This window comes from Bradyrhizobium sp. 27S5 (assembly GCF_037217225.1).
Classification (GTDB): Bacteria; Pseudomonadota; Alphaproteobacteria; order Rhizobiales; family Xanthobacteraceae; genus Bradyrhizobium; species Bradyrhizobium septentrionale.
Window position 1 is genome coordinate 627,801 of the sequence record NZ_CP147714.1, and the last position, 227,333, is coordinate 855,133.

Genomic DNA, 227,333 nt, shown 5'->3' on the forward strand with positions numbered 1-227,333 from the left:
TTCCATCACGAACGACTGGTGGTCGCCCTTGGTTCGGATCGTCACCAGCGCGGCAACGGTCTCGCCCTCGATGCGCGCCTCGATCAGTCCGTCGGAGTTGGTCCCCGAGATTTTGCCGCCCTGCCGGTACTCGCTCTCGAACCAGTTGCCCGAAAGCTGCGTTTTCGTTCTGTTCGATGTTTGCGGACAGCGACATCTTGTACGCATCGCTTGCGCATCTGAGATCCAGGCTGATCGCCTTGCCTGGCTTGGTGACGTTGTAGGCGACCTTGCAGCGGACCTTCTCCCAGTCCCCGTTCGAGGGCTTCATCGAACCGGATCCGGACCAACCGCCTGCCAGGCTGTCCAGACTTGTCGCCGCATACGACGAGCCCGAGGTCACCAGTGCGAGGCACGCCGCGATGCCGGTTCGCACGATGGAAAATTTCCAAGACATTTGAGCCGATCTCCAAATCGCAATGCGATTGACCCTACCCGCGCCCGGTCGTGGAGATATGGCGGCGACGTTAAGAGATGTTGCGGAATTTGCCTTTCTGTTTACCGCGGCAAGCCGTGCGCTCCGCTCGAGAGCACCTCAAGTCACGGGCGCCTTCTTCGGCACCACGCGGAACGTGCCGCTGGCGCGCGCGATCGTGACGCCATCGGCCTTGATCAGGCTCTGCGCGAAGCAGATCGTGCTGCCGGCCTTGATCACATCGCTCTCGATCGCGAGCCACTGCCCGACATTGGCGGAGCCTACGAAATCGACCGCGAGCGATATCGTCACGAACGAGGTGGTCCAGCCGGTCGCCTGTCCGCAGCTATAGCCCATCGCGTTGTCGGCGAGTGCGGCGATCAGCCCGCCATGGATCAGGCCGCGGCCATTGGTGTGCGGCCTGGCGAGCCGCAGGCCGATGATGACGGCCCGTTCGGTCTTCTTTTGGTAAAGCGGTTCCCAAGGCTCCGTGAGCGGGCTCTTGCGGAACAGCGGCTCGAAGCCTTGAGGGACGTCTTGGGGGATATCAGGGGCGACGGAAGTACTGGTGGTCATCTGAAGCTCGCATATGGCGTTGCGTTGACGCCATTGAACGCGATGTCGATGACGGGTTCACCGCCTACAAAGTTTTAAACGGGATTCGCGTGGGTGTTTGAATGTGGCTCCGGCCTGTCGCCACATCTCCCGCCCGGCTTGACCGGGCGATCCAGTATTCCAGAGACCGCACGGCATGAATCGAGAAGCCGCGGCGTACGGGATACCCCGCATGCGCGGGGTATGACGGCTGAGGGTGTAACGACGAGGTTGCTCGACGAAAGAAACAGCGACCTCGTCTAGAACGGCAGCCCGACATAATTCTCCGACAGCGAGGTCGACGCTGCCTTCGAGCTGACGAGATAGTCGAGCTCGGCGATCTGGATGCGCGCGGCGAAGTCGCCCTCGTCGGGGAATTTGTGCAGCATCGAGGTCATCCACCAGGAGAAGCGAACCGCCTTCCAGACCCGCGCCAGCGCTTTCGCCGAATAACCGTCGAGACCGGCCGAGGACTTCTCGTCGTAGAATTCGCGCAGCGCCTGCGACAGATAGTGCACGTCGCTGGCCGCAAGGTTCAGGCCCTTGGCGCCGGTCGGCGGCACGATGTGCGAGGCGTCGCCGGCCAGGAACATCCGGCCGAACCGCATCGGCTCGGCCACGAAGCTGCGCAGCGGCGCGATGCTTTTTTCGATCGAGGGGCCGGTGACGATCTCGTCGGCGGCCTTCTGGTCGAGGCGCCGCTTCAATTCGTCCCAGAACCGCTCGTCCGACCATTGGTCGACATGATCGTCGAGCGGGCACTGCACGTAATAGCGGCTGCGGTGGGACGAGCGCATCGTGCACAGCGCAAAGCCGCGCTCGTGGTTGTTGTAGATCAATTCCGGCGAGACCGGCGGGGTCTCGGAAAGAATCCCGAGCCAGCCGAACGGATACACCCGCTCGTAGCTGGTGATCGCCGAAGCGGGGACGCTGGCGCGGCTGACCCCATGGAAGCCGTCGCAGCCGGCGATGAAATCGCAGGCGATTTCGTGGGCGACGCCGTCCTTGACGTAGGTGACGCGCGGATGGTCGGTGTCGAAATCATGCGGTTTGACGTCGGCGGCGGAGTAGACCGAGGTCAGTCCGGCCGCCTTGCGGGCGTTCATCAGATCGAGCGTGACCTCGGTCTGGCCGTAGATGGTCACGGTCTTGCCGGTCGCCGCATGCATGTCGATGCGGTGCCGCGCGCCGCCAAACGCCAGCTCGACGCCGTGATGGACCAGGCCCTCCTGATGCAGGCGGGTGCCGGCGCCGACCTGGTCGAGCAGGGAGACCGTGCCTTCCTCGAGCAGGCCGGCGCGAATCCGCCCCAGCACGTAGTCCGGGGTCTGCCGCTCAAGAATGACGTTGTCTATGCCGAAAGAATGAAGTAGTTGCCCAAGCAACAGTCCGGCCGGACCTGCGCCAATGATTGCTACTTTTGTCCGCAATACCTGCTCCTCCCGATACGATAGGCTGACGTCGGGCGCCCGCGCCGGGGCGTGCGCCATCCACTTGCCAAGGCAACTATATCATATAGCCGTCCTGGCAAAGGGCGTTTCGCCCGGGAAAAGTGTTCGCCGCAATGCGAGATGCACAGGGGTCGGCCCGGGGGCGGAGGTGCGACGAGGCGTCCACCATGCGGATTTCGGCTTGAATATGCGCTCGAATTAGATAACATGTTAAGTAATGAGGCGGGTACCAAGCCCGTCCTGGAGAGGAGGAGACGTGATGAGGAATAAATTGTTGGCCCTGCTGATCGCAGCGGCCGTCGTGCCGGCTGCAGCTCCCGCCGTGGCGCAGGACAAGACCGTCTATCTCAAAGTGTCGCTCTGGGTGCCGCCGGCGCATCCGCTGGTGCCGGCGACGCAGGCCTGGGCCGCCGATATCGACAAGGCGTCGGGCGGCACCATCAAGGTCACCGTGTTCCCCTCCGAGCAGCTCGGCAAGGCGTTCGACCATTACGACATGGCGCGCGACGGCATCGCCGATGTCACCTATGTCAATCCCGGCTATCAGCCCGGCCGCTTCCCGATCGCGGCTGCCGGCCAGCTTCCATTCGTGTTCTCCGACGGCAAGAAGGGCACCCTGGCGCTGAACGAGTGGTACCACAAATACGCGCCGACCGAGATGAAGGACACCAAGCTGTGCTTCGCCTTCATCCACGATCCGGGCGCGCTGCACGGCAAGAAGAAGATCTTGCTGCCGAGCGATCTCTCTGGCGTGAAGGTGCGTCCGGCGCAGAGCACGATCGGCGAGATGGTCAAGATGTTCGGCGGCACCAACGTGCAAGCCTCCGCGCCGGAATCGCGCGACGCGATCGAGCGCGGCGTGGCCGACGAGATCACCTTCCCCTGGGGCTCGATCTTCCTGTTCGGCATCGACAAGGTGGTGAAGTATCACATGGACGTGCCGCTCTATTCGACTGTTTTCACCTACAACATGAACCTCGCCAAATATAATTCGATGTCGGATGCCCAGAAGAAGGTGATCGACGATCACTGCTCGCCGGAATGGGCCTCCAAGGTCACCGACCCCTGGACCGATTTCGAAGCCAATGGCCGCACCAAGATGAAGGCGCTGGAAGGCCATGAGGTCTATCCGCTGACATCAGATCAGCTCGCTGAGTGGAAGAAGGCGGTCAAGCCGCTGCGCGACAGCTGGGCCGAGGCCGTGAAGAAGGCCGGCGGCGATGCGGAAAAGATCGATGCCGATCTGCAGGCCACGCTGAAGAAGTACGAGGCGGGGATCTGATCTCGTCATTCCGGGGCGCGCGTCAGCGTGAACTATGGTGCGCTGTTGCGCACCTGAGAATCTCGCGCCACAACCTCTAGATTCGGGGTTCGCTCGCCTTGCGAGCGCCCCGGAATGACCGTCCCTGACAGCGATCGTCCGACATCATGGCTGCCAACTCCGAAGTGACCCAAGACGGCGCGATCACCGGTCCACCCGAACCGGTGCGCAAGAACTTCATGGACCGCTTCATCGATTCGATCGAATGGGTGGCGGCCTTCTTCGTTGGCGTCGTCGCGCTCAACACCTTCACTGCGGTGTTCATGCGCAAGTTCTTCTCGGTGACGATCCCCGACTACTACAATTTCGGCCAGTTCCTGCTCGGCATCCTGATTTTCTGGGGCATTGCGGCGACGAGCTATCGCGGCACCCACATCACCGTGGATCTGGTCTGGGCCAATGCCTCGCCGCGCTACCAGCGCTGGATCGACATCTTCGCGACGCTGGTGCTGCTGTTCGTGGTGACGGTGCAGACCTACACGTTGATCGACAAGGTGATCGACACCAAGAACGGCCACATCGTCACCATGGACCTCGGCGTGCCGATCTGGCCGTTCTTCCTGGTGTCGTGGATCGGCGACGTCTCGGCGGTGCTGCTGATCGCGATCCGCACCTACCGGCTGATCTTCCATCCGGAAGAAATCCACGATGCCAAGATCAAGACCTCGGAGTAGAAGGCCATGAGTCTCGACCCGAGTCCCGAGACTGTCGCCGTCATCGGCTTTGTCAGCCTGTTCGCGCTGATGCTGCTCCGCGTGCCCGTCGGCATGGCGATGGGCCTCGTCGGCATCACCGGCTTCGGCTATCTCACCGGCCTGGCACCGGCGCTGAAGCTGATCGGCCAGACCACGATGCGCACGGTGACGGATTATTCCTTCGGCGTGATCCCGATGTTCCTTTTGATGGGCGCCTTCGTGTCCGTCTCCGGCATCAGCCGCGAGCTGTTCCGCGCCGCCAACACCTTTGTCGGCCACTGGAAGGGCGGGCTCGGCATTGCGACCATCGCGGCCTGCGGCGGCTTTGCCGCGATCTCGGGCTCGTCGGTCGCGACCGCCGCGACCTTCTCGGCGGTGGCCTATCCCGAGATGCGCCGCTTCGGCTATCCGCAGTCGTTCTCCACCGGCGTGATCGCGGTCGGCGGCACGCTGGGGGCGATGCTGCCGCCGTCCACCGTGCTCGCGGTCTACGGCATCATCACCCAGCAGGACATCGGCAAGCTGTTCATCGCGGGCGTGGTGCCCGGCCTGCTCGCGATCCTGATGCACATGATCACGATCGGCATCATCGGCGTGACGCGGCCGGGTTTCCTGCCGGCGGGCAAGAAAGCGTCGTGGCATGAGCGCTTCGTCGCGCTGCGCGACGTCTGGTCGCCGCTGCTGCTGTTCCTGTTCGTGATCGGCGGCCTCTATGGCGGCTTCTTCATCCCGACCGAAGCCGGCGCGGTCGGCGCGGTCGGCGCCTTCATCATCGGCATCCTCCGCGGCAAGCTGACCAGGGACGGCATCCTGCAATCGCTGCTGCAGGCGACCCGCACCGCGGCAGCCGTGTTCACCGTGCTGATCGGCGCGCTCTGCTTCGGCTACTTCCTTACCATCACCCAGACGCCGCAGAACGTCACCGCCTTCCTCACCGGGCTCGGCATCGGCCCCTATGGCGTGCTGGCGCTGATCCTCCTGATGTATCTGGTGCTGGGCTGCCTGATGGACGCGATGGCGATGGTGATCCTCACCGTGCCGATCGTGTTTCCGGTGGTGACCGCGCTCGGCTTCGATCCGATCTGGTTCGGCATCATCATCGTCATGACCGTCGAGCTCGGCCTGATCCATCCGCCGGTCGGCATGAACGTGTTCGTGATCAAGAGCGTGATCAAGGACGTCAACATGTCGACCATCTTTGTCGGCGTGCTGCCGTTCGTCATCACCGACCTGATCCGGCTGGTGATCCTGATCCTGTTCCCGCTGCTCGCGACCTGGCTGCCGCAACGCATGATAGGCTAAATCCATGGGACCGGAGCTTCAGACCAGATACGTCTTCACCATCACCGCCCGGATCGCCGAGGTGACGTCCGCCGGTGACATCGGCACCGGTGTCCGCCGCATCATTCCGATCATCGGCGGTGAGGTGAGGGGCGAGACCGTCAACGGTAAGGTGCTCGGCTTCGGCGCCGACTTCCAGATCATCCGGCCCAACGAGCTGATCGAGCTGGAAGCGAAATATGCCTTCGAGACCGACGACGGCGCCATCGTCTATGTCGAGAACAAGGGTATCCGCTTCGGGCCGGTCGAGCTGCTCGAGAGGCTCAAGCGCGGTGAGCCTGTTGACCCGAAGCTGATCTATTTCCGCACCGTGCCGAAATTCGAAACCGGCGCCGAAAAGTACCGCTGGCTGATGGAGCACATCTTCATCGCCTCCGCCGCCCGCCACGCCGACCGCGTCGTGATCGACGTGCATCAGGTGCTGTAGGCGGGCGCGCGTGAGGAGAGTACGAGCGGAAGGGTTCCCTTCTCTTGCGGGCCACGCAAGGGCAGGGAGCATGGCTGATGCGCTCACCTCACTCGCCGAGTTGATGCAACCATCGCTGCCGCGCCGGGCAAAGTGCGTCCCAAGCAATATCGAGAGCGAGAGCAGGCCTTGACGTCGGACTATTTTGTATCTACAAACTAGTCCGTGAGGATCATTTGGGACGAACCAAAGCGGCTCGCCAATCTCGACAAGCACGGGATGGATTTCGCCGATCTCAACGAGAAATTCTTCGATACCGCTATCGTTTTGCAAGCCAAGCGAGATCGATATCGCGCAATCGGCGTGAACATTCGCGGCGTCGTTTCTGTGATCTTCGCGGTATACGGCAAGGAGGCCGTCAGCATCATCAGCATGCGCCACGCCAGCAAACCAGAAAGGGAGCTCTATGAAGCGAACCGTCGCTAAGAAGCGCTATATGGCCAGCGATATGCGTGCTGTAAGCGATAACCCGGAATGGACTAAGCGCGACTTTGAAGAGGCAAAGGCCTTCGACGAGGTCTTCCCAACGATGCGCAAGGGCCGCGGCCCCAATAAGGCACCGACGAAGAAGCTGGTTTCGCTACGGCTCAGCCCCGTTGTCTTAGATCATTTCAAGGCCGGCGGCCCCAATTGGCAGAGCAGAATTGACGCAGCGCTTGTGAAGATCGTCAAGCGAAAGGCCGGCTAGGAGACGTACTTTGGTCGGCGCTGCAATCACGGTGAGATAATTTCTTATTTTCAGAATTATCTCTTGACGCGCACCCCAACTCAGCGATCTAATGCCGCCGTCTCACCCGATTGAGGGGCGTTGCGCACGTCACGAACGCGCGGTGGGATGCGGTGGACGCTGATTGCGCGACTGACGAGTGCGCATGAGGCGGACGGTGAAGTCGTGTGGTCCTGACGCCCTAGCGGCCGGTGTCCCCTCGCGAAACGCGAAGCGTTTTACGAAGGCGGTGACAAGCAAGCCCAGTCTCGCCGGGGAGAGCGCGTATAAGCCGTAACCCATCGCGCAGGGAAAGCCGGGATGTTTCCGGTTACACCTGTGGTCCTACCTCCCGTGCTTTTTGTTGCACGGGACCCATGGGTGCGATCGGCACCCGGCTTTCCCTGCGCCCTCTTCGAGGAGAGGGCGGATAGAAATGCAAAGCTCGGGCAAATTATGTCGCGAGAATGCGGATGTATGATCCACAAGTGGCGCAAAAAACTCAGTGTCGTCCCGGCGAAGGCCGGGACCTATAACCACCGACGGTGATTGTTGCGCGACGCTGGGGCCACAGCTTTCCTCACCAACCCAATCCTGTGGTTATGGGTCCCGGCCTTCGCCGGGACGACGGTGGTGTGTGTAGAGGCGGTCCTGTGACAAACGCGATGCTGCGTCCCCACTCGCATCTGTCATCGCCCGGCTCGACCGGGCGATCCAGTACGCCGCGGCCTCTCAGCTCAAACACGGACGCCTCTGGAATACTGGATCACCCCCATGCGCGGGTGATGACGCCGTGAATGGAATTGGGCCTTGCGCGCAATGACGAACGTTCCGCCGGTCTCCCAACATGCCCATATTGACTCTCTCGCCAATAGTTATAAAACATAACTATTCTGAACAGGAAGCAATAACGCCATGGGAAACGCTGCCGACGCGGGGGACACCTCGCTGCTCAAGATCGAGACTCGGGGCGCGGTGCTGACCGTCGGGCTCAACCGGCCCGCCAAGCGCAATGCGCTGAACGACGGCATCATCCTGGCGCTGCGGGACTGCTTTTCGGCGATTCCCGATGACGTCGGCGCGGTCGTCATCCATGGCGTCGGCGATCACTTTTCGTCTGGCCTCGATCTCTCCGAACTGACCGAGCGTGACGCCACCGAGGGCCTGGTGCATTCCCAGATGTGGCACCGCGTGTTCGACCGCATCCAGTATTGCCGCGTGCCTGTGATCGCGGCGCTGAAGGGGGCGGTGATCGGCGGCGGGCTGGAGCTCGCCTGCGCGGCGCATATCCGCGTCGCAGAGCCGTCGGCCTATTTCGCGCTGCCCGAGGGCCAGCGCGGCATCTTCGTCGGCGGCGGCGGATCGGTGCGGCTGCCGCGCCTGATCGGCGTGCCGCGAATGGCGGACATGATGCTGACCGGCCGGGTCTATTCCGCGACCGAGGGCGCAGCCTACGGCTTCTCGCAATATCTCACCGAGGCCGACGGCGCGCTGCCGAAAGCGCTGGAGCTTGCCGAGCGCGTCGCTGCCAACGCGCCGCTGACCAACTTCGCCGTGTTGCAGGCGCTGCCGATGATCGCCGAGGCCAATCCGCAGACCGGCCTATTAATGGAATCGCTGATGGCGACGGTGGCGCAGAGCGACAAGGAAGCCAAAAAGCGCATCCGCGCCTTCCTGGACCGCAAGACCGCCAAGGTGAAGCCGACATGAGCGCCACGCCGTCCGTATCCGCTGCGAGCGCGCATCCGCTGCGCCCGATCTCGTTCGGCAACCCCGACGTCACCGTCGAGCTCCGCGACGACGGCACGATCTATCTTCGCCCGAAGCTCAGTCTGACCGATTATCCCGTTCGTCTCACCGATCGCCTGCATCACTGGGCGACCGCCGAGCCGAACCGCGTGTTCATGGCCGAACGCGCAAGCGGCGGCGGCTGGCGGCAGATCAGTTACGCGCAATTGCTGGAGACGACCCGGCGCATTGCCTCCGCGCTGATCGCGCGCGGGTTGTCGGTCGAGCGGCCGATCGTGATCCTGTCGGGCAACTCGATCGACCACGCGCTGATGGCACTCGGCGCGCTCTATGCCGGCATTCCGTTCTGCCCGGTGTCGCCGGCCTATTCGCTGGTGTCGCGCGACTACGGCAAGCTCAGCTTCGTCATCAAGCTCCTGACGCCGGGCCTTGTCTTTGTCGACGACGCCGACAAATTTGCCGATGCGCTGCGTGCCAATGTCGCGCCTGATGTCGAGATCGCGGCCAGCCGCGGCGCGGTGCCCGGCCGCGACGTGACGCGGCTCGCCGGTCTCATGGCGACGCCGGAAGATCCGCGTCTCGACGCGATCAACGGCGGAATCGGGCCGGACACGATCGCGAAATTCCTGCTGACGTCGGGTTCGACGGGCAATCCCAAGGCCGTGATCAACACCCAGCGCATGATCTGCGCCAACCAGGTGATGCTGCGCGAGACGCTGGCGTTCCTGAAGGACGAGCCGCCCGTGATCGTCGACTGGCTGCCGTGGAATCACACCTTTGGCGGCAACCACAATGTCGGATTGACGCTCTATAACGGCGGCTCGATGTATCTCGACGAGGGCAAGCCGATGCCCGGCGGCATCGAGGAGACCGTGCGAAACCTGCGCGAGATTGCGCCGACGGTCTATTTCAACGTGCCCAAGGGTTATGAATCGCTGCTGCCCTATCTGCGCGACGACGCCGCCTTGCGGGCAAGATTCTTCGATCGGCTGCATGCGATGTTCTTCTCGGGCGCCGCGCTGTCGCCGTTCATCTGGAACAGCCTCGATGCGCTCGCCGTGCAGGAGAAGGGCTATCGCGTTCCGATGCTGACAGGGCTCGGCGCCACGGAGACCTCGCCGTTCTTCATGTCGGTGCGTCCCGATACCAGCCGTTCCGGCCATGTCGGCCTTCCGGTGTTGGGCAATGACGCGAAGCTGGTGCCGAACAACGGCAAGCTCGAGGTGCGTGCCAAAGGTCCGAACGTGACGCCGGGCTACTGGCGTCAGCCCGAGCTCACCGCCAAGGCATTCGACGAGGAGGGCTTCTACAAGTTCGGCGATGCGCTGAAGCCCGCCAACGCGAGCGATCTCGCTGCCGGTTTTGATTTCGATGGCCGCATCGCCGAGGATTTCAAGCTGGCGAGCGGCACCTGGGTCAGCGTCGGTCCGTTGCGGGCGCGCTTTGTCGGCACCTGTGCGCCGCTGGTGCGCGACGTCGTGATCGCGGGGCTCAACCGCGACGAACTCGCGGCGATCGTGATCCTCGATCTCGACGGCTGCCGCCTGATCAATCCAGAGCTTGTCGCGGGCGACATCGCGGCCGCGGCCAATGATCCGCTGGTGCGGGCTGCCTTCCGCGAACGCTTCGCGCGCGTGCTTGCCGGCGCTACCGGCTCGTCGAACCGGATCGCGCGGGCGATCCTGCTGGATACGCCGCTGTCGATCGATCGCGGCGAGGTCACCGACAAGGGCTCGATCAACCAGCGCGCGGTGCTGGAGCATCGCACTGACATCATCGAAGCGCTCTATGCGCCGGTGCCGCAGGCATCGGTGATCACGTCAGTCTGAAATTTGAAGAGGAGAATGCCATGCAGTTGAAGGATCAGGCCGCCATCGTCACCGGCGGCGCATCGGGATTGGGCGCGGCGACCGCGCGCCGGCTGGCCGCGCAAGGCGCCAAGGTCGCGGTCTGCGACCTCAATGCCAAGCTCGCCGAGAGCGTGGCGGCCGAGATCGGCGGCACTGCTGTTGTCTGCGACGTGGCCGATGCGGCGGCCGCCGAGGCTGCGGTCGCTGCCGCCGCCAAGGCGCATGGCCCGGCGCGGGTGCTGGTGAACTGCGCCGGCATCGGCGTAGCAAAACGCGTGATCGGCCGCGGGGGACCGATGGCGCTGGCTGACTTCGACAAGGTGATCAAGGTCAATTTGATCGGCTCGTTCAACATGCTGCGGCTTGCGACCGCTGATATGGCGAAGCTCGAGCCGCTCGCGACCGGCGAGCGCGGTGTCGTGATCTCGACGGCCTCGGTCGCGGCCTATGACGGGCAGATCGGGCAGGCGGCCTATTCGGCCTCGAAGGGCGGCATCGTCGCGATGACCTTGCCGATCGCGCGCGAGCTCGCGCAATTCGGCATCCGCGTTTTGACCATCGCGCCCGGCCTGTTCATGACGCCCTTGCTGGCCGGCCTGCCGCAGGAGGCGCAGGATTCACTCGCCGCCGCGATCCCGTTCCCGCGCCGATTGGGGCAGGCCGACGAGTTCGCCTCGCTGGCGTTGCACATGATCGACAATCCCTATCTGAACGGCGAAGTGGTGCGGCTCGATGCCGCGCTCCGGATGGCGCCGCGCTGACGCATGATCCGGAAGAGCATGAAACGCTCTTCCGGATCGGTCACGCTCAATCGAGGGTAAATCATGTTCGTCCATCGGCGCGACGTGCAGATCCAGTGGGGCGATTGCGACCCCGCCAACATCGTCTACTACCCGCGCTATTTCGCGATGTTCGACGACTCGACCTCGATCATGTTCGAGGCCGCCGGCTGCTCGAAGCAGGACCTCATCCACAAATACGGCTTGGTCGGCATTCCCATGGTCGACACGCGGGCGAAATTCCACATCCCGTCGACTCATGGCGACTGGATTACCATCGAGAGCAGGATCGACAGCATCAAGCGCTCGAGCTTCGAGGTGGTGCACCGCGTGTTAAAGGACGAGGCGTTGGCGATCGAGGCATTCGAGACAAGGGTGCTGGTCGGCCGTCATCCGGACGATCCCGACAAGCTGAAATCGGCGCCATTTCCGCAGGAGATCATCGACCGCTTCATGAAGGGCTGACTCGCTGTCCTTCATGACCTAAAGAAGGGGCTGAATTGGCCCGCAAAACCGGCTTAAACCCAAAAGACTTACTTGCAGGGAGGAATGAATGAGGAAGGCCACTCTCGCCGCCGCGGCGCTCGCAGCTGTAATCGCGCTGCCGGGCGCGCCCGCGCAGGCGCAGACCAACGAAATCACCATCGGCATCACGATCTCGACTACCGGGCCCGCCGCGGCGCTCGGCATCCCCGAGCGCAACGCGCTCGATTTCGTGCCGAAGGAGATCGCCGGCGTGCCGCTGAAGCTGATCGTGCTCGACGACGCCGGCGATCCGACGGCTGCGACCACCAATACAAGGCGCTTCGTCACCGAGTCCAAGGCCGACATCATCATGGGCTCCTGCATCACGCCGACGACGATCGCGGTGTCGACGGTCGCCAACGAGGTCGGCATCCCGCATCTCGGGCTCGCGCCATTCCCGATCAATGAGGCCCGCGCAAAATGGTCGGTGGACCTGCCGCAGTCGATCCCGATCATGGGCAAGGTGCTCTACGAGCACATGAAGGCGCACAACATCAAGACCGTCGGCTATATCGGCTATTCGGACTCCTACGGCGATCTCTGGGTCAACGACTTCAAGGCGCAGGCCGTGCCGATGGGCTTGACCATGATCGATGAGGAGCGCTTCGCGCGCCCGGATACATCGGTCGCGGGCCAGGTGCTGAAGCTCGTCGCCGCCAATCCCGACGCCATCCTGGTCGGCGCGTCCGGCACCGCCGCGGCGCTGCCGCAGACCGCGCTGCGCGAGCGCGGCTACAAGGGCCTGATCTACCAGACCCACGGCGCCGCCACGATGGACTTCATCCGCATCGCGGGCGCGTCGGCGGAAGGCGTCATCATGTCGGCCGGCCCGATCATGTCGCCGGAAACGCAAGCGGACAGCGCGTTGACCAAGAAGCCGGGCCTGACGCTGAACGCCGCCTATGAAGCCAAATACGGTGCCAACAGCCGCAGCCAGTTTGCCGGCCATTCCTACGATGCCTTCGAGGTGCTGAAGCGCATCATCCCGACGGCGCTGAAGACCGCCAAGCCCGGCACGCCGGAATTCCGCGAGGCGATCCGCCAGGCGTTCATCTCCGAGAAGGAGATCGTCGCGAGCCAGGGCGTCTACAACTGGACCGAAAAAGACCGCTACGGCCTCGACGACCGCTCGCGCATCCTGCTGACGGTCAAGGACGGGAAGTACATCCCGGCGATGTGAGCGGGTCACGATCCGCTGAGGTAACAAGCCGGCCTTCGAAAGAAGGCCGGCTTCGCCGTCTAAACCGCGCTCTCGCCTTCGTGCTGGAAGCCGAGATAGCTCGCGGCGACGCCCTTGTTGGCGGCGATCTCCTTGGCGGGACCCGACAGCACGAATTCGCCGAGCTCCATCACATAGGCGCGGTCGGCGATCTGCAGTGCGGCCTGGGCGTTCTGCTCGACCAGCAGCACCGAGACGCCGGCTGAGCGGAGCTCGCCGACGATGCGGAAGATGTCGGCGACGATGATCGGGGCAAGGCCGAGGCTCGGCTCGTCCAGCATCAGGAGCTTCGGCGCGCCCATCAGCGCGCGCCCCATCGCCAGCATCTGCTGCTCGCCGCCGGACAGCGTGCCGGCGAGCTGCTTGCGCCGCTCCTTGAGCCGCGGAAACAGCGTATAGACCCGCTCCAGCGAAACGGCTGCGGTTGCCTTCGCGATCCGGAAGGCGCCGAGCTCGAGATTGTCCTCGACGTTCATGGTGCCGAACAACTCGCGATGCTCGGGCACCAGGCTCAGGCCCGTGGCGACGCGGTCCTCGATGTCCAATGGCGCCATGTCGACGCCGGCGAAGGTGGTGCGGCCCTTCAGCGGCAGCACGCCCATGATGGCGTTGAGCAGCGTGGTCTTGCCGGCGCCGTTGGCGCCGATGATGGTGACGATCTCGTTGTCGGCGACGTCGAGCGAGACGCCGCGCACGGCCTCGACCTTGCCGTAGGCGATGTGGACGTCGGTAACTGACAGCAGCGCGCTCATGCGGCGGCTCCGAGATAGGCCTTGATCACGTCGGGATTGCGCTTGATCGCGGCCGGCGTGCCTTCGGCGATCTTGGTGCCGAAATCCAGGACCACGATGCGGTCGGCGAGATCCATCACGAACCCCATGTCGTGCTCGACCAGCAGCACCGACATGCCGCCGTCGCGCAATTGGCGCAGCAGCGCGGCGAGCCGCTGCTTCTCCATATGGCGCAGGCCGGCGGCCGGTTCGTCGAGCAACAGCAGCATCGGATCGACGCACAGCGCACGCGCAATCTCGACGATGCGCTGCTGGCCGAGCGACAGCGAGCCCGCGAGTTGGTCGATCTGGTCGGACAGGCCGACGCGCGCGATCTGCCGCGCGGCCTCCGCCAGCAGTTTTGCCTCATCCGCGCGGTCGAACCGCAGCATGCTGGAAATCGCCCCGGAATTCCCACGCAGATGCGCGCCGATCGCGACGTTTTCCAGCACGGTCATGTCGGGCACCAGCTTGACGTGCTGGAAGGTTCTGGAAACGCCGAGCTTGACCACTTCCTGGGGCGGTGCGTTCTCCACTTCCTTGCCGAGCACCGAGATCTTGCCGCCGGTTGCGGTCAGCACGCCGGTGATCAGGTTGAAGGTCGTGCTCTTGCCGGCGCCGTTCGGGCCGATCAGCGCGACGATCTCGCGGGCGTTGACGTCGAACGAAACGTCGTTCACCGCGACCACGCCGCCGAACTGCTTGCGCGCCTTGTCGATGTGCAACAGCACCGAAGACGAACCGGGCGCGCGCTCGCGATGCTCCAGCTTCAGCGATGTGTCCGGCGTCTTGCGGGCCGGCTTGAACGGCAGCCGCGACATCAGCCAGGGCCAGACGCCTGATGGCGCGAGCTGCAGCAGCAGCACCAGCATGATGCCGAACACGATGGTCTCGAGCTGGCTCTGGCCGCCAAAGATGTAGGGCAGGTAGCTCTGCAGCACCTCCTTGAGGATCACGACGATGCCGGCGCCGAGCACGGCGCCCCAGACGTAACCGGCGCCGCCGACGACGGCGATGAACAGATACTCGATGCCGGCCTGCGCGCCGAACGGCGTCGGGTTGGCGGCGCGCTGGAAATGCGCATACAGCCAGCCGGACAGGCCGGCCAGCACCGCTGCATAGATGAACACCAGGAGCTTGGCGCGCGGCGTCTGCACGCCGAACGCTTCGGCTGCGACATGGCCGCGCCGTAAGGCGCGGATCGCGCGCCCGGTGCGGGAGTCCAGGAGATTCATGGTCAGCAGCGCAGCGATCAGCACCGCGACCCAGATCGCGTAGTAGATCGTATCCGGGCTCAGCATCTTGAACGAGCCGATCGAGAGTGGCGGAATGCCTGAGATCCCGTCATTGCGGCCGAGGAATTCGAGCTTGCTGAACAGATAGAACAGGCCGATGCCCCAGGCGATGGTGCCGAGCGGCAGATAATGGCCCGACAGCCGCACCGTGACGATGCCGAGCAGAACCGCCGCAATGCCGCTGACCACGAGCGAAGCCGGCAGCGTCAGCCAGGGCGAGACGCCATAGGCGGTGGTCAGCACCGCCGTGGTGTAGGCACCGAAACCGCAGAACGCGGCCTGCCCGAACGAGGTGAGGCCGCCGACGCCGGTGAGCAGCACCAGCCCCATCGCGACCAGCGCGGCGAGGCCGATATTGTCGAGCAGCACGATCCAGAACGGCGGAATGCCCGGGACGAGCGGGACCACCGCCAGCACGAGCGCGAAGATGATGAGAGGGAGCCGCTGCGTCATCGCGCTCAATCCTTCTCTTCTTCGACCGCGGGCGCTGCAAGCGAGCGCAACACGAGCACGGGGAGGATCAGCGTGAACACGATGACTTCCTTGAAATTGCTGGCGTAGAACGATGAGAAGGCTTCGACGATGCCGACCACGATGGCGGCGACCGCGGTCAGGGGATAGCTGACCAGGCCCCCGATGATGGCGGCGATGAAGCCCTTCAGGCCGATAAGGAAGCCGGTATCGTAATAGAGCGTGGTGATCGGAACGATCAGGATGCCGGAGATGGCGCCGATCACCGAGGCGAGCAGGAATGCGATCTGGCCCGACAGCGTGGTGCGGATGCCGACCAGGCGGGCGCCGAGGCGGTTGACCGCGGTGGCGCGCAACGCCTTGCCGGTCTTGGTGTAGCCGAAGAACAGCCACAGCGCGACGATGAAGCCGACCGTCAAGGCGTAGACGGCGAGGCTTTGGCCGGTGAACCGCAGCGGGCCCGCAGTCAGCGCGGCATTCGACAGCGCCGGGGCGCGCAGGCCTTCGGCGCCGAAGAACACCAGGCCCAGGCCCTGCAGCGCAAGGTGGCAGCCGACCGAGGCAATCAGGAGCACCAGCACCGATGTGTGCGCAATCGGCTGGAAAGCGATGCGATAGAGAAAGACCCCGATCGCCGCCACGATCAGGAGCGCCAGTGCAATGTTGACGGCGACCGGCGTGTTGGGACCAACCAGGACGTAAACGAGGCCGAGCAGCGCGAACGGGAAGACGATGTTCAGCGCGACGGAGCGCATCACCAGCCGCGCATGCAGCGCCTTGCGAGCGAAGAACAGGTCGAGGGCGAAGGCGACGAGGCCCATCGCGACGGCTAGCCGCACCGTGCCGGGCACCTGGCCGGTCGCCAGCATGGCGTAGCTCAGCGCGCCGTAGGTCACGAATTCGCCCTGCGGGATCAGGATGACCCGCGTGACCGCGAACACCAGCACCAGGGCCAGCCCGAGCAGTGCGTAGATCGCGCCATTGGTGATGCCGTCCTGCAGCAGGAACAGCATGATCGTTGTGTTCAAGGCCGAGCGCTCCCCCTTAGGCGTCGGACCGCCGCAACCGGTTGTGCCGGTCGGGTCGGCCGATATCGGCTGTTGATAGGTGCCGATATTTGATATAGTGCATAACGATTATTAGATATAATCTCAAGGTCCCCGAGCGTCCCGCGGGGTTTTTGTACCGGGATTGCGAGCCTGGAGCGATGACTGTTTCCAAGACCGCCGCCGATGCCGTCCGATCACCGCGTGCCCTGCGCAGGGAACCGGTCGATCCTGCCGGGGACGACAGCATGCTGCAACTGGGCGAACTGCTCGGCTATTCGCTGAAGCGTGCGCAGCTCAAGGTCTTCGAGGACTTCCTGCGCTGCGTCGCGCCGCTGCAGCTGACCCCGGCGCAATTCTCGGTGCTGCTGCTGCTCGACAAGAATCCGGGCCGCAACCAGACCGAGATCGCCAACACGCTCGGCATCCTCAGGCCGAATTTCGTCGCCATGCTCGACGCGCTGGAGAGCCGCGACCTTTGCGCACGGATGCGCTCCACCAACGACCGCCGCTCCCACATCCTGGTCCTGACCGACAGGGGCCGTGCCGTGCTGGCGCGCGCCAAGAAGCTGGTCGCCAACAAGCACGAGGCGCGGCTGATCGAGGTGCTTGGCCCCGCCAACCACGCCGCGTTGCTGGAGATGCTGGCGAAGCTCGCGCAGGAGTTTTGAGGGGGCGTGACGGCCCATCCGCTCGCAATGACGCGCTGGGTTGATACGTATCCGGCATGCGGGCGCCGCCAAGCGACCACGGTCTAAAGCTTGTAGCCGATGTTTCGCAGCAGATCCTTCCGCCACGCTATGTCGGCGTCGGTCTCGACACCGAGCGGCGAGGCGCCATCCACCACGCCGAGCACGCCGCGCCCGAGCTCCGTCTGCGCGACGATCACCTGTGTAGGATTGGCCGTCGCGCAATAGATGTGGCAGACCTCCGGCACCGCGCGCACCGCCGCCAGCACGTTAACGGGAAAGAACCCGTCGCCGAGGAAAATCAGGAAGGTGTGACCGGCGCCGATCGCCAATGCGTTGTCGCGTGCCAGGGCGAACGAGGCGTCGTCGTTACCGGAGCAGCGCACCAACCGCTTGCCGGAGGCCTCGCAGAAAGCCACCCCGAAGCGGATGCGCGGTACCGCGCCCACCAGCGCTTCGTGAAGGTCTTCCACGGTCTTGATGAAATGCGACTGGCCGAAGATGAAGTTGGTCTCATCCGGCTTGACGATGGGCACCACGGTGAGTTCCATGGCTTCGCTCCTGCACGGTGAGCTCCCCAATCCATGGTAGGCCGTCGGAGGGCGTTTGCAAGCGGCCACAGGCGGTCAAATGTGCCGGCTGTCTGCTTCCGGCTCACGCCGACCAGACCCAGCATCCGTACTCACGACGGCTCTCAAGGGAAGGCCGGAAATCGCCGGGAGGGTTGCGCGCCCAAGGCGGGAACTGTGGTATCCTCCATCAATCGCGACAGGGTGCGCCCGAATGTTGCATGGCCCCTCGCCAAAGTGGCCGCGAAGCGTACCGAGCGTTTGCTAACGGATCTGAAGGGATCGCTTCCGGGGGGCTCGAGGAGGATCAACGCCGTGAAGCGGGACTTCGACCTCATCGTCTATGGCGCGACGGGTTACACCGGCCGTCTCATCGCCGAATATCTGGCGACATCCTATCGCGGGGACGATGCTCCGTCTTGGGCAATTGCGGGACGCTCGACCGACAAACTCCAGAAGATCCGTGCCGACATCGGCGCACCGGACGATTTGCCGTTGGTGAAGGCGGATGCGGCCGAGCCGGCCAGCCTGCGTTCGATGTGCGAGCGCGCGGCCGTGGTCGTCACCACGGTCGGGCCTTATCAGCTTCACGGTCCCGAACTAGTGGCGGCCTGCGCGGCCACCGGCACGGCCTATGTTGATCTTTGCGGCGAACCGGGCTGGATGCGGCGCATGATCGACGTCCATCACGAAGAGGCCAAACGGACCGGCGCGCGCATCGTCTTCTCCTGTGGCTTCGATTCCATCCCGTTCGACCTCGGTGTGCTCACGTTGCAGGAGAAAGCGCGCGAGAAATTCGGACGTCCGGCGCGGCGGGTCAAGGCCCGTCTGCGCAAGGTGAAGGGCGGCATGTCCGGTGGGACCGCGGCGAGCGCTCAGGCGACGCTGGCCGCCGCGGCGCGCGACCCGGCCCTGATCCGGCTGCTGACCGATCCGTTCGCGTTGACGCCGGGCTTCACCGGGCCGTCTCAGCCGTCGGGTCTCGTCCCCGAATATGACACGAGCATGCACGCGTGGCTCGTGCCGTTCCCAATGGCGCCGATCAACACCAAGAACGTGCACCGCACGAACTTCCTGTTGGGACATCCCTACGGCAGGGACTTCGTTTATGACGAGATGATGGTGGCGCCGGGACTTGCGGACATCGCGAGCGTGACGACGGAGGCGTTCGCCACGGTGGTGTCCTTGTTCGGGACCGACGGTCTCAAACGCGGCGCAGGCCCGACCCGGGAAGCGCGCGAGAGGGGCTTCTACGACATCTTCTTTCTGGGCGAGGTGCCGGATGGCGGACGGGTCGAGGCCGTCGTCACCGGCGACCGCGATCCGGGCTATGGCTCGACCAGCAAGATGATCGCCGAGAGCGCACTCTGCCTCGTGCGCGACGTGCAGGGCGAGGGCGGCATCTGGACGCCAGGCGCGCTGATGGGGCCGGCCTTGCGCGAGCGTCTGAAGGCGCGTGCCGGCCTCACTTTCAGCGCGCGTTGAGGTCGCGCGCAGGATTGGGGCGGCGTGCTGGGTTGCTTGCGCCATCGCCCCGGTTTCGGCGGACAAGTCGCGGAGCCCGTCATGCAATGACTGGATGGTTACGCGCCATTCCGGGGCGCGCGTCAGCGCAAACCCGGAATCCAGAGGTGGTCGAGTGAGATTCCGGGGTCGATGCTACGCATCCCCCCGGAATGACGATGGATCAATCCACCAGGATCACGCGCACATCGTTGACGTTGGTCAGCGTCGGCCCGGTCAGCAGCAGATCCCCGGTCTGCGCGAAGAAGCCCGTGGCGTCATTGTTCTCGAGATAGGCCCTCGGATCGAGGCCGATCGATTTCATCTTCGCGAATGTCGCCTGATCGATCACGGCTCCGGCGGGGTCGGTGGCGCTGCCGGCGCCGCCATCTGCGCCGTCGGTGTCGGCGGCGAGCGCCGACATGTCGGGCGTATCCTTGAGCAGATCGGCGAGCGCCAGCGCGTATTCCTGGTTGGGCCCGCCGCGGCCATTGCCGCGCACGGTCACCGTGAGCTCGCCTCCGGAGATGATCGCAACCCGCTTGCCTTCGCTGCGCGCCTTCAGCGCGAGCCGCGCGTGCTCGGCCGCGACGTCGCGGGCCTCGCCTTCGAGATCGGCGCCGAGCGCGATGGTCTCATAGCCGGCGTCCTGCGCGACCTTCACGGCGGCATCGATCGAGGCCTTCGGCTTCGCCAGCAGTTCGAACGTCGCCCGCGCAAAGGCGGGATCGCCGGGCTTGCAGCTCTCGTTCCTGGGATCGTCAAGCGCACGGCGGACCGCGTCATCGACGGAGAGATTGTATCTGGCGACCAGCGCGCGGGCATCCGCTAGCGTGGTTGTATCCGGCACCGTCGGTCCCGAGGCGATCGCGGAGGGATCGTCATGCGGCACGTCTGATATCGCCAGCGTGACTATCTCGGCGGCGTGCTGGCCGGCGCGCGCCAGCCGTCCGCCCTTGATCCGCGACAAATGCTTGCGGACGATGTTCATCTCGCCGATCGGCGCGCCGGAGCGCAGCAGCGCGCGGTTGACCTGCTGCTTCTGGGCGAAGCTCACGCCCTCGACGGGCGCGATCCAGTTCGCCGAACCGCCGCCGGTCAGCAGCACCAGCAGCAGATCGTCTGCCGTCGCCTCGGCGGCGAGCCGCAGCGTATCGTCGGCTGCGCGCAAGCCGGCCTCATCGGGCACCGGGTGGCCGGCCTCGACCACCTTGATGCGGCGGGTCGGCACACCATGGCCATGGCGGGTGGTGGCGATGCCGACCAGCCGCGATGGCGCAAGGCCGAGCGTGTCGAGATAGTGCCGTTCCGCCGCCGCGGCCATGGCGCCGGCGCCCTTGCCGGCTGCGAGGCAGATCACGCGTCCCTTCGGCGCCGGCCGCAGCCGCGATGCCAGCACGACATCGGGATGCGCAGCCGCCACCGCGGCATCAAAGATCGAACGCAGGAAGGGACGACGGTCGGTCATGGCTATACCTTCGCGAGAGCCGGGACGTGGGTAAATTGGGCCGCATTACACGCTGTGTTCCCTCTCCCGCTTGCGGGGGAGGGTTAGGGTGGGGGTGCTGCCACGAGTCGTATTGCGGAGAAAGCCCCCACCCGGATCGCATCTTTGATGCGATCCGACCTCCCCCGCAAGCGGGAGAGGTGAAGGAAGGTTGCGGTGCCTCCAATCGAAACAAGCTCCGTTCCGTCTCTAGTTTCCGGCGACTTCGCCGCTGATGACGTCGCCGAACAATTGCCAGCGCTCGCCCTTGAACTGCATAAGTTGCAGTTGCTCGATCGGCTGGAAGTCGTCGGGACTTGTACTCAGCGTGACGCCGGGCAACAGGCCGCCCTGCGCAAACTGCTTCAGGCTTGCGGCCTGCTTCATCACATTGGCGCGGGTGAGGTCGTCGCCGCAGCGGCGCAGCACCTCGACCATGGTGGTTGCCATGTTGTAGCCGGTCATCGCCGAGGCATCGACGCGGTTGGTGTCGGGCATGTATTTGGCGAGCAGATCGTCGAACGCCTTCATGCCGGCGTCGTCCTTCCACTGCGGATCGCTGGCGTCCTTGGCGTAGGCCGCCGAGATCACGCCTTGCGCATTGTCGAGCCCGGCCGGACGCATCACCGTCGCGGTGGAGGCCGAGACGTTGGACACGATCGTGACCGGCTTCCAGTTCATCTCGCCGAGCTTCTTGATCGCCTGAGCGCCGAATTTCGGCGTGGTGAAGAAGATGATGACATCAGGGTTGGAGGATTTCAGCCGCACCACATGGGAATCGATGGTCGGTTCGGCGACCTCGTAGCTCTCTTTGGCGGCTATCCGCACCGGATCGCTGGCGAAGCCGTCCTCGAGGCCCTTGAGGTAGTCCTTGCCCATGTCGTCGTTCTGGTAGAGCACCGCGACCTTGGCGGCCGGCTTCTCCTTGAGCAGGTACTTCGCGTAGATGCGCGACTCGCTCTGGTAGCTGGGCAGCCAGCCCATGGTCCAGGGGAAGCTCTTCGGGTCGTTCCACTTGGTGGCGCCGGTGGCGACGAACAGCTGCGGCACCTTCTTGGCGTTGAGATACTTCTGGATCGCGGTGTTGGAGGCGGTGCCGAGCGTGCCGAACAGGAACAGCACCTCGTCGCTCTCGACCAGCTTGCGGGCCTGCTCCACGGCCTTCGGCGGCGAATAGGCGTCGTCATAGGAAACGAAGTTGATCTTGCGCCCGTTGATGCCGCCGTCGTCGTTGACCTTCTTGAACACGGCGGCCATTGCCTTGCCGACCACGCCATAGGCCGACGCCGGGCCGCTATAGGGCACGATGTTGCCGATCTTGATCTCGGTATCGCTCGCGCCGGTGTCGTATTTCTTCTGCGCCCATGCGGCATTGCCGGCCGCGGTGGCGACGGCGAGGCCCAGCAGGGCGGTTGCGACACGGTGTCGGATCGGCATCGGCATTTCCCGAAAGCTCCTTGTTGTTGCCGCCGCGCGAGGGGCGGTTTCTTGCGGGATTTCCTAGCGCATTGCCGGGCAAAGTGTAAGCGGCATCGCCCGGGCCGGTCGGCGGGCGGATGCCCTGGCTAATGAAAAGCCCCCTGCGACGGTATCGCAGGGGGCCATTCTCAGCCGGCAATTTGCGGGAAATCAGCCGCCGACGTCTGCGCTGATGACGTCACCGAACAGTTCCCATTTCTCGCCCTTGAACTTCATCAGCTGCAGCTGGCTGATCGGCGCGAAATCATTCGCGGCGGTGTTGATCTTGATGCCGGGCAGCAGCACCTCGGTGCGGAAGTCCTGCAGGTTCGCCGCCTGCTTCATGATGTTCTCGCGGGTGAGGTTGTCGCCGCACTGCTTGAGCACCTGGACGAGGGTCTGGGCCACGCCGAAGCCGACCACGGTGCCGCCGTCGAGCTTGTCGCCCTCGGGGAAGTCCTTGGCCATGAAGGCGTAGAATTCCTTCATGCCGGGATCATTGTCCCACTGCTTGTCGGAGGCGTCCTTCAGATAGGCGGCGGAGATGATGTCCTGCGCGTTCTCGAAGCCGGCCGGCTTGATCACGCTGCCGACCGAGGCCGACACGTTGTTGAGGAAGTGGGTCGGCTTCCAGCCGATCTCGGCAATCTTCTTGATCGCCTGCGCCGCGAATTTCGGCGTCGCGATGTCGATGAAGACGTCGGCGTTGCTGGACTTCAGCTTGACGATGTTGCTGTCGATCGTGGGCTGGGAAGTCTCGAAGCTCTCTTCGGCGACGATCATGCTGGCGGCCTTCTGGCCAAGGCCGTCCTTGAGACCCTTCAGATAGTCCTTGCCGTAATCGTCATTCTGGAACAGCACCGCGATCTTGGCGTTCGGCATGTTCTTCAGAATGTATTTTGCGTAGATCTGGGTCTCGCTCTGGTAGTTGGGCTGCCAGCCCATGGTCCAGGGGAAGTCCTTCGGGTCATTCCACTTGGTGGCGCCGGTGGCGACGAACAGCTGCGGCACCTTCTTGGAGTTCATGTATTTCTGGATCGCCGAGTTGGACGGCGTGCCGAGCGAGTTGAAGATCAGCAGCACCTCGTCGCTCTCGACCAGCTTGCGGGCCTGCTCCACGGCTTTCGGCGGCGAATAGGCGTCATCGTAGGAGATGAAGTTGATCTTGCGGCCGTTGATGCCGCCGGCGTCGTTGATCTTCTTGAAATAGGCGGCCTCGGTGCGGCCGATGATGCCGTAGGCGGATGCGGGTCCGCTGTAGGGCATGATATTGCCGATCTTGATTTCGGTGTCGCTGGCGCCGGTGTCGTATTTTTTCTGGGCAAACGCGGCGCTGCCGGACGTGGCGACGAGCGCGAGCGCGGCCCCGAGGACCGCAAGTCTAGTGGTAGCGGACATTGATGTCTCTCTCCCTGTTGTCAGACGGATGTGTCGCGGCCCCCTTGTTTCGAGGGCTCTCTTATTTGGCTGTAGTGATTAGCATTTTAGGCGGTCGGTCTCAATGAAAAGCCCCTGCGACAACGCCGCAGGGGCTCTCGTCTTTAGTCGACAATTTCGGGTTAGCCGCCGACGTCGCCGCTCAAAATTTCACCAAATCGCTCCCAGGTCTCGCCCTTGAACCGCATCAGTTGCAGTTGCGAAAGCGGCGCGAAGTCGGTCGCCGAGGTGTTGACCTTGACGCCCGGCAACAGGCCGCCGAGCTCGAGGTCGCGGATGCCGGCGGCCTGCTTCATGATGTTCTCGCGCGTCAGATTGTCGCCGCACGCCCGCAGCACGTGCTCGAGGCCCTGCGCGACGGTGTACGCGTACATCACGGACGCGTCGGCGCGGTTTGCTTCAGGGTAGTACTTATCCAGGAACTGGTTCCAGGCGATCATGCCCTTGTCGGTCTTCCACTGCGGATCGGTCGGATCCTTCAGATATTGCGACGAGATGATGTCCTGGGCGTTCTCGAAGCCCGCCGGCTTGATCACGCTGCCGATCGACGAGGAGACGTTGTTGAGGAAATGCAGCGGCTTCCAGCCGAGCTCGTTGTTCTTCTTGATGGCCTGCGCCGCGAATTTCGGCGTCGTGATGTTGAAGAATACGTCGGCGCCGGTGGCCTTGAGCCTGACGATGTGGGAATCGATGGTCGGCTCGGTCACCTCGTAGCTGTCCTCAGCGACGATCATCGAGGCGGCCTTGGCGCCGAGCCCGTCCTTGAATCCCTTCAGATAGTCCTTGCCGTAATCGTCGTTCTGGTAGAGCACCGCGATCCTGGCGTCCGGCTTGTTCTTCAGGATGTACTTCGCATAGATGATGGACTCGCTCTGGTAGTTGGGCTGCCAGCCCATGGTCCAGGGGAATTCCTTCGGGTCGTTCCACTTGGTGGCCCCGGTGGCGACGAACAGTTGCGGCACCTTCTTCTGGTTCATGTATTTCTGGATCGCCGAGTTCGGCGGCGTGCCGAGCGAATTGAAGATGATCAGCACCTCATCGCTCTCGACGAGCTTGCGCGCCTGCTCGACGGTCTTCGGCGGCGTGTAGGCGTCGTCGTAGCTGATGAAGGTGACCTTGCGGCCGTTGATGCCGCCCTCGGCGTTGACCTTGCGGAAATAGGCCTCCTCGGTCTTGCCGATCACGCCATAGGCGGAGGCCGCTCCGCTGTAGGGCATGATGTTGCCGATCTTGATCTCGGTATCGCTGGCGCCGGTGTCGTATTTCTTCTGCGCGACGGCGGGGCTCGTGGCCGCCGCGAGCAATGCGAGGGCAGCCGAAATGGCCCCCAATCGCAAGTGGATAGCAGGCATTTTGATCTCCCTTGGATCACCATGAATGTGTCACGATTTTTGGAATGGGAGCACTTCGCGGCCCCTCGCGACATTGAATACCTTTCGCCTGGTGCCAGCAACAGGAAGCCCCCCGCGGCGGTGCCGCGGAGGGCGTCATTTAGTCGAACGCGTTGCGAGGAAAACCTGCGTTGCTGAAGCGCCTCGCGATACACGCGAAGCGTTTGCGTTGAGGTCGTGCGTCGTCCTAGTTGCTCAGATTGCTCGAAATGATGTCACCGAACAGCTCCCACCTCTCGCCCTTGAACCGCATCAGGCGCAGCTGCTTGATCGGCGCGAAGTCGGTGGCCGAGGTGTTGATGCTGATGCCCGGCAGCAGCGTGTCGGGGACATAATCCTTCAGGCTCGCGGCCTGCTTCATGATATTGGCGCGGGTGAGATCGTCACCGCACATCTCCAGCACCTTCACCATGGTCTGCGCGGCGGCGTAACCAAAGGAGGTGGCGCCGTCGAGCTTGTTGGCGTCGGGATAATCCTTCTTGAGGAAGGCAAGGAATTTCTCCATGCCGGGATCCTTGTCCCATTGTGGGTCGGCGCCGTCCTTGAGGTAGGACGCCGACAGGATGCCCTGCGAATTCTCGAAGCCCGCCGGCTGCATCACGCCGCCGACCGAAGCCGAAACGTTGGCGACGAACTGCAGCGGCGTCCACGCGATCTCGGCCGCCTTCTTGATGGCCTGCGCCGCGAATTTCGGCGTCGTGACGCTGACGAAGGTGTCGGCGCCGGCGGCCTTCAGCTTGATGATGCGATTGTCGATTGTGGGCTCCGACGTCTCGTAGGCCTCTTCGGCGACGATCATCGTGGCCTTGTCGCCGAAAGCGTCCTTCAGTCCCTTGAGGTAGTCCTTGCCGAAATCATCATTCTGGTAAAGCACGCCAACCTTGGCGTCGGGCTTGTGCTTCATGATGTACTTTGCGTAGACCCGCGCCTCGTCCTGGTAGGACGGTTGCCAGCCCATGGTCCATGGATAGTTCTTGGGGTCGTTCCACTTGGAGGCGCCGGAAGCGATGAACAGCTGCGGCACCTGCTTCTCGTTCATGTACTTTCGGATCGCGGCGTTGCTTGAGGTGCCGACCGAGCCGAACACCAGCAGCACCGCGTCGTCCTCGACCAGCTTGCGCGCCTGCTCGACGGTCTTGGCCGGCGAGTAGCCGTCGTCATAGGAGATGAACGTGATCTTGCGGCCGCGGATGCCGCCGGACGCGTTGATCATCTTGAAGTAGGCCGCCTCGGTCCTGCCGATCACGCCATAGGCCGAGGCGGGTCCCGAGTACGGCACGGTGTTGCCGATCCTGATCTCGGTGTCGCTGGCGCCGGTGTCGTAGGCCTTCTGCGCCAAGGCGACATTGCAGCTCGTCAGGATCAGAGCGAATGCGGACAATAGCGCCGTCAGGGACGGGCGTACGGCAATCATGGTTTCCCCACCTCGTATTCTTGTGCCGTGTATTCAATACCATCGGCGCCGGGCGTCAACAAAAAGCCCCCGCGACGTTGATCGCGGAGGCTGTTGTTTTATTCCCGCAGTGCAGCGTTACTCGGAGGGAACGTCGCCGGAAATGATCTCGCCGAACAGTTCCCATTTCTGGCCCTTGAAGCGCTGCATCTGCAGCTGGGCGATTGGGGCGAAGTCGGTGGCCGAGGTGTTGATCTTGACGCCGGGCAGCAGGGTGTCCGGCGTAAAATCCTTCAGGCTCGCCGCCTGCTTCATGACGTTGGCGCGGGTCAGATCGTCGCCGCACATTTCGAGCACCTTGGCGAGCGTCTGCGCGGCGCCATAGCCGTAGACGACGCCGTTGTCGGTCTTGTCGACGCCCGGCATGTACTTGTCGAGGAAGGCGTTCCACTTCTTCATGCCGGGATCGTTGGCCCATTGCGGGTCGGAGCCGTCCTTGGCATAGGCGGCCGAGAGCACGCCCTGGGCGTTCTCGAAGCCGGCGGGCTGCATCACGCTGCCGACCGAGATCGCCACGTTGGTGATGATCTGCAGCGGCTTCCAGCCGAGCTCGGCGGTCTTCTTGATGGTCTGGGCGCCGAATTTTGGCGTGGTGTAGATCAGGAGCACGTCGGGATTGGCGGCCTTGATCTTGACGATATGGCCGTCGATCTCCGGCTCGGAGACCTCATAGCTCTCCTCCATGATGATGCTGGAGGCCGCTTTGGCGCCGAAACCGTCCTTGGTGCCCTTGAGGTAGTCTTTGCCGAAATCGTCGTTCTGATAGAGGATCGCGACCTTGGCGTCGGGCTTCTCCCTCAACAGCCATTTGGCATAGATCTGCGCTTCGCTCTGGTAGCTGGGTTGCCAGCCGATGGTCCACGGGAAGTTCTTCGGGTCGTTCCACTTGGTGGCGCCGGTGGCGACGAACAGCTGCGGGATCTTCTTGGAGTTGAGGTACTTCTGGATCGCGGTGTTCGACGGCGTGCCGAGCGGGTTGAACACGACGAGCACCTCGTCGCTCTCGACCAGCTTGCGCACCTGCTCGACCGCCTTCGGCGGCGAATAGGCGTCGTCATAGCTGACGAAGCTGACCTTGCGGCCGTTGATGCCACCCTGATCGTTGATCATCTTGAAGTAGGCTTCTTCGGTCTTGCCGATCACGCCATAGGCGGAGGCCGGTCCCGAATACGGCATGATGTTGCCGACCTTGATCTCGGTATCGCTTGCGCCGGTGTCATATTTCTTTTGGGCGAATGCGGCAGTGGACGTCGCAGCAACAGCGACGATCGCCGCGGAAATCGCGGCGATCCGAACGGTAGAAAGCATAATATCTCCTGGTTTGCTTCGATAGGCTGTTAGTTTTTCTTGAGCTTTGCGGCCAGCTGGTGGGCAACGATCGCAACCTGCCTGGCGCCGTGCGGCACGAGGAAGATGACGAGGAACAGCAGCACGCCGAACACAGCGCCGGAGAGGCCCTTGGAAATCCCCTCCGCGATGTTGGGCACGAAGATGATGAAGGCGCTTCCGACGATCGAGCCGGGCAGCCAGCCGACGCCGCCGACCACCATACCGAGGAACAGCGAGATCGCGAGCTGGATGGTGTAGCCGTCGGGTGCCACGAACTGCACCGCGATGGCGCCGAGACCGCCGGCAACGCCGGTGATGCCGGCCGAGACGCCGAACGCCAGCGTCTTGTAAAGCGCGACGTCGACGCCCATCGCGGAAGCCGCGATCTCGTTGTCACGGATCGCCATGAAGGCGCGGCCCGAGCGCGAGCGCAACAGGTTCACTGAAGCGATATAGATCGCGATCGTGACCACCAGCGTGAAGTAATACAGCCACATGTCCTGCCCCATCGGCAGGCCGAACGGCGCATCCGGCTTGGTGACCACGAGACCCTGCACGCCGCCGGTCCAGTGCTCGAAATAGCCCAGCTTCAGAAGCTGCGGCATCGCGGTGGCGAGCGCAAAGGTGGCGAGCGCCAGATAGACACCGGAAAGCCGCAGCGCCGGCTGGCCGAACAGGAAGCCGAAGCCGAAGCAGACGATGCCGGCGATCGGCAGCGTGAGGGCATAGTTCATGCCCACATGCTCCATCAGGATCGCCGAGGTATAGGCGCCGACGGCGTAGAACGCGCTCTGACCGAGCGAGAACTGGCCGGAGCCGCCGGTCAGGATGTTGAGCGCCATCACCGCAAGGCCGTAGATCAGAAGCATCGTCATCTGGAAGATGATGAAGTTCTTCACGAACATCGGGATCAGGATCAGCGCGGCGAGCACGACGAGCGACGTGCCATAGCCCAGCGTCATGGCGCGCTTGGGAACGGCCTCGACGGCCTGGCCTTCGGTGACGACTTCGACTTCTTCAGCGGCGCTCATGATCAAACTCGCTTCACGATGGCGCGACCGAACAGGCCTGCCGGTTTGACGACCAGGACGACAATGATCAGCGCAAGCGCGATCGGAAGTTTCAGCTCATTGCCGACGCCGGGGATGTAGGTGCCGACGAGGTTCTCGAAGATGCCGACCAGGAAGCCGCCCATCACGGCACCGAACGGGCTGGTCAGGCCGCCGAGCACGGCGGCGGCAAATCCGTAGATCAGCACGCCCAGCATCATGTTCGGCTCGAGGAACACCACCGGCGCGATCATCATGCCGGCGATTGAGCCGATCGCCGCGGCCATGCCCCAGCCCAGCGCGATCATCCACGAGGTGTTGATGCCGACCAGCCGCGCCGATTCCGGCACCGATGCGGCGGCACGCATCGCAAGACCCACCCGGGTGAAGCGGAAGAAGAAGAACAGCAGGAGCAGCATCAAGAGCGTAATGCCGATCATGCCGGCCTGGTGGGTCGAGATCAGCTGGCTGCCGAGGAACGGGGAAGAGCCGAACGGCGTCGGATACTGCTTGATGGTGAAGTCCCAGATCAGGCCGGCGACGCTGTTGATGATCGCATACAGCGCGATAAAACCGGCGACGTTGGTCAGGATCGGCGCCTTCGCCAGCGGCTTGAACAAGAGCCGCTCGATCGCAATGCCGGCGGCGAAGGAAAACGCGACGGTGAGCACGAAAGCGCCCCAATATGGCACGCCCCATTGCATCAGCTGCCAGGACACGAAGGTCGAGAACATCGCCATTTCGCCTTGGGCGAAATTCAGATGGTCGATGGCCTGGTAGATCATGACCACCGCGAGCGCCATGCAGGCATAGATCGCGCCGGTGGCGATGCCGGCCAGGACCTGGTTGGCAAAAAGCTCCATTGTGCCAGCTCCTCAGTAGCCGAGATAGGATTTGCGGACGTCTTCGTTGTTCGCGATGTCCTTGGCATTGCCCGACATCACGATCCGTCCGGTTTCGATCACATAGGCCTGGTCGGCGAGCTCGAGCGCGAGCTGCGCGTTCTGCTCGACCACCAGGATGGTCACCTTTTCCTCGCGATTGATCTTGCCGAGGATGCGGAACAGGTCGCGCACGATCAGCGGGGCGAGGCCGAATGACGGCTCGTCGAGCAGCATCAGCCGCGGCCGCAGCATCAGCGCGCGCGCCACAGCGAGCATCTGCTGCTCGCCGCCCGACAGCGTGCCGGCCTGCTGGGTGTAGCGCTGCTTCAGCACCGGGAAATGTTCGTACATCCGCTCGATGTCGGAGCCGATCGCCTGCTTGTCCGAGCGGCTGATGGCGCCGAGCTGCAGGTTTTCTTCCACCGTCATGTTGGTGAAGGTGCCGCGGCCCTGCGGCACATGGGCGATGCCGAGGCGGACCACGTTTTCAGTCGAACGGGTGCCGATCGGCTTGCCCTCGAACTCGATCGCGCCGGTCGATCGCACCATGTTGCAGATCGCGCGCAGCGTGGTGGTCTTGCCGGCGCCGTTGGCGCCGAGCAGCGTGGTCAACGAACCCTCGTTGAGCGAGAAACTGAGGCCGTGCAGGGCCTGGACCTGACCGTAATAGGCGCGCAGGTCCTTGACGTTGAGCATCGCTGTCATTGGTCCTTGCTCCCCAGATAGGCCTTGATGACATCAGGGTCGGCCTGGACCTGGGCCGGCGTGCCTTCGGCAAGCTTGCGGCCGAAATTGAGCGCGACGACGTGGTCGGCGATCGACATCACGAGACCCATGTGATGCTCGACCAGCAACACCGTAATTTTACGGTCGTCGCGGATTTTGCGGATCAGGTCGCCGAGCACGTAGACTTCCTCGTGATTGAGGCCGCCGGCCGGCTCGTCGAGCAGCAGGATCTTCGGATCCGCGGCCAAAGCGCGCGCCAGCTCGACCCGCTTCTGGGTCCCGAAGGGAAGCCCCGAGACCACGGTGTGGGCGACGTCCTCGAGATCGAGATAGCCGAGGATGTCGTGCACCTTCTTGTTCATGTCGTGCTCGCCGCGGCGGACCCAGGCGAGGCGCAGCGAGTCGCTGACGATGTCGCTCGAGGTGCGCGCATGCGCGCCGACGCGCACATTGTCGAGCACGGACAGGTTGGGGAACAGCGCGACGTTCTGGAAGGTGCGGCCGATGCCGATCTCGGCGATCCGGTGCGGCGGGCGCGACAGGATGCTCTTGCCTTCCATCAGGATGTCACCGGACGACGGCTGGTAGAGCCGCGACAGGCAGTTGAACAGCGTCGTCTTGCCGGCGCCGTTCGGCCCGATCAGGCCGAGGATCTGTCCATGACGCATGTCGAACGACACGCCGTTCAACGCAATGATGCCGCCGAACACGACGCTGACGTCGCGAACCGCGAGCAGAGGATCATTCCCCTGCGCGAGCTGTGCCTGCGTCATCTCGTCTCGCCCGCCATCTTCGAGCGGTGCGAGCGGCCCTGCGATGTGCTTCGCCGGACGTGATGGAGGCTATCTGATCCCCTCGGCCAAACGTGCAACTTTCCCTCCTACTCTGGTCTTTTTGCTTGTTTCTTTTTTGGATTGCGGCGCCATTCCACCGAGCGCCTGCTCGATGTTCCTTACCATCGCGACAAGGCGAGGTCCAATGTCGTTGAGCAATCGATCTTCCGTGAAGCGGAATGCCGGCGCGCCGCAATTGAAAGCATAGGGGCCGGTTCCGTCGTTCAATTTCAATGCAACGCCGGCCGCGGCGACATCATCCTGCCAGTCGCCGGTGGACAAGGTGAAACCGTGCTTCGCCACCGTCTCGCCGGAGCGCTCGATGCCGTCGCGGATCTTGGCCCAGCGGGTGCCATAGTGATCTCGCAGCTCGCGTAATAAAGCCGCACGCTCCTCGGGTGGCAATGCCCAAATATAGGCACGTCCCATCGCCGTGGTTGCGATCGGCACCCGCGAGCCGACGTCGAGTTGCACGCCGAGCGCCAGGCCGTTCCGGCTCTGGCCGAAATAGATCATGCTGTGACGGTCGCGGCCGCCGACGGCGACTGCGCCGCCGGTCGCGCGCATTACTTCTTCCCGATAAGGTTCGGACAAATGCCGAACGCCGAGATTGGCGAGCGCGGCGTAGCCGAGTGCCATCGCCGACGGCGCGAGCTGGTACTTCTCGAACTTCGGTACAGGTGTAAGGTATCCCAGCTTGGTCAGCGTGTAGGTCAGCCGGGAAATCGTCGGCTTCGGTAACTTGGTGCGGGCCGCAATCTCCTGATTGCCGAGCAGCCCGTCATTGGGTTGAAATGCACGCAGGACGTCCAGTCCGCGGGAAAGCGCGACGACGAAATTGCGATCGGTCGCTGTTTTCTTCCCGGCGCGCTTCATTCCCTGACCTTGTCATGCTCGTTGACAAGGCTCGTGCTTCAAAATAACCCTCCGAGTCAAGATGTGGAATTAAATTTCGCAGTGCGAAATTGGTCTAATCGTAGCGGCTCAACGCAAGTCGTGCAGCTACTCAACACAAGAAGCATCCAGGGAGAGTCCCGGTGAGTGAAGTCGTCAAGCTCGAACGTCATGACAACATTGCAGTCGTCACGGTTAACAGTCCGCCTGTGAACGCGCTGAGCGCGGCCGTGCGCGGCGGCATCTTCGATGGCATCAAGGCCGCGATCGACGATCCGCAGGTCCAGGGCATCGTGCTGACCTGCGCCGGCCGCACCTTCATCGCCGGCGCCGACATCACCGAATTCGGCAAGCCGCCGAAGCCGCCCGGGCTCGCCGAAGTGCTGAGCCTGATGGAAAGCTCGCCGAAGCCGATCGTTGCCGCGATCCATGGCACGGCGCTCGGCGGCGGTCTCGAGGTCGCGCTGGCCTGCCACTATCGCGTCGCCACCAAGGACGCCAAGCTCGGCCTGCCCGAGGTGAAGCTCGGCCTGCTGCCGGGCGCCGGCGGCACCCAGCGGCTGCCGCGCGCGGTCGGTCCCGAGCTCGCGGTCAAGATGATCGTCGGCGGCGATCCGATCAGCGCCGAGGTGGCGCTCAAGAACGGCCTGATCGAGGAGATCGTGGAAGGCCCGGCGTCCGGCGGTGGGGCATTTGCGCGCAAGCTGGTCGCCGAGAAGCGTCCGCTGCGCAAGCTGCGTGATGACGACAGCAAGCTCGCCGCGGCCAGGGCCGATCGTTCGATCTTCACCAATGCGGTCGCCGCGCTGACCAAGAAGGCGCGCGGCCTCGAGGCGCCGTTCGCTGCCGCCGACGCCGTCGGTGCTGCGATCGACCTGCCGTTCGATGAAGGCCTGAAAAAGGAGCGCGAGGGCTTCCTGAAGCTGATGAACGGCGACCAGTCCAAGGCGCAGCGTTATGCCTTCTTCGCCGAGCGTGAAGCCGCCAAGATCTCCGGTGTTCCCGAGGGCACCAAGGGCCGCAATGTGGCGCGCGTCGCCATCCTCGGCGCCGGTACCATGGGCGGCGGCATCGCGATGTCGTTCGCCAATGCCGGCATCCCGGTCACCCTGGTCGAGACCGGCGAGGAGCAGCTGAAGCGCGGCCTGGGCATCATGCAGAAGAACTATGAGGCGACCGCCGCGCGCGGTGGCATCCCGGCGGACGCGCCCGCCAAGCGCATGGCCCTGATCAACGGCGTCGTCGGTATCGAGAACGTCGGGGATGCTGACCTGGTTATCGAGGCGGTGTTCGAGACCATGGCGGTCAAGAAGGAAGTGTTCGGCAAGCTCGATCAGTACGCCAAGCCGGGCGCGGTGCTGGCCTCCAACACCTCCTATCTCAACATCGACGAGATCGCGCAGTCGACCAAGCGTCCGCAGGACGTGCTCGGCATGCACTTCTTCTCGCCGGCCAACGTCATGAAGCTGTGCGAGATCGTGCGCGCCGACAAGACCGCGCCGGACGCGCTGGTCACCGCCGTCTCGATCGCCCGCAAGATCGCCAAGGTGCCGGCCGTGGTCGGCGTCTGCGACGGCTTCGTCGGCAATCGCATGCTGGCGCAGCGCGGCAAGCAGTCCGAGAAGCTGCTGTTCGAAGGCGCGCTGCCGCAGCAGGTCGACGCCGTGGTAACGAAGTTCGGCATGCCGATGGGCCCGTTCGCGATGGGCGATCTCGCCGGTCTCGATATCGGCTGGCGCTCGCGCAAGGACCGCGGCATCAAGTCGGAGATCGCGGACGCGCTCTGCGAAGCCGGCCGTTTCGGCCAGAAGACCGGCAAGGGCTACTACAAGTACGAGCCGGGCTCGCGCGCGGCGCTGCCCGATCCGGAGGTCGAGAAGCTGATCGACGAGACGCTGTTGCGCCTCGGCCGCAAGAAGCGCGTCGTCAGCGACGACGAGATCCTCGAGCGCATGATGTACCCGATGATCAACGAAGGCGCGAAGATCCTTGCCGAAGGCATCGCGGCGCGGCCGTCCGACATCGACGTGGTCTGGCTCTATGGCTATGGCTGGCCGATCTATCGCGGCGGCCCGATGTTCTGGGCCGACACCGTCGGCCTGAAGCACATCGCCGATCGGCTGGCCTTCTACGCCAAGGAGACCAACGATCCATCGCTCGAGCCGGCGCCGCTGCTCAAGAAGCTCGCCGATGAGGGCAAGACCTTCGCCTCGCTCGCCGCGGCATCGAAGGCGGCGTGATCGTCTTCGACGACGCGAAGGCGGTGACAGGGTTCCCTCCCCCCTTGCGGGGGAGGGTTAGGGAGAGGGGTGGCGGCATCGGGACTGCCCGAGAGGGGTACCCCTTCCCCCAACCCCTCCCCGCAAGGGGGAGGGGAGCCCGTGCGCCGGTGCTCACCTTACGAAAGCGAAGACGTTCATGACCTATCCCGGCGAACAATATTATCCCAACGGCGTGCAGTGGAGCGACGAGATCGCGCGCGGCACGCTGCCGGACCTGCTCTCGAATGCGGCCGCGGAGTTCGGCGCGCGTCCGGTGCTGGAATTCCGGGAACGCCAGATCAGCTACGGCGAACTGGAAACCCTGGTCGAGACCGCCGCCGCCGCCTTCATGCGGGCCGGCTACGGCAAGGGCACGTCGGTCGCATTGTTTCTCGGCAACTCGCCGGATCATCCGATCAATTTCTTCGGCGCGCTGAAGGCCGGCGCCCGTGTCGTGCATCTGTCGCCGCTCGACGGCGAGATCGCGCTGTCGCACAAGCTGTCCGATTCAGGCGCGCGCGTGCTGGTCACCAGCAACCTCTCGGCGCTGCTGCCGACCGCGCTGAAATTCCTCGCCAAGGGTCTGCTCGACCGTCTGATCGTTTGCGAGGATGACAATTGGGGCAAGGTCGGTACGCCGCAGACTGCGTTGCCGGACAATCCCGCCATCGTGACGCACCGGCAATTCATCGACGGCGCGACCAAACCGGCGCAATGGCCTGCGGTCAACGTCGAGGACGTTGCGCTGCTGCAATATACCGGCGGCACCACGGGCCTGCCCAAGGGGGCCATGCTCAGCCACGGCAATCTCACCGCGGCGGTGTCAATCTACGACGTCTGGGGCAAGCCTGGGCGGCTCGAACGCAATGCGATCGAGCGCGTGATCTGCGTGCTGCCGCTGTTTCATATCTATGCGCTGACCGTCGTGCTGCTGTCGACGATCCGGCGCGGCCATCTGATCTCGCTGCACCAGCGCTTCGACGTCGAAGCCGTGATGCGCGACATCGAGGTCAAGCGCGCGACGGTGTTTCCCGGCGTGCCGACGATGTGGATCGCGATCGCCTCGCTTCCCGATCTCGACAAGCGCGATCTCTCCTCGCTGGTGGTCGCCGGCTCCGGCGGCGCGCCGCTGCCGGTCGAAGTCGCAAAAGTCTTCGAGCGCCGCGTCGGCATGAAGCTGAAGAGCGGCTGGGGCATGACCGAGACCTGCTCGCCCGGCACCGGCCATCCCAAGGAAGGGCCGGAGAAGCCGGGCTCGATCGGGCTGATGCTGCCCGGCATCGAGATGGACGTGGTGTCGCTGGAGGATTCCACCAGGGTGATGCCGGTCGGCGAGGTCGGCGAAATCCGCATCCGCGGCCCGAACGTCACCAAGGGCTACTGGAACCGGCCCGCGGAAACCGCCGAGGCCTTTGTCGGCGACCGCTTCCTCACCGGCGACATCGGCTACATGGACGCCGACGGCTATTTCTATCTGGTCGACCGCAAGAAGGACATGATCATCTCCGGCGGCTTCAACGTCTATCCGCAGATGATCGAGCAGGCGATCTACACCCATCCCGCCGTGCAGGAAGTGATCGTGATCGGCATCGTTGACGACTACCGCGGCGAGGCGGCAAAAGCCTTCATCAAGCTGCGCGATGGGCAGCCAGCGTTCTCCGTCGACGAGCTGCGCGCGTTCCTCACCGGCAAATTGGGCAAGCATGAACTGCCGGCTGCGGTCGAGTTTGTCGCCGAGCTGCCGCGTACCCCGGTTGGCAAGTTGTCGCGTCACGAATTGCGCCAGCAACAGCCGAAGACATCGCAACCTCAACAACAGACTGCATCAGGACCCCGCTCATGACGGACGCAGTCATCGCGCCTGTTCGAGGTGTTGTAGTTATTTCGTCGTCCCGGCCAAGCGAAGCGCGAGCCGGGACCCATACGCCGCGGCCCTCGCAAGAGGCACAAGCGGCGGCCAGCTTTGCCAGTTGCGATGGCCGGTGGTTATGGGTCCCTGCTTTCGCAGGGACGACAGCGAGAGAGTTAGAAGGGTAATTCAACTTTCAAAGGAGGATCCGATGGATCTCGCTTTCACCAAGGAAGAGATAGCGTTTCGCGAGGAGGTGCGGGAGTTCTTCAAGAACAACGTGCCGCCGGAGACAAGGCGCAAGCTGCAGGAAGGCCGCCATCTGTCGAAGGACGAGATGGTCACCTGGTGGCGCATCCTCAACAAGAAGGGCTGGGGCGTCACCCACTGGCCAAAGGAATATGGCGGCACCGGCTGGACCACCGTGCAGCACTACATCTTCAACGAGGAGCTGCAGTCCTATCCGGCGCCGCAGCCGCTCGCCTTCGGCGTCAGCATGGTCGGCCCTGTCATCTACACCTTCGGCAACGAAGCGCAGAAGAAGCAGTATCTGCCGCGCATCGCCAGTGTCGACGACTGGTGGTGCCAGGGCTTTTCGGAGCCGGGCTCGGGTTCGGACCTCGCGTCGCTGAAGACCAAGGCCGAGCGCAAGGGCGACAAGTGGATCATCAACGGCCAGAAGACCTGGACCACGCTCGCCCAGCATGCCGACATGATCTTCTGCCTCTGCCGCACCGACAACAATGCGAAGAAGCAGATGGGTATCTCCTTCATCGTGTTCAGCATGAAGTCGAAAGGCGTCACGGTGCGCCCGATCCAGACCATCGACGGCGGCCATGAGGTCAACGAAGTGTTCTTCGACGACGTCGAGGTGCCCTATGAAAACCTGATCGGCGAGGAGAACAAGGGCTGGGATTACGCGAAATTCCTGCTCGGCAATGAGCGCACCGGCATCGCCCGGGTCGGCGTATCGAAGGAGCGGCTGCGCCGCATCCGCGCGCTGGCCTCCAAGGTTGAGGCCGGCGGCCGTCCGGTGATCGAGGATCCGGCATTCCGCGAAAAGCTCACGGCCTGCGAGATCGAGCTCAAGGCGCTCGAGCTTACCCAGCTCCGCGTCGTCGCCGACGAGGGCAAGCACGGCAAGGGCAAGCCCAATCCGGCGTCCTCGGTGCTCAAGATCAAGGGCTCGGAAATCCAGCAGACCACCACCGAGCTGCTGATGGAGATCATCGGTCCGTTCGCCGCGCCCTATGACGAGCATGGCGATGCCGGCTCCAACGAGAGCATGGATTGGACCGCGCAGATCGCGCCGAGCTACTTCAACAACCGCAAGGTTTCGATCTACGGCGGCTCCAACGAGATCCAGCGCAACATCATCAGCAAGGCGGTGCTGGGGCTGTAGTTTCCTCTCCCTTTCCCCGCGCTTGCGGGGAGAGGGTTGGGGTGAGGGGCTTCTCTCCGAGCAATGACTGTCGAGAGACCTGTACCCCCTCACCCGAAATTCAAGCTGTGCTTGAATTTCGACCTCTCCCCGCAAGCGGGGCGAGGTGAAGAGGGCCCCGGTTTCGGTAACGGCTATTAGTTTAAGGGAACGAACATGGATTTTGATCTGTCCGAGGAGCAGCGGCTTCTCAAGGAAAGCGTCGACGGGCTCCTCAGCGATGCCTACGACTTCGATGCGCGCAAGAAGTACATGAAGGAGAAGGGCGGCTGGAGCAAAGCCCTCTGGGGCAAGCTCGCCGAGCAGGGCCTGCTCGGTCTGCCGTTCGCGGAGACCGACGGCGGCTTCGGCGCCGGCGCGGTCGAGACCATGATCGTGATGGAAGCGCTCGGCAAGGCGCTGGTGGTCGAGCCCTATCTCGCCACCGTCGTGGTCGCCGGCGGCTTCCTGCGCCATGGCGGCTCGGCCGAGCAGAAGGCCAAGTACATCCCCGGCATCATCGACGGCAGCAGGACCTTCGGCTTTGCGCAGCTTGAGAAGAACTCGCGCTACGACCTCTTTGACGTCGTGACGACCGCGAAGAAAAAGGGCAACGGCTGGGTGATCGACGGCGAGAAGTTCGTCGTGCTCAACGGCGAGAACGCCGACACGCTGATCGTGACCGCGCGTACCAAGGGCGGCCAGCGCGACAAGACCGGCATCGGCGTGTTCCTGGTATCGGCCGACGCCAAGGGTGTCACCCGCAAGGGCTATCCGACCCAGGACGGCCTGCACGCGGCTGACATCACCTTCACCAATGTCGAGGTCGGTGCGGACGCTGTGATCGGCGATCCCGAGAACGGCCTGCCCCTGATCGAGCGCGTGGCGGACGAAACCCGCACCGCGCTGTGCGCGGAAGCCGTTGGTGCGATGGACGAGTCGCTGAAGGAGACCGTCGAGTACATCAAGACCCGCAAGCAGTTCGGCGTTGCGATCGGCTCGTTCCAGAGCCTGCAGCACCGCGCCGCCGACATGTTCGTGGCGCTGGAGCAGGCCCGCAGCATGTCGATGTTCGCGACCATGGCGGCGGACTTCGACGATGCCAAGGAGCGTTCGTCCGCGGTCGCGGCCGCCAAGGTGCAGGTCGGCAAATCCTTGAAGTTCGTCGGCCAGCAGTCGATCCAGCTCCATGGCGGCATCGGCATGACCATGGAGGCCAAGATCGGCCACTACTTCAAGCGGCTGACTATGATCGAGAACACGCTCGGTGACACCGACTACCACCTCCGTCGCGTCAGCGAGGGCGGCGGGCTGCTGGGTTGATCGCACGGCATCCACGTCTTGGCGGCAAAGCAAGACGTGGATGGCCGGGACAAGCCCGGCCATGACGGACCAAGAACAAACAGGGAGGCAACAACAATGAAAAACACCCCGTTCGATCTCAGCGGCCAGGTCGCGGTCGTCACCGGCTCGAGCCGCGGCATCGGCCGCTCCTCGGCGGAGCTGCTGGCAAAGCTCGGCGCCAAGGTCGTGATCTCCTCGCGCAAGGCGGATGCCTGCGAGGAAGTTGCCGACGGCATCAAGAAGGCGGGCGGTGATGCGCTCGTCATCCCCTGCAACATTTCACGCCGCAACGAGGTCGAGGCGCTGGTCTCGGGCACGATCAAGCACTACGGCAAGATCGACATCCTGGTCTGCAACGCCGCGGTGAACCCCTATTACGGCCCGCTGCTCGACATCACCGACGAGGCCTTCGACAAGATCATGGGCTCCAACGTCAAGAGCAACATCTGGCTGTCCGCGCTGGCGATCCCGCAGATGGCCGAACGCGGCAAGGGCTCGGTCGTGATCATCTCCTCGATCGGCGGCCTGCGCGGCTCGACCGTGATCGGCGCCTACGGCATCTCCAAGGCGGCGGACTTCGCGCTGTGCCGCAGCCTCGCCGGCGAATGGGGCCCGAAAGGCGTGCGCGTCAATTGCGTGGCGCCGGGCCTGGTGAAGACCGATTTCGCCCGCGCGCTGTGGGAGGACCCGGATAATCTGAAGCGCCGCACCGCGTCGACGCCGCTCCGCCGCATCGGTGAGCCCGACGAGATCGCAGGCGCAGTGGCTTACCTTGCCTCCGACGCCTCGACCTTCATGACCGGCCAGACCATTGTGGTCGATGGCGGCGTGACGACGGCGGCGACGTAGCAGCAGACTGGCTTCACCTCCCCCGCAAGCGGGAGAGGGAGCGCAGCCCACCTGGGGCTTCTACCTTGCCCTCAAACCTGCTCCAGCGCCCGCACAAAATCCTCGATCAGATCGTCGGGATGCTCCAGGCCCGCCGAGAAGCGAATAAAACCTTCGCTGATGCCGAGCTCGGCGCGGGCTTCCGGCGCCAGGCGCTGATGCGTCGTGGTCGCGGGATGCGTGACGAGGCTCTTGGCGTCGCCGAGATTGTTGGAGATGCGCGAGATCTTCAGCGCGTTGAGGCAGCGGAAAGCGCCGGCCTTGCCGTCCTTCACCTCGAAGCCGACCAGCGTCGAACCGGCGCCCATCTGCTTCTTCACCGTCTCGGCCTGCGGATGATCGGCGCGGCCGGGATAAACCAGTCGCGTGACCTTCGGATGCTTGGCCAGCGCGTCGGCGATCTTCGCCGCGTTTTCGGTCTGTGCGCGGACCCGGACGGGAAGCGTCTCGAGACCCTTCAGCAGCACCCAGGCGTTGAACGGCGACAGCGACGGACCGGTCTGGCGCATGAAATTATGGATGTGCTCGGCGATGAAGGCTTCCGACGACAGGATGATGCCGCCGAGGCAGCGGCCCTGGCCGTCGATATGCTTGGTCGCGGAATAGACCACGACGTCGGCGCCGAGCGACAGTGGGCTCTGCCAGATCGGCGTGGCAAACACATTGTCGACGATCAGCCGGGCGCCGCCGCTATGCGCGATCTCAGCGATTGCCGCGATATCGAGCACGTCGAGCGTCGGATTGGTCGGGCTCTCCAGGAAGAAGGTTTTCGTATTCGGCCGCAACGCGCGCTGCCACTGGTCGAGATCGAGGCCGTCAACCAGCGTCGTCTCGATGCCGTAGCGCGGCAGCAGGTCCTGCACGACATAGAGGCACGAGCCGAACAGCGCCTTCGACGCCACCACGTGGTCGCCGGCCTTCAGCGGCGCGAGGATCGCGGTGGTTACCGCGGCCATGCCGGTCGCGGTCGAGCGCGCGGCTTCGGCGCCCTCGAGCTCGATCATGCGGCGCTCGAACATCGCAATGGTCGGATTAGAATAGCGCGAATAGATGAAGCCGGGGTCCTTGCCCTTGAAGCGCGCCTCGCATTGCTCGGCGCTGTCGTAGACATAGCCCTGGGTGAGAAACAGCCCTTCCGACGTCTCCCCGAATTGCGAGCGCAGCGTGCCGCCATGGACGAGGCGGGTTTCGGGACGAAAGCGGGCGGTAGCGTTGGATTCAGACATGTGACCTCCGAGGTGGCCATTCCAAAGAAAATGGCCACAAAAAAACCGGCCTGGAGAAACCTCCACAAGCCGGGATCACACTGTCCCCGGCCTGTTTAGCGACTTATTTAACGTGGCTGCAAGCCGGCCGGCTCAAATCACCACGGGATAAGTGCAGCTGATATTCCCTCGCGCCCTTTCCGTCAAGACGGTCATCGGATAACCCGTAAAAGCCCATATTTTGGGGCTTGATGGCCGCTCAGAGGTTGATTTTGGGCCATCCCGAGGGACCGCGCCGTGTCGTTCACGCTGGAAGAAGAATCGAACGGAATTCTGCCCGACCGCATGATCGCGGAGATGGCGGAGGCCGGCCTCATTCTGCCCGCCTACGACTTTGTCGAGAGCCAGATCCAGCCGGCGAGCCTCGATCTCCGCCTCGGCGACATCGCCTTTCGGGTGCGGGCAAGCTTCCTGCCGGGGCCCGACGCCACCGTCGCCGAGCGGATCGACCAGCTGAAGCTGCACGAGATCGATCTCTCCGACGGGGCGGTGCTGGAGACCAATTGCGTCTACATCGTCCCGCTGCTGGAAAGCCTGGCGTTGCCGCCGGAGATTGTGGCCGCGGCCAACCCGAAGAGCTCGACTGGACGGCTCGACGTCTTCACCCGCGTGATCGCCGACGGCACCCGCCGCTTCGACATGATCGGCGCCGGCTATCACGGCCCGCTCTATGCCGAGATCAGCCCGAAGACGTTTCCCGTGCTGCTGCGCGAGGGCTCCCGCCTCAGCCAGGTCCGTTTCCGGATCGGCGAGGCGACCTTGACGGCCGACGAGCTCGACGCGCTGCACGCCGCTGAGCGGCTGGTCGACGCCGACAATGCCGATCTCACCCACGGCGTTGCGCTGTCGGTCGATCTCTCCGGCGAGAGCTCGGGTGGCTTTGTCGGCTATCGCGCCAAGCGCCACACCGGCGTCGTCGATGTCGATCGCCGCGGCGGCTATGCGGTCGACGACTTCTGGGAGCCGATCAAGGCGCGCTCCGACGGCAGCCTCATTCTCGATCCCGGCGAGTTCTACATCCTGGCTTCGAAAGAGGCCGTGCAGGTGCCGCCGGACTACGCCGCGGAGATGGTGCCGTTCGATCCGCTGGTCGGCGAATTCCGCGTCCACTATGCCGGCTTCTTCGATCCCGGTTTCGGCTATGTCGGCGCCGGCGGCAAGGGCGCGCGCGCCGTGCTGGAAGTGCGCTCGCGCGAGGTGCCGTTCATTCTCGAGCACGGCCAGATCGTCGGCCGTCTCGTCTATGAGCGCATGCTCGAGCGCCCCGATGCGCTCTACGGCCAGCGCATCGGCTCAAATTATCAAGCGCAGGGCCTGAAGCTCTCAAAGCATTTTCGCGTGTAATTCCGTAGCCCGGATATCGGGTCGCGAAGCAAGACCATCTTGCAATCATTCTTCGCTGTCATTCCCCGCGAAAGCGGGGAATCCAGTACGCCGTGGCCCTTCGATCGACAACGACCGTCTCTGGAATACTGGATCGCCCGATCAAGTCGGGCGATGACACCGCGCTTGGGTTTGGTTGCGTCGTCATGCTGACGATGACACACTCCACCAAAACAAGAGATCGGGAGTGAACATGAGCGCCGCAACAGATTCAGCGCAGCAGGAAGCGCAATGGCGGAGATGGCGCAGCGTCGCCGATCTCTATCATGCCTTCTTCACCGGGCTGATCCTCACCGTGGTGACGCGGCGCGGCACGGCTGATGCTGCCGAATTCGTCTTCCGCGTGTTTCGCCGCCAGCAGCAGGAGCGCTTCCTGCCCGGCTTGAAGAAGCTCGGCCTCGATGGCCTGCCGCCCGCGGTCGCGGCCGCGCAATATCACTATCTCTCCAACTGGATCGGCGGCGTGCATGTCGAATACATGTACGAGAGCGACCGCAAGGCCTGGATCCGCTATCCGCCGCCGCGCTGGATCTGGAAGGGAACGGCGATCTGCGGCGTGCCCGGCGAGGTCTCGCGCGCGATGCTGCGCGGCTGGCACGCCAACAACGGCGCGGCCCTCGGCGATCTCAGGCTCGGCTTCGTCTGCACCAAGCAGAGCGTCGACGGCCAGGACGGGCTCGAGGGCTACTACTGCGAATACGATCATCCGCTCGAGCTCGACCAGCGCCTCATCTTCGCGCGTCATCTCGAGGCGCCGTTGTTCGATTCCAGAACCGCACCGGCGCTGCCGGTCGACAGCTGGCCAAAACCGCGGCTGGAAAAGGCCTACCGCAACTACGCGATGGAATATGGGAAGACGGCCGCGCCAGTCATCGTGCAGGTGTTCGGCCCGGAGGATGCCAGCTATCTGCTGCACCTGACCGGCAGACTGATTGGCATGCAGTATTATGACGAGGTCGCGCAGGCGCTCGGCGCGGGCAGGGGCGGCGCCAGCGAGTTCGTCAGCTTCCTGCGTATTCTCTTCGAGTCGCAGGACGATCTGGCCGAGATCAGCGAGTCCGAGGGGCAGTTCGAAATCCACCAGCAGGGTTGGAAGCTGATGGCCGACGTGGCCGATTATCACCCAGCCTGCGCCAGCGTCCTGACAGGTCTGTTCGAGGGGCTGGCCGCCGGCTGCGGGCGGCATATTCCGGTGCATCTGAAGCCGAATGGCGCCGCCGGCGCGCCGCTGATCTGGTCTGTCGGCTAGCGTCAGGGTTCACCTGCAATCACGCAGGCCCCCCTTGCGTCCTGCGCACGTGGAATCCGCGTTCGCCATGGTAGGGAAACACCATGGCGCGGCTCCCAGATCGCGCGTGGGAGTGGAAATGTCCGACCTCGGCCTCGCCGAAATACCTGTCGACGAACATGAGCGGCCGCTGCCGCCGCCGGTGACCAGACCGGCGCGCAATGCGCTGCTCGACGGGCCGATCCTCCGCACGTTGTTGTGGCTCGCCTGGCCGAACGTGATCGCGCTCTCCGCCGGCACCTGCGTCGTGATCGCGGAAACCTCCTATATCGGCCGGCTCGGTGTCGAGTCGCTCGCGGCGATGGCGCTGCTGTTTCCCTGCGTGATCCTGACCATGACGATGTCCGGCGGCGCGATGGGCGGCGGCGTCGCATCCGCGATCGCACGCGCGCTTGGCGCCGGCGAGATCGAGCGCGCCTCGACACTGGCCATGCATGCGCTGCTGATCGGCCTGACTTTTGGTCTCACGTTCATGCTTGGCATGCTGATCTTCGGTCCGCGCCTGCTCGAACTGCTCGGCGGCCGCGGCAATGTGCTGGCGCAGGCGATCGGCTATTCGCAGATTTTCTTCGGCGGCGCGATCCTGCCCTGGCTGATGAACACGATGGCCGGCATCCTGCGCGGCACCGGCAACATGAAGCTGCCGTCGACCATGATCCTGTCGTCGGCGGTGTGGCAGATCATTCTCGGCGGCACGCTCGGGCTCGGCCTCGGTCCGGTGCCGCAATTCGGCATGCGCGGCGTCGCCGCGGGTTCGCTGATCGCCTATTCGATCAGCATCAGTGTGATGGGCTGGTACCTGTTTTCGGGCCGCGCCCGGGTGAAGCCGAAGCTCAAGGGGCTGCGCGTGCAGTGGGCGATGTTCATCGACATCCTCAGGGTCGGCGCCGTCTCCTGCTTCTCGCCGCTGCAATCGGTTTTGACGATCTCGATCTTCACCCACATGCTGGCGCAATTCGGCACCGCCGTGCTCGCCGGCTACGGCATCGGCGCGCGGCTGGAATTCATGCTGACCTCGGTGGCGTTCGCGGTCGGTATCGCCTCGGTGCCGATGATCGGTATGGCCGTCGGCGCCGAGCGCGTCGCACGTGCGCGGCGCATTGCCTGGACCGCGGCCACGCTGTCGTTCCTGTCGGTCGGCGCGGTCGGCAGCTTCATCGCCGTCTTCCCCGACCTCTGGGTCAATCTCTTCACCAGCGATCCGCATGTGCGGGCGACCAGCCACCAATATCTCTCGACCGCGGCGCCGATGTACGCCTTCATCGGCCTCGCGATGTCGATGTATTTCTCCTCGCAGGGTGCCGCGAAGGTGCTCGGCCCGGTGCTGGCGCAGACCGCGCGGCTGATCTTCATCGGCACTGGCGGCTGGTGGCTGTCGACGCATGAGGCGAGTGCGCAAAACTTCTTCACACTCGCCGCCGCCTCGATGGGCGTGCTCGGCGTGCTCTCGTGCCTCAGCGTGATCCTGACGCGCTGGGGCAAGTCCACGCCGGTCGTCGAGGCGCAGCCGGCGCTGTCGTAAGCGTGTTAGACCCGTCATCCTGAGGTGCGAGCGAAGCGAGCCTCGAAGGATCGACGGCCCCGATGTTTCGGCGTGCGCTCGCGGAGACAGCTGGGCCGTCGACCCTTCGAGACGCCGCTTCGCGGCTCCTCAGGGTGACGGTGATAGATGGGTCACGCCGCGTTCTTTTCCCTGGCCGATCGCGCCAGCGCCGCCTGCATCGCCGCAGCACCGAGGTCCATCTGCGCGTCCATATAGGGCGCGACCTCGTGCGGCAGCACGTCCGCGATCCACACCATCCGGCAACGCCCGTCGCCTTCGGTAAACACCTGCGCCGAGGCGGAGTGCTGCTTCAGCCGTTCGCTCGTGATCGCATAGACCAGCCGCTGCCGTTTGTCGTCGCAATCGACCAGCGTTTCGCGCGCCACGGTGCCGTTGGCGAAGGTGACGGTGCGGACGTCGCCGTCGAGTTGGGTGTCGGTCACGAAGCCTGGCGCGAGCCGCGTGTGCAGCGCGCCGAAATCGCGCAGCGCGTCCCAGACCTGATCTGCCGGTGCGTCGATCGGGATGTCCTTGTAGATGGAAGCCATGGGAGTTGAGTCCTTTCGCGAATTAGGATGACGATGGGGGCTTACGTGGACACCGCTTCGACATTGTTGCCGTCGGGGTCGAGCAGGAACGCGGCGTAATAGGTCGGGCTGTAATCCTTGCGATGGCCGGCCGCGCCATTGTCCTTGCCGCCGGCCTTCAGGCCTTCGGTGTGGAATTTCTTGATCGCGTCATGGCTCGGGGCGCGGAACGCGATGTGCGCGCCGCCTTGAGCCTTGCCCTTGTGCAGATGCAGCCAGAGCGCGGGTTCGCCCTTGGGGCCAAAGCCCGCGCCACTGCCGTCGCGCGAGCAGAGCACGAAGCCGAGCGGTGCCAGCACTGCGGTGTAGAAGTGAACGCTGGCGTCGAGGTCGGTAACGCGCAATCCGATATGGTCGTACATGATAGAGTCTCCAGTCGTTGGGCGCGTCATGAGACGCGCGGACCGGATGAACCCTAGCTATTGCAGTGCAAGGCGTTCTTGGAAAATCTTGCGGTCGCCGCGGGAGGCCTGGCGGAACTTCAGCGGCGAGGCGCCGGCGGCGCGGTGGAAGCTGCGCACGAAATTGGAGAGATCGCCGAACCCGACATCATAGGCGATGTCGGTGATCGGGCTGTCGTCGTCCGCCAGCCGTCGCGCCGCATGGCGCAGCCGCGAGCGCACCAGATATTGATGCGGGGTGACGCCGAGCACGGCAGAAAACAGCCGCAGGAAATGGAACGTGCTGAGCCTGGCCTGCTCGGCGGCATCGTCGAGATCAATCTGATGGTGCGAATTGGCGTCGATCCACAGCGCGGCCTCGACAGCGCGGCGGCGATCGCGCAAGCCGGCGGTGAGGGGCTTTGCCTTGCGGTCGGACACCAGCTCGACAAGCCGGCTGGCGAGGAGGTGACCGATCTCGTCGAGACCGACGTCGCTGTTGCCACCTGCCGCCGTTTGGGCGAGCTCTCCGATCACCATCAATTCGGGCAGCGGCGGCACCGAGCCGACCTGCCAGACCGCTGCGCGGTCGCCGATCGTCTCGACCAGCTCCGGGTCCAGGAAGAACGACAGGCATTCGTCGCCGACCACATGGTCGTGCGTGCAGGTGTATTCGTCGCCGGGATGGCCGACCAGGATGGAGCCCGCCACCAGCTCATGGAAGCGGCCGCGGCAATGGCAACCGAAGCTGCCGCTGCGTACATAGGACACCGAATGGCAGGCGAATTGCTCGACGAACGGCTTGTCGCCGGGCTCCGCCGTGCAGCGAAACTCGTTCACCGTGATGCGATCGCGCTGCAACAGCGTGGTCCGGGTCATACCCCAGATTTAGGCTTGCGGACGCGGCCGTGCAACGGGCAGCAGTACATCGAACAGGGTCTTGCTGGTGGTCGGCTGGGCGCCTTCGATCGAGAGCAGCCGCCGCTTAGAGACGCTGCCGCCGTTCGGCGAGATCCGGTCGGGATACTGGCCTGCCTCGAGCACGCGGTGGCAGGGCACGATGATCATGAAGGGATTGCGGCCGAGCGCCTGCGCCACCGAATAGACCGCGCCGGACGCGCGCAGGGCGCCCGCCACCTCGTCGTAGGTCCGGGTCTCGCCGCGGGGAATGCTGCGGACCGTCTCGTAGACGCGCTGGTTGAAGGCCGGGATGCCGGCCATGTCGAGCGTAATGGCTGCGAGATCGCCATCGCCGCCGCGCAAGGTCGTTGCAATGCCCTCGATCGCAACCTCGACCTCTTCGGGCGGCCGCATCTCGCGTGCATCGGGGTAGTGCTGGAACAGCCGCTTGCGGGTCTCGATTTCGCGGAGCTCGGGAAGCTGGACGCCGGCCACGCCTAGCTCGCCCCATGCGATGCCGCATCGGCCGATTGCCGTGTCGAAAATGCTGTACCCACGCCCCGCCATGACGCCACCAACCCCCGAGCGCGATCTTAAGCATCGCCGCCGTCCGGCGCATCTGGAATCTTGACGTTTAGTTAAGCATGTCGCGGCCGGTTCTGTGTGACCCCGCCAATTGCCAGTCACGCATCTTAAAGGCTTTGCCCGCTATCTGGTCGCCAGCATGCTGCTCCACGATACGATCGGCGGAACGATGACGAGCACGAGCGCCGAGACCGCGCCCGGCAGCAAAGGCGTGGTCGGGAGAGCGACCGGGCGCTTTCACCCGCTGGTCGCATTGCTGTTGCTGGCGCTGGTCGTGCGCCTTGCGGCCGCCGTCTGGCCCAACGTGATGTATCCCGACGAGATCTTTCAGTATCTCGAGCCGGCGTGGCGGATGCTCGGCCATGACGGCATTTTGACGTGGGAATGGCGTGAAGGCATTCGCGGCTGGTTGCTGCCGACATTGCTGGCCGGCCCGGTCGCGCTGGGTGACGCGATTGCGCCTGATGGCCCGGGCGCCTTTCTGGTGCCGCGTCTGGTCGCTGCATCTGCGTCGCTATCGATCGTGGTGAGCGCCTGGTTCTTTGGCGCACGGATCTCGCGAAGCCATGCCGTCGTCGCGGGTTTCGCTGCCGCGATCTGGTTTGAATTGATCCTGCTTGCGCCACACACATTGGGCGAGCCGTTGGCGACGGCGCTGATCGTACCAGCGGCGCTGCTAGTGACCGATCGCCCGTCGCAGCTTCGTCTCGCGATCGGCGGCGCGTTGCTCGCCTTCGCCTTTGTCTGCCGCTTCCAGTATGCGCCGGCCATCGCCGTGCTTGCCCTCGGCGCCTGCTGGACACACTGGCGCAACCTGATTCCGCTGGTCGCCGGCGGGCTCGCCGCGCTGTTGCTCGCCGGCGCGATCGATCTTGCGCATGGCGCCGTGCCGTTCGCCTGGCTGATCGGCAATATCAAGGAAAACCTGTTGCACGATCGCGCGACCGAGTTCGGCGTGACGCCGCCTTCGGCCTATCTCATCAACTTCCTGATCGTGTGGTCGGTGGCGATCGTGTTGCCGCTCGCCGCAATCTGGCGCGGCGCGCGGCACGCGCCGCTGCTGCTGGCCGTCGCGGTCGCAAACCTCGTCTTCCATAGCCTGATCGCACACAAGGAATACCGCTTCGTGTTCCTGTCGGTGGTGCTGTTCATCATTGTCGCGGCGCTGGGGTCGGGCGATGGGGTGCGATGGCTGCGCACAAAAGGCGGATGGCGTCGCGGGGCGTTGCCGATCGTCATGGGCGGTTGGGCCTTGCTCTCGGTGGCGCTCGCCGGCGCAAGCGAAGGAATGCGCGACTATTGGACGCGCGGCGTCGGCGCCGCGCAGCTCGCCGCCGAACTGCGCAACGATCCGCAGATGTGCGGGCTCGCGCTTTACAACGTTCGTTTCCAGCTGTTGCCGGGGCGGGAACGATTGGTCGGTCCGGTGCCGCTCTACGCGCTTGCGCCCGCCGATCCGCTCGCCGAGTTGATCCTGCCGCCGCTGTTGCAGGCGACCAAGCCGGCCTTCAACCGCATCCTTGCGCGGCCCGCGGCCGCCGGCGATCTGCCGGCGGATTTTTCACGGCAAAGCTGTGCCCGAGTCGGCATCGCCGATGCCTGCATCTACGCACGCAGCGGTACTTGCAATGCTGCTGCCGCCGCGCCCCTTGTTATCGATGACGTGCTCGTGAGGATGGGCCACTAGCGGCGGCGGGCTTGAATGCACGCTTGATCCTCCGCCTCCGCCCGGGCTATGGTCCGGCAGGTCGCATCCGACAGGGGCGGCCTCAAGCAATTGAGATCGCGGGCGTAGTTCAATGGTAGAACGGCAGCTTCCCAATCTTAAAACGCCATTTTAACCGCGTTTCAAGTTAGGCCCGAAAACGCTGACTAAGGCCCATGTTTAGCGGGCTTCTGATGATATTTTCCGAGCCGCACCTTCGCTTTTATAGGTGCCTTTTGCAGGGAAGTGTCATCACAATGTCAGAACGTTTTTCCCGTGCGACCCACAACGGCAAACCGCCGAAACGCACTGATCCTGACGCGCCTCGCAAGCCGGAATTGCTCACTGATCCGCGCATTGAGGCGCTGCGCGAGATGGCCGACGACACCCCCCAAATGCGCGGCTATTGGAAGGACAGCAAGGTCTTTGGCCTTGCGATCTTCCTCAGCACGCATTCGAACGTCTGGCGCTTCCGCCATCAGAAGCGCGTCAATGGCAAGGTCATCAGTAGCTTTAAAACGCTCGGCACGTGGCCTGCGATGACCGTGGATGAGGCGCGCAAAGAGGGCCTGATCTATGCGGGCTCGCTCGCCGCTGGCACGGCTGCCAAGGGCAAGCGCACGGCGATGCCGTTCCGGGTCGCCTTCGAGAACTATCTGGAGCACTTGAAGACACAGGCCGAAGAGAAGGGCAAGCCGCCGCGCTGGTATCTCAATGCAAAGAAGCTAGCCGAGGCGCACATCTTTCCGCAGTGGGACGGATGGACGCTTGTCGAGATGTCCCAGAACCCGCGAGCGGTCAAGACATGGCATGCGAAGCTCGCCAAGACTATCCCGACAACGGCGGCCCATTGCGTCCGGCTGATCCGTGCGTGCTACCGGCAAGAGGCTGGGCTTGATCGCACGCTCAACCCCATGGCCTCGCCGACCTCTGGTATCAAGCTCAAAAAGAGAAGGGCTTCGCAGAAGGTGCTCGACTTCGAGGTCTTCCCCAAGTGGCGCATCGCATGGGAGAAGATCGAAAACCCGGTTCATCGCGGCTACCACCTCACGGGACTTTTGACCGGCATTCGTCCGGGCGAATTGGCCAACCTCCGGCTCGACGATGTCGATCTCGAAAAGCGTATGTTGGTCGTTCGCAATCCCAAAGCCGAGTTGAACATAAATTTGCCCATCACGCCGCAGATTGCACAAGCCATTGCAATCTCGGTGAACGCGCCTCCGCAGACGATCACTCAAACGGGATTGCGCGGCATGAAACCGGGCGAAGTCCGCGTGGTCGAACGAAAGAAGCCGCACGGCGAAGTCGTCGCGGATGATTTTGTCTTCCCCGGTGCGCGTCAAGCTGGCCAGCGTTCAGGCCTTCCGATCTCTGGGAACGCCCTTCGTCATACCTTCCGCACCATCGCCGTTGATTGCGAGATTTCCGAAATGCTGATCCACTTCCTTTGTGGCCACGCGCTTGACGGTGTGTCGGAAGAGTACACGAACAAACTCATGATTGAGAAAGGCCCGGCGATGCGCGCCGCACAAGAAAAGATCAGTGCGCGGATGTTCCAATTGCTCGGGCTCAAGCTCGGTCCCGTGGGGCCTGCGGCGTCCGGGTCCCATCACGATGCTCCGCTCGTGCCGAGCCTGCCAACCCGCAAGAAAAACAAAGCCGCCGCCTAGCCGAGGCTATTAAGGTCTAGCGTGATTTCGGTCGCGTCGGCCTTGAGCACTTGGTTTGCACGCTGCTCAATTGTCGCGCGATGCCTTTGAAGCGCAGCCGTTATTTTCTCGCTCTCGATCTCGAATGGTTTGCCGCCGGAAATCCGGCTTAGCTCCCTCGTGCTGATCCTGACGTTGATCTGTCGCTCGCCTACGTGCGCGGGCCATACGACGAAGTGCATGCTGCGGTCGTCGTCTCGCCCCATGGCGCGGAAAGCCCCATCAGCGGCGTTCGGCGCGCGCCTGCTGGATCGTTATTCTCGGCGTGCTTGCTGGGCACGGTTTTGGGCACATTGTCGAGTTTAGGCACGGCGCGATCTCTCCGGTTGGCTCGCGTCAGCATATAGCAAAAGTTGCCGCCGGGGCAGCTAGACCAGCCGCCCATCCTCATATCGATCAAGCATGTCGAAAAATTCATCGAGCGTGACGATATGCAGGGTAGGCGGAAGCTCGGCTGCGAGCGCATCGCGCTTGTCGATCATGCGCCTGTCGTGGGTGATGAAATAGGTGCAGCCGGTTTCGGCGGCTTCCGACAGATGCGAGGCGTCCGCCGCATGCGCGCCCGGCTTGGCGTTGCCCTGCAAGATTGCACAGACGCGCCGCCGAGCATCTTGTTGGCTGGTGTTCAATCCGGGCCGGAGGTTGAAAATTTGCGGGAGAACGGCGGCCTTGACGCCGCTCGGGGTGTTTGGGTGCTGCACTTCGCCGCGCACTCCGGCGGCCACGACTACAGTGAGTTCGTTCGCTTCGCTCATTCGCTCGAAGCGTTCGACAAGCCGATCTCTCGCCGTGCCGTCGCGATCAAGGGCGTTGCTGTCTAATCCGATATTGCTGATACGCGGATCGATTGGCCTGCGGTTAGGATCAATCCTCATCCGCTGCGGCCTTTTTAGATCCGTAGTGCATGCGGTCGATTTGGTCCGCAGTATAGACCTTGCCAATAACCCTGATGGTTGCGGCTGCCTTGCGGTCCGCTGGGAGTCGATGCCATTCCATCACGGCCTCGCCTAGCGTCGGGCACTGCACGGTCCTGTCCCGATCAATGAGCGCAGCACGCGGCGTGCCAGCATCGACGTACAGCTTGTCGCCCTCTTGGGTCATGATGGTTTCCTCTGTTCCAGACCGCCAATTCTATAGTACATTCCCGGGCGGGAAGAGGGCAGGCCATGAAATTTTTACGATGGGGGGGCGCTGATCGTGCTGGCGATCACGATGAGCAGTTGCGCCGAGTATAAACGGTGCAAATGGTCGATACCCTAATTGAGCTAGTGGAGTTCGCCTTCACGCTGCACATGATCGGTGTCGCACTCTGAGCCCGACGTGTACAAGACACAGGTCTCATCCTTGGGGGAGCATCACCGATGGCGGACGATAAGGCACAGTTTCCTAAGGACGAAGCCGACTACAAAAAGCTCGAAAAGCTCGTCGCAAAAATTCAACAAGACCTCGCGCCAAATTCGAAGGTCTCACACAATGTCCGGATCGCTGGAAAATCGGGGGCGCAACGCCAGATCGACGTGTTAGTCGAAGACAAAGTTGGTCAGTACAATATTCGTATCGTTCTAGACTGTAAGGACTACAAGCATCCTGTTGATATCAAGGATGTGGAAGAGTGTGCCGGTCTCTTTGAAGATGTGTCAGCGATGCGGGGTGTAATTGTTTGCCCTGCGGGGTTTACTAAAAATGCGAAGGCCCGCGCCCAGCAATTGCAGATCGATCTATACAGTCCTATCGATACAAAACAGCACAAGTGGCAAGCGCGATTGAAAATTCCGGCGGTTTGCGATTTTCGTGAGGCGCGCATGTCTTTCGGCGTTTCGACCAGTGCACCATTCCCGTTCAAGCTACCGGATAATTTTATTACTAGCGCGAAAGTGACAGACGCCGAAACAGACGAAGACCTTGGTACAGCATTTTCAATTACAACGGCTGAATGGAATGCGGGTCGATATTCGAGCGAGCCCGGCGAGCACGCACGAATCTCGATCCTTCCGCGCAAGCTCAAGATGGACAACGGATACGGGATGCAAATTCCCGTGGACCTTACGGTTGGGTTGTTAGTATCCAAACATCTTTACTTCGGCCAATTTCCCGTTACGCGGCTCTCTGGATTTCATGATCGCATTGGTGACGGAATTATCACAAATGCCTTCGAGGTCGGGCTGCTGTCGATGGAAGAAGTTCATAAATGGCAGCGACTTGACGATATGACCGAAGCTCCGGTCAAACCAGTTATACTCCTGACCGCGTTGTACGCTTGGAGCGAGGACGTAGAAGAGAGTGGGGACGCAGAAGAAAATCCGCCGCCGGGTTGAGATCGGCGACGGCTTTATGGAAAGGCGGGCGTGATGCGGACCTGCCCTACCATGCCGGCGCATCAGGTGAACAAAAGATTAGTTGTCGGGCGCGAGCCCAATCTCCCGCGACATCTGGGAAGATAAGCAAATGTCCGTCTTGTTGAATGAGACGCCTGCTGCAAGTGAATGGGTAGATATCGCTGCTCGCCGTCACTCGGGACGTACATTCGGAAGCATTGTGCCTGCCGTAATCTGGTCGGATGCACGAGGCGACGATGGCCAGCTTCTAGTGTCCGCTGATCCTGTCGAGTTAGCCTCAGCTATCAACAGGACGCCGCACGCTCTCCTCAATGGTCACGATCCGGGAAAGCCAATAGGGCAGGTCCTCGAAGCTGCAAACTTCGAGACAGAAAGCGGTACAAAATTTGTTGCCGCGATACTTGGTTATTATGCGGGCGGAGAAGTCATCTCGTTTCGAGGATTAGGCCTTGACGCGACGGCCTCCGTAGCGTCGCCAGCAACGTTGCCCGAGTTGCCAGATGGCAGTTGGATACAACTCGCTACCGACCCGCGAGAAGTTGATGAGGCATGGCTAGAAGAGATTGCTAGCGATGCTCCACTTCCAATCAAACGTACAGAACTTTCACATAACGCAGCGGATAGTATCCACGAGTTAATTGGAGTTGGAATTGTCTACTTATCCGTTGTCTGGAATCCTTTCGTAACTGCGATTGCCTCTGAGGCTGGCAAAGCTACATATGCCGCGATCCATGCGTGGCTTCGTAAGCTACTCGAAAAGCTAGCCAAGCGGCGTAACCCAATATTGGCCCTCCATTCATTTCATCATGGATGCCAGGTTTCGTTTCTTTTCCGAGGTAAGGACGTGAAGCCGCACTATGCAGCACTCGCTGCCCTCCCCAGTGCAGCTGCTCAGGCGGCAGAGTTAGTCGCGAGACTTAAAGCATTGGGAATGACGTCGCGGCAACTGGTTTACGAATTCGAGAAGGAGAGCGGTTTGTGGTCTCCTTCGTATGCTATCTTAAACGACAATAGGATCATTACAGACAACATCGCGCTTATCGCAATCGAGCAACTCCCGAAAGGAGTGAGCCTCGGACTTGGTGGCGGAAAAGCTTCTTTCCCTGTGGTTCGGTTGACCCCTGATGAGGAAGGCGATGGCAGCAAAGGCTAGGCCGCCATTGGCGGCCTGACCGATTGTCTTGGGTTTCCAATTTAAGTCTGGTCTTAGTGAGGATTGCAATCGTGGACTCCGACAAAGCCCAAGAGCTTTTTCTCAGTCACGCGCCGTGTATGGCGTACATCGCGGTAAGGAACGCTGATGGTGACGAAGGTATCGGAAGCGCCTTTCACGTTGGAGAGGGCATCTTCGTTACGGCTCGACACGTCGTAGAGGGACTCGAAATCATTGATATCAAACCCACTCATGTTCTGAGGCTTCCACTGAAAGAGGCCGTCCCTGAAACTACTGACGAAACAATCAAGTCCGCGACGGAGATGTATGGGCAAGCGCCGACGTGGCCAGTGTTCCAAAATTCGTTACGCCTTACCAAGGGACCCTTCTTTCATTCGGACGCCGAAATCGACGTTGCAGTATTCGGGACCGAGGGCCTTCATCCGAAGACACCATATGTAAAGTTGGGGAGGCATCTCGACGATTGGATTGTCCGTACTAATTTTGTCTTGTCTGAGTTGGTCGTTCTTGGATATCCACCGATCCCTCTTACACGGGAAGCCAATCTCATTGCAGCGCGTGCGGAGGTGAACGCGGTAGTAATTGTAGCTCCATCGTCAAAGTCGCACTTCGTTGTTTCGGCAATCCCACGAGGGGGATTTAGCGGCGGCCTTGCGTTATCCGAATACGATTTTGCACTGGGCCTCGTAAGTTCAAGCCTGACGAAAAATCATCAGGCTGCGGAGTTTGGCTTTATGGCCGTGATTTCGGTAGAGCCAATCTATGAATGCCTAGCTTTGCACAAGCTTCTTCCCGAGTGTCAGAAGGTTGGATGGAACGATTTTTGGAATACTGACGAATGGGATTTTGTAGTTCAAAGAGATCGTTTGGGATGGGAACTTATGGCAAGCGTGAGCCTCTACAATGATGGCAAGCGCCTCTACGTCGGCCTCTACTGTAGAGAACGTAGCGCCATGGATCGGTGCTTGGAAGCCCTTGCGCAGCATCCCGAAGGAAATGAGGTGACTTACACCAGCGATATGCACGCCCGCTTTACTTTTACGAGTGACCACGATGAGGCGTTGGCGGCTGCACGTAAGGTCGTCACCTTCGCCTGCGAAGCGTTGGCAGATTTTGGATATCAACCCGGCCCCCTACATGGGACACCGAAATCAGCGTGATTGCGAGGCGCAAGCGTTCGATCTCTGTTGCAACGGGCGAGATCGGTCGGCTTCGCAAATTCTGTATTCCGACTTTCGGCTTTTCCAGCTTTTTTGGCCCACATATTTTTCGCGGTTCGACCTTTTCACTCGCAAAGTGAAAGGCAGCTAGGGCACATAGCATTTTTGAACGGCGGCTCAGAATTTGGCCCGACCCCGTAACTCACTGGTTAGGTCAACTGACCCCAACCTTCGGAGGAGCGGCGTTAACGGACGCGTCAGCGCCAGAAGTCCTTGAACCGAGTCGGAGACAGTTCCGTATAGCGCACTGTATGTTGAATGTTCTTGTGCCCCAGATAGGCCTGCAACGCCCGCGTATCACGCCCCTTGCCAGCCAACGCGAAGCCGCAGGCGTGCCGCAGCATATGGGGGTGTGCTTTGAAGCCCAGTCCAGCCGCCTCACCAGCACGCTCTACAAGGCGAGCAAAGCCGGCCGTCGTGAACGGGGAGCCGCGCTCTGACGTGAACACAAACGGCGACTTTGATTCCTGCTCGCGCTGGAGCCGTCGCAGTGCCCTGAGTTCATCGCCCATGATGGGGTGCGTGCTCGGCGTGCCGCGCTTGGCCCGGCGCACAGCCAAGTTCGCCGTGTCGAAATCGATCTGGTCCCAACGCAGGTCCACGAGTTCACTGACACGCAGCCCGTGGCGGAAGGCCGTCAAGATCATGGTGGCGTCGCGATGGCCGTAACGGTTGTCCTTGGCGACATCCCTCAGCTTGGCGACCTCAGCCTCGGTCAGATATTCGCGCGTTCGCAATTCGGCATTCGGGCGGCGGCGCGGTGTGACGACTGTTCGTATTTCGGTGGTCGGACCGACTAATTTGAGGTGCGACTTAGTCATTGAAATCAAGCCTCCGCAGCATCGGACTGTTCGAAGAATAGTCCAAATACGAACAGTCCAAAAGCTGTTCTCGGTGCCGTGGTTAAGGCCTTGCGGAGCGCGATTGATCGGAATTTAGAGTTATGAGCAAGGAAAAATTAACGACGTGAGCAAACAAAGAGGTTCTTAACTATGTTTGTTAACGAAAAATTTACCGCGCCCCCGAAATCGGCCGGTAGGAGCGATTTAGACCCGGGCGAACATGTAAGTTATGAAAAACCGACCCGAGACGGTGCAACGGTGCAACGGTAGTGCAACACTCGACCGTTGCACCATTTAAGCCAATGAAAGTGGGGGTTTTTCGCAAGGTGCAACGGTGCAACAGTCTCCCTCTCTAAAAGGGGGAAAGAATATATAGAGCAGTAGGAAAACGGACTGTTGCACGTGCACCGTTGCACGCTGCCGAGCGCGCCGAGCCGATCACGCTGAGAAGTCGTCCTCGGCCTCTGCGGTTGCCGCAGACCGGGTCCCATGGTCGGCCCGCCAGACCGCGAGTAAGTCGCCATTGATCGTCGCGGCTGCATCGGGACCGATTGCCCAGACGCGGACGGCGTCGCCTTTCTTGCCATCGGGTCGGATCGGATTTTCGACTGCCTTGCCGTTGAACTTGCGGCGGAGCACGTCGCGGACTTCTGCGCGGGCGTGCCTGCTCTGCAAATCACGCGGTAGCTTGTCAATGATCTCGGCGATGGTCACGAGCTTGTAGCAGAGCGGCGCATTCTCGGCGTGCTCCGCCATCCATTGCTCGACGCCGCTCGACGCTTCCGCCGTCATCCTTGCTTTGGCTACAGTGACTGGCGCACGAGCGCGGGCGTCATAGCCCGATAGGTCTCGGTTCTCCAGTTGCCACTTGATCGCGGAGAGCGCGTCGCGGTCTTCGAGGATATCGAAGAGCGGGAAATAGTAGCCCTCGGGCTGCGGCTTGACCGTCGTCTCGATGATCAGATACCGCCGGTCACCATCATCGGGCCGAAGCGCGGCGCGGCTGTTGGTCATCAGGAAGACCGCAGGCAGGAACGGGTCGAGCGTGACCGGAGCCATGTTCTTCTCATCCACCGTGATGCGCTCTTGCGTGATCATGATATGCAGAGCTTTCGCGCCCTTCGAGTTGTAGTGACCGAGGCCGCGAACCTCTTCGCAGACGATGAGCTTCGTTCGCATCGCCCAGCCGTTGTGCGAACGCTCCAGTGTCTCTTGATCGATGGGGGTGCAATTGCCAGAGCCGATCAACATCGTGAGCACGTCGGCGATGAAGCTCTTGCCCGTGCCCGGCTCTGTACCGAGGATTACGAGCGCATGCTTCGGCTTCTTGTCAAGGTTCTGCAAAATCCACGCGAGCCAATTCAGAAGGTGGTTGCGGTCTGTCGCATCCGGGAAGAGGTATTCAAGATGCCTATCCCATCGTGCAGTGTCGCCTTCTTTGGCCACGATATCGGACGGCACATAAAAGTTGAACTTGCCATCGACGTTACGACCCAAGCCCGGGCGATATGTGAACGTGTCGAAACGACGGACGCCGACATTGCTTTTGAGCTTGAGCAGGTGCTTGCCGATGGGCGTCGAGGTGTTCTTGTCGGGGACGAAGATGTCTGAGAAGTAGGCATCGAACGCGCCCGGTTCCCAGATCATGCCATCGCGCTCGCGAACCCAGCGTTGCTGTTGTCCGATGTAGACATAATTCTCGCGCAGTGATGCCCATGTCTCCGGCTTCGCAACAGCCTCTTTGATCGCGCGTCGCTCTTTTGTTTTAGCGAGGCGTGCGGTTTTCTCCTCGGGCGTCGGCTCGGGTTTGCCGTCAGGGAAGAAATCAATCTCTGCCGACTTCGAACCCGGCGCATTCTGTCCATAGGCGAAAGCGTTCTTGACCTTGATCTCAAGCTCTTCATAGGTCCACGGCGGCTCGCATCGGTCGTTATAGATGCTGAGCATGAGGTCGAGCGTCATCCACTCGCTGACGCCGAAGTCTTTCACCTCCATCGCGACGTTGAGCGTTGTCGCATCTCCGCCCGCGCCTTCCATTGCGGGAGGTGCTTCGTCGCGCAGATACGCCGAGGCGCGCTCAATAGCTGCATCCTGATCAAGATCGATGACCGGCTCTAACCCGGCTTCGCCATCAGCAACGTCGGTCGGACGTTTAGCCTCCAGCCAGAACCATCCGGGAGCGTCGGCGATCTCGCGCTCTTGGCGGATGGTGTATCCGGTGCCGTTAGACTTCATGCAGCCGGGCAGGATCACATATTGCGCGAAGTCGATCCCGGGATGATTGGTGGTGTCACGACCGATAGCAAAAAGCGGCCTGTCGCTGCGATACCAATGATGACGCCCGCCGCTCGGCGTGCCGATGATGCGGGTCGCTGGCCATGAATAGACCATTTCGAAAAGGTCGAAGGTCTCTTCCCCGCGCTTGCCTTCCTTCGTATCGACATCGGCGAACACGAGGCCCGACAGCGCGGGCGCGATGCCCCACCAGCAATCCTTGCCGAGCACCTTTTTCCAGTACCCATGCCTAGACTTCAAAATTTCGGGATCGTTGCTGGCGCGCTTCAAGTAGTCGCGGAGCAGTGGTTGGCCTTTCTTGTCGGGATGAACCGGGAAGAGATACAGCCACGGCATCTCGCGGAGCGCGTCGAGTGCAGGCTCCAGCGTATCAAAATTTTGCTGTACTGGGTTGAACTCTTCGGCGCCTTGCGTATTATCTGGCATTGTTACACCTCTGAATTAGGGGCCGCGAACCCCGACATTCCCTAACCCCGCCCTTGTGGCGGGGTTTTGTATTAGAGCCTGCCCGATCATCACGAGCAGAACAGCGACGACCTCGCAAGTCAGTTAGGCCACAAAAAGTTTTCGTCGAGCGGCCTTATTGAATTTCGGCAGCGACCAAACCCACCGGAAGACATCGCACCTCGCCTCGGCCCCTTCGACCTCGGCGTCTCCGCCTTCGAGATCGCAGAGAGCACAAGCAAGCTCGTCTGCCTCGGTTGCGTTCTGTTTCAGCGCGGCTAGTCTGTCGTCGAAGTCATCATCGATCATCGTGATCGTCCCCTATGAACGGCTGGCCGCTCCCGTCCCATACGGAACGAGAGCGACCCAGAAACCGCGACGGAGGGGGACACTTCGGCGCGATTAGGTGGTTAGTTTGTCCCGTATAACTTCATCTCATTTCGGCCCAATCGATTAGAGCCTTCACTGGCGAGTGTTTGTTTCCCGGGTCCCGACCTAGCGGGCACTTCGAAATAACGCATAGCTGCTCACTTCTGTCGGGTGGTTTCTGGCGCAACGGGCCTTTCGGCTTCGTCTTCGGCTCTGGCGGCTTTCAATCGGTCCCACCACTTGGCTAGGCGGGCAGCTAGGGCATTGGCTTTGAACGCCTCGGCATCGCGGATGTCCGGTATTACCGGCCATCGCATGATTGCTTTCCAGCGCTCGCCTTCATCAATGCGGTCGCCCTTGGCGGGCGGTGCCCAAATCTCCTCGCCGGACGCTTCGTCGGTATCGACGAATAGGACGCGGTTGCAGGCGGGGTCGTCACCCATGCGGTGCATCTGTTCGAGCACGAGCAATTCCGCCGGACCCAGCGTAGCCGGGATCACGAGAGCCGGGCCTTGCGCGGCGCGGCGCTCGACAGGGTCCTCGAAGCCGAGCCAATCGGTATCGGTCATGTTTGTGCCTTCTCTCTGGCGGCTGCCAGTTTCGCGAATAGATCGCGCTCAAGATCGTTTCTAGGCGCGCGAAGCGGGACCTCGGAATAGCCGACTGGCCTCTGCGTCGCTGGCTTGATGAAATCTTTCGGCGGGATATCGCGGATCGTGCGATCAGTGATCGGACGCGGTGCTTCCGGCGTGGGCTGCACGTCTTCGTTCGGAAGCGTGACGTTGATCTCCGGCATGACGTTGATGTTGACCGGCGCAGGTTTCGGTTCTGGCCCAAGGAGATCGCTGAGATCGTCATCATCCACTTCCGAAAAGTCAGCATCGACCGGCGCGGGAAGCTCCGGCATCAGCGGCGCAGGCGGAACGGCTGGAGGGCCTTTCGAGTAATCGAACTTCGGCACGAGGCCAACGCCAACCGTGCCGTTCAAATTTACATTCTGGTTGATGATTTGCGTGGGACGCAAATCCGGGAAGGCTGCTTCGAGCAGCCTGATCTGCTGAGCGAATGGAGCCTTGCGTTTGATGACGACCGGCTGCAATTTGCCATCAATCTCTAACAGCGCATCCTTGCGATAACCGAAAACTTCGCGATCTTCTTCCGACATCGCGGCGGCGGCGGGATCGATAGCCCAGACGACTTGTCCATCCTTCGTTTGGATTTCGTCATAGCCATAGATGGCCTCTTGCAACACCATCCCGCGCAATTCGAAAAGCGCCAGCTTGGTCGCTAGCGTGATCGCTCGTGCCCACTGCATCGTCTCGTCATTGTACTCGACGAGAAATTTCTCATCGCCCGAGTTTGATCGCACCATCCATTGGCAATAAGAGCGATAGGAAATTCCCATCGCTTTCGCGATCTTCGTCGGCCTCGTGAGCCCCTTCGAGATCAACTCAAGAGCGTCATACAGTTTTTGAGGTTCGATCATCAGGGACTTTCTTCGCGGTCACGTTGCGGATGAGATTATCTAGGTGGTCGCTATGCTCGCGAGCCTCTAGCGTGTGTACGTAGTCAGCAATCGCAGCTCTGATCGGCCTCTTGATGCTGAGCGAACGCGGTCGCTGCACTACCCGATGAGGCTGCGCTTTCGGTTTAACGCGCGGGACCTTCGGTCGCCCCGGCTTCCGTCCTGTGGCGCGCTTGGCGTTTCTGATCTCTTGGCATCGGATGCAAATCCCCGTGCCAACATAGCGCGGAGACAAATGGCCTTGTGCGCACGGTTGACTAGTGTCGAAGGTCTTCTCGCCTGCGGCAAGAGCCGCAAGCCTAGCAGGGTGAGATGCATGAGACTGCGGAGCCATGGTCTCATACCAATCGTCTAGCAATCGGCGAGCGTAGGCTCTGATTGGGTGCTTGCGCGCTCGTGCGCGGACGCAGAGCGGCGGCGACGTCCACGGGAGATCGTGCGACGATCTTCTTAGGCTCGACAGCGGGAAGGCCCTGCTCAACTCGCGCGATCTTTGCGGCCTGCTCATTAGCGAGCCGTTGTCGGTTGATCTCGTCGTACGACGGCCCGGGCATGATCTTCATGAGAGCATCATCGGCCTCAGCCTCGGCGAGTTCGCACGCGCGGAGATTGTCGCGCGCAAGCTTCTCTTCAAGGTTGGCTGCATTGAGCGCGACCTCGGCATCGTCGAGACGTTGAGCAGGACCAAGAAATGGCGTGTTTGGGATGTGATGCGCCTGCCGTTGGCGGAGTGTAGACCGCTTTCGGCATGCCCGGATGCGGCGAAGCCAACTCTTCCGCGAGTGGTGCGGCGGCCTTCTCCGCGCTCTTCGGCACGACGCGCCTGCTCCCGTGCCCTTGAGCACGGCTCGGGTCGGCCTTCGTCTCTTGGGTCGTCCCAAGAAATTCCTCGGGATCGCTATGGATATTCGCGGTCATGGGGCAACCTCTTTTCTATGTGGTATCAGAGAGACGCATTGTAGGCGGCGATTGAAGTCGCGCGAGCTTCGGCTTGACGATGCTCTCGCACACGCAAGTCATGTTGCTCGCGAGCTAGGATCATCGCCGCGTCAAACTGATCCTTCGTGCCGTAGTTCGCAGCCTTCGGCGGGACGAATTGAAATGGCTCGCTCGCGATCTTGTGCGCTTCGAGCGCGGACGTCTGCTCGACCTCGGCGTCGCGACGTGCGCGAACCGCTGCGACGTATCGTTCATAAGCAATTTCGCGATGTTCGATGGCGGCGACCAGCGTTGCCACTTTGGTTTGCTGGCCATCATCGAGCTTGGCGACCTCGACCGGATCGATGACCGAAATGTCGAGCTGGCCGAACCGATTTCTGAGCGTGAGAGCCATGATGAAGTCCTTTCTGAAATGAGGTGCCGCCGTGCTCTCGAAGGATGGTCCATCGGAGCGCGGCGGCCCCTTCTACTGATCGCGTCACCGGGAAATGTCGCGACCAATCTCGATTAGCGTTTGACCGGGCGACCGATGCCGTCCGTCCGTGAACGCCGGATATTCGCGCTCGGCACCTTGCCGCCCGGGCTACCATCGCTGACAGTGCGCGGAGGCAAGCCGTCATGATGAGCAATCGGATGGCCCATGATCTCCCCGAGGCGCTTGCTGTCGTCAGCCGTGTTCGCGTTCGGCGTGCCAGCGTTCGGCGGTGCGACGTTCGGGATGATGGGAAGCGACTTCTCGCGAGTGAAGCTTCCGGTTTGATCGTTGTTTTGACCGCGTGCGGTCTGGCTCTTCATTTTCGAACCGACGATATCAACTGCCATTTTCGTGTCCTCCAAATTTTGGTTTCATTTTCCGTCTGGCATTTATCGCCCCTTGCAATAAGCGCGAGCCGATGTCTATCGCGTCAAATTCTAGCCTCGCCCCACTCTCTGCCCGTGCATTCCGTGGCAAAACGTATTCGTCGCCATCGTCGCCTCTGACGAAACCATATTTGGCGTTTGTGACGGTGCCGTTCATCGTGACTGCCGTCTCCTGCAACGAAGTATCAGCGCCGCGTTGAAGTCGCGACCGACGCGGCGGAGCCCCCGTCCAATTCTCTGCCGTTGGCAGGGTCGGTTGTCTCATCGGCATGCCCCGCGATCCCCTTGCGTGATCGATGCGTGCCGACGCTCTTCTCCGCATGCATGGTGACCGGCAAGCGACCATCCATCACTGGCGACGTTCTCGGCGCGGGCTTGCTGCCATGATCTCGTTTCCTAGACATCTACCTCTCCCCAGATTGTCGTCACCTTCTCCGGTCGGCCCCCGGCCTCCGGCTCGATCAGCCGCACACGCGCGGCGGTTGGGCCTTTGCCCGGGCGATAGTTGCCCGGATCGTAATCAACACGGTCGCCGCTGTAGAACCTCACTCCGTTCGCGGCCCTGCCGCCGAACCATAAATTTTCTTCGCGCCTGCCGCCGCCGTCATCGGGAACGATGAAGCCGAACATGCTCCCCGTGCTGCCGCCATCCTTAAAACAGAACTGTCCCTGTCGGCATGGCATCGCCCTCACTCCAAAACCTTGATGCTCTTTCCGACCCGGCGCTGCTGCCCGCGTTGACCGGGATAGAGATCGCAATCAATCATCGCGCCCTCGCGCAGCACGCCGCTGATCACGTTCGCGTCTTCCACGATAATCTTGCGCGCTTGATGCGTGTCATCGCTGAGCGCGTGGCCTCTCTTGCGTTCCTGATCATAGTGGTTGACGCGAAACAGCATCATGACTTCTCCGCCGGTTTCGGCTTCGGCATCTTCCTGACAAGGTTCGCCGCGTCTTGCAGGATCACAGTCGGATGGTTGGCGAGCGTCGAATGGAATTTATCGACTTGCTGCTTGGACATTCCGTTGTGAATTGGGATCGGCTTCTCGTATGACTTGAGCGGCGGCTCTTTCTCATCGTCGAGTGGCGGAGCACCGTGCAGGAAATCATGCGACGGTTTTGTCTGACGACGTTGTCCCGGAACGGGCCGAGCATCGACAATGCGCTTCGGTGCGCCATCGCGGCCACCGAATGAGCTATTCAAGGGCCGATGAGCGGGAGGGCGATAAGCTGGAGCCATGATTATATCCCTTCGAGTTGTCCGTGACGGACGGACGGTTATTTGCGGAGAGGTTTGCTCACCGTGGTTCCGGCGGCCTTTACCAAAGCATTCGCCAGCGCGGTCCCCGTTTTTATGACTGATGCGATGCGCGCCGCGCGTGCAGTCTCATCGCCGCGAAAGCTCGCTGACCACGGATTGTTGATGGCGTCACGTGCGGCGGCCTTAGTTTTATCCCCTACGTCGGCGGGGTTCATTCCGACCTGATCCGAAAACGGTTTCGTCACGCCATGGCGTTCGGCCTCTTCGACGAATGCAGCCGTCGCGAGCTTGTCCGACTTGTGATAGTCGCGAAGCTGTTTGAAGCGTGCCGCTCGCGCCGTCATGTTTGGTTTCGTCCAAATCGCGGCGATGAGTTCGGCCTCTTCGACCGGGGCCTCTGGTATTTCCCAATGCGAGCGGGGATGGTCAGGATCGTTGATCGTCAATTCCAAATCTTGGGAAACGTCTTGCCCCTTGCTGTTGATGAAATCCCCGGTTGACGGATCGATGAGCCATTCGCCCATCTGCAACTCGTGAGATTTCATCTCGACGTATTCTTCAATCGCGCTAGCATACAGCCGCTTCTTCCGGGACGCTGCGACGTTGCCCGCGAAAATGGGGAGCTTCAAAAGTGCGTATTCTTCTTTGACTACTGCGTCAGCCATGATTGGGACCTCGTAAGATTTGGGGATGAGTTCTCAGCCATTCGACAGCGTCGGCGACTACGATGCGACGCCGGAGCCCGAGCTTGTAGACCTTGAGCGCGCCGGATTTGATTGCGGGCCGGATATCGTCATCGCGAACGCCTAGCATCGCGCAGACGGCCCACGGCGAGCCGGCGAGGATTGGCAATGGCTTCTTGCGTGCAGATGCGGAACGAGGCATGCGAACCTCCGAAGGGAAGTCGACGCTCAGCGTCCTCGCTGGAGGTGACGCGGAGCAGCCAATAGAGTTTTGGATTGAACTTCGCGGGCATCATGCCGGTGCGCGGCCCATGGCGGCACACTGCGAATTTCGAGTGGATTCTACCACGCTGAGGTAGTCCGGCAACTGGCAAGTTCGGGCACCGTTCGTGAGAACAAAAAGCCCGACTGCTGGTAGCCCAAAGGGCCGCCGGTAAGGCCGGGCTCTTCGTTTCGTGCGGTCCCGTGGCGCTATGCTTCCGGGTATCGCTTGCCCGAACGGGGGCTAGTGTCCGGGCTCGCGACCGACGCGGACAAGCTTGCGGCGCGTCGTCTCTTCACCGAACTTCGTTTGGCAAGTATCTCGCGGAGCCGCCACGCCTTCCAAGCAGTGAGCAGCGCAAAGAAGACGATGAGCACACGCATCACGAGGCCTCCCTTGCTTTGAAATGGAGGATTGTTGCTGTCCGCATCTGTGCGCCGTAGACGCGGCGCTGGTCTTCACGGCTGATGTTGAAGGCGCGGGCGGAATGCTCGTGCTCATCCTCTTCGTCTTCGGGCGCTACGCACCCGGGCATGGTGCGGGGTTCGCGGATTGCGGCCATCTCCAAAAGATCGGCTTGAGTGTTCACAAGACGGACTTGCTCGCGAGGGATGCCCGCTAGGCGCTTGACTTCACCCGCGAAGCCGAAGGCCCCGGGCTCGCTGATTTCAGTCATTGCGGAGGCTCAACGCGGTTGATGATGATGTCGAGACGGTCGCCGCTGATCCTGCCAACACGCAATAGCTCGCTGGCGACATCGGTGATGGTTGCCCAGTGGCCTTGCACCAGTGCTAGAGCCTCCTCGCCGAGGTCTTGGCGTGATCGCCGGGCCTTGGGCAGATATTCCGCGATGAGGCTTTTGTCGTCGTAGTCTGAGCCATCCGATGTAGGATCAGCGGTGAATTTCGCTTCTGCAAGCGGGCCTGCCATCGTTTGAATAAGGAGTGCTTCGGCCAGTACAGCGACTTGCGCGGACGAACCCTGCCAGCCAGCCTTGATGATCATGCAGTGTCCGTTCGCGTCCTCAGTTTCACGCAGGGTCACATACACCACATCAAAATCCAGACGCCGAGCCACGACAGCGTGGCCAGCCTCATGATACGCGGCGGCTTCGCGCGAACCACTCAGACGCGCTACGCCTGCCGCTGACACGGTTTTCGTTTCGAGAGGGGGGAACATAGGACTTTCGCTTTCCGTCCTGCCCTGCGATGCCAAGCGATTGGCACCCTATGTTTGCGGACCACCTTCCGGGCGGGGACCAATCCGTCGAAGTCCCACTCTTCACACAGGCATTGGGCGCTAGATGCTCCCGAGTGCCGCCAGCGACAAGACTGCCCGGCCCTTTTCAGATCGCATGGTAAATGGGGCCGGTCGGAGGAATGCTCCGAGCCGCAGACCGACCAGATACGGCTGATATCGGGGGCTGCCTGTTGGCTTGCCGCACGGCGCTGGGGCGGTCTATAAAGCGCCGAGGCGGGTCGGTAGCCGTCATCACGATGTCAGAATGTTGAAGGCCGAAAAATAGGGTCAAAAGTGCCAAGAAACCCAATAAAAACGGGCACTTCTAAGCGGGCGTAGTTCAATGGTAGAACGGCAGCTTCCCAAGCTGCATACGAGGGTTCGATTCCCTTCGCCCGCTCCAAAACCCTTTAAAGCAAGGCTGTTCTGCGCAGCGCACGCCGTTGAAATGAGCTGTATTTCTAGGCTTCTGTGAGCGGCTCATTTCGTTGAAATGATTGTGATTTTAGGTCCTCATGAATACGATTTTGGTGCCAAATCGGAGCCAGGAATCTTTCCTCGTGGGCACGTTGCGCGTTTTGCGATCCGTGATTCAATGAAATGCATTAGAAGCTAATGACATCGAACTATGTCAGACAACAGCGGGGCCATGACGCCCAACACAATCGGCGAACTCTGTTTTCGCACTACCTTTAATCCCAGCGCTAGTGGCGATGTGTATGTCATCAGGCAGCGCACGGCTGAAATTGATTAACCTGTGCGATCACCTCAAACCTAAAGACGCCCGCTAGGTGGCTTTGGCCCAGGCGGCTCACGAAGAGGCGGCGATGTGGGCAATGAAGGCCGCGACCGCATAGCAACACCATTTGTGCGCGTGTAAACTCTTCCGATTGCTCGGGGAGTTTTTCATTAGCCAAGGGCTAGTCGATCATGAGCGACAAAGCATCAGAATTTCCGATTGAACGCGCATTCCTCGAACTCACGCAGGAACTCGCTGATGCGAGCAGCGAGCGTACCGATCAGTTTTTCGCTGAAGCTGGCAAGAGCTTGCCGAAGACCGTCGATGCGACCGGGACGGTTCTGTCGATCTTGTACCGCTTGGCGTGTTGCTACTACGGTTGCCGAGGAGGCGATCATCAGATCGAATGGCTGACGGGAAAATTCGTCAGTCAGGCCATAAGCGCCTATCGCCTTGTTAGAGCAGCGCAGTATGACGAGGCACTCATGCTCATCCGTGGCATGGGCGAAATAGCCAATCTGCTTTGGCTCTTCTACGAGGACCGAACAGAACTCGCGACATGGAAGGTCGCAGACAAAAAGGCGAGACTCAATAATTTTCGACCTTCAGCGGTGCGTCGTCGGTTGGAGTCGTTGAATCAATTGGGTCCACCCATAGATGCTGAGCGATATGCCGCATTGTGTGAGATTGGAACACACCCAACACCGGCACTCGCCCCCGGCCACTACAGCGGCACCGGTCAGCCGGTGCTCGGTGCTATTCTGCAAGAGGTTGGGGTCTTCGTCTGCGTAAATGAACTCGCGTATACGGTTGCCATGGCCGCGATACCGATCGTTGTTCTGCTCAATGCAAGCGATGATGTGAAGGCCGCGTCAAAGAACGAAAGCGTCCGGTTGCTGGAAGGCATCGGCAACTTCACGGTCTTAAATTACGAAGAAGGTTTGCGCGAAGTGATGGCGAGAGCGACATCGACGAGTAAACCTAACCATGGTGCTTCATGATTGCCCCCAAACTGCGGAGCCGGAAAAGAGCTAGATCACGGCCGACCCATTAATTTGACAGGAATCCATGATTGTTTCCCAAGCTGCATGCGAGGTTCGATTCCCTTCGCCCGCTCCATGACCCTATGCAGCAAGATGCTTCTGCGCAGGGCACGTCCTGCATTTCTAAGCTTCTGTGGATACCCCGTTCGTTGAAATGATTGTGATTTGTGGGGCCAGCAATAGCGAATCTGGAGCCACAAATACTTAGAATGGAAGGGAGCACGATTGCTGCCACTGCAAGTACCCTTGGAGGCATCTGGGCGCGTAAAGCCAAATTGGTCTGACGATCTTTCTGGTCGAAGGGACGCCTGATTTTCAAGAACTGGGAAAGACGATGCGAGACGTGCGCGAATGGGAAGAAGCAGATTTGAATGCCGTGGTATCGGCGGACGAAAAGGAAAACGTCAGTCTCGACTACAAGGATTCACGGTCGCTCAATTTCAGCGACAAGACGCTGATGAAAGACAAGCGCCCACTCGGTGATAAGCACCGCGAGGACATCATTCGCGACGTTGCTGCAATGGCCAATGCCGAAGGCGGAACGATTATCTATGGTATCGCGGAGAGAGATGGAGGCTTTCCCGACAAGATCGATGACGGCATTGACCCGAAGGTCGTACCTGCAGACCGGATTGAGCAGATTCTTACCACGAATATTCACCCGCGCGTGGAAGGTCTATTCATCAGGCAAATAGAATTGAAATCGAAAGGAAAGGGCACATGCGCTTTCGTCATCTCGATTCCAAAGGCGACAACCAACGCGCCCCATCAGGCGGACAATAAAATCTACTACAAGCGCCACGATGCGACGAAGCAGCCGATGGACGACCACGAAATTCGCGACATGGTTGGTCGGAGTCTAGAGTTTGGTCGCAAGTTCGGCATTGCATGGGACCTGCTTGTTGAGGTACGGCGAATTTTCTCAGCAGCGACGGAGCGTAGCAAGATTGACAAGGGCACGTACCTTCCGCGTGCCAGCTTGTACATTACGGTCTCGCAGAGCCTTCGTACATCGGGTGTTGCCGTGATGGCGTTACCTCAGGCTTTGCGTCAGAAGGCTGCAAAGCTCATCAACGATGTCGACAGGTACAATTCGATCATCGAGACAGTGGACCCTGGCCAGCGGGAGGAAGCGAGGTTGACCGACCCATTGCGCGCGCTTCTAAGCGAAATCATTGCTAACGGAAACGAAATTTGCGGCGGCTTGTTGAAGGTTCTTGAGGATGAGCCACGCTAAGTCTCTCGATGCCACAAGCAATTAAAAAGTCGTCACCGCCATCTATGCGAGCCCGGGGCTATTAGCCTGAGTTTCCGGGTGGTTGGTAACTAGCGATTGCTTTTTTCGCCGCGTCTCGCTCTGCCAACTCCTGCTTCTTGCGATGGTCATCCTCGAGAATAAAGATGATGGCCGTTCGAGCGACCTCAAAGAAGGCGAGACAGTCGGTCTCTTCGAGTTCGTGGATGCCCAGGCTCAATATTGAGTACATCTTCTTGCTCTCGACCAAGAAGCCGGGGAGATAGTTCCGCATCAACCCAATGCGCTCATCCATCTTCATGCGCCGAAACTCGGCTTCATCCCACTTCTCGGCATCCTTGAAAGCGGCAAATCGCTTGTTAATGATTCTTTCGAAAATTCGCCGCATGTAAACGAACGAGCCGATGCCGACTCCATGCGCCGCAAGTCCACTCGCGCGATTCAACTCTCGTGCATCTTGCGGGCTCAGCACGCCTCGATACTGCTTTGTTGAGCTTTCGGTGACATCCGCAAACGATGGTAGCTGACCCCACTTCTGCACCGTGTCTTCGTGCAAGCGGAGCACGAATTGTACAATATGACTTTCATGCCTCGTGCATCGACAGTTCACGTTGGCATCGAACGCGGCTTTGTACGGGCGTGGACGGTTTCGTATGTCACCATCCTTCCATACGATCTTGAATGTGGCTTGTCGCTTGCAGAACGGGCAATGACCTTCAGCGTTCTCGTCCTTCCACCACTTGCCCTCCGGTAGCTTGAACGCCGCATAGAGTGGTGCCTCGAATAACAGCGCTTCGAGGCCTGTGAGAGGTTGCGGTTCACTCATCCTTGCTTCTACCTATATACTTATACCTGTCCCGAATAAGTCGGCGACGATTCGGACATGCATCATAGCGCACCACCAGTGCGCGCTACACGCGGAGCCAAAATGCCTGCTAAGTCATTGATTTAACGGGGAATCAAAAATTATCTCGCGAGATTCATACGAGGGTTCGATTCCCTCAGCCCGCTTCAGCCCTCAGGAATAATTGCGCAGGTCATTTTTGTCGGTACGACATGTATTTCTGTCGGCAAGACAATTTATATGAACCAGCAGGAGACACGACATGAAGTTGCTTGGAGCGCTGCTGCTTGCGCTAAGCGCGCTTTGCATGACAAGGTCGGCGTCTGCACAAATGTATGACCCACGCTATCCGGTCTGCATGCATGCTTACGGTTCGTTGATCGGCGACCGAATGGACTGCATCTTCGCGTCGCTGGATCAGTGCCAGGCGGCCGCCATGGGGCTTCCGGCGACCTGTCTGATCAACCCTTATTACGCGCCAAGATCGGTGCGCCCTTACAGGTGAACGGTAACTTTTTCCGCGCGTATTCGCGAGCATCCATTTGAGATCAATGCATGGAATGGTGGCACTACGCGCTCTTTGCGATCGTTCTGATCGGGTGCGCATTTGTGGTTCGCGGCCGTCGCGGCAAGAATTCGAAAGAGGACGAGGAACTGAACCGGCGGATTGACGAGCGCGTCGAGCGTCTCGATCTCACTCGCCGCAATCGCGACAGGGATTCCTGACCGAGATTCGCAGAGCCAATCCGCAGGCAGGCTTCCCGCGATGATCCCGGGATAATACGGCGATCTGTTCACGCAACGTGCGCGTCTAACGCACTGTACTCGACCTGTTCTTCTCACAAGGCGCAGTTATGTTTCCGTAGTTCTCCGCGTTTGAGAACGGAGTTCCGCCGGAACGATCTCGCCGGTTCCCGCATTGGCCATATAGAACCGGCCATCCTCCGGCGAGAACGGTCGGTTCAAGCCCGCGGCGGATCGTCCCCCTCTCAACCACCCCCTGGAAGACGGCCGCCGCGGGTCCTGATCCCGCGGCAAGCTCAGCGCCAGCCCAAGGTGGGCGCGATCTGAGTCAAGATCGTCTCGATCACATGCGCGTTGTAGGCGACGCCGAGCTGATTGGGCACGGTCAGAAGCAGGGTGTCGGCCTCGGCGATCGCCTCGTCCGTCTTGAGCTGCTCGATCAGTCTGTCCGGCTCGGCGGCATAGCCGCGGCCGAAGATCGCGCGCGTCCGCTCGTCGATGAAGCCGATCTGGTCTTCCTCCTGCCCGTTGCCGAAATAGGCGCGATCGCGATCGTCGACCAGCGCGAAGATGCTGCGGCTCACCGAGACGCGCGGCTCGCGGGTGTGGCCGGCCTCCTTCCAGGCGGCGCGATAGGCCCGGATCTGGGCGGCCTGCTGGATGTGGAAGGCTTCTCCGGTCTCGTCGCTCTTCAGCGTCGAGCTCTGCAGGTTCATTCCGAGCTTCGCGGCCCAGACCGCGGTGGCGTTCGAGCCGGCGCCCCACCAGATGCGCTCGCGTAGGCCCTCCGAGAGCGGTTCGAGCCGCAGCAGGCCGGGAGGATTGGGAAACATCGGCCGTGGATTCGGCTGCGCAAAACCCTGTCCGCGCAGCATGTCGAGGAAGATCTCGGCGTGACGCCGGCCCATGTCGGCGTCGGTCTGGCCTTCGCCCGGCTGATAGCCGAAATAGCGCCAGCCATCGATCACCTGCTCGGGCGAGCCGCGGCTGATGCCGAGTTGCAGGCGTCCGCCGGCGATCAGATCGGCCGCGCCGGCGTCCTCGATCATGTAGAGCGGATTTTCGTAGCGCATATCGATCACGGCGGTCCCGATTTCGATCCGGCTGGTCTTTGCGCCAACCGCCGCCAGAAGCGGAAAGGGCGAGGCCAGCTGGCGGGCGAAGTGATGGACGCGAAAATACGCGCCGTCCGCGCCGAGCTCTTCGGCGGCGACCGCGAGGTCGATGGATTGCAGCAGCACATCGGCGGCTGAGCGGGCCTGCGATTGCGGTGAGGGCGTCCAGTGCCCGAACGAGAGGAATCCGATTTTTTTCATATCGGCAATGTAGGCATGCCCGACGCAAATTGCGATCGGTGGCGTGATACGGCGGTGACACGAAAGTGTTTACCAACCGGGGAAAATTTCTGCAGCCGGGGCTTCGGGTTTGGATGATTGCCCATCGCGCGCGCGGCGCATGCATCCAGGTCCTGCCGCCTGCGCCGTTGTGCAGCTTGCGATGATGCGGCGCGCCGCCTAGCTTTCGGCGGCCGTTGTCCCGCCACCACGCTCCCGCAGGTCCCGATGTCGCAGCCGCTTCTGTTTCAGCCGATCACGCTTCGCGGCGTGACCTCCCGAAACCGCATCCTGATTTCGCCGATGTGCCAGTATTCGGCGACCGACGGTATCGCCAATGACTGGCACCTTGTGCATCTCGGTAAATTCGCCCAAGGCGGTGCCGGGCTGGTGATGGTCGAGGCCGCGGCGGTTACGGCCGAGGGCCGCATCACCCATGGCGATGTCGGTATCTGGAACGACGAGCAGATCGCGCCGCTCGAGCGCATCGCGGCCTTCCTGAAGGACAACGGCGCTGTGCCGTCGATCCAGCTCGCGCATGCCGGCCGCAAGGCCAGCATGCAGCGTCCATGGTACGGCAATGCCGCACTCGACGAGGCCGACCGCGCCCGTGGCGATCTGCCATGGCGGACGGTGGCGCCGAGCGCGATCCCGATGGAAGACGGCTGGCTGATGCCGCACGCGCTCGACGTCGCCGATCTCGCAGCGCTGCGCGAGCAATGGCGGCGCGCCACCTTGCGCGCGGTGGAGGCCGGCTTCGAATTCGTCGAGGTGCATTGCGCGCATGGCTATCTGCTGCACGAATTCCTCTCGCCACTGTCGAACCGTCGCAGCGACGCCTATGGCGGCGATCGTGCCGGGCGGATGCGCTATCCGCTCGAGATCATCGAGACCGTGCGCGCCGCCTGGCCCGCGGAGCGGCCGCTGTCGGTACGGATCTCCTCGGTCGACGGCATCGACGGTGGTCTCGCGCTCGAGGACCAGATCGCATTCGCCCGGGAGGCCAAGGCGCGTGGTGCCGATTTGATCGATTGCTCGTCAGGCGGCCTGCTCGGTTCGGCGACGGCGGCGCGGATTCCGCGCGGCTACGGCTTTCAGGTGCCCTATGCCGCCGAAATCCGCCGGGCCGCCGATGTTGCCACCATCGCAGTCGGCCTGATCCTGCATCCGCAGCAGGCCGAGGATGTTCTGGCGGGCGGCCATGCCGATCTGCTCGCGATCGGCCGCGAGGCGCTGTTCGATCCGAACTGGCCGCTGCACGCCGAGCTTGCGCTTGGCGGCGGAAGCGGCGAGGTTTTCGCGTCCTGGCCGAAGCAATATGGCTGGTGGCTGGAGCGGCGCGAGCCGGGCCTGCGCAGGCTCGAAGGCCCGCCGCTGCCGTTCCGCAAGATCTGACAAGAAGCCCTGAGAGGTCGTCATCATGACATCAATCGCAAAGCGTCCCTATCGTGGCGTCTTTCCCGTGGCGCCGACCATCTTTGATGCCAACGGCAATCTCGACCTCGACGGCCAGCGGCGCTGCGTCGACTTCATGATCGACGCCGGCTCCCACGGCATCTGCATCCTTGCCAATTTCTCCGAACAGTTCGTGCTGACCGATGCCGAGCGCGAAACCGTGATGCATGCGGTGCTCAAGCATGTTGCGGGGCGGATTCCCGTCATCGTCACGACGACGCATTTCTCCTCGGCGGTTTGTGCGGCGCGCAGCCGCGAGGCGGAAGCCGCCGGTGCCGCCATGGTCATGGTGATGCCGCCCTATCACGGCGCGACCTTCCGCGTGCCGGAGCCGGGCATTTATGAGTTCTATCGGGTGGTGTCGGATGCCATCAAGATCCCGATCATGATCCAGGACGCGCCGGTTGCGGGCACGCCGCTCTCGGTGGATTTTCTGGCACGGATGGCGAAGGAGCTTGCCAATATCAGGTACTTCAAGATCGAGGTGCCGATGGCGGCGAACAAGCTGCGCGGCCTGATCGAGAAGGGCGGCGCCGAGATCGAGGGGCCGTGGGACGGCGAGGAGGCGATCACGCTGATGGCCGATCTCGACGCCGGCGCCACCGGCGCGATGACCGGCGGCGGCTATCCCGACGGCATCCGCCAGATCATGGATCCGTTCTTCGCGGGCCGGCGCGACGAAGCGGTGCGGGCCTATGCGCGCTGGTTGCCGCTGATCAACTACGAGAACCGCCAATGCGGGTTGCAGGCCTGCAAGGTCCTGATGCGCGAAGGCGGCGTCATCAAGTCCGATGCGGTGCGCCACCCGTTGCAGCCACTGCACCCCGCGACCCGCGCGGGGCTGATCGAAATCGCACGCACGCTCGACCCGGTCGTGCTGCGCTGGGGACGATGAGCGCGCCCATAGCGTTTTCGAGCGAAGTGGACACCGGTTCGCGTGAAGAAAACGCGTCAAAAAAAGAGCTAGAGCTTCGGTTCTGATTCAATCAGAACCGAAGTTCTAGACGTCCCACCTCACCGGCAGATCCAGCAGGCCGCGGAACGCCCAGCCGCCGATCCGCGGCGGCTTGTCCTCGATCAGACGCAGGTTTTTCAGGCGGTTGAAGATCGCGGGCAGCGCGACGTCGGCGACCATGGCGCGCGAGGCCCAGGCGCCGGCGCAGAAATGCGGGCCGGCGCCGAACGCGATGCTCTTGCTGGCGTCGCGGCGGACGTCGAACGCGTCGGGCCTGTCGAAATGCCTCTCGTCGCGGTTCGCCGAGCCGAACATCAGGAACACGCGCTCATTGGTCTCGAACGCGACGTCCCGGATCGTCCAGGGCTTTGCGATCCGCCGCGGCGACATGCCGATCGGCGAGATCCAGCGCGCATATTCTTCGAACACCTGCAACCACGGGATCGTGCCGCTCGTCGCGAGTGCAAGCTGATCCGGATGGGTCAGCAGCGCCCACACCGTGCCGGCGATCGCGTCGCGCGGCTCGTTCTGGCCGCCCGAGATCGCGAGCTTGATGTTGGCGCGCACGCTTTCCATCGGCATGTCGGTTTGCAGCATCACGCCGAGCAGGCTGAGGTCGGGCGTCTTGCGCAGCACCGACACCATGTCGTCGATCGCGGCATCGATGCCCGAGGTCGCCGCGTGGCAGCGCGCCTCGATCGCGGGGTCGCCGACATAATTGGCGATGCCGTCGATCATGCCCTGCGACCAGGCGTTCATGTCCTGGAAGCGCATGTTGGTGAGGCCGGTGATCGACTTCAGGCATTCGGCTGAGAACGGCAGCGCGAAGGCCTGCACGAAATCGACCACCCCGTCCGGCTTCAATTCGTCGAGAATGCGCGCTGCATGTCGCTCGAATTGCACGGTCCAGTGCGATCGGACGGTCTTCGGCGAGATCGCCGGGAAGATCGCCTTGCGTTCGTTCATGTGCGCATCACCGTCCTTGCGCATCATGTTGTGGCCCATCAGTTTGTTCATCAATCCTTCGGGCTGGTGCGACGAGAACACGTCGATCTGCTTCTCGGAGACGAAGATGTCGTCGCGGTTGCACAGCAGCGTGCTGCCGAGCTGCGGCACGAAGGCGATCGGCGCCTCCTTGCGCATCCGCGCGAGTGTCGGATAGGGGTCCCGCCAGAAGGCTGGCACATCGATGTCGAAATGGGGAGCGGTGCTCACGACGTGTATCTCAGGTTGGCCTCAGGTTTCGGACCGAGCATAGGCCGGAAAACATCACCGGTCTGTCCCCACCGTTGGGGACAGGCGGAAGCCACCGCTCAAGGCCCCCTCAGTTCAGCTGGCGGGTCGAGGCCATCAGGCGCAGCGCGATCGCGAACAGCTCGTTCTGCGAGGAGATGCCGAGCTTGTCATAGGCGCGCTTGCGATAGGTGAGGGCGGAATGCAGACCGATGCCGAGCTCGGCCGCGATTGCTTCCGAGCTGAGGCCCGACAGGATACGCAGGCAGACCTCCCGCTCGCGCCCGGTCAGCCGGGCGAGCGGTGCTGCCGTCGCAAACAGGGTCTGCAGCCGCGCGATCGGATCGGCATCCGGCGCCATGTCGGGCTGGAAGTGCCGCGCCACCGCTGCCGTCAACGCGGGCGCGACCGCGGCCAGCCGCGCGATCTGTTCGCGGCTGAAACGGCCTTGCGCTGTGATCTGGTAGAAGTTGACATAGAAGCAGGTGTCGCCAGTCCAGATCGCCGAGGCGAACTTGTCGACGATGTCGGAATCGTCGAAGAAGATCTTGCGGTAGCCGTCGCTGTACATCCGGCGAGCAAAGGTCGGCAGCACGATTGGCGTGGCCTGCGCCTGCCCCTCGAACACGGCATCGCGGTTCGGGTCGGCCTGATGGAAATGTTCGGAATAGGCGATCCCAAGCTCACGCCCGGTCGGGATGTTGCCGACGTCGAGCAGGCACGCGGCGGACCGCGGGCCTGTAAACGAGAACACCATGCAGTGGCCGACGCCGGCGACGCGGCGCAGCGAACCGATCAGGGCCTGCGGAAAGCCGTCGCGGCCGATCGCCAGCAGCGCCGGCGTGATGTCGCTGACAACAGAAGTCTTGAAGGCGAAATCTGCCTTCATGGCGTCCTCCCTGTGTTTCGGGAAGATTAGCAGCGACATCACCGGGTTGGAAGCGGACCATAGCGTTTTCGAGCGAAGTGGGGCCCGGTTCGCGTGAAGAAAACGCGTCGATCAAGAAGCTCGGGTCAGGCGCCCGGCACCTGGTCGAGGAAGCCCGTGATGCTCCTGATCCGGCCGTCCTTCAGCATGGCGAAATCGGTGCCCTTGATCGGGCTGTCGACGCCGTCGGGTCCGAGCCCCCAGGAGAAGCGGACATGGTCGCCGAAGCCGTTCGGTTCGCCGATCAGCTTGAAGGTGAAGTCCGGAAACTTCTGCTGCACGCCCGCGATCAGCGCGTCGACGCCCTCATGGCCGTCACCGCTCATCAGCGGATCGACATAGCGCGCATCGGCGGTCCAGTTCTGGCTCAGCATCTCGCGGCGACGGCTCGGCGTCCGCTCGTTCCAGAGCTCGATATAATTGCGGGCGATGGTGGCGTGGTCGGTCATGCTGCTCTCCTTCGATGGGCCGGACTGTGCGGCTGTCCGGACTATCGAAGGTTCGCAGGCATCGATCGATTACCTCGGAGGTCATCGCGCGAGTTACGGCGCGATCGTCAGCACCGCCTTCATGTTGGGATGGTAGCGGCAGTAATAGTCGATCGTACCGGCCTTGGTCAGAACCGACTTGACCGTCTTCTTCGGCGCGATCGTCACATCGAAGTCGCTGTTCTTCGCGGTGGCGGTGTGCGCCAATACGTCCTTGTTGACCCATTCGATGGTGTCGCCGACCTTGGCCGATACCTCGGCCGGCGAGATCACCAAATTCTCCATCACGATCTGGATGGTGGCCGCATGCGCCGGGACAGCCGTCGCGCCGAACACGAGCAAGGCGAGCGTTGCGAGATTGCGTCCTGGCAACATCATGCGTCTCCTTATTTCAGGCTGGCTGCGACATGTTCGGCATGCTGCTGGTGGCCCTGGAAGATCTTCAGGCCGGTCTGCAGCAGGCCCTTCAGCTCGGGATTGCTGGCCGAGGGGATCAGCTGCGTCTCCAGCGCCGTGTTGACGGTCTTGTGGTAGGCGACCTCGTTGTCGATATAGGCCTTGTCATAGGCGGCGCCTGTCAGCTTGCCGAGCTCGGCGAGCTTGTCGGCCGCCTGTTTCGACAGCGCCTTGCTGGTGTCGTTGTCCTCCGGCGTCACCTTCAGCTTCTTGACGAGGTCGAGCGCCTGCTTGTTCACCGCCTCATGGTCGCGCGCCATGTCCTGGGCGAACGCCTTGACTTCCTTGTTGGAAGCCTTCGACTCCGCCTGTTTGGCGGCATTGATGTCGATCACGCCGGCGGTATAGGCGATGTGCGCGATCTGCGGATCGGTCGGCTTTGCGCCCTGCGCCAACGCTGCTCCGCTGAGAACGCTGAGCGCGGCGACCGCGATGCTCAATCGAACGAACATGGTTTGACACTCCTGTTGAGCCGGGCGTAGCGCACGGCACGTTGTTGGTTGCACAGGAGTTGGATGGTGCGGACGCGCCGAGGTTCCCGAAAATCTACGCGGTGGCGCCGAGCCGTTTCAGGACCGCCTCGGTCAATCGCTCGCAGCGTCTGCCCGCAAAGGGAAAGGCCTCCATTACGACGGGGCCGATCTTCCGCTCGACATTGTCGCGAAGCATGGTCCGGGCACGGTGCAGGCGGGTCTTCACGGTTTCCGGCTTCAGGGCGAGGATTTCAGCGGTCTCCTCGACATTCATGCCCTCGATCACCCGGGTGATGAAGACGAGGCGGAACGCCTCGGGCAGCTCATCGATCGCGCGCTCGACAACATGCTGGATTTCGCGTTGGGCCATGGATTTTTCCGGATCGTCCGCTGACGACAAGGGGAACTGGATGATCTGAGCCTCAAGGGCGCCTCTCGGTAGCTCGGACCATTCCACGCTTGTGTGCCTGTTACGCAGGCGGCCGAGCGCCTCGTTGATCGCGATCCGCGACAGCCAGGTCGAAAGGCTCGAGTTGCCGCGGAACTGGTCCAGATGGGTGAAGGCGCGCACATAGGCCTCCTGAACCACATCCTCGGCCTCGTTGTCGTTGTGCAGGATGCCGCGCGCCAGCCGGAACAGCCGGCGATTATTCGCCTGCATGATGGCGCGAACCGCGGCCTCGTCGCGGGCGAGCGCGCGTTGCACGAGCTCGGCTTCGGCTGAGCGGATCGGCGGTGGTTGCTTTACCTGGGCTTGGCGCATGGTGGGATTGCCTCACTGTTCACCGATTATCGACATTAGATGCCGCGGGGCCGGGCAGGTTCCCGAGAAAATCGTGGCTGGCCCAAAAACCGTCAATCAGCGGTCACGGCTTGATATATGCCTCCGGATCGCCGCGCGCATGCGCCTCCATCGCATCGAGGAAGCAGCGCACCTTGGCAGGGACAAATTGACGCGCCGGCAACAGCGCGTGCACGTTCAGCGGCTCGCAGGCATGATCGGGCAGCAGCCGCCGCAGCTCGCCGGCCGCCACCGCGGCGCGGGTGTAGCTCGCGGTCACCCGCAGCACGCCATGGCCGGCAAGCGCAGCCTGCAGGCGGACATGGGCATTCGAGCTGGTGAGACGGGCGCGATCCACCGCAAGATGCTCGACCGCACCACCGGGAGCGGTGATCGCCCATGGCGGATCGCTCGGGCCGGTCAACAGCGGCAGCTTTCTCAGCTCAATCAGCGTGCGCGGCTCACCGAACTTCTCCAGCAGCGCCGGCGCGGCGAACAGGCCGCGTTCGAGGGTAAAGACGCGGCGGATCACGATGCCGGCCGACGGCAGCGGCGCCTCCAGCATCGCGAACACGATGTCGTAGTTTTCGGCGATCGGGTTGACGATGTCGTGCTCGACATCGATCCGGATCGCAAGCTCCGGATAGCGGCCCATCACCGCGCAGGCGACCGGCCCTGCGTGATGCGCGCCGAATTCGTAAGGCGCCTTGATGCGCAGGGTGCCCGCGACCGCGCTGCTCATCGCCAGCGCCTCGCTGTGGGTGTCGTGCAGCGCGGTGAACAGCGGGCGCACCTTGCGATAGATGGTCTCGCCGGAATCGGTCAGCCGCAGGTGTCGCGTGGTCCGCTCGATCAGCCGCAGCCCGAGATTGGCTTCGAGACGCTGCACCGCAGCACTGAGGCTCGATTTGGGATGTCCGAGCACGCGCGCGGCCGCGGTGAAGCCGCCATGCTCGACAACCTCGCAAAACAGCTCCCAATCGCGCCACTCCATGGCCGATTGTCCATCCAGCGGTACAGTGTGTCCAGCCAAATCGGATTATCCCGGTGATCGCAATCACCTAACCTCGTCGTAACCAAATTTGCATCGGGAGGGCGAGATGGCCGACGACAACGGAATTTTCCTGCGCAACGCCTGGTATGTGGCGGCGCTGAATCACGAGCTGATCGACGGCAAGAAGCTGGCGCGCACCATCCTGGAGCGGCCGATCGTGCTCTATCGCGGCTCCAGCGGAAAGGTGGTCGCGCTCGACGACCGTTGTTGCCATCGCGCCGCGCCGCTCTCGATGGGACGCGTCGAGGGCGACGACATCAGGTGCATGTATCACGGCATGAAGTTCGCGGCCGACGGCAAGTGCATCCAGATTCCCGGCCAGGACGCGATCCCCGCCAAGCTTGGCGTGCGCAGCTATCCCGCGGTCGAGCGCTACAACATGATCTTCATCTGGACCGGCGATCCCGAGAAGGCCGATCCGAAACTCATCCTCGATTATCCGCCGCTCGAAGATCCCAAATGGCGCGGCCTGCCCGGCTACATGCACTACAAGGCCAATTGGCTCCTCATCGTCGATAATCTCAGCGACTTCGCCCATCTCGCCTTCGTCCACACCAACACGCTCGGCGGCTCCGAGGAATACGCCTACAAGACCAAGCCGGTCGCGATCGAGAAGCTGGACGACGGCTTCCGCGTCGAGCGTTGGCACATGGGCGCCGATGCGCCGCCCTACCACAAGAAGGTGATTTCCAACCGGGCCGACAAGGTCGATCGTCGCAATATCGGCCGCATGATCGTTCCGGGCATCTTCACGCTCGATACCACGTTTGCGCCGGCCGGGCAGGGCGTGGAGAAGGGCGTTCAGGTTCCGGGCACGCGGCAATACCGCAACGCCCAGTTCATGACGCCGGAGACCCGCTCGTCGACGCACTTCTTCTGGAATTACCTGCACGATTTCGACATCGGCAACCCGAACATCGCGCTCTCGTTGCGGCATTCCCTCGAGGAGGCCTTCAACGAGGACAAGGACTTCATCGAGGCGCAGCAGAAGGTGCTCGACGTCGATCCGGACTATCAGCTGCTCGCGATCGGCGCCGATGCGCCGCTGACCTATTTCCGCTGGCTGTTCGCGCGCAAGCTCGAGGCGGAGAGGGGTACAGCACGCGCCGCATAGTCGCTGAAGCGATGGCATCACCGCCTGGCCACAAGCTGCGCCGGGATCGCGAGATCGTGACGTGCTGGCGTGGCTGCGCTCCAGCGGGTTTGGCGTAAGGTGCTCAACGTGAATTCGTCGGTTTTTGATTAGGGTCAAGGCTTCGACCCGCGCCGGCCAGACTATTTCGGTGGCGATCAATCGGTGAATGAGCTTGCCCGAAAAGACGGATCCATCGGAACGACGTGCGAGCGCCAACTGGGTGCAGGACGCCTGGCTGTGGCCGTTTGAAGCCACGCGTTTGGCGCTGGACATCTACTCGCAGTGGTACCCCAATCGCGCGCCGGAGCCGGCGGATGCGCCAGGCGAAGCGGCACTGCCCTGGACGACGGCCCACTCGGTCGCGCTTCAGCTGCCGTCGATGCGTCTGCGGGATTTTTCGAGAGCGGTCGAAGGCCCGCCGCTGCTGGTCTGCGCGCCCTATGCGCTGCACCGCGCGCAGATCGCGGATATTGCCCCCGGCCACAGCCTGATGGAGGCGTTACAGCAGGCGGGTCTAGCGCGTCTCTATCTCACGGATTGGCGCTCGGCGGCACCGGAGATGCGATATTTCTCGATCGACACCTATCTGTCTGATCTCAACGTGGCCGTCGACACGATCGGGCCGCCGGTCGACCTTGCCGGTCTCTGTCAAGGCGGCTGGCTGTCGTTGCTTTATGCGGCGCGCTTTCCCGGCAAGGTGCGGCGGCTCGTGCTTGCAGGCAGCCCGGTCGACGTCTCGGTGCCGTCGGAGCTTTCGCGGATGGTCGCCTCGCTGCCGCAGCAAGGCTTCGAGGCGATGGTGCGTCAGGGAGATGGGATCGTCAGTGGCAAGTACATGCTGCAGCTCTGGAGTATTCCGTTCAGCCTGCCTGACGTGGAAGCGGCGCTGCAGCGGCGTCTCGACGGCAAGTCGGAGGATGCACAGGCGCTGCTCGATCGTTTCATGCGATGGAACAGTGAGACGCTTGATTTGCCGGGCACCTACTACCTGGAAGTGACTGACTGGATCTTTCGTCAGAACCGGATCGCGGCCGGTGACTTCGTCGCGCTTGGCACCAAGATCGATCTTGCCGCGGTGAAGCTGCCGACCTTCCTGCTCGCCGCGGAGAACGACATCGTTGTTCCGCCCGACCAGGCATTTGCGACAATGCGGCTGCTGGGCACGCCGCCCGCGTGGCTGCGAAGCGAGACTGAGCCGTGTGGCCATCTCGGCCTGTTCATGGGCTGCAGGGCTCTGGCCGGTTCATGGCGCCGGATTGCCCGCTGGCTGCAGTCCGATCTCGGCGAGGCCGCGGGCGAGCGAGCACGGATCAGCGCGTGAGTGAAAAAAACGAAAATGCCCCGAATTGCAATTTTGCAATCCGGGGCATCGCGATATCCGTCGCGACGACGTGCGTCGCGGTTGATTGCCGCGTTTACTTCGCCGCGACGACCATGATCTCGACATTGTACTGCGGCGCCGCGAGCTTGGCCTCGACGGTGGCGCGGGCCGGGGTGTTACCCTCCGAGACCCAGCCGTCCCACACCGCGTTCATCTCCGGGAACGTCTTCATGTCGGTGATGTAGATGGTCGCGCTGAGGAGTTTTGACTTGTCGGTGCCGGCCTTGGCCAAATGGCCATCGATGATCGACAGGATGTCCTTGGTCTGGTCGGTGACGCTGCCGCCCGCGGCCTTGCCGGCGACGACGCCGGCGAGATAGACGGTGTTGCCGTGCACGACGGCCTGGCTCATGCGCGGGCCGGTTTCGAAACGTTGAATGCTCATTTGGGTCTCCACTTGAATGGCGGCACTGTCTACCGCGCCGCGGGGTTCGCCGCCACTGCGCATTTTGCAAACGTACATCTCACGGAAAGCGCGTAAAGAACGCCCAAATCGTATCGGCGCCGTCGATATCGCCGTTTTGCGGTCCGAGCAGCGCGGCCGCCAGTTTCGTAAAATGAGCGTCCGGGAAGTGGCCGGGCATGCGGTGGCCTCCGCCATTCACCCGGTAGAGCACGACGTCACGTCCCTGCGGACAGGCTGAGTCGATCCGTGTGACAGTTGATTGGTCGGAAGGGTTGCGATCGGGCAGATCGGTGGTTGCGGCGTCCTTGTTCTCGCAGCCATTGGTCCGCCGCCAGAATTGCAGGGTGCGTTCGGTCGACCAGAATCCGTCGACCGCAAAATAGCTGGTGCCGCGTCCACCCTGATAGGGGATCAGCGGGTCGACGGTGCCGTTCATCAGGAGCACCGGCACTGGACGCACAGGCCGGCAGGCGCCGGCGGATTCGTCGGTCAGGTTCATCACGACGCTGGCCGCCGCCGCGAACAGGTCGGCGCGTTCGCAGGCCAAGGTCATGGCCATCGCGCCGCCATTGGAGATGCCGGTGACATAGATGCGCTTCGGATCGGCGGTCCCGTCGCCGACGAGCTTCGCGATCAATTGCGCAATGAAGGCGACGTCGTCGGTGCCTTCCGGCGGCGGATCGGCGGCGCGCCGCGCGTTCGGCCGGGAGTCGGCCCAGGCGTGCTTCAACCCATCGGGATACGCCACCGCGAAGCCGTCGCGCCTGGCGATCAATGGCCACGACGTCCGTGTGATCATGTCGGCGCTGCTCCGGGTCTTGCCGTGCAGCACGATGACGAGCGGCGCGGGCCTGGTTGCAGGTGGCTGCAGCGTGAATGTTCGCGTCGCGCGCCGGCACGATGCTCAAGGCGATCGCGCCGGCCAAAACCAGCATACCGATTGGATGCCGTCGCATCGCTGAGGTTTCCTGTCCTCGCGATGGCGATATCAGCATGACGACACAGCCGGTTCAACCGGTCCGGCCGAACACGGCTTTCACGATCCGGTCGGCGGCTTCAGCGCATCGGCCCAGCGTGCGAACAGCGCCACTTGTTCAGCCGGCCAGGCCCCGTCGCAGGGCATGGTGCCGGCTTCCAGACGGGCCAGGATCTGCCGGCGGTGCTTGATCACGTCCTCCTCCTTCCAGAGGTCGAAGGCGAACAGCATCGAGTTGCGATCCATCGGCCGGAACAGCGGCCGGATGTGTGCTTCGAACTGCACCGCCTCGCCCGGACTGGGCAGCGCTACGCTGGTCTCGGTTGCGGCTTGCGCGTCGCCTTCAATTGCGGACAGCCGCGCCGCGGGCGTTGCGTTGCAGACCCACCACCATCGCGGCACCGGCATGTTCGGCGGCGGTTTCGCACCGGCCCCCGAATTCTCCACCGCGATCCGTGAGCCCCATTCGATATAGGCGACGAACGCGGCGCGGAATTCCGGATCGGACGGCAGCCCGGCATCGTCGGCGCTCTGCACCATATAGGTGGCCCACAGCGCGCGTTGCTCCGGCCGGATCTCCTTGCCGATATGCTGCGACACCATCCGCCGATAACCGCCATAACGTTCGGTGTAGAAGCGCGGGCCGCCGAACACCTCGCTCAGCCACGCCGCCACCCGTTCGGGATGGTCCGGCGACATTTCGGCGAACAGCGGGCCGAGCAGCGGATCTTCCGGCACATAGCGGCCGTAGAAGATGCGGGTCATGTCGAGCAGCGCCGGATAGCCGCCGGCCCATTCGAACAGCGTCGGCTCGCGCAAGGGATCGGGGACCGGATCGCGAAATGCGACGTTCCAGTGCATGCCGCTGCAGAACGGCTTGTTCAGCGAAGAGCCGCAGCGGCACAGACTGACATGTTCCTGCGACGCGCCCGCGTTCCGTGCGACCGGCGTGCCATCCTCATCGACCAGATCGACATGGCCGGTGACGCGATAGGGGCCGTCCTTCGACACTTCTATCTGCGGCGGCCGGCTGACGTCGGACAGGTTGGCGTCGCGCGCGGGGCCAATGCCGATCCCGAGCGCGCCCGATGGGCACCTGCGTACGGCGTTGAGGAGATCGTCGAAGCGCGCGCCGCTCGGCGCGATGAACGGCTCCTCACCGAGATGAAACACGGAGCTGAGCCGGTCGGTGCACAAGCCGGAATGTGCGCAGGTCCCGCGATTGTCGAACACATACGCCTGCTGCCCCGCATAGACGTCAAGCTTGTCCGGCACCCGCCGCGCATCCCTGGAGTCGGTGAAGCCGCACGCAACGTGGCTGTCGTCGCAGAACGGCTTTGTCTGCGATTGTCCGCAGCGGCAGAGCCGCACCGGCGCCTCGGCTGCGATCGGCACACCGAGATGATCGACGATCGGAATGCCGGGCTCGGGTTCGTAGGGCCCGTTGCGTCTGACGATGATGCGCTTGTGCGCCGCTTGCTTGTCGTTTGCGTCTCGGGCGGAATTGTCTTCTGTCATGCCTTGCAATGATCCCTGAACTCGCCCAACCCGCGCAAAGCGTGCTTAGATGGATCGATGGCGGCTCTCAACGAACCAGATGGAAAGTGCCGCGGGAGAACGGGATGATCCGCAAGACCAAGCGCAAATATGGTTGCCCGGTCGAGTTCTCGATCGATCAGCTCAGCGGCAAATGGAAGACCGTGATCCTGAGCCGGCTGAAGGTTCGGCCGATGCGCTATGGTGAACTGCGCCACGACATCCTGCAACTCAGCGACAAGGTTTTGACCGAGCGCCTGCGCGATCTCTGCAATTCAGGCTTCGTCAGGCAGGAGCGCGGCGGCGGCTCCTCGCGCTACTGCCTGACCAAGCGCGGCGAGATGCTGAAGCCGATGCTGCAGGCGCTCTACGATTGGGGCGAGGCCAATGCCGACACGTTCGGCGTCCGCTTCCTCAGCGCGGAGGCGGATTGGAGGCGAGCGGGTGATAATTGAAATTAGGTTGGATCGGTCGGGCCGCGGCCTCGATGCACCTCTCCCGCTTGCGCCGTCGCAGCGGCTCGTTGCCAAAATATCGAAAACAACCCCATGCAAAGTAGCCGGCGGCGGCAGGCGTTCGACCAGGCAACTTGACACGTCGGGCAACTCAGCGATATTCTTCTAATATTCCGAAATCGTGCAGGCGCCCACCGCAAGCGGGAGAGGGCCTCCAGCCCTTTCGCGGTTGCTATTCGACCTCTAGCTCACCGCCTTCGCCGCCGCGCGTCCGGCATTGCGGCCCGAAAACAGGCAGCCGCCGAGGAACGTGCCTTCCAGCGAGCGATAGCCGTGCACGCCGCCGCCGCCGAAGCCGGCGGCTTCGCCGGCCGCGTAGAGACCGCGGATGATCTGGTGATCATTGCCGAACACGCGCGAATCCAGATCGGTCTCGAAGCCGCCGAGGGTCTTGCGGGTGAGGATGTTGAGCTTCACCGCGATCAGCGGGCCGTGCTCGGGATCGAGGATCCGATGCGGCTTCGCGGTGCGGATCAGCCTGTCGCCGATATAGCGGCGCGCATTGTGCAGGTTCATCACCTGCGCATCCTTGACGTAGGGATTGGTGATCTCGCGGTCGCGCGCCTCGATCTGCGTCTTGATGGCATCGAGCTGCAACAGGTCGTTGCCGGCGAGCTTGTTCATGGCACCGACGAGATCGCCGAGATTGTCGCGCACGATGAAGTCGGCGCCGTGCTGCTTGAAGGCTTCGACCGGCGCCGGCGCGCCCTTGTTGGTGGCGCGCTTGATCGTCATGCGCCAGCTCTTGCCCGTGAGGTCGGGGTTCTGCTCGGAGCCCGACAGCGCGAATTCCTTCTTGATGATGCTCTGGGTCAGGATGAACCACGAATAATCGTAGCCCGTGCCCATGATGTAGTGCAGCTGCCCGAGCGTGTCGGAGCCCGGGAACAGCGGCGCCGGCAGCCGTTTGCCTGACGCGTCGAACCACATCGATGACGGTCCTGGCAGAATCCGGATGCCATGACGCGGCCAGATCGGGTTCCAGTTCTGGATGCCCTCGACATAGTGCCACATCCGGTCGCGGTTGATCAGACGGCCGCCGGCCGCCTCGGTGATCCCGATCATGCGGCCGTCGACATGTTCGGGCACGCCGGAGATCATGAATTTCGGCGGTTCGCCGAGCCGCTTCGGCCAGTTCTGCCGCACCAGATCATGATTGCCGCCGATGCCGCCGGAGGCGACGATCACCGCCTGGGCGCGAAGTGCGAAATCGCCGACGACATTGCGCGAGGAACTCTTGCCGCGCTCGACGCCTGTCGGTTCCAGGATCGCGCCGCGCACGCCGTCGACCGCGCCGTTGCTGACATCGAGCGCGTCGACCCGATGGCGGAATTTGAACACCAGCCGTCCGCTTTTCGCGGCCTCGCGTGCGCGACGCTCGAACGGCTCGACGATGCCGGGACCGGTGCCCCAGGTGACGTGAAAGCGCGGCACCGAATTGCCATGGCCCATCGCGTCGTAGCCGCCGCGTTCGGCCCAGCCGACCACCGGGAAGATGCGATGGCCCATCGCGCGCAGCCAGTCGCGTTTCTCGCCCGCCGCGAACGCCACATAGGCCTCAGCCCATTTGCGCGGCCAGTGATCCTCCTCACGATCGAAACCGGCGGTGCCCATCCAGTCCTGCAGTGCGAGGTCGGCGGAATCCTTGATGCCGAGCCGGCGCTGCTCCGGCGAATCGACCAGAAACAATCCGCCGAACGACCAGAAGGCCTGGCCGCCGATGCTCTGTTCCCCTTCCTGGTCGAGCACGATGACGCGCTTGCCTGCGTCGGCGATCTCGGTTGCGGCGACCAAGCCTGCCAGCCCGGCGCCAATCACGATCACATCCGCATCGTCAGCCATGTTTGATTCCCCCCGTCCCGCTGCGATTGAAGACCGCGTGATTGCGCGCGGTCAACGCCAAATGGACCTTGCCTGTGGCGGCCGGGCACCAAGTAGTTGCGGCAGGCTGTTCCAGTTTGGGACCTTTTCCACGCTCCACTGCAGCGCGCGCGCAACACCCAATTTGAATTTGTTTTGTCCGGCTTCGCTCGTCTGGACAAAAATCCGCAGCCGCAACACGCTCACGACATCTTGCATCACAAGACCAACAGATTCGGTTTCGACTGGGGCTGGCCATGAAGTTGATGACGGGGTTGCTCGCTGCGGTTCTCCTGCTGGCGGGAATGGGGGCGTCACAGGCAGTGGTCAGAATCGCCGACGATCGCGGCGGCAAGATCGGGATTTATGTCGACAAATATCAGGACCTGCGCACGTCGGGCGAGACCGTCATCATCGACGGGTTGTGCGCCTCGGCCTGCACCATCGTGCTCGGCAAGGTTCCTCATGACCGGATCTGTGTGACGTCACACGCCAGTCTCGGCTTCCATGCGGCCTGGGATTACGGTGACGACGGCCGCCCGGTCCCCAATCCCGAAGCCACCCATATGCTGTACCTGATGTACCCGCCGGCCGTCCGCAGATGGATCACGGACCGCGGCGGCCTGACCCGCCGGATGATCTTCCTGCGCGGCAAGCAGCTGCAGGCGCTGTACAAGCCGTGCTACCTCAACGCCCAGGCCTCGGCGTCGAAGCCCGAGCACTGAGCTCCGGCTGATCTCTGCATTTAATCCTCGTCTGCCATCGCCGGCGTGATCCGGCCGCTGCCGGGAGTAGCCTCGCTATCATTTGACGGCCTGCGGCCGCCGTTGCGCTTGCTGCCTGCCGGAACCCGGCTTATCTCAACCGTATGGTTCAGCCGATCTCCACCCGATCCGAGCTCGTGACGGCTCCGCAGGGCCGGGTGGCATCTGCGATCCTGTGGGGCGCCGCCGGCATCGGCGGGGTGGTCCTGCTTGCCGCCGCGGCGCTCTGGTTCCACTACGGGACCGCGGTGTTTTTCGAAACGATCACGGCCGGCATCTCCGCCTGCTTCTGACAAGGATGTCCCGCCCATGCCTCGGACCACTCGCCCGCTGGTGATCTTCGCCGCCTTCGCCGGCAGCCTCGCGGTCGGCCTGTTCCTTATGCTGTGGGCGGTCGGGGGCCTCCGCACTGTCGCCGCCCCGGCCGCGATCGGCGGCCCGTTCCAGCTCACCGACCAAGCCGGCCAGACCGTCACCGACAAGAACCTCCAGGGCAAGCCGACGCTGATCTTCTTCGGCTTCACCCATTGCCCGGACGTCTGCCCGACCTCGCTGTTCGAGATTTCCGAGGTCCTGAAGGCGATGGGCAAGGACGCCGATCGCGTGAATGCCTATTTCGTCTCGGTCGATCCGGAACGCGACACCGCCACCGCGATGAAGGATTATCTTTCGAGCTTCGATCCGCACCTCAAGGGCCTGACCGGCGACCCCGCCGCGATCGCCAAGGTGCTGTCGAGCTATCGTGTCTACGCCAAGAAGGTGCCGCTGAAGGATGGCGACTACACGATGGATCACACCGCGCTGATCTATCTGATGGATCGCGACGGCCGTTTCGTTTCGCCGTTCAATCTGAAACGGACGCCGGAAGAGGCCGCGGCCGATCTCAAACGGTATCTCTGATTGCCATTTCCGCTTCAGAATTAACCCAATCGGCGCTCGCATCACGCGCCGGATGGTCTATAAGCCGTCCAATTCCCTAAATTGCCGGTTATGCCAGATTTGTCCGCCCAACCCTTTGCCGTCCGCTCGTGCCAGCTTTGCCTGACCGCGGGGCTGATGGCGGCTGCCTTGCTGGCTCTGGTAGGCCCCGCGATCGCGCAGACACCCCCCACCCAGGCACAGCAGGCGCCCGCGGCCAAGACGGCTCCCGCTCCAACTCCGGCTCCTTCTGCCAGACCGGCCCCTGCACCGACGGCGCCTGCGCCGCCCCCGGCCGCTGCCGTGCCACCGACCCCAACCCCGCCGCCCAAGGCCGCTGCCGAGGCCGCGCCGCAGGCGGTGCCGGGCTTCTGGGACCCGCGGCGCCGCCCGGATAGGCCGGACCTCTCGCGCCTCACCGTGATCCGCTTCCTGACCGAGACCGACTATCCGCCGTTCAACTTCACCGGGCCGGACGGCAATCCGGCCGGCTTCAACGTCGATCTGGCGCGTTCGCTCTGCGACGAGATCAAGGTCACCTGCACCATCCAGATGCGCCGCTTCGAGACCCTGATCGACGCGCTGGCCACCAACCGGGGCGATGCCATCATCGCGTCGATGGCGGTGACGCCGCAGCTGCGCGCCAAGGTCGATTTCACCGATCCCTATTACCGCGCGCCGGCACGCTTCGTGTCGCGCCGCGACAATGTGATGCCGGAAATCCGGCCGGAATATCTCGAGGGCAGGAAGGTCGGCGTCATCGCCGGCACCTCGCACGAGGCCTACCTCAAGGCGATGTTCACCGACGCCGAGATCCATTCCTATCCGGATAACGACGCGTTGCGCGCGGCGCTGCGCCGCGGCGAGGTCGACTTCATCTTTGGCGATGCGATCTCGCTCGCGTTCTGGATCAACGGCACCGATTCCGGCGAATGCTGCGCGTTCTCCGGCGGCCCCTTTGTCGAGAGCCGCTTTTTCGGCGAAGGCGTCGGCATCGCCGTCCGCAAGGGCAACGATCTGCTCCGGCAGTCGCTGAACTGGGCGCTGTTCCGGATCTGGGAGAAAGGCCGCTTCACCGATCTGTGGCTGCGCTATTTCTCGATCAGCCCGTTCTGACGCGGAGATCTTCACCTCGCCCCGCTTGCGGGGAGAGGTCGGAATTCAAGCGCAGCTTGAATTCCGGGTGAGGGGGAGCCTCCGCGAATCCGTCTCTTGCCATTTGATGCGGATAGAGCCCCTCACCCCCAACCCTCTCCCCGCAAGAGCGGGGAGAGGGAGTAAGCGTTTTGCATTTTGCCGCGAAAGCGTTAGTTTTCGCGGCCTTTTTGGAGAAAGCCTGAAGAATGTCCGTGATTGATCTTGCTGCCAGCCCGAGCGACCTGCGGGCGCTCGCCGAACAATCCAACGCCTGGCCGTTCGAGCAGGCGAAAGCGATTGTGGCGCGGCTGAAGAAAAATCCGAAGGACGAGGTGCTGTTCGAGACCGGCTATGGTCCGTCGGGCTTGCCGCATATCGGCACGTTCGGCGAGGTTGCGCGCACCACGATGGTGCGCCATGCCTTCCGCGTGCTCACCGAGGACAAGATCAAGACCCGCCTGCTCGCCTTCTCCGACGACATGGATGGACTGCGCAAGGTGCCGGACAATGTGCCGAACAAGGAGCTGCTGGAGCAGCACCTCGGTATGCCCTTGACCAAGGTGCCGGACCCGTTCGGCACCCATCCGAGCTTCGGCCAGCACAACAATGCGCGGCTGCGCGCCTTCCTCGACCAGTTCGGCTTCGACTATGAATTCGCGAGCTCGACCGAATACTACACCTCGGGCCGGTTCGACGCCGCGCTGCTGCGCATGCTGGAGCGGATCGAGAAGGTGATGGCGATCATGCTGCCTTCGCTGCGCGAGGAGCGGGCGGCGAGCTACTCGCCGTTCCTGCCGATCTGTCCGCGCACCGGCCTCGTGCTCTACGTGCCGGTGACGGCGCACGACGCCAAGGCCGGCACGATCTCCTACGAGGATCCCGAGACCAAGGAGAGCGTCACCGTTCCCGTCACCGGCGGCCGCTGCAAGCTGCAATGGAAGCCGGACTGGGCGATGCGCTGGTACGCGCTCGGCGTCGACTATGAAATGGCCGGCAAGGATCTGATCGACTCGGTGAAGCTGTCGGGCAAGATCTGCTCGGCGCTCGGCGGCACGCCGCCGGAAGGCTTCAACTACGAGCTGTTCCTGGACGAGAAGGGCCAGAAGATCTCGAAGTCGAAGGGCAACGGGCTTACCATCGACGAATGGCTGCGCTACGCCTCGCCGGAATCGCTGTCGCTGTTCATGTATCGCGAGCCGAAGGCGGCGAAGCGGCTCTATTTCGACGTCATCCCGCGCAATGTCGATGAGTACCAGCAGTTCCTTGACGGCTTCACGCGGCAGGAGGCGCGGCAGCAGTTGCAGAATCCGGTCTGGCACACCCATTCCGGCAAGCCGCCGCAGGCCGACATGCCCGTCACCTTCCAGCTCCTGCTGACGCTGGTGTCGTCGTCGAACGCGGAGAATGCCGAGACGTTGTGGGGCTTCATCGGCCGCTACCGGCCGGGCGTGACGCCGCAGACCCATCCCAAGCTCGATGCAATGGTCGGCTATGCCATCAACTACTATCGCGACTTCGTGGCGCCGACGAAGCAGTTCCGCGAGCCGACCGATGGCGAACGCGCCGCGCTGCAGGATCTGCGCGATGCGCTCGCCAACATGCCGGCGGATGCGACCGCGGAAGACATCCAGAACGTGGTCTATGAGATCGGCCGCCGCGAGCCGTTCCTCGACGTGGTGAAGAAGGGCAAGGACGGCCGTCCCGGCGTCTCGCTCGACTGGTTCAACATGCTCTACCAGGTGCTGCTCGGCCAGGAGAAGGGCCCGCGCTTTGGCTCCTTCGTCGCGGTCTACGGCGTGCAGAACGCGGTCAACATGATCGACGGCGCGCTGGCGCGGTCGTCGTAGATCGATGAGCTTTCACACCATGGTCGTCCCTGCCTAGTGCGCAATTGCGCACGGGAGCAGGGACCCATAACCACAGCTGCGAGACGGTAGCGTAGGCTGAGGCCCAAGCTCGTAACGTACGACCATTCGTGGTTATGGGTCCCGGCTCAAGGCCGGGACGACAGCGATGATTGCGGCCGCCACAGACGACAAGCCCGCAAAATGCGGATGGCTGATCCCCGGCAATTTCAGCCGAGGTTGCGCCGGATTGCGCTACACTCCGTCCCATAAAATGAGCACGGCCTCCGCCGAGAGGCCGGCACAGATGGGAGCATGCGGATGCAGTTCAGGGTTTCGCCGACATCGCTGCAGGACAGTTCGAGCGCCGAGGAATGGCAAGCGCGGGTCGATCTCGCGGCGGCGCACCGGCTCGCCTTCAACCACGGCTTTTCGGAAGGCATCTTCAACCATCTCACCTTGGTGGTGCCCGGCCGAACCGACCGCTACTATCAGATCCCGTTCGGCATGCATTGGTCGGAGGTCACTGCGTCATCCTTCATGGAGGTCGGCATCGACGATGCCGAGGTGAAGCGCGGCCAGGGCGAGGTCGAGCGCTCCTGCTATTGCATCCATGCGCCGATCCACAAGGCGCTGCCGCAGGCCAAGGCGGTATTCCACACCCACATGCCCTATGCGAGCGCGCTGACCCGGCTCGAGGATCCGCGCATCAAGGAGATCGGGCAGACCGAGGTCGGGCTGTCGGAGGCGATTGCCTATGACGATCTCTACACCGGCCCCGCGCTTGATCCCGAGGAAGGTGCGCGGCTCGCCAGGGTGATCGGCAACAAGACCATCCTGTTCATGGCCAATCACGGCATCTCGACCGTCGGCGCGACCGTCGCCGACGCCTATGACCGGCTCTATTATATCGAGCGCGCCGCGCAGGTGCAGATCTACGCGATGTGGACCCAGCAGCCACTCAAGCAATTGCCGCAGCACGTGGTCGAGAAGACCAAGCGCGATTTCCGCGACGACCATCTCTACAACGGCCCGACCCCGGCGCAGCGGCATTTCGATGCGCTGAAGCGGATGCTGGACCGCAAGGAGCCGGACTACGCGACGTAAGGGAGCTCGGACGGCTCTCCAACCTCCGCCGTCGTCCCGGCCTAGTGCGCAATTGCGCACGGGAGCCGGGACCCATTACCACAGGGGCATGTTGTCGAAGCCAGCTGTGGCCCAACTCGCTACAAATCGAACGGCGGTGGCTATGGGTCCCGGCTTTCGCCGGGACGACACTTGTTATGCGGTGATCGACCCGCCCAGCTACTGACTTGCCCACACGATGCGTGCGATCCACACCACCTCTTCGGCGTCGAGCATGCGGTCGGGGTGCTCCGGATTGAGCGACGCGAGTTCCAGCACCTTGGCGGTGCGGCGCCTCAACTCCTTCACCATCACCTCGCCGCCGGTCGTGCGCACCACGACGCGGTCGCCGCGGCGGATCGCGGTCGCGGGTGACACCACGATGATGTCACCTTCGCGATAGGCGGGCTTCATCGAGTCGCCCTCGATCTCCAGCGCATAGGCGTGCTCGTCGGTGGTGGCCGGCAGCGCCACTTCATCCCAGCCCTTGCCGGCGGGAAAACCGCTATCGTCGAAAAAGCCGCCGGCGCCGGCCTGGGCGAAGCCGATCAACGGCACCGACTGGCCGCCGCGCGGGCCATCGCCGAGCAACTGCACGAAGGTCTCCATGCTGGCATTGCTCGCCGCCAGCGCCTTGGAGAGCGATTCGGTCGACGGCCAGCGCTCGCGCCCGTCGCCGGTCACGCGCTTGGACTTGTTGAAGGTGGTGGGATCGAGGCCGGACTGCTTGGCAAGGCCGGACGGCGACAGGCCGGCGCGTTCGGCGAGCCGGTCGAGCGCGGCCCAGACCTGAGCGTGGGTCAGCGGTCGGGCGGCTTTGGGCTGTTTGGCCATCGAGGACATCCCCGGGTGCTGTCCTAGGAATTATTGCGCACTTATATACTTGACAAAAGTGCATATAGTCCTATGATACATGGATTGCCGGAGCAATTCCATGACCGCCACATTCCAAGACCCCATGTTTCAGGACGAGGATAAGGCCCGCGAAGCCCTTGAGGCTGTGCGCTGGCCCGATGGCCCCATCTGCCCTCATTGCGGCAACTCCGATCAGGACAAAATAGCCAAGGTAGAAGGCAAGAAGCAGTCCCATCGTCCCGGTCTGTACTACTGCAACGAATGCAATGGTCAGTTCACCGTCACGGTCGGCACAGTGTTTGAGCGCTCCAAGGTGCCCCTCACCAAGTGGTGGACGGCTGCGCACATGATGAACTCAGGCAAGAACGGCGTTTCGGCTCACGAAATCCATCGCAGCATCGGCGTCACTTACAAGACCGCGTGGTTCATGATGCACCGCCTGCGCGAAGCCATGACCGATCTCAAGCCCGGTCCCATGGGCACGCTTGGTGGTGCCGTGCAGGCCGATGAGACGTATCACCTCAATACATCGAAGCGCGCCAAGGGCTACAAGAAGGGCCTCAAGAACAAGGCTTCAATCTTTGCGCTGGTGGACGAGAACACCGGCACGGTGCGCACGTTCCATATCGACAAGACCGCAACGGCGGAAAGGATTCAGGAAATCCTCTTCACGAACGTTGAACGTAAGGCCACGCTCGTTACGGACGAAAGCCAGCTTTACAAGGTTCTCGGCAAGGAGTTCGGCAACCACCAGAAGGTGAAACACTCTACGCTGACCTACGTCAATGAAGCGGGCTACACCACGAACAACATTGAGAATTTCTTTGGCATCTTCAAACGCGGCATGCGTGGCACTTACACGTTCTGCGGCGAACAGCATTTGAAGCGCTATCTTGCCGAATTCGAATTCCGCCACAACAACCGTTCCGGGCTTGGCGTTTCCGATGGGGAACGGACGGCCATTGCTCTCAAGGGTATCGAGGGCAAGCGCCTGACGTACCGGCCGACTAATTAAGATCGTTCACAAAAAACAGGCCGCCAAACGCTTTAGGGCTTGGCGTAAACGCTCGGTTGAGAAAAGATAAAGGGGCCAACCCCTGCGGGTTTAGCCCCTTTTTCCGGCGGTTTTAGCGCCGGGTGAATTACCCCTGTAAAATAGGCGAATCGCTTAAGATGTCAACGCCGGAACCTAAGAAGGTTGCCATTTATATAGACGGCTTCAACCTCTACCACGCGATTCACGATCTTAAGCGGCCCCATCTCAAATGGTTAAATTTGTTTACCCTTGGAACCAAGCTGCTTCGGGATGGCGAGGCCTTGGAGAAGGTGCACTTCTTCACAACCGTAGTTGATTGGAATGCACCCAAGCGGACCCGCCATCAGACTTACCTGATGGCGCTGGCCGCCAAGGGCGTAAAAATTAGCCATGGCAATTTCAAAAAAGCATCACGACACTGTTCGCAACACGACCGCCATTGCCCCTTCCGGGAGGAAAAGCAAACTGATGTTGCGATTGGCGTTCAAATCGTTGCGGACGCCTTCAAGGGCACGTTTGAACGCATGATCCTGCTAACGGCGGACACCGACCAAATTCCAGCGGTCGAAATGGTCAAACGCGAATTTCCCAACAAAGACATAACTTGGCTGGCCCCTCCGGGAAGGATGCAGCAAGCCAGAGAGCTTGGCGATCTTATCACCGATAGATCTGAGCTAAGCTCTGGAATGATTCAGAATTGCAGGTTGCCGCGCGTCGTCATGGACGCGCAACAAAACATAGTGTGCTCAATGCCAAACGAGTATGCCGCACCTAACTCTTAGCTTTCTTCTTAGCCTTAGCTTTCTTTTTCTTCCCAACCTTCATTTCCTCGTGCGGCTTTGGCTTCATACGCACGAGTGCTCCCATCAATTTTTTGGTAGCTTCAATGTCTGGCGGTCGCTTCATAATTAGCACCGGTTTGCGAGGAAAAGTTGAGCGGCTGCTCAACGGCGACGTGCGGAGTAGCGATTTTCACGATCTCATATTCGAAATGAGAGATGAATCAGGCGGCAGCGGTACAGTCAGCGAGATCGGCAACTTTATTGCGCATCCGCTGGTCCGCACACAGGGCATCGTGTGGCGTGAAGTAAACGACACCATGTCATTTATGCGGTTTCGCGTGCCGTTGGCGAGAAATCGAATCATCACGCGCACAATATCATCTTCTGTTCCCGATATTCTTCGCACTAACCTCCGTCGCATACGGAAGACTGCTCTCTTGCAGGCTCTTGGGATGAAGCGAGCGCAAGCCGAAGTCATCTTGGAACGTGTGCTAGGTCGCCTTGTCCCGGTCAGCGTAGGTCGTTTGAGCAAGTTGGCCGCCGAAACCAAAGAAGAATTTGAAGTCGTTAGCTTTGTAGCCTCATTTATTAGAGGTGGCCCATTTTTTACCGATTTTGTCCTGTTCGAAGACTTCTGTCGGGCCCTTCAAAAGAAGGGTCTGATAAAGGCATCCGAAAAGATGGCGCTCAAGCGAGTTAGGCCAGCGCTATCCATATTTGCATTGGTCGTAATGCACGGCAGAAAAGTCGACCTAGGCGACGGGACATTTGCAACAATCTCGATTCAAAGAGATATGAGCAACAACCTCGCCAGTTTTGCGACGGCTGAAATCGAAAAGGACATAGGGCGCGGTAGAGGTATTGCGAACCTATGGGTTTTCCAGACATCATTACCAGTCTCGGATTGGTGCGGGCCCGACGTTGCGGCGGCTCATCGCTCACCATTCATTGGTGACTTTGAACTTACCGCCGAATCCAAATTGGGGAGGGTAAGTTAGTCATCCTGGTCGTCCGCCTGCAATTCTCGTAGGCGGTCATCAGCGCGTTTAAACACCGCTTGGGCTTGCTCCAACAGGCTACCTAGGTTGCGGATCGTTTCCGCAGCCAATTCCTGCCAAGCTTCTAGTTCTTCTCTCTCTTTGTTCTGCACTGTCCCTCTCAGTGCACTTGCACACTCAACCTAAATGCCATCCGGGGCGCGCCAATTGAGCTTTCGGCTCAATGGCTGTAACCTAGGAATAATTGCACTTTTGTCAAGTATATAAGTGCGAATTATTGCCTGAAACTCGCGAATTTCGCAAATCTGCCGTGTTCTGTGTCGCGGCGCCGCTTGAGTTGCGCCGCTGCCGCCGATACGGTCCCTCGCTCGCCCGGTGGCGTCTGGGGCCATCCCCATCAAATCCGGATAAAACCCCAAGAGATTCAAGGACAAAGGGAGCGCCGGCCCGTGCCTATGATCTACAAAATCACCCCCGCTTCGGCCTGGCGTGAGGCCGAGCGGCAGGGCGTGTACCGGGGCAGTGCGGACGACCAACGCGACGGCTTCATCCATTTTTCAACCGCCTCCCAGGTGGCCGAGACCGCGCGCAAGCACTACCACGGGCAAACCGGCCTGTTCCTGGTCGCGGTCGATGCTGATGCGCTTGGCGATGCCCTGCGCTGGGAGCGGTCGCGCAACGACGAGCTGTTCCCGCATCTCTATGGCGAGCTTGACCTCGGCGCGGTCACCGAAATCCTCGACCTGCGCGCGCGCTCCGACGGCGGCCACGACGTTCCGGAGCTCAAGCCGTGATCCGTGCCTTCGACGCTTTCTCGCTGCCGCTGCTGCGCTGGTTCGATCCCGAAGATGCCCATCGCATGGCGATCCAGGGCCTGAAGCTGCTGCCGCCGATCCGGCAGCGGGCGGATGATCCCAAGCTCGCGGTGCGCGCCTTCGGGCTGAACTTTCCGAACCCGATCGGCATGGCCGCGGGCTTCGACAAGAGCGCGGAAGTGCCCGACGCGCTGCTGCGGCTCGGCTTCGGCTTTGTCGAGATCGGCTCGGTGACGCCGAAGCCGCAAGCGGGCAATCCGCGGCCGCGGCTGTTTCGCCTAGAGCGCGACGAGGCCGTGATCAACCGCATGGGCTTCAACAATGACGGCGCGGAGGCCGTGTTGCGGCGGCTCGCCGCGCGCGCCGCCGGCGGCGGCATCATCGGGGTCAATGTCGGGGCCAACAAGGATTCGTCCGACCGTGTCGCCGACTACGTGAAGCTGATCGAGACGTTTGCCCCGGTCGCGAGCTATTTCACCGTCAACGTCTCCTCGCCGAACACGCCGGGCCTGCGCAACCTGCAGCAATCGGCGGCGCTCGACGATTTGCTGGCGCGGGTTATCGACACCCGCGAGCGCGTGCGCAAGAACGCCGGCGATTCGCCGGTCCTGCTGAAGATCGCGCCGGATCTGAGCCTCGCGGAGCTCGACGACGTCGTGCACATCGCCCGCTCGCGGCGCGTCGATGGCATGATCGTCGCCAACACCACGCTGGCGCGTCCCTCGACCTTGCGCGAGGAGAACCGCGCCAAGGAGCAGGGCGGCCTGTCGGGCCGTCCGCTGTTCCGCCTGTCGACGCGGATGGTGGCCGAGACCTATGTCCGTGTCGAAGGCGCATTTCCGCTGATCGGCGTCGGCGGCATTGACTCCGGCGGCGCCGCGCTGACCAAGATCCGCGCCGGCGCCAGCCTGATCCAGCTCTATTCCTCGCTGGTCTACAAGGGCATCGGCCTGGTCGAGGACATCAAGCTTGATCTGTCCTCGACCTTGCTGCGCACCGGCCGCGACTCGCTGTCGGAAATCGTCGGCGTCGATGCCGCGACCATCACGGCCGAGGATTGGCCGGTGAGGTAACCACCCTCTCATGCCCCGGATGCGGTGCAGCGCGCCGCACTTGCGGCGTGGTGCGCTGCTGGTCCGGGGCCCATGGTTGACATAGGTCCCGGCTCTGCGACGCGTCACTTCGTGCCGCACCGCGTCCGGGACACGAGAGGCTTCATCCGGGCTTCTGTAACGGGCCTTTGTAAGTCAATCCCTTTTTGCGTGATCCACTCGCCGGGCACTTGCTTCTGTACGGGATCGGCGCGAAGGCCGTCGCCTGATGGGGTGCATTGAGGAGCCGGCCGGCCAATCTACGGAAGCGTGGTTGTGAGCCACTTCCCGGATGGCGGCCTGACCGGATCCATCGTCCCGGCGCAGGGACCTCGCTCAGGGAGAGCCTGGTGTCGTGGCCCGCCCAGAACCGATTGCTGCTCCTTGCTTAGGTTGCCGAGGCCTTGGCCATCGGGTTGAACGGTTTGGCGTCGGCGAGCATGCGATGCAGAACGACGGCGAGCTTGCGTGCGAGCGCCACCTTGGCCTTGCGCAGGCCTGCGCGCCGGGCGATCCGCATCGCCCAGCCTTTCAGCGCCGAGCAGTTCCTGACCGGCTTGGTCAGCATGACGTGAGCCGCCTGATAGAGCGCCTCGCGCACGGAGGCATCGCCGATCTTGCTGATGCGGCCGGTATAGTCGGTTTCGCCCGATTGGTACTTCTTCGGGGTGAGGCCAAAATGCGCTCCCGTCGCCTTCGAGGACCGGAAGCGCTTCGGGTCGTCGACCGCCGCGGCGTAGGTAAGCGCCACGATCGGGCCGACGGACGGTGTCGTCATCAGGAGGCGGGCTTGAGGGTGCGACCTGGCGAGCTTTTGGGTGTGCTTATCCAGGCCATTGAACTCGCGCCGCAGCACGGCGTGGGCTTCGAGCAGCGCCTGTGCCACGATCTCAAGTCCGGGATGGCCCGCTACGAGCTCCCGGATGCGTTCGGCGAACGTGCGCTCGGTGGTCGTGCCGACCTTCAGACCGAAGCCGCGGAGCACGCCGCGCAGGCTGTTCTCGATGTCGCGCAGCTTGGACTGCAGCAGCTTGCGTGCCGTCAGAACCGCCCGCGTCTCCTGCGCTTCGATCGACTTGCAGTGCACCGGCCGGAACCAGCCCAGCCGCATCGGTTGCGCGATCCCGCGGGCATCGTTGCGGTCCGACTTCACCGGCATCGCCTTGAAGGCATCGCGGACGTGCCGCGTCTCCAACAGTTCGACTGCCAGGCCCGCATCCCGCATCGCTGCGTAGAGCCATTGCGACAGCGGACCAGCCTCCAGCCCGATCCGTTCCAGCACCAACCCCAGCGACCGCAACCAGGTGATCAAGGCCTCCGGCTCACTCGCAACCCTCGCCTCGCGCAAAATCTTACCTGTCCCATCGACAAGGCAGACGCTCGAGCATTCCAAAGACACGTCGATTCCTGCATAGTGGTACATGGTCGTCCCTTAATGATGCTTGGAGCGGGCTTGCCCGACTCCGTTTATTGACACCATCAGTTTGAGGGACGACCGCCTTCCAACCAACAGGCCGCTCGCGAGCGCGCTTCCAAATCGCGCCGTAGCGAGCGGGCGGCCGGCCCGTTACCCCATCTACGCAGCCTTGAACGTCTTCCTGAGTAACGCCGAATAGCGCAGGCCCTGCAGGCCGCCGCGTGCGACGTAGAAGCCGAGCAACGCGATCCACAGTCCGGTGTTGCCGAACGAGCTGAGTGCCCACCAGGCCGCAAGGAAGATCGCGAGCGAGGCCAGCATCAAATTGCGCATCTCGCGCGCCCAGGTGGCGCCGACATAGATGCCGTCGAAGCCGAACGCGAACACACCGGGCAGAGGTGCCAGGATCACGAACACCAGGAAGTCGCGCGCATAGCGGCGCACGTCGTCGCTGGTCGTCATCAGATTGATCAGCGCAGGTCCGAACAGCGCAAACAGCACCGATACGACCAGCGCAAAGCCCAAACCCCACAGCAGCACCAGCCGGGTCGAATCGGCGAAACCTCGCGCATCGCGCGCGCCGAACGCGCGGCCGCACAGCTGCTGGGCGGCGTTGGCGAGCCCGTCGAGGAAGAAGGCGCTCACCAGCAGGAAATTGTTCAGCACCGAATTCGCCGCCAGCGTCACGTCGCCTTCGCGCGCGCCCTTGGCGGTGAAGAACAGGAACACGATGATCAGCGCCGCGGTGCGGACCATGATGTCGCGGTTCACCGCCAGCATGCGCATCAGCTTGGTGCGATCGAACAGCGTGGCCGCGGGAACAGCGAAGCCGCTCTCGGCGATCCGCCAGGCCGCGACGATGCCGGCTGCAAAGCCTGTACCCTCGGCCAGCACGGCGGCGATCGCGGCGCCCGCGATGCCTGCGGCGTAGACCTGCACCAGCAGCACGGTGGCGGCCACGTTGATGAGATTGACCACGATCTGTAGGACGAGCGCGAGATTGGCGCGCGCCTGCCCGACCAGCCAGCCGAGGATGACGTAATTGGCCAGCGCCAGCGGCGCAGACCAGATCCGGATCATGAAATAGGTCTTGGCCGCGTGCGTGACGCCCTCGCTGCCGCCCATCAGCTGGAACGTGACCGTGGCGAGCGGCACCTGCAGCGCGATCAGCGCAGCCCCGATCAGGCCGGCGACGATGAAGCCGCGCACCAGGATCGCGGCATATTCCTTGATCTCGCCGGCGCCCTGCGCCTGCGCGGTAAAGGCCAGCGTGCTCATGCGCAGGAAGGCGAACAGCCAGAACAGGCAGTCGAAGATCACCGAGGCCATCGCCACGCCACCGAGCAATGCGGCATCGTCGAGCCGGCCGATCGCGGTGGTCGAGACGATGCCGATCAGCGGCGTGGTCAGGTTGGCGACCATCGCGGGTCCGGCGATGGCGAATACCTGGCGCGTCGTGATCTTTGGGTGGATGGGTGCGTGCATGGCTACAGTTGCGAGGAATTTACGTTTCTATCCCGTCATCCGTTGCACAGCCATGCTCGAATTGTTCTCAGAGCAATGCGGTGGCATGGGGGCTGAGCGGCCGACAGAGCAATCGCGTGGTCAGAATACGACTACCATGCCGTCGCTCGCCGCCGTGTAGGGCAGGTCGCCAACGCGGCCCAGCATGTCGTCGCTCATATGGGTCAGCACCACGCGCTTCGCGTTGATGGCGGGCAAATGCCGTTCCAGCGTCTTCAGGCTGAGATGGTTCTTGACCATCTTGTCGTAGGTATAGGCTTCGGCAATGAAGAGGTCGGCGCCCTGCGCGGCCGGGATCAGCGCGTCGGTCCACTCGGTGTCGGCGCTGTAGCTGATGACGCGGCCTTCCGCCTCGATGCGATAGGCGAGGTGCGGCCCGCCGGATTCGCCATGCACGACCGGGTAGGGCGCCATGGTCACCTCGCCAAAACTGCGCCGCTCCTTTGGTGCGAGCGTGACGACGGACAGATCGAAGCGCTGCCTGGTTTTGGAGGAATGCTCGAACATCACCTCCATCACCGCAGGCAGTTTGGTTTCGATCCCTTCGGGCCCGGCGATGACGAGCGGCCTTGTGCGGCGGGAGAACTGCGCGTCGAGCAGGAAGAACGGCAGGCCGGCAAAATGATCGCCGTGGAAATGGGTGATCAGGATCAGATCGATCGCCTCGCGGTCGATCTCAAGCTGCTTCATCGCCGGGAGCGACGAGGCGCCGCAGTCGATCAGGAAATTGGTGCGTTCGCCGTTGACATGGAAACAGGTGTTGAAGCGGCCTCCGGAGCCGAATGCATCGCCGCAGCCGACAAATCGCAATTGCATCGGCTGCGAGCTCTCCTTGGGATCAGCGGCCGCGCGGCGCGCCGAACAGCCGCGACAACAGCCAGATCGGGATCACGATCACCGCGCCGAGCAGGAAGTAACGCCAGGCCCAGTTGATCGCGTCGAAGCCGAAATCCCAGAGGCTCTGGAACAGCCTGCGGATGCTGTAGAGAATATTCCAGGGATCGAGGCCGATCGCGGCGAGCACGACGCCGACCAGGATCGAAAGCAGGATCAGCCGGAACGCCACCGCGAGCGGCGATCCGCCGAGAAAGCGGTACAGGCCGTCACTCCGGCCGGCCGGCAAGTCCCGGATGTTGTCTGGCATCTCTGTCTCCTGGCGGAATCGTTCGCATTATAGGTCACGGCGCAGCACATGGGAAATCCGTGAGCGGCGATCAATGGCTGCCCTGCAACTGCGGAATTAATTCGCTGTCATGGTCATTAACAACCGTTCAAGTGTCTCCAGCCGGTCGGCCTCGCGCGGCGGCTTGTCCCAGCGCAGGCGGCTGATCCGGGGAAAGCGCATCGCGACGCCGGATTTGTGACGCGGCGAGCGCTGCAAGCCCTCGAACGCGACTTCGAGCACCAGCCCCTGATCCGGCTCATGCACGACATGCCGCACCGGACCGAACTTCTCGGTGGTGTTGCGGCGGACGAAGCGGTCGATCTGCAGCAGCTCCTCGTCGGTGAAGCCGAAATAGGCCTTGCCGACCGGCACGAGCTCGTCGCCGTTATCGCCCCGGGTCCAGACCCCGAACGTGTAGTCGGAATAATAGGACGAGCGCTTGCCATGGCCGCGCTGGGCATACATCAGCACCGCGTCGATGATGTGCGGATCGCGCTTCCACTTCCACCACGGGCCTTTCGGCCGTCCGGGCAGATAGGGCGCGTCGCGCCGCTTCAGCATCACGCCTTCGACCGCATCGGCATCGTCGCCGGCGCCGGCGCTTTTCGGATCGGCGCGCGCCGCGGCCAGCTCTTCCCAGCTCGCGAACGGAACGGTCGGCGACAGGTCGATACGCGGATCGTTCAGCTTGGCGACGAATCTTTCGAGATGCGCGCGGCGCTCGGTGAAGGGCAGCTCGCGCAGATCGTTCTCGTCGTCGCTGAGCAGGTCGTAGGCGCGCAGATGGATCGGAAACTCCTTGATCAGCTTCGGCGAAACCACCTTCCGGTTCAGCCGCTGCTGCAGCACGTTGAAGGTCTGCACGCGGTTTTCGCGCAGCACCAGCAGTTCTCCGTCGATTGCACCGGGCAGATGCAGCGACGGGACGAGGTCGGGGAAGCTGCCGGTGATGTCCTCACCGCTGCGCGAATAGAGCCGCGCCTGGATGTGACCGCGCGCATCGCGGCCGGCGACAGCCTGCACGCGGATGCCGTCCCACTTCCATTCCGCGCTGAAATCGGCGGCGTCGAGATTGGCGAAATCCGCATCCTCGATCGCATGCGCCAGCATCACTGGACGGAACGGCGTCGGGTCGCGGTTGACAGGCTTGTCGCCGCGGCCCTCAAGCCAGGCGAACAGGTCGAGATAGGGCGGCGACAGGCCGGGCCACATCAGCTCGATCTCGTGCGGATCCTTAGTCCCGAGCGCAGCCGCGGCGGTCTTCGCCAGCCGCGCCGAGATCCCGATCCGCATCGCGCCGGTGACGAGTTTTAACAGCGCCCAGCGCCCGGTCTCGTCGAGCTCGTCCAGCCAGCGCGCCAGCTGCGCCGGCAATTCAGCCTTGCCGAGCGTGCGCAGCGTGGTGACGACATCAGTCAGCGTCGGCGGAGGCGGGTTGTTGTGGAGGCTGGACTTGCGGCCTTCTTCACCTATCCCGCTTGCGGGGGAGGTCGGATCGGCGGACGGCGCGCCAGCGCGGTCGGCCGATCCGGGTGGGGGCTTTCTCCGCTTGTCGATCGCGTGGAGAGACCCCCACCCCGACCCTCCCCCGCAAGCGGGAGAGGGGGAAGCCTTCGGCCACATCAGCGCGACGGTCTCGGAGAGATCGCCGACGTAATCATAGGAGTAGTCGAACAGCACCGGGTCCGCGCGTTCGGTGATCAAATCGCGGATCAATCCCGGCTTGGCGTGCTTGAACGACAGCGCACCGGTCAGCGCCGCCAGCGCGTAGCCGCGGTCGGGGTCCTCGGTCTCGCGGAAATAGGCGACCAGCAGCTTGATCTTGTTGTTGCGGCCGGGCTCGTAGGCGAGGCGATCGAGCAGTTGGGCAAAGCGATTCATGTTTCGGCCTCGCCGGCGGGCTGGGCCTCGCCGGTGACCGCCGCCGTGTCGCCCTCATCCTCGTCGCCATAGCCGACCAGATCGAGCGGCCGCGCGGCAAGGCCCTTGCTCTTGCACCAATGCACCAGCGCGTCTTCCTGGCCGTGGGTGACCCAGATCTCGCCGGCGCCGGTCGCGGCGATCGTCGCCGTCAGCCCGTCCCAGTCGGCATGATCTGATATCACCAGCGGCAGCTCGATGCCGCCCTGCCGGGCCCGGGCGCGCACGCGCATCCAGCCCGACGCAAAGGCCGTGACCGGATCGGGAAAGCGCCGGGTCCAGACGTCGGATGTCGCGCTCGGCGGCGCCAGCGTGATGGTGCCGGCCAGCTCGGCCTTCTTCATGCCGCGCGCCGGCCGGAGCTCGCCGAGCGCAATGCCGCGCTCTTGATAATAGTATGTGATCTTCTCCATCGCGCCGTGCAGATAGATCGGCGCGTCGTAACCAGCCTCGCGCAACAGCGCGATCACGCGCTGCGCCTTACCCAGCGAATAGGCGCCGACCAGGTGCGCGCGCTCCGGAAATAGTTTGACCGATGCCAGCAGCTTGTTCACTTCGCCGGCCGCATCGCCATGGCGGAACACCGGCAGGCCAAAGGTCGCCTCCGATATGAAGACGTCGCACGGCACGAGCTCGAACGGGGCGCAGGTCGGATCGCGCGCATCCTTGTAGTCGCCGGAGGCGACAATGCGGGTGTCCTTGCAAGTGACTGCGATCTGGGCGGAGCCCAGCACATGGCCGGCGGGATGAAACGTCACCGTGACGTCGCCGAGCCTGATCTCTTCGCCGTAGGCGACGGCCTGCGTCGAGCCGGCGAAATTCTCGCCATAGCGCAGCCGCATCATGTCGAGCGTTTCCCGGGTCGCGAGCACCGCGCCATGACCGGCTCGCGCATGGTCGGAATGGCCATGCGTAATCAGGGCACGTTCGACCGGCCTGACAGGATCGATGTGGAAGCCGCCGGGCTTGCAGCAAAGCCCGGCCGGGACGGGCATCAGGATGTCTTGCGGGCGCATTGCCCCTATATAGGCGCTCGATCCCTGATGTTTAGCCGTCATGCGCGGGCTTGACCGGCGCGTCCATCTCCGGAAAGAGTCCGTGCTTTGATGGATGGCCGTAACAGGCCAGATCGGTTCCTTAAGACAAGATCGGTTCGTTAAGAAGAGAATGGCCCCCCGCCTGTTTCTGTCCTCCGGCGACCTCGTCGCCGACCGCCGCTACGAGTTCGCGCGCGACCTGCAATTGAAGGGCGATCTGCCGGCTGCCGCCGATCTGCTCGAACAAGCGATCGAGCTGGTGCCGAATTTCCCCTCCGCCTGGTACACGCTCGGCAAGATCCGCCTGGAGCTCGGCCAGCGCGAGGCTGCGATCGCAGCCTTCCGCGCCGCGCGCGACGCCGATCCCGAAGACCGCCATGGCGCCGGCCTGCATCTGATGCAGCTCGGCGTCGAGGCTGTCAGCGCGATGCCGCCGGGCTACGTGCAGACATTGTTCGATCAATATGCGCCGCGCTTCGAGGCCGCTCTGGTCGGCGATCTCGGCTATCGCGGGCCGGCGCTGCTGTTCAAGGCCGTGCTGTCGGTGCGCGCGAGCGCGAAGAAGCCGGCCTTCTTCAAGCGCGCGATCGATCTCGGCTGCGGCACGGGCCTGGCCGCAGGCGCATTCGCGGAGCATGTCGACCGCTTCATCGGCATCGACCTGTCGCCGCGCATGATCGACAAGGCGCGCGCCACGGGTCTCTATGCCGAGCTCGAGGTCGACGACATGCTCAACGGCATTTCCGGCAAGCCGGACGCCAGCGCCGAATTGATCCTGGCCGCAGATGCGATGGTCTATGTCGCCGATCTCGCGCCGCTGCTGGCCGAGGCCGCACGCGTCCTGGTGTCAGGCGGCGTGCTTGCCTTCACGACGGAGACCCATGACGGCGAGGGCGTCGTCATCGGCGAGGGGCTGCGCTACGCCCACAGCACGCCCTACGTGCGCGCCTCCGTCGCCGCTGCGGGGCTGACGCTGGCTCTGCTCGACGATCTCTCGGCGCGCAATGAAGACAACATCCCGGCGCCCGGACTCGTCGCCGTCGCCGTCAAGCCGTGACGCTTTCTTACCCTCTCCCCTTGTGGGAGAGGGTGGCTTCGATGCGGTAGCATCGAAGCCGGGTGAGGGGTCTCTATCCGCGGATGCAGACCCCTCATCCGGCGCGGACGCTGTCCGCGCCACCTTCTCCCACAAGGGGAGAAGGGAAGAGTCGTCCGCGTTGTGTGCTCAAACTTGAGTCTACACGCTACGCATTTGCCGTGACGCGGCATTGCGCCGCAAAGCGGTGACTTCGCGCTTGCCCGGCGCAGGGCGGAATGCGAGAGCTTTTCGCCTCAGGGAGAGAAGCAATGAAAAAACATACTCGGCGCGAGTTTGGTGCCACTGCATTGTCTGTCATCGCAGCGTCCGTGCTGCCCGCGCCGTTCGTCCGTGCCGCGGACAAGAAATACGATCCGGGTGCGAGCGACACCGAGATCAAGCTCGGTCAGACCGTGCCGCATTCCGGCCCCGGCTCGCTCTATGGCGTGCTCGGCCGCGTCGGCGAAGCCTATTTCCAGATGCTGAACGACAAGGGCGGCATCAACGGCCGCAAGGTGAAATTCCTCACCATGGACGACGCCTACAGCGCGCCGAAATGCGTCGAGGCGACGCGCCGCCTGGTCGAGCAGGAGGAGGTGCTGGCGCTGTACGGTTCGCTCGGCACCGCGCCGCAGACCTCCGTGCACAAATACCTCAATTCCAAGGGCGTGCCGCAGCTGTTGCTCAATACCGGCGCCTCGAAGTGGAACGACCCGAAGAATTTCAAATGGACCATGGCGGGCCTGCCGCTCTATCCGACCGAAGCGCGCATCCTTGCAAAACACGTCGTCAGCGTGAAGCCGAACGCCAAGATCGGCATCCTCTACCAGAACGACGATTTCGGCCGCGACTTCCTCGGTCCGTTCAAGAAGGTGCTGGCCGATGCCGGCGGCACCGCGCAGGTGATCATGGAGCAGACCTACGATCTCACCGATCCGACGGTCGATTCCCAGCTGATCAATCTCTCGAAGTCGGGCGCCGACGTGTTCTACAACATCACCACCGGCAAGGCGACGTCGCAATCGATCCGCAAGGTGGCGGAGCTCGGCTGGAAGCCGCTGCAGCTGCTGTCGGCCGGCTCGACCGGCCGCTCGATCCTGAGCGCGGCCGGTTTCGAGAACGCCAAGGACATCGTCGCAATCCGTTACGCCAAGGAAGCAGGACCGGGCCGCTGGGAGAAGGACCCCGACTCGATGGCGTTCGAGGATCTGCGCAAGAAATATCTGCCCAACATCGATCCCGACAACACCATCGCCTTCGCCGGTTACGGCCAGGTGGCTACGATGGCGGAGATCCTTCGCCGCTGCGGCGACGAGCTCACCCGCGCCAACGTGCTGAAGCACGCCACCACGCTCGCCGGCTTCCACTCGCCCTTCTTCCTTGACGGCGTCAATTACAGCTACACGCCTGACGACTACACGCCGATGAAGACGCTCTATATCTCGATCTTCAACGGCAAGGACTGGGACATCTCCGACAAGCCCGTGGTGGAGTAGGGGGCGGGCGCGCTCTCTCGCTGTTCCTCAACCTCGCCCCGCTTGCGGGGAGAGGTCGGATCGCATCGAAGATGCGATCCGGGTGAGGGGGTACAGGTCTCACCGCGCTCGGCACTCGCGGAAGCAGCCCCTCACCCCAACCCTCTCCCCGTAAGAACGGGGAGAGGGAGCGGACACAGCTCGCCCCTTGCCAGTTGCTGCCATCCCCGCTCCGCCCTCGACGAAACCGCCTGAACCACCTACCTCTTGGGCGTGTCGACGCTCGATCTCTTTTCCGTCACGCCGTCGGAAACGGCCGATCTCTTGCCGCGCCGGTTTCGCGACTGGTTTGCCTCACGCGGCTGGTCGCCGCGCGAGCATCAGCTCGCGCTGCTGGCGAAAGCGCGCGAGGCGCGCTCCGCGCTGCTGATCGCGCCTACGGGCGCGGGCAAGACCCTGGCCGGGTTCCTGCCGACGCTGGTGGAGTTGAGCGGGGAAGCGCCTAGCGGCCGTGATTTTGGTCACCTCCCCCTGAAAGGGGGAGGTCGGCGCGCTCCGGCGCGCGGGAGCGCTGCCGAGCGCGACGGGTGGGGGTCAGCCGCAGGCACCGAACGAGCGGCTGACCCCCACCCCAACCCTCCCCCTTTCAGGGGGAGGGAGCCTGACGACCTTGTAAGCGGAGAAGGAACCGCATCGGCGAGATCGCGCCCCAGCCTCATCTCCACCGGCCGCGGCGTTCGCCGCTCCGCCGGCTTGCACACGCTCTACATCTCGCCGTTGAAAGCGCTCGCGGTCGACATCGCGCGCAATCTGGAGACGCCGGTTGCCGAGATGGGGCTGCCGATCAGGATCGAGACCCGCACCGGCGACACGCCGGTGTCGCGACGGCAGCGGCAGCGGCGCTATCCGCCGGACATTCTGCTCACCACGCCCGAGCAACTCGCGCTGCTGCTCGCCTCCGACGACGCGCCGTTCCTGTTCTTTTCGCTGAAGCGCATCGTGCTCGACGAGCTGCATGCGCTGGTCACCTCCAAGCGCGGCGATCTGCTGTCGCTGGGGTTGGCGCGGCTCTGGACCATCGCGCCGCAGGCGCGCGCGATCGGCCTCTCGGCCACGGTGGCCGAACCGGAGCAGCTGGCGCGCTTCCTGGTGCCGCAGCCCCGCGGCGAGAGCGTGTCCGCCGACGTCGTTATCGCCGGCGGCGCCGCGCCGCCGGTGGTCGAGATGCTCGACACGCGCGAGCGGCTGCCATGGTCCGGCCACAGCGCGCGCCATGCGCTGCCCGAGGTCTATGAGCTGATCAAGCGCAACAAGACCACGCTGGTGTTCGTCAACACCCGCAGCCAGGCCGAGATGCTGTTCCAGGATCTCTGGCGCATGAACGACGATGGGCTCGCGATCGCGCTGCATCACGGCTCGCTCGACGTCGCACAGCGCCGCAAGGTCGAGGATGCGATGGCCGCCGGCCGGTTGCGCGGCGTGGTCTGCACCTCATCGCTCGACCTCGGCGTCGACTGGGGCGATGTCGACCTCGTCATCAATATCGGCGCACCCAAAGGCTCGTCGCGGCTGATGCAGCGGATCGGCCGCGCCAACCACCGCTTCGACGAGGCCTCGCGCGCCGTGCTGGTGCCGGCCAACCGGTTCGAGGTGCTGGAATGCCGTGTCGCGATCGATGCCATCGCCGAGAATGCGCAGGACACGCCGCCGCTGCGCTCCGGCGCGCTCGACGTGCTCGCCCAGCACGTGCTCGGCTGCGCCTGCGGCAAGCCGTTTCTGTCCGACGAACTCTACGATGAGGTCAGGACCGCGGCGCCCTATGCGTCGCTGGCGCGGACGGACTTCGACGACGTGGTCGACTTCGTCGCCACCGGCGGCTACGCGCTGAAGACCTATGAGCGTTTCGCGCGGATCAAGCAGGACAAGCAGGGTCGCTGGCGCGTCACCAATCCCAAGGTGCGGCAGAGCTACCGGCTCAATGTCGGCACCATCGTCGAGGAGACCATGCTGAAGGTCCGGCTGGTGCGGTCGCGCGCCGGCGGTAGCGGTTCGACCGGTGCGATCGCCCGCGGCGGCCGCATGCTCGGCGAGATCGAGGAAGTCTTCATCGAAGGCCTCGTGTCCGGCGACACGTTCGTGTTCGGCGGTGAGGTGGTGCGCTACGAGGCGCTGGTCGAGGACCAGGTCTATGTCTCCCGCGCCAATGACAAGGATGCAAAAGTGCCGTCCTATATGGGCGGCAAGTTCCCGCTCTCGACCTATCTCGCCGAGCGCGTCCGCAAATTGCTCGACAACAGCCGCGCCTGGAACGCGCTGCCGGATCAGGTGCACGACTGGCTGTCGCTGCAGCGAAAGTTCTCCCGCGTCCCGGCGGCGCGCGAGTTGCTCGTGGAAACCTTTCCGCGCGGCGGCAGCCATTATCTGGTCTGCTATCCGTTCGAGGGCCGGCTCGCGCACCAGACGCTCGGCATGCTGCTGACGCGCCGGCTGGAGCGCGCCCGCGCCCGTCCGCTCGGCTTCGTCGCCAATGAATATGCGCTCGCGGTCTGGGGCGTCGGCGATCTCTCCTTCATGATCCGGCAGGGTAAGCTCGATCTCAACGCGCTGTTCGGTCCCGATATGCTCGGCGACGATCTCGAGGCGTGGCTCGCGGAATCCGCGCTGATGAAGCGCACGTTCCGCAATTGCGCCATCATCTCCGGGCTGATCGCGCGCCGCTTCACCGACGAGGAGAAGTCGCGCCGCCAGGTGCTGTTCTCGACCGACCTGATCTACGACGTGCTGCGCAAGCACCAGGCCGACCATGTGCTGCTGCGCGCCGCGCGCGGCGATGCCGCCACAGGGTTGCTCGATCTCCGCCGCCTCAGCGACATGCTTTCGCGCATCCACGGCCGAATCACCCATAAGGCGCTCGATCGCGTTTCCCCGCTTGCCGTCCCCGCACTGCTGGAAATTGGCCGCGAGTCAGTTTATGGCGAAGCATCCGACGAGCTTCTGGCCGAGGCGGCCGAGGAACTCGTGCGGGAGGCGACGACATAACGCTGGGGACCGGATGTGACGGCAAGCGCGCAGGTTTTGACAGACGGTGACGAGATGCGCGTTTCGAGGGTCACGGTGGCGGATATCGGCTTCGTGGCGGATTTCTCCGGCGCGCTGTTCTGGGAACAGCAAAGCCTGCTCGTGGTGTCCGACCTGCATCTGGAAAAAGGCTCGAGCTTCGCTGCCCGCGGCGTGCTGCTGCCGCCCTACGACACGGTCGCGACGCTGAGCCGGCTTGCCGCGGTGATCGCGCGGCACGATCCGCGGCAGGTGATCGCGCTCGGTGACAGCTTTCACGATCGCGATGCGCATGCACGCCTGTCGGACCCGGATCGTGAGGCGCTCGCGGCGCTGCAGGTGCGGCGCAACTGGATCTGGATCTCGGGCAACCACGATCCGGCGCTGCCGTCCAATCTCGGCGGCGTGGTCGCGACCGAAGTCGCGATCGGCCCGATCGTGTTCCGCCATGAGCCGACGGGCGCGAGCGGCGAGATCGCCGGCCATCTGCATCCCAAGGCGCGCGTGCCGACCCGCGGCCGCTCGATCGAGCGGCGTTGTTTCGCCTCCGATGGCGAGCGCGCCGTGATGCCGGCCTTCGGTGCCTACACCGGAGGCCTGAGTATCCGCGACGCTGCGTTCGCACGGATTTTCGGATCGCCCGGCTTCATGGCCCACGTGCTCGGCGACAACCGCGTGCATGCGTTCGCGGCGTCACGGTGTTATTGACCACTCAACGCGCCAAACCATCCCCGTCATCCTGAGGTGCGAGCCTCTTCGGCGAGACTCGAAGGATCGACGGCCACCAGCTGGGCCGTGCATCCTTCGAGGCTCGCTGCGCGAGCACCTCAGGATGACGGGGTGAAAAGCGTTGCCGCAACTCAAGCCGCCTTCGCCTGCACGCTCTCGCAATACTCCGCGAGCCTGTCCGCCAGCCGCAGCGTCGCGGGGCTGGCGTCGGGGGCTGCGACAAGCGCGACCTCGGTCCGCTCGATCGGCGCAAAGCCTTCCTTCGCGGTCAGCACGCGATGCTCGGCCTGGATCGACATCTCCGAGAGGATGCTGAGCCCAAGGCCGGCGGCGACCGCGGCCTGGATGCCGGCGAGGCTCGAGGAGGTGTAGGCCATGTGCCAGTTGCGGCCGGCGCTCTCCAGCGCGTGGATGGCGCGGGCGCGATAGAGACAGCCGGAGGCGAAGCCGATCAGCGGCACCGAGCCCGCCGTGATGTCGCGCGGATGGCTCTTGCTGGTGACCCAGTGCACGCGTTCCGGCCACACCGCGATGCCGCCCTTCTCATCGGCGGCGCGCTTGATCAGCGCGAGATCGAGATCGCCGCGCTCCAGATCGCGGTACAGGAACAGGCTCTGGCCGGAGCGCACGTCGAGCCGCAAATTCGGATGGCTGCGCGAGAAGGTCGCGAGCAATTTTGTCAGCCGATAGGCGGCAAAATCCTCGGTGATGCCGATCCGGATCGCGCCTTCGCTGCCGGGACGCGACACCACGTCACGCGCCTCTTCGGCGAGCGACAGGAGCCGCCGCGCATAGCTCAACAGCCGCTCGCCGGCTTCCGTCGGGGTGACATCCTTGCCGCTGCGAATCAGCAAGGGCTGGCCGACGTCCTCCTCCAGCCGCTTGATCTGCTGACTGACAGTCGATTGGGTGCGGTGGACGCGCTCGCCGGCGCGGGTGAAGCCGCCGGCATCGACCACCGAAACGAAACTGCGCAGCAGCTCCAGGTCGAGCATCGCAGCCTCCATTAATAAATCCACTAGATGTCAGTCTATCATTTAATTTCCAAATATCAAGGCGCGGGCCTAGATCATGGCGAAGGAGAATGCCCATGTCCGCCGCAACCTCGATGGCCGCCCCCCGTACCCGCTTCAATACCCTTCCGCTGCTGATCGCGCTGTTTTGCCTGCTCTGGAGCTACGCCTTCGTTGCCGGCAAGATCGGCGTCACCGATTGCCCGCCGCTGATCCTGCTCGCCGCACGGTTTTCGCTCGCCGGCGTCCTGATCCTTGCCGTCTCCTGGCTACGCAGCGACAGATGGGACCTCACCTGGCGCGACGCGGCGGTGTTTGCCGTGATCGGCGTCGCCAACAACGCGCTCTATCTCGGGCTCGGCTATACCGGCCTGCAGACGGTCTCCGCCGGGCTCGGCGCACTGATCGTGTCGGCCAATCCGGTATTCACCGCGATGCTGGCCGCGATGTTCCTCGGCGAGAGCATGACCTTGCGCAAGGTCGTGGGCCTCGTGCTCGGCATCGTCGGTGTCGCCTTCATCGTCTGGCATCGCTTGAAGGTCGGCACCGACAGCCCGCACGGCATCCTGTTCACGCTGGCCTCGCTCGCCTCGATTGTCGCCGGCACCATGTTGTTCAAGCTGCTGGCGCCGAAGGGCAGCCTGTGGATCGGCAACGGCATTCAGAACATCGCCGGCGGGCTTGCGGTGATGCCATTCGCCTTCACGCTCTCCAGCATCAGTGACATCGTGCCGAGCATGCGGCTCGCCGGCGCCTTCGCCTTCCTCGTGCTCGGCGGCTCGATCCTCGCCTATCTGCTGTGGTTTCATCTCCTGAAGGTGTGTGGCGCGACCGCCGCCAGCGCCTATCACTTCCTGATGCCGCCGCTCGGCATGCTGTTCGCCTACCTCGTGCTCGGTGAGCATGTCGAATTTCGCGACCTGCTAGGCATCGTTCCGGTTGCGCTCGGCATCTACCTGGTGACCCGCCCCGCCGCATCGCCCAAGAGGAGTGTGACGTGAGCATCGCCACGCTACGGCCATAGCGCCCCAGTTTCATCGGAGGAACCCTGCGGTATCCGGTTCGTTGTCGCGACGGCCGGAACCGCATGACACAAGAGATCACCTCGCGAAAACATCACGACAAGTCGGGCAGCGCGCCGGCAGGGAAAGCTCCGCGCCAGCCGTTCAGCGTCCGCAATGTCGTGAAGTCGCTCGGCCCCGGCCTGATCACCGGGGCCTCCGACGACGACCCGTCGGGGATCGGCACTTACAGCCAGGCTGGCGCGCAACTCGGCTACGGCATCGGCTGGACCATGCTGCTGACCTTTCCGTTGATGACCGCGATCCAGGAGATTTCCGCGCGGGTCGGCCGCGTCACCGGGCACGGCATCTCGGGCAATGTCTGCCGGCATTATCCACCCTGGCTGCTGATCATCGTGGTGACGCTGCTGTTCATCGCCAACACTGTCAACATCGCGGCCGACCTCTCGGCCATGGCGGATGCGACAAAGCTCCTGATCGGCGGCCCGGCCATCCTCTATGTCGTGCTGTTCGGCGTGACCTCGGTGGCCGCGCAGATCTTCATGAACTACCGGCGCTACGTCGCCGTCTTGAAATGGCTCACGCTCTCGCTGTTCGCCTATGTTGCGGCGCTCGCGTTTGCCAAGGTGTCGTGGACAGAGGCCTTGGCCGGCGTGCTGGTGCCGCGCATCACCTGGAGCGCGGACTATTTCACGACCATTGTCGCGATCTTCGGCACGACGATCTCGCCTTATCTGTTCTTCTGGCAGGCCGCGCAGGAGGCAGAGGACCAGCGGGTCGACGTCACTAAGCATCCATTGATCGAGAAGCACTACGGCGCCCGGAAGGAGTTTTCCCGCATCCGCGCCGATACCATCACCGGCATGGCGTTCTCCAATTTGATCGCACTGTCGATCATCGTCACCGCTGCGGCGTCGCTGCATGCCGCCGGCAAGACCGACATCCAGACCTCGGCGCAGGCAGCCGAGGCGTTGCGCCCGATCGCCGGGCCATTTGCCGAGGTCATCTTCGCACTCGGCATCGTCGGCACCGGCCTTCTGGCAATCCCGGTGCTGGCGGGTGCGACGGCGTACGCGGTCGGCGAAGGATGGCGATGGCCGGTCGGGCTGGCACGCAAGCCGAGCGAGGCAGCTGCGTTCTATTCGGTCCTGGCATTTTCGGGCGCGATCGGGGTTGCGCTCAACTTCACCCCGATCGATCCGATCTCGGCGCTGTACTGGAGCGCGGTCGTCAACGGCGTGCTCGCGGTGCCCGTGATGGTGCTGCTGATGTTCATGGCCCGCCACAAGGCGGTGATGGGCCGCTTCGTGATCGGCGGATGGCTCTACTGGCTCGGCTGGCTCTCGACCGGCGCGATGGCGCTCAGCGTGATCGCGATGGGGGTCGGGGTGCTTCTCTGATCCCTGCGGTCAGAACAGCGAGGCATCGATCTTGGTCGTCGATTTGACCTTCCGCAGGATGATGGTGGTGCGGTAGCTCGCGATATCGGTGTCCCGATGCATCAGGCGGTCGAGGATGAACGATTGATAGCGTGCGAGGTCGGAAGACACGACTCGGAGCGAGTAATCCCAATCGCCGGCAATCATGCAGCATTCGACGACCTCCGGAAGGCCGGTCACCTTCTTCTCGAAGCGCGCGAAGGATTCCCTGGTCTGCTGCTTGAGGCGGATCTCGACGATCACGTCGAATCCGAGCCCGATCCTGGCAGCGTCCACCAGCGCCACATAGGAGCGGATGACGCCGGCCTCTTCGAGCGTCCGGACCCGTCTCATGCAGGGGGCGGACGAGAGGCCGATCTGTTCGGCGAGCTCGAGATTGGTGATGCGCCCCTCGACCTGCAGCACGTCGAGGATTTTCCGGTCGATCTCGTCAAGCACGATCGTGGTTCCCATTTCTTTCGCATTTAGCTCATCGCACGCAATTAATTGCAGAACAGGCAGCCAAATGCATCCCAAAACGCAATGCCATTGCGACGGTGTCCGCATAGGATGCCCTGCGAGAACCTGAAATCGCAGCGATTCACCAAAGGGAACGGGGCATGGCCGGAAATGACGACAAATCCTTCTGGGATCGCGCGCGGCGTCACCTCATCCGTTATGGCGGGACGTTCGCTCCTGTGATCATCGAGCGCGCCTCCGGATCCTTCGTCTATGACGCCGACGGCCGCGCCATCCTCGACTTCACGTCCGGCCAGATGAGCGCCGTGCTTGGTCACGGTCACCCCGAGATTATCAGGACCATCAGCGAGCATGCCGAACGGCTCGATCATCTGTTCAGCGGCATGCTGACGCGCCCGGTGGTGGCGCTGGCCGAACAGCTCGCGGAGCTGCTGCCGCCGGGGCTTGATCGCGTCATGCTGCTGAGCACGGGGGCTGAGTCAAACGAGGCCGCCATCAAGATGGCCAAGCTCTTCACCGGCGGCTTCGAGACCGTTGCGTTCGCGCAGTCCTGGCACGGAATGACGTCGGGTGCGGCCGGCACAACCTATTCGGCCGGCCGCAAGGGGTATGGTCCCGCGCCGGTCGGTTCGCTCGCGATCCCGACGCCGAATCCCTATCGCCCGCGCTTCGGCAATGCCGACGATTGGCGGGCCGAACTGGCCTACGCCTTCGATCTCGTCGACCGCCAGTCGACCGGATCGCTCGCGTGCATGATCGCCGAGCCGATCCTGAGCTCCGGCGGGTTGATCGATCTGCCGGAGGGCTACCTTGCCGAGCTGAAGCAGCAGTGCAGCGCGCGAGGCATGCTGCTGATCGTCGACGAGGCACAGACGGGCCTCGGCCGAACCGGCGCCATGTTCGCTTTCGAGCGCGACCGCGCCGTGCCTGATATCCTGACGCTGTCGAAGACGCTCGGCGCCGGCCTGCCTTTGGCCGCGGTCATCACGTCAGCCGAAATCGAGGAGCGGTGTCACGAGCGCGGCTTCCTGTTCTACACCACGCATGTGTCGGACCCGATGCCGGCCGCGGTCGGGCTGAAGGTCATCGAGATCATCCTGCGCGACAGACTGGTCGAGCGCGCCAGGACCGCGGGTGTGCGGCTGAGGGAAGGGCTCCTCGCCCTGCAGAACCGGTTCGAATGCATCGGTGACGTGCGCGGGCGAGGGCTGATGCAGGGCATCGAGATCGTGCGCGACCGCCACAGCAAGGAGCCTGACGAAGCGCTCGGAACGCTTGTGTCGCAGCGCTGCATGGAGCTCGGACTGAGCACCAACATCGTGCAGTTGCCCGGCATGGGCAGCGTGTTCCGCATCGCACCGCCGCTGACGATCAGCGACGACGAGATCGACCTCGGCCTCTCGATCCTGAGCGACGCCTTCGAAGACGCGTTGCAACGGCAGGGACCGTAGGATGGGTGGAGCGCAGCGATACCCATCATGTCGCCGCGGCTCCGGATGTTGGGTATCGCTTCGCCAACCTACGCAGCTTCAATCCTTGCGGAACACGATCGAGGCCATCCAGCCGGTCATCAGCGCCATGAATGCGGTGACGAGGCCGTAGACCAGGCCGTTCTGGCGTGCGGTGGTGGCAACGAACTGCTCGAAGCCGACCTTGACGATCTCGAACGCGGTCTCGGTCTTGGTCACCAGCGCGCCGTCGGCGAACAGCTTGATCTCGACATTGTAGGTGCCGATCGGCACCTCCGCCGGCAGCGGAATGCCGGTGCGGAACAGGGTCGGGGTCAGGAACGTCACCGCCGAGGTCGCCTCACGATAGAGCCCGTGCTCGGAGCGCAGCCGGACGTACGCGCTGCGGAAGGCGTCGTTCGGCACCACGTCGGCATAGTCGGCCCCGACCCGCTGCATCAAGAGCACGTTGTTGAGCCCGAGCTGCTGACGCCGCTGCACCTCAGGCGAGGCGATGTGGTCGAACGGACGGTTGGAGAACAGCGCGAGATAGCCCGGCACTTGCAGGAACTGCCGCGAGTCGGTGTTGATCCAGATCCCGAACTTGCGCTCCTTGCGCCGCGTGACCATGTCGGCGCGCGGGCCGGACACCGTGACGACGAGATCGTAATTGCCGCGATTCGGCGGCGTCTTGTCGTCCTTCTCGACCGAACCGAACAGCACGAGCTCGCCGCCGGAATAATTCGGCGTCACCGTAACGCGGTGGTTGGAGACCGACACGATCAACCGCTCGGCATGGGCGGGCACGGCCGCCAGCATGGCAGTCACGACACCGGCGATGGCGAGCAGCGCGCGCGATCTCATGGCGGGCCTCCGCCACTGCTTTCGCGGATGGTGAAGAGATCCTGCGGCCGGATCACCAGCTCGACCGCAAAGCGGATGCCGACCGCGAGCACGAGCAGGCCGAGCAGCAGGCGCAGATGCTCGCCGCGGATCTTCTGGCCGGCGCGGGCGCCGAACTGCGCGCCGGTGACGCCGCCGATCATCAGGATCAGCGCCAGCACGGCGTCGACCAGATGATTGGTCACGGCGTGCAGCAGGGTGGCGAACACCATGGTGACGAGGGTGAGCACCATCGAGGTGCCGATCACGGTCGAGGTCGGCACCCGCAGCAGATAGATCATCAGCGGCACCAGGATGAAGCCGCCGCCGATGCCCATCACCGCGCCGATGAAGCCGATCACGAGCCCGACCACGACCACCGGGATGACGGAGAGGTAGATCTTGGAGCGCTTGAAGCGCAGCTTCAGCGGCAGGCCGTGGATCCAGCCATGGCTGCCGGGCTTGCGCAACGCGACCGGACCGCCACGGCGGGCGCGCAGCATCGCGCGCAGGCCTTCCCAGAACATCAGCCCGCCGACCGTCGTCAGCAGGATGACGTAGGACAGCGCGATCATCAGGTCGAGCTGGCCGAGCGAGCGCAGGAAGGTGAAGGTCCACACCCCGAGCGCGGTGCCGATCGTGCCTCCGACCAGCAGGACCGCGGCCAGCAGCGGGTCGATCGCGCGTCTGCGCCAATAGGAGATCGCGCCGGAGAAGGAGGAGGCCGCGATATGGCTTGCGACCGAGGCCACCGCGACCGCGGGCGCGATGCCGACGAAGATCAAAAGCGGTGTCATCAGGAAGCCGCCGCCGATCCCGAACATGCCGGAGACGAATCCAACCGCCGCACCCATCGCCAGGATGAGGAAGACATTGACCGGAATGTCGGCGATCGGGAGGTACAGCTGCACGCGCGTCGCTTCTTGTCGGTTCGCCGCGAGCTGGGGCGCAAGGCCGCATCACGGGGTGATGTCGTTCGGGTCGGGCATTCTCCGGCTGAACGAATCCGGTCGGCGCGCAAGACGCAGGCGCAGGCGAACGCGGGTCGATTGCCGCATTCTTGCATAACTGAAATCGGCGGGGGGAGGGACTCAAGATTCCGCCCCGGAGAGCATTTTTCGCCGCACGTTGCAGCTCAGCTGCGGACGTGGTTGATAATTGAGATTAATGACGTCCGTGTTGCCTCAGGGCCGATCGACCGGCCTGGTGATCAGGTTCAGCGCGAGCGCTTCCTTCGGGCTCAGCCAGCGGATATCCGAGGTCTGCGACATCGCCTCGACGATCCCGGACGAGACGCCCATCTTGGTCATGTAGCCCAGCACCATGCCCTGGATGCGTTGCGCCTCGGCGAGGGGATCGCTGACCGGTGCGCTCGTCGTGAAGCGATGCACGCCGAGCCGCGAGCCCGCGATGCCGTAGCGGGTCTGGCCGCCGGCATAGACCAGCACACAGGCGCTGGCGCAGGCGGCGGGGCGGAGCTTGCCCGATGCGTCTGATGTGGCGACGGCGGTGACGAGCCCGCGGGTGCGGATCGCTTCGCCCATGATGGCGGCCTGGTTCAGCGCGCCGCCCTGCGACGACAGCAGCACGGCATCGCCCGGTTTGAGACGCGCCTCGCTGAGCCGGTCGCGGAGCCAGCTCGCGCTGGCCGAACCGATCTTGCCGCTGATCGCAAGCGCCCGCCGGCCGCGGCCCGATCCGTCGATGTCGACATCGGGAATCACCGCCGACGTCATGCTCGCCGCAATGTAGGTCTCGCGCCAGAAGTCCCAGGCGCCGGGCGTCGACAGGTCGCGGTAGGCCTGGATGGCGACGCTCGACAGCAGCAGGACAAAGATGATGATGGACCAGAGCGAGAACCGGAAGGCACGAGGCGGTGACGGCGCGTTGCCTTGCGGCGGCGCGTCGGGACGCGCGGCAAACGGCGACGGCCTCTCGCGCGGCGGCGCGACGCGGGGACCGGTCGGCGACGAACGGTGGGCTCCCGCTGCATCATCCTGACGGTCATCGACAGACAAGCCGGCTCCTCCGGAACGCGTGCGTTAATGGCGCGGGACTGCGCACCTCTCTACACGGCGGAAGCGCGGAGGTATAGCAGAGCGGCGCCGTCAAGGCGCCGCAGCCGTTTTGAATTCATAGCGTTTTCGAGCGAAGTGGACACCGGTTCGCGTGAAGAAAACGCGTCAAAACAAGAATCTAGAGCTTCGGTTCTGATTCAATCAGAACCGAAATGCTCTAGTGAGTTGGAGCGGCCAGCGCCGCGGTCCGCTTCGATGGTTGCTTGGCGGCGGGCTTCGCCGCCGCGGGCTGCACCGGGGCCGTGTCCCAGCCACCGGCCGGGGCCGGCACGTTGACCGCGTCGCTCGGTTGCGGCTCGGCGGTGAAGGTCTGGATCGCAAGCTTCGCTGCGGCGAGCGATTGCGGGTCGAGCCGCTTGGCGATGTCGTCGCGCTTGTGACCGGCGTCGGCGTCGCCCTGCGCGGCCGCGAGGCTGAACCACTTGAAGGACTCGGCGAGATTCTGTTCGACGCCGATGCCGCGGGCATAAAGGATGCCGAGATTGACCTGGCTGTCGGCGACGCCGCGATCGGCCGCCTTGCGGAACCACTGCGCCGCGCTCTTGTAGTCGGCGCCCTTGCCGCCGCCATCGGCGTCGAGCACGGCGAGGTTATGCATCGCCTTGGCGCTGCCGCGCTCGGCGGCCTGCACGTAGTAGCGCCGCGCCATATCGAAGTCGCGCTTCACGCTGAGGCCCTTCTCGTAGAAGGTGCCGAGCCGGAACATCGCGGGCACCACGCCGGCCTGTGCCGCGCGGCCATACCATTTGGCGGCCTCGTCGAGATTGGCGGTCACGCCCTTGCCCTCGGCGAAGCGGATGCCGACCTCGTAGGCCGCGGCCGCATCGCCCTTGATCGCGGCCGTGCGCAATGCCGGCCCGCCGATCGCGTCGGGCAGCTTCTCGCCTGCGGGAATCTGGATCGTGCCGAGCTTGCCGCCAAGCGGCGGCGCGGTCGGAATTGTGCCGGTGATGTCGCTGGTTCCGGCCGGTGCCGCCGCGGCCGGAGCTGCTGACGGCACTGGAGCAGCGGCGGGCGCCGCGGCCTGCGGGATCGTGACCTGCGCGCTGTCGAGCGTGTTCGGCGCCGGCGTGTTGTTGGACTGGCGGCCGAGCGGGGTCGGCGAGGTCATCGACGGCACGGGCAGGCCAGACGGCGCGGCCGGTGCAGGCGCCGCGGAATTCTCGGCCGGCGGCTGCAGCGGCAGCGGGGGCGCGGCCGGCTCGCTGTGCTCGATCGCCGGCATCTGCGGCGCGGAGCTGGTGTCGAGCAGGTTCATCGCCATCTTGGCGGTAGAGAGCAGGATCACGACCACGCTCGCGCCGACCAGCAGCGAGCGGATCTTCGAGGTGATGGTCGACGGCTGGGCCTCCGGCGCGCCGGTCGCCGGTGCACCGGCCTTTCCGGCAGCGGCCTTCGCGGCCTTGTCGGCCTTTTCCTTGGCCTTGGCTGCGGCCTTGCTCGCGGCGCGCGCCGCCTTCTCGTTGACGGGTTGCACGGCGGCGGCCTGCGCGGCGCGGCGCGCGGCGGCGATGAAGCTCGATGTCGAGACCGGCTCCTTCTTGCCGGCGGGAAGATCAGAGATCGCGCGCTCGGAATCCGCGATACGCTCCGACGGCGACGACATGCGGCCCGAGGGGCGCGTGCCGGGCTCGAGCGGATGATCAGGCGGCAGTTCCGGTGCGATCGCGGCGCGCGCGGACGCCGCATGCGGTTCGAGGATCTCGCTGATCGCGCGCGGCGGCAGCGGCGGCGGCGCAGTCTCGACCGGCTGCGCGGCATGGAATTCGCGCGGCGCGGACATGAAGTGCTCCTGCGCCTGCGCAGGATTCGGCAATTCGGGCCTGTATGCTTCAGGCTGGTACGTTTCAGGCTTGTACGTTTCCGATCTGGGCTGCGGCATCGCCGCGCGCGGCATCTCCATCCGCGGCGCTTCCATCCGCGCTTCGGGGGCGGGCGGAGCCGTGCGGACCGTGCGCAAGTCGTTCTCGATCATCGCCAGGCGATCGACGACATGGCCGAGCGTGTTGTGAACGGTCTCCAGCGAATCCTGGGTGCGGCGATCGGTCTCCGACTGGCTGAAGCGGATGTCGGACAGTTCGCGCTTCACCAGGTCGACGATGCCGGTGTCCATCATCGGCTGCGGCGCGGCGCCATTGAAGTTGCGGGTGGCGTCGGCGAGCGAGGCGATGTGGGCGTGCTGCGCCTCGAGGTGCCGCATGATGTCATGCAGCCCTTCCTCGACGCGGCCGAGATTGCCGGAGCGCTGGTCGGCGGATTCGAGCCGCTCGAGCAGATACGAGACGCGCTGCTCGAGGTGCGTGAATGCCGATGAGCTGTCATTGCCGACCTGCAGGCGGTCGATCCGCTCCGACAAAGCGCGCACCGCACCTTCGATGGCATCGCCATTGTCATAGCCGGCCGGCCGCTCGCGGTTTTCCAGCGTCGAGGCCAGCGCGGCAATGCGCTGCTCGATCCCGGCGAAGGCATCGCCGTGGGATTCGCTGCGCGACATCTGCGACAGCTGGTCGACCTTCGCCGACAGCGCATGCACGTCGGAGGAAAGCTGCAGCAGCGCGTCGTTGGAGGCGACATTGGAGACGATGGCGCGCAGCGCCGCGATCGCGCTCTCGAGTTGATGCACCGTCGACGGATCGTCGTTGGCGCGCAGGATCATGTCGAGCTTGGCGCCGAGATTGCGGATCGCCTCGTCGTAGCCGGTGAGCTGCTCGGCCGGGGTTAGCGTGCGCAGCGCCTCGCGGATCTCAGACAGCGCGCGTTCGATGCCGGCGATCGCCGGGGCCTGGCCGTTGCTGCTGTCCTGGCGGATCTCGTCGATCCGGTGATGCAGCGAGCGGATTTCGTTCTCGATCGATTCGATTGCCCGGCGCGGCATCGCCTCGGTAATGGCCTGGCGGATCTCCGCCAGCTCGCCGCGGAAGGCCGCGATCGACTGCTCGATGTGGTCGGGCCGCTGCAGTGCCTCGATCTGGCTCGTGATCTTGAGCAGATGACGCTCGAGCGAGGAAAAGTCGGGGCCGGCGGGCGCAGCCGGCGGCGCGTAGACGGCCATCGGCGGGGCCGATGGCGGCACCGGCGGCGCGCTGCGCGGCGGCATCTGCCGTGATGCTGATCCGTCCAGCTCGTTCTGGCGTGCGGCGATTTCCGCGATCGCGGAATCGAACGACGCCGGGCTCAGCGGCGGCGAGGGGCGGTAGACCTGGGCTGCGGCGCGCTCGACCGCCTCGGTCTGGCGCAGCCGCTCCTGCAATTGCCGCTCCTGCAACTGGCGGTCCTGGACCTGGCGGTCCGGCATCTGCGGCTCGCGCTGCATCTGCGGTTCACGCACCGGCTGGGGCTGCGGCTCGCGCGCCGGCTGCGGCCGCGAGATCTGCGACAGCCGCGCATCGAGGCGCGAGATCGCGTCGTTCAGCTGCCGCGCGACGGCGGGCTGGCCGCGCGGTATTTCGGCGCGCACGGCTTCGCCGCGCGACAATGGTTTTGCGATCTGTTCGATCTGGTGGGTGATGGCGTCAAGCCGCTGATGGATGTCCGCAACCTCGCGGCTTTCCCGGCTCGGCATCGGCTGCTGCCGTTGCTCCATGCGCCAATCCGGCGGGCTCGGTTCGCCGACGGTGGAATTGAGCCAGTCGTTCAGCGACATGCCGGCGCGGCGCGCCGCCGCCTCGGCCCTTTCGCGGACGGAGGGATCGATGCCGTCAACACTCCACGATACGCGCGAATTCATGATTCCGTCCGGTCCCGACTCCGGCGCTACACCCTGCGCCCCGCAGCCTCCCCGCGCATTCCCGTTAAGAGACAATCGAATTCTGCGCTGGTCGTCTGCTTCAGCTGCTGACTTTTTCCCGTCACGGTAAATAACGGGTTAAGGAATGCGGCCGGCGGGCCTTAAAGTTAGGGAATCCGGGAACCTGTTGCGCCGGATCAGGACAGTGATCTGCGGTGCCGCTCCAACTTCTCCTTCCCCCTGAAAGGGGGGAAGGTCGGGATGGGGGTCAGCCACACACACTGCGGCGCGTGGAGAGAGATGATCCCCACCCGCTTTGCTCTTCGAGCAAAGCGACCTCCCCTTTTCAAGGGGAGGTCGGAGACTTGTTTCTAGCCGTTGCTCTCGCGCTTGCCGTCATCGAGCGGCAGCACATTGCCGCGACCGGAGATCGCCGACAGCGCGTCGAGCGCCTCCTCGCACCACTCGATCACGACGCGCTCGTGGCGCATCCCGATGCGCAAGCCCAGCATCTTGCCGACATCGGCCGGTGGCGCGGTGCCGTCGGGAAACCGCTTGTTGAGCAGGCGCTCGTAGCGCTCATAGCGGTCGCGGTGATGCTCCAGCCGCGCCATCAGGTCGGTGCGCAGCGGCTCGATGTCGACGCAGTCGAGCGCATAGAGCCGGACCAGCAGGTCGTCCTTGATCGAGGGCGGAACGCTCGGCCGCGCCGCCCAGTGCTTCAGCGCCGCGCGGCCCTCGGCCGTCAGGGTGTAGACCAGCTTGTTGGGCTTGCCCGATTGCACCACCTCGCGGCCCTGGACGTGGCCCTTGTCGCGCAGCCGCGAGAGCTCCCGGTAGATCTGCTGATGGTCGGCCTTCCAGAAAAAGCCGATCGAGGCATCGAACGTCTTGGCGAGCTCATAGCCCGTCATCGGACGTTCCGTGAGGCATGCGAGGATTGCGTCACCGAGTGCCAACGCCCACCTCCATCTGAGTTCTCGAAAAGGCCATTCTCAAGTTCGCTTGACTTTATGCGTTACTGTGCATATGCGTCAATATGCATATGGTGATCGGCGTGCCGCCTTGTCGCGCGCGCCGCTGTTCAGGCTTCTTTCAAACCCGCCGCAGGAGACGTCCGAATGAGCAAGCCGGGCCTCGACAAGTGGTACGCCTACATGAAGTCCCACGACGCCGCCGCTCTGTGGGATCTGCTGCATCCCGACGCGGTGTTCGAAAGCCCTGTCGTGCACACGCCGCAGCGCGGTCGCGACATCACCTTCAAATATCTCACCAGCGCCGCCAAGGTGCTCGGCGGCCCGACCTTCAGATATCTCGGCGAATGGCGCAACGACACCGGCGCGGTGCTCGAATTCGAGAACGAGATCGATGGCATCAAGCTCAACGGCGTCGACATCATCACGTTCGATGCTGACGGCCGGATCACGCATTTCAAGGTGATGGTGCGTCCGCTCAAGGCGATCAACCTGCTGCATCGGCTGATGGGCGAGCAGTTGATGCAGCAAAGCGGCGCAACGTCGCAATCACAGTCTCGATAGGACCTGCCGCGGACCTCCGGAACCGGATAAGGTCCGCTCCAACAAACCAACGACAAAGCTGCGCAAGCGTCAGTCGCAGATGCGACCACGGCCAGCCGGGAGACCAGCATGCCAACCTACAAAGCCCCTGTTGAAGACGTCAGCTTTCTGCTGAACGACGTTTTCCAGATCGATCGCTACGGCAATCTTCCCGGCTTCACCGACGCGTCGGCCGATGTGCGCGAGGCGATCCTCGGCGAGGCCGCCAAGCTCAGCGAGGAAGTGCTGCAGCCGCTCAACCGGGTCGGCGATCTCGAAGGCTGCAAGCGCAGTGACGACGGCAGCGTCACCACGCCGAAGGGGTTCAAGGACGCCTTCAAGCAGGTCGCCGAAGGCGGCTGGCTCGGCCTGGCGGCGCCGACTGAGTATGGTGGCCAGGGCCTGCCGGTGACGCTCTCGCAGGTGGTCGGCGAATTCCAGATCTCCGCCAACATGGCGTTCTCGATGTATGGCGGCCTCACCATGGGCGCGACCGCGGCGCTGCTGGTGCACGGCACCCCCGAGCAGAAGAAGACCTATGTGCCGAAGATGATTGCCGGCGAGTGGACCGGCACCATGAACCTGACCGAGCCGCAGTGCGGCACCGATCTCGGCCTGCTCCGCACCAAGGCGGTGCGCCAGGCCGACGGCAGCTTCAAGATCACGGGCACCAAGATCTTCATCTCCGCCGGCGAGCACGACCTCACCGAGAACATCATCCATCTGGTGCTTGCTCGCGTCGAGGGCGCGCCGGCCGGCATCAAGGGTGTGTCGCTGTTCGTGGTGCCGAAGGTGCTGGTCAATGCCGACGGCTCGCTCGGACAGCGCAACGGCGTCACCTGCGGCTCGATCGAGCACAAGATGGGCATCCACGGCAATTCCACCTGTGTGATGAACTACGACAACGCGACCGGCTGGCTGATCGGCGAAGAGAACAAGGGCATGCAGGGCATGTTCGTGATGATGAACGAGGCCCGCCTCGGCGTCGCCGTGCAAGGCCTCGCGCAGTCCGAAGTCGCCTATCAGAACGCGGTTGCCTATGCACGCGAGCGCCTGCAGGGCCGCGCGCTGACCGGCGTCAAGGCGGCCGACAAGCCGGCCGACCCGATCATCGTGCATCCCGACGTCCGCCGCACCCTGCTCACCATCCGCGCCTTCAACGAGGCGGCGCGCGCCATGGTGGTGTGGACCGCGCTGAAGAGCGACGTCGCGCACCGCTCCAACGATCCCAAGGATCGCCAGGCCGCGGACGATCACATGGGCCTGATGACGCCGGTGCTGAAGGGCGTGCTGACCGACACCGGGTTCGCCAACACGGTCTCGGCGCAGCAGATGTTCGGCGGCCACGGCTATATCGCCGAGCATGGCATGGAGCAGTTCGTGCGTGATGCGCGGATCGCGATGATCTATGAGGGCGCCAACGGCATCCAGGCGCTCGACCTGGTCGGCCGCAAGCTGCCGCGCGACGGCGGCCGCGCCGTGATGGCGTTCTTCGGCGAGGTCACGGCCTTCGCCAAGGAGCACGGCGCCGATGAGGCGATGAAGCCGTTCGTCGCTCCGCTTTCCACCGCGCTCGGCCATCTGCAGCAGGCCACCGGCTGGCTGATGCAGAACGCGCTGGCCAAGCCCGACAATGCCGGCGCCGCCGCGACCGACTACATGAAATTGTTCGGCCTTGTCGCGCTCGGCTATATGTGGGCGAGGATGGCCAAGGTGGCGCAGGACAAGATCGGCGCGGGCGCGACGCCCTACCTCAACACCAAGCTCGTCACCGGCCGCTTCTTTATGGAGAGGCTGCTGCCGGAGACCGCGGTGCATCTGGCGCGGATCCAGAGCGGCAGCGCCACCACGATGGAACTGGCTGCGGAAGCGTTCTGAAAAATTGCCGCCGCACCCCGTGCGGCGGCGCTTCCTTCCGTTATATATTATGATCCTCATATCAAGGAGGGCGTCATGCCTGAGGCATACATCTACGATCACGTTCGTACCCCGCGCGGCCGCGGCAAGGCCGATGGCGCGCTCCACGAGGTCACCGCGCTGGCGCTCGCCACGGCGCCGCTGACGGCGCTCAAAGAGCGCAACAATCTTCCCGAAAACTCCGTCGACGACGTCGTGCTCGGCGTGGTCGATCCGGTCGGCGAGGCCGGTTCCGACATCGCCCGTTTCGCGGCGCTGAAGGCCGGTCTCGGCGAGAAGGTGCCGGGCGTGCAGATCAGCCGGTTCTGCGCCTCCGGGCTCGACGCCGTGAACTTCGCCGCGGCCCAGATCATGAGCGGCCAGCATGAGCTCGTGATCGGCGGCGGCGCGGAATCGATGAGCCGCGTCGGCATCGGCGCCTCCGGCGGCGCCTGGCCGATGGATCCCTCGACGGCGGTGCCGGCCTATTTCATGCCGCAGGGCATCTCGGCCGACCTGATCGCGACCAAATACGGCTTTTCGCGCGATGACGTCGACGCCTATGCCGTGCAAAGCCAGCAGCGCGCGGCCAAGGCCTGGGACGAGGGCCGCTTCAAGAACTCGGTGGTGCCGGTCAAGGACGTCAACGGCCTGACCATCCTCGCCAGGGACGAGCACATGCGCCCGACCACGACGATGCAGTCGCTGGCGCAGCTGCAGCCGTCATTCGCGGCGATGGCGGCGATGGCCGGCTTCGACGCGGTGGCGATCCAGTCGCATCCCGAGGTCGAGAAGGTCAATTACGTGCATCACGCCGGCAACTCCTCCGGCATCGTCGACGGCGCCGGCGCGGTGCTGCTCGGCAGCAAGGAGGCGGGCGCGAAGCACGGCCTGAAGCCGCGGGCAAGAATCCGCGCCTTCGCCAATATCGGCTCGGAGCCCGCGATGATGCTGACCGGTCCGGTCGACGTCACCGAAAAGCTGTTCGAGCGCTCCGGCATGAAGAAGTCGGACATCGACCTGTTCGAGCTTAACGAGGCCTTCGCCTCGGTGGTGCTGCGCTACATCCAGGCCTTCGACATCGACAACGCCAAGATCAACGTCAATGGCGGCGCGATTGCGCTCGGCCATCCGCTCGGCGCGACCGGCGCGATGATCCTCGGCACCGTGCTCGACGAGCTCGAACGCACCAACAAGGAAACGGCGCTGGTGACGCTGTGCATCGGCGGCGGCATGGGCACCGCCACCATCATCGAGCGGGTGTAGCCGAGCAGGCAGCGTCATCCTGAGGTGCGAGGGCGACAGCCCGAGCCTCGAAGGATGGATAAAATTCACCGAGTCATCCTTCGAGGGCCTCGCAAGAGCGAGGCCACCTCAGGATGACGGAGAGACTGGGAGCGACTTACATGACCTACAAGAATTTCAAGTTCGAAGTCGACGCCGACGGCATTGCGCTGGTCACCTGGGACATCCCGGGCCGCTCGATGAACGTGTTCGACGATCTCTCGACCCAGGAGATCGGCGAGATCATCAAGCAGACGACCAGCGACGCAGCGATCAAGGGCGTCGTGATCACCTCGGCCAAGGAGGCGTTCTGCGCCGGCGCCGATCTCTCGATGCTCGAGGGCATGAACCGCAGCTATGCGCAGCTTCTCAAGGAGAAGGGCGAGGAAGCCGCCAACCAGATGCTGTTCGAGCAGAGCCGCCAGATGTCGCAGGCGTTCCGCGCGATCGAGACCTCGGGCAAGCCGTGGGTCGCCGCGATCAACGGCCTCGCGCTCGGCGGCGGCTTCGAGATCACGCTGGCCTGCCACTACCGCGTCGCGGCGGAGAATCCGAAGACCCGGCTCGGCCTGCCCGAGATCAAGGTCGGCCTGTTCCCCGGCGCCGGCGGCACCCAGCGCGTGCCGCGCCTGGTGCAGCCGCAGGATGCGATGACGCTGCTGCTCAAGGGCGAGGCGATCAAGGTCGATCGGGCCAAGGCGCTCAATCTGATTCACGCCGTCGTGCCCGCGGCCGACCTGATCAAGGCCGCCAAGGACTGGATCAAGGGCGGTGGCAAGGCCGTCGCGCCGTGGGACGAGAAGGGCTTCAAGCTGCCCGGCGGTCTGGTGTTCTCCAAGGCCGGCATGCAGATGTTCCCGGCCGGCAACGCGATCTATCGCCGCGAGACCTACGACAATTATCCGGCCGCGCGCGCCATCATGAGCTGCGTCTATGAAGGCCTGCAGTTGCCGATCGACGCCGCGCTCCGCGTCGAGTCGCGCTATTTCACCAAGGTGCTGCGCTCGAAGGAAGCGGCGGCGATGATCCGCTCGCTGTTCCTGTCGATGCAGGAATTGAACAAGGGCGCGCGCCGCCCGGCCAATGTGCCGCCGACCAAGGTGAAGAAGCTCGCGGTGATCGGCGCCGGCTTCATGGGCGCCAGCGTCGGCTATGTCTCGGCGCAGGCCGGCATCGACGTCGTGCTGGTCGATCGCGACCAGGACAGCGCCGACAAGGGCAAGGGCCACGCCAAGGCCGTGGTCGACGGGCAGATTGCCAAGGGGCGGATGAAGCAGGAGGCCGGCGACGCCATCCTGGCGCGCATCTCGGCAACATCTGATTACAACGCGATCTCGGACTGCGATCTCGTCATCGAGGCGGTGTTCGAGGACCGCAAGGTCAAGGCCGACACCTATGCCAAGGCGCAGCCGCTGCTGAAGGCGGACGCGATCTTCGCCTCCAACACCTCGACCCTGCCGATCAATTCGCTGGCCGAGGAGTTCAAGGAACAGGGCAAGTTCATCGGCATCCACTTCTTCTCGCCGGTCGAGAAGATGATGCTGGTCGAGATCATCCTCGGCAAGAACACCGGCGACGTCGCGCTGGCGACCGCGCTCGACTACGTGCGTGCGATCGGCAAGACGCCGATCGTTGTCAACGATAGCAGGGGCTTCTTCGCCAACCGCTGCGTGATGCGCTACATCTCCGAAGGCAACGAGATGCTGCTCGAAGGCGTGCCGCCGGCGATGATCGAGAACACCGCCAAGATGGCCGGCATGCCGGTCGGTCCGCTGTCGCTGCAGGACGAGGTCGCGCTCGACCTCGGGCTGAAGATCACCAAGGCGACCGAGGCCGATCTCGGCCCCAACGCGATCGACCAGGCGCAGAAGAAGCTGATGGTCGAGATGGTCGAGAAGCAGGGCCGCTTCGGCCGCAAGAACGGCAAGGGCTTCTACGACTATCCCGAGAAGGGCAAGGGCCAGAAGAGCCTGTGGCCGGGGCTCGCCAGCCTGCAGCCGAAGCAGCTCGATCCCGACACGCTCAGCGTCGAGGAATTGAAGCAGCGCTTCCTGGTCGTGCAGGCGGTGGAAGCCGCGCGCACCGTCGAGGATCACGTCATCACCGACGTGCGCGAGGCCGATGTCGGCTCGATCCTGGGCTTCGGCTTCGCGCCGTTCACCGGTGGTGCGCTGTCCTATATCGACTTCATGGGCACCAAGAACTTCGTCGCGCTCTGCCACGCCTTCGAGAAGAAGTACGGCTCGCGCTTCACGCCGCCGAAACTGCTCGAGGAGATGGCGGCCAAGGGCGAAACCTTCTACGGCCGCTTCCCGCCGAAGAAGCAGGCGGCGTAAGCCTTCGTCGCGTTCCAAATCGCTACGGGATCAGGCCGGGTCATCGATCCGACTTGATCCTGTTGCGTGACGGTCACGCCGGTCAAACTCCCGCCACGCTCGCTCCGCACTGCCACCACGCTGCTGGCATCACTCTTGCTGGGCGATCGTCGGGACGACGATCAGCATCAAGGGTGGGCGTGCAATGAGTTCTGCGTTCAAGGAAGGTGCCGCCGGGACCGCGGATAGACACGCGTTGCTGCCGCGGCCGCGCCGGATTTCCCCTCGGCTGCGTGGCAAAGGCCCGCTGTGGACCGGCCTGATGCTACTTTTTCTGGCGGCGGATCTGATGCTCGCGGTGGCCGCCTGGCACGCCGTCGATTTCTTCCGCAACTGAGCCGTCAGCCTCCGGCGACAGCAAGGCGCCGGCGAGATAGGCGAGTTGGCTGAACGCGAGGCAGGCGACGACGAGCGGAGCGCCGGTGGCGAACGAAAAGCCGTCGGATTGGAGCATGACCGCCGCTAGCACCGCGATCAGCGGTGACACCAGCATCAACGTCCAAACCCGAAAATACAAACTGGTTGCCAACCCAACGAGGGTGCTGGTCAACAAAAGGGTAAAGGCGATCGTCACATTTTTAGACCAGTTGGAGCGGAAGGCGCGCCGCAGCTCATAGTCGGTCAGTTGGATCGCGCGAACAAGGACAGCAACGCCCTCAGCCGCAAGTACACCGACTTAGTATTAATCGGTACAATGCGGGTCAAATTGAGACGTTCTATCTTCGGTTGCCGAAAGTAGCCTGGTGGCCACACAAAAAGAGCCGGATCGGCGATCCGGCTCTTTGTCGACTGTGGTGTGCCGCCAGGCTCAGGCCGCCTTCAGCAGGCCTTCCTTCTTCAGCGCTTCCTGCACCTTCGGGCGCGCCGCGACGCGGGCCTTGTAGGCCGTCACGTTCGGCAGGCCGGAGAAGTCGAAGCCGAGCCGGTCGTTCGCCCACATCATCATCGTGAAGAGGTAGCCGTCGGCGACCGTGAACTGGTTGCCCATCAGGTATTCGCGTCCGGCGAGCTGGCTCTCGACATATTTGAACTTGCCCATGGCGCGGTCCTTGAAGAAGGCCTTGGCGTCGTCGGCGAGCGCCGGTGCGAACATCGGGCCGAGATTCTTGTGCAGCTCGGTCGTGATGTAGTTCAGCCATTCGAGCAGCTTGTAGCGTTCGTTGGAGTCGCGGGCGGGCGCCAGCTTCCGGTCGGCGACCCTGTCGGCGATCATCTGGATGATGATCGGCCCCTCGGTCACCATCTCGCCGCTATCCAGCGCCAGCGCGGGCACCTGGCCCTTGGGGTTCACTTGCAGGAAATCGTCGCCGTTTTCGAGCTTTTTGGCGCGCAGATCGACCTTGACCAGGTCGTAGGGCAGGCCGGCCTCGAGCAGGGCGATGTGGGGGGAGAGGGAGCAGGCACCGGGGGAGTAATAAAGCTTCATGGGGGTATTCCTTCCCTTGTTCTTGGCGTCCGGAGAGGGATTGCCTACATGCACCTGCATGAAATAGTCAAGATTGATGCAGATGCATTCAGTGCGGTACACTGGTTCCGGGACCTTATGAGCTAGACCATGAAACGCAAGCTATCGAGCGAGGCGACCGCCGCCTGGATCCGCCTGATGCGGGTGCCGAGCCGGGTGCTGGACTGCGTCGAGCAGGATCTGAAGAAGGCCGGCTTTCCGCCGCTCGCCTGGTATGACGCCTTGCTCGAGCTGTCGCGCGCGCCGTCCGGCGAGCTGCGCCCGGTCGAGCTCGAGCGGCAGATGCTGATTCCGCAATATTCGACGTCGCGGCTGATCGACAAGCTGGTCGACGAGGGGCTTGCCGCGCGGCGCGAATGCAAGATCGACAAGCGCGGCCAGTTCGTCGAGATCACCGAGGCTGGACGCGAGCTCCAGAAGAAGATGTGGAGCGCCTATTCGGCCGCGATCGACAAGCATGTCGGCTCGAAATTATCCGATGCCGACGCGAACAGGCTGTGCGGTCTGCTCGACCGTCTCGGCTGCTCCTGCAGCGACGCCAAAAGCGACGCCAAGAACGAGACCAAGAACGATAGCAAGGCTGCGCCTGCCCGAGACGGCGTGCCTGCCCGATGATAGTCCTGATCCCATCATCCGCAGCCGTTGTGGCTCGCGGATGTCCCTGCCACCGCGCGCGTTCGATCGAAGCGCCCTTGAGTTGGATTTCGTATGGCGCGTGACCAGATCGACATGACGCCGCTGCAGTCGCGCGACGAACTCGTGGCGTGGCTTGAAGCCGGCGTGAAACCCGAATCCGAGTTCCGGATCGGCACCGAGCATGAGAAGACACCGTTCACGCTCGAGGGCTACCATCCCGTGCCCTATGAAGGCGCGAAGGGCATCGGCGCGCTGCTCGAGGGCATGAAGCTCCTGCTCGGCTGGGAGCCGATCATGGAGCGCGGCAACATCATCGGGCTCTATGACGTCACCGGCGGCGGCGCGATTTCGCTCGAGCCGGGCGGCCAGTTCGAATTGTCGGGCGCGCCGGTCGAGACCGTGCATCAGACGCAGTCGGAGCTGATGGCGCATCTGGCGCAGGTGCGGGAGATCGCGACCCCGCTCGGCATCGGCTTCCTCGGTCTCGGCATGACGCCGTCCTGGTCGCGGGCGCAGATCCCCGTGATGCCCAAGGGGCGCTACAAGATCATGAGAAACTACATGCCGAAGGTCGGCAAATACGGCCTCGACATGATGTTCCGGACCTGCACGGTTCAGACCAATCTCGACTTCTCCTCCGAAGCCGACATGGTGAAGAAGCTGCGCGTGTCGCTGGCGCTGCAGCCGATCGCGACCGCGCTGTTCGCCAACTCGCCGTTCACCGAAGGCAAGCCCAACGGCTTCCTGTCGTTCCGCTCCGAGATCTGGCGCGACACCGACAATGCGCGCAGTGGCATGGTGCCGTTCGCGTTCGAGGACGGCATGGGCTTCGAGCGCTATGTCGATTACGCGCTCGACGTTCCGATGTATTTCGTCAAGCGCGGCGAGGAATATATCGACGTCTCCGGTTCCTCGTTCCGGGATTTCTTCGCCGGCAAGAATGCCGTCTTGCCCGGCGAGCGCCCGACCTTGTCGGACTGGGCCAATCACCTCTCGACGATCTTCCCCGAGGTGCGCCTGAAGCGTTATCTCGAAATGCGCGGCGCCGACGGCGTGCCGTGGGGCCGGCTGCCGGCGCTGCCGGCGTTCTGGGTCGGGCTGCTCTACGACAATGACAGCCTCGATGCCGCCTGGGACATCGTCCGGCACTGGACCGCGCCGGAGCGGCAGGCGCTGCGCGACGACGTGCCGCGTTTCGGCTTCAAGGCGCGGATCAAGGACCGCTATCTGTTCGAGATCGCCAAGGAGTGCCTGATCCTGTCGCATGCCGGATTGCGGCGCCGCGGCCGGATCGATCATCTCGGGCGCGACGAGAGCCGCTTCCTCGAACCGCTCGAGCGCATCATCGAGACCGGCCGCTCGCCGGCCGAGGAGATGCTGGAGAAGTTCAACGGTCCCTGGAAGGGCTCGGTGGAGCCGGCCTATCGGGAATACGCCTTCTAATCCCTGGCTAACCCCAATCCGGGCTCGAAACGCGCGCGGACGGCGGTGGTGTCGCACCCGCCGTTCATCAGCCGTACAGGTTCATGGCGTTCAAATGACGGCCCGCGGGATGCGCGGGGCTGCGCGAATTTGAAAGCAATCTCATGGGGATAGGCCGCCTCTTTAGGGCGTCTGTGGTGATGTTCGCGGTCTTTATGGCCGCTTTCGTCGCGCGCCCGGTATTGGCGCAGACCAATTTCGACCGTCCCGGAGGCGACTATCTGAACGCGCCCGTGACGTCGGGCGATCCCGCCGATTGCGCGCTCACCTGCGAGCGCGATCGCCGCTGCCGTGCCTGGAGCTTCAGCTATCCGAACGATGTCAACAACGGCGCGGTGTGCTGGCTGAAGAACAGCGTGCCGCCACGGGTGCAGGACAATTGCTGCGTGTCCGGAGTGCGCGGCGCGGGCGTGGTCGAGCCGCGCAACGGTGCCATCGAAACCTCGATCGACCGCCTCGGCGGCGACTACAAGAATTTCGAGTTGAAGAGCAGCGACGGCGACGAGGCCTGCCAGGCTGCCTGCACCGCCGACAACAAGTGCCGCGCCTGGACCTACGCCCGGCCCGGCTATGCCGGCCGCGACGCGCATTGCTTCCTGAAGAAAGAGATCAAGCCGCCGCGCCGCAAGGCGGGGTTCACCTCGGGCGTGGTGCGCTAGCGTCCGTCCAGTTACGCACTGCACCTCTCCCCTTGTGGGAGAGGTCGGATTGCATCGCGAGATGCAATCCGGGTGAGGGGTTCAGGGCCGTCCGTGAACTGAAGTCCCTCGAGAGACCGCAACCCCTCACCCGGATCGCATTGCGCTTCGCTTCATGCGTTCCGGCCTCTCCCACAAGGGGAGAGGCAGCATCTCGCATGCCGGTGCAGCTTGTGCCCTCACTGAGCCGCCAGCACGGTGATCTCCGGCCACAGTGCCTTCCACCGCGCTGTCTTCGCCGCATAGTTCGCCGCGGAAAAGTTTGCGGTGAGGTTCGGCCGTACGATCAAGCCCGCGACATCGTCGAAACCGCTCGGCGCATAGACGTCGTAGCCTGTGGCGCTGCGGCGGATGCCGATCCGCGTGTTCTCGGTGAGGAAGCGATCGATACCGTCGCTCGAACGCGACAGTGCGGGGTAGGGCAGGCCGTGCTTGCCGGGATACCAGAGATGGACGCGGGCCTGGTTGCGCGCCTCGATCGCGACACCGAGATGGCCGAGCCGCGCCTTGATGTCGCGGATCACAGCGTCCTCGGCCTCCCACGACGTATCCGGATCGAAATAGAAGATGTCGTAGTCGCTGATGCCATGATCGAGCGGCCGGTTCGTCAGCACGTTCCACACGGTCTGCACCAGGCAGCCGGCCACCAGCCAGGCGTCAGGCAAAGCGAGGCGGTGCAGATCGTCTGATATCGCTTGATTGGCCGGGTTGCGGAGCGCAGCCGTGAGGAATTCGTCTTGCGTCACGACGAGGCGGTCGCGTCGTAGTCCCTGACTGCCTTCTTCGACGCCAGCGTGCGCCAATGCCGGCGCAGCAGCGGCTCGACGGTCTGACGCCTGGCCTTCGACAGGCGGATCAGCACCATCGGGTAGTCGCGGTAGTGATCGGTGAAATAGAACACTTTGGGCTGGCTTTCGACCAGTATGTCGCGCTCATCCTGCGGCACGCCCGGCATCACCAGGCTGTCGCCGTCCTCCTTGAGCCGCGCCAGCATCTTCTTGCGCACCTTCAGCGCCGGCGTGCCGTAGGAAGAGCCGTCCTCGACCTCCGGCCACGCCAGCACCAGGGTCCTGACGTCGTCGAAGGTCACGGTTGGTGAGCTCACTGCACCGAGGTGAAGAAGCGGGCGAGGCGGAAGCCGGACAGCCAGGTCCAGACCGGCTGGCTGCGGATGCCCATGTCCCAGGAGCCGACCACCGCGTCGGCGCGGCCGATCAGATTGTCGATCGGCAGGAGGCCAACGCCGCCGTCGCGCACCGGCACGCGGCTGTCGGCGGAATTGTCGCGGTTGTCGCCGAGCACGAACAGATTGCCCGGTGGCACCGTCACTTCGGCCGTGTTGTCGAGCCGGCCGTTGTCGCGGATCTTGAAGATCGCGTGGCTGACGCCGTTCGGCAGCGTCTCGACATAGCGATAGGCCTCCTCGCCGCCGCCGCGATCGTCTTCGGCAAAGCCGGTGCCGTCGGGCTTCAGCGCCGCCGGATGATCGTTGATGAAGAGCTGGCCCTGCCGCATCTGGATGCGGTCGCCGGGCAGCCCGACCACGCGCTTGACCCAGGCCTGCGAGCGGTCGCCCGGCCAGCGGAACACGACGACGTCGCCGCGCTTCGGCGTCTCGCCGAACACCCGGCCGGTTTCCGGCAGCGTGATCTGGATCGGCAGCGAAGCCGCGCCGTAGCCATAAGGGAATTTCGAGGCAACCAGCGCGTCGCCGATCAGGAGCGTCGGCTCCATCGAACCGGACGGCACGTAAAACGGCTCGGCGATCGCGCCCTTGGCGAGGAACACGACGGCCACGATCGCGGCCAGCTGGACGGCCTGCCCGCGCCAGCTGGTCGGCTTGGCCGTCACGACTTCGTTTCCGCTGCTCACTAGCCCGTTCCTCCGACCGTAATCCGTTCCATCCGCAACGTCGGCTGGCCGACGCCGACCGGCACGCCCTGGCCGTTCTTGCCGCAGGTGCCGATTCCCGTATCCAGCGCAAGATCGTTGCCGATCATGGTGATCCTGTGGAGATCGGTCGGTCCATTGCCGATCAGCATGGCGCCCTTCAGCGGCGCGCCGAGCTTGCCGTTTTCGATCTTGTAGGCCTCGGTGCACTGGAACACGTATTTGCCCGAGGTGATGTCGACCTGGCCGCCGCCGAAATTGGCGGCATACATGCCGTTCTTCACCGAGGCGAGGATCTCGGCCGGGTCGCGGTCGCCCGACAGCATGTAGGTGTTGGTCATGCGCGGCATCGGCACATGGGCATAGCTCTGCCGCCGGCCGTTGCCGGTCGGCTTCATGCCCATCAGTCGGGCATTCTGGCGGTCCTGCATGTAGCCGACCAAAATGCCGTCCTCGATCAGCACCGTGCGGTTGGTCGGCGTGCCCTCGTCGTCGATCGAGAGCGAGCCACGGCGCGACGCCATGGTGCCGTCGTCGACCACGGTGACGCCCTTGGCCGCGACCTGCTTGCCCATCAGCCCTGCGAAAGCCGAGGTCTGCTTGCGGTTGAAATCGCCCTCGAGCCCATGGCCCACGGCCTCATGCAGCATCACGCCGGGCCAGCCGGCCCCGAGCACCACGTCCATTTCGCCGGCGGGTGCCGGCACCGATTCGAGATTGACCAGCGCCTCGCGCAGCGCGCCGTCGGCGGCGTCGCGCCAGGCCTTGGTCTCGATGAAGCGCGCATAGCCCTCGCGGCCGCCATAGCCCTTGCTGCCGCTCTCCTGCCGGTCGCCCTGGCCGGCGACCACGGAAATATTGACGCGCACCAGCGGGCGGATGTCGCGATAGCTCTCGCCATCGGGCCGCAGGATCTCGACCACCTGCCAGGTCGCAGTGAGGCTGGCCGAGACCTGCCGCACCCGCGGGTCCTTGTCCCTGACATAGGCGTCGATCTCGCCGAGCAGTTTTACTTTTGCCTCGAAGGTCGGGCCGTCCAGCGGGTTCTCGTCGCCATAGAGTTTTATGTTCGTATGCGCCGGCGCCGCGGCGAACGTGCCGGCATAGCCGCCGCGCACCGCCGCCACCGCATCCGCGGCGCGGATCAGCGCCGGGATCGAGACGTCGGAGGAATGCGCATAGCCGACCGCGTCGTCCTTGACCGCGCGCAGGCCAAAGCCCTGCGAGGTGTCGTAGGTCGCCTGCTTCAGCCGGCCGTTGTCGAACACCAGCGCCTCGGTCTGCCCGTACTCCAGGAACAACTCGCCGTCGTCGGCGCCTTCAAGCCCGCGCGCCACCTCGCGGCGGACAGCATCGCGGTCCAGATTGGCGCGGTCGATCAGGGAGGTCGTGGCAGGATTGGTCATGGTCACTCCGACGCAGTGCGATTCCTTGGCGATTCCTCGTCATCCTTGCCTGAAGCGCGGCTGATTGCCAGTGCGGAACAAGCAGCAGGGATTTCGGGCAAATGAAGCAGAAACGAACGCAAAACTCATCTCACAACCCGGAAACCTGCGCCGGTCCCGGTTCAGACCCGGATGACGACTGTCAGAGATAGTGTTTCGGGGCGTAAACCGGGAGAGCCTGCAGCCATGCGGCCGATCACGGCAGCCTCCCCCGATCCTCACCTTGTCGTCATCAGAGCATGCTCCGGAAAAGTGCGAAGCGGTTTTCCGAAAAGATCATGCTTAAACAAAGAGCCAAAGCGCGATGACGGTTCAACCTGAACTCATCGCACTTGAGAGCGCCGATCCGCCTTGAGCGGTTGGTCTTCCGGCGCGCCTTCGCTGGATTGCGGCTTCGGCTGCCCGCCTTTGCCGGCCGCACCCTGCGCCGAAGTCGGAAAACCATGCTCCTGCGCCCAGCGGTACAGCTCATCGAACACCGGTTTGAGCGCCCTGGCGGATGGCGTCATCTCGTACTCCACCCGCGGCGGCACCTCGGGATAGACCGTGCGCTTGACGAGGCCATTGGCCTCGAGATCGCGCAGCTGGGTGGTCAGCATGTGCTGGGTCACGCCGGGGATCGACTGTCGCAATTCGCCGAACCGCCGCTTGCGGTCGACCAATTGCCAGAGGATGTCGCCCTTCCATTTCCCGGCCAGCACCGAAAGCGCCCGATGAAATTGCGCCGACAGGTCGCCGTTGCACGGCTCGGATGCCGCCGGACGCTCGGCGGGCTCAATAGTCAGTTTTTTCATACTACCTCACAAAAAGCATCCTACTTGTTCTTTTCATCTTACTCCCGAATTTAGTGCACCGGAAGCGACGGGGCCTGCCGCCAATCGGACAGGTGGCCGCGCGGTGGGATCGGTTCGAACATCTCGGGGAGAGATCAATGTCAGTTGCTGTTGCCTCGGCGCCGTCGCGCTGGAAATCCGCCACGCTGTGGGTGGTCAGGGGATTGCTCGCCCTGGCCTTTGCCGCCGCCGGCGGCGCAAAGCTCTACGGCGTGCCGATGCTGGTCGAGGAATTCCAGCATATCGGGCTCGGCCAGTGGTTCCGCTATCTCACCGGATCGCTGGAGCTGTTCGGCGCCCTCCTGATCCTGGTGCCGTCGCTCGCAGCCTTCGGCGGCCTGCTGCTGAGCTGCATCATGGTCGGCGCGACCGTCACCCATCTGTTCGTGATCGGCGGCTCGCCGGTGCCTGCGCTGGTGCTGCTGACGTTGAGCGCGATCGTCGCCTACACCAAGCGCAGCCAGTTCGCCCTGTTCGCGATCGCGCCGTGAGGTGGACGCGATGCGCCTCTCTCGCAGCACACTGACGGTCGCGGCCGGGCTGGTGCTGGCACTCGTGGTGCCGTTCGCTGCGACATTGCTGCTCACCGGATCGGTCGCGGCGGTGTCGAAGCCCGAGCCCGCCAAGCAGGCCGCGCAGCCGCGGATGCATCGCCTGGTGCTGCCGATCAACTCCGACGATCCGACCACGATGCGGGCGCTGATCTCGACCGCGCTTAACCTCCCGAAATATTATCAGGAGCGCAACGAGCCGTTCGAGATCGAAATCGTTGCCTACAATGCCGGCGTCCATATGCTCCGCGCCGATACCTCGCCAGTGAAGGATCTGCTGCGGGTGGTGCGGGGACTCACGCCCGGCATCCGCTTCGTGGTCTGCGAAGCCACCAAGCTCGGCATGGAGCGGGCCGAGGGCCATCCGGTCGTCCTGCTCGACAATGTCGATGTGGTGCCGAACGGGCCCGGACGCATCATCGAATTGCAGGAAGCCGGCTGGTCCTACATCCGGTCGTGAGCAATGCGGCGATCAAGCCAAGCGGAGAACCTATCATGACGTCAGTTCGCGCGCCAACCCGCCGCGCCATCGTCGCCGGCATGCTTGGCGCCGGCGCCTCGCTCGCGATGCCGGCACACCCGGTGCGCGCAGCGTCCGGCGGACCGCCGCTATTCGGCACCATCCGCCATCAATTCACGCTAGTGCAAGGCGCCCGCCCGGTGCCGCCGGTTGCTATACCGGCGCTCGCCGGCGGCGCGCTCGATCTCACCTCGTTCAAAGGCAAGCTGGTGCTGGTCAATTTCTGGGCCACCTGGTGCGCGGCGTGCCGGACCGAGCTGCCGATGCTGGACCGGCTCGCCGCCAGTGGCCGCAATGATCTTGCAGTCGTCGCGATCAGCACCGATCGCAACCGCGCGCTGGTGCCGCCCTACGTCAAGCAGTTCAAGCTCCGCCGCCTCGCGATCGGCTTCGATCCCGGCGGCCTCGTCTCGCGCGTCGACGCCGCCGAGCTCGACACGCCATTCGCGCTCTACGGCATGCCGATCTCGTTCCTGATCGGCGTCAGCGGACAGGTCGAGGGTTATATGACGGGAGAGGCCGACTGGCTGTCCGCGGAGGCGACCGGGCTGCTCGATTATTATGCGGGTGGTGCGCGGTAGACTCGGCTACGGCAGCTTGTCATACCCTTCGCCCAGCCCATTCAGGCTGAGCGGAAACCCGATCCCCTCTTCCGGCGTCTCGAAGATAATGAACGTCGCGGTCTTCGCGTTCTTGAGTTGGCCGAGCAGCTTGTCGTCCATCACGACCTCGGCGACGCAGCCATTGGGCAGGCAGCGGACAAAACCGGCGCGGCCAACGTCCTGGTTGTCGAGCTTGAGGCCGAGGCCGGAGGGTAGCAGCACGCCGAGCGGGGCGACCACGCGCATCAGGCGGCTCTTCTGGTCGGCGGTCTTGAGCACGATCACGGTCAGGCCGGCGTTGGAGCGGTCTTCCGCTACCACGCTCTGGATCAGCGCACATTGTTCGGCCTGGGCGCCGGGCGGGGTGTCGCAGCGGATTTGCCAGTCGCCATGGACCGAGCGCACCGCGCCTTGCGCGTTCGCCGCCTGGGTCAGGCCGAAACTGAGGGCCAGAAACAGCAGCCCGCTGAGCCAACCGGCCTTTGGTCTTACCTGAATGTTCGAAGCGCCCATCCGGGTCGATCCTTTGATTGTTCGGTCGGTCCAGCCGTCGAGGCCGCCGGTAGCACGCATCAGTCGACTGATACCGCAATAGGGCGCCTTGAAGGCGATCTTGAAACCATTCCCGCGCCGGATTGGGGCGGCCCGCAGCGAATCAGGTTCCTGTGGGCTGCCCCGCCTGTGCGTACATCCGGTAATCCCCCTGTCAACTGTGCGCGGCCGTGTTTCGGCGACTTTCGCTTGATTTTGCGGGAAAAATCGCAAGCGGCAGCTTCATCGCAGGCGCATGGCTTTCGGCCCCACTACTGCATTGCGAGCGCCTGCGAATTATGGTTTGAGAGGCTGGATTTCGACGCGTTCTAGCGATCTGGCTCCCGTACCCACCTTGACTCAGAGACGGGTATGTCCGGAAGGCCATTTGTCAGGGCGGATCGTGCTGCACTTCCGGTCAACTGCCGGAGGTGTTGGGGAATTATCAAGGGAGCGCGAACGGCATGAAGATGTCGATTGGCCGGTTGGGCAGGCAATTGCTGGGGTTGGCGGTGGCGGGTGTGGCGTCAGTCGCCGCGGGGTCGGCCTTCGCCGAGCTGGGACAGCCGGCGCCGTGGGAGCACACGCTGCAGGAAGCCGCGACCCCGGTGATGGAGAACATCATCTGGTTCCACAATTTCCTGCTGGTGCTGATCACCGTCATCACCCTGTTCGTGCTGGCGCTGCTCGTCATCGTGGTGGTCAAGTTCAACGCCAAGGCCAACCCGGTCCCCTCCCGGACCACCCACAACACCCTGATCGAAGTGGCCTGGACGCTGATCCCGGTCCTGATCCTGGTCGGCATCGCGGTGCCGTCGTTCCGTCTGCTGTTCCTGGAGCTCGACGTGCCGAAGCCGGACCTCACGGTGAAGGTCACCGGCAAGCAGTGGTACTGGTCCTACGCCTACCCGGATAACGGCAAGTTCGAGTTCGACTCGCTGCTCGACAAGGACAAGCAGCCCCGTCTGCTCGGTGTCGACAACGAGATGGTGGTCCCGGTCAACAAGGTGGTGCGGATCCAGACCACCGGTGCCGACGTCATCCACTCCTTCGCGGTGCCGGCCTTCGGCGTGAAGATCGACTCGGTCCCCGGCCGCCTCAACGAGAGCTGGTTCAAGGCCACCAAGACCGGCGTGTTCTACGGCCAGTGCTCGGAACTGTGCGGCAAGGACCATGCCTTCATGCCGATCGCGGTGCGGGTCGTCAGCGACCAGGAATTCGCGACCTGGGTGGAGGGGGCGAAGAAGAAGTTTGCGACCAACCCGGCGAATTCCTACGCCTCGGCTGGTCAGGCGGCGCAGTAAGCCTGAGGGCTTGCGGCGCGGGATGGAATAAGGGCGATGGGACCGCAAGGTCCAAGAGGGACTGCAAGGCAGGATTTTGAACATGGCGACAGGCGCAGCGACACACGACGATCACGCCCATGATGATCACGCCCACCATCCGACCGGATGGCGGCGCTATCTCTACTCCACGAACCACAAGGACATCGGTACGATGTACCTGGTCTTTGCGGTGATCGCGGGCATCATCGGCGCCGCGATGTCGATCGCGATCCGTGCCGAGTTGATGTATCCGGGCGTCCAGATATTCCACGAGACGCACACCTATAACGTGTTCGTGACCTCGCACGGTCTGATCATGATCTTCTTCATGGTCATGCCGGCGATGATCGGCGGGTTCGGCAACTGGATGGTGCCGCTGATGATCGGCGCGCCTGACATGGCGTTCCCGCGCATGAACAACATCTCGTTCTGGCTGCTCCCGGCGTCGTTCGCGCTGCTGCTGATGTCGACCTTCGTCGAGGGTGAGCCGGGCGCCAACGGCGTCGGCGCTGGCTGGACCATCTACGCGCCGCTGTCGACCTCGGGCCATCCGGGCCCGGCGGTCGATTTCGCGATCCTGTCGCTGCATCTGGCCGGTGCGTCGTCGATCCTCGGCGCCATCAACTTCATCACCACGATCTTCAACATGCGCGCGCCGGGCATGACCCTGCACAAGATGCCGCTGTTCGTGTGGTCGATCCTGGTGACGGTGTTCCTGCTGCTGCTGTCGCTGCCGGTGCTCGCCGGCGCGATCACCATGCTGCTGACCGACCGCAATTTCGGCACCGCCTTCTTTGCCGCCGACGGCGGCGGCGATCCGGTGCTGTTCCAGCATCTGTTCTGGTTCTTCGGCCACCCCGAAGTGTACATCCTGATCCTGCCGGCCTTCGGCATGGTCAGCCAGATCGTCTCGACCTTCTCGCGCAAGCCGGTGTTCGGCTATCTCGGCATGGCCTACGCCATGGTCGCGATCGGCGGCATCGGCTTCGTGGTGTGGGCGCACCACATGTACACCGTCGGCATGTCGTCGGCGACGCAGGCCTATTTCGTCGCCGCCACGATGGTGATCGCGGTGCCGACCGGCGTGAAGATCTTCTCCTGGATCGCCACGATGTGGGGCGGCTCGATCGAGTTCAAGGCGCCGATGATCTGGGCGATCGGCTTCATCTTCCTGTTCACCGTCGGCGGCGTCACCGGCGTGGTGCTGGCCAATGCCGGCGTCGACCGTGTGCTGCAGGACACCTACTACGTGGTGGCGCACTTCCACTACGTGTTGTCGCTCGGTGCCGTGTTCGGCATCTTCGCCGGCTGGTACTACTGGTTCCCGAAGATGTTCGGCTACATGTACTCGGAGACCATCGCCAAGGCGCACTTCTGGTTCACCTTCATTGGCGTCAACCTGGTGTTCTTCCCGCAGCACTTCCTCGGACTGTCGGGCATGCCGCGCCGCTATGTCGACTATCCGGATGCGTTCGCCGGCTGGAACCTGATCTCCTCCTGGGGCTCCTACATCTCCGGCATCGGCGTGCTGATCTTCATCTACGGCGTGATCGATGCCTTCGTCCGCAAGGAGCAGGCCGCGAACAATCCGTGGGGTGCGGGTGCGACCACGCTGGAGTGGACGCTGACCTCGCCGCCGCCGTTCCACCAATTCGAAGTGCTGCCGCGCGTGCAGTAAATCCAAAGACGGCGCGGCGCACTTAAGAGTGCGCCGTGCTCTTTATAGAAGCGGGACCTGATCTTGTCGGTTGTCGATCACAATGCCATCGAGCTGCCCCGGATCTCCGAGGCCGAAGTGGGCGATTACATCGCGCTGTTGAAGCCGCGCGTGATGTCGCTGGTGATCTTCACCGCGCTGGTCGGGCTGATGATCGCGCCGGTGCATGTGCATCCGGTGCTGGCCTTCACCTCGATCCTGTGCATCGCGGTCGGCGCCGGCGCTTCCGGCGCGCTCAACATGGCCTATGAGAACGACGTCGACGCGTTGATGACGCGCACCGCCAACCGGCCGATCCCGCGCGGCCGCATCACCCCGACCGAGGCGGCTGCGTTCGGCATCACGCTCGCCTTCTTCTCGGTGATGACACTCGGCATCCTGGTCAACTGGGTGGCGGGCGCGCTGCTTGCCTTCACCATCTTCTTCTATGCCGTGGTCTACACGATGTGGCTGAAGCGCTGGACCGCGCAGAACATCGTGATCGGCGGCGCCGCCGGTGCGCTGCCGCCGGTGGTGGCCTGGGCGGCCGCGACCGGCTCGCTCTCGGTCGAGCCGATCCTGCTGTTCCTGATCATCTTCTTCTGGACGCCGCCGCACTTCTGGGCGCTGGCGCTGTTCCGCAGCGACGATTACGCGCGCGCCGGCATTCCGATGCTGCCGGTGGTTGCCGGTCCCGACGCGACCCGCCTGCAGATACTGCTCTACACCATCGTGCTGGTCGCGGTGGCGCTGGTGCCGTGGCCGCTCGGCTATTTCGACGCGATCTACGGCGTCACCTCGCTGGTGCTCGGTGCCGGCATGCTGTGGCTTGCCATCGAGGTCTATCGCCGCCGCGAGGGTGTTGCGGCCAACCGCGCCACCCGCCGGCTGTTCGCGTTCTCGATCCTTTATCTGTTCGCGCTGTTTGCCGTCCTCTTCGCCGAGGTCGTGGTCCGCGCGATTGCGCCTGTCTTGATCGGATAGGGAACGCCGGGGGGCGAGATGGGGGCGCATGGGACATCAATGGACGAGAAACGCGAACCAGACGGAATCGTCCTCACCGAGGCGCAGCTCAGGAGCCGGCGCCAGCGCTCGATCGCCATTGCGCTCGCGCTCGGCGTCATGGTCCTGCTGTTCTTCGCGGTCACCATCGTCAAGGGGCCGGCCGTGCTGGTGCGGCCGCTGTGAGTGAGATGGCCAACCAGCCGGCACCGGATGGCCCGCAGGGCGAGCGCGCCAAGGTCACGCGCCGCACGCTGTCGCGCGACGCGATGGTGGCGTCGATCTGCGGTTTTGTCGTGGTGCTGATGCTCGGCGCGTCCTACGCGGCGGTGCCGTTCTACAACTGGTTCTGCCGCACCACCGGCTTCAACGGCACCACCCAGGTTGCGACCACGCTGCCTTCGGATGCGCCGCTCGAGCGCACCATCACCGTCAGCTTCGATTCCAACGTCGCGCCGGGCCTGCCCTGGAAGTTCGAGCCGGAGCAGAACAATATCGACGTCAAGATCGGCCAGGTCGTCACCGTCTATTACACCGTGACCAACCAGTCGGCCCGCACCACCACGGCTCAGGCGTCCTACAACGTCGCGCCGCTGACGGTTGGCGCCTATTTCCAGAAGATCAACTGCTTCTGCTTCACCGAACAGACCATGGCGCCCGGCGAAAAGCGCGAGATGGCCGTCGTATTCTATGTCGATCCGGCGCTGGCCAAGGACAGCGAGAACGACACGCTGAAGACGATCACCCTGTCCTACACCTTCTTCCCCGTGCGCGACGCCGCGCCGAAGCCCGTGGCGGCGGGCGAGGCGGAGCAGCGCAAGGGCGGCTAGTTTTGGAATTAAAGACTTAAGACGTGCCTCGCGGCACGCGAATGGAGAGACGGCAATGGCTGAGGCGCAAGTCAAGCATCACGACTATCATCTCGTCGACCCGAGCCCGTGGCCGGTGGTCGGCTCGATCTCGGCCTTCATCATGGCGGTCGGCGCGATCGGCTGGATGCACCACATGTATTCGGCCGCCCCGATCGTGTTCGGCGTCGGCACCATCGGCGTGCTCTACACCATGGCGAGCTGGTGGGGCGATGTGATCAAGGAAGCCCAGTACAAGGGCGACCACACCCGCGTGGTGCAGATCAGCCATCGCTACGGCATGATCCTGTTCATCGCCTCCGAGGTGATGTTCTTCGTCGCCTGGTTCTGGGCCTTCTTCAATTCGGCGCTGTTCCCGGCCGATGCGGTGCACGCCACCCGCGACGCGGTGTTCGGCTGCGGCGCCGGCACGGCAATGGGCGCCTGCTCCGTCCCCGGCACCTGGCCGCCGCACGGCATCGAGACCTTCGATCCCTGGCATCTGCCGCTGCTCAACACGCTGCTGCTGCTGACCTCGGGCACCACGGTCACCTGGGCGCACCATGCGCTGCTGGAGAACGACCGCCAGGGCCTCAAGCAGGGCCTGATCCTCACCGTGATCCTCGGCGCCCTTTTCACCTGCGTGCAGGCCTATGAATACGCCCACGCGACGTTCTCGTTTGGCGGCAACGTCTATGGCTCGACCTTCTTCATGGCGACCGGGTTCCACGGCTTCCACGTGCTGGTCGGCACCATCTTCCTGCTGGTCTGCCTGATCCGCGCCTATGCCGGTCACTTCACGCCGAAGCAGCACCTCGGCTTCGAGTTCGCCGCCTGGTACTGGCACTTCGTCGACGTGGTCTGGCTGTTCCTGTTCATCTGCATCTACGTCTGGGGCCGCGGCGCCGAGGCGATGGCCCACGGCGCGCACTAATCACAAGCCGACGTGCTAAGAGGGGCGGCCGGATGGCCGCCCCTTTGCTTTTGAAGAGACCCGATGATGGATACCCCGCCCACTGTGACCGAGAGCGCGCTGCGCGGCATCGCCTGCCGCTGTCCGCGCTGCGGCAAGGGCAAGCTCTATTCCGGCTTCCTGACCCTGGCGCCGCGCTGCCAAGCCTGCGGCCTCGACTTCGCCTTCATCGATGCCGGTGACGGGCCGGCGATCTTTGTCATCATGTTGGCCGGCGCCATCGTGGTCGCGGCGGCGCTGATCGTCGAGGTGAAGTACCAGCCGCCGTTCTGGGTACATGCCGCGCTGTGGCTGCCGCTGATCGTGGTGACCACGATCCTGCCGCTGCGTTCCATGAAGGCGCTGCTGATCGCGCTGCAATTCCACCACAAGGCCGCCGAAGGCCAGTTGATCGAGCGCGACCCGCAATGAATGACAAGACGACGCACCGGCCGAGCGCGGCCGGCTTCGGCATTTTCACGTTGATCCTGATCGCGGTGTGCATCGCGCTTGGCGTCTGGCAATTGCAGCGCAGGGTCGAGAAGCATGCGCTGATCGCAGCGCTCGACGTGCGGCTCGCCGCCCCGACCGAGGCGATGCCGCCGCCGTCGGCTTGGTCCACGCTGACTTCGGCCAAGGATGAATTCCGCCGCGTCACCCTGACCGCGACCTATGCGAAACAGCCGGACGCGATGGTGTTCAGCTCCGGCTCCGCAGTGCGCGACGACATCAACGGACCCGGCACCTGGGCGTTCCTGCCGACGAAGCTCGCCAGCGGCGAGACCGTCGTGGTCAACACCGGCTTTGTCCAGAACACGATGCAGGACCGCGCCTTCGAGGATCGCGTCGCCGGCCGCCTCGTCACCGGCGCGCCGGTCGAACTCACCGGCTACATCCGCTTTCCCGAGCCGCCGGGCCGGCTGACGCCCAAGGAAGATCCGTCGAAGCGGCTATGGTTCGTGCGCGATCATCGCGCGATGGCGCAGACTCTCGGCTGGGGAGAGGTCGCGCCGTTCTACATCGACCTCGAGGCGCCGGTGCCGGAGAGCGGCACGCCGAAGCCCGGGCCGCTCAAGGTGCGGCTCAAGGACGACCACATGCAGTACGCCATCACCTGGTTCTCGCTTGCCGCCGCGGTCACAATCGCCTTCGGCCTGTGGTGGCGCGGCCAGCGGCGCCGGGCGGGTTGAGCAGGGGCTTGAAGTCGCCCTTGCAGCATTTACATAATTGCTGTATTTTACAGCAATTATGGAGCTCAGCCATGGCGGAGTACTCGACCAGCGACCTCTCGCGGAGGTCAGGGGACATTATCGCTGAAGCGCTTCGGCGACCGGTGACCATCACCCAGCGGAACAAGCCGCGCCTGGTGCTGCTGAGCATTGAAGACTACCGCCGCCTCGTTACCCGCGCCGATACGCGGAAAGCCGGTCGGCTCGAGACGATGCCCGACGACGTGTTCGAGGGTCTCAAGGAAGCGATCAGCGCCTATGAACAAGAGGGCGACGAGACGTGAGTCTCGACGATCTTCGCACCGGCGGTGTGATTCGATTTCCCTATTTATGGGTACGCGAGGCGGAACGTGGCGAGACGGAGGGGCGCAAGCCTCGCCCCGCCGCAGTCGGCGTGAGGATCGCCCGCCCAAAGGGCGGCGACGTGCTGGTGCTGTTTCCAATCACCAGTCAACCGCCGGCACCCGATCGCTTCGCAGCGGAGATCCCCGAGATGGAGAAACGTCGCGCAGGGCTCGACGCTACGCTTCGTCTCTGGATCATCCTTGATGAATACAATCAAGATATCGTCGATCAATCATTCTATCTCGAGCCGGCGCCGCCGCTGGGGCGGTTCAGCAAAGCGTTCTTTCTGCCGTTGATGAAGCAGTTCATCGCACGTCGCGCCAGCATCCGGGGCGTCAACCGCCACAGCTGAAGGGCGCGTCGCTGAGATACGGCGCACACCTCTTGATGCGCGATGCTCAATGGCCGGCACGAACGGGGCCGCCGAGCTTGACGTTGCGCAAGGTCAGCGCCAGCGGGATCGCCGAGAGCGAGATCAGCATCAGCACCCAGAACGCGTCCATGTAGGACAGGAACGAGGCCTGGGTCTGCACCTGCTGGCCGATCCACTGGATCGCCTGCTGATGCGCCTGCGCCAGCGAGTTGCCCTGGGCGACGAAGAAGTCGGTGACCTGGTGCAGCGTGTCCTGATATTGCGGGCTTGACGGCGTCACCTGCTCGACCAGTCGGCTCTGGTGGAACTGCTGGCGGTGCGTCAGCACGTTGGACACGATCGAGACGCCGATCGAGCCGCCGGTGTTGCGCGCCGCATTGATCAGCGCGGAGGCCTGGTCGGTCTTGTCGGGCGGGATGCCGTCATAGGACGCCGCCATGATCGGCACGAAGATCAGCGGCAGGCCGACGCCGATCAGCATGCGCGAGCGCGCCATGAACCAGAAGCCGAGATCGCCATAGACGTTGGTCATGCTGTACATCGAGGCCGCAATCACCAGCGCGCCGAGCACGATCAGATATTTCGGCTGCACCTTGGCGGCGAGCCGGCCGACCGCGAACATCATCGCCATGGTGACGAGGCCGCCGGGCGAGAGCACCAGGCCGGCCCAGGTTGCGGTGTAGCCGAAATCCTGCTGCACCAGCTGCGGCAAAAATTGCGTGGTCGCAAGCAGGATGGCGCCGGTCGCCAGCATCACCAGGAAGCAGGCGCCGAACTGTCGGGTCGCCACCATGCGCAGGTCAATCATCGGATTGCGCCGGGTCATCTCCCACGGGATCATCAGCACGAATGCCGTGCCGCAGATCACCGCTGATGTGACGATGAAGGACGAGGCGAACCAGTCGTCCTCGAGGCCGCGGTCGAGCATCACCTCGAGCGCGCCGAGGAAGGTCGCGACCAGCGCGAAGCCGATGACATCGAAACCGGCCTCCTGCCGTTGCGGCTTGGCCTTCTTTGCAGGCTCCTGCAGCACTGCCGCGATCAGGATGGTCGCAAACGCGCCGACCGGGGCGTTGATCAGAAAACACCAGTGCCAGGACAGATTGTCGGACAGCCAGCCCCCGAGCGTCGGCCCGACGACCGGCGCCACCACCACGGCGATGCCGAACACCGCAAACGCTTGTCCGCGCTTGGCCGGCGGAAACGCATCCGCGAGGATCGACTGCGCCACCGGCACCATGCCGCCACCGCCGAGGCCTTGCAGGATGCGGAACAGCAGCAGCGCGTTGAGGCTCGAGGCGAAGCCGCACAGGATCGAGCTGACCGTGAAGATGCCGAGGCAGATCAGGAAGAACCGCTTGCGCCCCAGCATTCGGGCGAGAAAGCTGGACGCGGTCAGGATGATGGCGTTGGAAACCAGATAGGAGGTGACCACCCAGGAGGCTTCGTCCTCGCTCACCCCCTGCCGCCGGCGATATAGGGCAGCGCGACGTTGGCGATCGTGGTGTCGAGCACCTCCATGAAGCTCGCGAGCGCAACCACGATGGCGATCAGCCAGGGATTGACGCTGACGGCTGGAGCCGGCATGGCTTTGGCGTCGATCGCTGCGGCACTCATCACAGCCTCCCGAGATTCAGCTTCTCAAGACGCTCGAGCAGCGACGGCGCGGCGTCGATCCGCACCGTCGGTACCACCGACATGCCCGGCCCGAGCGCGACGTCGGTCGGCGGATTGTCCATCACGATCTTCACCGGCACGCGCTGCACGATCTTGACGTAGTTGCCGGTGGCGTTCTGCGCCGGCAGCAGCGAGAACGCGGTGCCGGAGCCGGGCTGCACGCTCTCGACATGGCCCCTGATCGTGCGTCCGGGATAGGCGTCGATCTTCAGCGTCACTTGCTCGCCCGGCCGCATCTTGTCGAGCTGGATCTCCTTGAAGTTCGCGGTGACCCAGGTCTGGTCGGGCACGAACATGGTCAGGTTGGTGCCGGCCTGCGCGAACTGGCCGACGGCAGCCGAGAGGTTGACGACGCGGCCCGGCTGCGCGGCGGTCACCGTCGTGTAGGACAGATTGAGTTGCGCCTGGTCGCGCTGCGCCTCGGCCTGGGCGAGATTGGCGACCGCGCTCTTGCGCTGCGCCTTCAGCGATTCGACCTGGCGCTGTGCAAGGTTGAGCGTCGCCTGCGCGCTCAGCAGTGCGGCCTGCTGCTGATGCAGCTGCGAGGTGTATTGCTCGGAGTTCTGCACCGTGCCGTAGCCGGTCTGCTCCAGATGCTGGAAGCGCGTTGCCTGCTGCTGGGCGAACACCAGCGCCGCCTGCGCCTGGTCCACCTGGGCCTGGTTGGCGGCGATCTGCGCCTGCTGCACATCGAGCTGCGCATCGACATTCTCGATGCTGGCGCGCGCCGCCGCGACCTGGGCCTCGGCCTGCGCCAGCGCGACGCGATAGTCGCGGTCGTCGAGGCGGGCGATCACATCGCCGGCTGTGACATGCTGGTTGTCGGTGACCGGAACGGCGGTGATGTAGCCGGAGACTTTTGGTGCGAGCGCGGACTGCCGCGCCGCGATGAAGGCATCGTCGGTGGATTCGAAATGCCCGGCGTAGTCCATGTAGAGGGTGCCACCGCCGATCGCTGCAGTGAGCAGCACGGCGCCGATCGCGGAGACGACCGGACTGCGGCGCAGGAAACCGCGCCGCGGCGCCTTGCCGGTAACCTCCGGTGGGACAGTTTCCGGCGGCGCGGGCTGCTTGCCCACGGGGCGCTCCGGCGCGGGGGCCTTCGCAGTGATCTCCGGCCGGTCGGGTTTGGCATCGGCTTCGTGCGGGGCCGGCACCGAGGGCGGGCCCTCGATGCCCGGATGCCCTTCCTGGTCGCGCTCCAAAACAGTGTCTTCGAACATGGTGGCGGCTCCTGCTGTCCGGTGAGGTCCGTTCGGACCCGCATAAAGGAACGAAACAGTTTCGTTTCTACGCCGCAAATAGTCCCGCGGCAGCGCAGCGTCAATAGAAACGAAACTGTACCGTTCTATTTACAACCAGATGTGATAGGGGTATATTGCGGGGCATTGCCGGCGCGACCGGCCAATGGCACCCGGGTAAAGGCGATGACCACCAGCACCTTGAGGAAGCCGCGGGCCGCCAAGGCGAGGCCGGTCGAGGTGCGTGCCGGTCGGCCGCCGAAGGAGCTCGCCGGCGAGGTCGACGGGCGCATCCTGGATGCGGCGCGCAAGGTCTTCCTGCAGCGCGGGTTCGAGGGCGCGAGCATCGACGAGATCGCCGAGGCCGCGCGCTCCGGCAAGCGCACGATCTATGCGCGCTTCCGCGACAAGCGCGCGCTGTTCACCGAGGTGGTGACGCGGGACATCCTGTCACGTATCGCCGAGTTCAAGGCGGACGCGCCGGTCGGCGTGACGATCGAGGAGCGTCTCACCAGCGTGGCCTCGACCCTGCTGCATTGGGGCCTTGACGCCGATCGGATCGGGCTGATGCGGCTCGCCATCGCGGAGGCGCATCGCTTTCCGGATCTCGCTGCCACCGTCAACCGCAGGGCGCGCGCGCTCGCCACCGAGCTCGGCGTTCACCTGCTGCGTGACCTGACGCAATCCGACGAACTCGGCAAGCTGCCGGCCTTCGCCCCGGAGCATCTGCCGACAACGGCGCGCTTGTTTCTCGACATCATCGCGGTGCCGATGCTGCTGCGTGCGCTGTTCGAGGTGGACCTGAAAGTGCTCGACCCCGAGATCAATGATCATGTTGCACGCGGCGTCGCGTTTTTCGTTGCTGCGTGCAGAAATGGTTTCTGACTCGAAACAGACTGGTCTCCGGTTGATCAAGAGATGATCCGAGACAGGTTCGCTCACGCGGTTGTGAGCGCTAGTCGTTGCAACTTCGACACAGCTTGCGGGAAAGAATGCAATTCGAGTGAGGCATGCTGTCGCACTCCTTCCTTCCATGGCAGAGATTTGGTCGCTCGCTTTTTGGGGTGACTTGCTAGCGGCAAGGGCAAAGGGGAATGGAAGTGCGTCGTTTTGGAATCGTTGGGGCTGGCCTGCTTTTCATCACGGGATTTGCGAGCGCGGCGTCAGCCGCTGACCTGCCGGAGCGCAGCTGGACCAAGGCTCCGCCATTGGTGGCTCCCGCGTTCAACTGGTCCGGATTCTATGCCGGCGTGAATGTGGGCGGCGGCTGGTATGATGGTGGGAATATCACGACCAGCAGCAATGTCGTTTCGATCGTCGGCGCCGGCAACGTTGTTCGTGTCCCCGTTTCGGACAGCAACCAGGCGGGCATCACCGCTGGCGGATTGCTCGGATACAACTATCAGATCGACAGGGTTGTCCTCGGTGTGGAAGCCGATTTCAACTATGTCGACCTGAAGTCTTCCCGGGGTGGAAGCACCACCGTCACTTTCTTTCACGGCCCGACGGAAAGCTTCAATTTTCAAAACACCAGCAAGATCGATTGGTTCGGCACTGTGCGGAGCCGCATCGGCTTTGTGCCGGCCGAGCGCCTGCTGATCTACGCGACAGGCGGTCTGGCCTATGGCGAGGTGAAGACCAACATCACCAACTCGGAAGTCTTTTCCACGGGTCTCTCGCGGCTCTGGCTTGGCAACAATTCCGACATCCGCGTCGGTTGGACCGCCGGCGGCGGCCTCGAATATGCCTTTCCCGGCAACTGGACGCTACGCGGCGAATATCTCTATGTCGATCTCGGCGGAAGCGGCACGACAGCGACCTTCCAGGGCACGGATCCGGTGCAGAGCCAGATCCGTTACAATGCCAGCCGCGAGAACAGGTTCAGCATTGCTCGCGCCGCGTTGAGCTACAAGTTCTGACACCGGCTTGAGCAAGGCGTTGCGTTCTCCCTCCCGCAAGCTGGAGAGGTACCGCCGGATCGATCCATTCATGCCAACGGCGGGACAGCCTCCGATGGGCGCGAGGCAGCTTGTTGCGCGCCTTTGCGCACGCCGCCCAGCCATCGCCTGATGTCGTCGAGATAGATGTAGACGACCGGCGTCGTGAACAACGTCATCACCTGCGAGACGATCAACCCGCCGACGATCGCAAAGCCGAGCGGTTGGCGCAGCTCGGAGCCGGTTCCGGTGCCGATCATCAGCGGCACGCCGCCGAGCATCGCGCACATCGTCGTCATCAGGATCGGGCGGAAGCGGGCCTTGCAGGCCAGATAGACCGATCGCTCGGCGGAGAGGTGCTGGTGGCGTTCGGCTTCCAGCGCGAAGTCGATCAGCATGATGCCGTTCTTCTTGACGATGCCGATCAGGAGGATGATGCCAATCAGCCCGATCACGTCGAGGCCGAAGCCGAAGGCCCATAGCGCAAGCAGCGCGCCGAGGCCGGCGGAGGGCAGGGTCGAGAGGATCGTGACCGGATGGATGGTGCTTTCATAGAGCATGCCGAGGATCAGATAGACCGCAACGATCGCCGCGACGATCAGCATCGGCGTGCTGGCAAGCGCCGCCTGGAACGCCTGCGCATTGCCCTGGAAGCTGGTGGCAACCGTCGAGGGCATCTGCATATCAGCGGTCGCCTTCTGGATGGCGGCGACTGCCGTCCCCACCGCCGCGTCTGGCGCGAGGTTGAAGCTCAGCGTCACCGACGGGAACTGGCTTTGATGGTTCACCGCAAGTGGCGCGGTGCCGTAATCGATGCTCGCGATCTGGCTGAGCGGCACCATCGATCCGGTGGACGAGCGGATATAGATGCGGTTCAGCGCATAGGGGCCGAGCTGGAACGACGGATCGACCTCGAGGATTACGTAATAGGTGTTGAGCGCCGTGAACAGCTGCGCGACATGGCGCTGGCCAAATGAATCGTAGAGCGTGTTGTCGACTGCGGCCGGATCGATGCCGAGGCGCGCGGCGGCGTCGCGGTCGATCTCGAGCTTGAGCTGACGCGCGGCGTTGGCCTGGTCGGTGGCGACGTCGGCGAGCTCCGGCAGCGTCTGCAGCTTCTGATACAGCTTGCCGGCCCACAGATTGAGCTCGTCCTGGTTCACATCGGTGAGCGTGTACTGATACTGCGTCTTGGACAGGCGGCTGGCGAGATTGATGTCCTGCGTCGCCTGCAGGAACACCGACATTCCCTTGATCTTCTGCAGCGCGCTGTCGAGCTGCCGGATCACCTGGTCCGCGGAAGCAGAGCGCTCCGCTTTGGGCTTCAGCAGCACGAACAGGCGGCCATTGTTCTCGGTGACGGTCGGGCCGCCCGGGCCGATATAACCGGTCGCATTGGCCACCGCAGGGTTTTTGGCAATGATGTCGATGGCGCTGCGCTGCAGGGCCGCCATCTGCGCCGGCGAGACGTCCGCCGATGCCTCCGTGATGCCGGTGATCATGCCGGTGTCCTGCTGGGGAAAGAAGCCCTTGGGGATCGCAACAAAGAGCAGGCCGGTCACAACGATGCTGGCCAGCATGATCGACAATGTCGTGGCCTTGAAGCGCAATGCCACGGTGAGCAGCCGCTCGTAGCCGGTCTCGATCGCGACAAAGCCGCGCTCGAGCGCACGCGACAGCGGCCCGGCTCCGGCGCCTTGGTTCGGCGACAGCAGATAGGCGCACATCATCGGCGTCAGGGTCACCGAGACGACGACCGACACCAGGATGGCGACGCACACCGTCACCGCGAATTCTTGGAACATGCGGCCGATCACGCCGCCCATCAGCAGGAGCGGAATGAACACCGCGACCAGCGAGACCGAGATCGAGATGATGGTGAAGGCGATCTCTTTTGCGCCCTTCAGCGTCGCCTGCATCGGCGAGAGACCCTCCTCGATGTGCCGCGAGATGTTCTCGATCATCACGATGGCGTCGTCGACCACGAAGCCGACCGCGATCGACAGGCCCATCAGCGAGAGATTGTCGAGGCTGTAGTTGAGCAGATACATCACGCCGAACGTGCCGATCAGCGAGATCGGCACCGAGACGGCGGGAATGATGGTCGCCCACAGATTGCGCAGAAACAGGAAGATCACGCCGACCACCAGCGCGATGGTCAACAGCAGGGTGAACTGCACGTCGGCGACGCTGGCGCGGATCGTCTGCGTGCGGTCGGACGCGGTCTGGACCTTGATGTCGGACGGCAGGCCCGAGACCAGCTGCGGCAGCAGCTTCTTGATGCCGTCCACCGTGCTGATCACGTTGGCGCCGGGCTGGCGCTGGATTGCGAGGATGACGGCCGGCTTGTCGTTGTACCAGCCGTGCAGCGTGACGTCTTCCGCGGCGACGATGGCCTGGCCGACGTCGCGCAGGCGCACCGGCGCGCCGTTGCGATAGGCGATGATCAGATCGTCATACCTGCTCGCGACCAGCACCTGGTCGTTGGTGGCAAGCGTGTAGGCCTGCTGATTGCCGTAGAGCACGCCCTTGGGCTGGTTCACGGTGATGTTGCCGAGCGTCGTGCGCAATTGCTCGAGGTCGAGGCCTGCGGCGGCGAGCTTGGCCGGATTGACCTGCACTCGGATCGACGGCTTCTGCATGCCGCCGATCGTGACCAGCGCGACGCCCGGCACCTGCGACAATTTCTGCGCCAAAATGCTGTCGGCGTAATCGTCGACCTTGGTCAGCGGCTCGGTGTCCGACGTCAGCGCGATCAGCAGCACCGGCACGTCGGCCGGGTTGACCTTGTGGAAGGTCGGCGGCGACGGCATGGTCTTGGGCAGTTGTCCCGCTGCGGCATTGATCGCGGTCTGCACGTCCTGCGCGGCCGAATCGACGCTGCGGTTCAGCGCGAATTGCAGCGTGATCTGGGTGTTGCCGAGCCCGCTGCTCGAGCTCATGCCGGTCAGGCCCGCGATCTGTCCGAACTGCCGCTCCAGCGGCGTTGCGACCGAGGAGGCCATGGTCTGCGGGTCGGCGCCGGGCAGCTGCGCCGTCACCTGGATGGTCGGGGTGTCCACCGTCGGCAGCGCCGAGACCGGCAGCCGCACAAAGGCGACCATGCCGACCAACGTGATGGCGATGGCCAGGAAGGCGGTCGCGACCGGCCTGCGGATAAAGCCTGGGGAGATGTTCATGGCAGCATGCCTGCGCTTGCAGTGGTCGCGTTCTGGACCAGGTCCTTCGCGTTATCGGGCACGATGTCGACCGTGGTCCCCGGATTGAGCCGGTACTGGCCGGCGGTGACGACGGTCTCGTCCGCCGCGAGGCCTTGCTCGATCAGGACCTGTCCCTCACGCGATTGGCCGGCTGTGACATTGCGTACGCTGACGACGTTGTTGGGGCCGACCACATAGGCGAAGGCCCCGCTTGGCCCCTGCAGCACCGCCGTCAGCGGCACAGTGAGCGCGTTGTGGCTGACGGCAACGGTCAGATGGACGTTGACGAAGTTGCCGGGCCACAGCATGCGGCCGGCGTTGGGGAAGGACGCCTTCAGCCGCACCGTACCGGTCGAACTGTCGACCTGGTTGTCAATCAGCATCAGGCTGCCGTGGTCGAGCTTCTGCTGGTCCTTGGCATCATAGACATCGACCGACACGATCCCGGATACGAGCGCCTGCTGCACGCGCGGGATGTCGGCGGACGGCAGCGTGAAGATCACCGCGATCGGCTGCAGCTGGGTCAGGACCACGAGTCCGTTGAGATCGGACGGCTGCACGATGTTGCCGGGATCGATGCGGCGGATTCCGGTGACGCCGTCGAACGGCGCGGTGATGGTGGTGAAGCTCAGCTGTGTTTGCGCGGCTTCCAGCGCCGCCTTGTCGAGCGCGACCGTGCCCTCACCCTGCGAGACCAGCGAATTCTGGGTATCGAGCAGCTGCTGGGTGGCGAAGCCGCGGTCGGCGAGCGGCTGGGTTCGCGAAAGGTTGGTCCTGGCGTTCTTGAGGCCGGCCTCGTCGCGGGCCAGCGCGGCCTCGGCCTGATCGACCTGGGCCTCATAGACCCGCGGGTCGATCTTGGCGAGCACGTCGCCGCGCTTCATCTGCTTGCCTTCGACAAAGTCGACGCTGTCGAGCGTGCCCTGCACCTGGGTGCGGATGGTCGCGGTGTTGATCGGCGTCACCGTGCCGAGCCCTTCGAGCACGATCGGCACGTCGTGCTGCCGGACCTTGGCCGCCGTCACCGGAACGGCCCCGGACAGGGCCGCCGCGGGTGCGTGATCTGTGCGGCCGTCGCGCAGGTGCACGAGATACGCGCCGGCGCCGATTGCGGCGGCGATCGCCAGACAAGCGCTGGTGATCATGAGGGCCTTCGGTGTCATGGGTCGCCAACTCCATCAATTGTCCGGCGGCCGATCGTTGCGACCAGCTCGAGGACGAAGGTTTCAGTGACGCTGGCTGCCGCGCCGGCAGCGCGGCCGGCCGTCAGGTCGAGCGTGATGATGCGTGCGTCGAGGTCGGCCGAGTGCAGCGCGCCGATGAGATCGCCGCGCAGCGCCTCATCGCCGTCGCGGCGGATGACAAGCCGCATCGCCGTGACCGTGGGCACGATGGGAAACGGCAGCGCGCCGCAGGGGACGTCGATCGCGACGATGCCGCCGCACGGCAATTCGCCCCGCAGCGCCAGTTCCAGCATGCTGCGCGCGACCGGCCCTTCGCCGAGCAGGATCAGCTGCCGCCGCGTCATGCCGGAGCGGCTGAGCGCGGCCGCGACGCCGCTTACGATGTCGGCATAGCCCGGTTCGCCCAGCGCGATCGGCAACCACTTTGCAAGTGGCGTCAGTGCCCGCCAGCGCGCGAAGGTTTGGGGGATGGCGGCAGCCGGTGCATCCGGTGTGACCAGGACACCGACCAGCACACTCGCGGCGGTGCGAACCGGTCTTGCTGGAACTGCGCTGTGCAGGCTCTGGAACATGCCGGAAGCTGGGCCCTGCCGCGATATTATTCAAATGAATTGTCTTTATCCGCCAATTCACATTGTGCATGATGAGCGCATGCGGCTGCGCAATCTCGACCTCAATTTGCTCCTGGTGTTCGACGCCGTCATGCGCGAACGCAGCGTGATACGCGCAGCCAACGCGCTTGCCATCAGCCAGCCGGCGGTCAGCCACGCGCTGAACCGGCTGCGCCACGCGCTCAAGGACGGACTGTTCGTCCGCACGCCATCCGGCATGTTGCCGACGCCGCGGGCGGAGGCGCTGGCGCTGCCGATCCGCAAGGCGCTCAACGAGCTGCAGCTCGCGGTCGAGGGCGATCAGTTCGATCCGGCGCAGGCCAACCGGCGCTTCAACATTGCGGTGAACAATTATGCCGCGGTGGTCGCGGTTGGCCTGATCCTCGCGGCGGCGCGGGCGCAGGCGCCGATGGTGCGGCTGACGCTGCTGCCGAGCGGCACCTTGAATCTTGCCGACCGGCTCGACCGCGGCGAGCTCGATCTCGCGATCTCCGCGCGCGCCCTCGAGGGCGAGCGCTTTGCCTCGCAGCTCTTGATCGAGGACCGCTTCGTCGCGGTGCTGAGGGCGGGGCACCCGTCCCTGCGCAAGAAGCTGACCGCCGAGCTGCTGGCCGGACTGCCTCATCTTGCGATCACCTCAAGCGGCGAGAATCTGGACTTCGTCGACGCCTGGCTGCAGGCCCGCAAGGCCGAGCGGACCATTGCCGCCGACGTCCCCTATCTGTCCGCCGGCGCGGTCCTGGTGCAATCCAACATGGTTGCGATCCTGGGGCGGAAGCTCGCGCTCGAATTCCGCCGCGCCTATCCGATCGAGATGCGCGAATTGCCGTTCGACGCACCGAAGCTGCAGAGTGTCATAAGCTGGCACCGCCGCTTCGACGATCTGCCGGCGCACCGCTGGCTGCGAGACACGATCGTTGCTGCCACGGCCGGCATCTGACATCCGCACGGGATCGTCGCGCTTGCGGCTGTGTTCAGCCCGGCGCGCGCTCCACGGCATGCCGCAGCCAGACCATGCCGCCCTCCAGCGTCTCGCAGTGGGTGAGCCGCAGCGATTGCCCGGCGCCGGGGCGGTCGCCCGCCTCGCCGTGATAGTCGACGATGCCTTGCGATCCGGCGACGCCGTCGACCGCCGGATGGATCAGCGTGCTGAACTCGTCGATCAGCCCGTGCTTGAGGAAGGCGCCGTTGATCCCGCCGCCCCCTTCGAGCAGCAGCGTTTTGGCGCCGAACAGCGACGCAAGCCGCGCCATCGCGCTCGCCAGGTCATCGCCCTTTGCGCCGGCAAAGAGATAGGACGCGCCGTCCTCGTGCAGCTCGGCGAGATGGGCATCGGAGACCTGCTCGCCGAGTACCGCGACGGCGTGATCGCCGCCGACATTGTCCTTGCCGAAATGCACGCGGCCGGCCGGATCGATGCCGATCGCGAGCTTGCGGCCATTGCGATTGCCGAGATGCGGTTCGCGCGGCACTTTCGGTGCATTGGCGATGTGCCGCTCCGATCCCTTGGCCATCTCGTTCATGGTGACGCGGCCGATGATCCATCCGTCGGCGTTGAATTCGTCATGGATCCGTTCGTAATGGGAGCGCAGCACGTCGGCCGGGATGCCGGCGGCGGGTTTGGTGAAGCGGCTGGGATGAAGCCGGCCGTCGATCGACGTGCCCATGTGGCAGATGATGTGGGGTCGCATAGGCTAACTCTTCGGTGGAGCGGCGCAGTGACTGCGCCGGGGGAGGGGCAAGCTCTGATCTAGAGTGGCCGAAGCACATTCTCAATGCCGATAACGCGGCAGTGTTTGGTAACATGCCCGCCGGATGGAACCAGCCGCGCCGCTCCACGTCTCTCCTCACGTCTCCTTCGCGTATTGCTCGTAAAGCCTGGCTGCATTGTCCCAGCGAATGGCCTCCATGTAGATGTCGACATAGCGGGCCGCGGCGGCGCCGAAGTCCATGTGATAGGCGTGCTCATACATATCGAGCACCAGGACCGGACGACCGCCGGCAAGCGTCGTCGTATGATCCGCGGCCCATTGATTGACCAGCCGCTTGTCGCGGGGCGAGTAGGCGAGGATCACCCAACCCGAACCGCCACCTTCCGCCTTGCCCATCGCGGCGAATTCGGTGCGCCAGCGCTCCATGCTGCCGAAGTCGCGCGTGATCGCCTCGGCGAGCGCTCCGCCCGGTTTGCCCGCGCCGCCGAGCCCATCGAAATAGACTTCATGCAGGATCATCGAGTTCGCCGCGATCAACTCCTCGCGCTTCAGGCCGTTGATCATAAAGTTCGGCGCCTTGGCGAAGTCGAGTTCGGCAAGCTGCGTGCCGATGGCGTTGAGCCGCTTCACCGCGCCGACGTAATTGTTCTCGTAGTGGCTGACGAGGATCTTCTCGGAGATGCCACTGATCGACTTTGGATCGAACGACATCGGTTTTGCCTGATAGGACATGGCCCTGGCTCCTGTCTGCTGGTTGGTTTCGGCAGCGGCGCGGTTGCTACCCAGCACGACTGCCGATGCGGTGGCTACGCCGGCCGCTGTGATGAAGTTGCGGCGCTCTGTGTCGATGGTCATCGGCTCCTCCTGATGTTGAGCAATGCCGGTACGCTTGGATCAAAGGGTGCGAAAGTTCGATGCGTCAGCCGCTCCGCTCAGATCATGCCCACGAGGCGCAGCAGCACGCCCACGATGCAGGACGCGGCGAGGACGGCGAGCATCCCCACATTGAAGCGGAAGATCGCAATCGCTGCGGCCACCGACAGCGCCAGCGCCGGCCAGTCGATACTGCCTGGCACCGGCGCGTCGAACGACAGGCCAAGCCCGTGCACCGGGAAGGTCTGCCGGAACAGCGTGTGCAGCGCGAACCAGATCGAGAGGTTGAGGATCACGCCGACCACGGCGGCGGTGATCGCCGACAGCGCGCCGGCGAGCGCCTTGTTGCCGCGCAGTGCTTCGATGTAGGGCGCGCCGACGAAGATCCACAGGAAGCACGGCGTGAAGGTCACCCATGTCGCGAGCAGGCCGCCGAGCGTGGCGGCAAGCATCGGCGGCAGGCCGCTGGCCTCGCGGAACGCCGCCATGAAGCCCACGAACTGAACCACCATGATCAGCGGTCCGGGCGTGGTCTCGGCCATGCCGAGCCCGTCCAGCATCTCGCGCGGGCTGACCCAGTGGTAATATTCCGCGGCCTGCTGCGCGACATAGGCGAGCACGGCATAGGCCCCGCCGAATGTCACCATCGCCATCTTGCTGAAGAAGATCGCGATCTGGCTGAACACGTCACCGGGCCCGAGCGCGATGAGCAGGGCGAACACCGGCACCAGCCAGAGCGCGAGCCAGACCGCGCCGACCCGCAGCGTGCGCGACGCGTTGGGACGGACGTGATCGGGCGCCGCTTCGCCGAGCATGCTGTCGATCACCGCGGAATTCTTGCCGCCATGTTCGATCGCCGCAAATTCGCTGCGGCCCAGGTATGCCCCGATCAGCCCGACGCCGGCAGCGGCCAGGATGATCAGCGGAAACGGCACCGCGAAGAAGAAGATTGCGACAAAGGCTGTCGCCGCGAGCGCGATCATCACCCGGTTGCGCAGCGCGCGCTTGCCGACCCGCACCACGGCCTGAATGACGATGGCAAGCACCGCCGCCTTCAGGCCGAAGAACAGCGCCTCGACAAATCCGACATTGCCGTAGGCGGCATAGATATAGCTGAGGCCCATGACGGCGAAGATACCGGGCAGGATGAACAATCCGCCTGCCACGATGCCGCCGAGCGTCCGGTGCAGCAGCCAGCCGATATAGGTCGCCAGCTGCTGCGCTTCCGGCCCCGGCAGCAGCATGCAGTAGTTGAGGGCGTGCAGGAAACGCCCCTCCGATATCCAGTTCTTCTCCTCGACCAGGATGCGATGCATCACCGCGATCTGGCCGGCCGGTCCGCCAAAGCTCAGGATCGCGACGCGCATCCAGACCAGCAGCGCCTCGTTGAACGAGATGCCGTGGGCGTGTTCCTGTCCGCGCGTCCTTGGGTTCGCCGCGACGTCGGTCATGGCTTCACCTTGCTGGTCGGCCAGTTATGCGTCTCCCGGGTCGCGTCGCGGCACCAGCGATAGAAGGCGTCGTAGAGTAGCAGGCCGGCGCTCAATTGTTCGAGGTCGTCGTCGAACATGCGCGACAGGCCGAGCGAGGCGGCGAGCAATCCGGGTGCCTCCGGGGATAGATCGAGCCGTGCGGTATCCGCGGCCCGCACCATGGTCGCAAGCCGCTCCAGCGCCGGCGTCGCCAGACCGAACTCCTTGACCATGATGTCGAAGGTGCAGAGTTCGCCGCGATGGCTCCAGAACACGTTCTCGATGTCGAACGGCGTGGCCCCGAACCGTTCGGCGACGGCCTCGACCTCCGCCGATGCGACGAACAGGAACACGGCCGCGGGATCGACAAAGCGGCGGATCAGCCACGGACAGGCGATGCGGTCGATCTTCGGCCGTGATCGCGTGACCCAGACGGTACGGCCGCGCCCGTCGCGTTTCGGAATCCTGTCGGCGGGAACGGTGGGAAGCTCCGCCGTTTTCCAGCCGAGATGGCCGCCCTCGAGAACCTCGGCAGCAATGTTGCCGCATCGTAGCCAGGCTGCGGTGCCTTCGGCGAGCTTCTGCCCCTTTTGGCAGATGACGACCACGGACTGGCCGGAGAAGCGGGAAGCCCAGTCCTGGACGTCGCGATGGGAGTGTCTGATTGCGCCCGGGATCAGCTGCGGATCTGCGGCGAAATCCTCATCGAGGCGAACGTCGACCAGCGTCGGCGCCTTGGCGGTGCCGATGAGACGAGACAATTTTTCGGATGAGATCGATGTGTATGACGACATGGTGCGCCCTTGGTGAACAGGACGCGATTCTTGGGCATGTCGCCTCGCGGGGAGATCGCACATCCCCGTGGCTGCAATAAAAGACGAATGTCCGTTGCTGTCAACGGCCTTGCCGAAGCGGATTTATCAGCGATTGAAGCGGATCACCAAAAGTTCACTGTCTATGACAGGAACGGTGTCGGTGCTGAATCTCGCTCTCAGCCGCTCGGATCGGTTCCACTTCCATCTTGAAACCTGCGCGCGGTCGTCTAGACTCCGCGTACGGGGGACAGGCAGACTCCCCGTGAGACCTCGGTCCAAGCTCTGCGCGACACCCAACCCGTCGTGGAGCTTTGATATGGACACCGAACAGCACACACCCCGTCGTTCCAGAATAGCGATCCTGTGGCGTGGCGATGCTGCGGCGCGGCAGGAGGCGACCCCACACAACAACCGTTTCGTCCGCGTCTTCGAAGCGCTCGAAGCCTCCGGCATCGAGGCGTGTCCCGTCGTCTACGACGAGAGTTTCGCCGATGCCGTCCGCGACCAGTTGCTGACGATGGACGGCGTTCTCGTCTGGGTCGATCCGATCCATCAAGGCAAGACGCGCGCGGCGCTCGATCCGCTGCTGTGCGAGGTCGCGGCGAAGCGTCCGATGAAACGTACCTGGGTCAGCGCCCATCCGGACGTCATCCTCAAGATGGGTGTCAAGGAGGTGCTCTACCGCACCCGTCATCTCGGCTGGGGCGCCGACACGCATCGCTACGCCACTGCCGACGCTTTCCGCGCCGAATTCCCGTCGCGCCTGCGCACCGCTGGTCCACGCGTGCTCAAGCAGAACCGCGGCAATGGCGGGCAGGGCGTCTGGAAGGTGGAAGCGTTGCCGAACGCGGACGCGACCGTTCGCGTGCTCCACGCGCTGCGCGGCAGCCAGCCCGAGGAGACGCCGCTGGACGCGTTGATGGCGCGTTGCGAGCCTTATTTCGGATGGGGCGGCTGCATCATCGATCAGGCTTTCCAGCCGCGGCTGCCCGAGGGCATGATCCGTTGCTATGTCAGCGGATCGAAGGTCGCGGGCTTCGGGCACCAGCTGATCAAGGCCTTGATCCCGCCGCCTCCGGAAGGCCCCGACGCACCCGAGGCCCAACCCGGACCGCGCATCATGCACGGTCCCGATGCGCCGCAATTTAGGACGTTGCGACGGCTGATGGAGAACGAATGGATCCCGCAGTTGATGGCGACGCTGGCGATCGATGAAGCGTCGCTGCCGGTGATCTGGGATGCGGACTTCCTCTACGGTCCGCGCGATGCCGATGGCGCCGACACCTACGTGCTCTGCGAGATCAACGCGAGCTCGTGCTTCGCGATCCCCGACGAGGCACCGGCCGCGATCGCGCAGACGGTCAGCGAGCGCGTTCGTCGGAGCGTGGAGAGCGTGAGGTGAGCACGCCCTTCAGGCTCCCTCTCCCGCATCCGCCTTCGCCAAGAGGCTTCGGCGGACAAGACGGGGGAGGGAACCCTGGCGCCGGCGCGTCCCTCACGCGCGCGTGCCACTGAGTTGCCCGACGGCGCAAGCCCCTCATGCAAAAATATTTCGCTTTATCAGAAGTGCTCGGACAATTCATGTCGCGAGAATGCGAAGCTGTATCCCCACCAACACTGTCATCGCCCGGCTCGACCGGGCGATCCAGTACGCCGCGGCCTCTCGGCTCAAGCACTGGCGCCTCTGGAATACTGGATCACCCGCATGCGCGGGTGATGACACCGAACAAGCTGTTTGACATTCGAATCCGAACCCAACGCCGTCATCCCCGCGCAAAGGCTTCGCCTTTGTCGCTGGAGGTGCGAGCGGAGCGAGCCTCGAAGGATGAATCGGCCACCAGCGGGGCCGTCGATCCTTCGAGACGCGCGCAAAAGCGCGCTCCTCAGGATGACGGTATTGAGAGCACGCCCACTACTTCGCCCGCATCGCCTCGGGCGTGTCCGGCTGCGCGGACGGATGCGCCCTGGCGAACGCCGGCAGCGCCATTGCGGTCTCGTGGATGCGCTTCACGGTCGGCCAGGGCGACAGGCTGATTTGCTGGTTGATCGCCGCGGTGACGTGGCCGACCACGCAGATGTCGGCGAGGCCCGGCGTGTCGCCGTGGCAGAACTGGCCGGTGGCCTTGTGGCCGGCGAGGTGCCCCTCGAGCGCCGCCAGCGTCTCGACTGTCCAGTGCCGCCGCCAGGCAATCTGCTGGCTGTCGCGCAAATCGAGCTCGCGATCGAGATAGCGGCGCACCCGCGGCGTCAGCAGCGGATGGCCCTCGCAGGCGACGATCAGCGCCAGACCGCGCACCCGGGCGCGGCCAAGCGGATCGGGTGGCAGCAGCGGCGGGGTTGGGTAGGTCTCGTCGAGATAATCGATGATCGCGAGCGACTGGAACAGCACCGCGCCATCGTCCGTCACCAGTGCCGGCAGCGCCATCTGCGGATTGATCTTGCGATAGGCATCGGCGCGATGCGCGTCCGCATCGATGTCGACGAACACGACCTCGGCCGGCACGCCCTTCAGATTGAGCGCGATCCGGACCCGAAAGCTCGCCAGCGACCGCCAGAAGGAGAAGAATTGCATGGGGAATTCACTCCGCTCGTCATGCGCGGGCAAAAGCGCGAAGCGCGTCTTCGCGCAGATGACCCGGGTATCCATCGATCTTCGCAAGAAGATTGTTGGAAGATGGATCGCCGGGTCAAGCCCGGCGATGACACGTCTTGGCGAGGCCTACCCCGCGCCGACCTTCTTCTTCCGCCAGGCGAGGTGCACCGCGCAGGTGCAGCCCTGCGGATGCGAGGCCAGTTCCTCGTCGTTGGCGGGCGTCGCGGCGGGCGCGATCGCCTGTCCCTTCGCGTCCTGCGACGGGATGTAGTTGAGCACCGGCGCGAGCCAGCGCTCGACCTCGGCAACCGTCATGCTCTTGCGCGCGGCATAATCCTCGACCTGGTCGCGCTCGATCTTGCCGACGCCGAAATAGAAGCTGTCGGGATGCGAGAAATACAGGCCCGAGACCGACGAGCCCGGCCACATTGCAAAGCTCTCGGTCAGCTTCACGCCGGCGGTGGTCTCGGCATCGAGCAGCGCGAACAACGTCCGCTTCTCGGTATGGTCGGGCTGCGCCGGATAGCCCGGCGCGGGGCGGATGCCGTCGTACTTCTCGAGGATCAATTCGTCCGGCGACGAGCTCTCGTCCGGCGCATAGCCCCAGAACTCTTTGCGCACGCGCTGGTGCATGCGCTCGGCGAAGGCTTCGGCGAGCCGATCGGCCAGCGCCTTGCACAGGATCGAGGAGTAGTCGTCATTGGCGTTCTTGAAGCGGTCGGCGACCGCGTCCTCGCCGATGCCGGCGGTGACGACGAAGCCACCGATATAGTCGGGGACGCCGCTGTCGACAGGCGCAACGAAGTCCGACAGCGCGGCGTTGAAGCGGCCCTCGCGCTTCTCGAGCTGCTGGCGCAGCGTATGGAAGGTCGCGATCTTTTGCTTCCGCGTCTCGTCGGCATAGACCTCGATGTCGTCGCCGACGGCATTCGCCGGCCAGAAGCCGATGGTGGCGCGCGCGGTGAACCACTTCTCCGCAATGATGCGGTCGAGCATCTTGCGCGCATCATCATAGAGCGAGCGTGCGACCTCACCGACCTTGGGGTCGTCGAGGATCGCTGGGAAGCGGCCGGTCAGTTCCCAGGTCTGGAAGAACGGCGTCCAGTCGATGTATTCGGCGAGCTCCGCGAGGTCGTAGGCGTCAAAACTCTTCAGCCCGAAGAACGTCGGCTGCTTCGGCGGCGCCGCGGCGAAATCGATCGCGACCTTGTTGGCGCGGGCAGCAGGAAGCTTCAGCCGCTTCTTGTCGGCCTGGGCGCGGAAATGCGCCGTCGAGATCTTGGCGTATTCGGCGCGCACCTCGGCGGCATAGGCCTGCTTCTTCTCGGCCGACAGCAGCGAGGAGGCAACGCCGACGGCGCGGCTCGCGTCGTTGACATGCACCACCGGGCCGCCCGGATAGTTCGGGTCGATCTTGACAGCGGTATGCACCCGGCTCGTGGTGGCGCCGCCGATCAGGAGCGGCAGGTTCATGCCCTGCCGTTCCAGCTCGCCGGCGAGGAAGCTCATCTCGTCGAGCGAGGGCGTGATCAGCCCGGACAGGCCGATGATGTCGGCGCCCTCGGCCTTGGCCGTCTCGATGATCTTGTTGGCGGGCACCATGACGCCGAGGTCGATGACCTCGAAATTGTTGCACTGGAGCACGATGCCGACAATGTTCTTGCCGATGTCGTGGACGTCGCCCTTCACGGTCGCGAGCACGATCTTGCCCGCGGCGTTGCGGCCGCCGGTGATGCCGTTGGCGAGGTTGCGCGCCTTCTCCTCCTCCATGAACGGCATCAGATAGGCGACGGCCTGCTTCATCACGCGCGCCGACTTCACGACCTGCGGCAGGAACATCTTGCCGTCGCCAAAGAGGTCGCCGACCACGTTCATGCCGGCCATCAGCGGGCCTTCGATGACGTCGAGCGGGCGGGTGGCGTTCTGGCGGGCGGCCTCGGTGTCGGCTTCGATGAACTCGGTGATGCCGTGCACCAGGGCATGCGACAGCCGCTTCTCGACCGGCCATTCGCGCCAGGCGAGATCCTGCTCCTTGGTCTGCTTCTCCTTGCCGCGGAATTTCTCGGCAAGCGCCAGCAAGCGTTCGGAAGCACCCGGATCGCGGTTGAGGATGACGTCCTCGCAGGTCTGGCGCAGCTCGGGGTCGATGTCGTCATAGACGATCATCTGGCCGGCGTTGACGATGCCCATGTCCATGCCCGCATGGATGGCGTGATACAGGAACACCGAGTGCATCGCCTCGCGCACCGGCTCATTGCCGCGGAACGAGAACGACAAATTGGAGACGCCGCCGGAAATGTGGGCGCCGGGCAGGTTCTGGCGGATCCAGCGCGTCGCCTCAATGAAATCGACGCCGTAATTGTTGTGCTCCTCGAGGCCGGTCGCGATCGCAAAAATATTCGGATCGAAGATGATGTCCTCGGGCGGGAAATCGAGCCGGTTGACCAGAATGTCGTAGGCGCGCTTGCAGATCTCGGTCTTGCGCGCGAACGTGTCGGCCTGGCCGGTCTCGTCGAACGCCATCACCACCACGGCGGCGCCGTGGCGTTTTGCAATCGTCGCCTCGTGCAGAAACTTCTCCTCGCCCTCTTTCATCGAGATCGAGTTCACGATCGGCTTGCCCTGGATGCACTTCAGGCCGGCCTCGATGACGTGGAATTTCGAGGAATCGACCATCACAGGCACGCGGGCGATGTCGGGCTCGGCGGCGACGAGGTTGAGGAACGTCACCATCGCCGCCTCCGAATCGAGCAGGCCTTCGTCCATGTTGACGTCGATGACCTGGGCGCCGTTCTCGACCTGGTCGCGCGCCACCTGCAGCGCCGCGGTGTAGTCGCCCGCGGTGATCAGCTTGCGGAAGCGCGCCGAGCCGGTGACGTTGGTGCGCTCGCCGACGTTCACGAACGGGATCGCATCGGTCAGCGTGAACGGCTCGAGGCCGGACAGCTTCAGCCGCGGCTCGATGTCAGGCACCACGCGCGGCTTGTGCGGGGCGACGGCCCTGGCGATCGCGGCGATATGGTCGGGCGTGGTGCCGCAGCAGCCGCCGACGATGTTGACGAGGCCGGCGGAGGCGAACTCGCCGATCAGCCGCGCCATGTAGTCCGGCGTCTCGTCATATTGACCGAACTCGTTGGGCAGGCCGGCGTTCGGATAGGCGCAGACCAGCGTGTCGGCGACGCGGCCGATGTCGGCGATGTGGGCGCGCAAATCCTCGGCGCCGAGCGCGCAGTTGAAGCCGATCGTGATGGGCCTGGCGTGCCGCACCGAATGCCAGAACGCCTCCGGCAACTGACCGGAGAGCAGGCGGCCGGACTTGTCGGTGATGGTGCCGGAAATCATCACGGGCACGTCGATGCCGCGCTCCTCGATGATCTCGGCGATCGCATACAGCGCCGCCTTGGCGTTCAGCGTATCGAAGATGGTCTCGACCAGCAGCAGGTCGGCGCCGCCGTCGAGCAGGCCCTTGGCCTGTTCGCCGTAGGCCTTGCGCAGGTCGTCGAAGGTCACTGCGCGATAGCCTGGATTGGAGACGTCGGGCGAGATCGAGGCGGTGCGGTTGGTCGGGCCGAGTGCGCCGGCGACAAAACGCTGCTTGCCGTCCTCGGCGCTCACCCGCTCCGCCGCGGCGCGGGCAAGCCGCGCGCCCTGCAGGTTGAGCTCATAGGCGAGGTCCGACATATCGTAGTCGGCCTGCGCGATCGAGGTCGAGGAAAAGGTGTTGGTCGCGACGATGTCGGCGCCTGCGCGCAGATAGGCGGCGTGGATGTCCGTGATCGCGTCAGGCTGGGTCAGGATCAGGAGATCGTTGTTGCCCTTGATGTCGCGGTGGAAGTCGGCAAAGCGCGCACCGCGAAAGGCGGCTTCATCAAACTGCAGGCCCTGGATCATCGTGCCCATGGCGCCGTCGAGCACCAGGATGCGCTCGCGGGCAGCCGCGAGCAATGCGTTACGCTTGGGGGAAACGGGAACGGACATGTGTCAGGCAGCTTTCTGGGCACCGTTCGGCCGGATGCCGAGCAAATGGCTGATCGCGAACACGAGGTCCGCGCGGTTCATGGTGTAGAAGTGGAAGGTGTCGACGCCGTGCTTGAACAGCTTCTGCACCTGACCGGCGGCGACGGTGGCCGCGACCAGCTTGCGGGTCTCGGCGTCGTTGTCGAGGCCCTCGAACTTCTCGGCGAGCCAGTCCGGCACGCTGGTGCCGGCGCGGGTCACGAAATTGCGGGCCTGCTTGAAATTGTGCATCGGCATGATGCCCGGCACGATCGGAATCTCGATGCCGCGCGCCCGCACCCTGTCGACATAGCGGTGGTAGAGGTCGTTGTCGAAGAACACCTGGGTAATCGCGCGGGTCGCGCCGGAGTCGACCTTGGCCTTCAGCGTATCGATGTCGGCGTCGAAGTCAGCGGCTTCCGGATGCTTCTCGGGATAGGCGGACACCGAGATCTCGATGTCGGCGTGGCGCTTCTTGATGGCGGCGACGAGCTCGGCCGAGCTCTGGTAGCCGTCGGGATGGGTGAAGTAGGGCGTGCCGATGCCGCCGGGCGGATCGCCGCGCAGCGCCACGATGTGGCGGACGCCGACCTCATGGTAGCGGTCGACGATGTCGTCAATCTCGCCGCGCGAGGCGCTGACGCAGGTCAGATGCGCGGCCGGCAGCAGATCGGTCTCGCGCAGGATGCGCGTGATGGTGGAATGGGTGCGCTCGCGGGTCGAGCCGCCGGCGCCATAGGTGACCGAGACGAAGTTCGGCGTCAGCGGCGCCAGCCGGTTGATGGTCTCCCAGAGATTGCGCTCCATCTCCTCGGTCTTCGGCGGGAAGAACTCGAAGGAGATTTTCGGCGTCTTTGGCGCACGATACCCGTTCGGCACGGAGGAAATGGTCTCGGTCATGATACGCAAGGGCTCCGCAACTGAAGGGCAGACGTCTGGCCTGGATATGATCTGCGTAAGATAGGCCAAACGGGTTGGATCAAACAGCCCATCGGATATGGGAAATTGCCCATTTGGATGCGTTGGAGTGGCAAAAATTGACCATCAAAAGCCAATAGTGGGCAATGTGTTCTCTTTGATGATGATACAATTAATTAATTGAATTATATAGATAAAAACTATGTTCTGCGATTGGTTTGCGGTCAAAAACAGCTATGGGCAGCTGGCTGTGTCAATGAATCGTTGCATTTCGTCCCAAAAACCGTGGCGGCTGGCGCCGACCTTCCGGTGCGGGACTGCCCTGCGCGGCCGGGGCCTTTGTCGCCTCGTGGCGTCACACTAGGTTGACTGCCATGATTCCGCTCTCCGTCCTCGATCTGTCCGTCGTCACCACCGGTACCAAGCCAGCCGCTGCGCTCCGCAACAGCATCGATCTGGCGCGCCATGTCGATGCTCTCGGTTACACACGCTATTGGCTGGCCGAGCACCACAACCTCGCTTCCGTCGCGAGCCCGGCGCCCGATCTGATGATCGGGCAGATCGCGGCGGTGACGCAGCATATCCGCGTCGGCTCCGGCGGGGTGATGCTGCCCAACCATGCTCCGCTCGTGATCGCCGAGCGCTTTAAGATGCTGGAGGCGCTGTTTCCCGGCCGCATCGATCTTGGGCTTGGCCGCGCGCCCGGCACCGACGGCGCCACGGCTTACGCGCTGCGCAGCCGGCTCGATCGCCGCGAGGGCGACGATTTCCTCGAGCGGCTGCATGAGCTGACCTTGTGGGAGACGCGCGATTTCCCGGCCGGCCATCCCTACAACAATGTGGTGGCGATGCCGGATGATTCGCCGCTGCCGCCGATCTGGCTGCTCGGCTCGAGCGATTATTCCGCCGAGCTCGCCGCGCAGGTCGGGATGGGCTTTGCATTCGCGCATCATTTCGCGAGCCATGATGCTGTCGCGGCGATGACGAATTATCGCGCGCATTTCAAGCCGTCGGGCTGGCGCGCGACGCCGCAGTCGATCCTGGCGGTCGCCGTCGTCACGGCGGAGACCGACGCGGAAGCCGAGCAGCTCGCGATGTCGATGGACCTCAACCGGCTGCGCCGCGACCGCGGTCAATATCTGCCGTTGCCGAGCGTCGAGGAGGCGCAAGCCTATCCCTACACCGACGCCGAGCGCGCCTCGATCGCACGCAACCGCGCCCGCTTGTTCGTCGGCAGCCCTGCGACCGTGATGACCAAGCTGCCGCCGCTGATCGCGGCGAGCCAGGCGGACGAACTGATGGTGATATCAGCGGTCTACGATCACGACGCGCGGAAGAAGTCGTATGACCTGCTGGCCAAGGCATTCGGGCTGCAGAAGAAGGCAGCCGCATCATGATCGTCGTCCCGGCGCAGGCCGGGACCCATACGCCGCGGCTTTAGTTATTGAGCAAACTGGTTGTCGCCGTGCCGCTTACGAAGGCCGGTGGTTATGGGTCCCGGCCTTCGCCGGGACGACGTATGGAGGACAGCGCGTGCGATTCAATCCGCCTTCTCGCTAAACGTCGCGCGGAACGGATGGCCGGGATAGACGCCGACGATGCGGAATTCGCGCGAGAAGAATTTCAATTCCTCCAGCGCAAAGGCGAGCCCGCGGTCGTCAGGATGGCCGTCGACGTCGGCATAGAACTGCGTGGCGAAGAAATTGCCGTCGACCATGTAGCTCTCGAGCTTGGTCATGTTGACGCCGTTGGTGGCAAAGCCGCCCATCGCCTTGTACAGCGCGGCGGGCAGGTTGCGCACCCGGAAAACAAAAGTGGTGACCAGCGGCCCCGAGCCCTGCGCCGCCCATTTGGCCTCGCGCGCCAGCACCACGAAGCGGGTGGTGTTGTGGGCCTCGTCCTCGATGTCCTCGGCGAGAATGTCGAGGCCATAGATATCGGCGGCGAGGCGGGAGGCGATCGCCGCCACGCTCTTGTCGCCGCGCTCGGAAATATCGCGGGCGCTGCCGGCGGTGTCGCCGGCGACGATCGGCCTGATGCCGAGCTTGCGGATGATGCGCCGGCACTGGCCGAGCGCGTGGACGTGGCTCTCCACGCTCTTGATGTCGGCGAGCCTGGTGCCCTTGACCGCCATCAGCTGGTGGCGGACCGGCAAGAACCATTCGCCGACGATGAACAGGCCGGAATCCGGCAGCAGATGGTGGATGTCGGCGACGCGGCCGGCGACCGAATTCTCGATCGGGATCATGCCGAGATCGGCCTCGCCCGAGGTGATCGCAGCCAGCGCGTCCTCGAAGGTCGCGCAGGGCATCGGCTCGGCGTCGGGATAGGCCTCGACGATCGCGATATGGGAATTGGCGCCAGGCTCGCCCTGGAACGCGATTTTCAGCTTCTTGGTCATGGGTTCTTTCCTGCGGCGCCTTTTAGCACCCGGTCAGGCTTTGGAAAGTATTCTGCGGGCGGTTTCGAGGTCGGCCGGGGTGTCGACGCCGCGCGGGACGGTGTCGACGATGGTGATGTCGATCCGCATCCCGGCCTCCAGCGCGCGCAGCTGCTCGAGCTTCTCCTGCTGCTCCAGCGGCGAGGGCGGCAGCGCCACGAAGCGCGCCAGCGCGGCCCGGCGGTAGGCGTAGAGGCCGATATGATGGTAGCGCGGTCCGTCGCCATGGGGCGCGGTGGCGCGGGTAAAATACAGCGCGCGCAAACGATTTGCCCCGATCGGCGAGCCCACCGCCTTGACGACGCTGGGGGCCCGATCCTCGTCCTCGGTATGGATGCGCGAGGCCAGGGTCGAGATATCGACCGCGGGATCGTCGAGCGCCGGCATCACGCTGCGGATGGTCTCAGGGGTGATGGTCGGGAAATCGCCCTGCAGATTGACCACGATCTCGGCACGGCCGTCCGGGTCGAGGATCGTCATCGCTTCATGAATCCGGTCCGAGCCGGAGGGATGCTCAGTGCGGGTCATCACGACCTCGCCGCCGGCTGCCTTCACCGCTTCAGCGATCTCGGCCGTGTCGGTGGCGACCGCGACCCGGCCGATCCCGGCCTCCTCGGCCCGCCGCAGCACGTGGACGATCATCGGCGCGCCCGCGATATCGAGCAGCGGCTTGCCGGGCAGTCGGGTGGCGGCCATGCGGGCCGGAATCAGCACCAGGGTGCGGGGTTGGGTCATTCGTGTCGGGGCCCGTCCGGCCTGCGGAAATTGGCGGGGAGGAGGTTGAATTCGGCGCGTTTATACGGGTTGCCAGAGCGCGGGCAAACCGATATCTCAACCCTGCTTGGGGCGGTGCGATAAGGCCGATTCCCAGGTCTTTCCCCGCGGCCGTATTCCCGGCCTGAAGTCGACATTCAAGGCCCGGAGCCTGACCCGAAATGGACTCCTTCGAACTCAACAAAATTCTCGGTGCGCTTCTCGGCACCTGCATCGTCGTCCTGGTGATGAGCTTTGCCGCCGGATCGGTGTTTTCCGCGAAGCTGCCGGAAAAGCCGGGCTTTGAGATCGCGGTGAAGGAAGAGTCCCATGGTGGCGGCGAGGCGGCTGCGGCCGCATCCGAGCCGATCGAAAAGCTGCTGCAGACCGCCTCGGTCGAGAAGGGCGCGGCGGCCGCCAAGAAGTGCCAGGCCTGCCATACCTTCGAGAAGGGCGGTCCCAACCGCGTCGGTCCGAACCTGTTCGGCGTCGTCAACGAAGCCAGGGGCGAAGGCCGTGGCTTCAATTTCTCGGCGGCGATGAAGGCCAAGGGCGGCACCTGGAGCTTCGACGACCTCAACAAGTTCCTGACCAATCCGAAGGGCTTCATCCCGGGCACCGCGATGGGCTTCGCCGGCGTTCCGAAGGACAGCGAGCGCGCCGACATCATCGCCTATCTGAATTCGAACTCGGAGCATCCGGCTCCGATCCCGACCGCTTCGAAGTAACGATTTGCTTCGCGCAAGCATGTGGATGAAACGGCCAGGCAATGCCTGGCCGTTTTCGCATGGGCAATCCGCTGTCGCGGGGTTGTTATCGGGACGTTTCGCCGCACCGGTATTGTTCCCGGGCGATCATCATGAGGAAAAAGCAACGTAATTTGTCGAACCGTTGCCTTATATTGGGTCCCATGTAACCGGGGCCGCAAGCAGGAAGAGCGAATTTGGCGATCACCCGACGACACCTCCTTCAAGGCAGCGCACTGGCGGCAATGGCTCCGGCGCTCGGACTTAACCCCGGCATCTCGGCGATCACGCAGGCGTTCGCCGACGACGCCCCCAACGGGCTGAAATGGCGGCACGGCCTCTCGACCTACGGCGAAATCAAGTACCCGGCCGACTTCAAGCGCTACGACTACGTCAATCCGGACGCGCCGAAGGGCGGCGTGGTCAGGCTATTCCAGCCCGGCACCTATGACAGCTTCAACCTGGTCGTCGCCGGGTTGAAGGGCACCGTCTCAGCGGCTGTCAGCCGCATCTATGACTCGCTGATGGAAGCCTCGCTCGACGAGCCCGATACGTATTATGGCGAACTCGCCGAGGCTGCAGCCTTTCCGGACGATTTCTCCTATGTGATCTACCGCCTGCGGCCGAGTTCGCGCTGGCACGACGGCAAGCCGGTCACGCCGGAGGATGTGATCTTCTCCTTCGAGGCGTGGAAGGCGAACAGCCCGATGTTCAGCGGCTACTACCGGCACATCGAAAAGGCCGAGAAGATCGGCGATCGCGACATCAAGTTCACCTTCGACAGCCCGGGCAACCGCGAGCTGCCGATGATCACCGGCCAGCTCATCATCCTGCCCAAGCATTGGTGGGAAGGCACCGATCCGCAGGGCAAGAAGCGCGACATCACCGCGAGCACGCTGGAGCCGCCGCTTGGGTCCGGCCCCTATCGGATCAAGGAATTCGTCGCCGGACGCTCGGTGGCGCTCGAGCGCGTCAAGGATTACTGGGGCAAGGACATCCCGATCGCGATCGGACAGAACAATTTCGACGAGCTGCGCTACGAATATTTCCGCGACGATACCGTCGCGCGTGAGGCGTTGAAGGCCGACCAGTTCGATTGGTACGGCGAGCGCAGCGCCAAGGAATGGGCGTCGGCCTACGACGTTCCGCCGGTGCGCGAGAAGCGGCTGCTCAAGGAGCTCTTCACCGTCCGCAATCAAGGCCGCATGCAGGGATGGGTGTTCAACCTGAGGCGCCCGAAGTTTGCCGATGCCAGGCTGCGCCGCGCCTTCAATTATGCGTTCGATTTCGAAGAGATGAATCGCGTGCTCTCGACCGGCGAGTATCACCGCGATTCCAGCTATTTCGACGGCATCCCCGATCTGATGGCGACCGGCCTGCCGGAAGGCAAGGAGCTCGAGATCCTGGAGGCGGTGCGCGACAAGGTGCCGCCGGAAGTTTTCACGACGCCATACACGGATCCGGTCGGCGGCACGCCGGAAAACGTGCGCGCCAATCTGCGCGAGGCGACGCGGCTTCTAAAGGAGGCCGGCTTCGAGATCCGCGATCGCAAGCTGGTCGATGCCTCCGGCCAGCCGTTTACGGTCGAGATCCTGGGCAACAGCGGCGATGCCGGCATGGAGCGGATCTCGCTGTTCTACAAGCCGAGCCTGGAGCGCCTCGGCATCACCGTCAATCTGCGCGCCGTCGACACCGTGCAGTACCAGAACCGGGTGCGCGATTTCGATTTCGAGATGGTCACCCAGGTATGGGGACAGTCGATCTCGCCCGGCAACGAACAGCGCGACAATTTCGGCTCGCAGGCGGCCGACCGGCCAGGCTCCAACAATCTCCCCGGCATCAAGAATCCGGCCGTCGATGCCATCATCGAGCGGATCATCTTCGCCAACAGCCGCGCCGATCAGATCGCCGCCGCCAAGGCGATGGACCGGGTCTTGCTCTGGAACTTCTATCTCGTTCCACACTTCAACTACGACAAGCAGCGTTATGTGTATTGGGATCGCTTCAGCCATCCCGATCCGCTGCCGAAATACGGCGTCTCGGGATTCCCGAATCTCTGGTGGTACGACGCCGACAGGGCAGCCAAGCTCAAGCGTTCATAAGATTAAGGATTTGCGCATGGCGCTGTTTACCCGTCGGCACGCACTCGGTCTCGGCATCGGTGCGTTGAGTGCTGCAGGATTTCGTGCTGCGCCGGCGGCAGCCGATAACGGAACCGAGATGCACGGCATGTCGGTGTTCGGCGACCTGAAATATCCGGCAGATTTTCAGCAGTTCGACTACATCAATGTGAAGGCGCCGAAGGGCGGCGCGTTCTCGGTGATTCCGTGGGTGCGCGGTTACAACCAGTCCTACTACACCTTCAATTCGCTGAACGCCTATGTTCTGAAGGGCGAAGGCGCGCAGGGCATGGACATGACGTTCGCGACATTGATGTCGCGCGCCAATGACGAGCCCGACGCGATGTACGGCTATGCCGCGAAGTCGGTGCAGATCTCGCCGGACAAGCTGACCTATCGCTTCACCATGCGTCCCGAGGCGCGCTTCCATGACGGCACCAAGCTGACCGCGCAGGACGCCGCCTTCTCGCTCAACATGCTGAAGGAAAAAGGCCACCCGCTGATCCAGGTGCAGCTGCGCGACTTCGTCAAGGCCGAGGCGCCCGATGACGCGACCGTGGTGGTGATTTTCGCGGCGGGCCGCGCCCGCGACGTGCCGCTCTATCTCGCGGGCCTGCCGATCTTCTCCAAGGCCTATTACGCGACGCGATCGTTCGAGGAATCGACGCTCGATACGCCGCTCGGTTCGGGGCCGTACAAGGTCGGCAGGTTCGAGGTCAACCGCTACGTCGAATTCGACCGCCCCAAGGACTGGTGGGGCGCCGACCTTCCGGTCAATCGCGGTAGCTACAATTTCGACACCGTGCGCTATGAATTCTACCGCGACCGCGATGTGGCGTTCGAGGGCTTCACCTCGAAGAGCTATTTGTTCCGCGAGGAGTTCACCGCACGCGTCTGGGCGACGCGCTACGATTTCCCCGCCGTGAAGGACGGCCGCGTCAAGCGCGAGACGTTGCCCGACGACACGCCGTCCGGCGCGCAAGGCTGGTTCATCAACACGCGCCGCGACAAGTTCAAGGATCCACGCGTGCGTGAGGCTCTGATCTACGCCTTCGACTTCGAGTGGACCAACAAGACCATCATGTACGATGCCTACGCGCGCACCGTCTCGCCGTTCCAGAATTCGGACATGGTAGCCGAGGGACCGCCGCCGCCCGAAGAGCTTGCGCTGCTCGAGCCGTTCCGCGGCCAGGTGCCCGACGAGGTGTTCGGTCTGCCCTTCGTGCCGCCGATGTCCGACGGCTCCGGCCAGGACCGCGCGCTGCTGCGCAAGGCGGTACAACTGCTCAACGAGGCCGGCTGCGTGATCAAGGACGGCAAGCGCGTGCTGCCGAACGGCGAGCCCCTCACCATCGAATTCCTCAACGATGAGCCCTCGCTGCAGCCGCACCATGGGCCCTATATCAAGAACCTCGGCACGCTCGGCATCGAGGCTACATTCCGCCTCGTCGACGCCGTGCAGCGCCGCGCGCGGGTGGAAGATTTTGACTTCGACATGACCATGGAGCGCTTCAACTTTTCGGCGACGCCTGGCGACAGCATGCGGCCGTTCTTCTCCTCGCAGGCGGCGAAGACCAAGGGCTCCTACAATCTCGCAGGTATCGCCAATCCCGCAATCGATGCCCTGATCGAGAAGATCATCGGCGCCAATAATCGCCAGGAGCTGACGATTGCCTGCCGTGCGTTCGACCGCGTGTTCCGCGCCGGCCGTTACTGGGTGCCGCAATGGTACCGCAACACGCATCCGGTCGCCTATTGGGACCAGTTCGGTCATACCGAGAAGCTGGCGAAATATACCCAGGGCGTCGGGGCGCCAGAGAACTGGTGGTATGATGCGGCCAAGGCCGCAAAGCTCGAACAGGCGAAGAAATAGCCGATGAGCGCCTATATCGCCCGACGTATCTTCCTGATGCTGCCGACGCTGCTCGGCATCCTGTTCGTCTCCTTCGTGGTCGTGCAATTCGCGCCAGGCGGGCCGGTCGAGCGCGTCATCGCGCAGATCAACGGCGCCGACACCGGCGGCACTTCGCGCGTGTCGGGTGGCGGCGGCGATTTCGGCGCGCAACGCGGCCAGGGCGCGGGCGCAGCCGGTGCCACCAACTCGAAATATCGCGGCGCGCAGGGACTCGATCCGGATTTCATCAAGAAGCTCGAGGTGCAGTTCGGCTTCGACAAGCCGGCGCCGGAGCGGTTCGCGCTGATGATGTGGAATTTTGCGCGCTTCGACTTCGGCAGCAGCTATTTCCGCAGCGTGAGCGTGCTGCAGCTGATCAAGGAAAAGCTGCCGGTCTCGATGTCGCTCGGCATCTGGATGACGCTACTGACCTATCTGATCTCGATCCCGCTCGGCATCCGTAAGGCGGTGAAGGACGGTTCGCGGTTCGACACCTGGACCTCGGCCGTGATCATCGTGGGCTTTGCGATACCGGGCTTCTTGTTCGCGATCCTGCTGATCGTGCTGTTCGCCGGCGGCTCGTTCCTCAATATCTTCCCGCTGCGCGGCCTGACCTCGGACGGCTGGGCGCAGTTTCCCTGGTACTGGAAAATCATCGATTATTTCTGGCATCTGACGCTGCCGCTGGTGTCGATGGCGCTCGGCGCCTTCGCCACCATGACCTTGCTCACCAAGAACTCGTTCCTCGACGAGATCCGCAAGCAATATGTGATGACCGCGCGCGCCAAGGGTTGCAGCGAGGGTCAGGTGCTGTACGGCCATATCTTCCGCAACGCCATGCTGATCGTGATCGCGGGCTTCCCGGGCGCGTTCATCCACGCGTTCTTCTCCGGCTCGCTCCTGATCGAGACCATCTTCTCGCTCGACGGGCTCGGCCTGCTCGGCTTCGAGAGCGTCTTGAACCGCGACTATCCGGTGGTGTTCGGAACGCTGTTCATCTTCTCGCTGGTCGGATTGGTGGTCAATCTGCTGTCCGACCTCGCCTATATGTGGATCGATCCCAGGATCGACTTTGAGGCGCGGGAGGTCTGATGACGATGCTCGCGCCCCAGCCCGTCGAAACCACGACGCAATCGCCGCTCGGCGAGGCGGTGCCCGCGACACGTCACGGCTTTGCGCCGTCGCCGCTGAACAAGCGCCGCTGGCAGAACTTCAAGGCCAACCGCCGCGGCTACTGGTCGTTCTGGATCTTCCTCGTGCTGTTCGTGCTGTCGTTGTTCGCCAATTTCATTGCCAACGACAAGCCGCTCGTCGTCAAATATGACGGCCGTCTCTACTGGCCGGTGGTGTTCACCTACGCCGAGACCACCTTCGGCGGGGACTTCGAGACCGCGGCCGACTATCGCGATCCCTATCTGCAGAAGCAGATCGCGGCCAAGGGCGGCAGCATGATCTGGCCGCCGATCCGTTACTCCTACGACAGCCGCAACCTCGACCCGCCGACCGCGGTGCCGTCGAAGCCGACCTGGCTCCTGACCGAAGCGCAGTGCAAGGACGTGGTGAAGCGCAAGGGCCTGACCGGCTGCCGCGACCTCGAATACAACTGGCTCGGCACCGACGATCAGGGCCGCGACGTCGTCGCGCGGCTGATCTACGGCTTCCGCATCTCGGTGCTGTTCGGCCTGACGCTGACCATCCTGTCCTCGATCATCGGCATCGCCGCGGGCGGCGTGCAGGGCTATTTCGGCGGCTGGATCGATCTCGGCTTCCAGCGATTCATCGAAATCTGGACCGCGATCCCCTCGCTTTATCTGCTGCTGATCATCTCGGCGGTGCTGCCGCCGGGCTTCTTCATCCTGCTCGGCATCCTGCTGCTGTTCTCATGGGTCTCGCTGGTCGGCCTGGTGCGCGCCGAGTTCCTGCGCGGCCGCAACTTCGAATACATCCAGGCGGCGCGCGCGCTCGGCGTCTCCAACCGCGTGATCATGTTCCGCCATTTGCTGCCGAACGCCATGGTCGCGACCATGACGTTCCTGCCCTTCATCGTCTCGTCCTCGGTGATGACGCTGACGGCGCTGGATTTCCTCGGCTTCGGCCTGCCGCCCGGCTCGCCCTCGCTCGGTGAATTGCTGTCGCAGGGCAAGGCCAATGTGCAGGCGCCGTGGCTCGGCCTCACCGGCTTCTTCTCGGTTGCGATCATGCTGTCGCTCCTGATCTTCATCGGCGAAGCTGCGCGCGACGCCTTCGATCCGCGCAAGACATTCTCGAAGGGCTGACGCATGGACGCGACCAACCAGCCTCTGCTCGATGTCAGCGACCTCTCCGTCGCCTTCGGCCGCTCGCTAGCGGTCGATCGCGTCTCCTTCTCGATCAAGCGCGGCGAATGCACGGCGCTGGTCGGCGAGTCCGGCTCGGGAAAATCGGTCAGCGCGCTGTCGGTATTGAGGCTGCTGCCCTATCCGGCGGCGTCACATCCCTCCGGGGCGATCCGTTTCAAGGGCCGCGATCTCCTGGGATCGTCGGAACGCGAGATGCGCGGGATTCGTGGCAACGACATCTCGATCATCTTCCAGGAACCGATGACCTCGCTCAATCCGCTCCACACCATCGAATCGCAGATCGGCGAGATACTGTCGCTGCACAGCGGCATTAGCGGTGCGGCGGCACGGGAGCGGACGCTGGAGCTGTTGGGCCAGGTCGGCATCCCCGAGCCGGAGACACGGCTCAAGAGCTATCCGCACCAATTGTCCGGCGGCCAGCGCCAGCGCGTGATGATCGCGATGGCGCTCGCCAACGAACCCGATCTGTTGATCGCGGACGAACCGACCACCGCGCTCGACGTCACCGTGCAGGCGCAGATCCTGGCCTTGCTGGCCGAGATCCGCGCGCGGCTCGGCATGAGCCTGTTGTTCATCACCCACGACCTCGGCATCGTCCGCCGTATCGCCGACACGGTCTGCGTCATGAACAGCGGCAAGATCGTCGAGCAGGGCCCGGTCGAGCAGGTTTTCACCGCGCCGAAGCACGCCTATACCAAGGCGCTGCTGGCGGCCGAGCCGAAGCCCGACCCGGCGCCGCCGCAGCCCGATGCGCCGGTCGTGATATCGACGGACAATCTCAAGGTCTGGTTTCCGATCAAGCGCGGGCTGTTGCGCTCGACCGTCGGCCACATCAAGGCGGTCGATGGCGTCAGCCTCGCGGTGCGCAAGGGCGAGACGCTCGGCGTGGTCGGCGAATCCGGCTCCGGCAAGACCACACTTGGGCTCGCGCTGCTCAGGCTGATCTCCTCCGATGGTCCGATCGTGTTCCTCGGCAAGGACATCCAGGGCCTGCGCTTCAAGCAGATGCTGCCGTTTCGCCTCGACATGCAGATCGTGTTCCAGGACCCGTTCGGCTCGCTCAGCCCGCGCATGTCGGTGGCTGACATCATCGCCGAGGGACTTGAAGTGCACCAGAAGCAGCTGTCGCGCGAGGAGCGCGAGGTGCGGGTGATCAAGGCGCTCAAGGATGTCGGCCTCGATCCCGAGTGGCGTTTCCGCTATCCGCACGAGTTCTCCGGCGGCCAGCGCCAGCGCATCTCGATCGCGCGCGCGGTGGTGCTGGAGCCGAACTTCGTCGTGCTGGACGAGCCGACCAGTGCGCTCGACATGCTGCTCCAGGCCCAGATGGTCGACCTGCTGCGCGACCTGCAGCGCAAGCGTGACCTCACCTACATGTTCATCTCGCACGATCTGCGCGTGGTGGCCTCGCTCGCGAGCCATCTGATCGTGATGAAATCCGGCAAGGTCGAGGAGGAGGGGCCGGCCTCCGAGCTCTTCAAGAACCCCAAGAGCGACTACACCCGTGCGCTGTTCGCCGCCGCCTTCCGCATCGAAGCGGCCGGCGGGGGGACCGTGGCGACGTAGTGAACTCTGTAGCCATTGTAGGATGGGTTTCGCTGCGCTCTACCCATCCTACGGCTGGAAGCCGACGGTAAGGGGCGGTGGCGACGTAGCTCCACGTCGTCCTGAGGTGCGAGCGGAGCGAGCCTCGAAGGATGCGTGGCCCGAGTGGGGCCGTCGATCCTTCGAGACGCGCTTCGCGCTCCTCAGGATGACGGGGATGGATTTGCTTATAGCCGCTTGATCGCCGCCACCTCGCTGCCGGCGGCCTTGATCCGCGCGATGGCGGCGTGCGTGTTCTCCACTGCCGTTGCCATGTGATGCGCGTTGGCGTGCACGATCGTGGTCGCGTCGCGCACGATCGCGACATGGCCCTTCCAGAAGATCAGGTCGCCGCGTTGCAGATGCTTTGATTCCGCCGCGGTCAATTCGCGGCCGAGCCCTTCCTGCTGCATGTCGCTGTCGCGCGGGCAGCCGGTGCCGGCGGCGGTCAGTGCGATCTGCACCAGGCCGGAGCAGTCGATGCCGAGGCTCGATTTGCCGCCCCAGAGATAGGGCGTGCCGACGAATTGCTCGGCGATTGCGACGAAGTCACCTGCCATTGCATCGAGCGGCGCAACATGCCGGCGTGGCAGGTGCCAGCCTTCGCGGCTCACCGCGAACGGACCGTCCTCGCGGACGATCGCAAGCTTCGTGCCCATCGCCAGCGCCTCGACCGGCGGCAGCTTGATCGACGGCCCCGGAAACGCCAGCGTGCGCAGCGCCGCCACCTTGTGTGTCGGCGCGGCGCCCGGCTTGGTCAGCGCGGCCTCGGGGATCCATCCGACATAGCCGTCATCGGCGAGCTGACCCCAGGCCCAACCTTCGCCATTGCGATCGTACACCGTGACGCGCTCGCCCTTGAGCGCCTGCGTCATCTGTTCGGCATCGGCCGCTGGCGCATGACGCAACGGGGCAATGGCGTCGCTGACCTCGAATATCTCGCCGTCGACGAAGCGCGCCGCCTTGACCTTGCCCTCCAGATATTTTGCGGCGACCTCGTCGCGGGCCGGCGTCAGTCTGACATCATGCATAGCGCTGGCTCAACAGTTTATAGATTGCGCGCGCGGCCTGGCACTCGCCGCCTTCGGGGCGGCCGGGCTTTGCGGACGGCGTCCAGCCGTAGATGTCGACATGCAGCCAGCTTCTCGCCTGCTCGACAAAGCGCTGCAGGAACAGCGCGCAGGTGATCGAGCCGGCGAAACCGCCTGACGGTGCATTGGTGATGTCGGCGGTTTTGGAGTCGAGCCATGCATCGTAGGCCGGCCACAGCGGCATGCGCCACAGCGGATCGTTCTCGCGCTTCGCATGGGCTGCGACGTCGCCGGCCAGCGTCTCGTCATTGGTGTAGAACGGCGGCAAATCCGGGCCCAGCGCCACGCGCGCCGCACCGGTCAGCGTGCCCAGATCGACCAGCAGATCGGGCTGCTCCTCGTCGGCAAGCGCCAGCGCGTCAGCGAGCACCAGCCGTCCTTCGGCGTCGGTGTTGCCGATCTCGACGGTGATGCCCTTGCGCGACCTGAAGATGTCGAGCGGGCGGAACGCATTGCCGGCAACCGCGTTCTCGACCGCCGGGATCAGCACGCGCAGCCGCACCTTCAGCTTTGCGTCCATCACCATCTGCGCCAGCGCCAGCACATTGGCGGCGCCGCCCATGTCCTTCTTCATCAACAGCATGCCGCTGGACGGCTTGAGATCGAGCCCGCCGGTGTCGAAGCAGACGCCCTTGCCGACCAGCGTCACCTTCGGATGGGCCGGATCCCCCCAGCTCAGGTCGATCAGCCGCGGTGCGCGGGTCGATGCCATGCCGACGACGTGGATCAGCGGAAAATTCTGCGCCAGCTCGTCGCCGCTGATGCAAGTGAAGTCGGCGCCGAACCGTGTTGCCAGATCGCGCGCCACCTCGGCGAGCTCGGCCGGCCCCATGTCGTTGGACGGCGTGTTGATGAGGTCGCGCGCCAGCGCCGCCGCATCCGCCATCCGCGTGATCTCGGCGGCATCGATGCCGTCGGGCGGCACCAGGCGAACCTCCGGCGTCTTGTTGGTGCGATAGCGGGCGAAGCGATAGCAGCCGAGCGCGAAGGCGAGCGCGGCGAGCCGCGTGTCATGCGGCGCGTTGGCGAAGCGGTAGATGCCCGGCGGCAGCAGGCCGGGCAGGGCGCCGGGCCGGAACGGATCGGGTGATCGGCCGTTGGCCTCCTCGAGGCCGAACAGCACCTGCGCGATGCTGCCGTCGGCGGCCGGCAAAGCGAGGGATTTGCCGGGCTTGGCCTCAAAGCCATTCGCCTCCGCGAACTGCCGCGCCGCCGCCGGCAGTTCGCCCCGGATCGCATCCCATGTCGATTTGGTGACGAAGGTGATCGGTGTGACGGCGGTCGCGGGGGCGGTCTCGAACACGGATGGCATGCGGCTCTCGGCTGTTCTGGCGTCGTGGGTGGCTACTACACGCCTTTCGCGGTGGATGGTAGCGCACGATCGGTTCACGCGACGTGCGGAAACGGAACCGGGCCCGCCGGTTGCAAGTGCCGCCAGTTAACCAGACGTTAGGGTTAACAGTCTATTGCTGGCACGCTCGGCTGGATCCATTCGCCCGATTTCGTGAGTCACAGTGCAATGCGTCGACAGTCCAACTTGACCCGGCATCTTGCTTCCGCAGCTCTCGTGGCGGTCTTCGCCGCTGGCCTTGGCGGCTGCCAGACCATGTCCGATGTGACGGGATCGATTGCGTCCAAGTCGGATCCGGTGCCCGATGATCCGCGCCGTGCCGCCGAAGTCTATGGCGAGCGTTATCGCAAGAATCCCAAGGATGTCGACGCCGCGATCGCCTACGGCCAGGCGTTGCGCATGAGCGGACAGCGCTCGCAGGCCTGCGCCATGCTGGAGCAGGCCACGATCGCCAATCCCGGCAACAAGACGCTGCTCGCCGCCTATGGCCGCGCGCTGGCCGACAACGGCAATTCGCAGGCCGCGTTCGACGTGCTGAGCCGCGCCCACAGCCCGGATAATCCGGACTGGCGGATCCTGTCGGTGCAGGGAACCACGCTCGACAAGATGAACCGGCACGAGGAGGCGCGGCGCTATTACGCAAGCGCGCTGCGGCTGGCTCCGGACGAGCCGTCGGTGCTGTCCAATCTCGGCCTGTCCTACATGCTGACAAAGGAATTGCCGAAAGCGGAAGAGACGCTGCGCCAGGCCTATGCCAGCGCCCGCGCCGACACCCGTATCAGGCAGAACCTTGCGCTCGTAGTCGGCCTTGAGGGCCGCTTCGCGGAGGCCGAAACCATCGTCAAGGCCGACCTGCCGGCAGACGAGGCGGCGGCCAACGTCGCCTATCTCCGCGACATGCTGAACCGCAAGGACGGGCCGCGAACCGCATCGCGCGCAGCCCCTGTCGTCGCCAAGGATGACTAACCAACACGGCAACTTCCATACCTCCCCTTGAAAAGGGGAGGTCGCTTTGCTCGCAGAGCAAAGCGGGTGAGGATCATCTCTCTCCACGGGCAGCGTCGCCTGTGGCTGACCCCCATCCCGGCCTTCCACCTTTCAGGGGGAAGGGGAAGGCAGACCTTTATTCGGGCTATGCGTACTGCAAACCTCCCCTTGAAAAGGGGAGGTCGCTTTGCTCGCCAGAGCAAAGCGGGTGGGGATCTGCTCTCTCCGCATGCAGCGTCGTCTGCGGCAGACCCCCATCCCGGCCTTCCCCCTTTTCAGGGGGAAGGAGAAGGCGGTCGGCGCGGCGGAGCCGCTCAATGCATCGTGGCGATCTTGATGTAGGACGGCCCGAGAATCACGATGAACAGGCAAGGCAGGAAGAACAGGATCATCGGCACGGTCAGCTTGGGCGGCAGTGAGGCGGCCTTCTTCTCGGCCTCGTTCATGCGCATGTCGCGGTTTTCCTGCGCCATCACGCGCAGGCTCTGGCCGAGCGGCGTGCCGTAGCGTTCGGATTGCTGCAGGGCCATGCACACCGACTTCACGCCCTCGAGCCCGGTGCGGCGCGCCAAATTCTCGTAGGCAGTCCTGCGGTCCTGCAGGTAGGACAATTCCGCGGTCGTCAGCGCGAATTCCTCCGACAGCGCGACCGACTGTCCGACGATCTCGTTGGCGACCTTGCGGAACGCGACCTCGACCGACATGCCCGACTCGATGCAGATCAGCAGCAGGTCGAGCGAATCAGGGAAGGCGCGCTTGATCTGGAGCTGGCGCTTGGAGATCGCGTTCTTCAGGAACAGCATCGGGGCCTGGAGGCCGGCATAGGCCGCGCCGACGCAAATGCCGATCTTCAGCGTGAGCGACCAGGTCGCGCCGGCGATGAAGAACGTATAGATGATCGCGGCGAGCAGCATCACGACCGGCGTCGCCGCGCGGGCTGCCAGGAAATAGACGTACGGGGCGTGGCCGCGATAGCCGGCCATCACCAGCTTGTCGAGCGCCGCTTCCTGGGCTAGCCATTTGGTGAGGTTGAGGTCATCGACCATCCTGGAGACGGCCTGCTTCGGCGTCTGCCGCAGCGTCACCTTTTCCGACTTGGAGAGCCTATCGCGTTCGCGCTGCCGGAGACGTTCGCGCTCGCTGGCGACCGCCTTCATGCGCTTGTCGAGATCGCCGCCGGCGAGCAGCGGCATCACCAGTGTGTAGACCGTCGCGCTTGCCGCGAAGAAGGCAAGCAGCATGGTCATGAACCTGACGTCGTGGAGCTTGGCGATAAGGAAATCAATCATGCTGCACCGTCAGAAATCGAAGTTGATCATCTTCTTCATCACCAGCACGCCCATCGACATCCAGACGGCGCAGGCGACCAGCATCAGCTGGCCCATCGAGTTGGTCCACAGCAGCGCGATGTAGTCCGGCGTCGTGAGGAACACGAGGATCATCACGATCGGCGGCAGCGAGCCGATGATGGCGGCGGAGGCCTTGGCTTCCATCGACATCGCCTGGATCTTCTCGGCCATCTTCTTGCGGTCGCGCAGCACCTTGGACAAATTGCCGAGCGCTTCCGACAGGTTGCCGCCGGACTTCTGCTGGATCGCGATCACGATGCCGAAGAAGTTTGCTTCCGGCAGCGGCATGCGCTCATAGAGCCGGGAACAGGCCTCGCCGAGGGGCATGCCGATCGCCTGGGTCTCGATGATCGCGAGGAACTCGCTGCGCAACGGCTCCGACGCGTCGTTGACGACCGCCTTGAGCGACTCGAACAGCGGCAGGCCGGCCTTGATGCCGCGCACGATGACGTCGACGGCGTCGGGCAGCGCCTTCAGGAAGGCCTTCTCCCGCCGCTTCTTCAGCCAGCCGAGCAGCCAGCGCGGTGCGCCGAGACCCATGGCAAACCCGATGCCGGCCGCGCCGAGCATGCCTCCGCCGGCCAGAAATGCCGCGCCGAACCCGAACAGGCCGAGGGCGCCGGAGATGATCCAGAATTTCTGCTCGGACCATTCCAGTCCGGCCTGCGAGATGCGCATGCCAAGCGGGACTTTCCTGTCCTTCTGCCGCCGCGCCTCGAGCTCCTTCAACGATCCTTCGACCTGCTCGCGGCGCGAGCGTTGCGTGCGGTCGACATTTCGTGCTGCTGCAGGCTCGCTACGCGCCACCGATGCGCGGCGCGACTCGGCTTTCTTCTCTCCCGACAGGTAGGGATAAAGGAAGACCCAGGCGATGCCGCCCACGGTCGTGGCGGCGAGGAAGGCCAGGGCAAGGGTTTGCGTCTGCATCCTGCGTTCCCCTAGACCGGCGCCGGCGCGTCGGAGGCGTCGAGCGCCGCCGCGAGCCGCTTCTCTTCATTGTAGTAGCGCGCACGCTCCCAGAAGCGCGGCCGGCCGATGCCGGTCGAGCGGTGCTTGCCGATGATCTTGCCGTTGGCGTCTTCCCCGACCACGTCGTAGAGGAAGACGTCCTGGGTGATGATGGTGTCACCTTCCATGCCCATCACCTCGGTGATGTGCGTGATGCGGCGCGAGCCGTCGCGCAGTCGCGCAGCCTGCACGATGATGTCGACCGAGGCGCAGATCATCTCGCGGATGGTGCGCGACGGAAGCGAGAAGCCGCCCATCGTGATCATGGATTCGCAGCGCGACAGCGCTTCGCGCGGATTGTTGGCGTGTAGCGTGCCCATCGAGCCGTCGTGGCCGGTGTTCATCGCCTGCAACAGGTCGAACGCCTCGGGTCCGCGGACTTCGCCGACGATGATCCGCTCCGGGCGCATACGCAGGCAGTTGCGCACCAGTTCGCGCATCGTCACCTGGCCCTCGCCCTCGATGTTCGGCGGCCGGGTTTCCAGCCGCACCACATGCGGCTGCTGCAGCTGGAGTTCGGCGGCGTCTTCGCAGGTGATGATGCGCTCGTCGTGCTCGATATAGTTGGTCAGGCAGTTCAGCAGCGTGGTCTTGCCGGAGCCGGTACCGCCTGAGATGATCACGTTGCAGCGGACCCGGCCGATGATCTGCAGGATGGTCGCCCCTTCCGGCGTGATCGCGCCGAACTTGACGAGCTGGTCCAGCGTCAGCTTGTCCTTCTTGAATTTGCGGATGGTCAGCGCAGGCCCGTCGATCGCCAGCGGCGGTACGATGGCATTGACGCGCGAGCCGTCGGCGAGGCGGGCGTCGCAGATCGGCGAGGATTCGTCGACGCGCCGGCCGACCTGGCTGACGATGCGCTGACAGATGTTGAGCAGCTGCTGGTTGTCGCGAAAGCGGATGCCGGTGCGCTGGATCTTGCCGGCTACTTCGATGAACACGGTGCCGGCGCCGTTGACCATGATGTCGGCGATGTCGTCGCGCGACAGCAAGGGCTCCAGCGGTCCGTAGCCGAGCACATCGTTGCAGATGTCGTCGAGCAGCTCTTCCTGCTCGGCGATCGACATCACGATGTTCTTGATCGCGATGATCTCGTTGACGATGTCGCGGATTTCCTCGCGCGCCGACTCGCTGTCCAGCTTGGCGAGCTGGGCAAGGTCGATCGCCTCGATCAGGGCGCCGAAGATCGTCGCCTTGACCTGATAATAGTTGTCCGAGCGGCGGGCTTCGACGATTGGGGCCGGCGGCGGCTTGGCCGGGGCCAGCGGCGGCGACGAGATCGTGGGCGCGACGGACTCGCGCGCCATCGGCGGCGCGCCGGCGGGCTCCGGCGCCTGAAAGGCGGGCTTGGGTGCCCGCACGTCCCCATCGTTTCCGCTACGCTTACCAAACACGACGTCTTGACTCCACGCGGGCCACTATTTGGACCGCAGCTTTTCGAGCAGGGGCGACAGGAAGGACCCCCTCGGCTTCTTGGTCTCGCCGCGGCCTGTCAGCCGCTGCGCCATCTGCAGGAACATCTCGACCGCGCGGTGATTGGCGGAGATTTCCGCGATCATCTGGCCGTTGTTGGCAGCCGAACCGAAGATCTGCGGATCGAACGGGATTGCGGCGATCGGCTGGCTCTCGATCGCCTTGGCGAACTCGCCCGCAGCGATCTCCGGCCGTTTCGGCACGCCGACCTGGTTGAGGCAGTACAGCGGCGCGCGGTCGTTGGGCCGGGACGCCTTCAGGAGGTCGAACATGTTCTTGGCGTTGCGCAGATTGGCGAGATCGGGCGCCGCCACGATCAGGATGTCGTCGGCCGCGATCAATGCGCGCTTGGTCCAGCCGGACCATTGGTGCGGTACGTCGAGCACGATGCAGGGCATCGTGGTGCGCAGCGTATCGAAGATCGCATCGAACGCTTCGGCGCCGAAATCGTAGACCTTGTCGAGCGTGGCCGGCGCCGCCAGCAGGCTCAGATGGTCGGTGCATTTCGACAGCAGGCGGTCGACGAAGGCGGTATCGACGCGGTCCGGCGAGAACACGGCGTCCGCGATGCCTTGCGCCGGATCCTGGTTGTAGTTGAGGCCGGCGGTGCCGAACGCGAGGTCGAGGTCGGCGACTACGGAATCCAGCGCCAGATCGCGGGCGATCGCCCAGGCCACATTGTGGGCAATCGTCGAGGCGCCGACGCCGCCCTTGGCGCCGACGACGGCGACGATGCGGCCGACCGCCTTGGCTTCCGGCGCCGAGAACAGGTTGCAGACCGCGCGCACCACGTCGATCGCATGGGCCGGCGCGATCACATAGTCGCTGACGCCGCGGCGCACCAGCTCGCGATACAGCGTGACGTCGTTGACGCGGCCGATCACGACCACGCGGGTGCCGGCATCGCACACCGTGGCGAGCTGGTCGAGGCCGGTCAGGATGTCGCCGCGGCCTTCGGTCTCGAGGATGATGACGTTCGGCGTCGGCGCCGAGCGATAGGCCTCGACGGCGGCGGCCATGCCGCCCATCTGGATCTTGAGGTGAGCCTTGGCCAGCCGGCGATCCTCGCCGGCCGACTGTACGGCGGCGGCGGTCTCGACGGTTTCGCAGAACGCCTGAACCGAAACCCGTGGCGCCGGAGCAATATGGTCGTCCACGGCCTGCGACGTGGCGTCCGGCTGCTCTTCGGAGTTTTGCTGCGCGTAGGTGATCATTTTCCTGTATCGCTTAGCTTGGCCCTGTCGGACTCGGGATACGTCGTGGCGGTGGTGGTGCCCTTGCGATACTTGTCGAAGGCGATATTGCGACGCGACGTGTAGGCAGGGGTCTCCGCGCGCGGCTGCACGAGGTCAGACGGGTTTTCGACCATGGCGGCGAGGTTGCGCTGATTGGCGCAGCCGAAATTGTAGTACTGCTGGTTCTCGATGTAGGCCCTGTTGTGGATCGACGGGCCGAGGTCGTCCGGCCAGAGGCCGCACGGCCCCGCGGTGGCCTTCATCTTTGGATAGTTCACCCGGATCGCCGGCATCATCCGCGGATCGTCGGGGTGATATTTGCGAACCAGCATCCCGCGGGGCGGCACGCCGGCGGCGGCGAAGGTGGCCTGGATCTCGCGCAGGGATTCCTGGGCGGGCCGGGCGTTCGGCGTGTCGACCGGCACGTCGATCGTCACGGCGCCGGTTCCCTCGCGCATCCAGTCCCCTGCCATCTCCATCACCGAGGCGCGCTGATCCGCGGTCAGGCCGCCGCGGCTGCGGCCGACGAACACCACGATCGAGCGATCAGCCTCGGTCACCGAGATCGGATGACGCTGGCGATAGTCGGCGGGGGCGTCCATCGCGAAACTGTTGTCGGCGGCGTGCTGGCAGGCGCCGAGCGTCACGGCAAGGCCGACGAGCGCCGCTGCGATAGCGATCGGGCGCTTGGTACCGGCGGGTGTCCTGGATGTGGTCTGTGTCATCGTCCGCCTCAGTCCGTGATAAAGCCGTAGGTGCCGCGGTAATTCCGCGCCGGCTCGGTGCGGCCCGGCACGCCGTAGACGCGATTGATGCTGCCCAGCAGGTCGGCCTGCGGATCCGACGCATTGGCGAAACCGTCATCCGGACGCGACAGGTCCTTCTGCGCCACCGCGCGAACGATATAGGGCGTCACCAGCACCATCATTTCGGTCTGGTTGTTGACGAAGTCGCGGCTGCGGAACAGGGTGCCGAGCACCGGCAGCGTCGACAGCCCGGGAAGGCCGTTGATCGCCTGCTTGGTCTGGTCCTGGATCAGGCCGGCCATCGCCATCGAGCCGCCCGATGGAATTTCCAGCGTGGTCTCTGCGCGGCGGGTCTTGATCGAAGGGATCGTCGTTCCGTTCGCGCCGCCGGTGAGCGAGTTCTCGGTCGAGACTTCCGACACTTCCGTCATCACGCGCAGGCTGATCCGGCCCTCGGTCAGCACCACCGGCGTGAAGTTGAGCGAAATGCCGAATTTCTTGAAGCTGACGGTCTGAACGCACTGTCCGATCGCGCCGCTCGTCGTGGTCTGACAGGTCACGCCGGTTGGAATTGGAAATTCGCCGCCGGAGATGAAGGTGGCTGATTCGCCTGAGATCGCGGTCAGGTTCGGCTCGGCGAGCGTGCGGACGACGCCGGCGCTTTCCATGGCGCGGATCGTTGCGGAGACCGAAGGCGCCGACCCGAACGCGGTGGTGATGGCGTTGTTGGGCACCAGCGCTGCGTTGTTCGCCGTAAACGGGTTGGCGTTGGCGAATTTCACCACCGCTGTGCCGTAATTGAGATTTGCGGTGAGGTCGATGCCGAGCTGCTTGATCAGGCTGCGCGAGACTTCGGCAACTGTGACTTTCAACATCACCTGGTCACGGCCGCGAACCGTGATGGAATTCACGACCTTGTCGGTGCTGCCGACCAGCCGGGCGGCCATCTCGCCGGCCTGCTGCGCCTCGACCGGGCTCGCCGCACTGCCGGTCAGCACGACGCCCTCGCCGACGCCTTCGATCTGGATGTCGGAATTCGGCATTGCCTGACGCAGTGCCGCACGGACACCGTTGAGGTCGCGCTTGACCGCGATGTCATAGGCGGCGATCTGCTGGCCGGCGGCATCGAAGAACACGATGTTGGTCTGGCCGACCGTCGCGCCGATGATGTAGGCGCGTTGCGCCGAGCGGACCACGGCGTTGGCGATCTTCGGATCGGCGACCAGGACGTCCTTGATGTCCCTGGGCAGATCGATCACCACCGATTTGCCGACGCCGAGCGCAAGGAACCGGGCGTTCATTTGACCATCGGCCGCGGCAGGGGGCGCGGCGGCGCGGTAGTCGCTCGCCACCACCGGTGTCAGCGCCGGGTTGAGCGTGAGCGCTGCGACCGCCGAGAACGACAATGCGCGGACCATGTAGGCCCGCATCGTCCGTTGAGTTGCCCCGCCCTTCATCACCTGTGTCCTCATGGTCACTTCTGCATCGTTGCCTGGTTGGCAACGCCAAAGCGGATGACGTTGATCGTCTCACCGCGCTTTTGGGGGTTGTCGTCGGTCCTGACGTCGGTCGCGTTGACGTCGGCGATGCTGCGCAGCGCCAGCGACAGGATGCCGCTCTGGCGCGCGCGAGCCAGCGTCTCGGTCTGTTCGGGCTTCAGCTCCAGCGTCACCGTCTTGCCGATCAGCGCGTTGGTGCCGTCCTTCTCCTTCGGTGCCTGATCGATCGCGAGCACCCGGATATTGGTCAGGATGACCTCGGAATTGACGATGTCGGCGCCGTTGCGGTCAGGATTCTTGTCCCGCTTCGACAGCAGGACGTCGACGCGGTCATTCGGCAGGATGAAGCCGCCGGCGCCGGTCTCCGGCGAGATTTCGGTCGATACTGCCCGCATGCCGGTCGGCAGGATCGCAGCCATGAAGCCGCTTCCGTCCGCCTTGACGAGCTTCTGCTCGCGAATCGGCTCGCCCTGGATGAAGGGGGCACGCGCGATCGAGCCGGTGACGTCCTTGATGGCATCGGCGTTGCTGTCCCTGCGCATGAAGGTGGCGCTGGCGGTCGCCGCCGGCCAGGTCTGCCACTGCAGATCCTCGGGCTTCACCGCCTGGCCGAGGCCGATGTCGGCTTTCGCGACCAGGATGTCGACGGTGGGCAGCTGCGCGACCGGGGGAGGCGCCGCCGGCTTGTCGTCGCCTCCGCTTGCCAAATAGAGCGCCGCAAGGCCGGCGCAGCCTGCAATTGCCAGGACCAGAATGCGGGCCTTATCCATTACGCTTCACTTTCCACATGACGCCGCGACGCTGCCGCCGCCGTGATGGGAGTTGACCAGCTATTCGTCAAAGCATGGTTAATGAGGCGTATCTAAATCGCCTTAACGGGCGGTTACCGCTGCTTTCTCAGCGCATCGCGAAGTGCGCGAGATCAATCGTCTTGATCCAGTCCGTCTCGGGATAGATCAGCAGGGCGCCGAGGGCGAGTGCGATGCCGTAGGGAATTCCGGTCTGCTTGTCGTGCAGCCGGCTGAGCCAAGTCTGGGACGCCAGCGGGTAGGGCAGGGGCCATTGCCGGAGCTGCAACAGCAGCACGGTCAGCGCACCGCCGAACAGCGACGCGAACACCAGATAAGGCAGCAGATGCTCGAACCCGAACCACAGGCTGGCCGCGGCCGCGACCTTGGCGTCGCCGCCGCCGACCCAGCCCATCGCGAACATGCCGAACGCCACCACCAGCACCAGCGCGCCTGCGCCGGCATGGGTGAGGATGTCGTGGACGCCCATCCCGGTCAGCGGCGCCATCACGAAGAAGCCGGCCGCCAGTGCCAGCGAGATCCGGTTCGGGATCGTCATGGTCAGGAGATCGCTCGCCGCCGCGAAAGCCATCAGGGCCGGAAACAGCATCAAGCGTGCGATGTCGAGGATCATGGATTCATGCCGTCAAGCTGGAGCTGCGGTCGAGACCCGACGCTAGCGGCCATTGGTGAACAATCGGGAAAGGACTGCCGGCTGCTTCGAAGGCGGCCGGCAATTGGAGCTCGACAAATAGCAAAGGTCCCGGGGTTGCCGGGACCTTTGATGCGAACTCGTCGGAACCGGCTTACTTCAGCGAGCCCGAGATCGAGTTGAAGGTACCCGAGAGTTTCGTGCCGACGCCGTTGACCGCAGCGATGATCGCGATGGCGATGCCGGTCGCAATCAGGCCGTATTCGATGGCGGTCGCGCCCGACTCATCCTTCACGAAGCGCGAAACGAGGTTCTTCATAGAATTCACTCCTGTGTACACGTGGCTGGTCGAACTAGGTTTGGTCTGGCCGGCGTTCTCAGCACCGTGACCATGGCGGCACCCTACGGTTCGACGATTTCGGTGCAGTTAATTTGATCGCATAAACTCCGGGGGAACCCGCTGTTGTTGCGCAAAGTAAATTTGGAATTAAGCGGCTCGCCAAAATTGCAGATTGTTGCCGAGGCCGGCCGCGGCCGGGGTCTATTCACGGCTCCTTAAGCGCACATCTATACCCATGAGGCTTCCGTAGAATGAGGCTGTCATGTCCACCCTTCCGCTTGAAGTCATCGAGATGCTCGGCCAGACGATGATGAGGGTGGTGCCGATCACGATCGGCCTCGCATTGTTCTTCACCGTGCTGACCCATTTCTGGGCCTGCAATCCCGGCAAGCCATGGTGGCAGAAGCGTGAGCTGGTCACGGACATCTGCTACTGGTTCTTCGTGCCGGTGTTCGCCCGCGTGCTGCGCATCGGACTCCTGGTGGTCGGCGCGGCCGCGGTCTTCAACGTGCACGGCGCCGACGATCTCATCGCGTTCTACGAGAACGGGCACGGCCCGCTGTCGCAGCTTCCGCTCTGGCTGCAGTCGATCGTCTTCCTGGTCGCCTCGGACTTCATGCTGTATTGGCTGCACCGGATGTTTCACGGCGGCGGCTTCTGGAAGTACCACGCCATTCATCACTCCTCCGAAGACCTCGAATGGATTTCGGCGGCGCGCTTCCATCCCGTCAATCTCCTGATCGGCACGATCACGGTCGACGTGATTCTGCTGATGGCCGGCATCTCACCGAACATCATGCTGTGGGTCGGCCCGTTCACCACATTCCATTCGGCCTTCGTCCACGCCAACCTGAACTGGACACTCGGCCCGTTCAAATATGTGATCGCGACGCCGGTGTTTCATCGCTGGCATCACACCGCGCTCGAGGAAGGCGGCGACACCAATTTCGCGGGCACGTTTCCGCTCTGGGACATCCTGTTCGGGACGTTCCGCATGCCCGAAGGCAAGCTTCCGGAGGATTACGGCGTCGACGCCGAGCAGGGCGTGCCGGCCGAGATCGGCGGACAGCTGGCCTATCCGTTCCGGCATTGACGTCGTTGTCCGGCCCGTGCCCGCATGAGTGCTGAGACCGCAACCATCCCGCATGCGAGGACCTCTGCATTCGCCGAGGTCCCGGCCTGGTTCTGGATGGCGTGCGGCGTCTATGCGCTGCTGCTGATCGTCGGCGACAGGCTGCTCGCCGATTCCGACACCTACTGGCAGATCGCGGTCGGCCGCTGGATCCTCGACCATCGCGCGCTGCCGTCGGTCGATATCTATTCGTTCACCAAGGCAGGTCAGCCATGGATGTCGTCGTCCTGGCTGGCGCAGGTCCTGTTCGCGAAGGCCTATGATCTTGCCGGGTGGACCGGTCCCGCGGCGCTGACCGCGGCCTGTGGTGCCGCCACCTTCGCGCTGCTTACCGCCATTCTCAGCCGCGCGCTGCCGGCGATCTATGCGAGCCTGGTCGCGCTGGCGGCGCTGGTGCTGACATGCGGGCATCTGCTGGCCCGTCCGCATGTGCTGGTGCTGCCGATCATGATGGTCTGGGCGAACGGCCTGATGGTCGCCAGTGAACGCCGCGAGGCCCCCTCGTTCTGGCTGCTGCCGCTGATCGCGCTCTGGGCCAATTTGCATGGCGGCTTTCTGTTCGGCCTGGTGCTTCTCGGCGCCTTTGCGCTCGACGCGATGTGGAATGCCGCGCCCGCGCAAAGATTGCCGCTGGCACTGTGCTGGACGGCATTCGGTATCGGCGCGCTGGCCGCGTGCTGCGCGACCCCCTACGGATGGGGTTCGCTCCTTGCCTCCTTGAAGATTCTCAGCCTCGGCGAATTGCTGCATCTGATTGCGGAGTGGATGCCGGCGAACTTCAGCCACATCGATGCATTCGAGCTATCCATTCTCGGCCTGATCGGCGGGGCGCTCTATTGCGGAGTGAGGCTGCCGCTGCCGCGGATCGCCCTGGTGCTGGGCCTGCTGCACATGGCGCTGTCCCATGTCAGGAATCTCGAGCTGTTCGCCCTGCTGCTGCCGCTGGCTGCGTTGATGCCGGTGGCGACCCAGTTCGATCTGCGTGCCGCGAGCATTGTCCGGCTAAAGGCTGCGCCGGCTGCGATATTCATCGCCGCGCTGTGCGCCTCGACCTGGTTCGTTGCCGCACGGGCGAACATCGCGCCGCCGCCGATCCATTCGCCCGCTGCTGCCGTTGACGCGCTGAAGGCGCACAATGCCCGGCGCGTGCTCAACGATCTGCAGTTCGGCGGATATCTGATCTGGCGTCAGGTGCCGGTGTTCGTCGACGGGCGTGCCGAGCTTTACGGCGAGACGTTCGAGATGGCCTATTACCGCGCGCTCCAGCTCAAGGACGTCGACAGCTTCTTCGATCTGCTCAAGACCTACGACATCGATGCGGTGATGCTCGACCCGGCGACGCCTGCCTCCAGATTTCTCGATCATATCGATGGATGGCAGCGCCTCTACGCCGACGATTGCGTGGTGATCCATGTGCGTACGGGCGGCGAGGCGGCGGCCGCGCGCCCTGCGGGATAGGCGCGAGATTCCAAGGCCGCTGGCCGATCCGCTCCGGAAGTCGTGACATCCGCGCAATTCGGCGCTCGATATTTGCGCTTCTTAAATGAATTGCCGTCAGATTCGCCTGCGTCGGGCGCCGGTCCGCTGCGTATCGCTTTTGCCGGCCTGTTAACGTCCCGGGGTACAATATGTCGTTTCAGTCCCATCGTATTCGCGCCGTCACGCGCATTGGATTCATCTCGCTGGCCGCAGCCGTGCTGCTGTCGCCCGCGTTCGCAACGGCTGCGCCCGATCCCGACCGGATCGCGGTCAATGTCGATCAGGCCAAGCTCGTCAAGCTGCCCGGAGGCATTGCCACGATCGTGGTCGGCAATCCCCTGATTGCCGATGTCACCCTGCAGAATGGCGGTGTTGTCGTCGTGACCGGCAAGGGCTACGGCGCAACCAATTTCATCGCGCTCGACCGCACCGGTCAGGTGCTGGTGGATCGCCAGATCCAGGTCGAAGGCCCGACCGATCAGCTCGTCACCGTCTATCGCGGCGTCGATCGCGAGACCTACAGCTGCATGCCGGTCTGTCAGCGCCGCATCACGCTCGGCGACGGCGACGTCTATTTCAAGTCGACCATGGACCAGGCCGGTACGCTCAACACCCAGGCCTCCGGCCCGGGCGCGGGAGCGAAACCGCAGAACTAGCACGTGTCCGCTCCGGCGCCACTCACGCCGGGGCCGTGGCCGATCGGGTGCCGTTCGTTCGACATGGTTAAGCAAGACCTAACGGATCGGGGCACTCTGTCTCGATCCGGCGAAACACTTCAACAATGAGTCTTGGGGTAGTTGTTGCTGCCATGTTGATCCGGGGTCGTTGATGCCGCTGCCCGCTCGTTCCTTCGCAGGCCTGCTCCGCCGCTTTCGCCGAAATCGCCGTGGCGTGACCGCGGTCGAATTCGCGATGGTCGCACCGCTGTTTTTCGGATTGCTGTTCGCGATCATCGAAGTGGCAATGATCTTCCTTGCCAGCCAGGTGCTCGAGACGGTGACGCAGGATTCGGCCCGCTTCGTCATGACCGGTCAGGCCCAGGGCCTGAGCTACACCCAGCAGCAGTTCAAGGACTACGTCTGCGGCCGGGTCAGCGCGCTGTTCGATTGCACCAACGGCATATTTGTCGACGTGCGCAGTTATTCCTCGTTCAGCAGCGTCAACATCACGCCGCCGATCGACTCCAGCAATGCGTTCATTCCGGCCACGAAATGGTGTCCCGGCAAGGATGGCGACGTCGTGGTTGTCCGGCTGTACTATCAGTGGCCGCTGTTCGTCACCAAGCTCGGCTTCAACGTCGCCAACCTCTCCAACGGCAAGCGGCTGTTGACCGCGACCGCGACGTTCAAGAACGAGCCCTCCGGCACCTCCGGAGCCACATGCTCATGAGCAAAGTCGTGAAAACCTTAGCTGCGGCATTGCTGCGTTCCGTCGCCGCCCTCGGCCATGACCGCCGTGGCCTCGCCGCCGTCGAGTTCGCCTTCATCGTGCCGCTGATGCTGGTGATGTTCTTCGGCACCGTCGAGTTCTCATCCGGCGTCGCGGTCGACCGCAAGGTCACGCTGATGGCGCGCGCCGCGTCGGATCTGACCTCACAGGCAACGGCGGTGGTCGACACCGACCTGCAGAACTTCTTCAGCGCCGCCGTCGGCATCATGACGCCGTACGATCCGTCGCCGACCAAAATCACATTGTCGGAAATCTACGTCGACAACTCCAATATCGCGCGGATCCAGTGGAGCAAGGCGGGAACGATCGCCAGCGGTGCCACGCAAGCCACGGTGACGGCCTCCGCGCGCAGTCAGGGTGATGTGGTGACGAGCCTGGTCCCGGCGTCGCTGCTCATTGCGGGCACCTATCTGATCTTCAGTGAAGTCAGCTACAAATACGTTCCGACGATCGGCTACGTGATGGCCAAGAGCGGCATCAATCTCAGCGACGTCGCCTATACCAGGCCGCGGCAGTCGCTGTGCGTGAACTATTCCTCGACGTCGGCCACCGCGTCGAACGCCTGCACGACTTACTAAAGCGTTTTCGAGCGAAGTGGGCACCGGTTCGCGTGAAGAAAACGCGTCAAAGTCTAGAAGCGTTTTCGAGCGAAGTGGGCTGCTGCTGCGGCAAGCCCGCGATCCATACAAAAAGGGCCGTACCCGGAGGTACGGCCCTTGATGCTTTGACGACAATTTCCTGGAGCTTCGCGCGTCCGGGAAATCGGCTTATCCGGCGGCGCGCAGATTGTCGGCCGAGGATTTGCCGGAACGGCGGTCAGCCACGATCTCGTAGGAGATCTTCTGGCCTTCACGCAGAGTGCCAAGGCCGGCGCGCTCGACTGCACTGATGTGCACGAACACGTCGTTCCCGCCTTCATCCGGCTGGATGAAGCCGTAGCCCTTGGTCGCGTTAAACCACTTCACGGTTCCCATGCTCACGTGGGTAGTCCCTTCTCAGATATACAAGTTCAAGACCCGCTGATCGGCGGGGTGGTGAGATCGAATTTTTGGAAGGGTCGTCAGCGTCTGAACCGGCTGTACCGGTATTGGCTAATGTCGTCCGGCCGAAAATCGATGGGTAGGATATTATTCGATAGAAGGCTTCAAAACAATCCTGACGTGCGCGATTTTTTGGCCGGCGCAGGCGCCGGCCATTGCTGCGCAGGACATCAGGATGTCATGCGCGCAGCAGTTGCAAACCTTGTTTATCGGCGGCGGAACTGGCCGCCGCGCTGCGCTCCGCCCCGCGGCGGGCCGCCGGGCGCGCCACTCGGACGCTCGTCCTTGTGGCGGAAAATCAGGCGGCCCTTTTCGAGATCGTAGGGCGACATTTCGATCGTAACGCGGTCGCCGGCCAGCGTCTTGATGCGGTTTTTCTTCATCTTGCCGGCGGTGTAGGCGACGATCTCGTGTCCGGCATCGAGTTGTACCCGGTAACGAGCGTCGGGGAGGATTTCGGTCACCAGTCCTTCGAACTGGATCAGCTCTTCCTTAGCCATATGGTTCTCCAGATCGAGCGACGGCTAGTGCTTCGGTCGGTTGTTGCGGTTGGGTTGCGGATTCGGCCGGCTCTCGCGATGCAAGAAGGCGACGCCCTGGATGCCTTCGCTGTTGCCGGCCTGCGACGGACGCGGCGACTCGCCCCGGCTCGTCTGCGGCGCGCCATTATTACCACCTGGACGGCGGCGGCGGCGAGGCCCTTTTCCACTTGGAGCCGTCTCATTCTTCCCACGGACATTATGCGCGCGTGGCGCAGAACGGCCACCCCGGTGCGGGTGGGGCGCCTGAGCCGGTGCGGTTTCGCGGTTGCTGCCCGGCGTGCGACGGTCTTCCCGCGGCAGCGTGACGCGGATCAGCCGTTCGATGTCACGCAAATAGCCCATCTCTTCGGCACCCGCGATCAGCGAGATCGCGACCCCGTCGGCCCCGGCGCGCGCGGTGCGGCCGATGCGGTGGACATAGGTCTCCGGGATGTTGGGCAGGTCGAAATTCACGACATGGCTGATGCCGTCGACGTCGATGCCGCGGGCGGCGATATCGGTCGCCACCAGTGTACGGATTTCGCCGGTGCGGAACGCCGCCAGCGTACGCTCGCGGTGGTTCTGCGACTTGTTACCGTGGATGGCATTGGCGCTGATGCCGGCTCGCTCCAGGCCTTTCACCACCTTGTCCGCGCCATGCTTGGTGCGGGTGAAGATCAGGGCGCGATTGACCGGTTCCTGCTTCAGCAACTGGGCGAGAATCGCCGGCTTGGCCGCGAAATCGACCTGGATCACGCGCTGGGCGATCCGGTCGACCGTCGAGGCCACCGGCGTCACCGCCACGCGGGCGGGGTCGCGCAGCATCGCTTCGGCGAGTTCGGCGATGTCCTTGGGCATGGTGGCCGAGAAGAACAGCGTCTGCCGCCGGATCGGCAGCTTGGCGACGATCTTCCGGATGTCGTTGATGAAGCCCATGTCGAGCATGCGGTCGGCTTCATCGAGCACCAGGAACTCGACCTGGTTGAGCTTCAGTCCGTTGCTCTGCACGAGATCGAGCAGGCGGCCGGGGGTGGCGACCATCACCTCGACGCCCTGCATCACGCTGCGGACCTGGCGGCCCATCGGGACGCCGCCGATGGCGAGCGCCGAGGACAGCCGGAGGTGGCGGCCATAGGCATTGAAGCTGTCGAGGATCTGCCCGGACAGCTCGCGGGTGGGCGAGAGCACCAGCACGCGGCAGCTCTTGGGCTGCGGACGGATGCGGTTCTCGAGCAGCCGGTGCAGGATCGGCAGCGCGAAGGATGCGGTCTTGCCGGTGCCGGTCTGGGCGATGCCGACGACGTCGCGGCCGGCAAGTGCGAGTGGGATGGTCTGGGCCTGGATGGGGGTCGGTGTGAGATAGTTCTCTTCACGAAGCGCGCGGGCGATGGGTTCGGCGAGGCCGAAATCCTGAAAGGAGGTCAAAAGGTGGTTCTTTCCATAAAAGCCGTCGTCGTCCCGGTCCAATTTCGGCCGGAATCGCTTGAAGGCGTTCGGGACACCCGCGTGTCTGGGGCGTCAAGCTGGGTTAGCTGAAAGGCGAGCCAGAAGCCGCTTGGGGCGGCTTGTACACGCAGCTCGCGAAGGCACCGCGATTTCGCGGGCATGGCGAGGATATGGACCAGGAACAGGGCGGTTTCAAGGTGAGATTGCCGGATCGGTGCCCGAAGTTCGCCGATCGCTCGCGCAAACTGTCACAAATCGGTGCCGGAATTTTAGCCAAAATGACAAATTTGCCTACAAAATAATCTGATTGCACTTTCGGCAGTCAAGATGACGGCCCAATGATTGAGCAATCGATTTCCGTATTTGCCCGGAACTCGCAAAATTATCCAGCCGGTTCATTGGCTTAAGGTGCCCGCGCACCGTGGCACAGTTCTTGCGATTCCCTTCACCGCAGGCGGCCAAGCGGCCGTTTCGCAAGCGTTCACGCCTGCGTCAGGGAGACGACATTTCATGCTTACTCAGCTTACTCACAAAATAACGACGATGACCCGCCGCCGCGCGCTCGCGGCGACGGCCGGCCTGGTTTTGGGCCTGGCTGCGTCCTCGCCGTTCGCGCCCGCGCAAGCGGCCGACGACACCATCAAGGTTGGCGTCCTCCATTCGCTTTCCGGCACCATGGCCATCAGCGAAACCACGCTGAAGGACACCATCCTTTTCCTGATCGACGAGCAGAACAAGAAGGGCGGCGTGCTTGGCAAGAAGCTCGAGGCCGTCGTGGTCGATCCCGCATCGAACTGGCCGCTGTTTGCGGAGAAGGCGCGCGAGCTGATCACCAAGGACAAGGTTGCGGTCGTGTTCGGCTGCTGGACCTCGGTGTCGCGCAAGTCCGTGCTCCCGGTGTTCAAGGAGCTGAACAATATCCTGTTCTACCCGGTGCAGTATGAGGGCGAGGAATCCGAGCGCAACGTGTTCTACACGGGTGCCGCGCCGAACCAGCAGGCGATCCCCGCCGTCGACTATCTGATGAAGGACGAGAAGGTGAAGCGCTGGGTGCTGGCCGGCACCGACTACGTCTATCCGCGCACCACCAACAAGATCCTGGAAGCCTATCTGAAGTCGAAGGGCGTCGCCCCGGAAGACATCATGATCAACTACACGCCGTTCGGTCATTCCGACTGGCAGACGATCGTGGCCGACATCAAGAAATTCGGCTCGGCCGGCAAGAAGACCGCCGTGGTCTCCACCATCAACGGCGACGCCAACGTCCCCTTCTACAAGGAGCTCGGTAACCAGGGCATCAAGGCGACCGACATTCCGGTGGTCGCGTTCTCGGTCGGTGAAGAAGAACTCGCCGGCATCGATACCAAGCCGCTGCTCGGCCATCTCGCCGCCTGGAACTACTTCGAGTCGATCAAGACGCCCGAGAACGAGAAGTTCATCAAGGCGTGGCAGGCCTACACCAAGAATCCGAAGCGCGTGACCAACGATCCGATGGAAGCGCACGTGATCGGCTTCGACATGTGGGTCAAGGCGGTCGAGAAGGTGAAGTCGACCGATCCCGACAAGGTGATCGACGCGCTGCCCGGCATCGAAGCCAAGAACCTGACCGGCGGCACCTCGAAGATGCTGCCGAACCATCACATCACCAAGCCGGTGTTCATCGGCGAGATCAAGGCCAACGGCCAGTTCGACGTGGTGTGGAAGACCCCGGGCCTGGTGGCCGGCGATGCCTGGTCGAAGGAGCTCGAGGGCTCCAAGGACCTGATCGGCGATTGGGTCGGCAAGAAGTGCGGCAACTACAACACCAAGACCAACAAGTGCGGCGGCCAGGGCTCCTGATGGAGAGCTTGATCCGGACCCGGAGGGCCGCGTTAGCGCAAAGTGCGAAGCGGTTTTCCGAAAAGATCACGCTCAAACAAAAGTCCTGACCTCAACAACGACACAACACAACCATCCAAGAACCTGGAGAAGGCGGCACAGCTCGCCGCCTTCTCCTCACACTCCTGCCGGGGTACTGACGTGTTCGCCAATTGTATTGATCGCTTTCGTGCGCTGCTTCTCTCGATCCTGCTGCTGAGCTGTTTCGCCGTTCCGGCGCTGGCCGGCCCGTTCGAGGATTCCGTCGCCAAATTCGCCAATGACGAGTTCTCCGACACCGAGGAGGCGATCGGCGGGGTTGCCGCATCGGGCAATGCGCTGGCCTCGCCCATCATCAGCGCGCTGCAGGACGGCCGGCTGTCGGCCGATCCGGACAGCAAGAAGGTCTTCATCACGCAGGCCGACGGCAAGATCATCGACGCCACCACCGGCGCTGCCGTCGACAAGCTGCCCGACAACGCCGCCGCCGTTCGCCTCAACAACCGCCTGCGCCGCACCGTGGAGGCCGCGCTCGGCGGCCTGACGCTGTTGTCGCCGGATCCGGCCAAGCGGCTCGCGGCTGCGCAGTCGGTGTTCAAGAGCCACGAGGAGAACCTGCTGCCGACGGTGGAGGGCGCGCTCGCCAAGGAGAGCGTCAAGTCGATCAAGCAGGCTTTCGCCGAGGCGCGCGCCGCCATCATCCTGTTCAAGTCGGATGCGTCCGACAGCGACAAGCTCGACGCCGTCGCCGTGGTCAAGGCGCGCGGCGACCAGGAGGCGCTGGCGCTGCTCACCGGGCTCGGCGACCAGCCGCCGCTGGTCGCCCAGGCGGCGGCAACCGCGGTCACCTCGATCCAGAGCAATCTCGCGATGTGGTCGATGGTGCAGAATGCCTGGTACGGCCTGTCGCTCGGCTCGGTGCTGCTGCTCGCCGCGATCGGGCTTGCCATCACCTTCGGCGTGATGGGCGTCATCAACATGGCGCATGGCGAGATGGTGATGCTCGGGGCCTACACCACCTTCGTGGTGCAGGAGGTGATCCGGACCCGTTATCCCGCGCTGTTCGACTATTCGCTGCTGATCGCGGTGCCGCTCGCCTTCCTGGTCGCCGGTATGATCGGTGTTTTGATCGAGCGCACGATCATCCGCTTCCTCTACGGCCGTCCGCTGGAAACGTTGCTCGCGACCTGGGGCCTGTCGCTGGTGCTGCAGCAGGCGGTGCGCACCGCGTTCGGCCCGACCAACCGCGAGGTCGGCAATCCCTCCTGGATGAGCGGCGCCTTCGAGCTCGGTCAGATCACCATCACCTATAATCGGCTCTGGATCCTCTGCTTCACGCTCGCGGTGTTCGCCATCCTGCTCGCGATGCTGCGCTACACCGCGCTCGGGCTCGAGATGCGCGCGGTGACGCAGAACCGCCGCATGGCGGCCTCGATGGGAATCGCCACCTCGCGCGTCGACGCATTGACCTTCGGCCTTGGCTCGGGGATCGCCGGCATTGCCGGCGTGGCGCTTTCGCAGATCGACAATGTCAGCCCGAATCTCGGCCAGAGCTACATCATCGACAGTTTCATGGTCGTGGTGTTCGGCGGCGTCGGCAATCTCTGGGGCACGCTGGTCGGCGCCTTCACGCTCGGCATCGCCAACAAGTTCCTGGAGCCGGTGGCGGGTGCGGTGCTCGGCAAGATCGCGATCCTGGTGCTGATCATCCTGTTCATCCAGAAGCGGCCGCGCGGCCTGTTCGCGCTCAAGGGTCGGGCGGTGGAAGCATGACGCCGCACATCCTCACCCGTTCGCTCGACCGCGCCGCGACCGCGTTCGTCCTGCTCGTTGCCGCGGTCGGGGTGCTGATCCCGCTGTCGAACCTGCTTTTGCCGCAGGGCTCGATGTTCCAGGTGCCGACCTATCTGGTGGCGCTGTGGGGCAAATATGTCTGCTACGCCATCCTAGCGCTCTCGATCGACCTGATCTGGGGCTATTGCGGCATCCTCTCGCTCGGTCACGGTGCGTTCTTCGCGCTCGGCGGCTACGCCATGGGAATGTATCTGATGCGCCAGATCGGCAGCCGCGGCGTTTACGGCAATCCTGTTCTGCCCGACTTCATGGTGTTCCTGAACTGGGACAAGCTGCCCTGGTACTGGTACGGCTTCGACAAATTCGCATTTGCCGCGCTGATGGTGCTTTTGGTGCCGGGCCTGCTCGCCTTCTGCTTCGGCTGGCTCGCCTTCCGCTCGCGCGTCACCGGCGTCTATCTCTCGATCATCACGCAGGCGATGACCTATGCGCTGCTTCTGGCATTCTTCCGCAATGATTTCGGCTTCGGCGGCAACAACGGCCTGACCGACTTCAAGGACATCCTCGGCTTCAACGTGCAGGCCGAAGGGACCCGTGCCACGCTGTTCCTGCTGAGCTGCCTTGCGCTGATCATCGCTTTCCTGATCTGCCGCGCGATCGTCACCTCGAAGCTCGGCAAGGTCCTGATCGCGGTGCGCGACGCCGAAAGCCGGACCCGATTCCTCGGCTATCGCGTCGAATCCTACAAGCTGTTCGTGTTCACGCTGTCGGCCTGCATGGCCGGCGTCGCCGGCGCGCTCTATGTGCCGCAGGTCGGCATCATCAATCCGAGCGAATTCGCCCCCGGCAATTCGATCGAGGCGGTGATCTGGGTCGCGGTCGGCGGCCGCGGCACGCTGATCGGGGCGGCGCTTGGCGCCGTCGTCGTCAACTACGCCAAGACGGTCTTCACCTCGGGGCCGCTCGCACCGTACTGGCTGTTCATGCTCGGCGCGCTGTTCATCCTGGTTACGCTGCTGCTGCCCAAGGGCATCGTCGGCACCTTCAACAGCTGGTGGGAGACGCGGCGTAGCGCGGCCCTTGCGGCCGACCGGGAAAGCGCCGCGCGCGAAGACGGCGTCGGCGCACCGAACCCGGCGGAGTAGGCAGATGAACGTCATGGATACCCGCGCCACTTCGGCCATGCTCTATCTCGACGGCGTGCACGTCTCGTTCGACGGTTTTCACGCCATCAACAATCTGTCGCTGACGCTCGCGCCCGGTGAGATGCGCGCCATCATCGGCCCGAACGGCGCCGGCAAGACCACGATGATGGACATCATCACCGGCAAGACCAAGCCGGACGAGGGCACGGTGCTGTTCGACGGCACCGTCGACCTGACCCGGCTCGACGAGACCCGGATCGCCGAGCTCGGCATCGGCCGCAAGTTCCAGAAACCGACGGTGTTCGAGAGCCAGACCGTGCAGGACAATCTGCTGCTCGCGCTCAATGTCGATCATTCCGTGCGCGGCACGCTGTTCTGGCGCGGCAGCAAGGCCGAGTCCGAGCGCATCGACAAGGTGCTCGAGACCATTCGCCTGACCGATGCGCGCAACCGCCTCGCCGGCAGCCTGTCGCACGGCCAGAAGCAGTGGCTCGAGATCGGCATGCTCTTGGCGCAGGACCCCAAGGTGCTGCTGGTCGACGAGCCGGTCGCCGGCATGACCGATGTCGAGACCCATCTGACTGCGGAGCTTCTGAAGGAGATCAACAAGAACCACACCATCATGGTGGTCGAGCACGACATGACCTTCGTGCGCGAGCTCGGCGTCAAGGTGACCTGCCTGCACGAAGGCACGGTGCTCGCCGAAGGTTCGATCGACCAGGTGTCGTCGAATGAGCGGGTGGTCGAAGTGTATCTGGGGCGCTAGCGCGATGCTGAAGATCGACAACATCAACCTCTATTACGGCGCGGCGCAGGCCTTGCGCGGCGTGTCGCTGACCGCAGAGCCCGGCAAGGTCACCTGTGTGCTCGGCCGCAACGGCGTCGGCAAGACCTCGCTGCTGCGCGCCATGGTCGGGCAATACCCGATCGCCTCCGGCGCGATCAATTTCGACGGCAAGGACATCACCGCGCTGAAGCCCTACGAGCGAGCGCGGCGCGGCATCGGCTTCGTGCCGCAGGGCCGCGAGATCTTTCCGTTGCTGACGGTGGAAGAAAACCTCAAGACCGGCTTCGGCCCGCTGAAGCGCGAAGACCGCAACATCCCCGATGACGTGTTCTCGCTGTTTCCGGTGCTGCAGACCATGCTGGGCCGCCGCGGTGGCGACCTCTCCGGCGGCCAGCAGCAGCAGCTCGCGATCGGCCGCGCGCTGGTGATGCGGCCAAAGCTGCTGCTGCTCGACGAGCCGACCGAAGGCATCCAGCCCTCGATCATCAAGGACATCGGCCGCGCCATTTCCTATCTGCGCAACCTCGGCAACATCGCAATCGTGCTGGTCGAACAATATCTCGACTTTGCCTGCGAACTCGGCGACAGTTTTGCCGTGATGGACCGGGGTGCGGTGAAATATGCCTGCGACCGCGCGAACCTCGATCCCGCCGAGATCAGCCGCCAGATGGCGCTGTGAACCAGCTATGACGCCGCCTCGCGCGGCGTGCGTGAGGGAGCATCGGGGGAATGCGGACCGGGATCGCAGGCGCGGCAGCGGCGACGTTTGCGGCCAACCGCGCCCAGGGTGCTGTCAGGTTCGGCGTGCACCGCAAGGATGGCGCCACCCGCCGCGGCGACCTGCATGAGTCAGGCTCGCTGCGCGTCCGCTTTCCATCGCCGGAGGACGACGGCCTCTCGGCCATGTTCGTCAACACCGCCGGCGGCATTGCGGGCGGCGACCGCTTCGACATCGCGATCGCAGCCGGCGAGGGCACCCGCCTGACGCTAACTACGGCAGCGGCGGAAAAGGTCTATCGTGCGCCGGCAGCGCCGGCTCGACTCGATATTGCGCTGAAGGTCGCGGACGGTGCGCATCTCTCCTGGCTGCCGCAGGAGACAATCCTGTTCGACCGCGCACGTATTGTCAGGAGCTTCGACATCGATCTTGCGGAAGGCGCTTCGCTCCTGCTCTCCGAGATCGTGGTGTTCGGCCGTGCTGCGATGGGCGAGACCATGCGCCATGGCGAATTCGTCGACCGCTGGCGGATGCGGCGCGGCGGCCGGCTGGTGTTTGCTGAGACGATCCGGCTCGACGGCGAGATCGGCCAGAAGCTCGCACGGCCCGCGATCGCTGGTGGGGGCTGCGCAATCGGCACGGCGCTGATCGTGCCGGGCGACGAGGCTTTGATCGAGCGCATCCGCGAGGCGTCGGACAGCTTCGGCGGCGAAGTCGGTATCTCCGCCTGGAATGGCTTTGCAATGGCACGCTTCTGTGCCCAAGATGCGGCCCGGCTGCGCGCCGATATGATGACGGTGCTCGGCCGCGCCTCCATGGTCCCGCTGCCGCGGCTGTGGCTCAACTAGACCTCATCAGAACGATCAGAGTGCTCGCATGAATTTGTCTCCCCGCGAAAAGGACAAGCTCTTGGTTTCGATGGCGGCCATGGTGGCGCGCCGCAGGCTGGAGCGCGGCGTCAAGCTGAACCACCCCGAGGCGATCGCGCTGATCACCGATTTCATCGTCGAGGGCGCACGCGACGGCCGCACCGTCGCCGATTTGATGCAGGCCGGCGCCAAGGTCCTGACCCGCGATCAGGTGATGGCCGGCATCCCCGAGATGATCCACGACATCCAGGTCGAGGCGACATTCCCCGACGGCACCAAGCTCGTCACCGTGCACGAGCCGATCCGATAGTCACGAGCGTCATTCCGGGGCGGCCGGAAGGCCGAACCCGGAATCCAGAGATTGTTTAAGGAGATTCCGGGTTCATGCTTCGCATGCCCCGGAATGACGAGGAGAAGGACATGATCCCCGGCGAACTCTTCATCAAGGACGGCGAGATCGAGCTCAATGCCGGCCGCAAGACCGTGACGCTGTCGGTCGCCAACACCGGCGACCGTCCGATCCAGGTCGGCTCGCACTACCATTTCTTCGAGACCAACCCGGCGCTGAAATTCGACCGCAAGAAAGCCCGCGGCATGCGCCTCGACATCGCCGCCGGCACCGCCGTCCGCTTCGAGCCCGGCCAGACCCGCGACATCAAGCTCGTCGCACTCGCCGGCAAGCGCGTGATCTACGGCTTCCGCGCCGAGGTGAAGGGGAAGCTGTGATTCAATGTGAGGTGAGCACCCTGGTTGGGCTCCCTCCCCCCTTGCGGGGGAGGGTTGGGGAGAGGGGTAAGCCCCGGGCGCTGACAGACGTCATTCTTCGGCTCTGCTCTGATTGTGAGTGTGAACAAAGGGGAGCACTGTAGCCGCATGCTTCCGGCGCTCCGCATGGTCTCCGAGGCTGCCGAGCTTGCCGCGCGCCGTCATAACGGGATGGCGCGCAAGGGGCGGGGGAGCGAGCCTTACATCAATCATCTCGCCGAGGTCGCGAACCTGCTGGCGCAAGTGACCGATGGCGCCGATGCCGAGCTGGTGGCGGCCGGCTGGCTGCACGACACCATCGAGGATACCGAGACCACGCGCGAGGAGCTCGCGCAAAAATTCAGCGAGCGTGTTGCCTCGCTGGTGGTCGAATGCACCGACGACATGAGTCTGCCCAAGGCCGTGCGTCGGCAAAGGCAGATCGATGATGCTCCGCATAAGTCGCCTGATGCGAAGCTGATCAAGACCGCCGACAAGGTCAGCAATATCGGCGCCCGGATCGTGCCGCATCCAAGCAAGGACGAGCGCGACGATCTGGCCGATTATGCGGCCTGGGCCGGCAAGGTTGTTGCCGGTTGCCGGGGGATCAATTCGCGGCTCGACCGTATTTTCGACGACACCATTGCGCGCGCCAAGGCTGCGCTGGCTGAAACTGGGGGCTGATATGTCCGTGAAGATCAAACGTTCCGTCTATGCCGACATGTTCGGGCCGACCACCGGCGACAAGGTGCGGCTCGCCGACACCGATTTGATCATCGAGGTCGAGAAGGATCTCACCACCTATGGCGAGGAGGTGAAGTTCGGCGGCGGCAAGGTGATCCGCGACGGCATGGGGCAGTCGCAGGTGACCAATGCGCAGGGTGCGGCCGATACCGTCATCACCAACGCGCTGATCGTCGATCACTGGGGCATCGTGAAGGCCGACGTCGCGATCAAGGAGGGCATGATCGCCGCGATCGGCAAGGCCGGCAATCCGGACATCCAGCCCAATGTGACCATCATCATCGGGCCCGGCACCGATGTGATCGCGGGTGAGGGCAAGATCCTCACCGCCGGTGGATTCGACAGCCACATCCACTTCATCTGCCCGCAGCAGATCGAGCACGCGCTGATGGCTGGCGTCACCTCGATGCTGGGCGGCGGCACTGGCCCCTCGCACGGCACCTTCGCCACCACCTGCACGCCCGGCCCGTGGCACATGGGGCGGATGATCCAGTCGTTCGACGCCTTTCCGGTCAATCTCGGCATCTCGGGCAAGGGCAACGCCTCGCGCCCGGCGGCGCTGGTCGAGATGATCAAGGGCGGCGCCTGCGCGCTGAAGCTGCACGAGGACTGGGGCACCACGCCATCGGCCATCGACACCTGCCTGTCGGTCGCCGACGATTACGACGTCCAGGTGATGCTGCACTCGGACACGCTGAACGAATCCGGCTTCGTGGAGGACACGGTCAAGGCATTCAAGGGCCGCACCATCCATGCCTTCCACACCGAGGGCGCCGGCGGTGGCCACGCGCCCGACATTATCAAGATCGCAGGCCTCAAGAACGTGCTGCCGTCCTCGACCAATCCGACAAGGCCGTTCACCCGCAACACCATCGACGAGCATCTCGACATGCTGATGGTGTGCCATCACCTCGATCCGTCGATCGCCGAGGATCTCGCCTTCGCCGAAAGCCGGATCCGCAAGGAGACCATCGCCGCCGAGGACATCCTGCACGATCTCGGCGCGCTCTCGATGATGTCGTCGGACTCCCAGGCGATGGGCCGGCTGGGCGAGGTCATCATCCGCACCTGGCAGACCGCCGACAAGATGAAGAAGCAGCGCGGCGCGCTGCCGCAGGACAAGGGCAACGACAACGACAATTTCCGCGTCAAGCGCTACATCGCCAAATACACCATCAACCCCGCGATCGCGCATGGCGTGTCGAAGCTGATCGGTTCGGTGGAGAAAGGCAAGCTGGCGGACCTCGTGCTGTGGTCGCCGGCGTTCTTCGGCGTCAAGCCGGACTGCATCATCAAGGGCGGCTCGATCGTGGCGGCGCCGATGGGCGATCCCAACGCCTCGATCCCGACGCCCCAGCCGGTGCACTACCAGCCGATGTTCGCCGCCTTCGGCAAGGCGCTGACCGCGTCCTCGGTGGTGTTCACCTCGAAGGCCGCGGTTACCGGCGGCCTCGCACGCAAGCTCGGGATCAGCAAGAAGCTCTACGCGGTGCAGAACACCCGCGGCAAGATCTCCAAGAAGAGCATGATCCACAACGATGCGACGCCGAACATTGAGGTCGACCCCGAGACCTATGAGGTACGCGCAGACGGCGAGCTCCTGACCTGCGCGCCGGCCGAGGTGCTGCCCATGGCACAGCGTTACTTTATGTTCTAAAACCGCTCCCGGTATCCAAAGCCAAAAGAGAAAAATCGGGAGGAATTTCCGTGATTTACGTCGTAGCCACGCTGACCATCAAGCCCGAGTCCCGCGCCGAATTCATCGCCGCGGCGACCGCCTGCATCAAGGAAACCCGCAAGGAGCCCGGCAACATCGCCTATGATTTGCACGAGAGCGTCACCGACCACAGCAAGATGGTGTTCGTCGAGCAGTGGGAGAACGCCGAGGCGCTGGTGCCGCATCGCACCGCCGAGCACATGAAGACGTTCGGCCGGGTCGCCGTGAAGTGCATGGCCGCGCCGCCCAAGATCGAGGTGATCACGCCCGAGAAGGTCGACGTCCGCTAAAATAACAACAAAAACGGGACAAACAGCATGATCTATGTGATCGCCACCACGCCGATGAAGCCGGAGAATAAGGACGACTTCATCAAGGGCCACAAGGCCTGCACGGTCGAGACCCGAAAGGAGAAGGGTTGCATCTCCTATGACGGCAATGTCAGCGTCAACGATCCCAACCTCTATGTGGTGGTCGAGCGCTGGGAGAGCCGCGAGGATCTCAACGCGCATGCCAGGGCGCCGCACATGAAGGTATGGCGCGAATATTCCGCGCAGATGAAGACCGGCCCGACGGTGATCGAGATCATCAGTGACGCCAAGGTCGAGAAGCTCTGAGGCATCGATGATCCGCGCAACCAAGGTTCTGGGACAGCATCGCTGGACTGAAGCGGCGGCCGATACCGTCGTGCTCGATTTCGACGACCGGCACCGGCGGCGGATGGCGATGACCGGCACGCGCGGGCTCGAATTCCTGCTCGATCTCGAGAACGCCGTCGCGCTGCGCGGCGGCGATGCGCTGGTGCTGGAGGACGGCCGCCTTGTCGAGGTGGTCGCGGCTCCAGAGCCGCTCGCGGAAATCCGCGGCAGCGATCCGCATCATCTGATCCGGGTCGCCTGGCATCTCGGCAACCGCCATCTGCCGACGCAGATCATGCCGAAAGGCCTGCGCATCCGCCGCGATCACGTGATCGAGGCGATGGTGAAGGGGCTCGGCGCCCGTGTCATCGAGATCGAGGCGCCGTTCGATCCCGAGGGCGGCGCCTATGCCGAGCATGCGCACGCCGATGAGCACGCGCATGGTCATACCGGGCACGATCACGCTGATAGCCATGCGCACGATCATGGTCATCATCACGGTGATGGTCACCATCACGATGATGGACATCACCATGATCGCGCGCATGACCACGACCACCACCATCATGACGAGCATTGCGATCATGCTCATCATCACCACGACCACTCCCATGCTCATGACCGCAAATGAGCCTGATCCCGCCGCGGTGCGCGGCGGAATCACGGAGGATGAGGCAGCCGCGCTGTACCGGCTGATGACGTGGCTGTCGCCGTCCTTTCCGGTCGGGGCGTTCGCCTATTCCAGCGGCATCGAATGGGCGGTCGAGGCCGGCGACATCACCGACGCCGCCTCGCTGCGCGGCTGGCTCGCGGCGATGCTCGCTGACGGCAGCGGATTTTGCGACGCCCTGTTCCTGGCGCAAAGCCATCGCGCGGCGTCGGAGCACGACCACAGCGGGTTGAAGGAGATCGCCGAGCTCGCCGCGGCCTTCGTGCCGTCGCGCGAACGGCAGCTCGAGACCACGACGCAAGGACGCGCCTTCATCGAGATCGCCCGCGCGGCCTGGAATTCACCCGGCCTCGACGCGATGATTGCGGCCTGCGATGGCGCGATCGTCTATCCCGTCGCGGTCGGCATCGTCAGCGCCGCGCATGGCATTCCGCTTGCGCCGTTGCTGCGCGCCTTCCTGCACGCCGTCGTCTCCAACTGGATTTCCGCAGGCAGTCGGCTGATCCCGCTGGGCCAGACCGACAGCCAGCGCGTGCTGGCCGATCTCGAGCCGGTCGTTGCCGCGACCGCGACGCGAGCCGGCGCCGCCTCGCTCGACGATCTCGGCAGCGCGACCTTTCGGGCCGATCTCGCCAGCCTGCGTCACGAGACGCAATATACGAGGCTGTTTCGGTCATGATGCGCAATCGAGCGACAATGCCAGCGCCGCGTCCTCAACCGTCGTCTCGGCGCAGGCCGGGACCCATAACCACAGGCTTCTGTGCTTGTGCAACGCTGGGGCTCCAGCTTCTCGCAACAATTCAATTCGGTGGTAATGGGTCCCGGCCTGCGCCGGGACGACGATAACAGAGAGAGAGCTTCTCACATGCCCACTTCTCATGGCCCGTTGCGGGTCGGCGTCGGTGGTCCGGTCGGCTCCGGCAAGACCGCGCTGATGGACCTGCTCTGCAAGTCGATGCGCGAGCGCTACGACATCGCCGCGATCACCAATGACATCTACACCAAATGGGACGCCGAGTTCCTGGTGCGCTCCGGCTCGCTGACACCGGACCGCATCGCCGGCGTCGAGACCGGCGGCTGCCCGCACACCGCGATCCGCGAGGACGCCTCGATGAACCTCGCCGCGGTCGCCGACATGCGGGCCAAATTCCCCGATCTCGACCTGGTGCTGATCGAATCCGGCGGCGACAATCTGGCGGCGACCTTCTCGCCGGAATTGGCCGATCTCACGATCTACGTCATCGACGTTGCCGCCGGCGACAAGATTCCCTCCAAGGGCGGCCCCGGCATCACGCGATCCGACCTCCTCGTGATCAACAAGATCGACCTCGCGCCCCATGTCGGTGCGTCGCTGGAGAAGATGGACACCGACGCCCGGCGGATGCGCGGCGAGCGGCCCTTCGTGATGACCAATCTGAAGAAGAGCGACGGCCTCGACCGCATCATCAGTTTCATCGAGACCAAGGGCGGCCTTCGGTCGCAGGCCACGGGCAAGGCGGCCAAGGCACGTACGAAGGCGGGCTGACAAGGCAGGCTGACGTTAATCATTGTGGCAGACCGCTCGCGCCGGCTGCTCGCCCCGTCATCCTGAGGAGCGCGTAGCGCGTCTCGAAGGATCGACGGCCACCAGCCGGGCCGTGCATCCTTCGAGGCTCGCTCCGCTCGCACCTCAGGATGACGGTAACCCTCGTCAAGCCGCCGCGAAAAAGCTGCGCAATCGCCGGAACAATTTCCAACTTTGACGATTAGCAACCTTTGGCGCCGCCAAAGACCGCCGGGTGGCGTCGTCGTTAATGTTGCCGACCGGCTCCTGTTGCGTACCGATGATCGCTATTCCATATTCCTTTGCGGCCGGCCGTCTTCGCACCCTGAGTTATCGCCGCTCCCGCAGAAGCCAGATGCTTTCCGTCCCCTTTCGCCACCCCCTGATTGCCGAGTAAGCGTGTGGTTCGACTGGGCTTCATCGTTGCCTTGATTGCACTGATCGGAGTTCTGCTCTCCGGTCTTGCCGCCTATCGGGTGCACGATCAGGAGCTCGCGATCGACGGTATCGCGCTGGCGCGGGCGATCGACGTCCATGCCAGCTTGGTGCAGGACCGCCTGACCGAGCGCGAGCTGCTGGCGCGGGTGGCCTCGGGGTTGTTCCGGACGCCGTCGATGGTGAAGGCCAATATGCTGCAGCCGCTGCGCTCGGCGATCTACGCCTTCAAGACCGATTTCGTGTTCGCCGCCTGGATCGCGCGGCTCAAGCCGGACGAACTGGCCGCGGCGGAGGCCGAGCTCAAGGCCAATGGCTTCACCAATCCGACCATCCGGGACTTCGACGACCAGGCGCTCGACCTCAAGGCGCTCGACAAGCCGATCAACGTGCTGATGGACGTCGAGCCGCGCAATCCCGAAACCCTGAGCATCCCGGGCCGCGCCTTCGACCGTCATTCGGTGGTCGGTCCGATGCTGGCGCGGGCGATGACAGACGCCAAGCCGGTGGCCTCGGACCCGGTGCCGCTGCTGCGGCAGAACGGCCCGGTCGGCGTCGTGCTCGCCGCGCCGGTGTTCCAGGAGGGCGCATCCGAGCCGGCCGGCTTCATCACCTTTTCCTACGAGCTGTCGTCGCTGATGCTGACCAACGACGATTCCTCGCTGTTCGCGGTGGCGCTGAAGGATCCGCGCGATTCCAACGACGAGTTTACCGCCAACGAGCAGGGCATCGTCACCTCGCGCGCGGTGCGCCAGGACGGCCCGATGCCGTCGATGGTCCGCACGGTCACATTCGGCGGCCGCGACTGGTCGCTCGACTATTACGCCAAGAGCAATGCCACGGTGCGTGCGCAGCAGACCGCGACCATCGTCGCGGCGATCGGCCTGGCGCTCACCGGCATCGTCTGCGGCCTGTTCGGCTATGTCGCCTACAACAACCTGCGCCTCAGCCGCGAGATCGAGGTCCGGATCGGTTTCGAGCGCCGGCTGACCGCGGTCATCGACGAGCTCAACCATCGGGTCAAGAACATCCTTGCGGTGATCCAGTCGATCGTGACCCGCACGCTGCGGCACGGCGCCGATATCGACGTCGCGCGCGAGCTGTTGATCGGGCGCATCCATGCGATGTCGAACGTCGTCACGCTGCTCAGCGAGAGCCAGTGGCAGGGCGTCAAGCTGAAGGGCCTGTTCGAATCGCGCTCGATCCCGCATGCCGACCGGATCGCGGTGAACGGACCCGACATCACGGTGAGCGCGCGCGCCGCGCAATCGCTGTCGCTGTTGTTCTTCGAGCTCGCCTCGCACTCCGACGAGGGGCTGTCGCTGGTCGGCAAGCATCCGCACATCGTCGCCAATTGGGAGGTGGTCGGCGACGGCGAGGACGCGGTCTTCAATTTCCGCTGGGAGGAGTTCAACACCAGCCAGGCGACGCGGCGGGCCGACAGCGATTTCGGCCTGATCCTGCTCGACCGTGTCGCGCCGGAGGCGCTCGGCGGCACCGCGAAGCGCTACTTCACCGACGTCTCCTATGTCTACGAGCTGACCGCGCCGATGGACACCGTGGTCGACATGACCGAGCGCGACCGCACCGAGCAGATCTCCGCGCCGGTGCGCCCCGTGAAGAAGTAGCAGCTGCAGCTCCCTCAGGTTGTGATACTCTGTCACTGCCCGGATTGATCGAAGTCAAGCGCGCGCGAAGCGCCGGCATCATTCGTGACCGGCGCCGGCCATCCGTACTAACCCGCAACCGATTGTTAAAACTTCGTTGAACATGCTTCGGCATATACCGGGCAGGATACCGTCTGAGGACCCCGATGAGGCTTTGGGTCAGCCTGACCTTGCTCGTGGCAGTTTTGCCGGTAGGGCTGTCGCTTGCGCTGACCCCGGCGACGGCGCCCGGCGACCCTGCGACAATTCGTACCAGCTATCGGCGGCCGGAGGTCGTTCCCTTCCCGAGCAGCAATCCCTATTCGGAGGCCAAATCCGCGCTTGGGCAGATGCTGTTCTTCGATCCGCTGCTGTCGCGGTCGAAGACGCACTCCTGCGCGAGCTGCCACAGGCCAAGCCTGTCCTGGGGCGACGGCCTGCCGCGCGCCATCGGTGAGGACCCGAAAGGCCTGCCGATCCGCTCGCCGACGCTGATCGACGTGGCCTTTTTCGAGCCCTTGGGGTGGGACGGTAAGTTCAAGGATCTCGAATCCGTGGCGTTCGGCCCGATCCTGTCTCCCATGAACCTGAATATGACGGAGCCGGAATTGATCGCGCGCCTTGCGGCGATCCCTGGTTATGTCGATGCGTTCGGCCGCGCGTTCGGCGACGGCGCGATCACGCGGCCGAGGATCGAGCAGTCGCTGGCGACCTTCGAGCGCTCGATCATTGCAGGCGAGGCGCCGTTCGACCGCTGGATCAAGGGCGACAATAGCGCGATCGGCGCATCGGCCCAGCACGGCTTTGAGCTGTTCAACGGCAAGGCGCGTTGCTCGGCCTGCCACAGTGGCCCGTCCTTCTCCGACGGATCGTTTCAGGATATCGGCACCGCCAAGGGGCATGACATCGGGCGCGGCCGTTTCTTTCCGACGTCGGCGAAGCTGAAATATGCGTTCAAGACCCCGACTTTGCGCGACGTCGCGCGCCGCGCGCCCTACATGCACGACGGATCGGTCGCGACGCTGGAAGATGTCATCGAGCTGTACAACAAGGGCGGGATCGAACGGCCGAGCCGATCGCCCGACATCAAGCCGCTGTCGCTGACGGCAGCCGAGAAGAAGGATCTCATCGCCTTTCTTGAAACGCTGACCGCCACCAATCCACCGGTGCCCGGGGTGCCCAAGCTGCCGCGATGACCGCGGCCCAGGCTGTCGAGAACAAGGCTGACGAGAACAGGACTCGCTCAGGCCAGGTGCGGCAGCGCAGCCCCGAGCAGGCCAAGTCCGACGATCAGGAAGGCACCCGCGCAGGTCTCCAGCGTCTCCACGCGCGAAGGATGCGATTTGGTCACGTAGGCGAGGGCCGAGCCCACCCCGATACTCACGACACTCAACGCTCCGAACATTGTACCGGCCTCCCGAACCGATTTGTCCGGATTTCACTACGACAGTTGAATTGAGCTCCCGTGCCGGAATTAGCTAAAATTTGAGGGAACCGGCTGTAAAGACTGCACAAAGGGACGGGCTGGGCTGGTCCGTCGCAATTAACCACAATGCAACCAGCGGCTGTCTGGGGCAGGCGCAAAGCTTAAAATTTGATATAAGTTAAACAAGTCCTTAAGCGTGTGTGTGTGGGCGGTTGGTTCAATGTTTAGTGGATGGGCGCGAGATGCCGGCTCGGCTGTGCGCTCCTTTTCTGCCACGTGCCTTGCAGCGGTTTTGTTTTGTGTCGTAGCCGCGCGCAGTGCCGAGGCGCATGTCAAATGGTTCTGTGCCTACGACGTCGCCGGCCAGCCGCGCGGACTCGAGAATGTCCTTTGCCTCGACTTTGAACTGCTGCTCGGCATCGCCGTCTTCTGGCTGTTTGCGGGCTGCGTGATCGAGCCGACGTCGCTGGGGGACGCGACGATCCGGGTGCTCGACCGCGTCACCGCGGGATTGCGGCTGCACACCGAGTTGATGATGCGCGCGGTCTGCGCGTTCTTCTTCATTTCGATCTGGGCCGTCGGCGGCATCCTGCTGACCCCCGAGTTGAAGACGTCGTCACCGCTGGTCGGCGCGCTGCAACTCGGCATCGCCGCCGGCATGCTGTCGCGACGAACGATGCCGCTGTCGGCCGCCGGGATGGCGATCCTGTTCGGAATCGGTGTCCAAGGCTACGGCGTCTTCCATCTCGCCGATTACCCGATCTTTCTCGGCGTTGCCGCCTATTTCGCGCTGGTCGGGCTGAACAAGGATCTGTTCGGAATCCGGCCGATCGACGTGATGCGGTACGCCGCGGCGGTGACGTTGATGTGGGCCTCGATCGAAAAATGGGCCTATCCGGAGTGGAGCTTCCCGCTCCTGATCGAGCATGCCTCGATGACCCTCGGCTTTGACAATGAGTTCTACATGCGCGCCGCGGGCATGGTGGAATTCACGCTCGCCTTTGCCTTGATCTGGACGCCGTTGATCCGGCGCTGCGCCGCCGCCGTGCTCGCCGGGATGTTCATCAGCGCGTGCTTCGAATTTGGCAAGATCGACACGATCGGACATTCGGCGATCATCGCCGTCCTGTTTGCGATCGTGGCCGACAACAAGGTCCTGCAACGCGATCGTCGCCCGGCGTGGCTCGCCCCGGTCGCGCTCTGTGCCGCGCTGTCTCTGACGCTGTTCGTCTACTATTTCGGCCATGCCGCGATCTTCAAGACCTCGGTCCTGTAAGATCGTCGCCAGAGCATTTTCGGTTCTGATTGAATCAGAACCGAAGATCTAGATTCTTGTTTTGGCGCGTTTTCTTCACGCGAACCGGCGTCCACTTCGCTCGAAAACGCTCTAGTTGAGCCTGGCTATTTGGCGACGTGGACGGCGAGCTTCATCTTCGGATGAATGCCGCACAACACGGTGTAGTCGCCGGGTACCGAAAAGGTGACGTCGAATTTGCTGCCCGGCTGCTGGTCGCCGGAGTCGAAGCTGAACGTCTCGGTGCTCAAATAAGCGTGATGCAACAGCTCGCCGTCATCGTTAACGAACCGTAAAGCCTCGCCCCGCTTGATCGAGATTTCCGCGGGTTTGAATTCACGATCCTTCTGCGAAATGACGTACGGGGCTGCACCCAAAGCGGCTCCGGTGAGCACTCCCGTGACAATCGCGGCCGCAAATGGCACACGGCTGAACTGGCCGAGGCGCAAGCCGCGCAACAAGCCTGACTGCATGAGACCCCCGCCTGAACCTCGACCACCGGATACCGCTACCCAAGGCTGCAAAAGTCGCCTCAGGGATTACCTGTGAGGGTGATTATCGCAAGCTGATCTTAACGATTTCAGCATGAGTTCCAGTCACTACTAAGGCAATTTTGAGCAGACAGTCATTTTCCGCATGCGCTGCGCGTTTCTGCGTAGCTTGAGTACCGAGCACTACGGCGAAACGCGGGCATGGATAGCCTCTTGGGCAATCTCACGGTGAAGAGCAGTGCGGCGCTTCGGTACGCAACCGGCCGCCTGTCGCGCTTTGCGCTGACGACGGGCTCGATCCGCGCCCAGATTCTGATCTTCTGCCTTGCGATGAGCGCCATTGCCGTCGCGCTCGGCGGATACTCCATCCTAGGCATCCGCCACGCCGGCGATCTGGTGGCCAAGACGTTCGACGAATCCCTGATGTCGATCAACTACGCCCGCGCGGCCGGCGCGGATTTCGCCGCGATGCGGGTCGCCTCGTCGCAGCGTCTGATGACGTCGGATCCGGAGATCCGTGCGAGCCTCGACAACCAGATCGAAAAGCTCGCCAGGACGCTCTCGGAAGATCTGACGATCGCCGCCGATCGGTCGCAGTCCTCGCGGGCTGCGCAGGCCGCCGCCAAGGTTCAGGAAGCCGCCGACGCCTGGATGGAGCTGCATCGCCGCGCGGTCGGATCGCCCCTGGAGGGAAGCCCGGCGTCGGATCCGCCCGCATCGAGTACGACGGTCGGCGACGTCGATCGTTACTCCAAGATCGTCGGCCAGCAGGTCGAGCTGCTGGTCAACTATACGGCTGGCGACGGCTTCCTGTTCCGGCAGAAGGCGCTCTCGACCATCAAGCGTGACCTGCAGCTCAACGTGGCCGGGCTGACCGTCGCGCTGTTCCTGTCGGCACTGTTTTCATGGTTGCTGGCGCGCCGCATCATCGGACCGGTCGCCATTGCATCCCGCGCCGCGCGCAGCATCGCCGGCGGCGACCTTGATGCGACCGTCCCCAAGGGCGGCACCGACGAACTGGGCATCCTGCTGACCGCCATGGAAACGATGCGCGACAACATCAGGCGGATGGTCGATCAGGAGGTGTCGCAACGCCGCTCCGCGCAGGCGCGGCTTTCGGATGCGCTCGAAACGTCGCGTGAAGGCGTCGTGCTGCTCGATGCGGACGGCCAGATTGCCCTGGCCAACTCGCGCGCCAGTGAATTCATTCGTCTCTCGCCGCAGCTGCTGCAATCGGATCGACTGGAGGCTCCCGAGCTCGCTCCGACCGAAGGTGACATCGACGGTTTCGCGAGCGAAGCGCAGCTGTCCGACGGACGCTGGCTGCGCGTCAGCCGGAGCGAGACGCAGGAGGGCGGCGTCGTCCTCGTCTACAGCGACATCTCCGCGCTGAAGCAGCAGAAGGCAGAGCTGCATGAAACCAATCTGCGGCTCGATGCGGCGCTCACGCATATGTCGCAAGGCTTGTGCCTCTACAACAGCGAGGCGCGGCTGCAGGTCGCTAATCGCCGATTCTGCGAGATCTTCGATATTTCGCCGGAGCTCGTCGTTCCCGGCATGACCATGGAGGACGTGCTCGACCTCAGCATCGCCGCGGGCAATCATGGCGATCGCACCGTCGCCGACCTGCTGGCCGAGCGCGAGCGATCGGTGGGCCAGCAGGAGGGCGGCAACTATCTGCAGCATCTCAGCGATGGACGGATCATCGCCATCGCGCAACGGCCGACCTCCGACGGCGGCTGGCTCGTCACCTGTGAGGACGTCACCGAACAACAACGCGCCGAGTCGCAGATCGCGTTCATGGCCCGGCACGATGCCCTGACCAAGCTGCCGAACCGCACTTTGCTCGCCGAACGGATCGAGCTGGCGGTTGCTCAGGTCGGCCGTGGACTTGGCTTCGCGGTGTTCTGCCTCGACCTCGACAATTTCAAGCAGGTCAACGACACGCTCGGGCATCCGGTCGGCGACGAACTGCTCTGTGCGGTCGCGGACCGGCTCAACGCCTGCGTCCGTGAGGTCGACACCGTCGCGCGTTTGGGCGGCGACGAGTTCGCGGTCATTCAATGCGGCGTCCAGGGCGGAGACGAGGCCGAGCGCCTCGCTCGCCGCATCGTCGAATGCGTCGGCGCCCCGTACGAACTGAACGGGCATCGCGTCATCGTCGGATGTAGCGTCGGCATCTCGATGTCGCCGGGCGACGGCACCACCGGCGAGAAGCTTCAGAAGAACGCCGACGTCGCGCTGTACCGTGCCAAGATGGAAGGCCGGGGCACCTGGCGATTTTTCGAACCCGCGATGGACGCCAGCCTGCAGCGGCGCCGGGCGCTCGAGCTCGACCTTCGCGAGGCGATGGTCAAGGACGAGTTCTCGCTGTTCTACCAGCCGCTTTACGATCTCAATCTCGACCGCATCTGCGGCTTCGAGGCGCTGCTGCGCTGGCATCACCCGAAGCGCGGACTGGTGCCGCCCGACCAGTTCATCCCGATCGCGGAAGAGATCGGGCTGATCTGCCCGCTGGGAGAATGGGTGCTCAATCGTGCCTGCGAGCAGGCCGTCACCTGGCCCAGCGAGATGAAGCTCGCGGTCAACGTCTCGGCGGTCCAGTTTCGCGACCCCGACTTCATCGACGTTGTCGTCAACGCGCTCGCCGCGTCAAAATTGTCGCCGCGCCGGCTGGAGCTCGAAATCACCGAGTCCGTCTTCCTCGCCAACAGCAACGAGACCCTTGCCACGCTGCACAAGCTGAAGGCGCAGGGGCTGCGCATTGCGCTGGACGATTTCGGCACCGGCTATTCATCGCTGAGCTATCTGCGAAGTTTTCCCTTCGACAAGCTCAAGATCGACAAATCCTTCGTGCGCGACGCGACGGCGACGCATGGATCGAAGTCGATCGTCCGCGCCGTCATCAGTCTCGGCAAAAGCCTTGGCATGACCACGATCGCCGAAGGCATCGAGACCGTCGAGCAGCTGAACCACATGCGGGCGGAAGGTTGCAACGAGGCCCAGGGCTTCCTGTTCAGCCATCCGGTCCCGGTGACCGAAATCGCGGCCAAGATCCTCGAATTGAGAAACGGCTTCAAGCCGGCCGCTGTCGAGAAGGCGATGGCCAGCTAACGCTGCGAAGACGAGGCGTCTGCCGGTCGCGCGAACGTGATCTCGTTGTTTCCCAATCAAAAAGGCGGCCCGATCGGGGCCGCCTTTTCGCATTCAACATCGGTCGCGCTCAGCCGCCATTGCCGCCGATCACGGCGCGCACGGTGTTGTCGGGGCCGAAATCCTCGGCGCTATCGACATAGAGCAGCGCACTCAGCTTCGATCGCGCGCGGTTGACTCGGCTCTTGATGGTGCCGACCGCGCAGCCGCAGATCGCCGCGGCATCCTCGTAGGAGAAGCCGGAGGCGCCGACCAGGATCAGTGCCTCGCGCTGGTCCTGCGGCAGCTTTTCGAGTGCGGTGCGGAATTCCTCGAACTCCAGATGAGCGGTCTGCGACGGCTGGCTCTTCAGCGTCTTGGCATAGTTGCCCTCGGCGTCCTCCACCTCGCGCCGCCGCTTCCGGTAGTCGGAGCGAAACAGGTTGCGAAGGATGGTGAACAGCCACGCGGGCAGGTTCGAGCCAGGCTGGAACGAGTCGATATTGGCGATCGCGCGCAGCAGGGTCTCCTGCACCAGATCGTCGGCGCGGTCACCATTACCGGACAGCGAGATCGCGAACGCGCGCAGGCTCGGGACCGACGCAAGAATGTCGTCGCGAAGTTCATTCGTGAGAGGCATTAGTCCCCTCCATTGTTCTTGTCGGTATCACCACCCCCGGCGACGGCCGCCGCGGCAGCCTCGGGTCCGTCGAGTTTGCGGATCAGCTCCGCAAAGCGGTCGGGCACCCCCTGTCGCACCACGTCGTCGTACATGGCGCGAAGCTGGTGGCCGATTCTCGATTGAATCTCGGCGTTGAGACCGCCCTGCTTCTTTACTTCCTTCATGATGTGATCCACGCTTCCCCGGGAGTTAAGTCTCTGATTTCCAAGATGTTTCCTCGAAATTAGAGGCTGGCCGCGTTGCCTCGTCGGTCACGAGCTAATGCAAAGTTGCGCAGAAAGTTCCGGAAGGCTGGAACTATTTCGTGGAACTTTTTCGTCGTTCACGCGTAATCGGGGATGCAGGGGAACCGGGGGGTGC

The 227,333-nt window shown here is 63.8% G+C and carries 216 protein-coding genes, 1 tRNA gene, 1 pseudogene and 1 riboswitch (1 of these 219 only partly in view); of the genes and pseudogenes, 109 read left to right on the plus strand and 109 right to left on the minus strand.

Going from position 1 to position 227,333, the window contains the following annotated elements:
* The 3 genes from WDM24_RS02995 to pobA all read right to left on the minus strand — a co-directional run.
* Positions 1–207: the 5' portion of a hypothetical protein gene (locus WDM24_RS02995; RefSeq protein ID WP_338830394.1), read on the minus strand. 57 nt of this gene lie to the left of the window's left edge; 207 of the gene's 264 nt are visible here — the first part of the coding sequence; its start codon is at positions 205–207; its stop codon lies beyond the left edge, outside the window.
* Positions 208–574: 367 nt separating this feature from the next.
* Positions 575–1,030: a PaaI family thioesterase gene (locus WDM24_RS03000; protein WP_338830395.1), complete on the minus strand. Its 456-nt coding sequence runs from the start codon at positions 1,028–1,030 to the stop codon at positions 575–577.
* A gap of 278 nt (positions 1,031–1,308) precedes the next feature.
* Positions 1,309–2,478 carry a 4-hydroxybenzoate 3-monooxygenase gene (gene pobA, locus WDM24_RS03005; RefSeq protein ID WP_338830396.1) on the minus strand — a complete coding sequence of 390 codons (1,170 nt, stop codon included), beginning with the start codon at positions 2,476–2,478 and terminating at the stop codon, positions 1,309–1,311.
* A gap of 280 nt (positions 2,479–2,758) precedes the next feature.
* Between pobA and WDM24_RS03010 the strand changes: the two genes are divergently transcribed.
* The 11 genes from WDM24_RS03010 to WDM24_RS03060 all read left to right on the plus strand — a co-directional run bounded on the left by WDM24_RS03010 (position 2,759) and on the right by WDM24_RS03060 (position 13,111).
* Positions 2,759–3,781, plus strand: a complete 1,023-nt coding sequence (locus WDM24_RS03010) for a TRAP transporter substrate-binding protein (RefSeq protein ID WP_338830397.1) — start codon at positions 2,759–2,761, stop codon at positions 3,779–3,781.
* 203 nt (positions 3,782–3,984) lie between these two features.
* On the plus strand, positions 3,985–4,494 hold the full coding sequence (locus WDM24_RS03015; protein ID WP_338832567.1) for a TRAP transporter small permease: 510 nt from the start codon (positions 3,985–3,987) through the stop codon (positions 4,492–4,494).
* A 6-nt stretch (positions 4,495–4,500) separates the two neighbouring features.
* A complete protein-coding gene (locus WDM24_RS03020; RefSeq protein WP_338830399.1) occupies positions 4,501–5,817 on the plus strand; it encodes a TRAP transporter permease in 1,317 nt (438 codons plus the stop codon).
* A 4-nt stretch (positions 5,818–5,821) separates the two neighbouring features.
* Entirely contained in the window at positions 5,822–6,283 is a 462-nt protein-coding gene (locus WDM24_RS03025) for a DUF3237 domain-containing protein (protein ID WP_029077917.1), read from the plus strand.
* 258 nt (positions 6,284–6,541) lie between these two features.
* Complete coding sequence (locus WDM24_RS03030; RefSeq protein WP_338830400.1) at positions 6,542–6,748, plus strand: hypothetical protein; 207 nt, start codon at positions 6,542–6,544, stop codon at positions 6,746–6,748.
* A 10-nt stretch (positions 6,749–6,758) separates the two neighbouring features.
* Positions 6,759–7,010 carry a BrnA antitoxin family protein gene (locus tag WDM24_RS03035; protein ID WP_338830401.1) on the plus strand — a complete coding sequence of 84 codons (252 nt, stop codon included), beginning with the start codon at positions 6,759–6,761 and terminating at the stop codon, positions 7,008–7,010.
* 933 nt (positions 7,011–7,943) lie between these two features.
* Positions 7,944–8,738: a crotonase/enoyl-CoA hydratase family protein gene (locus WDM24_RS03040; RefSeq protein WP_338830402.1), complete on the plus strand. Its 795-nt coding sequence runs from the start codon at positions 7,944–7,946 to the stop codon at positions 8,736–8,738.
* Positions 8,735–10,606: a feruloyl-CoA synthase gene (locus WDM24_RS03045; protein ID WP_338830403.1), complete on the plus strand. Its 1,872-nt coding sequence runs from the start codon at positions 8,735–8,737 to the stop codon at positions 10,604–10,606. Before WDM24_RS03040 ends, WDM24_RS03045 begins: the two co-directional genes overlap by 4 nt.
* 20 nt (positions 10,607–10,626) lie before the next feature.
* A complete protein-coding gene (locus tag WDM24_RS03050) occupies positions 10,627–11,388 on the plus strand; it encodes an SDR family NAD(P)-dependent oxidoreductase (RefSeq protein WP_338830404.1) in 762 nt (253 codons plus the stop codon).
* Positions 11,389–11,451: 63 nt separating this feature from the next.
* Positions 11,452–11,871 carry a thioesterase family protein gene (locus WDM24_RS03055; protein WP_338830405.1) on the plus strand — a complete coding sequence of 140 codons (420 nt, stop codon included), beginning with the start codon at positions 11,452–11,454 and terminating at the stop codon, positions 11,869–11,871.
* Between the two features lie 88 nt (positions 11,872–11,959).
* The gene (locus WDM24_RS03060) at positions 11,960–13,111 is read left to right on the plus strand and encodes an ABC transporter substrate-binding protein (RefSeq protein ID WP_338830406.1); all 1,152 of its coding nucleotides are present in this window, start codon (positions 11,960–11,962) and stop codon (positions 13,109–13,111) included.
* A 59-nt stretch (positions 13,112–13,170) separates the two neighbouring features.
* Here WDM24_RS03060 and WDM24_RS03065 read toward each other — a convergent pair whose 3' ends face one another.
* The 3 genes from WDM24_RS03065 to WDM24_RS03075 are packed head-to-tail and all read right to left on the minus strand — an operon-like array spanning position 13,171 to position 16,714.
* Positions 13,171–13,902 (minus strand): ABC transporter ATP-binding protein, encoded by a 732-nt coding sequence (locus tag WDM24_RS03065; RefSeq protein WP_338695109.1) that lies wholly within the window; start codon positions 13,900–13,902, stop codon positions 13,171–13,173.
* The gene (locus WDM24_RS03070) at positions 13,899–15,668 is read right to left on the minus strand and encodes a branched-chain amino acid ABC transporter ATP-binding protein/permease (protein WP_338695111.1); all 1,770 of its coding nucleotides are present in this window, start codon (positions 15,666–15,668) and stop codon (positions 13,899–13,901) included. Before WDM24_RS03070 ends, WDM24_RS03065 begins: the two co-directional genes overlap by 4 nt.
* Positions 15,669–15,673: 5 nt before the next feature.
* Complete coding sequence (locus WDM24_RS03075) at positions 15,674–16,714, minus strand: branched-chain amino acid ABC transporter permease (protein WP_338695113.1); 1,041 nt, start codon at positions 16,712–16,714, stop codon at positions 15,674–15,676.
* A gap of 179 nt (positions 16,715–16,893) precedes the next feature.
* On the opposite strand from WDM24_RS03075, the gene WDM24_RS03080 reads away from it, so the two are divergent.
* The gene (locus WDM24_RS03080) at positions 16,894–17,403 is read left to right on the plus strand and encodes a MarR family transcriptional regulator (RefSeq protein WP_338830408.1); all 510 of its coding nucleotides are present in this window, start codon (positions 16,894–16,896) and stop codon (positions 17,401–17,403) included.
* Between the two features lie 83 nt (positions 17,404–17,486).
* On the opposite strand, the gene WDM24_RS03085 is transcribed toward WDM24_RS03080, so the two are convergent.
* Positions 17,487–17,972 (minus strand): adenosine-specific kinase, encoded by a 486-nt coding sequence (locus WDM24_RS03085; protein ID WP_166299075.1) that lies wholly within the window; start codon positions 17,970–17,972, stop codon positions 17,487–17,489.
* A gap of 333 nt (positions 17,973–18,305) precedes the next feature.
* On the opposite strand from WDM24_RS03085, the gene WDM24_RS03090 reads away from it, so the two are divergent.
* Positions 18,306–19,475, plus strand: a complete 1,170-nt coding sequence (locus WDM24_RS03090; protein WP_338832568.1) for a saccharopine dehydrogenase family protein — start codon at positions 18,306–18,308, stop codon at positions 19,473–19,475.
* A gap of 202 nt (positions 19,476–19,677) precedes the next feature.
* Here WDM24_RS03090 and WDM24_RS03095 read toward each other — a convergent pair whose 3' ends face one another.
* The 11 genes from WDM24_RS03095 to WDM24_RS03145 form a co-directional block, all read right to left on the minus strand.
* Complete coding sequence (locus tag WDM24_RS03095) at positions 19,678–20,961, minus strand: glycerate kinase (protein ID WP_338830409.1); 1,284 nt, start codon at positions 20,959–20,961, stop codon at positions 19,678–19,680.
* 228 nt (positions 20,962–21,189) lie between these two features.
* On the minus strand, positions 21,190–22,416 hold the full coding sequence (locus tag WDM24_RS03100; RefSeq protein ID WP_414645675.1) for an ABC transporter substrate-binding protein: 1,227 nt from the start codon (positions 22,414–22,416) through the stop codon (positions 21,190–21,192).
* A 192-nt stretch (positions 22,417–22,608) separates the two neighbouring features.
* Positions 22,609–23,835: an ABC transporter substrate-binding protein gene (locus WDM24_RS03105; RefSeq protein WP_029077903.1), complete on the minus strand. Its 1,227-nt coding sequence runs from the start codon at positions 23,833–23,835 to the stop codon at positions 22,609–22,611.
* A 161-nt stretch (positions 23,836–23,996) separates the two neighbouring features.
* On the minus strand, positions 23,997–25,226 hold the full coding sequence (locus tag WDM24_RS03110; protein WP_338830411.1) for an ABC transporter substrate-binding protein: 1,230 nt from the start codon (positions 25,224–25,226) through the stop codon (positions 23,997–23,999).
* A 226-nt stretch (positions 25,227–25,452) separates the two neighbouring features.
* Positions 25,453–26,679 (minus strand): ABC transporter substrate-binding protein, encoded by a 1,227-nt coding sequence (locus tag WDM24_RS03115; RefSeq protein WP_338695122.1) that lies wholly within the window; start codon positions 26,677–26,679, stop codon positions 25,453–25,455.
* A gap of 117 nt (positions 26,680–26,796) precedes the next feature.
* On the minus strand, positions 26,797–28,026 hold the full coding sequence (locus WDM24_RS03120) for an ABC transporter substrate-binding protein (protein WP_338830412.1): 1,230 nt from the start codon (positions 28,024–28,026) through the stop codon (positions 26,797–26,799).
* Between the two features lie 29 nt (positions 28,027–28,055).
* Positions 28,056–29,078: a branched-chain amino acid ABC transporter permease gene (locus WDM24_RS03125; RefSeq protein ID WP_166211378.1), complete on the minus strand. Its 1,023-nt coding sequence runs from the start codon at positions 29,076–29,078 to the stop codon at positions 28,056–28,058.
* A 2-nt stretch (positions 29,079–29,080) separates the two neighbouring features.
* Positions 29,081–29,959, minus strand: a complete 879-nt coding sequence (locus WDM24_RS03130; RefSeq protein WP_029077898.1) for a branched-chain amino acid ABC transporter permease — start codon at positions 29,957–29,959, stop codon at positions 29,081–29,083.
* 12 nt (positions 29,960–29,971) lie between these two features.
* Positions 29,972–30,685, minus strand: coding sequence for an ABC transporter ATP-binding protein (locus WDM24_RS03135; RefSeq protein ID WP_029077897.1), 714 nt, complete (start codon positions 30,683–30,685; stop codon positions 29,972–29,974).
* Positions 30,682–31,479: an ABC transporter ATP-binding protein gene (locus WDM24_RS03140; RefSeq protein WP_166299067.1), complete on the minus strand. Its 798-nt coding sequence runs from the start codon at positions 31,477–31,479 to the stop codon at positions 30,682–30,684. Before WDM24_RS03140 ends, WDM24_RS03135 begins: the two co-directional genes overlap by 4 nt.
* 69 nt (positions 31,480–31,548) lie before the next feature.
* Positions 31,549–32,415, minus strand: coding sequence for an IclR family transcriptional regulator (locus WDM24_RS03145; RefSeq protein WP_338830414.1), 867 nt, complete (start codon positions 32,413–32,415; stop codon positions 31,549–31,551).
* Positions 32,416–32,576: 161 nt separating this feature from the next.
* On the opposite strand from WDM24_RS03145, the gene WDM24_RS03150 reads away from it, so the two are divergent.
* The 5 genes from WDM24_RS03150 (at position 32,577) to WDM24_RS03170 (ending at position 40,156) form a co-directional block, all read left to right on the plus strand.
* Positions 32,577–34,673 carry a 3-hydroxyacyl-CoA dehydrogenase NAD-binding domain-containing protein gene (locus WDM24_RS03150; RefSeq protein WP_338830415.1) on the plus strand — a complete coding sequence of 699 codons (2,097 nt, stop codon included), beginning with the start codon at positions 32,577–32,579 and terminating at the stop codon, positions 34,671–34,673.
* Between the two features lie 178 nt (positions 34,674–34,851).
* Complete coding sequence (pimA, locus tag WDM24_RS03155) at positions 34,852–36,537, plus strand: dicarboxylate--CoA ligase PimA (RefSeq protein ID WP_338830416.1); 1,686 nt, start codon at positions 34,852–34,854, stop codon at positions 36,535–36,537.
* 217 nt (positions 36,538–36,754) lie between these two features.
* On the plus strand, positions 36,755–37,945 hold the full coding sequence (gene pimC / locus WDM24_RS03160; protein WP_338830417.1) for a pimeloyl-CoA dehydrogenase large subunit: 1,191 nt from the start codon (positions 36,755–36,757) through the stop codon (positions 37,943–37,945).
* Positions 37,946–38,140: 195 nt separating this feature from the next.
* The gene (gene pimD, locus WDM24_RS03165; protein ID WP_338830418.1) at positions 38,141–39,286 is read left to right on the plus strand and encodes a pimeloyl-CoA dehydrogenase small subunit; all 1,146 of its coding nucleotides are present in this window, start codon (positions 38,141–38,143) and stop codon (positions 39,284–39,286) included.
* Between the two features lie 96 nt (positions 39,287–39,382).
* Entirely contained in the window at positions 39,383–40,156 is a 774-nt protein-coding gene (locus tag WDM24_RS03170; RefSeq protein WP_166299062.1) for an SDR family NAD(P)-dependent oxidoreductase, read from the plus strand.
* Positions 40,157–40,227: 71 nt separating this feature from the next.
* On the opposite strand, the gene WDM24_RS03175 is transcribed toward WDM24_RS03170, so the two are convergent.
* Positions 40,228–41,421 (minus strand): O-succinylhomoserine sulfhydrylase, encoded by a 1,194-nt coding sequence (locus WDM24_RS03175; RefSeq protein ID WP_338830419.1) that lies wholly within the window; start codon positions 41,419–41,421, stop codon positions 40,228–40,230.
* A 74-nt stretch (positions 41,422–41,495) separates the two neighbouring features.
* A riboswitch (SAM riboswitch) is annotated at positions 41,496–41,575 on the minus strand.
* A 170-nt stretch (positions 41,576–41,745) separates the two neighbouring features.
* Here WDM24_RS03175 and WDM24_RS03180 point away from each other — a divergent pair.
* From WDM24_RS03180 to WDM24_RS03190, 3 genes are all read left to right on the plus strand, one after another.
* Positions 41,746–42,804: a 2'-deoxycytidine 5'-triphosphate deaminase gene (locus WDM24_RS03180; protein ID WP_414645806.1), complete on the plus strand. Its 1,059-nt coding sequence runs from the start codon at positions 41,746–41,748 to the stop codon at positions 42,802–42,804.
* A gap of 232 nt (positions 42,805–43,036) precedes the next feature.
* Complete coding sequence (locus tag WDM24_RS03185) at positions 43,037–44,092, plus strand: hypothetical protein (protein WP_338830421.1); 1,056 nt, start codon at positions 43,037–43,039, stop codon at positions 44,090–44,092.
* A gap of 118 nt (positions 44,093–44,210) precedes the next feature.
* Positions 44,211–45,653, plus strand: coding sequence for an MATE family efflux transporter (locus WDM24_RS03190; RefSeq protein ID WP_338830422.1), 1,443 nt, complete (start codon positions 44,211–44,213; stop codon positions 45,651–45,653).
* 152 nt (positions 45,654–45,805) lie between these two features.
* On the opposite strand, the gene WDM24_RS03195 is transcribed toward WDM24_RS03190, so the two are convergent.
* The 4 genes from WDM24_RS03195 to WDM24_RS03210 are packed head-to-tail and all read right to left on the minus strand — an operon-like array spanning position 45,806 to position 48,108.
* Positions 45,806–46,222 carry an SRPBCC family protein gene (locus tag WDM24_RS03195; protein WP_338830423.1) on the minus strand — a complete coding sequence of 139 codons (417 nt, stop codon included), beginning with the start codon at positions 46,220–46,222 and terminating at the stop codon, positions 45,806–45,808.
* A 41-nt stretch (positions 46,223–46,263) separates the two neighbouring features.
* Entirely contained in the window at positions 46,264–46,623 is a 360-nt protein-coding gene (locus tag WDM24_RS03200; RefSeq protein ID WP_338830424.1) for a VOC family protein, read from the minus strand.
* 57 nt (positions 46,624–46,680) lie between these two features.
* Entirely contained in the window at positions 46,681–47,520 is an 840-nt protein-coding gene (locus WDM24_RS03205; protein ID WP_338830425.1) for an AraC family transcriptional regulator, read from the minus strand.
* 9 nt (positions 47,521–47,529) lie between these two features.
* Entirely contained in the window at positions 47,530–48,108 is a 579-nt protein-coding gene (locus WDM24_RS03210) for a methylated-DNA--[protein]-cysteine S-methyltransferase (RefSeq protein ID WP_338830426.1), read from the minus strand.
* Between the two features lie 109 nt (positions 48,109–48,217).
* Here WDM24_RS03210 and WDM24_RS03215 point away from each other — a divergent pair, with 109 nt between their 5' ends.
* A complete protein-coding gene (locus WDM24_RS03215) occupies positions 48,218–49,813 on the plus strand; it encodes a 4-amino-4-deoxy-L-arabinose transferase (protein ID WP_338830427.1) in 1,596 nt (531 codons plus the stop codon).
* Between the two features lie 275 nt (positions 49,814–50,088).
* Positions 50,089–51,501: an integrase family protein gene (locus tag WDM24_RS03220; protein ID WP_338830428.1), complete on the plus strand. Its 1,413-nt coding sequence runs from the start codon at positions 50,089–50,091 to the stop codon at positions 51,499–51,501.
* On the opposite strand, the gene WDM24_RS03225 is transcribed toward WDM24_RS03220, so the two are convergent.
* The 3 genes from WDM24_RS03225 to WDM24_RS03235 all read right to left on the minus strand — a co-directional run bounded on the left by WDM24_RS03225 (position 51,498) and on the right by WDM24_RS03235 (position 52,641).
* Positions 51,498–51,722 carry a DUF1488 family protein gene (locus tag WDM24_RS03225; protein ID WP_338830429.1) on the minus strand — a complete coding sequence of 75 codons (225 nt, stop codon included), beginning with the start codon at positions 51,720–51,722 and terminating at the stop codon, positions 51,498–51,500. The genes WDM24_RS03220 and WDM24_RS03225 overlap by 4 nt on opposite strands.
* Before the next feature lie 186 nt (positions 51,723–51,908).
* Entirely contained in the window at positions 51,909–52,415 is a 507-nt protein-coding gene (locus WDM24_RS03230) for a hypothetical protein (RefSeq protein WP_338830430.1), read from the minus strand.
* Positions 52,405–52,641, minus strand: a complete 237-nt coding sequence (locus WDM24_RS03235; protein ID WP_338830432.1) for a hypothetical protein — start codon at positions 52,639–52,641, stop codon at positions 52,405–52,407. Before WDM24_RS03235 ends, WDM24_RS03230 begins: the two co-directional genes overlap by 11 nt.
* Positions 52,642–52,901: 260 nt before the next feature.
* Here WDM24_RS03235 and WDM24_RS03240 point away from each other — a divergent pair, with 260 nt between their 5' ends.
* The 3 genes from WDM24_RS03240 to WDM24_RS03250 all read left to right on the plus strand — a co-directional run bounded on the left by WDM24_RS03240 (position 52,902) and on the right by WDM24_RS03250 (position 56,210).
* Positions 52,902–53,855, plus strand: a complete 954-nt coding sequence (locus tag WDM24_RS03240) for a restriction endonuclease (protein ID WP_338830433.1) — start codon at positions 52,902–52,904, stop codon at positions 53,853–53,855.
* Between the two features lie 130 nt (positions 53,856–53,985).
* Positions 53,986–55,029, plus strand: coding sequence for a hypothetical protein (locus WDM24_RS03245; RefSeq protein WP_338830434.1), 1,044 nt, complete (start codon positions 53,986–53,988; stop codon positions 55,027–55,029).
* Between the two features lie 71 nt (positions 55,030–55,100).
* Positions 55,101–56,210: a hypothetical protein gene (locus tag WDM24_RS03250; RefSeq protein ID WP_338830435.1), complete on the plus strand. Its 1,110-nt coding sequence runs from the start codon at positions 55,101–55,103 to the stop codon at positions 56,208–56,210.
* Positions 56,211–56,467: 257 nt separating this feature from the next.
* Here WDM24_RS03250 and WDM24_RS03255 read toward each other — a convergent pair whose 3' ends face one another.
* The 15 genes from WDM24_RS03255 to WDM24_RS03325 all read right to left on the minus strand — a co-directional run bounded on the left by WDM24_RS03255 (position 56,468) and on the right by WDM24_RS03325 (position 66,930).
* Entirely contained in the window at positions 56,468–57,091 is a 624-nt protein-coding gene (locus tag WDM24_RS03255) for a tyrosine-type recombinase/integrase (RefSeq protein ID WP_338830437.1), read from the minus strand.
* A 459-nt stretch (positions 57,092–57,550) separates the two neighbouring features.
* Positions 57,551–59,833, minus strand: a complete 2,283-nt coding sequence (locus tag WDM24_RS03260) for a bifunctional DNA primase/polymerase (RefSeq protein ID WP_338830438.1) — start codon at positions 59,831–59,833, stop codon at positions 57,551–57,553.
* A gap of 123 nt (positions 59,834–59,956) precedes the next feature.
* The gene (locus tag WDM24_RS03265) at positions 59,957–60,160 is read right to left on the minus strand and encodes a hypothetical protein (protein ID WP_338830439.1); all 204 of its coding nucleotides are present in this window, start codon (positions 60,158–60,160) and stop codon (positions 59,957–59,959) included.
* Positions 60,161–60,378: 218 nt separating this feature from the next.
* Positions 60,379–60,789 carry a hypothetical protein gene (locus WDM24_RS03270; protein ID WP_338830440.1) on the minus strand — a complete coding sequence of 137 codons (411 nt, stop codon included), beginning with the start codon at positions 60,787–60,789 and terminating at the stop codon, positions 60,379–60,381.
* Complete coding sequence (locus tag WDM24_RS03275; RefSeq protein ID WP_338830441.1) at positions 60,786–61,706, minus strand: hypothetical protein; 921 nt, start codon at positions 61,704–61,706, stop codon at positions 60,786–60,788. The genes WDM24_RS03270 and WDM24_RS03275 overlap by 4 nt, the downstream gene beginning before the upstream one ends.
* 377 nt (positions 61,707–62,083) lie before the next feature.
* Positions 62,084–62,308: a hypothetical protein gene (locus tag WDM24_RS03280; RefSeq protein WP_338830442.1), complete on the minus strand. Its 225-nt coding sequence runs from the start codon at positions 62,306–62,308 to the stop codon at positions 62,084–62,086.
* A 380-nt stretch (positions 62,309–62,688) separates the two neighbouring features.
* Positions 62,689–63,078 carry a hypothetical protein gene (locus tag WDM24_RS03285; protein WP_338830443.1) on the minus strand — a complete coding sequence of 130 codons (390 nt, stop codon included), beginning with the start codon at positions 63,076–63,078 and terminating at the stop codon, positions 62,689–62,691.
* A gap of 113 nt (positions 63,079–63,191) precedes the next feature.
* Complete coding sequence (locus WDM24_RS03290; protein WP_338830444.1) at positions 63,192–63,506, minus strand: hypothetical protein; 315 nt, start codon at positions 63,504–63,506, stop codon at positions 63,192–63,194.
* Positions 63,496–63,702 (minus strand): hypothetical protein, encoded by a 207-nt coding sequence (locus WDM24_RS03295; RefSeq protein ID WP_338830445.1) that lies wholly within the window; start codon positions 63,700–63,702, stop codon positions 63,496–63,498. The genes WDM24_RS03290 and WDM24_RS03295 overlap by 11 nt, the downstream gene beginning before the upstream one ends.
* Positions 63,703–63,941: 239 nt before the next feature.
* A complete protein-coding gene (locus WDM24_RS03300; protein WP_338830446.1) occupies positions 63,942–64,175 on the minus strand; it encodes a hypothetical protein in 234 nt (77 codons plus the stop codon).
* A 59-nt stretch (positions 64,176–64,234) separates the two neighbouring features.
* Complete coding sequence (locus WDM24_RS03305) at positions 64,235–64,447, minus strand: hypothetical protein (RefSeq protein WP_338830447.1); 213 nt, start codon at positions 64,445–64,447, stop codon at positions 64,235–64,237.
* Positions 64,444–64,785, minus strand: coding sequence for a hypothetical protein (locus tag WDM24_RS03310; protein WP_338830449.1), 342 nt, complete (start codon positions 64,783–64,785; stop codon positions 64,444–64,446). The genes WDM24_RS03305 and WDM24_RS03310 overlap by 4 nt, the downstream gene beginning before the upstream one ends.
* Before the next feature lie 38 nt (positions 64,786–64,823).
* On the minus strand, positions 64,824–65,471 hold the full coding sequence (locus tag WDM24_RS03315) for a hypothetical protein (protein WP_338830450.1): 648 nt from the start codon (positions 65,469–65,471) through the stop codon (positions 64,824–64,826).
* 662 nt (positions 65,472–66,133) lie between these two features.
* Positions 66,134–66,427 carry a hypothetical protein gene (locus WDM24_RS03320; protein WP_338830451.1) on the minus strand — a complete coding sequence of 98 codons (294 nt, stop codon included), beginning with the start codon at positions 66,425–66,427 and terminating at the stop codon, positions 66,134–66,136.
* A complete protein-coding gene (locus WDM24_RS03325; RefSeq protein WP_338830452.1) occupies positions 66,424–66,930 on the minus strand; it encodes a hypothetical protein in 507 nt (168 codons plus the stop codon). The genes WDM24_RS03320 and WDM24_RS03325 overlap by 4 nt, the downstream gene beginning before the upstream one ends.
* 389 nt (positions 66,931–67,319) lie before the next feature.
* Here WDM24_RS03325 and WDM24_RS03330 point away from each other — a divergent pair.
* From WDM24_RS03330 to WDM24_RS03340, 3 genes are all read left to right on the plus strand, one after another.
* Positions 67,320–67,393: transfer RNA gene (locus WDM24_RS03330), tRNA-Gly, on the plus strand.
* A gap of 527 nt (positions 67,394–67,920) precedes the next feature.
* On the plus strand, positions 67,921–68,730 hold the full coding sequence (locus WDM24_RS03335; RefSeq protein WP_338830453.1) for a hypothetical protein: 810 nt from the start codon (positions 67,921–67,923) through the stop codon (positions 68,728–68,730).
* A gap of 376 nt (positions 68,731–69,106) precedes the next feature.
* The gene (locus tag WDM24_RS03340; protein WP_338830455.1) at positions 69,107–70,009 is read left to right on the plus strand and encodes an ATP-binding protein; all 903 of its coding nucleotides are present in this window, start codon (positions 69,107–69,109) and stop codon (positions 70,007–70,009) included.
* 61 nt (positions 70,010–70,070) lie between these two features.
* Here the strand turns inward: WDM24_RS03340 and WDM24_RS03345 are convergent, their stop codons facing one another.
* Positions 70,071–70,853, minus strand: coding sequence for a hypothetical protein (locus WDM24_RS03345; protein WP_338830456.1), 783 nt, complete (start codon positions 70,851–70,853; stop codon positions 70,071–70,073).
* A 280-nt stretch (positions 70,854–71,133) separates the two neighbouring features.
* On the opposite strand from WDM24_RS03345, the gene WDM24_RS03350 reads away from it, so the two are divergent.
* Positions 71,134–71,376, plus strand: coding sequence for a DUF3551 domain-containing protein (locus tag WDM24_RS03350; protein ID WP_338830457.1), 243 nt, complete (start codon positions 71,134–71,136; stop codon positions 71,374–71,376).
* Positions 71,377–71,911: 535 nt separating this feature from the next.
* Here WDM24_RS03350 and WDM24_RS03355 read toward each other — a convergent pair.
* Entirely contained in the window at positions 71,912–72,931 is a 1,020-nt protein-coding gene (locus tag WDM24_RS03355; RefSeq protein ID WP_338830458.1) for an LLM class flavin-dependent oxidoreductase, read from the minus strand.
* Positions 72,932–73,177: 246 nt separating this feature from the next.
* Between WDM24_RS03355 and WDM24_RS03360 the strand changes: the two genes are divergently transcribed.
* Positions 73,178–74,344 carry an NADH:flavin oxidoreductase/NADH oxidase gene (locus WDM24_RS03360; protein ID WP_338830459.1) on the plus strand — a complete coding sequence of 389 codons (1,167 nt, stop codon included), beginning with the start codon at positions 73,178–73,180 and terminating at the stop codon, positions 74,342–74,344.
* A 25-nt stretch (positions 74,345–74,369) separates the two neighbouring features.
* Positions 74,370–75,299: a dihydrodipicolinate synthase family protein gene (locus WDM24_RS03365; protein ID WP_338830460.1), complete on the plus strand. Its 930-nt coding sequence runs from the start codon at positions 74,370–74,372 to the stop codon at positions 75,297–75,299.
* A 105-nt stretch (positions 75,300–75,404) separates the two neighbouring features.
* Here the strand turns inward: WDM24_RS03365 and WDM24_RS03370 are convergent, their stop codons facing one another.
* The 7 genes from WDM24_RS03370 to WDM24_RS03400 form a co-directional block, all read right to left on the minus strand.
* Positions 75,405–76,574 carry a cytochrome P450 gene (locus WDM24_RS03370; protein ID WP_338830461.1) on the minus strand — a complete coding sequence of 390 codons (1,170 nt, stop codon included), beginning with the start codon at positions 76,572–76,574 and terminating at the stop codon, positions 75,405–75,407.
* Positions 76,575–76,683: 109 nt separating this feature from the next.
* Entirely contained in the window at positions 76,684–77,481 is a 798-nt protein-coding gene (locus WDM24_RS03375; protein WP_338830462.1) for a helix-turn-helix transcriptional regulator, read from the minus strand.
* A 125-nt stretch (positions 77,482–77,606) separates the two neighbouring features.
* The gene (locus WDM24_RS03380; protein ID WP_029077875.1) at positions 77,607–77,969 is read right to left on the minus strand and encodes a nuclear transport factor 2 family protein; all 363 of its coding nucleotides are present in this window, start codon (positions 77,967–77,969) and stop codon (positions 77,607–77,609) included.
* Positions 77,970–78,062: 93 nt separating this feature from the next.
* The gene (locus tag WDM24_RS03385) at positions 78,063–78,383 is read right to left on the minus strand and encodes a cupredoxin domain-containing protein (RefSeq protein ID WP_338830463.1); all 321 of its coding nucleotides are present in this window, start codon (positions 78,381–78,383) and stop codon (positions 78,063–78,065) included.
* Between the two features lie 11 nt (positions 78,384–78,394).
* Positions 78,395–78,916: a DUF4142 domain-containing protein gene (locus WDM24_RS03390; protein WP_338695295.1), complete on the minus strand. Its 522-nt coding sequence runs from the start codon at positions 78,914–78,916 to the stop codon at positions 78,395–78,397.
* A gap of 94 nt (positions 78,917–79,010) precedes the next feature.
* The gene (locus tag WDM24_RS03395; RefSeq protein ID WP_338830464.1) at positions 79,011–79,700 is read right to left on the minus strand and encodes an RNA polymerase sigma factor; all 690 of its coding nucleotides are present in this window, start codon (positions 79,698–79,700) and stop codon (positions 79,011–79,013) included.
* Positions 79,701–79,803: 103 nt separating this feature from the next.
* Positions 79,804–80,712: a LysR family transcriptional regulator gene (locus WDM24_RS03400; RefSeq protein WP_338830465.1), complete on the minus strand. Its 909-nt coding sequence runs from the start codon at positions 80,710–80,712 to the stop codon at positions 79,804–79,806.
* Positions 80,713–80,818: 106 nt separating this feature from the next.
* On the opposite strand from WDM24_RS03400, the gene WDM24_RS03405 reads away from it, so the two are divergent.
* Positions 80,819–81,886 (plus strand): aromatic ring-hydroxylating dioxygenase subunit alpha, encoded by a 1,068-nt coding sequence (locus WDM24_RS03405; RefSeq protein ID WP_338695302.1) that lies wholly within the window; start codon positions 80,819–80,821, stop codon positions 81,884–81,886.
* Between the two features lie 193 nt (positions 81,887–82,079).
* Positions 82,080–83,228, plus strand: coding sequence for an alpha/beta fold hydrolase (locus tag WDM24_RS03410; RefSeq protein ID WP_414645676.1), 1,149 nt, complete (start codon positions 82,080–82,082; stop codon positions 83,226–83,228).
* Between the two features lie 94 nt (positions 83,229–83,322).
* Here WDM24_RS03410 and WDM24_RS03415 read toward each other — a convergent pair whose 3' ends face one another.
* The 3 genes from WDM24_RS03415 to WDM24_RS03425 all read right to left on the minus strand — a co-directional run bounded on the left by WDM24_RS03415 (position 83,323) and on the right by WDM24_RS03425 (position 86,188).
* The gene (locus WDM24_RS03415; RefSeq protein WP_028339041.1) at positions 83,323–83,673 is read right to left on the minus strand and encodes a RidA family protein; all 351 of its coding nucleotides are present in this window, start codon (positions 83,671–83,673) and stop codon (positions 83,323–83,325) included.
* A gap of 79 nt (positions 83,674–83,752) precedes the next feature.
* Positions 83,753–84,565, minus strand: coding sequence for an alpha/beta hydrolase family esterase (locus WDM24_RS03420; protein ID WP_414645807.1), 813 nt, complete (start codon positions 84,563–84,565; stop codon positions 83,753–83,755).
* A gap of 165 nt (positions 84,566–84,730) precedes the next feature.
* Entirely contained in the window at positions 84,731–86,188 is a 1,458-nt protein-coding gene (locus WDM24_RS03425) for a CDGSH iron-sulfur domain-containing protein (RefSeq protein WP_166299043.1), read from the minus strand.
* A gap of 104 nt (positions 86,189–86,292) precedes the next feature.
* Between WDM24_RS03425 and WDM24_RS03430 the strand changes: the two genes are divergently transcribed.
* The gene (locus tag WDM24_RS03430) at positions 86,293–86,661 is read left to right on the plus strand and encodes a helix-turn-helix domain-containing protein (protein WP_338830467.1); all 369 of its coding nucleotides are present in this window, start codon (positions 86,293–86,295) and stop codon (positions 86,659–86,661) included.
* A gap of 243 nt (positions 86,662–86,904) precedes the next feature.
* Here WDM24_RS03430 and WDM24_RS03435 read toward each other — a convergent pair whose 3' ends face one another.
* Positions 86,905–88,563, minus strand: coding sequence for an FAD-binding dehydrogenase (locus WDM24_RS03435; protein WP_338830468.1), 1,659 nt, complete (start codon positions 88,561–88,563; stop codon positions 86,905–86,907).
* A 275-nt stretch (positions 88,564–88,838) separates the two neighbouring features.
* Between WDM24_RS03435 and WDM24_RS03440 the strand changes: the two genes are divergently transcribed.
* The 6 genes from WDM24_RS03440 (at position 88,839) to WDM24_RS03465 (ending at position 94,351) form a co-directional block, all read left to right on the plus strand.
* Positions 88,839–89,306, plus strand: coding sequence for a hypothetical protein (locus tag WDM24_RS03440; RefSeq protein WP_166299040.1), 468 nt, complete (start codon positions 88,839–88,841; stop codon positions 89,304–89,306).
* Positions 89,307–89,482: 176 nt separating this feature from the next.
* Complete coding sequence (locus tag WDM24_RS03445; RefSeq protein ID WP_338830469.1) at positions 89,483–89,638, plus strand: hypothetical protein; 156 nt, start codon at positions 89,483–89,485, stop codon at positions 89,636–89,638.
* A 16-nt stretch (positions 89,639–89,654) separates the two neighbouring features.
* A complete protein-coding gene (locus WDM24_RS03450; protein WP_166299038.1) occupies positions 89,655–90,245 on the plus strand; it encodes an SCO family protein in 591 nt (196 codons plus the stop codon).
* 90 nt (positions 90,246–90,335) lie between these two features.
* Entirely contained in the window at positions 90,336–91,379 is a 1,044-nt protein-coding gene (locus WDM24_RS03455) for a transporter substrate-binding domain-containing protein (RefSeq protein WP_338830470.1), read from the plus strand.
* Positions 91,380–91,606: 227 nt separating this feature from the next.
* On the plus strand, positions 91,607–93,247 hold the full coding sequence (locus WDM24_RS03460) for a lysine--tRNA ligase (protein WP_338830471.1): 1,641 nt from the start codon (positions 91,607–91,609) through the stop codon (positions 93,245–93,247).
* A 318-nt stretch (positions 93,248–93,565) separates the two neighbouring features.
* Positions 93,566–94,351 (plus strand): class II aldolase/adducin family protein, encoded by a 786-nt coding sequence (locus WDM24_RS03465; protein WP_224741343.1) that lies wholly within the window; start codon positions 93,566–93,568, stop codon positions 94,349–94,351.
* A gap of 198 nt (positions 94,352–94,549) precedes the next feature.
* Here the strand turns inward: WDM24_RS03465 and WDM24_RS03470 are convergent, their stop codons facing one another.
* Entirely contained in the window at positions 94,550–95,203 is a 654-nt protein-coding gene (locus tag WDM24_RS03470; protein ID WP_029077857.1) for a S24 family peptidase, read from the minus strand.
* A 100-nt stretch (positions 95,204–95,303) separates the two neighbouring features.
* Between WDM24_RS03470 and WDM24_RS03475 the strand changes: the two genes are divergently transcribed.
* From WDM24_RS03475 to WDM24_RS03485, 3 genes are all read left to right on the plus strand, one after another.
* The gene (locus WDM24_RS03475) at positions 95,304–96,239 is read left to right on the plus strand and encodes an IS1595 family transposase (protein ID WP_338830472.1); all 936 of its coding nucleotides are present in this window, start codon (positions 95,304–95,306) and stop codon (positions 96,237–96,239) included.
* A gap of 158 nt (positions 96,240–96,397) precedes the next feature.
* The gene (locus WDM24_RS03480) at positions 96,398–97,042 is read left to right on the plus strand and encodes an NYN domain-containing protein (protein ID WP_338830473.1); all 645 of its coding nucleotides are present in this window, start codon (positions 96,398–96,400) and stop codon (positions 97,040–97,042) included.
* Positions 97,043–97,146: 104 nt separating this feature from the next.
* A complete protein-coding gene (locus WDM24_RS03485; protein ID WP_338830474.1) occupies positions 97,147–98,040 on the plus strand; it encodes a hypothetical protein in 894 nt (297 codons plus the stop codon).
* Here WDM24_RS03485 and WDM24_RS03490 read toward each other — a convergent pair.
* Positions 98,037–98,192, minus strand: coding sequence for a hypothetical protein (locus WDM24_RS03490; RefSeq protein ID WP_338830476.1), 156 nt, complete (start codon positions 98,190–98,192; stop codon positions 98,037–98,039). The genes WDM24_RS03485 and WDM24_RS03490 overlap by 4 nt on opposite strands.
* A gap of 297 nt (positions 98,193–98,489) precedes the next feature.
* Between WDM24_RS03490 and WDM24_RS03495 the strand changes: the two genes are divergently transcribed.
* Together WDM24_RS03495 and WDM24_RS03500 are read left to right on the plus strand one after the other, a co-directional pair.
* Positions 98,490–98,834, plus strand: coding sequence for a DUF952 domain-containing protein (locus tag WDM24_RS03495; RefSeq protein WP_026191943.1), 345 nt, complete (start codon positions 98,490–98,492; stop codon positions 98,832–98,834).
* Positions 98,831–99,928 (plus strand): quinone-dependent dihydroorotate dehydrogenase, encoded by a 1,098-nt coding sequence (locus WDM24_RS03500; RefSeq protein ID WP_338830477.1) that lies wholly within the window; start codon positions 98,831–98,833, stop codon positions 99,926–99,928. The genes WDM24_RS03495 and WDM24_RS03500 overlap by 4 nt, the downstream gene beginning before the upstream one ends.
* Positions 99,929–100,334: 406 nt before the next feature.
* Here WDM24_RS03500 and WDM24_RS03505 read toward each other — a convergent pair whose 3' ends face one another.
* The 6 genes from WDM24_RS03505 to WDM24_RS03530 all read right to left on the minus strand — a co-directional run bounded on the left by WDM24_RS03505 (position 100,335) and on the right by WDM24_RS03530 (position 106,988).
* Complete coding sequence (locus WDM24_RS03505; RefSeq protein WP_338830478.1) at positions 100,335–101,369, minus strand: IS110 family transposase; 1,035 nt, start codon at positions 101,367–101,369, stop codon at positions 100,335–100,337.
* A 153-nt stretch (positions 101,370–101,522) separates the two neighbouring features.
* Positions 101,523–102,848 carry an MATE family efflux transporter gene (locus WDM24_RS03510; protein ID WP_338830479.1) on the minus strand — a complete coding sequence of 442 codons (1,326 nt, stop codon included), beginning with the start codon at positions 102,846–102,848 and terminating at the stop codon, positions 101,523–101,525.
* Positions 102,849–102,968: 120 nt separating this feature from the next.
* On the minus strand, positions 102,969–103,703 hold the full coding sequence (locus tag WDM24_RS03515) for an MBL fold metallo-hydrolase (protein ID WP_338830480.1): 735 nt from the start codon (positions 103,701–103,703) through the stop codon (positions 102,969–102,971).
* A gap of 22 nt (positions 103,704–103,725) precedes the next feature.
* Positions 103,726–104,031 carry a DUF6460 domain-containing protein gene (locus tag WDM24_RS03520; protein WP_338830481.1) on the minus strand — a complete coding sequence of 102 codons (306 nt, stop codon included), beginning with the start codon at positions 104,029–104,031 and terminating at the stop codon, positions 103,726–103,728.
* Between the two features lie 96 nt (positions 104,032–104,127).
* Positions 104,128–105,933, minus strand: coding sequence for a cisplatin damage response ATP-dependent DNA ligase (locus tag WDM24_RS03525; RefSeq protein WP_338830482.1), 1,806 nt, complete (start codon positions 105,931–105,933; stop codon positions 104,128–104,130).
* A complete protein-coding gene (locus WDM24_RS03530; protein ID WP_338832570.1) occupies positions 105,930–106,988 on the minus strand; it encodes a ligase-associated DNA damage response exonuclease in 1,059 nt (352 codons plus the stop codon). The genes WDM24_RS03525 and WDM24_RS03530 overlap by 4 nt, the downstream gene beginning before the upstream one ends.
* Before the next feature lie 151 nt (positions 106,989–107,139).
* On the opposite strand from WDM24_RS03530, the gene WDM24_RS03535 reads away from it, so the two are divergent.
* The 4 genes from WDM24_RS03535 (at position 107,140) to pdeM (ending at position 113,327) form a co-directional block, all read left to right on the plus strand.
* Entirely contained in the window at positions 107,140–108,066 is a 927-nt protein-coding gene (locus tag WDM24_RS03535; protein ID WP_338695340.1) for a methyltransferase domain-containing protein, read from the plus strand.
* Between the two features lie 290 nt (positions 108,067–108,356).
* Positions 108,357–109,583 (plus strand): ABC transporter substrate-binding protein, encoded by a 1,227-nt coding sequence (locus WDM24_RS03540; RefSeq protein WP_338695341.1) that lies wholly within the window; start codon positions 108,357–108,359, stop codon positions 109,581–109,583.
* Between the two features lie 252 nt (positions 109,584–109,835).
* Positions 109,836–112,601: a ligase-associated DNA damage response DEXH box helicase gene (locus tag WDM24_RS03545; protein WP_414645808.1), complete on the plus strand. Its 2,766-nt coding sequence runs from the start codon at positions 109,836–109,838 to the stop codon at positions 112,599–112,601.
* A gap of 54 nt (positions 112,602–112,655) precedes the next feature.
* A complete protein-coding gene (pdeM, locus tag WDM24_RS03550; RefSeq protein WP_338695342.1) occupies positions 112,656–113,327 on the plus strand; it encodes a ligase-associated DNA damage response endonuclease PdeM in 672 nt (223 codons plus the stop codon).
* A 152-nt stretch (positions 113,328–113,479) separates the two neighbouring features.
* On the opposite strand, the gene WDM24_RS03555 is transcribed toward pdeM, so the two are convergent.
* Positions 113,480–114,343: a LysR family transcriptional regulator gene (locus WDM24_RS03555; RefSeq protein WP_338830483.1), complete on the minus strand. Its 864-nt coding sequence runs from the start codon at positions 114,341–114,343 to the stop codon at positions 113,480–113,482.
* Positions 114,344–114,438: 95 nt separating this feature from the next.
* Between WDM24_RS03555 and WDM24_RS03560 the strand changes: the two genes are divergently transcribed.
* Positions 114,439–115,362, plus strand: a complete 924-nt coding sequence (locus WDM24_RS03560) for a DMT family transporter (RefSeq protein WP_338830484.1) — start codon at positions 114,439–114,441, stop codon at positions 115,360–115,362.
* An 86-nt stretch (positions 115,363–115,448) separates the two neighbouring features.
* On the plus strand, positions 115,449–116,783 hold the full coding sequence (locus WDM24_RS03565) for a divalent metal cation transporter (protein WP_338830485.1): 1,335 nt from the start codon (positions 115,449–115,451) through the stop codon (positions 116,781–116,783).
* A 9-nt stretch (positions 116,784–116,792) separates the two neighbouring features.
* Here the strand turns inward: WDM24_RS03565 and WDM24_RS03570 are convergent, their stop codons facing one another.
* The gene (locus WDM24_RS03570) at positions 116,793–117,275 is read right to left on the minus strand and encodes an Lrp/AsnC family transcriptional regulator (protein WP_338830486.1); all 483 of its coding nucleotides are present in this window, start codon (positions 117,273–117,275) and stop codon (positions 116,793–116,795) included.
* A gap of 146 nt (positions 117,276–117,421) precedes the next feature.
* On the opposite strand from WDM24_RS03570, the gene WDM24_RS03575 reads away from it, so the two are divergent.
* Complete coding sequence (locus WDM24_RS03575; protein ID WP_338695347.1) at positions 117,422–118,732, plus strand: aspartate aminotransferase family protein; 1,311 nt, start codon at positions 117,422–117,424, stop codon at positions 118,730–118,732.
* A gap of 78 nt (positions 118,733–118,810) precedes the next feature.
* On the opposite strand, the gene WDM24_RS03580 is transcribed toward WDM24_RS03575, so the two are convergent.
* The 5 genes from WDM24_RS03580 to WDM24_RS03600 form a co-directional block, all read right to left on the minus strand.
* Complete coding sequence (locus tag WDM24_RS03580; RefSeq protein ID WP_338830487.1) at positions 118,811–119,593, minus strand: TIGR02186 family protein; 783 nt, start codon at positions 119,591–119,593, stop codon at positions 118,811–118,813.
* The gene (locus tag WDM24_RS03585; protein ID WP_338695348.1) at positions 119,590–120,522 is read right to left on the minus strand and encodes a sulfite exporter TauE/SafE family protein; all 933 of its coding nucleotides are present in this window, start codon (positions 120,520–120,522) and stop codon (positions 119,590–119,592) included. Before WDM24_RS03585 ends, WDM24_RS03580 begins: the two co-directional genes overlap by 4 nt.
* Positions 120,523–120,795: 273 nt before the next feature.
* Positions 120,796–121,629, minus strand: coding sequence for a hypothetical protein (locus WDM24_RS03590; protein WP_338830488.1), 834 nt, complete (start codon positions 121,627–121,629; stop codon positions 120,796–120,798).
* 217 nt (positions 121,630–121,846) lie between these two features.
* Entirely contained in the window at positions 121,847–125,416 is a 3,570-nt protein-coding gene (locus WDM24_RS03595; RefSeq protein ID WP_338830489.1) for a hypothetical protein, read from the minus strand.
* A 371-nt stretch (positions 125,417–125,787) separates the two neighbouring features.
* Positions 125,788–126,375 carry a PadR family transcriptional regulator gene (locus tag WDM24_RS03600; RefSeq protein ID WP_166301901.1) on the minus strand — a complete coding sequence of 196 codons (588 nt, stop codon included), beginning with the start codon at positions 126,373–126,375 and terminating at the stop codon, positions 125,788–125,790.
* Positions 126,376–126,537: 162 nt separating this feature from the next.
* Here WDM24_RS03600 and WDM24_RS03605 point away from each other — a divergent pair, with 162 nt between their 5' ends.
* From WDM24_RS03605 to WDM24_RS03620, 4 genes are all read left to right on the plus strand, one after another.
* The gene (locus WDM24_RS03605) at positions 126,538–126,954 is read left to right on the plus strand and encodes a nuclear transport factor 2 family protein (protein ID WP_338830490.1); all 417 of its coding nucleotides are present in this window, start codon (positions 126,538–126,540) and stop codon (positions 126,952–126,954) included.
* Positions 126,955–127,062: 108 nt separating this feature from the next.
* Entirely contained in the window at positions 127,063–128,850 is a 1,788-nt protein-coding gene (locus WDM24_RS03610) for an acyl-CoA dehydrogenase C-terminal domain-containing protein (protein WP_338830491.1), read from the plus strand.
* 75 nt (positions 128,851–128,925) lie between these two features.
* Positions 128,926–130,134 carry an acetyl-CoA C-acetyltransferase gene (locus tag WDM24_RS03615; protein ID WP_338830492.1) on the plus strand — a complete coding sequence of 403 codons (1,209 nt, stop codon included), beginning with the start codon at positions 128,926–128,928 and terminating at the stop codon, positions 130,132–130,134.
* Between the two features lie 140 nt (positions 130,135–130,274).
* A complete protein-coding gene (locus tag WDM24_RS03620; protein ID WP_338830493.1) occupies positions 130,275–132,488 on the plus strand; it encodes an FAD-dependent oxidoreductase in 2,214 nt (737 codons plus the stop codon).
* Positions 132,489–132,792: 304 nt separating this feature from the next.
* Here the strand turns inward: WDM24_RS03620 and WDM24_RS03625 are convergent, their stop codons facing one another.
* Together WDM24_RS03625 and gstA are read right to left on the minus strand one after the other, a co-directional pair.
* Positions 132,793–133,101: a hypothetical protein gene (locus WDM24_RS03625; protein WP_224741895.1), complete on the minus strand. Its 309-nt coding sequence runs from the start codon at positions 133,099–133,101 to the stop codon at positions 132,793–132,795.
* A gap of 234 nt (positions 133,102–133,335) precedes the next feature.
* Positions 133,336–133,953, minus strand: coding sequence for a glutathione transferase GstA (gene gstA, locus WDM24_RS03630; protein ID WP_338830494.1), 618 nt, complete (start codon positions 133,951–133,953; stop codon positions 133,336–133,338).
* 129 nt (positions 133,954–134,082) lie between these two features.
* Here gstA and WDM24_RS03635 point away from each other — a divergent pair, with 129 nt between their 5' ends.
* From WDM24_RS03635 to WDM24_RS03645, 3 genes are all read left to right on the plus strand, one after another.
* Positions 134,083–134,607, plus strand: a complete 525-nt coding sequence (locus tag WDM24_RS03635; protein WP_338830495.1) for a helix-turn-helix domain-containing protein — start codon at positions 134,083–134,085, stop codon at positions 134,605–134,607.
* A gap of 93 nt (positions 134,608–134,700) precedes the next feature.
* Entirely contained in the window at positions 134,701–136,071 is a 1,371-nt protein-coding gene (locus WDM24_RS03640; protein ID WP_338830496.1) for a glutamate--cysteine ligase, read from the plus strand.
* A 143-nt stretch (positions 136,072–136,214) separates the two neighbouring features.
* Positions 136,215–136,769 (plus strand): PAN domain-containing protein, encoded by a 555-nt coding sequence (locus WDM24_RS03645; RefSeq protein ID WP_414645677.1) that lies wholly within the window; start codon positions 136,215–136,217, stop codon positions 136,767–136,769.
* 218 nt (positions 136,770–136,987) lie between these two features.
* Here the strand turns inward: WDM24_RS03645 and WDM24_RS03650 are convergent, their stop codons facing one another.
* The 5 genes from WDM24_RS03650 to WDM24_RS03670 form a co-directional block, all read right to left on the minus strand.
* Complete coding sequence (locus WDM24_RS03650) at positions 136,988–137,554, minus strand: nucleotidyltransferase family protein (protein ID WP_338830498.1); 567 nt, start codon at positions 137,552–137,554, stop codon at positions 136,988–136,990.
* On the minus strand, positions 137,551–137,898 hold the full coding sequence (locus WDM24_RS03655; RefSeq protein ID WP_338830500.1) for an MmcQ/YjbR family DNA-binding protein: 348 nt from the start codon (positions 137,896–137,898) through the stop codon (positions 137,551–137,553). The genes WDM24_RS03650 and WDM24_RS03655 overlap by 4 nt, the downstream gene beginning before the upstream one ends.
* A gap of 11 nt (positions 137,899–137,909) precedes the next feature.
* Positions 137,910–138,680, minus strand: coding sequence for a signal peptidase I (gene lepB / locus WDM24_RS03660; RefSeq protein WP_338830501.1), 771 nt, complete (start codon positions 138,678–138,680; stop codon positions 137,910–137,912).
* Complete coding sequence (tldD, locus tag WDM24_RS03665) at positions 138,680–140,104, minus strand: metalloprotease TldD (protein WP_338830502.1); 1,425 nt, start codon at positions 140,102–140,104, stop codon at positions 138,680–138,682. Before tldD ends, lepB begins: the two co-directional genes overlap by 1 nt.
* A gap of 362 nt (positions 140,105–140,466) precedes the next feature.
* The gene (locus WDM24_RS03670; protein ID WP_338830503.1) at positions 140,467–140,937 is read right to left on the minus strand and encodes a helix-turn-helix domain-containing protein; all 471 of its coding nucleotides are present in this window, start codon (positions 140,935–140,937) and stop codon (positions 140,467–140,469) included.
* A gap of 137 nt (positions 140,938–141,074) precedes the next feature.
* Between WDM24_RS03670 and WDM24_RS03675 the strand changes: the two genes are divergently transcribed.
* From WDM24_RS03675 to WDM24_RS03685, 3 genes are read left to right on the plus strand one after another with little or no spacing between them, the layout of a single operon-like run.
* Positions 141,075–141,467, plus strand: coding sequence for a DoxX family protein (locus WDM24_RS03675; protein ID WP_166301937.1), 393 nt, complete (start codon positions 141,075–141,077; stop codon positions 141,465–141,467).
* A gap of 10 nt (positions 141,468–141,477) precedes the next feature.
* The gene (locus WDM24_RS03680; RefSeq protein ID WP_338830504.1) at positions 141,478–141,987 is read left to right on the plus strand and encodes a hypothetical protein; all 510 of its coding nucleotides are present in this window, start codon (positions 141,478–141,480) and stop codon (positions 141,985–141,987) included.
* 35 nt (positions 141,988–142,022) lie between these two features.
* The gene (locus tag WDM24_RS03685; protein ID WP_338830505.1) at positions 142,023–142,628 is read left to right on the plus strand and encodes a TlpA disulfide reductase family protein; all 606 of its coding nucleotides are present in this window, start codon (positions 142,023–142,025) and stop codon (positions 142,626–142,628) included.
* A gap of 6 nt (positions 142,629–142,634) precedes the next feature.
* Here the strand turns inward: WDM24_RS03685 and WDM24_RS03690 are convergent, their stop codons facing one another.
* Positions 142,635–143,162: an invasion associated locus B family protein gene (locus tag WDM24_RS03690; RefSeq protein WP_029077799.1), complete on the minus strand. Its 528-nt coding sequence runs from the start codon at positions 143,160–143,162 to the stop codon at positions 142,635–142,637.
* Positions 143,163–143,644: 482 nt separating this feature from the next.
* Between WDM24_RS03690 and coxB the strand changes: the two genes are divergently transcribed.
* From coxB to WDM24_RS03740, 10 genes are all read left to right on the plus strand, one after another.
* Positions 143,645–144,484, plus strand: coding sequence for a cytochrome c oxidase subunit II (gene coxB, locus WDM24_RS03695; protein ID WP_166301946.1), 840 nt, complete (start codon positions 143,645–143,647; stop codon positions 144,482–144,484).
* Between the two features lie 82 nt (positions 144,485–144,566).
* Positions 144,567–146,183 carry a cytochrome c oxidase subunit I gene (gene ctaD, locus WDM24_RS03700; protein WP_029077797.1) on the plus strand — a complete coding sequence of 539 codons (1,617 nt, stop codon included), beginning with the start codon at positions 144,567–144,569 and terminating at the stop codon, positions 146,181–146,183.
* A gap of 63 nt (positions 146,184–146,246) precedes the next feature.
* A complete protein-coding gene (locus tag WDM24_RS03705; RefSeq protein ID WP_338830506.1) occupies positions 146,247–147,185 on the plus strand; it encodes a heme o synthase in 939 nt (312 codons plus the stop codon).
* Between the two features lie 39 nt (positions 147,186–147,224).
* The gene (locus WDM24_RS03710; RefSeq protein ID WP_029077795.1) at positions 147,225–147,389 is read left to right on the plus strand and encodes a hypothetical protein; all 165 of its coding nucleotides are present in this window, start codon (positions 147,225–147,227) and stop codon (positions 147,387–147,389) included.
* A gap of 5 nt (positions 147,390–147,394) precedes the next feature.
* The gene (locus WDM24_RS03715) at positions 147,395–148,033 is read left to right on the plus strand and encodes a cytochrome c oxidase assembly protein (RefSeq protein ID WP_338830507.1); all 639 of its coding nucleotides are present in this window, start codon (positions 147,395–147,397) and stop codon (positions 148,031–148,033) included.
* A gap of 55 nt (positions 148,034–148,088) precedes the next feature.
* Positions 148,089–148,985 (plus strand): cytochrome c oxidase subunit 3, encoded by an 897-nt coding sequence (locus WDM24_RS03720; RefSeq protein ID WP_166211150.1) that lies wholly within the window; start codon positions 148,089–148,091, stop codon positions 148,983–148,985.
* A gap of 63 nt (positions 148,986–149,048) precedes the next feature.
* Entirely contained in the window at positions 149,049–149,435 is a 387-nt protein-coding gene (locus tag WDM24_RS03725) for a DUF983 domain-containing protein (protein ID WP_338830508.1), read from the plus strand.
* On the plus strand, positions 149,432–150,193 hold the full coding sequence (locus WDM24_RS03730) for an SURF1 family protein (RefSeq protein WP_338830509.1): 762 nt from the start codon (positions 149,432–149,434) through the stop codon (positions 150,191–150,193). The genes WDM24_RS03725 and WDM24_RS03730 overlap by 4 nt, the downstream gene beginning before the upstream one ends.
* A gap of 71 nt (positions 150,194–150,264) precedes the next feature.
* Entirely contained in the window at positions 150,265–150,516 is a 252-nt protein-coding gene (locus WDM24_RS03735; protein WP_338695370.1) for a type II toxin-antitoxin system prevent-host-death family antitoxin, read from the plus strand.
* Entirely contained in the window at positions 150,513–150,929 is a 417-nt protein-coding gene (locus WDM24_RS03740) for a hypothetical protein (RefSeq protein ID WP_338830510.1), read from the plus strand. Before WDM24_RS03735 ends, WDM24_RS03740 begins: the two co-directional genes overlap by 4 nt.
* Positions 150,930–150,975: 46 nt before the next feature.
* On the opposite strand, the pseudogene WDM24_RS03745 reads toward WDM24_RS03740, so the two are convergent.
* Both WDM24_RS03745 and WDM24_RS03750 read right to left on the minus strand, forming a co-directional pair.
* Positions 150,976–152,567, minus strand: a pseudogene (locus WDM24_RS03745) (DHA2 family efflux MFS transporter permease subunit).
* Positions 152,567–153,850: an HlyD family secretion protein gene (locus tag WDM24_RS03750; protein WP_414645678.1), complete on the minus strand. Its 1,284-nt coding sequence runs from the start codon at positions 153,848–153,850 to the stop codon at positions 152,567–152,569. Before WDM24_RS03750 ends, WDM24_RS03745 begins: the two are co-directional and overlap by 1 nt.
* A 204-nt stretch (positions 153,851–154,054) precedes the next feature.
* Here WDM24_RS03750 and WDM24_RS03755 point away from each other — a divergent pair, with 204 nt between their 5' ends.
* Positions 154,055–154,753, plus strand: a complete 699-nt coding sequence (locus WDM24_RS03755; protein WP_338830511.1) for a TetR/AcrR family transcriptional regulator — start codon at positions 154,055–154,057, stop codon at positions 154,751–154,753.
* A 215-nt stretch (positions 154,754–154,968) separates the two neighbouring features.
* The gene (locus WDM24_RS03760) at positions 154,969–155,787 is read left to right on the plus strand and encodes an outer membrane protein (protein ID WP_338830512.1); all 819 of its coding nucleotides are present in this window, start codon (positions 154,969–154,971) and stop codon (positions 155,785–155,787) included.
* Positions 155,788–155,855: 68 nt separating this feature from the next.
* Here the strand turns inward: WDM24_RS03760 and WDM24_RS03765 are convergent, their stop codons facing one another.
* From WDM24_RS03765 to WDM24_RS03775, 3 genes are read right to left on the minus strand one after another with little or no spacing between them, the layout of a single operon-like run.
* Positions 155,856–158,984 carry an efflux RND transporter permease subunit gene (locus tag WDM24_RS03765; RefSeq protein ID WP_338830513.1) on the minus strand — a complete coding sequence of 1,043 codons (3,129 nt, stop codon included), beginning with the start codon at positions 158,982–158,984 and terminating at the stop codon, positions 155,856–155,858.
* A complete protein-coding gene (locus WDM24_RS03770; RefSeq protein WP_338830514.1) occupies positions 158,981–160,168 on the minus strand; it encodes an efflux RND transporter periplasmic adaptor subunit in 1,188 nt (395 codons plus the stop codon). The genes WDM24_RS03765 and WDM24_RS03770 overlap by 4 nt, the downstream gene beginning before the upstream one ends.
* A complete protein-coding gene (locus tag WDM24_RS03775; protein ID WP_338830515.1) occupies positions 160,165–160,761 on the minus strand; it encodes a hypothetical protein in 597 nt (198 codons plus the stop codon). The genes WDM24_RS03770 and WDM24_RS03775 overlap by 4 nt, the downstream gene beginning before the upstream one ends.
* A 79-nt stretch (positions 160,762–160,840) precedes the next feature.
* Between WDM24_RS03775 and WDM24_RS03780 the strand changes: the two genes are divergently transcribed.
* The gene (locus WDM24_RS03780) at positions 160,841–161,740 is read left to right on the plus strand and encodes a LysR family transcriptional regulator (RefSeq protein ID WP_338830516.1); all 900 of its coding nucleotides are present in this window, start codon (positions 160,841–160,843) and stop codon (positions 161,738–161,740) included.
* Between the two features lie 34 nt (positions 161,741–161,774).
* On the opposite strand, the gene WDM24_RS03785 is transcribed toward WDM24_RS03780, so the two are convergent.
* The 4 genes from WDM24_RS03785 to WDM24_RS03800 all read right to left on the minus strand — a co-directional run bounded on the left by WDM24_RS03785 (position 161,775) and on the right by WDM24_RS03800 (position 165,651).
* Entirely contained in the window at positions 161,775–162,491 is a 717-nt protein-coding gene (locus WDM24_RS03785; RefSeq protein ID WP_338830517.1) for a dihydrofolate reductase family protein, read from the minus strand.
* 156 nt (positions 162,492–162,647) lie between these two features.
* On the minus strand, positions 162,648–163,244 hold the full coding sequence (locus WDM24_RS03790; protein ID WP_166307965.1) for a superoxide dismutase: 597 nt from the start codon (positions 163,242–163,244) through the stop codon (positions 162,648–162,650).
* A gap of 200 nt (positions 163,245–163,444) precedes the next feature.
* Positions 163,445–164,836 (minus strand): chromate efflux transporter, encoded by a 1,392-nt coding sequence (gene chrA / locus WDM24_RS03795; RefSeq protein ID WP_338830518.1) that lies wholly within the window; start codon positions 164,834–164,836, stop codon positions 163,445–163,447.
* Positions 164,833–165,651 (minus strand): sulfurtransferase/chromate resistance protein, encoded by an 819-nt coding sequence (locus WDM24_RS03800; protein WP_338830519.1) that lies wholly within the window; start codon positions 165,649–165,651, stop codon positions 164,833–164,835. Before WDM24_RS03800 ends, chrA begins: the two co-directional genes overlap by 4 nt.
* Before the next feature lie 337 nt (positions 165,652–165,988).
* Between WDM24_RS03800 and WDM24_RS03805 the strand changes: the two genes are divergently transcribed.
* Positions 165,989–167,074, plus strand: coding sequence for a Cj0069 family protein (locus WDM24_RS03805; protein ID WP_338832573.1), 1,086 nt, complete (start codon positions 165,989–165,991; stop codon positions 167,072–167,074).
* Positions 167,075–167,584: 510 nt separating this feature from the next.
* Here the strand turns inward: WDM24_RS03805 and maiA are convergent.
* From maiA to metF, 3 genes are all read right to left on the minus strand, one after another.
* Complete coding sequence (gene maiA, locus WDM24_RS03810) at positions 167,585–168,244, minus strand: maleylacetoacetate isomerase (protein ID WP_338830520.1); 660 nt, start codon at positions 168,242–168,244, stop codon at positions 167,585–167,587.
* Positions 168,245–168,391: 147 nt separating this feature from the next.
* Positions 168,392–172,243, minus strand: coding sequence for a methionine synthase (gene metH, locus WDM24_RS03815; protein ID WP_338830521.1), 3,852 nt, complete (start codon positions 172,241–172,243; stop codon positions 168,392–168,394).
* A 3-nt stretch (positions 172,244–172,246) separates the two neighbouring features.
* The gene (metF, locus tag WDM24_RS03820) at positions 172,247–173,161 is read right to left on the minus strand and encodes a methylenetetrahydrofolate reductase [NAD(P)H] (protein ID WP_338695387.1); all 915 of its coding nucleotides are present in this window, start codon (positions 173,159–173,161) and stop codon (positions 172,247–172,249) included.
* 392 nt (positions 173,162–173,553) lie between these two features.
* On the opposite strand from metF, the gene WDM24_RS03825 reads away from it, so the two are divergent.
* Positions 173,554–174,576 (plus strand): LLM class flavin-dependent oxidoreductase, encoded by a 1,023-nt coding sequence (locus tag WDM24_RS03825; protein WP_338830522.1) that lies wholly within the window; start codon positions 173,554–173,556, stop codon positions 174,574–174,576.
* A 143-nt stretch (positions 174,577–174,719) separates the two neighbouring features.
* On the opposite strand, the gene WDM24_RS03830 is transcribed toward WDM24_RS03825, so the two are convergent.
* Together WDM24_RS03830 and WDM24_RS03835 are read right to left on the minus strand one after the other, a co-directional pair.
* Positions 174,720–175,580: a prephenate dehydratase gene (locus tag WDM24_RS03830; RefSeq protein WP_338695391.1), complete on the minus strand. Its 861-nt coding sequence runs from the start codon at positions 175,578–175,580 to the stop codon at positions 174,720–174,722.
* A gap of 33 nt (positions 175,581–175,613) precedes the next feature.
* The gene (locus WDM24_RS03835) at positions 175,614–176,354 is read right to left on the minus strand and encodes a 3-deoxy-manno-octulosonate cytidylyltransferase (protein WP_338830523.1); all 741 of its coding nucleotides are present in this window, start codon (positions 176,352–176,354) and stop codon (positions 175,614–175,616) included.
* Positions 176,355–176,554: 200 nt separating this feature from the next.
* Here WDM24_RS03835 and WDM24_RS03840 point away from each other — a divergent pair, with 200 nt between their 5' ends.
* From WDM24_RS03840 to WDM24_RS03865, 6 genes are all read left to right on the plus strand, one after another.
* The gene (locus tag WDM24_RS03840) at positions 176,555–177,100 is read left to right on the plus strand and encodes a cytochrome c family protein (RefSeq protein WP_338695395.1); all 546 of its coding nucleotides are present in this window, start codon (positions 176,555–176,557) and stop codon (positions 177,098–177,100) included.
* Between the two features lie 263 nt (positions 177,101–177,363).
* Entirely contained in the window at positions 177,364–179,220 is a 1,857-nt protein-coding gene (locus WDM24_RS03845; protein WP_338832574.1) for an extracellular solute-binding protein, read from the plus strand.
* A 16-nt stretch (positions 179,221–179,236) separates the two neighbouring features.
* Positions 179,237–181,111 carry an extracellular solute-binding protein gene (locus WDM24_RS03850; protein WP_414645679.1) on the plus strand — a complete coding sequence of 625 codons (1,875 nt, stop codon included), beginning with the start codon at positions 179,237–179,239 and terminating at the stop codon, positions 181,109–181,111.
* Between the two features lie 3 nt (positions 181,112–181,114).
* Positions 181,115–182,224 (plus strand): microcin C ABC transporter permease YejB, encoded by a 1,110-nt coding sequence (locus WDM24_RS03855; protein ID WP_338830524.1) that lies wholly within the window; start codon positions 181,115–181,117, stop codon positions 182,222–182,224.
* The gene (locus WDM24_RS03860) at positions 182,224–183,408 is read left to right on the plus strand and encodes an ABC transporter permease (RefSeq protein ID WP_029077767.1); all 1,185 of its coding nucleotides are present in this window, start codon (positions 182,224–182,226) and stop codon (positions 183,406–183,408) included. Before WDM24_RS03855 ends, WDM24_RS03860 begins: the two co-directional genes overlap by 1 nt.
* A 3-nt stretch (positions 183,409–183,411) precedes the next feature.
* A complete protein-coding gene (locus WDM24_RS03865) occupies positions 183,412–185,037 on the plus strand; it encodes an ABC transporter ATP-binding protein (protein ID WP_338830525.1) in 1,626 nt (541 codons plus the stop codon).
* A 206-nt stretch (positions 185,038–185,243) separates the two neighbouring features.
* Here WDM24_RS03865 and WDM24_RS03870 read toward each other — a convergent pair whose 3' ends face one another.
* Together WDM24_RS03870 and WDM24_RS03875 are read right to left on the minus strand one after the other, a co-directional pair.
* Positions 185,244–186,086: an NlpC/P60 family protein gene (locus tag WDM24_RS03870; protein ID WP_166302010.1), complete on the minus strand. Its 843-nt coding sequence runs from the start codon at positions 186,084–186,086 to the stop codon at positions 185,244–185,246.
* Positions 186,079–187,458 carry a leucyl aminopeptidase family protein gene (locus WDM24_RS03875; protein WP_338830526.1) on the minus strand — a complete coding sequence of 460 codons (1,380 nt, stop codon included), beginning with the start codon at positions 187,456–187,458 and terminating at the stop codon, positions 186,079–186,081. Before WDM24_RS03875 ends, WDM24_RS03870 begins: the two co-directional genes overlap by 8 nt.
* A 207-nt stretch (positions 187,459–187,665) precedes the next feature.
* On the opposite strand from WDM24_RS03875, the gene WDM24_RS03880 reads away from it, so the two are divergent.
* Positions 187,666–188,463, plus strand: a complete 798-nt coding sequence (locus WDM24_RS03880) for a tetratricopeptide repeat protein (RefSeq protein WP_338830527.1) — start codon at positions 187,666–187,668, stop codon at positions 188,461–188,463.
* Between the two features lie 335 nt (positions 188,464–188,798).
* Here WDM24_RS03880 and WDM24_RS03885 read toward each other — a convergent pair whose 3' ends face one another.
* From WDM24_RS03885 to WDM24_RS03925, 9 genes are all read right to left on the minus strand, one after another.
* The gene (locus tag WDM24_RS03885) at positions 188,799–189,773 is read right to left on the minus strand and encodes a type II secretion system F family protein (RefSeq protein WP_029077762.1); all 975 of its coding nucleotides are present in this window, start codon (positions 189,771–189,773) and stop codon (positions 188,799–188,801) included.
* Between the two features lie 9 nt (positions 189,774–189,782).
* Positions 189,783–190,760 (minus strand): type II secretion system F family protein, encoded by a 978-nt coding sequence (locus tag WDM24_RS03890; protein ID WP_338695411.1) that lies wholly within the window; start codon positions 190,758–190,760, stop codon positions 189,783–189,785.
* Between the two features lie 11 nt (positions 190,761–190,771).
* Positions 190,772–192,235 (minus strand): CpaF family protein, encoded by a 1,464-nt coding sequence (locus WDM24_RS03895; RefSeq protein WP_029077760.1) that lies wholly within the window; start codon positions 192,233–192,235, stop codon positions 190,772–190,774.
* 24 nt (positions 192,236–192,259) lie between these two features.
* Positions 192,260–193,528 carry an AAA family ATPase gene (locus tag WDM24_RS03900; RefSeq protein ID WP_029077759.1) on the minus strand — a complete coding sequence of 423 codons (1,269 nt, stop codon included), beginning with the start codon at positions 193,526–193,528 and terminating at the stop codon, positions 192,260–192,262.
* Positions 193,525–194,274 carry a CpaD family pilus assembly protein gene (locus tag WDM24_RS03905; protein ID WP_166302028.1) on the minus strand — a complete coding sequence of 250 codons (750 nt, stop codon included), beginning with the start codon at positions 194,272–194,274 and terminating at the stop codon, positions 193,525–193,527. The genes WDM24_RS03900 and WDM24_RS03905 overlap by 4 nt, the downstream gene beginning before the upstream one ends.
* Positions 194,275–194,282: 8 nt before the next feature.
* Positions 194,283–195,767: a type II and III secretion system protein family protein gene (locus tag WDM24_RS03910; protein WP_338832575.1), complete on the minus strand. Its 1,485-nt coding sequence runs from the start codon at positions 195,765–195,767 to the stop codon at positions 194,283–194,285.
* A 2-nt stretch (positions 195,768–195,769) separates the two neighbouring features.
* Positions 195,770–196,564: a Flp pilus assembly protein CpaB gene (gene cpaB, locus WDM24_RS03915; RefSeq protein WP_338830528.1), complete on the minus strand. Its 795-nt coding sequence runs from the start codon at positions 196,562–196,564 to the stop codon at positions 195,770–195,772.
* Positions 196,565–196,691: 127 nt separating this feature from the next.
* A complete protein-coding gene (locus tag WDM24_RS03920) occupies positions 196,692–197,216 on the minus strand; it encodes a prepilin peptidase (RefSeq protein ID WP_338830529.1) in 525 nt (174 codons plus the stop codon).
* A 172-nt stretch (positions 197,217–197,388) separates the two neighbouring features.
* Positions 197,389–197,553 (minus strand): Flp family type IVb pilin, encoded by a 165-nt coding sequence (locus tag WDM24_RS03925; protein WP_016842642.1) that lies wholly within the window; start codon positions 197,551–197,553, stop codon positions 197,389–197,391.
* A 283-nt stretch (positions 197,554–197,836) separates the two neighbouring features.
* Between WDM24_RS03925 and WDM24_RS03930 the strand changes: the two genes are divergently transcribed.
* The 5 genes from WDM24_RS03930 to WDM24_RS03950 all read left to right on the plus strand — a co-directional run bounded on the left by WDM24_RS03930 (position 197,837) and on the right by WDM24_RS03950 (position 202,212).
* Positions 197,837–198,667, plus strand: coding sequence for a sterol desaturase family protein (locus tag WDM24_RS03930; RefSeq protein WP_338830530.1), 831 nt, complete (start codon positions 197,837–197,839; stop codon positions 198,665–198,667).
* Positions 198,668–198,691: 24 nt separating this feature from the next.
* Positions 198,692–200,164, plus strand: coding sequence for a hypothetical protein (locus tag WDM24_RS03935; protein WP_338830531.1), 1,473 nt, complete (start codon positions 198,692–198,694; stop codon positions 200,162–200,164).
* A gap of 170 nt (positions 200,165–200,334) precedes the next feature.
* Positions 200,335–200,841, plus strand: coding sequence for a pilus assembly protein N-terminal domain-containing protein (locus WDM24_RS03940; protein ID WP_166302043.1), 507 nt, complete (start codon positions 200,335–200,337; stop codon positions 200,839–200,841).
* Between the two features lie 172 nt (positions 200,842–201,013).
* Positions 201,014–201,574, plus strand: a complete 561-nt coding sequence (locus WDM24_RS03945) for a TadE/TadG family type IV pilus assembly protein (RefSeq protein ID WP_166302046.1) — start codon at positions 201,014–201,016, stop codon at positions 201,572–201,574.
* A complete protein-coding gene (locus tag WDM24_RS03950; RefSeq protein WP_338695428.1) occupies positions 201,565–202,212 on the plus strand; it encodes a TadE/TadG family type IV pilus assembly protein in 648 nt (215 codons plus the stop codon). The genes WDM24_RS03945 and WDM24_RS03950 overlap by 10 nt, the downstream gene beginning before the upstream one ends.
* A 189-nt stretch (positions 202,213–202,401) precedes the next feature.
* On the opposite strand, the gene WDM24_RS03955 is transcribed toward WDM24_RS03950, so the two are convergent.
* From WDM24_RS03955 to WDM24_RS03965, 3 genes are all read right to left on the minus strand, one after another.
* Positions 202,402–202,614 (minus strand): cold-shock protein, encoded by a 213-nt coding sequence (locus tag WDM24_RS03955; RefSeq protein WP_016842648.1) that lies wholly within the window; start codon positions 202,612–202,614, stop codon positions 202,402–202,404.
* Between the two features lie 266 nt (positions 202,615–202,880).
* Positions 202,881–203,174 (minus strand): translation initiation factor IF-1, encoded by a 294-nt coding sequence (gene infA / locus WDM24_RS03960; protein ID WP_016842649.1) that lies wholly within the window; start codon positions 203,172–203,174, stop codon positions 202,881–202,883.
* A 24-nt stretch (positions 203,175–203,198) separates the two neighbouring features.
* Positions 203,199–204,620 carry a DEAD/DEAH box helicase gene (locus WDM24_RS03965; protein ID WP_338830532.1) on the minus strand — a complete coding sequence of 474 codons (1,422 nt, stop codon included), beginning with the start codon at positions 204,618–204,620 and terminating at the stop codon, positions 203,199–203,201.
* 531 nt (positions 204,621–205,151) lie between these two features.
* On the opposite strand from WDM24_RS03965, the gene urtA reads away from it, so the two are divergent.
* The 17 genes from urtA (at position 205,152) to WDM24_RS04050 (ending at position 221,144) form a co-directional block, all read left to right on the plus strand.
* Positions 205,152–206,480, plus strand: coding sequence for an urea ABC transporter substrate-binding protein (urtA, locus tag WDM24_RS03970; protein ID WP_338695446.1), 1,329 nt, complete (start codon positions 205,152–205,154; stop codon positions 206,478–206,480).
* A 195-nt stretch (positions 206,481–206,675) separates the two neighbouring features.
* A complete protein-coding gene (urtB, locus tag WDM24_RS03975) occupies positions 206,676–208,271 on the plus strand; it encodes an urea ABC transporter permease subunit UrtB (RefSeq protein WP_166307974.1) in 1,596 nt (531 codons plus the stop codon).
* Positions 208,268–209,437, plus strand: a complete 1,170-nt coding sequence (gene urtC / locus WDM24_RS03980; protein ID WP_166302055.1) for an urea ABC transporter permease subunit UrtC — start codon at positions 208,268–208,270, stop codon at positions 209,435–209,437. Before urtB ends, urtC begins: the two co-directional genes overlap by 4 nt.
* A 4-nt stretch (positions 209,438–209,441) precedes the next feature.
* Entirely contained in the window at positions 209,442–210,203 is a 762-nt protein-coding gene (gene urtD / locus WDM24_RS03985) for an urea ABC transporter ATP-binding protein UrtD (RefSeq protein ID WP_050405363.1), read from the plus strand.
* 4 nt (positions 210,204–210,207) lie between these two features.
* Positions 210,208–210,903, plus strand: a complete 696-nt coding sequence (urtE, locus tag WDM24_RS03990; RefSeq protein ID WP_029077744.1) for an urea ABC transporter ATP-binding subunit UrtE — start codon at positions 210,208–210,210, stop codon at positions 210,901–210,903.
* A 50-nt stretch (positions 210,904–210,953) separates the two neighbouring features.
* Positions 210,954–211,790, plus strand: a complete 837-nt coding sequence (locus WDM24_RS03995) for an urease accessory protein UreD (RefSeq protein ID WP_338830533.1) — start codon at positions 210,954–210,956, stop codon at positions 211,788–211,790.
* Positions 211,791–211,818: 28 nt separating this feature from the next.
* Positions 211,819–212,121 (plus strand): urease subunit gamma, encoded by a 303-nt coding sequence (locus WDM24_RS04000; protein ID WP_166302064.1) that lies wholly within the window; start codon positions 211,819–211,821, stop codon positions 212,119–212,121.
* 110 nt (positions 212,122–212,231) lie between these two features.
* Positions 212,232–212,537 (plus strand): urease subunit beta, encoded by a 306-nt coding sequence (locus WDM24_RS04005; RefSeq protein ID WP_029077741.1) that lies wholly within the window; start codon positions 212,232–212,234, stop codon positions 212,535–212,537.
* A gap of 147 nt (positions 212,538–212,684) precedes the next feature.
* Positions 212,685–213,239, plus strand: coding sequence for an HD domain-containing protein (locus WDM24_RS04010; RefSeq protein WP_338695459.1), 555 nt, complete (start codon positions 212,685–212,687; stop codon positions 213,237–213,239).
* A 1-nt stretch (position 213,240) separates the two neighbouring features.
* On the plus strand, positions 213,241–214,956 hold the full coding sequence (gene ureC / locus WDM24_RS04015; protein ID WP_338695461.1) for an urease subunit alpha: 1,716 nt from the start codon (positions 213,241–213,243) through the stop codon (positions 214,954–214,956).
* 50 nt (positions 214,957–215,006) lie between these two features.
* On the plus strand, positions 215,007–215,306 hold the full coding sequence (locus WDM24_RS04020; protein ID WP_166302073.1) for a putative quinol monooxygenase: 300 nt from the start codon (positions 215,007–215,009) through the stop codon (positions 215,304–215,306).
* Between the two features lie 27 nt (positions 215,307–215,333).
* Positions 215,334–215,633: a putative quinol monooxygenase gene (locus WDM24_RS04025; protein ID WP_338695464.1), complete on the plus strand. Its 300-nt coding sequence runs from the start codon at positions 215,334–215,336 to the stop codon at positions 215,631–215,633.
* A gap of 7 nt (positions 215,634–215,640) precedes the next feature.
* Positions 215,641–216,285, plus strand: coding sequence for an urease accessory protein UreE (locus tag WDM24_RS04030; RefSeq protein WP_338695466.1), 645 nt, complete (start codon positions 215,641–215,643; stop codon positions 216,283–216,285).
* Positions 216,266–217,003, plus strand: coding sequence for an urease accessory protein UreF (locus WDM24_RS04035; RefSeq protein WP_338701850.1), 738 nt, complete (start codon positions 216,266–216,268; stop codon positions 217,001–217,003). Before WDM24_RS04030 ends, WDM24_RS04035 begins: the two co-directional genes overlap by 20 nt.
* Before the next feature lie 186 nt (positions 217,004–217,189).
* On the plus strand, positions 217,190–217,849 hold the full coding sequence (gene ureG / locus WDM24_RS04040) for an urease accessory protein UreG (protein ID WP_166211009.1): 660 nt from the start codon (positions 217,190–217,192) through the stop codon (positions 217,847–217,849).
* Between the two features lie 419 nt (positions 217,850–218,268).
* On the plus strand, positions 218,269–219,930 hold the full coding sequence (locus WDM24_RS04045; protein ID WP_029077734.1) for a CHASE domain-containing protein: 1,662 nt from the start codon (positions 218,269–218,271) through the stop codon (positions 219,928–219,930).
* A 185-nt stretch (positions 219,931–220,115) separates the two neighbouring features.
* Positions 220,116–221,144, plus strand: a complete 1,029-nt coding sequence (locus tag WDM24_RS04050) for a cytochrome-c peroxidase (RefSeq protein WP_029077733.1) — start codon at positions 220,116–220,118, stop codon at positions 221,142–221,144.
* Positions 221,145–221,191: 47 nt separating this feature from the next.
* Here WDM24_RS04050 and WDM24_RS04055 read toward each other — a convergent pair whose 3' ends face one another.
* Complete coding sequence (locus tag WDM24_RS04055; protein ID WP_338695472.1) at positions 221,192–221,332, minus strand: hypothetical protein; 141 nt, start codon at positions 221,330–221,332, stop codon at positions 221,192–221,194.
* A gap of 334 nt (positions 221,333–221,666) precedes the next feature.
* Here WDM24_RS04055 and WDM24_RS04060 point away from each other — a divergent pair, with 334 nt between their 5' ends.
* The gene (locus WDM24_RS04060; RefSeq protein WP_338830534.1) at positions 221,667–222,650 is read left to right on the plus strand and encodes a hypothetical protein; all 984 of its coding nucleotides are present in this window, start codon (positions 221,667–221,669) and stop codon (positions 222,648–222,650) included.
* 125 nt (positions 222,651–222,775) lie between these two features.
* Here WDM24_RS04060 and WDM24_RS04065 read toward each other — a convergent pair whose 3' ends face one another.
* The gene (locus WDM24_RS04065) at positions 222,776–223,141 is read right to left on the minus strand and encodes a methylamine utilization protein (protein ID WP_338830535.1); all 366 of its coding nucleotides are present in this window, start codon (positions 223,139–223,141) and stop codon (positions 222,776–222,778) included.
* 219 nt (positions 223,142–223,360) lie between these two features.
* Between WDM24_RS04065 and WDM24_RS04070 the strand changes: the two genes are divergently transcribed.
* Entirely contained in the window at positions 223,361–226,273 is a 2,913-nt protein-coding gene (locus WDM24_RS04070; RefSeq protein ID WP_338830536.1) for an EAL domain-containing protein, read from the plus strand.
* Between the two features lie 109 nt (positions 226,274–226,382).
* Here WDM24_RS04070 and WDM24_RS04075 read toward each other — a convergent pair whose 3' ends face one another.
* A complete protein-coding gene (locus WDM24_RS04075) occupies positions 226,383–226,931 on the minus strand; it encodes a sigma-70 family RNA polymerase sigma factor (protein WP_029077729.1) in 549 nt (182 codons plus the stop codon).
* The gene (locus WDM24_RS04080) at positions 226,931–227,137 is read right to left on the minus strand and encodes a NepR family anti-sigma factor (protein ID WP_029077728.1); all 207 of its coding nucleotides are present in this window, start codon (positions 227,135–227,137) and stop codon (positions 226,931–226,933) included. Before WDM24_RS04080 ends, WDM24_RS04075 begins: the two co-directional genes overlap by 1 nt.
* Positions 227,138–227,333 lie beyond the last annotated feature (196 nt).

Excerpts from the sequence above, each read along its gene's own strand:
- WDM24_RS03430 (WP_338830467.1), top strand. The coding sequence starts at position 86,293 with ATGATCCGCAAGACCAAGCGCAAATATGGTTGCCCGGTCGAGTTCTCG.
- ctaD (WP_029077797.1), top strand. The coding sequence starts at position 144,567 with ATGGCGACAGGCGCAGCGACACACGACGATCACGCCCATGATGATCAC.
- WDM24_RS03120 (WP_338830412.1), bottom strand. The coding sequence starts at position 28,026 with ATGCTTTCTACCGTTCGGATCGCCGCGATTTCCGCGGCGATCGTCGCT.
- WDM24_RS04080 (WP_029077728.1), bottom strand. The coding sequence starts at position 227,137 with ATGAAGGAAGTAAAGAAGCAGGGCGGTCTCAACGCCGAGATTCAATCG.
- WDM24_RS03375 (WP_338830462.1), bottom strand. The coding sequence starts at position 77,481 with ATGAAGGCAGATTTCGCCTTCAAGACTTCTGTTGTCAGCGACATCACG.
- WDM24_RS03355 (WP_338830458.1), bottom strand. The coding sequence starts at position 72,931 with ATGAAAAAAATCGGATTCCTCTCGTTCGGGCACTGGACGCCCTCACCG.
- WDM24_RS03575 (WP_338695347.1), top strand. The coding sequence starts at position 117,422 with ATGGCCGGAAATGACGACAAATCCTTCTGGGATCGCGCGCGGCGTCAC.
- pdeM (WP_338695342.1), top strand. The coding sequence starts at position 112,656 with ATGCGCGTTTCGAGGGTCACGGTGGCGGATATCGGCTTCGTGGCGGAT.
- urtA (WP_338695446.1), top strand. The coding sequence starts at position 205,152 with ATGCTTACTCAGCTTACTCACAAAATAACGACGATGACCCGCCGCCGC.
- WDM24_RS03800 (WP_338830519.1), bottom strand. The coding sequence starts at position 165,651 with ATGTCGTCATACACATCGATCTCATCCGAAAAATTGTCTCGTCTCATC.
- WDM24_RS03910 (WP_338832575.1), bottom strand. The coding sequence starts at position 195,767 with ATGAGGACACAGGTGATGAAGGGCGGGGCAACTCAACGGACGATGCGG.
- WDM24_RS03480 (WP_338830473.1), top strand. The coding sequence starts at position 96,398 with ATGTCAACGCCGGAACCTAAGAAGGTTGCCATTTATATAGACGGCTTC.
- WDM24_RS03080 (WP_338830408.1), top strand. The coding sequence starts at position 16,894 with ATGACTGTTTCCAAGACCGCCGCCGATGCCGTCCGATCACCGCGTGCC.
- WDM24_RS03750 (WP_414645678.1), bottom strand. The coding sequence starts at position 153,850 with ATGTTCGAAGACACTGTTTTGGAGCGCGACCAGGAAGGGCATCCGGGC.
- WDM24_RS03455 (WP_338830470.1), top strand. The coding sequence starts at position 90,336 with ATGCCAGATTTGTCCGCCCAACCCTTTGCCGTCCGCTCGTGCCAGCTT.
- WDM24_RS03920 (WP_338830529.1), bottom strand. The coding sequence starts at position 197,216 with ATGATCCTCGACATCGCACGCTTGATGCTGTTTCCGGCCCTGATGGCT.
- WDM24_RS03855 (WP_338830524.1), top strand. The coding sequence starts at position 181,115 with ATGAGCGCCTATATCGCCCGACGTATCTTCCTGATGCTGCCGACGCTG.
- tldD (WP_338830502.1), bottom strand. The coding sequence starts at position 140,104 with ATGACCAATCCTGCCACGACCTCCCTGATCGACCGCGCCAATCTGGAC.
- WDM24_RS03070 (WP_338695111.1), bottom strand. The coding sequence starts at position 15,668 with ATGACGCAGCGGCTCCCTCTCATCATCTTCGCGCTCGTGCTGGCGGTG.
- pimA (WP_338830416.1), top strand. The coding sequence starts at position 34,852 with ATGACCTATCCCGGCGAACAATATTATCCCAACGGCGTGCAGTGGAGC.
- WDM24_RS03240 (WP_338830433.1), top strand. The coding sequence starts at position 52,902 with ATGGCGGACGATAAGGCACAGTTTCCTAAGGACGAAGCCGACTACAAA.
- WDM24_RS03685 (WP_338830505.1), top strand. The coding sequence starts at position 142,023 with ATGACGTCAGTTCGCGCGCCAACCCGCCGCGCCATCGTCGCCGGCATG.
- WDM24_RS03345 (WP_338830456.1), bottom strand. The coding sequence starts at position 70,853 with ATGAGTGAACCGCAACCTCTCACAGGCCTCGAAGCGCTGTTATTCGAG.
- WDM24_RS03305 (WP_338830447.1), bottom strand. The coding sequence starts at position 64,447 with ATGATGCTGTTTCGCGTCAACCACTATGATCAGGAACGCAAGAGAGGC.
- WDM24_RS03825 (WP_338830522.1), top strand. The coding sequence starts at position 173,554 with ATGATTCCGCTCTCCGTCCTCGATCTGTCCGTCGTCACCACCGGTACC.
- WDM24_RS03385 (WP_338830463.1), bottom strand. The coding sequence starts at position 78,383 with ATGTTGCCAGGACGCAATCTCGCAACGCTCGCCTTGCTCGTGTTCGGC.
- WDM24_RS03950 (WP_338695428.1), top strand. The coding sequence starts at position 201,565 with ATGCTCATGAGCAAAGTCGTGAAAACCTTAGCTGCGGCATTGCTGCGT.
- WDM24_RS03940 (WP_166302043.1), top strand. The coding sequence starts at position 200,335 with ATGTCGTTTCAGTCCCATCGTATTCGCGCCGTCACGCGCATTGGATTC.
- WDM24_RS03620 (WP_338830493.1), top strand. The coding sequence starts at position 130,275 with ATGACCTACAAGAATTTCAAGTTCGAAGTCGACGCCGACGGCATTGCG.
- WDM24_RS03335 (WP_338830453.1), top strand. The coding sequence starts at position 67,921 with ATGAGCGACAAAGCATCAGAATTTCCGATTGAACGCGCATTCCTCGAA.
- WDM24_RS03405 (WP_338695302.1), top strand. The coding sequence starts at position 80,819 with ATGGCCGACGACAACGGAATTTTCCTGCGCAACGCCTGGTATGTGGCG.
- WDM24_RS03995 (WP_338830533.1), top strand. The coding sequence starts at position 210,954 with ATGCGGACCGGGATCGCAGGCGCGGCAGCGGCGACGTTTGCGGCCAAC.
- WDM24_RS03025 (WP_029077917.1), top strand. The coding sequence starts at position 5,822 with ATGGGACCGGAGCTTCAGACCAGATACGTCTTCACCATCACCGCCCGG.
- WDM24_RS03145 (WP_338830414.1), bottom strand. The coding sequence starts at position 32,415 with ATGAAGCGCGCCGGGAAGAAAACAGCGACCGATCGCAATTTCGTCGTC.
- WDM24_RS03880 (WP_338830527.1), top strand. The coding sequence starts at position 187,666 with ATGCGTCGACAGTCCAACTTGACCCGGCATCTTGCTTCCGCAGCTCTC.
- WDM24_RS03595 (WP_338830489.1), bottom strand. The coding sequence starts at position 125,416 with ATGAATTCGCGCGTATCGTGGAGTGTTGACGGCATCGATCCCTCCGTC.
- WDM24_RS03765 (WP_338830513.1), bottom strand. The coding sequence starts at position 158,984 with ATGAACATCTCCCCAGGCTTTATCCGCAGGCCGGTCGCGACCGCCTTC.
- WDM24_RS03730 (WP_338830509.1), top strand. The coding sequence starts at position 149,432 with ATGAATGACAAGACGACGCACCGGCCGAGCGCGGCCGGCTTCGGCATT.
- WDM24_RS03465 (WP_224741343.1), top strand. The coding sequence starts at position 93,566 with ATGCAGTTCAGGGTTTCGCCGACATCGCTGCAGGACAGTTCGAGCGCC.
- WDM24_RS03560 (WP_338830484.1), top strand. The coding sequence starts at position 114,439 with ATGTCCGCCGCAACCTCGATGGCCGCCCCCCGTACCCGCTTCAATACC.
- WDM24_RS03930 (WP_338830530.1), top strand. The coding sequence starts at position 197,837 with ATGTCCACCCTTCCGCTTGAAGTCATCGAGATGCTCGGCCAGACGATG.
- WDM24_RS03635 (WP_338830495.1), top strand. The coding sequence starts at position 134,083 with ATGAAACGCAAGCTATCGAGCGAGGCGACCGCCGCCTGGATCCGCCTG.
- WDM24_RS03285 (WP_338830443.1), bottom strand. The coding sequence starts at position 63,078 with ATGGCTCTCACGCTCAGAAATCGGTTCGGCCAGCTCGACATTTCGGTC.
- pimC (WP_338830417.1), top strand. The coding sequence starts at position 36,755 with ATGGATCTCGCTTTCACCAAGGAAGAGATAGCGTTTCGCGAGGAGGTG.
- WDM24_RS03515 (WP_338830480.1), bottom strand. The coding sequence starts at position 103,703 with ATGCAATTGCGATTTGTCGGCTGCGGCGATGCATTCGGCTCCGGAGGC.
- WDM24_RS03565 (WP_338830485.1), top strand. The coding sequence starts at position 115,449 with ATGACACAAGAGATCACCTCGCGAAAACATCACGACAAGTCGGGCAGC.
- pimD (WP_338830418.1), top strand. The coding sequence starts at position 38,141 with ATGGATTTTGATCTGTCCGAGGAGCAGCGGCTTCTCAAGGAAAGCGTC.
- urtE (WP_029077744.1), top strand. The coding sequence starts at position 210,208 with ATGCTGAAGATCGACAACATCAACCTCTATTACGGCGCGGCGCAGGCC.
- WDM24_RS03340 (WP_338830455.1), top strand. The coding sequence starts at position 69,107 with ATGCGAGACGTGCGCGAATGGGAAGAAGCAGATTTGAATGCCGTGGTA.
- WDM24_RS03710 (WP_029077795.1), top strand. The coding sequence starts at position 147,225 with ATGGACGAGAAACGCGAACCAGACGGAATCGTCCTCACCGAGGCGCAG.
- WDM24_RS03885 (WP_029077762.1), bottom strand. The coding sequence starts at position 189,773 with ATGATTGATTTCCTTATCGCCAAGCTCCACGACGTCAGGTTCATGACC.
- WDM24_RS03925 (WP_016842642.1), bottom strand. The coding sequence starts at position 197,553 with ATGAAGAACCTCGTTTCGCGCTTCGTGAAGGATGAGTCGGGCGCGACC.
- WDM24_RS03195 (WP_338830423.1), bottom strand. The coding sequence starts at position 46,222 with ATGGCTTCCATCTACAAGGACATCCCGATCGACGCACCGGCAGATCAG.
- coxB (WP_166301946.1), top strand. The coding sequence starts at position 143,645 with ATGAAGATGTCGATTGGCCGGTTGGGCAGGCAATTGCTGGGGTTGGCG.
- WDM24_RS04065 (WP_338830535.1), bottom strand. The coding sequence starts at position 223,141 with ATGCAGTCAGGCTTGTTGCGCGGCTTGCGCCTCGGCCAGTTCAGCCGT.
- WDM24_RS03675 (WP_166301937.1), top strand. The coding sequence starts at position 141,075 with ATGTCAGTTGCTGTTGCCTCGGCGCCGTCGCGCTGGAAATCCGCCACG.
- WDM24_RS03290 (WP_338830444.1), bottom strand. The coding sequence starts at position 63,506 with ATGGCAGTTGATATCGTCGGTTCGAAAATGAAGAGCCAGACCGCACGC.
- WDM24_RS03260 (WP_338830438.1), bottom strand. The coding sequence starts at position 59,833 with ATGCCAGATAATACGCAAGGCGCCGAAGAGTTCAACCCAGTACAGCAA.
- WDM24_RS03350 (WP_338830457.1), top strand. The coding sequence starts at position 71,134 with ATGAAGTTGCTTGGAGCGCTGCTGCTTGCGCTAAGCGCGCTTTGCATG.
- WDM24_RS03875 (WP_338830526.1), bottom strand. The coding sequence starts at position 187,458 with ATGCCATCCGTGTTCGAGACCGCCCCCGCGACCGCCGTCACACCGATC.
- cpaB (WP_338830528.1), bottom strand. The coding sequence starts at position 196,564 with ATGGATAAGGCCCGCATTCTGGTCCTGGCAATTGCAGGCTGCGCCGGC.
- WDM24_RS03785 (WP_338830517.1), bottom strand. The coding sequence starts at position 162,491 with ATGCGACCCCACATCATCTGCCACATGGGCACGTCGATCGACGGCCGG.
- metF (WP_338695387.1), bottom strand. The coding sequence starts at position 173,161 with ATGACCGAGACCATTTCCTCCGTGCCGAACGGGTATCGTGCGCCAAAG.
- WDM24_RS03830 (WP_338695391.1), bottom strand. The coding sequence starts at position 175,580 with ATGACCAAGAAGCTGAAAATCGCGTTCCAGGGCGAGCCTGGCGCCAAT.
- WDM24_RS03605 (WP_338830490.1), top strand. The coding sequence starts at position 126,538 with ATGAGCAAGCCGGGCCTCGACAAGTGGTACGCCTACATGAAGTCCCAC.
- WDM24_RS03805 (WP_338832573.1), top strand. The coding sequence starts at position 165,989 with ATGGACACCGAACAGCACACACCCCGTCGTTCCAGAATAGCGATCCTG.
- WDM24_RS03010 (WP_338830397.1), top strand. The coding sequence starts at position 2,759 with ATGAGGAATAAATTGTTGGCCCTGCTGATCGCAGCGGCCGTCGTGCCG.
- WDM24_RS03100 (WP_414645675.1), bottom strand. The coding sequence starts at position 22,416 with ATGCCGATCCGACACCGTGTCGCAACCGCCCTGCTGGGCCTCGCCGTC.
- WDM24_RS04010 (WP_338695459.1), top strand. The coding sequence starts at position 212,685 with ATGCTTCCGGCGCTCCGCATGGTCTCCGAGGCTGCCGAGCTTGCCGCG.
- WDM24_RS03380 (WP_029077875.1), bottom strand. The coding sequence starts at position 77,969 with ATGACCGACCACGCCACCATCGCCCGCAATTATATCGAGCTCTGGAAC.
- maiA (WP_338830520.1), bottom strand. The coding sequence starts at position 168,244 with ATGCAATTCTTCTCCTTCTGGCGGTCGCTGGCGAGCTTTCGGGTCCGG.
- WDM24_RS03720 (WP_166211150.1), top strand. The coding sequence starts at position 148,089 with ATGGCTGAGGCGCAAGTCAAGCATCACGACTATCATCTCGTCGACCCG.
- WDM24_RS03425 (WP_166299043.1), bottom strand. The coding sequence starts at position 86,188 with ATGACAGAAGACAATTCCGCCCGAGACGCAAACGACAAGCAAGCGGCG.
- WDM24_RS03850 (WP_414645679.1), top strand. The coding sequence starts at position 179,237 with ATGGCGCTGTTTACCCGTCGGCACGCACTCGGTCTCGGCATCGGTGCG.
- WDM24_RS03390 (WP_338695295.1), bottom strand. The coding sequence starts at position 78,916 with ATGTTCGTTCGATTGAGCATCGCGGTCGCCGCGCTCAGCGTTCTCAGC.
- WDM24_RS03840 (WP_338695395.1), top strand. The coding sequence starts at position 176,555 with ATGGACTCCTTCGAACTCAACAAAATTCTCGGTGCGCTTCTCGGCACC.
- WDM24_RS03110 (WP_338830411.1), bottom strand. The coding sequence starts at position 25,226 with ATGCCTGCTATCCACTTGCGATTGGGGGCCATTTCGGCTGCCCTCGCA.
- WDM24_RS03225 (WP_338830429.1), bottom strand. The coding sequence starts at position 51,722 with ATGCACTTCGTCGTATGGCCCGCGCACGTAGGCGAGCGACAGATCAAC.
- WDM24_RS03395 (WP_338830464.1), bottom strand. The coding sequence starts at position 79,700 with ATGCGCCAAGCCCAGGTAAAGCAACCACCGCCGATCCGCTCAGCCGAA.
- WDM24_RS03525 (WP_338830482.1), bottom strand. The coding sequence starts at position 105,933 with ATGAATCGCTTTGCCCAACTGCTCGATCGCCTCGCCTACGAGCCCGGC.
- WDM24_RS03050 (WP_338830404.1), top strand. The coding sequence starts at position 10,627 with ATGCAGTTGAAGGATCAGGCCGCCATCGTCACCGGCGGCGCATCGGGA.
- WDM24_RS03735 (WP_338695370.1), top strand. The coding sequence starts at position 150,265 with ATGGCGGAGTACTCGACCAGCGACCTCTCGCGGAGGTCAGGGGACATT.
- WDM24_RS03270 (WP_338830440.1), bottom strand. The coding sequence starts at position 60,789 with ATGACCGATACCGATTGGCTCGGCTTCGAGGACCCTGTCGAGCGCCGC.
- WDM24_RS04025 (WP_338695464.1), top strand. The coding sequence starts at position 215,334 with ATGATCTATGTGATCGCCACCACGCCGATGAAGCCGGAGAATAAGGAC.
- WDM24_RS03470 (WP_029077857.1), bottom strand. The coding sequence starts at position 95,203 with ATGGCCAAACAGCCCAAAGCCGCCCGACCGCTGACCCACGCTCAGGTC.
- WDM24_RS03275 (WP_338830441.1), bottom strand. The coding sequence starts at position 61,706 with ATGATCGAACCTCAAAAACTGTATGACGCTCTTGAGTTGATCTCGAAG.
- WDM24_RS04075 (WP_029077729.1), bottom strand. The coding sequence starts at position 226,931 with ATGCCTCTCACGAATGAACTTCGCGACGACATTCTTGCGTCGGTCCCG.
- WDM24_RS03085 (WP_166299075.1), bottom strand. The coding sequence starts at position 17,972 with ATGGAACTCACCGTGGTGCCCATCGTCAAGCCGGATGAGACCAACTTC.
- gstA (WP_338830494.1), bottom strand. The coding sequence starts at position 133,953 with ATGAAGCTTTATTACTCCCCCGGTGCCTGCTCCCTCTCCCCCCACATC.
- WDM24_RS03555 (WP_338830483.1), bottom strand. The coding sequence starts at position 114,343 with ATGCTCGACCTGGAGCTGCTGCGCAGTTTCGTTTCGGTGGTCGATGCC.
- WDM24_RS03255 (WP_338830437.1), bottom strand. The coding sequence starts at position 57,091 with ATGACTAAGTCGCACCTCAAATTAGTCGGTCCGACCACCGAAATACGA.
- WDM24_RS03640 (WP_338830496.1), top strand. The coding sequence starts at position 134,701 with ATGGCGCGTGACCAGATCGACATGACGCCGCTGCAGTCGCGCGACGAA.
- WDM24_RS03540 (WP_338695341.1), top strand. The coding sequence starts at position 108,357 with ATGAAAAAACATACTCGGCGCGAGTTTGGTGCCACTGCATTGTCTGTC.
- WDM24_RS03770 (WP_338830514.1), bottom strand. The coding sequence starts at position 160,168 with ATGACACCGAAGGCCCTCATGATCACCAGCGCTTGTCTGGCGATCGCC.
- WDM24_RS03945 (WP_166302046.1), top strand. The coding sequence starts at position 201,014 with ATGCCGCTGCCCGCTCGTTCCTTCGCAGGCCTGCTCCGCCGCTTTCGC.
- WDM24_RS03440 (WP_166299040.1), top strand. The coding sequence starts at position 88,839 with ATGAAGTTGATGACGGGGTTGCTCGCTGCGGTTCTCCTGCTGGCGGGA.
- WDM24_RS03360 (WP_338830459.1), top strand. The coding sequence starts at position 73,178 with ATGTCGCAGCCGCTTCTGTTTCAGCCGATCACGCTTCGCGGCGTGACC.
- ureG (WP_166211009.1), top strand. The coding sequence starts at position 217,190 with ATGCCCACTTCTCATGGCCCGTTGCGGGTCGGCGTCGGTGGTCCGGTC.
- WDM24_RS03030 (WP_338830400.1), top strand. The coding sequence starts at position 6,542 with ATGGATTTCGCCGATCTCAACGAGAAATTCTTCGATACCGCTATCGTT.
- WDM24_RS03485 (WP_338830474.1), top strand. The coding sequence starts at position 97,147 with ATGTCTGGCGGTCGCTTCATAATTAGCACCGGTTTGCGAGGAAAAGTT.
- WDM24_RS03265 (WP_338830439.1), bottom strand. The coding sequence starts at position 60,160 with ATGATCGATGATGACTTCGACGACAGACTAGCCGCGCTGAAACAGAAC.
- WDM24_RS03755 (WP_338830511.1), top strand. The coding sequence starts at position 154,055 with ATGACCACCAGCACCTTGAGGAAGCCGCGGGCCGCCAAGGCGAGGCCG.
- WDM24_RS03905 (WP_166302028.1), bottom strand. The coding sequence starts at position 194,274 with ATGACACAGACCACATCCAGGACACCCGCCGGTACCAAGCGCCCGATC.
- WDM24_RS03645 (WP_414645677.1), top strand. The coding sequence starts at position 136,215 with ATGGGGATAGGCCGCCTCTTTAGGGCGTCTGTGGTGATGTTCGCGGTC.
- WDM24_RS03415 (WP_028339041.1), bottom strand. The coding sequence starts at position 83,673 with ATGAGCATTCAACGTTTCGAAACCGGCCCGCGCATGAGCCAGGCCGTC.
- WDM24_RS03170 (WP_166299062.1), top strand. The coding sequence starts at position 39,383 with ATGAAAAACACCCCGTTCGATCTCAGCGGCCAGGTCGCGGTCGTCACC.
- WDM24_RS03020 (WP_338830399.1), top strand. The coding sequence starts at position 4,501 with ATGAGTCTCGACCCGAGTCCCGAGACTGTCGCCGTCATCGGCTTTGTC.
- WDM24_RS03220 (WP_338830428.1), top strand. The coding sequence starts at position 50,089 with ATGTCAGAACGTTTTTCCCGTGCGACCCACAACGGCAAACCGCCGAAA.
- WDM24_RS03055 (WP_338830405.1), top strand. The coding sequence starts at position 11,452 with ATGTTCGTCCATCGGCGCGACGTGCAGATCCAGTGGGGCGATTGCGAC.
- WDM24_RS03230 (WP_338830430.1), bottom strand. The coding sequence starts at position 52,415 with ATGAGGATTGATCCTAACCGCAGGCCAATCGATCCGCGTATCAGCAAT.
- WDM24_RS03935 (WP_338830531.1), top strand. The coding sequence starts at position 198,692 with ATGAGTGCTGAGACCGCAACCATCCCGCATGCGAGGACCTCTGCATTC.
- WDM24_RS03295 (WP_338830445.1), bottom strand. The coding sequence starts at position 63,702 with ATGAACGGCACCGTCACAAACGCCAAATATGGTTTCGTCAGAGGCGAC.
- WDM24_RS03280 (WP_338830442.1), bottom strand. The coding sequence starts at position 62,308 with ATGAAGATCATGCCCGGGCCGTCGTACGACGAGATCAACCGACAACGG.
- WDM24_RS03890 (WP_338695411.1), bottom strand. The coding sequence starts at position 190,760 with ATGCAGACGCAAACCCTTGCCCTGGCCTTCCTCGCCGCCACGACCGTG.
- WDM24_RS03530 (WP_338832570.1), bottom strand. The coding sequence starts at position 106,988 with ATGCGCCCGCAAGACATCCTGATGCCCGTCCCGGCCGGGCTTTGCTGC.
- WDM24_RS03235 (WP_338830432.1), bottom strand. The coding sequence starts at position 52,641 with ATGACCCAAGAGGGCGACAAGCTGTACGTCGATGCTGGCACGCCGCGT.
- WDM24_RS03300 (WP_338830446.1), bottom strand. The coding sequence starts at position 64,175 with ATGTTCGGCTTCATCGTTCCCGATGACGGCGGCGGCAGGCGCGAAGAA.
- WDM24_RS03125 (WP_166211378.1), bottom strand. The coding sequence starts at position 29,078 with ATGAGCGCCGCTGAAGAAGTCGAAGTCGTCACCGAAGGCCAGGCCGTC.
- WDM24_RS03725 (WP_338830508.1), top strand. The coding sequence starts at position 149,049 with ATGATGGATACCCCGCCCACTGTGACCGAGAGCGCGCTGCGCGGCATC.
- WDM24_RS03510 (WP_338830479.1), bottom strand. The coding sequence starts at position 102,848 with ATGCACGCACCCATCCACCCAAAGATCACGACGCGCCAGGTATTCGCC.
- WDM24_RS03450 (WP_166299038.1), top strand. The coding sequence starts at position 89,655 with ATGCCTCGGACCACTCGCCCGCTGGTGATCTTCGCCGCCTTCGCCGGC.
- WDM24_RS03310 (WP_338830449.1), bottom strand. The coding sequence starts at position 64,785 with ATGGCTCCAGCTTATCGCCCTCCCGCTCATCGGCCCTTGAATAGCTCA.
- WDM24_RS03475 (WP_338830472.1), top strand. The coding sequence starts at position 95,304 with ATGACCGCCACATTCCAAGACCCCATGTTTCAGGACGAGGATAAGGCC.
- WDM24_RS03780 (WP_338830516.1), top strand. The coding sequence starts at position 160,841 with ATGCGGCTGCGCAATCTCGACCTCAATTTGCTCCTGGTGTTCGACGCC.
- WDM24_RS03040 (WP_338830402.1), top strand. The coding sequence starts at position 7,944 with ATGGGAAACGCTGCCGACGCGGGGGACACCTCGCTGCTCAAGATCGAG.
- WDM24_RS04050 (WP_029077733.1), top strand. The coding sequence starts at position 220,116 with ATGAGGCTTTGGGTCAGCCTGACCTTGCTCGTGGCAGTTTTGCCGGTA.
- WDM24_RS03365 (WP_338830460.1), top strand. The coding sequence starts at position 74,370 with ATGACATCAATCGCAAAGCGTCCCTATCGTGGCGTCTTTCCCGTGGCG.
- metH (WP_338830521.1), bottom strand. The coding sequence starts at position 172,243 with ATGTCCGTTCCCGTTTCCCCCAAGCGTAACGCATTGCTCGCGGCTGCC.
- WDM24_RS03060 (WP_338830406.1), top strand. The coding sequence starts at position 11,960 with ATGAGGAAGGCCACTCTCGCCGCCGCGGCGCTCGCAGCTGTAATCGCG.
- WDM24_RS03325 (WP_338830452.1), bottom strand. The coding sequence starts at position 66,930 with ATGTTCCCCCCTCTCGAAACGAAAACCGTGTCAGCGGCAGGCGTAGCG.
- WDM24_RS03065 (WP_338695109.1), bottom strand. The coding sequence starts at position 13,902 with ATGAGCGCGCTGCTGTCAGTTACCGACGTCCACATCGCCTACGGCAAG.
- WDM24_RS03580 (WP_338830487.1), bottom strand. The coding sequence starts at position 119,593 with ATGAGATCGCGCGCGCTGCTCGCCATCGCCGGTGTCGTGACTGCCATG.
- WDM24_RS03200 (WP_338830424.1), bottom strand. The coding sequence starts at position 46,623 with ATGTACGACCATATCGGATTGCGCGTTACCGACCTCGACGCCAGCGTT.
- WDM24_RS03105 (WP_029077903.1), bottom strand. The coding sequence starts at position 23,835 with ATGTCCGCTACCACTAGACTTGCGGTCCTCGGGGCCGCGCTCGCGCTC.
- WDM24_RS04035 (WP_338701850.1), top strand. The coding sequence starts at position 216,266 with ATGCTCATGACCGCAAATGAGCCTGATCCCGCCGCGGTGCGCGGCGGA.
- WDM24_RS03900 (WP_029077759.1), bottom strand. The coding sequence starts at position 193,528 with ATGATCACCTACGCGCAGCAAAACTCCGAAGAGCAGCCGGACGCCACG.
- WDM24_RS03190 (WP_338830422.1), top strand. The coding sequence starts at position 44,211 with ATGTCCGACCTCGGCCTCGCCGAAATACCTGTCGACGAACATGAGCGG.
- WDM24_RS03435 (WP_338830468.1), bottom strand. The coding sequence starts at position 88,563 with ATGGCTGACGATGCGGATGTGATCGTGATTGGCGCCGGGCTGGCAGGC.
- urtD (WP_050405363.1), top strand. The coding sequence starts at position 209,442 with ATGAACGTCATGGATACCCGCGCCACTTCGGCCATGCTCTATCTCGAC.
- chrA (WP_338830518.1), bottom strand. The coding sequence starts at position 164,836 with ATGACCGACGTCGCGGCGAACCCAAGGACGCGCGGACAGGAACACGCC.
- WDM24_RS03045 (WP_338830403.1), top strand. The coding sequence starts at position 8,735 with ATGAGCGCCACGCCGTCCGTATCCGCTGCGAGCGCGCATCCGCTGCGC.
- ureC (WP_338695461.1), top strand. The coding sequence starts at position 213,241 with ATGTCCGTGAAGATCAAACGTTCCGTCTATGCCGACATGTTCGGGCCG.
- WDM24_RS03175 (WP_338830419.1), bottom strand. The coding sequence starts at position 41,421 with ATGTCTGAATCCAACGCTACCGCCCGCTTTCGTCCCGAAACCCGCCTC.
- WDM24_RS03570 (WP_338830486.1), bottom strand. The coding sequence starts at position 117,275 with ATGGGAACCACGATCGTGCTTGACGAGATCGACCGGAAAATCCTCGAC.
- WDM24_RS03180 (WP_414645806.1), top strand. The coding sequence starts at position 41,746 with ATGATCGCGGAGATGGCGGAGGCCGGCCTCATTCTGCCCGCCTACGAC.
- WDM24_RS03115 (WP_338695122.1), bottom strand. The coding sequence starts at position 26,679 with ATGATTGCCGTACGCCCGTCCCTGACGGCGCTATTGTCCGCATTCGCT.
- WDM24_RS03035 (WP_338830401.1), top strand. The coding sequence starts at position 6,759 with ATGGCCAGCGATATGCGTGCTGTAAGCGATAACCCGGAATGGACTAAG.
- WDM24_RS03870 (WP_166302010.1), bottom strand. The coding sequence starts at position 186,086 with ATGCATGATGTCAGACTGACGCCGGCCCGCGACGAGGTCGCCGCAAAA.
- urtC (WP_166302055.1), top strand. The coding sequence starts at position 208,268 with ATGACGCCGCACATCCTCACCCGTTCGCTCGACCGCGCCGCGACCGCG.
- WDM24_RS03790 (WP_166307965.1), bottom strand. The coding sequence starts at position 163,244 with ATGTCCTATCAGGCAAAACCGATGTCGTTCGATCCAAAGTCGATCAGT.
- WDM24_RS03865 (WP_338830525.1), top strand. The coding sequence starts at position 183,412 with ATGGACGCGACCAACCAGCCTCTGCTCGATGTCAGCGACCTCTCCGTC.
- WDM24_RS03860 (WP_029077767.1), top strand. The coding sequence starts at position 182,224 with ATGACGATGCTCGCGCCCCAGCCCGTCGAAACCACGACGCAATCGCCG.
- WDM24_RS03315 (WP_338830450.1), bottom strand. The coding sequence starts at position 65,471 with ATGGCTGACGCAGTAGTCAAAGAAGAATACGCACTTTTGAAGCTCCCC.
- WDM24_RS03210 (WP_338830426.1), bottom strand. The coding sequence starts at position 48,108 with ATGGCGGGGCGTGGGTACAGCATTTTCGACACGGCAATCGGCCGATGC.
- WDM24_RS03535 (WP_338695340.1), top strand. The coding sequence starts at position 107,140 with ATGGCCCCCCGCCTGTTTCTGTCCTCCGGCGACCTCGTCGCCGACCGC.
- WDM24_RS03245 (WP_338830434.1), top strand. The coding sequence starts at position 53,986 with ATGTCCGTCTTGTTGAATGAGACGCCTGCTGCAAGTGAATGGGTAGAT.
- WDM24_RS03320 (WP_338830451.1), bottom strand. The coding sequence starts at position 66,427 with ATGACTGAAATCAGCGAGCCCGGGGCCTTCGGCTTCGCGGGTGAAGTC.
- WDM24_RS03775 (WP_338830515.1), bottom strand. The coding sequence starts at position 160,761 with ATGTTCCAGAGCCTGCACAGCGCAGTTCCAGCAAGACCGGTTCGCACC.
- WDM24_RS04000 (WP_166302064.1), top strand. The coding sequence starts at position 211,819 with ATGAATTTGTCTCCCCGCGAAAAGGACAAGCTCTTGGTTTCGATGGCG.
- WDM24_RS04070 (WP_338830536.1), top strand. The coding sequence starts at position 223,361 with ATGGATAGCCTCTTGGGCAATCTCACGGTGAAGAGCAGTGCGGCGCTT.
- WDM24_RS03670 (WP_338830503.1), bottom strand. The coding sequence starts at position 140,937 with ATGAAAAAACTGACTATTGAGCCCGCCGAGCGTCCGGCGGCATCCGAG.
- WDM24_RS03400 (WP_338830465.1), bottom strand. The coding sequence starts at position 80,712 with ATGGAGTGGCGCGATTGGGAGCTGTTTTGCGAGGTTGTCGAGCATGGC.
- WDM24_RS03140 (WP_166299067.1), bottom strand. The coding sequence starts at position 31,479 with ATGACGCAGGCACAGCTCGCGCAGGGGAATGATCCTCTGCTCGCGGTT.
- WDM24_RS03680 (WP_338830504.1), top strand. The coding sequence starts at position 141,478 with ATGCGCCTCTCTCGCAGCACACTGACGGTCGCGGCCGGGCTGGTGCTG.
- WDM24_RS04030 (WP_338695466.1), top strand. The coding sequence starts at position 215,641 with ATGATCCGCGCAACCAAGGTTCTGGGACAGCATCGCTGGACTGAAGCG.
- WDM24_RS03095 (WP_338830409.1), bottom strand. The coding sequence starts at position 20,961 with ATGACCGACCGTCGTCCCTTCCTGCGTTCGATCTTTGATGCCGCGGTG.
- WDM24_RS03715 (WP_338830507.1), top strand. The coding sequence starts at position 147,395 with ATGGCCAACCAGCCGGCACCGGATGGCCCGCAGGGCGAGCGCGCCAAG.
- WDM24_RS03185 (WP_338830421.1), top strand. The coding sequence starts at position 43,037 with ATGAGCGCCGCAACAGATTCAGCGCAGCAGGAAGCGCAATGGCGGAGA.
- WDM24_RS03505 (WP_338830478.1), bottom strand. The coding sequence starts at position 101,369 with ATGTACCACTATGCAGGAATCGACGTGTCTTTGGAATGCTCGAGCGTC.
- WDM24_RS03130 (WP_029077898.1), bottom strand. The coding sequence starts at position 29,959 with ATGGAGCTTTTTGCCAACCAGGTCCTGGCCGGCATCGCCACCGGCGCG.
- WDM24_RS03690 (WP_029077799.1), bottom strand. The coding sequence starts at position 143,162 with ATGGGCGCTTCGAACATTCAGGTAAGACCAAAGGCCGGTTGGCTCAGC.
- WDM24_RS03520 (WP_338830481.1), bottom strand. The coding sequence starts at position 104,031 with ATGCCAGACAACATCCGGGACTTGCCGGCCGGCCGGAGTGACGGCCTG.
- WDM24_RS04005 (WP_029077741.1), top strand. The coding sequence starts at position 212,232 with ATGATCCCCGGCGAACTCTTCATCAAGGACGGCGAGATCGAGCTCAAT.
- WDM24_RS03615 (WP_338830492.1), top strand. The coding sequence starts at position 128,926 with ATGCCTGAGGCATACATCTACGATCACGTTCGTACCCCGCGCGGCCGC.
- WDM24_RS03610 (WP_338830491.1), top strand. The coding sequence starts at position 127,063 with ATGCCAACCTACAAAGCCCCTGTTGAAGACGTCAGCTTTCTGCTGAAC.
- WDM24_RS03000 (WP_338830395.1), bottom strand. The coding sequence starts at position 1,030 with ATGACCACCAGTACTTCCGTCGCCCCTGATATCCCCCAAGACGTCCCT.
- WDM24_RS03205 (WP_338830425.1), bottom strand. The coding sequence starts at position 47,520 with ATGACCCGGACCACGCTGTTGCAGCGCGATCGCATCACGGTGAACGAG.
- WDM24_RS03460 (WP_338830471.1), top strand. The coding sequence starts at position 91,607 with ATGTCCGTGATTGATCTTGCTGCCAGCCCGAGCGACCTGCGGGCGCTC.
- WDM24_RS03835 (WP_338830523.1), bottom strand. The coding sequence starts at position 176,354 with ATGACCCAACCCCGCACCCTGGTGCTGATTCCGGCCCGCATGGCCGCC.
- WDM24_RS03135 (WP_029077897.1), bottom strand. The coding sequence starts at position 30,685 with ATGACAGCGATGCTCAACGTCAAGGACCTGCGCGCCTATTACGGTCAG.
- WDM24_RS03845 (WP_338832574.1), top strand. The coding sequence starts at position 177,364 with ATGGCTCCGGCGCTCGGACTTAACCCCGGCATCTCGGCGATCACGCAG.
- infA (WP_016842649.1), bottom strand. The coding sequence starts at position 203,174 with ATGGCTAAGGAAGAGCTGATCCAGTTCGAAGGACTGGTGACCGAAATC.